We start from the raw sequence: 230,686 nt of genomic DNA on the forward strand, positions 1-230,686 counted from the left end.
TCCTTTTCAGCCGGCAAATGTCATTATGATCGATAGATGAGTCATTGAAAAGAACGTACTTTTAAGTGCCATAGGCACTTTTTAGTTCCTATAGATGAGGAGGAATTACCGTTGCTGAAGAAAAAATATAATATATCTGTAGAGGCGACGCTTGAAGTGATCGGCGGAAAATGGAAGTGTGTGATCCTCTGCCACCTGATGCGCGGAAAAAAGCGGACAAGCGAATTGAAGCGGCTTATGCCGGACATTACCCAAAAGATGCTGACACAGCAATTGCGGGAATTGGAAGCTGACGGCGTCATCAACCGGATCGTGTACAATCAGGTGCCGCCGAAAGTGGAATACGAATTGAGTGAATACGGGCACAGCCTGGAAAGAATTTTAAACGCGCTGTGCGACTGGGGCGCGATGCATATTTCCAAACGGTACGGCGAGGTGTCATCCGTATTAGAGGACAGCATTTTAAATGACAAATTTAAAGATCCGGAACAAATATAAGAAAAAAGCAGGCAGCCAGAGATGCTGATCCTGCTTTTTTTATGGAAAAAAGATCATTTTATATGCAAAAAAACCGATTGAACAACATATTGATCGGTATAAGGGCGGATTTTTATCAAGTTGTACTGGCGGATTTCTTTTAATGTGTTATACTATATGTAATTAAAATTAAATTAGAGTGGCATATTAAAAAGGGGTGACCTGGGCATGAAGGTAAAAGTAGCAATCAACGGGTTTGGAAGAATCGGAAGAATGGTGTTCAGAAAAGCGATGGAAGATGATCAAATTCAAATAACAGCCATTAATGCAAGCTATCCCCCGGAAACGCTTGCTCATTTGATAAAGTATGACACAATTCACGGCAAATACGAGCAAGAAGTCGAGACCGCCGAAGACAGTCTGATCGTCAACGGAAAACATATTATGCTGTTCAATCGGCGGGACCCGAGAGAGCTACCGTGGAAAGAGTGCGGAATAGACATCGTCATAGAGGCAACGGGAAAATTTAATTCAAAAGAAAAAGCGATGAGCCATATTGAAGCAGGGGCGAAAAAAGTTATTTTAACGGCTCCGGGTAAAAATGAAGACGTTACCATTGTCATGGGAGTGAATGAAGAGAAGTTCAATCCGGATGAACATGTGATTATTTCAAATGCATCCTGCACGACAAACTGTCTTGCACCGGTCGTCAAAGTGCTTGATCAGGAATTTGGGATTGAGAGCGGCCTGATGACGACCGTTCACGCTTACACGAATGACCAAAAAAATATCGACAATCCGCATAAAGATCTGCGGAGGGCGAGAGCGTGCGGAGAATCCATCATTCCGACTTCTACAGGCGCGGCTAAAGCGCTGTCGCACGTGCTGCCTCATCTGAAAGGAAAGCTTCACGGTCTGGCTCTGCGGGTTCCTGTTCCCAACGTGTCCTTAGTGGACCTTGTCTGTGACCTGAAAACAGATGTGTCGGCCGAGCAAGTGAATGCCGCTTTCCAACGAGCCGCAAAGACGTCAATGTACGGCATTCTTGATTATTCGGATGAACCGCTTGTTTCTTCGGATTATAATACGAATTCACACTCCGCGATCATTGACGGGCTGACGACAATGGTGATGGAAGACCGAAAAGTAAAGGTGCTCGCCTGGTATGACAATGAATGGGGATATTCCTGCCGGGTCGTTGATCTTATCCGCCACGTCGCCGCGCGAATGAAACACCCGTCAGCTGTGTAGAATAAAGATCATGGACATTTGTTAGAAAAAACCCTTAACGGCATATTTGCAAAAAAACACTCCTTGCAAAATAAACTTAAACACAGTATACTATCTTTCGTGAACTTCTTGCTCGTGACTGCTTCGGAATTACTTAAAGGGTTAGGACCTCTCCGGACTAACTTTCCCCCGTGGTAAATGGCCGGGTCAGTTCTCGGAAATTCACTTTTTTAATTCTTGTTAAGGGGGGTCCATGATTATGGAAACAATGGGGCGTCACGTCATCTCCGAGCTGTGGGGATGCGATTTTGATAAGCTCAATGACATGGATTTTATTGAAAAAACGTTTGTAAATGCTGCTTTGAAATCAGGAGCTGAAGTGCGCGAGGTCGCATTTCACAAATTTGCACCGCAAGGCGTAAGCGGAGTCGTTATTATTTCTGAGTCACATTTAACGATTCACAGTTTTCCTGAACACGGATATGCAAGCATTGATGTTTATACTTGTGGAGACCTGGATCCTAATGTGGCTGCTGATTACATTGCGGACGCATTACATGCAGATACAAGAGAAAACATTGAAATACCGAGAGGAATGGGGCCTGTACAGATTAAACAGGCACAAGCGAAAGTACTGTAATTTTCAAAACGCAAACACAAGGGAGCTAAGCTGAAAAAGCCATTACGCGCTTTGAAGCTGATGCTCCTTTTCTAATGTAAAAAAACAGCATTGCTTTTTCTTTAAGCAATTTTTTTGTAAAATAGAGAAAGATAAGGCCGGTCTATCGGCTCTCCCAACACAATAGGCTCATCCTAGATACGTTGGCGGGCATTTACCGGAAGCTTGCGAACCGCATTACAGCAATGAAACAGATGGGAGCTGATCCAATTGAAATGTCCTTCATGCCAGCATAACGGTTCCCGCGTACTTGATTCACGGCCTGCGGACGAAGGGAAATCAATCCGCAGAAGGCGGGAGTGCGAAGCCTGCCATTACCGCTTCACTACATTTGAGAAGTTTGAAGAGATGCCTCTGATCGTCGTGAAAAAAGAAGGCGTCCGGGAAGAATTCAGCCGTGAAAAAATGCTGCGCGGATTAATTAAAGCCTGTGAAAAAAGGCCCGTTCCTTTAAAAACACTTGAAGACATGTGCTTTGACATTGAAAAAGAGCTGCGAAACCAAGGCGTATCTGAAGTCAAAAGCGAACTTGTCGGAGAAATGGTGATGGACCGGCTGGCGAAAATAGATGAGGTGTCTTATGTCCGCTTTGCCTCCGTCTACCGGCAGTTTAAAGATATAAACGTGTTTATTGATGAATTGAAAGATTTAATAAAGAAAGAGCGCTAAAGAGCTAAGAGATGATGTCTGGCTCTTTTCTCATGAGCAAAATTGGCATTTGATAGATGGCGGAAACGGTGTAAAATGAGAGTAGAAACATATCGGAAGGTTTGAGAATCATGGCTGACTATTGGAATGACGTATTGCCTGTAGATCCTTATACGGTCAAAAGCCGTTCGCTTCTTCAGGATGTCGACAGACAGGTTTTGACACATCTGTACCAGCCGCTGATCGGTTCATTTGCATTTTCCCTGTATATGACCTTATGGGGGGAGCTTGAGCAGAACCGTTTGTGGGGAGCTGAATCCACGCACAGACAGCTGATGGGCATGATGCAGGCAAATTTAAAAAAGATTCATCATGAACAGGGGAAGCTTGAAGGAATCGGGCTGCTGAAAGTGTATATCCGGGAGTCCGAGCAAAAGGAACGGATGTTTATTTATGAGCTGCTGCCCCCGCTCAGACCGAATGATTTTTTTGAAGACGGCATGCTGAATGTCTTTCTTTATAACAGAGTCGGTAAAACGAAATACCAGCAGCTGAGACAATTTTACACGCATCCTTCCGTCGGCGCGGATGCAAGGGAAATTACGCGTCCGTTTAATCACGCCTTTGCCTCTTTTCAGCCGAGCGAATGGAAAATGACGCCGGATATGGAAGAAGCGATGAAGCTCCCCGAGGACTATGAGACGGCGTCTGTCGGACAAGCGCCTTCCTATACGGTGACGGAGGAAGTGTTTGATTTTGAGCTTTTCATGGCGGGACTGTCAGAAACGATGATACCGCGCAAATCAATCACGCAGGACGTGCGGGAGAGCATTAAAAAGCTTTCATATTTATACGGAATAGATCCTATCTCCATGCAGCACGTCGTCATGACCGCAATTAATGAACAGGATACGATAACGGCCGAAGCACTGAGAAAAGCCGCCAGCGACTGGTATCAAATTGAAAGAAGCGGGAAGCTTCCGGAACTGATTGATAAAACACAGCCTGTCCGTCTGCGGGAAAACAAGACGGAAAAGGACGATTCATTGAATGCCGAACTCATTGCACAGCTTGAGACCATATCACCGAGAAAGCTTCTTCAGGACATTGCGGACGGGACCGAGCCGTCCAAAGCAGACCTGCAGATCATCGCCGATATTATGTTCGAACAGAAGCTTGAGCCCGGTGTCACCAATGTGCTGATTTATTATGTCATGCTGAAAACGGATATGAAGCTGTCCAAAAACTATATTCAAAAAATCGCCGCTCACTGGGCCAGAAAGAAAGTAAAGACGGTCCGGGAAGCAATGAAGCTCGCAATAGAAGAGCACAGGCAATATCTTGATTGGGCGGACGGCAAAACAAACGGCGCGGCGCGCGGCAAAAAAACCGTCCGGGAAGAAAAGCGCCCTGATTGGATGAAAGAAGAAGAAACCGGGAAGAAGTCTGAACAGCCGGCTCTTTCCGCGGAGGATCTTGAAGAACAGAAGAAAAAAATGATGGAAGAAATGAAAAAACTGAAAAAATACTCTGCCTACTGAGACAGAGAAGCGGGGTGATTCTGAATGGAACCGATCAGCCGATCCTTAGAAGGCGTGACGAAGAGACCTGACTTTCAAAAACGCCTGGAACGAATGCAGCAGCAAGTCATGGCCGACAAAGACGTCCAGGCTTTTTTGAAGGAACAGAAAGATGTAATTAATCAAAGCATGATTGACAGAGGGTTAAATAAACTGTACGAATACGTTCAGCAAAGCAAGCGGTGCGCCTTCTGTTCAAAAGACAACGAGACGAACAGCCTGCTTGAAGGCTATCATCCGAAGCTTGTGATCAACGGACGTTCTATTGATATTGAATATTACGAATGTCCGGAAAAGAGAAAGCTTGACCGCCAGAAAAGACAAAAGTCCCTGATGAAGAGCATGTATATCCAGCGGGATCTTCTCGGCGCGACGTTTCAGCAGATCGACATTACAGATCCGAGCAGACTCGGCATCTTCCAGCATGTGACGGATTTTCTGAAGAGCTATAATGAAACGGGCAAAGGCAAAGGGCTGTACCTGTACGGAAAATTCGGAATCGGAAAGACATTTATTCTAGCCGCCATTGCTAATGAGCTGGCGGAAAAAGAGTATTCATCAATGATCGTATATGTTCCCGAATTTGTCAGAGAGCTGAAAAACTCTCTCCAGGATCAGTCGCTGGAGGAGAAACTGAATATGGTCAAAACGACGCCCGTCCTGATGCTTGATGACATCGGAGCGGAGTCAATGACAAGCTGGGTCAGGGATGAGGTCATCGGCACCGTGCTTCAGCACAGAATGAGCCAGCAGCTTCCCACGTTTTTCTCGTCTAATTTTTCACCTGACGAGCTGAAGCATCATTTTACGTATTCACAGCGGGGAGAAAAGGAAGAGGTAAAAGCGGCAAGATTGATGGAGCGGATTTTATATTTGGCTTCGCCTGTCCGTCTTGACGGGGAAAACCGCCGCCGTCCATAATGCCGGCGTCCAAAGGGAAGGATTTGAGGGAATGAGGAATAAGAAGGCTGTCACATGGGCTGCGGCTGCGGCGGGAGCGGGCCTTTTGCTTTGGACAAACCGCAAATATCTGAATCTGTCGCCTAAGGAGATCCGTCTTTGGGTGTTATCGTTCGGTGTCTTTGCGCCGCTTGTGTTTATCGGAATTTCCATCGTCAGGCCTTTTGTGCTGTTTCCCGTATCAATCGTTTCCGTCGCCGGAGGATTGGCGTTCGGACCGTTTTTCGGCACCGTGTATACGCTGGCGGGCTCAATGGGCGCTGCGGCCGCGTCTTTTTTTGCGGCCGGGCTGTTTGCCTTTAAAGAAAAAAGCCGTCACGGAAAAATGGAAGCCATTCAAAAGCAGATGAAAACCAATGGCTTCTTTTATATTTTTATTCTTCGCATTCTGCCTGTAAATTTTGATGTGATCAGCTATGCCGCGGGTCTTTCGAAAGTCAGGCCGATGACGTATTTTTTGGCGACTGCAGCAGGCATCATCCCGGGGACGATCGTCCTGAATGTGCTTGGCGCGAGCTTTATGTCCGGAAATGTGCTGAACGTGCTCGGAGTCATCTGTCTTTACATCGTGTTTTTATCGCTTCCCCTCATCTTTAAGAAGAAGGTCCGCCATTTGTTCGGCGGTGAAAGCTAACCTTTACGTCTATTTTAAAAACATCCCCCATATACTTGTAACAGATGCCGTAAGGGGGGACAAATATGCTTGAAGTGATCTTTGAAGATGACCACGATACCGCCGCTTTTTTACATCTCATTCAGCAATCGGACGACCGGAGACATTTTATTGTCCGTGAAGGCATAAAAAAAGTCGGAATCGCAAGGTCTGAATCGGCTTTTTGCGTTCAGCGCTTTATTGAGCCGATTCTGGTCAGATTTTTTTTAGAATGTAAAGAAGACGAGCATATGCTTTCGCTTATTGAAGACGAATACTGCTTCACCGATCAGGATGAACAGCAGCAAATCCTTCAGCTTGCACACAGCATTATGGAAGGAGAGCTTGATGATCATCCGTTTGAGCCGAAGAAAGAGCCGCGCACACAGTTTATTTCAGAAGCGCTCCGGACGATTTCACTTGATGCGGGTGTTTTTTCCGTGCGTTCGTTTCAGACGTTCCGGCTCGGCAGGTATTATGAGCGGCTCAGGGAATACACCGAGGCTGCGATAGATGAATATCGGATGGAACAGGAATATCAAAACTTTATCCAGTCTTTGAGAGATTACGTGACATCCAATCCGCCGCGGATGAAGAAAGTCCATATCGTACATGACCGGGCTTTTACACTGTGGGAGCTGCGCTATGTGTCAGAACGGGAACAGAAAAAATACATAGACAGACGGTTTGTGCGGGAGCACCCGATGTATATAGATTCCCACCTGCTTGCGCCGCTGATCTCCATCGCGCCTGAGACGGTAGAACTGTATACGGACAAACCGGAGCATATGATGTCCAGAACGATCCAAAACGTGTTTCAGGAGCGGGTGCGTCTTTTTCCGTTAGGCGCGTTTGCGGCGGAAAAGACGGAAGGATAGCTGCACAGACGGCCTTGCGGCAGCAGCGGGGCTGTCTGTGCGAAATCAGACGGAAAACCGAGTTGCATTTTTCTCACAGACATTTTATAATACATAACAGATTAATGATTGCTACACGTATTGATAAGGACATGAAGCATTGATACCGGCTTTATAAGAGAGGAGAGCCCAGGCTGAAAGCTTTCCAGCTATGGATCATTGTCTTTACCGCCTTTGAACTTCAGCTGTGAACGCCGGAATAAGCGCCAGTAATAGCTGACGGGAACTCCCGTTACAGAGTTTAGAGCCGCAGGTGCCGATAAAACCGGCCGCGCGGAAAAAAGGGTGGAACCACGATTCCGTTTATTTAACCTCGTCCCTTTCATAGGGGGCGGGGTTTTTGATTTGCATAAAAAAAGGAGTGACGAAGATGTCAGATATGATCAACATCACATTTCCGGACGGAGCGGTAAAGGAATTTCCGAAAGGAACAACAACAGAAGATATCGCGGCATCCATCAGTCCGGGATTAAAGAAAAAGTCTTTAGCCGGAAAACTGAACGGACAGGAAATTGATTTAAGAACGCCGATTCAAGAGGACGGTGCCGTAGAAATTATTACAGAAGGCACAGAAGAAGGCCTGAATATCATGCGTCACAGCACGGCGCATTTATTGGCTCAGGCGATTAAACGCATTTATAAAGATGTGAAATTCGGAGTCGGTCCCGTTATTGAAAACGGGTTCTATTATGACGTTGAAATGGAGCAGGCGCTGACGCCGGATGATCTTCCGAAGATTGAAAAAGAAATGAAACGCATCGTCGGTGAAAATCTGCCGATCATCCGAAAAGAAGTGAGCCGTGAGGAAGCAAAAGCCATGTTTGCGGAAATCGGCGATAATCTGAAGCTTGAACTGCTGGATGCCATCCCAGAAGGAGAAACGGTCTCCATTTATGAGCAGGGTGAATTTTTTGACCTCTGCCGCGGCGTGCACGTGCCGTCTACAGGAAAAATTAAAGAATTTAAGCTGCTCAGCCTTGCAGGCGCATACTGGCGCGGCGACAGCAAAAACCAAATGCTTCAGCGCATTTACGGCACGGCTTTCTTTAAAAAGGATGACCTGAAAGAGCATTTGCGCATGCTTGAAGAAGCGAAAGAACGCGACCACAGAAAACTGGGCAAAGAATTAAAATTGTTCGCCAACTCTCAAAAAGTCGGACAAGGCCTGCCGCTCTGGCTGCCGAAAGGCGCGACCATCCGCCGCGTGATCGAGCGCTACATTGTGGATAAAGAGCTGAGCCTCGGCTATGAACACGTGTATACGCCTGTTCTCGGAAGCAAAGACCTGTACGAAACATCAGGCCACTGGGAACATTATCAGGACGGCATGTTCCCGCCGATGGAAATGGACAATGAAACGCTTGTGCTCCGTCCGATGAACTGTCCTCACCATATGATGATTTACAAACAGGACATTCACAGCTACCGGGAGCTTCCGATCCGCATCGCCGAGCTCGGAACGATGCACCGTTATGAAATGTCAGGAGCGCTTTCAGGTCTTCAGCGCGTACGCGGCATGACGTTAAATGACGCACACATTTTCGTCCGCCCGGATCAGATTAAAGAAGAATTCATCCGCACGGTCCGTTTGATTCAAGACGTATACGAAGACTTCGGCCTGAGTGATTACACATTCCGCCTGTCTTACCGCGATCCTGAAGATACGGAAAAATATTTTGATGATGATGAGATGTGGAATAAAGCGCAATCTATGCTGAAGGCGGCAATGGATGAAATCGGCCATGATTACTATGAAGCGGAAGGCGAAGCGGCATTTTACGGCCCTAAGCTTGACGTGCAGGTGAAAACGGCGATCGGCAAAGAAGAGACATTGTCAACCGTGCAGCTTGACTTCCTTCTTCCGGAACGCTTTGATCTCACTTACGTCGGAGAAGACGGCAAACAGCACCGTCCAGTCGTTATTCACCGCGGCGTCGTGTCAACGATGGAGCGTTTCGTTGCTTTCTTAATCGAAGAGCACAAAGGCGCCCTTCCGACATGGCTTGCGCCTGTACAATTCCAAGTCATTCCTGTATCACCGTCTGTGCATCTTGACTACGCGAAAAAAGTGCAGGAGCGCCTGCAGCGCGAAGGCCTGCGTGTCGAGCTTGACAGCCGGGACGAGAAAATCGGCTATAAAATCCGTGAAGCGCAAATGCAAAAAATCCCGTACATGCTTGTGGTCGGTGACCAAGAAGCTGAAAACGGGGCGGTAAACGTCCGGAAATACGGCGAGCAGAAATCCGAAACCGTTTCATTGGACGATTTTGTGAAAAAGGCTGTAGCCGAAGCGAAAAAATAACCAGACACACAAAACCCCCCATTCTGAATGAATGGGGGGTTTTTTTATTTTTGTTTCTGCTTCTCTATAATCGCAAACAGCTCGTGAAGATCGCTGATCACATAATCAGGCGTAATGTCTGTTTCATTTTTCTTATTCGTCCGGTTTACCCACACCGTCGTGATGCCTGCCCGTTTCGCTCCCAAAATATCAGTGTTGAGATTATCTCCGACCATTATGGCATCTTCTTTTTTCAGCTTCAGGAGGCTGAGGCAATGTTCAAATATGGAGGCATCGGGTTTCCCTTTTCCGAAAGCGCCTGAGATGACGATTTCATTAAAATAAGGCGCAAGCTCAGGAACGCCGGCAAGTTTTTCTTTCTGCAGGCTGGGATCGCCGTTTGTCAGCAGAAGCAGTTCATAAACACCTTTCAGCTTATCAAGCACCGCAAATGTTTCATCATACACATACGGGCGCTGTCTGCGTTCCGCCGCGAAAAACTCCGCCAAATATTCGCCGTAAGCCGCATCGTCTATGCCGACACTTTTTAAGCCGTTCGTCCAGGCGTTTCGTCTGTATTCCGGCGCAATCTGATTCAGCTGTTTAAATCCTTCGCTGACCGGCTCGGAAAAATTCGCCCACAACCCTTCAAACGGATTAATGCCGATCATGACCGTATAAGGATAGGTTTCGTATGACATATACAATTCCCGTGCCGCTTTCCGAACCGCTTCTTCAAAAGTGTGCGGGTCAAGGCCATATTTTTTTTCCGCTTGTAAACATGTTTCCCTGAATGTTGTTCTGACGCTCTTTTCATCCCATAACAGTGTATCGTCCAAATCAAAAAATACGGCTTTCATGATCTTCTCCTCTTTGGTATATTCTTAAACTCTCTGCCGCAAGGCTCCCGTTTATTCTACAATAGATACATAGACTGCGAAAGATTTGTTTTCAGATGATTTGAAAAAAACAGGCAGATTTGTGTCATATTCTGTCTCAAGCGTTAAAACGTGATAAAATAAAATTTGAAAGAACAGGTGAAAAAGCATGCTGCATTTGATCATTATGATGCTGGAAAGAGTCGGAATAATCGTCATATTGGGCTTTGTTCTGGCTCATACCAGATTGTTCAGACAGGCGCTCCAGCAGCCTGAGAGCTATAAAGGCAAAGCGGTGCTGATTTCAATTTTCTCGCTGTTCAGTATCATCAGCAACTATACGGGAATAGAAATTCAGCAGAATACAATCATGAATAATGACTGGGTGTTTCAAATTAATCCGTCCGGTTCAATTGCCAACACGCGGATTATGGGTGTTGAAATCGGCGGACTCTTGGGCGGCCCGTATGTAGGGATCGGTGTCGGCATACTGTCCGGCCTGCATCGTTTATCACTAGGCGGCGCGACCGCAGTCAGCTGTGCCGTCTCATCCGTTTTAGCGGGGGTTTTGTCCGGCTGGATCGGGCGGTATTTCAGAAAACGCTATGCAATGCCGACACCGCGAGTGGCCGCGCTGGTCGGACTCGGGATGGAATCATTGCAAATGCTGCTCATTCTGTTAATGGCCAAGCCGTTTTCTGACGCTTGGACGCTAGTGAGCATCATCGGCATCCCGATGATATTGGTAAACGGATCAGGGACTTTTATTTTTCTTTCGATCATTCAATCGATGATCCGGAAGGAAGAACGGGCAAGAGCTCTTGAAACCCACAGGGTGCTGATGATTGCCGACCAGACGCTTCCGTTTTTCCGTCAGGGGCTGAATGAAAGCTCATGCAAAAGCGTCGCTGCCATCATCCACAGGCAAACAGGAACGGACGCGGTATCGCTTACGGATAATGAAAAGATTTTAGCTCACGTCGGCGCGGGGGCCGATCATCATATTCCGTCTGAAAGCCTGATCACCGGATTGTCAAAACGCGTCATTAAAACGGGGCATATTATGAAAGCGACATCAAAGGAAGAAATTGAATGCACGCACGATCCCTGTCCGCTGCATGCGGCGATCGTATTGCCGCTGACGTCAAACGGCAAAACAATCGGGACGCTGAAAATGTACTTTAAAAGCCCGTCAGGTTTAAGCCGGGTTGAAGAAGAACTCGCAGAGGGGCTCGCCATGCTGTTTTCCACCCAGCTTGAACTCGGCGAGGCGGAACTGCAGAGCAAATTGCTGAAAGATGCAGAAATAAAGGCGCTTCAGGCACAGGTCAATCCGCATTTTCTGTTTAATGCAATCAATACGATTTCTGCTCTTTGCCGTACCGATGTGGAAAAAACCCGAAAGCTTCTGCTGCAGCTCAGTGTCTATTTCCGTTCCAACCTGCAGGGCGCCAGGCAGCTGCTCATCCCGCTTTCTAAAGAACTGAACCATCTGCAGGCATATTTGTCATTGGAGCAGGCCCGTTTTCCCGGGAAATATAAAATCAGCCTTGAAATTGAAAACGGTTTGGAGGACATCGAAATTCCTCCTTTTGTGCTGCAGATCCTCGTCGAAAATGCGCTCCGCCATGCATTTTCAAGAAAGCAGGACAGCTGTGCCGTCAATGTCAGCGTGGTATCCGCCGGCCCGTCGGTTTTAATGCGGGTGGGGGACAATGGGCGGGGAATTGATCCGGAATTGCTGTCCGTTCTCGGAAACCGTCCGCTGCCGTCTAAAGAAGGAACGGGAACCGCGCTTTACAATTTAAATCAGCGGCTGATCGGGCTGTTCGGTCCTGAAGCCGCTCTGCGATTGGAAAGTGAACCCCAAAAAGGTACGGACGTATCATTTGAGCTGCCTTTGAAACTGATGACTAAAGGAGAAGAACATGCTGAAGGTGTTAATCGTTGATGATGAAATGCTGGCAAGGGATGAATTAGCTTATTTGCTGAAACGGACGAATGAAGTAGATGATATAAACGAGGCGGAAAATATTGAATCCGCTTTTGACAGCATGATGGATCAAAAACCGGATCTGCTGTTTTTAGATGTTGATTTGTCAGGAGAAAACGGATTTGACATTGCCAAGCGGCTGAAAAACATGAAAAATCCGCCGGCTGTCGTTTTTGCGACGGCGTATGACCAATATGCATTAAAAGCCTTTGAAGTCGATGCGCTCGACTATTTAACAAAGCCTTTTGATGAAGAAAGAGTCCGCCAGACAATCAGAAAGTTTAAAAGAGTGAAGCAGGACAGGGCAGAAGCCGTCTCAGAACAGCCGTCCGCAGCCGGAGCGCATAAGCTTGCGGTATCCGCCGGCGAATCCATTGTCATTTTAGATACGAAGGATATTATTTTTGCGGGCATGGAGGACGGGCACGTTTCCGTCAAAACGTTTGCCGCGTCTTATTCCGTTCATGAAACCTTGGCTGTCATTGAGAAAAAGCTCCCTGAGACGGGCTTCTTGAGAGTGCACCGCGCGTTCATCGTGAATACGGAGCATATTACGGAAATTCATCCGTGGTTTAATTCGACCTACAATCTGATTTTAAAAGACGGCTCTAAAATTCCCGTCAGCCGTACATACGCAAAGGACTTAAAAAAGCTGCTTCATATTATATGAGGCGGCTTTCTGCATTTCAGCAGCCGTTTTTTGCATTTCAGATTGAATATTCTGCCGTTTGTGGTGAAAGCGCTTAATAAATCGGTTTCTCTTTTATAATGGACCTAACTTAGAGAAAGAGGTGAAGAAAATGAGTGCGAAAAAAGTGTACGGATTTCTGACACAAGCATTTATTTTTGCCGGCATTATGCTCATATCTAATGGGATTGCAGCGATTGTCCCCATTCCTATACCCGCTTCCGTAGTAGGTTTGGTGCTATTATTTGTCCTTTTATGCCTGAAAGTGATAAAACTTGAACAAGTAGAAACGCTGGGAACATCATTAACGTCACTGATCGGATTTTTATTTGTCCCGTCGGGCATCTCCGTGATGAATTCACTTGGCGTCATGCAGCAGTACGGCGTGCAGATCGCACTCGTCATCTTACTCGCCACCATCATTCTGTTAGGGGCGACGGGCCTTTTTTCTCAGCTGATTCTGTCAGTCAGCCAAAAACGTCAGAAGGCAGCTCCGACTGATAAACAAACGGTGCGCCGTTCCAATCAAGAAAATGAACTTGTGCAGCATTAGGAGGGAAATCGGATGAGTCCATATTTCGGTATTGTCGTTTCACTTGCGGCCTTTGGCATCGGTACGTATTTATTTAAAAAAACGAAAGGATTTTTCCTCTTCACCCCGCTGTTTGTCGCGATGGTGCTTGGCATCCTTTTTCTGGAGCTCGGCGGTTTTTCATATGAAGATTATAAAAGCGGCGGAGACATTATTAAGTTCTTCCTGGAGCCCGCGACGATTGCTTTTGCCATTCCTTTATACAAACAGCGTGACAAGCTGAAAAAATACTGGTGGCAGATCATGTCATCTATCATTGTCGGCTCTATCTGCTCAGTCACGATTGTCTATCTGATCGCAAAAGGCATTCATCTTGACGCGGCCGTTATGAAAAGCATGCTTCCGCAGGCGGCGACAACGGCAATTGCCCTTCCGCTGTCAAAAGGGATCGGCGGCATCACCGACATCACTGCTTTCGCCGTCATTTTCAACGCCGTCATTGTCTATGCTCTCGGGGCTTTATTCTTAAAACTGTTTAAAGTGAAACATCCGATCTCTAAAGGACTGGCTCTCGGCACATCCGGACACGCACTCGGTGTTGCGGTCGGTATTGAGATGGGAGAAGTAGAAGCGGCAATGGCAAGTATCGCGGTTGTCGTCGTAGGAGTGGTGACGGTGCTGGTCATCCCGGTATTCGTTCAGCTCATTGGTGGATAAACCCGGATCATTTACCCGGGTTTTTTTATTGTCCGGCCCATCCGCGGACGGCAAAGAACGAAATTTCACATTTTTCCTTGCGCTCCCCCCGGTGCCGTGTTAAAATGAAAAAGTTGATCCGGATAAGTCATTCTTGACTAACGGTCCGGTATTGTGTAGAATAGTTATTGAATTGAATATAAATCACAAGCAGAGGCACCCGCTTCTCACCTGATTGACACATTCATGTAGTTGGCAGGTTGACCGTACATTTTTATTTATGCAGATGTTCGTAGTGTGGGTGTGTTGTCATGCCCGCACTTTTTGTTTGCCTGCAGAATGCAGTCAAAACGCGTTGTGAATCAATTCGAAGAAACTATGGAGGTGGCTCATTATTAGCAAAGATCAATTGGTTAATGAGGGTATCCGTGCACGTGAAGTTCGTCTGATCGGACAAAATGGCGATCAGCTCGGCATCAAGTCCCGTCAGGAAGCACTTGAAATCGCCGGCCGCGCAAATCTTGACCTTGTGTTAGTTGCAGCAAATGCAAAACCGCCTGTCTGCCGCATCATGGACTACGGTAAGTTCAGATTCGAGCAGCAGAAAAAGGACAAAGAAGCACGCAAAAATCAAAAAATCATTAACTTAAAAGAAGTTAGATTAAGTCCGACAATCGATGAGCATGACTTTAACACGAAATTGCGCAATGCGATTAAATTCCTTGAAAAAGGCGATAAAGTGAAAGCTTCTATCCGCTTTAAAGGGCGCGCAATCACTCATAAAGAAATCGGCCAGCGCGTATTGGACCGTTTCTCTGAAGCATGTGCGGAAGTTGCGACAGTCGAAACAAAACCAAAAATGGACGGCCGCAGCATGTTCTTAATGCTCGCGCCGAAAAACGAAAAGCAATAAGGAGGAAATCCCATGCCAAAAATGAAAACTCACCGCGGATCTGCTAAACGTTTTAAAAAGACAGGTTCTGGGAAGTTAAAACGTTCTCATGCATATACAAGTCACTTATTCGCCAACAAATCCCAAAAGCAAAAGCGTAAGCTTCGCAAGGGTGCTATTGTAAGCGCAGGAGACTTCAAACGTATCAAACAACAGCTTGCTAACATCAAGTAATCGGACAAGGAACAATTAGGAGGGAAATATAATGCCAAGAGTAAAAGGCGGAACTGTGTCGCGTCAGCGTCGTAAAAAGGTTCTTAAATTAGCAAAAGGTTATTTCGGTTCAAAACATAGATTATACAAAGTAGCAAACCAGCAGGTCATGAAATCTGGAAACTACGCTTTCCGTGACCGTCGTCAGAAAAAACGTGACTTCCGTAAGCTTTGGATCACTCGTATCAACGCAGCTGCTCGTATGAACGGTCTTTCTTACAGCCGTTTAATGCACGGTCTTAAGCTTTCAGGCATCGAAGTAAACCGCAAAATGCTTGCTGATCTTGCTGTAAATGATCTTACTGCTTTCAATCAGCTTGCTGATGCTGCTAAAGCTCAGTTAGACAAGTAAGTTGAAAAAAGCCGCTCTCTTTCCGGGAGCGGTTTTTTTACGTAAAGGGTGACAATTAATGGCTCTCTTCATTTATGCCGTATTGATAAACGGATACGGCTTTTGGATCATGGGCGCTGATAAAAGAAGAGCGAAAGCGCACAGGTGGAGAATATCAGAGAAACGAATATGGCTCACAGCCGCCATGTTCGGCTCACTCGGCGTATGGCTCGGCATGCGCACCTTCAGGCATAAGACAAAGCACAAAGCTTTTTTATACGGGGTGCCGCTGCTTTTTCTCGTTGAAGCCGCCCTTGTGCTGATCTATTTGAATGATAAATAAAAAGCAGGAGGGCTCAGCGCCCGCCTGCTTTTTTCGCTTTTTTAATGGGCTGGTCCCAATCAATCTTGCAATTCGGGTACCGCTCCAATACCTTTTTCTCAACTTCTTCGAAATCATCTGCAGAAAAGCTGCTTAGCTTTTCCGGAGTCTCAGTCCATACAAATATCGTATGAATAAACAGCGGATGGTCTTTGGAAGGGATATGCTTCTCTCCTTCAAAGAGCACTCCTTTATAAGTAAGCTGGAGATTTTTTCGCGTGTTTTTCTGTTCATCAATAAAATAAAAATTTTCTTTTGATTGTGCCAGTCTGAGCCTTCTCTTCGGGTTTGCGTAGAATTTGACCGCCATGTAAATAAAATAAATAAGAAGTGCAAGCAAGACAATCCTGAATACTGTAATGGCCATCTGTGTGAAGGCACCTCCTCACCTTTGTCATGATCTGATGTAATACGAAAAACAAAACAAAAGGTTTCATTTTTTTAAAAGAAATAGATAAAAACATTTACCCGTTTTTCAGGCGAATTAATCGTATGCTTCTGCATCGGTTCTGTATAATAAGAAGGGTAGTGAAAAAAAGGAGGTTTATTGATGACAAAATTAGATGAAACGCTTACCATGCTGAAAGCGTTAACGGACGCAAAAGGGATACCGGGAAATGAGAGAGAAGTAAGACAAGTGATGAAATCATACATAGAACCATTTGCCGATGAGGTCACAACCGACCGGCTGGGAAGCTTAATCGCCAAAAAAACCGGTGAAGAAAACGGTCCGAAAATCATGATCTCAGGCCATTTAGACGAAGTCGGTTTTATGGTGACGCAAATCACTGATAAAGGCTTTCTCCGCTTCCAAACGGTCGGCGGCTGGTGGTCTCAGGTGATGCTGGCCCAGCGCGTCACCGTCGTGACAAAAAAAGGAGACATCACGGGAATCATCGGTTCGAAGCCGCCGCATATTTTACCGCCTGACGCCAGAAAAAAAGCCGCCGATATCAAAGAGATGTTCATCGATATCGGGGCGTCCAGCCGTGAAGAAGCAATGGAATGGGGCGTTCTTCCGGGTGACCAGGTTGTGCCGTATTTTGAATTTACAGTGATGAACAATGAAAAACATTTATTGGCGAAAGCATGGGACAATCGTATCGGCTGTGCGATTGCCATCGATGTATTAAAAAATCTGAAAAACAGTGATCATCCGAATGAAGTATACGGAGTGGGAACGGTTCAGGAAGAAGTCGGGCTGCGCGGGGCTAAAACAGCGGCGCATACCATCCAGCCTGATATCGCGTTCGGTGTGGATGTCGGAATTGCCGGAGATACACCGGGAATCTCTGAAAAAGAAGCGCAAAGTAAAATCGGCGAAGGGCCGCAAATTATTCTGTATGACGCATCTATGGTCTCTCACAAAGGGCTGCGCGACCTTGTCGTAAACACGGCGGAAGAAGCGGGAATTCCGTATCAATTCGATTCCATTGCCGGAGGGGGCACGGATTCAGGTTCCATTCATTTAACCGCAAACGGAGTGCCGGCGCTGTCCATTACGATCGCAACACGCTACATTCACACTCATGCCGCTATTTTGCATCGGGATGATTATGAGAATACGGTAAAATTGATCACAGAAGTAATTAAAAAATTAGACCGGGAAACGGTTGACCGTATTACATATCAATAAAGATACGGAAGAATCTGCTTTTTTAAAGCAGATTCTTTTTTTTGTCTGTACAAATATAATCACAATGGCTACAATAAGAAAAGACATAGAAAAATCTTACAGAACATTTTTGTAAGCGCTTTTAAAAAGGGAGGGGTTATGAAATGAAAAACAGATTCAAACTCATGATCCGCTTTTCGTGTGCAGCCGTCACAGCCGGGCTGCTGCTGCTGTCTTCGTCCCCGGTATCTGCCGCGTTTTGGGGTGCGTCGAATGAATTGCTGCACGATCCGACAATGGCGAAAGAAGGAAACACGTGGTACGCGTTCGGAACCGGTTTGGAAGGTGAGCGGGGGCTTCGCGTCTTAAAGGCGGGCAGCGGCGGCGTGTGGACCGTTCAGAAATCAATTTTTACTTCCCCGCTGTCTTGGTGGGGCAATTACGTGCCGAATTACGGGCTGAATCAATGGGCCCCCGATGTTCAATTTTATAACGGAAAGTATTGGCTGTACTATGCCGTTTCTTCATTCGGCAAAAATACTTCCGCGATCGGTCTCGCTTCATCAGCAAACCTCAGTTCAGGAAACTGGAAGGACGAAGGGCTCGTCATCCGTTCGACAAGCGCCGATCATTACAATGCAATTGATCCGGAGCTGACAATTGATAAAGACGGAAATCCGTGGCTTGCCTTCGGTTCTTTTTGGAGCGGCATCAAGCTGACAAAGCTCGATAAAAACACAATGAAACCAACCGGATCTCTTTATTCCATCGCCTCAAGACCGAATAACGGCGGAGCTTTGGAAGCGCCTGCCATCACCTATCAGAACGGCTACTATTACTTAATGGTGTCATTTGATAAATGCTGTTCAGGGGTGAATAGTACGTACAAAATTGCTTATGGAAGATCCAAAAGCATCACCGGTCCATATCTTGATAAAAGCGGGAAAAGCATGTCAGAAGGCGGAGGGACGATTCTTGATTCCGGCAATGACCGCTGGAAAGGCCCGGGCGGCCAAGACATTGTGAACGGAAATATTTTAGTGCGCCATGCGTATGATGCCGAAAACAGCGGAATCCCGAAGATGCTCATCAATGATATCGATTGGAGTTCAGGGTGGCCATCCTATTAATTGAGCAGCCGGGCATGTGTGTCCGGCTTTTTACTTGCAATAAAAGATTGACAGTTTGATTCCTCCTTAACTATAATAAAATTGTTCGTACAAATAAAAGGTTAAAAGTTTAATATTTTAATTTATACGTATATTTTTAAATGCAAGCGCTTTATTTTGACAGGAAGGGGAAATGAATGTGCTTCAGAACAAAGAATATGAATTTTGGTTTGTGACGGGAAGCCAGCACTTATACGGAGAGGAAACGCTACAGCTTGTCGATCAACACGCAAAAGGGATATGTGACGGTCTCGGCGGAGTGTCATCAAGATACAAGATCAGGCATAAAGCGGTTGTTACGTCATCTGAAACAATCAGAGAGGTTTTGCGGGAAGCGCAGTATCAAGAAAACTGCGCCGGGATCATCACGTGGATGCATACATTTTCTCCGGCGAAAATGTGGATTGAAGGTCTTTCCGCCTTTCAAAAGCCGATGCTTCATCTGCATACCCAATATCATCGTGACATTCCGTGGGAAACGATTGATATGGATTTTATGAACAGCAACCAATCCGCCCACGGAGACCGGGAATACGGATATATCCAGTCAAGAATGGGGCAGACGAGAAAAGTCATTGCAGGTTATTGGGATGACGAAGAAGTTAAACGTGACATTTCACAATGGATGAATACTGCTGCCGCTTGGAATGAAAGCAGGCATATTAAAGTTGCCCGGTTCGGCGACAACATGCGGAATGTAGCCGTGACTGACGGAGACAAAGTCGGCGCCCACATTCAATTCGGCTGGCAGGTTGACGGATACGGAATCGGCGATCTTACCGAGGTGATGAACAATGTCACCGATGCAGAAATTGAAGCGCTTTATGAAGAATACGACAAATTGTATGTCATCAGCGACGAAACGAAACAGGATGAAGCAAAAGTTTCTTCCATTAAAGAACAGGCGAAAATTGAGCTCGGGTTAACGGCTTTTCTCGAAAGGGGCGGATATACAGCGTTTTCGACCTCCTTTGAAGTGCTGCACGGAATGAAGCAGCTTCCGGGGCTTGCCGTTCAGCGTCTCATGGAAAAAGGGTACGGATTTGCCGGCGAAGGCGATTGGAAAACGGCTGCCTTGGTGCGAATGATGAAAATAATGGCGGACGGAAAACAAACCTCCTTCATGGAAGATTACACGTACCATTTTGAGCCGGGGCGTGCGATGATTCTCGGATCACATATGCTTGAAGTATGCCCGACGATTGCCCATGATCGACCGAAAATCGAAGTCCATCCTCTCTCAATCGGGGGAAAGGAAGACCCCGCCCGATTGGTGTTTAACGGAATCGGCGGTTCAGCCATCATCGCAAGTATCATTGACATCGGAGGGCGGTTCCGTCTCATTCTGAATGAAGCGGAAGGCAGGGAAATTGAACATGACATGCCGAATCTGCCTGTGGCGCGGGTGCTGTGGAAGCCTGAGCCATCGCTGAAAACGGCTGCGGAAGCATGGATTTTGGCGGGAGGCGCCCATCATACCTGTATGTCCTTTGGGCTTACGGCTGAACAGATGCTTGACTGGGCTGAAATGGCAGGCATTGAAAGCATCTTTATTTCCCGAAATACCGAAATACGCGAGCTGAAAAAAGAGCTGAAGTGGAATGACGTATTATACCGGCTGGGAGGGAATTGATATGGCGTATACAATTGGTGTAGATTTCGGCACATTGTCCGGCAGGGCGGTGCTTGTCGATGTCCGGACAGGAGAAGAAATTGCATCCGCGGTCAAAGAATACACTCATGCCGTTATCGACCGTACGCTGCCGAAAACGGGGGAAAAGCTCCCTCGTGACTGGGCGCTTCAAGATCCCGCCGATTATATTGAAGTTTTGGAAACGGCGATTCCGAGCCTGCTTCAGCAATCGGGCGCTGATCCAAAAGATGTGATCGGCATAGGAATTGATTTTACGGCCTGCACCATTTTGCCGGTAGACGGCGCGGGACAGCCGCTTTGTATGCTTCCGGAATTTGAACGGGAGCCTCACAGTTATGTGAAGCTGTGGAAGCATCATGCGGCTCAAAAGCATGCAGACCGTTTGAACGCGATTGCCGAAGACACAAAAGAAGAATTTCTCAAAAGATACGGCGGTAAAATTTCTTCCGAATGGATGATTCCGAAAATCATGCAAATTGCGGAAGAAGCGCCGCATATATACGAGGCGGCAGATCGGATTGTGGAAGCAGCAGACTGGATCGTCTATCAATTGTGCGGTTCATTGAAGCGGAGCAACTGCACGGCCGGCTACAAAGCAATTTGGAATGAGGAGACGGGATATCCGTCTGATCATTTTTTCGAAAGGCTCAACCCGTTAATGAAAACGATTACAAATGATAAATTAAGCGGAACCATTTATTCAGTCGGAGAAAAGGCAGGAGGACTGACCGAAAAAATGGCGGAGCTGACCGGGCTTTTGCCGGGGACGGCCGTTGCCGTCGCCAATGTTGACGCTCACGTGTCAGTGCCAGCGGTCGGCATTACAGAGCCGGGGAAAATGCTGATGATCATGGGAACGTCCACCTGTCATGTGCTGCTCGGCGAGGAAGAACATATCGTCCCCGGTATGTGCGGAGTTGTCAATAACGGCATCTTGCCTGGATATGCGGGATATGAAGCGGGGCAGTCCTGTGTCGGCGACCATTTTGAATGGTTTGTTAAAACATGCGTTCCGAAAGAGTATGAGAAGGAAGCCGAGGAAAAACAGATTGATATTCACGAGCTTTTAAGCGAAAAAGCAGCTGAGCTTGCTCCGGGGGAAAGCGGTCTTCTCGCGCTTGACTGGTGGAACGGAAACCGGTCAACCTTGGTGGACGCCGATTTGACGGGCATGATGCTCGGCATGACGCTGCACACGAAACCGGAAGAAATCTACAGGGCATTGATTGAAGCGACGGCGTTCGGAACGAGGATGATTATCGAAACGTTTCGGGAAAACGGCGTTCCGATCGAAGAGCTTTACGCAGCCGGAGGAATCGCCGAAAAAAATCCGTTTGTCATGCAGATTTATGCAGACGTCACAAATATGGATATTAAATTATCCGGGTCTCCGCAGGCGCCGGCACTGGGCTCCGCGATTTTCGGAGCGCTCGCTGCGGGACGGGAAAACGGGGGTTTTTCCAATATTGCTGAGGCTTGCGCACATATGGGGAAATTAAAAGACGGTTCTTACGTCCCGAATCGGGGGAGAGCTGAGATTTATGACAGCTTATATGCGGAATACAAAGAGCTCGTTCACTACTTCGGCAAAGAAAACAATGTCATGAAACGCCTGAAAGCCATTAAAAACCGTGAGTTCGCGAAAGGGGAGAGCCGCCATGCTTGAAGCGTTAAAAGAAGAAGTGCTCGCCGCCAATCTGAAGCTTGAGGAACATAATCTTGTCACGTTTACATGGGGAAATGTCAGCGGCATTGACAGAGAAAGCGGGAGAATCGTCATTAAACCGAGCGGTGTCGATTACAGTGAGCTGACCGCAGACAAACTGGTCGTCCTGAATGAGGACGGAGAGATTCTGGAAGGCTCGCTGAAGCCGTCCTCTGACACGCCGACCCATCTTTATCTGTATAAAGCTTTTCCCGCTATCGGCGGAATCGTTCATACGCATTCTCGCTGGGCGACGAGCTGGGCGCAGTCAGGAAGAGACATTCCCGCGCTCGGCACGACTCACGCGGATTATTTTGAAAGCGCTATACCCTGTACGAGGGAAATGTATGAAGAAGAAATTGTGAAAGATTACGAATATCATACAGGCAAAGTTATAGCGGAAACCTTTCAAAATGAATCGTATGAACAAAATCCGGGTGTTCTTGTCCACAGCCACGGTCCGTTCTGCTGGGGAACGGACGCGCTGAATGCCCTGCATAACGCTGTAGTGCTCGAAACCGTGGCGGAAATGGCCTACCATTCGCTTATGCTGAACAAACAGCTCAGCCCGATAGACAGAGTGCTGCATGATAAGCATTTTTACAGAAAACACGGGGCGAATGCTTATTATGGCCAAACTTGACGCAGCTGGGTTTCTGATTGATTTAGACGGAACCGTATTCAGGGGGCAGGAGCTGATTGACGGCGCAACAGAAGCCATTCATACCCTTCAGTCCCTGGGCAAAGCCGTTGTCTTTTTAAGCAACCGCGGCAATCTATCAAGAGCCATGTGCCAAAAGAAACTGCTTGGTGCCGGTATCCGCACGGATGAACGGAGCATCGTGCTGTCCTCCAGTGTGACGGCATCATTTTTAAAGAAGCATTATCCTTTGTCAAAGGTGTGGGTGTTAGGAGAGAAAGGGCTGACGGATGAACTCGCTTTAGCGGGTGTCACCATGGCGCCAAAACCGCAGGCGGCAGACTGGCTTGTTATCTCTCTGCATGAAACCGTCACCTATGAGGATCTGAATCTCGCTTTTCAGGCAGCTTCCTCCGGCGCGCGCATCATCGCCACAAACCGGGACCGCTCGTTTCCGAATGAAGGCGGCCATGCTATGGATGTTGCAGGAATGATCGGGGCCATTGAGGCATCTGCCGGAGTAAAAACGGAGCTTGTCGTCGGCAAACCGTCTTGGCTGATGGCTGAGGCAGCATGTGAAGCGCTCGGGCTTTCTCCGGGAGAATGCGCAATAATCGGAGACAGCCTCGAATCAGATATCGCAATGGGAAGGCTGTACGGGATGAAAAGCGTGTTGGTTCTGACGGGATCGGCAAAACTTGGGGAGACCCGTCTCTATGAGCCTGACATCGTGCTCGATTCTATGAAAGACCTGACAGAATTAGCGAAGGGGGGAATCCTTTTATGAAACTTTCTCCGGCGGACATTCAATCCGAGTTTAATAAGGAAGGAGGCAGCCGCTCTCCTATTCAAATAGAAGACATCATCATCGGAGCGGATGCAAAAGAAGAGCTTTTCAGATTTCTTCAAAAAAAATGCTGGAAACATCCGGCGATCGTCTGTGACCGGAACACTGACGAAGCGGCGGGAGGGATGCTTGCGGACGAATTGAAGGCCGGCGGAATCAAAGCGGCAAAGATCATCATTCCGGAGCATGAATCAGGAACCGCGGCGGCTGATGAAAAGACACTGATCTATACGCTGATCAATATCGCGGAAGAGACGGATGTCATCATTGCGGCCGGGTCAGGAACGATTCACGACATTACGCGGTTTGCTGCCTGCCAGCGCGGTTTGCCGTTTATCTCATTCCCCACCGCTCCTTCAGTCGACGGATTTACATCGGCTGGAGCGCCGCTCATATTAAACGGCATCAAAACGACGATTCAGACGAAAGCGCCGATCGCCTTATTTGCGGATACGAATCTATTAAAAGAAGCGCCGCGCGCAATGACAGCCGCGGGCTTCGGCGACATGCTCGGAAAAATAACTTCGCTGGCAGATTGGGAGATCTCCCGGAAGCTTGCAGATGAGCCGTACTCAGAAGCCGGCGCGAAACTTGTGAAAGACGCGCTTTGGCAGTGCATTGATCACCGCGCTGACATTGCCATGGGAACAGAGGCCGGCATTCGCATCCTGATGGAAGCGCTGATCGTTTCGGGTCTTGTCATGCTTGCCCTTGATCACTCCCGTCCCGCCTCAGGAGGAGAGCATCACATCTCGCATTGGATTGAGATGGAACTGCTGAAGACGAAACAGCCTCCGATTCTCCACGGTGCGAAGGTGGGCTGCGCGTGCGCGGTGCTGAGTGATATTTACAAAGATCTGGCCTGTCACGAAAAGCTTGCAGAACTTCCGCCGGACTTTCGCGAGGCGGTTCAATCAGCATATGAAGGGCTTCCTGACGGCAAAACAATTGCCGGGTGGCTCACATCTGCCGGAGGTCCCGCCAGTTTTGATGAAATCGGTGTAAAACAGGACCTTGTCAGCGACGCCCTTAAGCACGCACACACACTGCGAGACCGTTATACCGGCTTAACCATCATAAATGAAAATGCAGCGCTCTTTGCACATCATTCGCCGCACGGCCTGAAGCGGAAGGGGCAATGACATGAAAAAAACGATCGCCGTATGTTTGGCGCTGATGATGATCTTATTGTTTACCGCCGGCTGTTCACAAGAACGGACTGCCGGCAGGGCGGGAGAAACGGAGCTGACATTTTGGACGTTTAACGGACTGCACGAACAGTTTTATCAGGAAATGGCCAAAGACTGGAATCAGAAATATCCGGAGCGCAAAATTAAGCTGAATACCGTTGTTTATCCTTATGGACAAATGCATGATAATCTATCCGTTTCCCTGATCGCGGGCGAAGGGCTTCCTGATATAGCCGACGTGGAATTAAGCCGATTCTCGAACTTTCTGAAGGGGAAGGATATCCCGCTTGCCGATCTGACTCCGCTGATTGAAAAAGACCGCGATAAGTTTGTGGAAGCGCGCCTGGCCTTATACAGCAAAAACGGCAGACTGTACGGCCTTGACACACATGTAGGGACGACCGTGATGTTTTACAACATGGATATTATGAAAAAGGCGGGCGTTGATCCCGCATCGATTAAGACATGGGAGGACTACCGGCGGGCGGGGAAAAAAGTGCGCGAAATCGCGGGAAAACCGATGGGAACGGTTGAAACAAATGACTCCGCCACATTTCTTTCCATGATTTCGCAGCAAGGATCAGGCTACTTCAGCAAAAACGGAAAGTTGATTTTGGACAATAAAACGAATATAGACACATTAAATGACTTAAAGGACATGGTAAATGATAAAACCCTTCTGCCGGCTCCCGGCGGCGGCCATCACAGTGAAGAATACTACGGTTTTATGAATCAGGGCGGGGCAGCGTCAGTGCTGATGCCCATCTGGTACATGGGACGGTTTATCGATTATATGCCTGATTTAAAAGGAAAAATGGCGATTTACCCTATGCCGGCTTGGAAAGAAGGCGGCGACAGATCAGCGGGCTTGGGCGGAACAGCCACCGTCGTACCGAAACAGGCTGAACATCTGAAGCTCGCGAAAGAATTTCTCGGATTTGCGAAAGGTTCAAAGGAAGGAAATATTAAGCTGTGGACGGTGCTCGGCTTTGATCCGCTCCGCTGGGACGTGTGGGATTCAAAAGAATTGAAGGAGAAAAATAAGTACACGGATTTCTTCCGGAACGGTACATCCATTTTTTCCACGCTCCTTGAAGTAAAAGATGAGATCAATCCGATTTATTTGCATGAAGACTTCTCTAAAGCGGCTGATCTCGTCGTCAGACAGGTGCTGTTCGATGCGCTGAAGACGCAGGAAAAAACACCTAAGGAAGCCTTGGACGAGGCGGCGCAGCAATTGGAAAAATAAGAAGCCGCCCATTTTAACAGAGAAAGCGGGGGAGCTTTTATGAGACCTGTAAAGACAGAGACAGCGCAAACCGTTTCCGCAGCCCGGAAGAAGCCGCGCCGGCGCAATGTGCTGTATTCCAAAAAAGCGGCGCCTTATCTTTTTACGGCGCCTTTTATCATTTCGTTTCTCGTTTTCTTTTTGTATCCGATCATCAGCGTGTTTATCATGAGCTTTCAGCGGATACTGCCGGGAGAAGCTGCATTTGTCGGGTTTTCCAATTACACCGCTCTTCTTAATCCAACCTTTTACACCGCCCTGTTTAATACATTGGAATATACCTTTTGGACGCTGATCGTGCTGATTCCGGTGCCGCTTCTTTTGGCGGTGATTCTGAATTCGAAGCTCGTCAGATTCAGAAATGTGTTTAAATCGGCACTGTTCGTACCGGCTTTGACATCGACGATCGTCGCGGGGATTATATTCCGGCTGATGTTCGGAGAAATGAATACGTCGCTGGCAAACGAGCTGATGATGAAGCTTGGCGTATCGCCTCAAAACTGGCTCAATAACAAAGGAACCGGCATGTTTTTAATGGTGCTGCTTGCGTCATGGAGATGGATGGGCATTAACATTCTTTATTTTCTGGCCGGATTGCAAAACGTGCCGAAAGAATTATATGAGGCGGCTGAAATTGACGGGGCGAGTACGTGGAAAAAGTTCCGGCATATTACCCTCCCGTTTTTAAAGCCGGTATCCGTTTATGTGTTAACGATCAGTATGATCGGCGGTTTCAGAATGTTTGAGGAAAGCTATGTGCTTTGGCAGAATAATTCCCCGGGCAATATCGGCCTCACGCTTGTCGGTTATTTATATCAGCAGGGGCTTGCGTACAACGAAATGGGGTACGGGGCCGCCATCGGAATTGTCCTTTTGCTTGTCATCTTACTAGTCAGCCTTGTGTCGCTGAAACTGTCCGGTTCGTTTAAAGGGGAGGGATAAGTGGTGCGTAACAATCACATGTTTTCCGTGTACAGAGTCGCGTTTACCTTGTTTTTTATCATGTTGAGCCTGCTGTATATCTTTCCGATGATCTGCCTATTGCTCGGTTCATTAAAGCCGTCATCCGAGCTGATGCGCATCGGACTGAATCTGCGTCTTGATCCGGATGTGATGAGCCTTGATAACTACACGTATTTGTTCAACGGGGGGAGCATTTATTTCAAATGGTTTTTTAACAGCCTGCTGCTCGGCGTTCTCACCACGGTTCTCACGCTGTTTTTTTCCTCAATGATCGGCTACGGACTCGGTGTGTATGAGTTTAAAGGCCGAAATGTTATTTTCGTTCTTGTGCTGATCATTATGATGGTGCCTCTTGAAGTGATGATGCTTCCGTTATTTAAACTGACGGTGGGGCTTCATTTGATTGATTCTTATACGGGAGTGATTCTGCCGTTTATTGTGTCGCCTGTCGCCGTATTCTTTTTCAGGCAATACGCGCTCGGCCTCCCGAGGGATCTGCTCGATTCAGCGAGAATGGACGGCTGCACGGAATTCGGCATTTTCTTCAGAATTATGGCGCCGCTTATGAAACCGGCATTTGGGGCAATGATCATTCTCCAATCTTTAAACAGCTGGAATAACTTTTTATGGCCGCTGATCGTGCTTCGGTCGAAAGAAATGTTTACGCTTCCAATCGGACTGTCAGGGCTGCTGAGTCCGTACGGCAATAACTATGACATGCTGATCTCCGGTTCCGTTTTTGCGATACTGCCGGTGATTATCATATTCTTGTTTTTCCAAAAATACTTTATTTCCGGCCTGACAGTCGGCGGAGTGAAGGGATAGAGAGAGGGAGGAAACATAATGAAAAAAGCGGGAATTACAGCAGATAAAGAATACATCATCGGTGAAGTGGACAAACGGATGTACGGATCATTTATAGAACATATGGGCCGGGCGGTGTATGAAGGCATTTATGAGCCCGGACACCCGAAAGCCGACAAGGACGGATTCAGAACAGACGTGCAGAAGCTGATCAGAGAATTACAGGTGCCGTTCATCCGCTATCCGGGAGGGAATTTTCTCTCAGGCTACAATTGGGAAGACGGCGTCGGACCGGTGAAGGACCGCCCGCGGAGGCTTGATCTGGCATGGCAGACGACAGAAACGAACGAAGTCGGGACGAACGAATTTTTAACGTGGGCAAAAAAAGTGAACGCCGAAGTGAATATGGCGGTCAATCTAGGGACGAGAGGCATCGATGCCGCCCGGAACCTCGTCGAGTACTGCAACCATCCTGGAGGGTCATACTGGAGCGACTTGCGAAAATCGCACGGCTATGAAAAACCTTACGGCATAAAAACGTGGTGCTTAGGAAATGAGATGGACGGCCCTTGGCAGATCGGGCACAAAACGGCGCATGAATACGGACGGCTCGCCGCTGAAACGGCGAAAGTGATGAAATGGACGGACCCGACAATCGAATTGGTGGCTTGCGGAAGCTCAAACAGCGGCATGCCGACCTTCATCGAGTGGGAGGCGGAGGTGCTTGAGCATACGTACGAGCATGTGGATTACATCTCACTGCATACGTATTACGGCAACCATGAAAATGATCTTGAAAACTATTTAGCGAAGTCGATGGATTTAGACCATTTTATCAAATCTGTCACAGCCGTATGTGATTATATGAAAGCGAAAAAACGGAGCAAAAAAACGATTCACCTTTCTTTAGATGAGTGGAATGTGTGGTATCACTCAAATGAAGCGGATAAAAAAGTGGAGCCGTGGATTACGGCCCGGCCGATTCTGGAAGACATCTACAATTTTGAAGATGCGCTGTTGATCGGTTCATTGCTGATTACGATGCTGCAGCATGCGGACAGACTAAAGATCGCCTGTCTCGCCCAGCTTGTCAACGTGATTGCGCCTATCATGACTGAAAAGGGCGGAGAAGCATGGAGGCAGCCGATCTTTTATCCTTACATGCACGCCTCTGTCTACGGGAGAGGGACTTCAATGAAGCTGCTGATTACCTCCCCGAAATACGACTCAGCGGATTTTACGGATGTGCCGTATGTTGATGCCGCGGCTGTTTACCATGAAGAAGATGAAGCCCTGACCATTTTTGCCGTTAACAAAAGCAAGGAACCGATGGAAACGGAGATCAAACTGAGAGGGTTTGAAGATTACCGCATCATTGAGCATATCGTGCTGGAGCATCAGGATATGAAAGCGACCAATCAAAAAAACAGAAAAGAAGTTATGCCTCACTCAAACGGAACGTCTTCCGCAAACGCTGAAGGGATAACGGCTCATTTTACGCCGCTGTCCTGGAATGTTATCCGTTTATCAGGAAAATAATGTTCCGAAAAGCCGGGCTTTGCCGCCGGCTTTTTTTTACGCAAAAATCACCTCCGGTTATCTGATAATTGTGATAATATTTAGAAAAAGAGAAAAGGGGCTGGGATTAAATGAATGCGATTACAATCGTCATAGCGTCTATATGTATTTTGGCGATCGCCTATCGGCTTTACGGTACCTTTATGATGGTCAAAGTATTAAAAATCAATGATCAGACACCGACTCCGGCCCATGTGCTTGAGGATGGGAAAGATTATGTGCCGACGAATAAATGGGTGTCATTCGGCCACCATTTCGCGGCAATCGCCGCTGCCGGCCCGCTTGTCGGACCGATTCTCGCAGCTCAATTCGGCTATCTGCCCGGGCTTTTATGGCTGTTAATCGGGGCGGTGATCGGAGGAGCCGTACACGATATTGTCGTATTGTTTGCATCCATGCGGAAAAACGGTAAAACGCTTTCTGAAGTCGCCAAAGATGAGCTCGGCCCGGTGGCGGGCTTTTGCACTGGTCTTTCAATGCTGTTTATCATTACGATCACGATGGCGGGGCTGTCCATGGTTGTGCTGCACGCACTTGAGAAAAACCCGTGGGGAACGTTTGCGGTAGGGATTACGATTCCGATCGCGATGGGGGTCGGCGTCTACTATAAAAAAACGGGCAATCTCAAACTCGCATCGACTGTCGGTTTTCTTTTGTTAATGGCCGGTGTTGTGATCGGGCCGCGGCTGCAGACAACGGCTCTCGGCGACATGCTGACGTTGGATGCGAAAACACTCGCGGTGGCGCTTCCCGTCTATGCTTTTTTTGCCGCGGCGCTTCCGGTTTGGCTTTTGCTTGCCCCGCGTGACTATTTAAGCAGTTTTATGAAAATCGGGGTATTTGCCGCTTTGATCGCCGGCGTCTTTTTCGTCAATCCCGCCGTTAAATTCCCGGCCGTAACGGAGTTTATTCACGGCGGCGGACCGGTGATCGCGGGACCTGTCTGGCCGTTTATTTCAATAACGATTGCCTGCGGCGCTATTTCAGGCTTTCATGCGTTTGTCGGTTCCGGCACAACGCCGAAAATGCTGGATAAATGGAGTGATATAAAGCCGGTTGCTTTCGGAGCGATGCTTGTTGAATGTCTCGTCGGGATTATGGCGCTCATAGCAGCCGCCGCACTTGAGCCAGCGGACTATTTTGCCATTAACAGCGCGCCGGAAATTTTCCGCGCCCTTGGGATGAATGTCGTCCATCTGCCTGAATTGAGTAAAGAAATCGGGCTCAGTCTGGAAGGAAGAACGGGCGGCGCTGTTACGCTTGCCGTCGGAATGACGTATATCTTTACGGAGATTCCGTTTTTCAGTCATTTGGCTTCATACTTTTTTCAATTTGTCATTATGTTTGAAGCGGTGTTTATTTTAACGGCGATTGATGCGGGAACCCGTGTCGCCCGCTACTTGATCCAGGAGTTTTTCGGAGAGGTGTATAAGCCGCTGAAAAAAACAGACTGGCTGCCGGGCTCGATTTTCTCAAGCGCGCTCGCCTGCCTGCTGTGGGGCTATCTTCTGTATTCGGGCGACATCAGCTCCATTTGGGCGCTGTTCGGCGTGTCCAATCAGCTTATGGCGTCTGTCGGATTAATCATCGGTGCGACTGTCGTATTGAAGATAGCCGATAAGCGGCGCTATATGCTGACGTGCCTGATTCCTCTCGCTTATTTGTACGTGACCGTCAACTATGCGGGTTATTGGATGGTGCGGTATGTGTATTTGAATCCTGAAGCGGCGGGATACAACGTGCTGAATGGCGTTTTATCCATTATCATGCTCATTCTCGGGCTTGTGATTATCATGGCGGCTGTGAAAAAATGGGCGAATGTATGGCGTGATCCGAGTGCCAGACTGGAAGCTTCAATACCCGGATAAATCCGCGGCCGTCCGAACATTGCAGCATCATAAAAAAGCAGAGAGCCGATCGGTCTCTCTGCTTTCATCTTATGACAAATCCGCCGCTTCCAAAAGGTAATCCGCCAAATGTACCGCGCGGACACGGTCTGTTAATCCTTCGCGCAAAATGCCGAGCTGCATTTGCAAAAGGCATCCGGGATTGGCTGTCACGATGACGGCCGCCTCCGTTTTTCCGGCGGCTTTCATCTTACTGTCTAATATTTTCATAGACATCTCTGACTCTGTTATATTATAAATTCCCGCCGACCCGCAGCAGCTGTCGGCCTTTTCCATTTCTCTGTACTCGGCCCCTTTAATGCTTTTCAAAAGCATGCGCGGTTCTTCTGACGTATGCATCACATTGCGGAGATGGCAGGAGTCCTGATATGTGACGATATGAGGGGATTGCGCCTGAAGGTTCCTTTGATGGAATTTCAGTTCAACCAGTACGGATGAAAAGTCTTTGAGCTTCCGGACGAATTGTTCGGCACGGTCCGCCCATTCAGGTTCATCCTTCAGCAAATGCGGATATTCCTGAAGAAAGGCGCCGCATCCGCCGGCGTTTGTAATGATATAATCTGCGTCAAGCGCTTCAAAAGCGGCGATATTCCGCTTGGCCAGTTCTTTTCCCGTCTCTTTTTCTCCGCTGTGCCCGTGAAGCGCGCCGCAGCACGCCTGACCTTCCGGAACCGCGATCTCACATCCGGCCGCCTGTAAAAGCGCCGTTGTCGCATGATTTGTTGCTAAAAACATCGTATCCATTAAACAGCCCGAGAAAAAAGCGGCCCGTTTTTGAACGGGACCCGAGGCGGGAAGAAAACGCGGCCGTTCTTTCATGTCTTTCCATTTCGGAACGGGCGGGAGCACTTGTTCCATTGTACGCAGATGCTCAGGCAAAACGCGCAGCATACCGGTTTTTCTGACGGCGGTCTGCAGCCCTGATCTTTGGTATATCCCAAGAAGATTCGCCGCTGTCTGCATGCGGTTTTGATGGGGGAAAAGCCCGGTAAATGCCGCTTTCCGCAAGAGGCGCACGCCCGGCTTGTGTTTTTTATTTTGATGAATGATATCCCTTGCTTCTTCAAGCAGCTGTCCGTAATTGACTCCTGCCGGACAAACGGGCTCGCATGCCCGGCATCCGAGACACAGCGAAAGTGAGCGCTCGACATCTTCATCCGGCTCAATCAGTCCGTCTGTGACGGCTTTCATCAGGGCGATTCGGCCGCGCGGCGAATGGGATTCTTGAAATCCTGATTCGATATAGGTCGGACAGGAAGGAAGGCAGAAGCCGCAGCGCATACAGTTCAGCAATTCACCTTCATCCATGCGGTTTTTGAATTCTGTTTGAATTTGTTTCTGCTCTTTAGCCGTTGTCATTTCATCACCACCACGCGTTTCCTTGACGAATTAGCGAATATCTTTCCCGGATTCAGCAGGTTTTGGGGATCGAGCGCTTGTTTGATCGCTTTCATGGCGATGATGCCTTCTGTTTTCAGCTTCATTTCTAAATACGGCGCTTTTACGATGCCGACCCCATGTTCACCCGTTATCGTTCCTCCCAGCTCAATCGCTTTCTCAAAAATGGCGGCAAAGGCTTTTTCGACACGTTCCATCTCCTCTGTATTTCGGATATCGGTGGTGCACGTCGGATGGAGGTTGCCGTCGCCTGCATGGCCGAATGTGCATATGGACAAGCCGTATGTTTCTGCAATCTCGTTAATGGCTCTGACCATATTGGCAATTTGTGATCTCGGCACGGTTGCATCTTCCAGAATCGTCGTCGGTTTCAGTCTGGCGAGAGCTGATAGTGCGGACCGTCTGGCCTCTGTAAGGGCGAATGCTTCCTCCTCGGTTTCAGCCGTTTGGACGGATACGGCGGCTCCGTTTTTACAGATGGCTTCGATTTTTTCCATATCGCGTCTGACCGTGTCGCTGTCACCGTCCTGTTCGATCAGCAGTACGGCTTTTGCGTCTGTCGGAAGCCCGATCTTGGCGTAATCTTCAATGACCTGCAGTGTCGGCTGATCCAGAAATTCGAGTGTCGCCGGAATGATTTTTTCAGCGATGATGGCAGAAACCGATTCTGCAGCCGCTTCAATATGTTCATAGAGTGCGAGCAGCGTTTTTTTCGTTTCCGGCTTCGGAACAAGCTTTAAAGTCGCTTCCGTCACAACACCGAGCGTCCCTTCTGATCCGACGAAAAGCCGGGTCAGATCATAACCGGCGACATCCTTTGTCAGCTTTCCCCCTGTGCGGATGATATCGCCTGAAGCCAAGACGGCTTCAAGGCCGAGGACATAATCCCGGGTGACACCGTACTTCAGGCCGCGCAGTCCGCCGGAATTTTCATTAATATTTCCGCCGATCGTCGATATTTTCATGCTGCTCGGATCAGGCGGATAAAATAACCCTTTCCGTTCAACCGCATGAATCATATCTTGCGTGATCACGCCCGGCTGGACGGTTGCCGTCAAATTTTCCTCATCAATTTCAAGAATTCGGTTCATATGTTTGAATAAAAGAACAAGACCGCCCTCAGACGGACATGTGCCGCCGCATAAGTTTGTGCCTGAACCCCTCGGCACGATCGGAATGTCATGCCTGCTGCAAATCGTTAATATACGGGACACGTCATCCGCACAGTGGGGGGCGATTACCGCATCCGGCATGGCTTGCAGCTGAGGGGCCGCATCGTACGAATACACAAGACGGCCAGCCGCCGAATCATCATAATTCTCCTTCCCGACCGCCCGGATGAACTGTTCCTTTGCCTCTCGTGAAATCATATTCTCCCAACCTCCCGATAGAAAAGCGTTTTCATTTAATTGTAAAGAAAAATGATTTCGTAAACTATGGAGAAACGTATGAAAAATGATGGTGGTATTACGTGTTTTTTGTATGTTGATCTAAAAAGCGAAGCGCCAAATAAAAAGCCGTTATGTCTTCAGGGCGGTCAAGCTTCATATTTGTCAGTGATTCCAGTTTGGAAAGACGGTAGCGCAGCGTATTAATATGAATATGCATGTCATCAGCGGTGCGCTTTAACGATAACTGCCGGTCGAAAAAGGCGCGCAGCGTATCCAGAAGTTCTTCACGGCCGAGCACATGCTCGAGAACCCGCCGTGGAAATTCAGACCGCGTGCCGGGCGCAATATCGGCAAGACACATATCCAGTTTTAAATCTTCTTCAAAGACGGCCTGCTTGTCAATAGCGCCCGCTGAAAGAGCTTTCTCCGCCTGTCCGTATGATTCCGTCAGGCGTTCTCCCGGAACGATCCGTCCGATGCCGGCCGTGACAGGCTGCCCAAAAACAGTGTTGATTCTTTTGATGAGCCTCTCCCTAGAATCCGAGTTTGTCTCATGATTAATGAGAATACGCTCATTTCCCCAGCGGACAAACAGGTCTTCAGGGTATTCACTTTGCCAGAGGCGCCCGAGCTCTTCTGCTTCATATTGCTCATAACGGCCTTGAATGAGTATGATTCGGCGTTGCGAATGAAGGTCTGCTGCAAGGAGCTTTGCTTTTTCTAAAAAACCCGGGGACCATTCTTTTAACTGCAGCCAATCCACCATAAAGGATTCAAGCATTCTCTCACGCCATTGCACTTCTTCCAGGTGGCGCGTTTCTTTTATAAAAAGTTCCGTCATTTTTCTGAGCAATTCCCCGAAAGGCAGGATATCGTCAGGGTTTCCTGTCAGACCGAATACTCCGATCACCTCATGACCCGAAAAAACGGGGAGGTTCAATCCTGCTTTTACGCCCTCAAGCCGTTTTTCATCTTCTTTCGTAATGATGACATTCCGTTTTTCCCGCGCGCAGATCAGAGCTCCTTCATGAAAACATCCGGCGCGCGCCTCGTTGGTGCCCGCGATGATCATTCCTTTTGTATCGGCAATAATCACTTCGCGGCTGTACATATGTTTGACTTCGGCAATCAATTTTTTTGCCAGTTCCGGCTGTAACTGCATTGGCGATCCCCCTCGCCATTATTATACAAAAAAAACCGGGTGTGCCATCACCCGGTTTCATGCTTAGTGTGCAGGTTTTAATCCGCCTTCAAGTGTTTTGAGCATTTCATTTTTTTCTGAGTCTGACGCATGCTGCCAAAGAACTTCGAATAAGACGCCGAGACCCGGAAGCATTTTTTCTTCACCGCTTTGGATGGCGTCTACGATAGTATGCTCCAGCTGATCCTGATTATTGCCGGTCACATTGGCAATAACGGCGTTGCGTAAATTAAGATCCATTACAACCGCTCCTTTTTTCCTGAATGTGATACGCATATTCTTACCGCGCACGCGGTTTATTATGTGCTGTTCTTGAGATATAATAACAACATGCATGAAAAAAGGAGAGCGCAGAAATAAAGTGAAACGAATTGACTCGGCAAAAAACCAAAAAGTGAAGGACTGGAAAAAACTTCACACAAAAAAAGAGAGACATAAAACGAATACATTTCTGATAGAAGGAGAGCATCTGGCAGAAGAAGCGCTCAAGTCAAAGGGAACGGTAAAAGAAATTCTCGTAAAAGATGAGAGCGCCATCCCGGCCGATCTGGACATGAGCATTCCGTGCTATGTGCTGAGCGAAGATGCGTTTTCAGCCGTGACGGAAACGGAAACGCCGCAGCAGATCGCCGCAGTCTGCCATATGCCGGACGAAAAGCCTGACCGGCTGAAGCGGCTGCTTCTGATTGATGCCGTGCAGGATCCGGGGAATTTAGGAACAATGATCAGAACGGCAGATGCGGCGGGGATCGACGCCGTTGTCCTTGGTGAGGGAACGGCAGATCCATACAACGGAAAAACGCTGCGTTCAGCCCAAGGATCTCACTTTCATATTCCCATTTTGAAACGTCCGCTTCACGAGTTTACCGATGAGCTGAAATCGCAAGGCATCGCGATCTACGGCACGGCGCTTGAAAACGGTGCGGCTTATCAAAGCGTGAAGCCTGAAGAATCGTTCGCGTTAATCGTCGGGAACGAGGGGGCGGGAGTGGACGCCGGCCTTCTGCAAAAAACGGATCTCAACCTGTACGTGCCGCTGTACGGACAGGCGGAGTCGCTGAATGTGGCGGTGGCGGCCGCCATCCTCGTCTATCATCTCAGAGGATAGGTTGCGCAAAGCCGCGAATTTCACTATAATAGATAGCAATAATGTAAAAACCGTGACAGAGGACGTCAATTTTTTCACAAGCTGCCTTCCAGGGAGAAAATGCCGCCGACTGAAAGCATTTTTATCGCAGCACAGAAATTGATTTTCACCTCTCGAGTTGTCACCGGGACCGCGCTAAACGCGCGTAAAGGTGAACCGGAACGATCGTTTCCGTTATGTCAATGAAGCTTCGGCAGATGAAGTCTGCCTTAAAAAGGGTGGTACCGCGGCCACAACTCGTCCCTTCTCTCAAGGGGCGGGTTTTTTTGTTTTCTGAAAAAGGCATAGAACGGTTTGGTTTACATAAAAGGAGGATGCATGATGGAAGAGAAGCTTAAACAGCTCGAACTGGAAGCTGCAGAAAAAGTAGAAGCAGCAGGTTCATTAAAAGAAGTTAACGACATTCGGGTGCAATATCTCGGAAAAAAAGGGCCGATTACAGAAGTTCTCCGCGGCATGGGCAAACTGTCCGCTGAAGAACGCCCGAAAATGGGAGCGCTCGCCAATGAAGTGAGAGAGCGCATTGCAGCAGCCATTACGGCGAAAAATGAACAGCTTGAACAAGAAGAGATGAATAAAAAACTCAGCAGCCAGACGATTGACGTCACATTGCCGGGCAGTCAGGTAAACATCGGCGGGCGCCATCCGCTGACGGTCGTTATTGAAGAAATTGAAGATTTATTTATCGGCATGGGGTATACCATCGAAGAAGGTCCTGAAGTGGAAACGGATTATTACAACTTTGAGGCGCTGAATCTGCCGAAGGAGCACCCGGCCCGCGACATGCAGGACAGCTTTTACATTACAGAAGAAATGCTGATGAGAACGCAGACGTCACCGGTGCAGACGCGCACGATGGAAAAGCATAAAGGCAAAGGCCCCGTCAAAATCATTTGTCCCGGAAAAGTGTATCGCCGCGACAACGATGACGCGACACATTCCCACCAGTTCATGCAGATTGAGGGTCTCGTCGTAGATCGCAAAATCAGCATGAGCGATCTGAAAGGAACGCTTGAATTGGTCGCCAAAAAAATGTTCGGCCAAGACCGTGAAATCAGGCTCCGTCCGAGCTTTTTCCCATTCACTGAACCTTCTGTCGAGGTGGATGTGACCTGCTTTAAGTGCGGCGGACAAGGCTGTTCCGTCTGCAAAAAAACGGGCTGGATCGAAATTCTCGGCGCCGGCATGATTCACCCGAACGTGCTGAAAATGGCCGGATTCAATCCTGAGGAATACCAGGGCTTTGCTTTCGGAATGGGTGTGGAACGGATCGCAATGCTGAAATACGGCATTGAAGATATCCGCCATTTCTATACCAATGATGTCAGATTCATTTCGCAGTTTAAACAGGCGTAAGAGGAGGATACACATGTTTGTTTCATATAAATGGTTAGAAGATTACGTTGACTTGCAGGGAATCGACCCGGCCGTGCTTGCAGAAAAAATTACGAGAGCCGGTATTGAAGTTGAGGGTATCGAGTATAAAGGGGAAGGCGTAAAAGGCGTTGTCATCGGACACGTGCTTGAGCGTGAACAGCACCCGAATGCCGACAAACTCAACAAATGCCTTGTCGATATCGGTGCGGAGGAACCCGTTCAGATTATCTGCGGCGCCCCGAATGTTGATAAAGGACAGAAGGTTGCCGTTGCAACAGTCGGCGCCGTGCTTCCCGGCAATTTCAAAATTAAAAAAGCCAAGCTGCGCGGCGAAGCGTCTCACGGCATGATCTGTTCTCTCCAGGAGCTCGGCATTGAAAGCAAGCTCGTGGCGAAAGAATATGCGGAAGGCATTTTCGTGTTTCCGAATGATGCTGAAACGGGAGCTGACGCAATGGCATCCCTTCAGCTTGATGATGCGATTTTAGAATTGGGCTTAACGCCGAACCGCGCCGACGCGATGAACATGCTTGGCGTGGCTTATGAAGTTGCGGCTATTCTCGGCACCGAGGTAAAGCTTCCGGAGACTTCATATGAAAAAGCGGCAGAAAAAGCGGCGGACGCTGTTTCCGTCAAAATTGAAGATACGCAGGCCAATCCGCATTATGCCGCAAAAATCATTAAAAACGTCAAAATCGGCCCGTCTCCGCTGTGGATGCAGACGAAGCTGATGAATGCAGGCATCCGCCCGCACAATAACGTCGTGGACATTACAAACTTCGTCCTGCTTGAGTACGGTCAGCCGCTTCACGCTTTCGATTACGATCGGTTCGGTTCAAAAGAGGTCGTCGTCAGAAAAGCGGCGGAAAACGAAACCATCGTGACGCTGGATGAACAGGAGCGCAAGCTGTCAAGCAGCCATTTGGTCATCACAAACGGAAAAAAAGCACAAGCCGTTGCGGGAGTCATGGGCGGAGCTGAATCTGAAGTCCGTGAAGACACTACCGCGATTTTACTGGAAGCCGCTTATTTCGATGGACAGACCGTCCGCAAAGCGTCGAGAGACCTCGGGCTGAGAAGCGAAGCGAGCGCCAGATATGAAAAAGGCATTGACCCGGCACGCGTTCTGCTGGCGGCTGAACGGGCCTGCAGCCTCATTCAGGCATATGCCGGCGGAGAAGTGCTCTCAGGCACGGTTGAAGAAAACCATCTGAAAATCGAAGCGAACAACATTCATGTATCTGTTGAAAAAGTGAACGCCGTGCTCGGCATGACAATCGCTAAAGAAGAAATCATCAGCATTTACAAGCGCCTCGGTTTTGCAGTCGGTGAAGCAAAAGACGTTCTCGTCGTAACGGTGCCGTCGCGCCGCGGAGATATTAAAATCGAAGAAGACCTGATTGAAGAAGCGGCGAGATTGTACGGGTATGACAATATTCCGTCCACGCTTCCGGAAACGGCCGGCACGACAGGCGGCTTGACCCCGTATCAGGCAAAACGCCGGAAAGTGAGACGTTTCCTTGAAGGAGCGGGTCTTTCACAAGCGACCACATATTCATTGACGAATGATAAAAAAGCGGCTGCTTTTGCGATCGAAAAATCATTCAATACGATGCTTGCTCTGCCGATGAGCGAAGAAAGAAGCATTCTCAGACACAGCCTCGTGCCGAATCTGCTTGAAGCCGTTTCATACAATCTGGCCAGACAGACTGATTCCGTTGCTTTATACGAAACGGGTTCTGTATTTCTGACGAAGGAAGAAAACACAAAACCGGTTGAAAAAGAACGGGTTGCCGGAGCCGTAACCGGATTATGGCGCAAAAACCTATGGCAGGGTGAGAAAAAGCCGGTAGATTTCTTCGTCGTCAAAGGAATCGTTGAAGGCCTGCTGCATCAGTTGAATGTGTCAGACCGGATTGAATTTGTCCAGTCAGAACGCAAAAACATGCATCCCGGCCGGACCGCAAACATTCTATTGAACGGCTCACTTGCCGGATTTATCGGACAGGTGCACCCGGCAATGGAAAAAGAGCTGGATATCAAAGAAACGTATGTGTTCGAGCTTGATCTGCACGCGCTTCTGACCGAGGAAACAGAACCTGTCGTGTACACGGCGATTCCGAAGTACCCGTCCGTCACGCGCGACATTGCGCTTGTTGCAGATAAAACCGTCACAAGCGGACAGCTCGAAGCCGTGATCAAGGAAGCCGGCGGCGCGCTATTGAAAGAAGTCACTGTATTTGATGTGTACGAAGGTGAGCATATGGAAGAGGGCAAAAAATCCGTCGCCTTCTCGCTTCAATATGTCAACCCTGAACAAACATTGACAGAAGAAGAAGTGACAAAAGTCCACGAAAACGTGCTGAAAGCGCTGGAAGAAACGTATCAGGCCGTATTAAGAGGATAAAGAAAAAGCTTGCAGATCACTCTGCAAGCTTTTTTTATTGTGGCCGTTTCCTTTCAACAAGGCGCTTCGCCTTTTGCGTATTGGCAAAATGAAGTTTGGTGAACGTTCTGAGCGCATCTTCTCCTTTATTGATGATCAGCTTGGCGGCAGCTTCATCGACGTGCGGCCCCGCGCCTTTCGGAATCGTCATCCCTGCTTCCCGGGAAAGCTTATCCATTTCAATTAAGAAAGAATACCGCGCGATGATAGAGGCTGCGGCGACGGAAAGATGTATGCCTTCCGCCTTCGTGCTGAAAAACGTTTTTTCTTTTACGATATCCCGCCCGGAAAGATGCTTAAAATAAATGCCGGGCTCTGCAAATTGGTCAATCAGAATCGCTTCCGGTTTGACGCCGTTCATTTTCCTCAGCAGATTGGAAATCGCCTGATTATGAAGGAGCGCCTTCATTTTCCCCTGGCTCATGCCTTTTTCCTGCATCTGATTGTATTTTTCGTTTTTTAACACAAGCAGGCTGTAAGGAATGGTTTTAATTAACAGTTTGGCGATTTCGATAATCTGCGGATCTTTTAAATCTTTCGAATCCTTCACGCCCAGTTCTTTCATTAAAGGAAGCTTTGTTTTGTCGGCGTAGGCGCAGGCAACTGTTATCGGCCCGAAGTAATCGCCTGTTCCGACCTCATCTGAGCCGATTACCGACATGGACGCAATGCCCGCCGGAGGAGCGTAGAGCGGGTCGGCCGCTTTTTTGACGGTTTTCTTTGCTTTCGGCGCCTCAGCCGTTCCCCAGCGGGCCGCTTCTGTGCCGGCGTTTTTTCCTTGAAAGAGAACCTTGCCCGAACGGTAGGCTGTAATGGTACAGCCCGGCGGCTTAGCCTGGAAGACGGCGCCCTGCGGAACGGCCGGAGTAAGGGAGCCGGCATAGGATTGTTTCATTTGTTTTATAGCGGAAGCGGATACTTTTATAACAGAATGGGACACGATATAATCTCCTTTTTTGGCACTTTTCACTGTATATACCAGTGTATCATAACAGCCTGAGGCTCGTCTTTCCATTCAATCGATAATCGTGGTATGATAGGAACTAGGATTCTCGCGGAATGGAGGAGAAACGTTGTCTGACGGCAAAAAAACCAAAACGACAGTAAACATTTACGGCCAGCACTTCACCATTATCGGGGAAGAAAGCAAAGCGCACATGCGTCATGTGGCCGGAATGGTTGATGATAAAATGAGAGAAATCAACGAGAAAAATCCATATCTTGATATAAATAAGCTCGCTGTTTTGACTGCGGTCAATGTCGTGCATGATTATATGAAACTGCAAGAAAAATATGAATTACTGGAGCGGCAGCTTAAAGAAAAGGAATGAACACCATATGATAGATATCATCATCTTAGTTTTGCTCTTGATGGGCACATTGCTTGGATTGAAAAGAGGATTTATCCTCCAATTTATATATTTAACGAGTTTCATCCTCTCGATTGCGTTTGCGGCGCTTTTTTACAAAAATCTGGCCCCGCATTTAAGTTTTATACCCGCGCCTGATTTTTCCGGCGGGCAGTCGGCTCTTTCTTTTATTAAAGGAAACGTAGAGACCGCTTATTACAACGCGATCGCGTTTGTCATTTTGTTTATCATTGCAAAGATTCTGCTTCGGATTATCGGAGCGGCGCTTAATATCATCGCAAGCATTCCGGTCATAAAACAGATCAACAAACTGCTTGGCGGGGTGCTCGGGTTTGTGGAAGTCTATTTATTTGCGTTTATCCTGTTATACGTCGCATCCGTACTGCCGGTAAGCACGCTTCAGGATATGCTCGCACAATCGACGCTTGCAAATATCATCACGCATCATACGCCGTATCTGTCAGGGCTTCTGCAAGAACTGTGGGCCCAGTATGGGGCATAAAAAACTTCTCTTGACCGGAGAAGTTTTTTTCAAGCTCTGCGTCAGTTGTGCCGGAGAAGAAAAATTTGTATGATGAAAAGCAGGAAACGACTGGGGGTTAACAGTATGCATAAAAAAGATATCATCAGGCTGCTTGAAACGATTGCGGTCTATATGGAACTGAAAGGGGACAACCCGTTTAAAATATCAGCCTTCCGAAAAGCGGCAGCGGCGCTTGAGCAGGATGACCGCAGCCTGTCGGAAATCGACGACATGATGTCTTTATCCGGAATCGGAAAAGGCACCTACGGCGTCATTCGTGAATATATGCAGGAAGGTGTGTCCAGCACGCTTCTCCAATTGCAGAAAGAAGTCCCGGAAGGCTTGGTTCCTCTTTTGAAGCTTCCGGGCCTCGGCGGCAAAAAAATCGCCAAGCTGTATCAGGAGCTTGGCGTTCATGATGCGGAATCGCTGAAAGAAGCATGCGAGCAGCAAAAGGTGCAAGGGCTCGCCGGTTTCGGAAAAAAAACGGAGGAGAAAATCCTTCAGGCTCTCGGAGAAGCAGGAAAACAGCCGGAACGTTTTCCAATAGGCTATGCGCTCAGCATTGCTTCAGTCATTGAAGAACATTTGGCCCGGCTGACGGATATTCAGAAATATTCCCGGGCCGGCAGTCTCAGAAGAGCGCGGGAGACTGTAAAAGATCTCGATTACATTATTGCTACAGATCATCCGAAGGCTGTCAGAGATCAGCTTCTGTCCCTGCCGAACGTAAAAGACGTGATAGCGAGCGGGGATACAAAGGTATCAGTTATCCTGACCTTTGAATATGAGACGAGTGTGGATTTCCGGCTTGTGACAGAGGAGCAGTTTGCGACCACACTGCATCATTTTACCGGCTCTAAAGATCACAACATTAAGATGCGCCAGCTGGCGAAAGAGCGCGGCGAACGGATCAGCGAATACGGGGTAGAAACCATAGAAACGGGAGAAGTCAAAACTTTTCCGAGTGAAGAAGCCTTTTACGCCCACTTCGGTCTGCCGTTTATTCCTCCGGAGCTCAGAGAAAGCGGGCAGGAGGTCGACACGTACCTGGAAGAAACAGACCTTGTGGAGCAAAAAGCGATAAAAGGCGATCTCCACATGCACTCAGCCTGGAGTGACGGCGCTTTTTCCATCAGGGAAATGGCAGAAGCGTGTATGGCAAAAGGCTATCAGTACATGGCGATCACCGACCATTCCCAATATTTAAAGGTAGCCAACGGGTTAACGGCCGAACGGCTCAGAAAACAAGCGGAAGAAATTGATGCGTTAAACGCTGAGTTTGAAAACTTTCATATTTTTAAAGGCGTAGAAATGGACATTCTCCCCGACGGTTCGCTTGATTATGATGACAGTGTGCTGTCTGAAATGGATCTTGTCATCGCATCCATTCATTCAAGCTTCAGCCAGCCGGAGCATGTCATTATGAAACGGCTGGAACAGGCGCTGACGAATAAGCACGTGGACATTATCGCCCACCCGACGGGCCGCCTGATCGGCAGACGGGCCGGCTATGAAGTCGACATCGACATGCTGATTGAGCTCGCAGCCAAAACAAATACGGCGCTTGAGCTGAATGCAAACCCCGCGCGCCTCGATTTACGGACTGAGCATCTGATCAAAGCAAACGAAAAAGGCGTGACTTTGGTCATTAATACGGATGCCCATAATATAGAGATGCTCGATGACATGAAAACGGGCGTGACCGCTGCGCGCAAAGGCTGGACTGAAACAAAGCATGTGTTAAACGCCCGGCCGTTACATGAGGTCAAAGCATTTCTGACACGCAATGATTAAGTAAGGAGGACCATAAAACCGTGCAGCAAAAAGTGTTATCATCACTTGAATTTCATAAAGTAAAAGAACAGATTACCGCTCATGCCGCCTCATCGCTCGGCCGGGAAAAGCTTCTGCAGCTGAAGCCTTTGACGGATCTCGCCGACATCCAAAAACAGCTGGATGAAGTCGAAGAAGCATCCGCGGTCATGCGCTTAAGAGGCCATGCTCCGTTCGGCGGGCTGACCGATATAAGATCGGCTTTGCGGCGGGCGGAAATCGGCAGTGTGCTGACTCCGGCGGAATTTACCGAATTGTCCGGGCTGCTGTATGCCGTTAAACAAATGAAGCACTTTATCAGCCAAATGACAGAAGACGGCGTCAGCATTCCGCTGATACAGGCCCATGCAGAAGAACTGATTACATTGGGCGATTTGGAAAGGGAGATTAACTCCTGCATTGATGATCACGGCGAAGTGCTTGATCATGCATCTCCCGCCCTAAGAGGAATCCGGACGCAGCTCAGGACGCTTGAATCAAGAGTGAGAGACCGGCTTGAATCGATGCTGCGTTCATCTTCCGCTTCAAAAATGCTGTCTGACACCATCGTTACGATCCGGAATGACCGCTTTGTCATTCCGGTCAAACAGGAATACAGATCAAGCTACGGCGGAATCGTGCATGATACATCTTCATCCGGTGCGACGCTTTTTATTGAACCTCAGGCGATCGTAGATATGAACAACTCGCTTCAGCAGGCGAAGGTAAAAGAAAAACAGGAAATCGAACGGATTCTCCGGATGCTGACGGAGCATACGGCTGAACACACACATGAAATCGCTAAAAATGTAGAAGTGCTGCAGACATTGGATTTCATTTTCGCCAAAGCGAGATACGCAAAAGCGATGAAGGCGACAAAACCATTCATGAACGGAGACGGCTTTATCCGTCTCAAAAAAGCGCGCCATCCGCTGCTGCCCCAAGATCAAGTCGTCGCCAACGATATTGAACTGGGCGGAGATTATTCAACGATCGTCATCACGGGCCCGAATACGGGCGGTAAAACCGTTACGTTAAAAACACTCGGGCTGCTGACGATAATGGCGCAGGCAGGATTGCACATACCGGCTGATGAGGGATCGGAAGCCGCCGTATTTGACAATGTGTTTGCCGATATCGGAGATGAACAGTCGATCGAACAAAGTCTGAGTACATTTTCATCCCACATGGTCAATATCGTCAGTATTTTAAAAGAAGTGTCTGAAAACAGTCTTGTGCTGTTTGATGAACTCGGTGCCGGAACAGACCCGCAGGAAGGGGCGGCGCTTGCCATGAGCATTCTTGACGAAGTCCACCGGACAAACGCCAGAGTGCTTGCGACAACCCATTATCCGGAACTGAAAGCATACGGATATAACCGGCAAGGCGTCATGAATGCCAGCGTTGAATTTGACATTGAAACGCTTTCGCCTACCTATAGGCTCCTGATCGGAGTACCGGGCCGAAGCAACGCATTTGAAATTTCAAGACGCCTCGGCCTGCCGGAGCATATTATCGGCCAGGCGAAGTCAGAAATGACCGCCGAACACAACGAAGTCGATCTGATGATCGCATCGCTTGAAAAAAGCAAAAAAAGAGCGGATGAAGAGCTTTCTGAAACCGAATCAATCAGAAAAGAAGCAGAAAAACTGCACAAAGAGCTTCAGCAGCAAATCATTGAGCTGAACGCCCAAAAAGATAAAATGATGGAAGAAGCCGAACAAAAAGCGGCGGAAAAACTGGAAGCCGCCGCAAATGAAGCCGAACAGATCATCCGCGAGCTCCGGTCCATCAAGCAAGAACACAGATCCTTTAAGGAACACGAGCTGATTGATGCCAAAAAACGTCTCGGAGACGCGATGCCGGCTTTTGAAAAATCAAAGCAGCCGGAAAGAAAAACAGAGAAAAAACGCGAGCTGAAGCCGGGCGACGAAGTAAAGGTGCTCACATTCGGACAAAAAGGGGCGCTGCTTGAAAAAACCGGCGAGAAAGAATGGAACGTCCAAATCGGCATCCTCAAAATGAAGGTGAAGGAAAAAGATCTCGAGTTTCTCAAATCGGCTCCTGAACCGAAAAAAGAAAAAGCAATCACCGCCGTAAAAGGGAAGGATTATCACGTATCCCTTGAACTTGACCTCAGGGGGGAGCGTTACGAAAACGCCCTCAGCCGCGTCGAAAAATATTTAGATGACGCGGTGCTTGCCGGCTATCCGAGAGTGTCCATCATTCACGGAAAAGGCACGGGTGCCCTCCGCAAAGGGGTGCAGGATCTTCTGAAAAACCACCGCAGCGTGAAAAGCTCGCGGTTCGGGGAAGCGGGAGAAGGAGGATCAGGCGTAACGATTGTCGAACTAAAATAAAAAGGGAGAAAACGTCATGAATGCTTTTTGGGAAAATGAGCTTGTTGAAATCGCGGCTTATTACAGTGTGGCCGTCTTGTGTCTCGTCATTTTTCTGACCGTGTTTGAATTGGTGACATCCTATAAAAACTGGGTGGAAATTCAAAAAGGCAATCTTGCGGTGGCGATGGCGACCGGAGGGAAAATTCTCGGTATCGCGAATGTCTTTCAGCACAGCATCGCCCAGCATAATTCGCTTTTGCAAATGATCGGCTGGGGCGTATACGGATTTATTATGCTTTTAATCAGCTATTTTATCTTTGAATTTCTGACGCCCCGGTTTAAAATTGATAAAGAAATCGAAAAAGATAACAGAGCTGTCGGCTTTATTTCATTTGTCATCTCAGTCGGCCTGTCATTTGTGGTGGCCGCCGGGATTTAAGGGGACGGGGAAAAATGGAGAAGCTTGCGAAAGTGCTGCTGTCGGCAGCGGGAATTTTTCTGTTCATCGGACTTATTTATCTGGTCATGACATCTTAATACGGAAAAAAGGCTGCCGAATTGAGATCGGCAGCCTTTTTTATTGAGAATACCAATTGATGCACATCGTATCAGAGCAAATGACGGCTTCCCAATTCATGGCGCGGATAACAGACAGCATGTTTTGGTCTTCCATGAGAAAGAGTGTTGTGAAAGAATCGTACATACTCATAAAAGCGGCGCGCCGCTTTACATCGGCAATCATCATGTCAGCCTGCAGCAGTCCGCATACATCCGAAGGCGACGTTTGCTTGAGCGAAAATAGGCCTTCCGCTTCGATCGGCTCATAAAAAGTGCAGCGCTCAATGCCTTTTGAACGAAACACGTCCAAGAGTCCCGGTATTAAAAATGGCGAAGTGACATCATCGCTCGGCAAGTACAGATCGGGATGATGAAGCCGTTTTAACAGCTCGGCGGATTCAGGCTGTGCACATTCATCCCGAAGTGCCATGACAGCGGTCATCAGCGCAAGCGCGGTCTCTTTTTCAGAGCGCAGTCCGCAGACGGTCATGGCGGTTTTCCAGGAAACGGGTCTGCCCATCGCAAGGATTTCTTCATCACTCGGATAAATATGCTCAAAAGGCCGCTTGCGCTTTTGCTTTTCCCACCCATCCGGCATTCGGACAAAGGGATGAAGCAAAAAGGCGGCTGAAGTAAACGGCTTCGGCAGCTGGCGCAGGATAGGAACTCCCTCTTCAAAATGCATCGTTTCCAGCAAACTCAACACCTCCTGAACCCGAAAATAACATGAAACGCTTTCCAATTCCAATCAGCCTTCTGCTATAATAATAGCGTATAGGAAAACAGAAGGGAGAGGTTTTATGCAGTCTGAAAAGCCATGGCTTTCTCAATATCCCGAAGAGATTCCGCATGAGCTTGAATTTACCGGTCAAACCCTGCCATCCAATCTGACAAACTCCGCAGCTCAATTCCCGAACCATACCGCCATTTATTTTCTCGGAAAAAAACTCACATTCCAAGACGTTCTCACAGATTCATTAAAGCTAGCCGCTTTTTTACGTAAAACAGGCCTGAAAAAAGGCGACAGAGCCGCCATTATGCTGCCCAATTGTCCGCAGTCGGTCATCGCATTTTACGGCGTATTGTTTGCCGGGGGCATAGTCGTTCAGACCAATCCTCTCTACACGGAACACGAGCTTGAGTATCAGCTGCAAGACAGTTCGCCGCGCGTGATCATCACCCTCGATATGCTGTTTCCGAAGGTGATAAAAATGAAAACGTTGTCAATCGTTGAACGCATTATTACAACCAGTATCAAAGACTTTTTGCCGTTTCCGAAAAATATGCTTTATACACTCACGCAAAAAAAACAGGTGCATATCGATTATGACGGACATGAACAGATTCACAGCTTAGCGGACATTTTAAAAAATGAAAAAGCGGAGAAGGCGGAGGAATTTGATATTGATCCTGAGCATGACATCGCCGTGCTTCAATACACGGGCGGAACAACCGGCTATCCGAAAGGCGTCATGCTCACGCACAAAAACATTCAGGCCAATACAGAAATGGGCGCCGCCTGGATGTACAAAATGAAAAAGGGAGCCGAAAAAGTGCTCGGCATCGTACCTTTTTTTCATGTGTACGGATTAACCGCCGTGCTGAATTTCTCCATCATGCAGGGGTGTGAAATGATTCTGCTTCCTAAATTCAATCCCTTGGATACCTTGAAAACAATCGACAGGCAAAAGCCGACAGTTTTTCCGGGAGCTCCGACGATTTACATTGGGCTTTTGCATCATCCGGAACTGAATCAATATGATTTGTCCTCCATAAAAAGCTGTCCGAGCGGTTCAGCGGCGCTGCCGGTCGAAGTCAAACAGAAATTTGAAAAAGTGACCGGCGGAAAGCTTGTGGAAGGCTACGGATTATCCGAAGCATCACCGGTGACCCATTCAAATTTCATTTGGGGAAAAAATAAGCCCGGCAGCATCGGCTGTCCCTGGCCCAATACCGACGCCGGAATCTATTCAGAAGAAAAAGGCGGGCTTGCGGAGCCGTATGAACACGGCGAGCTGATCGTAAAAGGCCCGCAGGTTATGAAAGGTTATTGGAACAGGCAGGAGGAGACGGCCCGGGTCATCAGAGACGGCTGGCTGTTTACCGGTGACATGGGATATATGGATGAGGAAGGATTTTTCTACATCGCCGACAGGAAAAAAGACATCATCATTGCCGGGGGATACAACATTTACCCTCGTGAGGTGGAAGAGGCGCTGTATGAGCATGAAGCCGTTCAGGAAATCGTCGTAGCGGGCGTGCCTGATTCCTATAGAGGGGAGACGGTGAAAGCATTTATCGTTTTGAAAAAAGGTGCCGAAGCGGATGCCGATGAGCTTGATGCGTTTGCCAGAGAGCGGCTTGCGCCGTACAAAGTCCCGAAGCTGTACGAATTCAGAAAAGAGCTTCCGAAAACGGCCGTCGGAAAGATATTAAGAAGGCGTCTGGTCGAAGAGGAAGATGCTTCCCATGTAAACAAGGTGCCTTAAAAGAAAAACTTGACAAAACCGGGAATCCTTTTTATCATGAAGTTATGAATGAATGGTCATTCATTTATTGAAGGAAGGAACGATGACATTGAACCAAAAACGGCCAAAGTATATGCAGATCATTGATGCAGCAGTAGAAGTCATAGCGGAAAACGGCTATCACCAATCACAGGTGTCCAAAATCGCCAAGCAGGCCGGCGTTGCGGACGGCACCATCTATTTATATTTCAAAAACAAAGAGGATATACTCATTTCTCTTTTTAAAGAAAAGATGGGCCAGTTCATTGAACGCATGGAAGAAGAAGTGAAAGAAAAAACGACGGCAAAAGAAAAACTCGCTCTCGTCATTAAGCAGCACTTCACACTGCTCGGCAATGACCGCCACCTCGCGATTGTGACCCAGCTTGAGCTCAGACAGTCGAATATCAAGCTGCGCCTGAAAATCAATGATATTTTAAAAGGTTATTTAAACATGCTGGACACCATTTTGACCGAAGGAATCGAGTCGGGCGAATGGAAAGACAATCTCGACGTCCGCCTCGCCCGGCAGATGATATTCGGGACGATAGATGAAACAGTGACAACATGGGTGATGAACGATCAGAAATATGATCTTCCGGATTTGTCAGACAAGGTATTGGAACTGTTGGTGTCAGGGATTCATCAAAACTAAAGGGGGTTGACGGATGAACAGTCTTTCAGTGGCGGTTGAACAATCTGTCGCGGTGATCACTATCAATCATCAGCCGGCCAACGCGCTGTCCGGCGCGGTTTTAGCTGAATTATCCGGTCTGTTCGACCGGTGTGAAACAGATGACAGCGTCAGAAGCATCATCATTCGCGGTGAGGGGAAATTTTTTTCGGCGGGCGCCGATATAAAGGAATTTACGTCGCTTGATGATCTTGAGCAATCTTCTGCCATGGCGGATAAAGGCCAGCAGCTGATGGAAAGAATTGAAGGGTTTCCGAAGCCCGTTATCGCGGCGATTCACGGCGCTGCGCTCGGCGGCGGTCTGGAGCTTGCCATGGCCTGCCATATCAGAATCGCCACATTGGATGCAAAGCTCGGCCTGCCCGAGCTGAATCTCGGCATTATTCCGGGCTTTGCCGGGACGCAGCGTCTGCCCCGGTACGTCGGAACGGCGAAAGCGCTTGAGATGATCGGCACTTCAGAACCTGTGACCGGAGAAGAAGCGCTCAGCCTCGGGCTTGTCACAATAGGCGCCGAAAATGAAGAGGAGCTGCTGGAAAAGGCGAAAACGCTAGCGGGCAAGTTTGCGGAAAAAAGCCCGCAGTCGATGGCTTCCCTGCTTGAGCTTCTTTATTCAAACAAAGTCTATTCTTATGACGGCGGCTTAAAGCTCGAAGCAAAGCGCTTTGGGGAAGCATTTGCATCAGAAGACGCAAAAGAAGGCATTCAGGCATTTCTCGAAAAAAGAAAGCCTCAATTCGGTGGGCGAAGATAAAGGGGATAAGAATATGAATCTATTTGTACTGATGAAACGGACGTTTGACACAGAAGAGAAAATCGTCATTGAAGCAGGAAAGATTCAGGAGGACGGAGCCGAGTTTATCATTAATCCGTATGATGAATACGCCATTGAAGAAGCGATTCAGCTGAAAGAAGAGCATGGCGGAACCGTTACCGCCGTAACCGTCGGCGGAGAAGATGCGGAGAAAGAACTCCGCACTGCTCTTGCGATGGGGTGCGACCAGGCGGTGTTAATCAATATTGAGGATGACCTGAGCGATCCCGACCAATACTCCATTTCCACGATCTTATATCACTATTTCAAGGACCGGGAATATGATCTGATTCTCGGCGGAAATGTCGCGATCGACGGCGGTTCCGGCCAAGTGGCGCCAAGACTTGCCGAGCTGCTGAACATTCCTTGCGTCACCACGATTACAAAACTGACAATCAGCGGTGATGAAGCTGTGGCAGAGAAAGACAACGAAGGGGATACCGAGGTCATTAAAACCTCACTTCCTTTAGTCATCACGGCACAGCAAGGCTTAAACGAGCCGCGCTATCCGTCGCTTCCGGGCATTATGAAGGCGAAGAAAAAACCGCTGGAAGAGCTTGAGCTCGATGACCTCGGAATTGATGAGGATGATGCTGCACCGAAGCTCAAAACGATCGAACGTTTTCTGCCGCCGCAAAAAGAAGCGGGCAAACTGATCGAAGGAGAAGCCGCTGAGCAGGCGAAGGAGCTTGTCTCACTGCTGAGAAAAGAAGCCAAAGTCGTATAAACCGATATTAAAGAAACTGGGGGATGTCAGAATGGGAAAAAAAGTGATCGTACTCGGAGAAATTCGTGACGGCGCCTTACGGAACGTCACCTTTGAAGCCATAGCCGCAGGCAAAACCATTTCCGGCGGAGGAGATGTCATCGGCGTGCTGTTGGGAAAAGGCGCGGCTGATGCAGCATCAGAACTCATTCAGTACGGAGCCGACAAGGTATTTACGGCCGATGCACCGGGGCTTTCTCAGTATACGGCGGACGGATACGCCGCGGTTCTCGGAGATCTGATCGAAAATGAAAAGCCCGATGCGGTTATTTTCGGCCATACTTCTATGGGAAAAGATTTGTCACCGAAGCTTGCGGCCCGGTTTGAAACGGGGTTGATTTCAGACAGCACGGATGTAAGCGTTACCGGAGACAACATCGTTTTTACAAGACCGATCTATTCCGGCAAAGCCTTTGAACAGGTGATTTCAACCGATCCTTTCATCTTGGCGACAATCCGTCCGAATAACATTCAGGCATTAGAAAGAGATGCAAGCCGCTCGGGTGATATTGAAGAGCTTGCGGCCCCGCCGGCAGATTTGCGGACGGTCATTGAAGAAGTAGTTAAAAAAACAGCGGACGGCGTGGATTTATCAGAAGCGAAAATCATCGTTGCGGGCGGCCGCGGTGTAAAAAGCAAAGATGGGTTTGAACCGTTAAAAGAACTTGCCGAAGTGCTGGGAGCAGCGGTGGGCGCTTCGCGTGGCGCGTGTGACGCGGACTATTGCGACTATTCTCTTCAAATCGGCCAGACGGGCAAAGTCGTTACACCTGATTTGTATATTGCCTGCGGGATTTCCGGAGCGATTCAGCACTTGGCGGGGATGTCAAACAGTAAAGTGATCGTTGCCATCAACAAAGACCCGGAAGCGGAAATATTCAAAATAGCGGACTACGGAATTGTCGGCGATTTGTTCGAAGTGGTTCCGCTCCTGACCCAGGAATTTAAAAAGGCCAATATTCATTCATAACCAAAACCCTCTGGCTTCATTTGTCAGAGGGTTTTGGTTTGTGATGATTGGTTCGTATAAATTATCTATTATCAAAATAATAGATTGACATGTACGAACCAATATAATAAGCTTTCTGTAAAGCGCTTACATAATTATCCTTTCAGCATATATCCCAGATACATAGATTGGCTGTAGTGCTTTCATTCTTATTAAGAAAGGAATGATCAAGTATGTCTCACAATACGGCAGTCATTCAAACGGATATCACACGGGGAACCATTAACAAAAACATATACGGACATTTCGCGGAACACTTAGGAAGAGGCATATATGAGGGCATCTGGGTCGGAAAAGACTCCGATATCCCGAATACCGGCGGAATCAGGACGGATGTCGCCTCCGCCCTCAAACAGCTCCAGATTCCCGTTCTCAGATGGCCCGGCGGCTGTTTTGCTGATGAATATCATTGGGCAAACGGCGTAGGAGAACGCAAAACCATGCTGAATACCCATTGGGGCGGAACGATTGATTCAAACGAATTCGGCACGCACGAATTTATGATGCTTTGTGAACTGCTCGGCTGCGAACCGTACATCGCCGGAAACGTCGGCAGCGGAACGGTTAAGGGAATGGCTGATTGGATTGAATACATGACGTTTGAAGCGGGCACACCGATGTCCGACTGGAGAAAGGAAAACGGGCGGGAAAAACCGTGGAAGCTCAAATATTTCGGTATAGGAAATGAGAACTGGGGCTGCGGCGGAAACATGCATCCTGAGTATTATGCCGATCTTTACCGGAACTTTCAAACCTATGTCCGCAATTACAGCGGGAATGAAATCTATAAAATTGCCGGCGGTGCGAATGTCGACGATTACCGCTGGACAGAAACATTAATGAAAAAAGCCGCTGATCTCATGGACGGGCTGAGCCTGCATTATTACACAATACCGGGCGACTTTTGGAAGGGAAAAGGATCAGCGACGGAGTTTACGGAAGATGAATGGTTCATCACGATGAAAAAGGCGGCCCATATGAATGAATTGATTACAAGGCACAGCGCCATTATGGATCAATACGATCCGGAAAAAAGAGTCGGTCTGATCATTGATGAATGGGGGACGTGGCTTGACCCTGAGCCTGGCACGAATCCTGGCTTTCTGTATCAGCAAAATACGATCCGCGACGCACTTGTCGCCGCCACGCATTTTCACATTTTTCATCAGCACGCAGACCGTGTGCAGATGGCCAATATCGCGCAAACCGTCAACGTGCTTCAGGCAATGATCCTGACAGAAGGGAAAAATATGCTGCTGACGCCGACATATCATGTATTTGATATGTTTAAGGTTCACCAGGACGCTTCTCTTTTGGCCGCAGAAACAAAAGCGGCCGGATACGAATGGAAAGACGGCAGGCTCCCGCAAGTCAGTATTTCCGCCTCCAAACAGCAAAACGGAGACATCCATATCAGCATGTGCAATATCGATCATCTGCACAAAGCTGACGTGAAGATTGAACTGCGGGGCATGAAAAAGACAGGGAAGCCTTCCGCGACGATTCTGCATGCTGAAAAAATGAATGCCCACAATACATTCAGCAGCCCTGAAAACGTCAAACCGAAGCCGTTTTCCGGGTTTACGCAGAAGGGCGGAAACCTGGAGGCGGAGCTTCCTCCAATGGCGGTTGTATTAATCACGCTGCCGGCGGGTCCATCTTAAGTTTTGAACGCCTGCTGACCGGTTATCATACATTCTATAAATAAGATTATTTTCGGCGTGTTCGGGAGAAAATAATATAAGCATTAAATTAGCATGAACGAATGGGAGATGCTATACTAAAAATCATCATTTGACAATTGGAGGAATAACAAATGGCTATCGTAAAAGCAACTGATCAATCGTTCTCAGCTGAAACAAGTGAAGGTGTCGTATTAGCTGATTTCTGGGCTCCTTGGTGCGGACCTTGTAAAATGATCGCGCCCGTTCTTGAAGAGCTTGATCAAGAAATGGGAGACAAACTGAAAATCGTCAAAATCGACGTGGATGAAAACCAAGAAACTGCCGGTAAATACGGCGTCATGAGCATCCCGACACTTCTTGTGTTAAAAGACGGAGAAGTGGTTGAAACATCTGTCGGCTTCAAACCGAAAGAAGCCCTTGAAGAGCTTGTAAACAAACATCTGTAAGCCGAAAGTTTCCGTTACGGCTGCGGCAGGGCGATTCCTTTAAAAGGGATCGCCTTTTTTGATCTTCCAAAAGCTGAGAATGGAGAAAAACAAATGTTCGTGATACACTGAATGGACACAAGAAATGAATGTAAGGAAGGGTAACGTATGAATAAACAACTGAAAGAAAAGCTGGCCCTCCTTCCCGATCAGCCGGGCTGTTATTTAATGAAAGACCGTCAAAAAACAGTCATCTACGTGGGGAAAGCGAAAGTGCTGAAAAACAGGGTGAGATCCTATTTCACCGGTTCTCACGATGCAAAAACCCAAAGGCTTGTGACGGAGATTGAGGACTTTGAATATATCGTGACTTCCTCCAATCTTGAAGCGCTTATTTTGGAAATGAATCTGATTAAAAAATACGATCCGAAATACAATGTCATGCTGAAAGATGATAAAACCTATCCCTTTATTAAAATCACCCATGAACGCCATCCGCGGCTTATTGTCACCCGCAATGTCAAAAAAGACAAAGGGCGCTATTTCGGCCCGTACCCGAATGTACAGGCGGCGCGGGAAACGAAAAAACTGCTGGACCGCCTTTATCCGCTCAGGAAGTGCTCAAATCTTCCGGACCGCGTCTGTCTCTATTACCATCTCGGACAATGCCTCGCTCCATGTGTAAAGGATATTTCTGAGGAGACAAACCGCGAGCTTGTGGAAGACATCACCCGCTTTTTAAAGGGAGGACATAACGAGGTCAAAAAAGAGCTTGAAGAGAAAATGGCAGAGGCGGCGGAAAAGCTTGAATTTGAACGGGCTAAAGAATTCCGCGATCAGCTTGCTTACATCGAATCGACGATGGAAAAGCAGAAAATGACCATGAATGACCTTCTGGACCGCGATGTGTTCGCTTATGCGTACGATAAAGGCTGGATGTGCGTTCAAGTCTTTTTCATACGCCAAGGAAAGCTGATCGAACGCGATGTCAGCATGTTTCCGATGTACCAGGAAGCGGATGAAGAATTTCTGACCTTCATCGGCCAGTTCTATTCGAAAAACAATCACTTTCTGCCCAAGGAAATTCTGGTGCCTGACAGCGTTGACAGGGACATGATCAGCGAGCTTTTGGAAACCGCCGTGCATCAGCCGAAAAAAGGCCCGAAAAAAGAACTGCTTCTGCTTGCGCACAAAAACGCGAAAATCGCCCTGCGGGAAAAGTTCTCATTAATCGAGCGGGATGAGGAACGGTCAATCGGAGCAGCCGAACGGCTCGGCGAAGCATTGAACATTTACACGCCGCACCGGATTGAAGCGTTTGACAACTCCAATATTCAAGGCACAAACCCTGTATCGGCCATGATTGTCTTTATTGACGGAAAACCGAATAAAAAGGAATACCGCAAATATAAAATCAAAACCGTAACAGGGCCTGACGATTACGGATCAATGAGAGAAGTCGTCAGAAGAAGATATTCGAGGGTGCTCCGCGAAAATCTCCCGCTGCCGGATTTAATCATCATTGACGGCGGAAAAGGGCAGATTAACGCGGCGCGCGACGTGCTTGAGAATGAGCTCGGCCTTGATGTCCCGGTAGCGGGATTGGCGAAAGATGACAAACACCGAACATCCAACCTTCTGATCGGCGACCCGCTTGAACCGGTATTTCTGGAGCGGAACAGCCAGGAATTTTACCTGCTCCAGCGCATTCAGGATGAAGTTCACCGTTTTGCGATCAGCTTTCACAGACAGATCCGGGGAAAAAGCGCCTTTCAATCCGTATTGGATGATATCCCGGGGATCGGCGAAAAACGCAAAAAAATGCTCTTAAAGCATTTCGGTTCTGTCAAAAAGATGAAGGAAGCAAGTCTTGACGATATCAAAAAAGCCGGTGTGCCGGCTGCGGCCGCTCAGCTGCTGTTTGAAAAATTGAAAAAATAGTATTGTGCTTTTCTGAAAAGTCTGCTAGAATGTGAACTAATTTCATAAGATCGTGTTATATGGTGAAGATAGAGGTGCGAACTTCAATAGTATGCCTTTGGAGAATGATGGATTCTGCGAAAAAGGCTGAAAGGGGAGTTCGCCGAAGTGAAACACATCCCATCGGTGTGCTTTGCTGGCTTTGCATTAAATAAATGTAAAGCTGTCAAGAATTCATTTTCTTGGAGGGCTATCTCGTTGTTCATAATCAATCGTAATGATATGAAAAAGCAATGAGAGCTATTCCTCTCATTGCTTTTTTTATTGTGGACACAACGCTCTTTTCTCCTCACCCGCACGAACCAAAATGTAAAGGGTGGTCTAGTATGGGTCTTATCGTACAAAAATTCGGAGGCACTTCCGTCGGCTCTGCCGAAAAAATTCAAAATGCCGCAAATCGCGCCATTGCTGAAAAGAAAAAAGGCCATGACGTCGTAGTCGTCGTTTCGGCAATGGGAAAATCAACCGACGCGCTCGTTAATTTGGCGGCGGAAATGACATCTGAGCCAAGCAGACGCGAGATGGATATGCTTCTGTCTACGGGAGAGCAGGTCACGATTTCGCTTTTGGCCATGGCGCTTCAGGAAAAAGGATATGACGCCGTCTCTTATACGGGCTGGCAGGCGGGTGTCCGCACGGAGGCTGTCCACGGCAATGCGAGAATTACGGATATTGATATCACCGCAATTCAGGCGCAGCTTGCAGAAGGCAGGATTACAGTTGTCGCCGGTTTTCAGGGAGTAACGGAAAACGGCGGCATCACGACGCTCGGACGGGGCGGTTCCGATACGACGGCGGTCGCTCTTGCCGCAGCTTTAAAAGCGGATAAATGCGACATTTACACGGATGTTCCGGGCGTGTTTACGACAGATCCGCGGTACGTCCGGTCAGCGAGAAAACTGGCGGGAATTTCTTACGATGAAATGCTGGAGCTTGCAAATCTCGGAGCGGGTGTTCTGCACCCGCGGGCGGTTGAGTTCGCGAAAAACTACCAAGTGCCTTTGGAAGTGCGGTCAAGCACGGAACATGAAGCTGGAACATTAATTGAGGAGGAATCATCAATGGAGCAGAATTTAATCGTCAGAGGAATTGCATTTGAAGACCAGATTACAAGGGTGTCCGTTACTGGCCTGACAAGCGGGCTGACAACACTTTCAACAATCTTCACTGCGCTGGCGAAACGAAACATCAACGTTGACATCATTATTCAGACACAAGCGGACAATGGGGAAGCAGACATTTCTTTCTCAGTGAAAACGGAAGATTCCGCGCAAACGGTCGCTGTGCTTGAAGAATATAAAAACGCGCTTGACTATGAAAAAATTGAAACTGAAAGAAAGCTGGCGAAAGTATCCATTGTCGGATCAGGCATGGTCTCTAATCCCGGCGTCGCCGCGGACATGTTTGCCGTACTGGCGGAAAAAAATGTACAAGTCAAAATGGTCAGCACATCTGAAATAAAAGTATCAGCGGTTGTCAGTGAAAATGATATGGTGAAAGCCGTCGAAGCGCTTCATGATGCGTTTGAGCTTTCTAAACAGCCGTCTGCCGTATAAACGGGCAGGCAAAAAGGCGGGACTTTTAAGTCACCGCCTTTTTTCAATTATACAGGGTCCTTCATATCCCATTTCACGGTCAGGACGACTTTATCCGCTCTCTTTTTGACCTGTTCATAAGATTCTGCAATTTGATCGTTCATCAATTGAATCTGTTCGGCTATAAAACCGGCTTCAAGCTGAAAACAAGGCTCTTTCTGGTGTTTGAGCCTGCTGGAAACGAGCGGTCCTTCCAGTTCAAATTCCAGCTCTTGCTTTTTTGATCCTGTGTTTGTCAAAGTTCCCCAGCCGGCTTTTTCAAAAAAGGCGGGGATTTCTTCCCATGATTGAAGAGGAAATTTGCGGGCGAGGCGTTTCCCCGCCCAATACATCATGGATGAATGCTCCGGGCCGAGGATATCCGGAAGCACGATTTCCCGGATTAATTCGTAGCCGTATGCGCTGACGCCGAGTTCAGTTAAAGGTTCTAAAGCTGCTTCATAATTATTCTTCATATTATGTATTCCCCTCTCTCCTTCGTTTATTATAGCTTAAACAGGGGGGAGGATTACAGGATGATCCTATAAAACACGTGAAAAAAAGTGAGAAAGGTATTGCAGGAAAATAAAATTTTCACGTCAAATAATCAATTCCGAAAATTATAATTTATGTACACGTTTTCTTGACGCCCTTTTGAGGGAGGAGTAAAATGAAATTGTCAATAAATTTTAATAAAGTGCTTACAATTGAAACGAAGTGGGGGCAGAGATTTTAGCACATTTCGCACTTAAATCAAACAGGGGGTAAAGTAATGTCTGGGAACAGAGAGTTTTATTTTCGAAGATTGCATTCCTTGCTCGGTGTGATTCCGGTCGGCATCTTTTTGATCCAGCATTTAGTCGTCAACCAATTTGCCGCAAGGGGAGCGGATGCGTTTAACAAGGCGGCCGGCTTTATGGACAGTCTGCCGTTCAGGTATGCGTTAGAAATTTTTATTATTTTCTTACCTTTAATTTATCATGCGGTTTACGGTGTGTACATAGCATTTACTGCGAAAAACAACGCTGGCCACTACAGCTATTTCAGAAACTGGATGTTTGTGCTTCAGCGTGTCACCGGTATTCTCACCCTTATTTTCGTCAGCTGGCATGTGTGGCAGACGCGGATTGCCGCACAGATGGGCGCTGAAGTCAACTTCGATATGATGGCGAATATTCTGAGCTCGCCGTTTATGCTCGGATTTTATATTGTAGGCGTTTTATCAGTCATTTTTCACTTTTCAAACGGCTTATGGTCTTTTGCGGTCACATGGGGGATCACGGTCACGCCGCGTTCTCAAAGAATTTCGACTTACGTGACGCTGATTATATTTTTAGCGCTTTCATACGTGGGTCTAAAAGCGATTTTTGCGTTTGTGTAAGAGAACTAGATTACTAGAGGGAGAGGGGCTATCATGAGTCAATCAAGCATTATCGTAGTCGGCGGGGGTCTTGCCGGCCTCATGGCGACAATTAAAGCAGCGGAATCAGGCACGGCCGTTAAATTGTTTTCCATCGTTCCGGTCAAACGCTCTCACTCGGTCTGCGCGCAGGGCGGGATAAACGGAGCTGTCAACACAAAAGGGGAAGGAGACTCTCCGTTTGAGCATTTTGATGACACGGTTTACGGAGGCGACTTTTTAGCAAACCAGCCGCCTGTAAAAGCGATGTGTGAAGCGGCGCCGTCCATTATCCACTTATTGGACCGCATGGGGGTTATGTTTAACAGAACGCCGGAAGGGCTCTTGGACTTCCGCCGTTTCGGGGGTACACAGCATCACAGAACCGCATACGCGGGAGCGACGACAGGTCAGCAGCTTCTTTACGCACTGGACGAGCAGGTGCGCAGATATGAAGTGGCGGGTCTCGTTACAAAATACGAAGGCTGGGAATTCCTCGGCGCCGTTCTTGACGATGAGCGCACGTGCCGCGGTATCGTAGCCCAAAATCTGACCAATATGCAAATCGAGTCATTCCGTTCTGACGCCGTTATTATGGCGACGGGAGGACCCGGAATCGTATTCGGCAAATCAACAAACAGCATGATCAACACGGGATCTGCCGCATCAATCGTTTATCAGCAGGGCGCTTACTACGCTAACGGAGAATTTATTCAAATTCACCCGACTGCCATTCCCGGAGACGATAAACTCCGTCTGATGAGTGAATCGGCGCGCGGCGAGGGCGGAAGAGTCTGGACGTATAAAGACGGAAAACCTTGGTACTTCCTTGAGGAAAAATATCCGGCTTACGGAAACCTTGTGCCGCGGGATATTGCGACACGCGAAATCTTTGACGTGTGCGTGAACCAGAAGCTCGGCATCAATGGAGAAAACATGGTGTATCTCGATCTTTCGCACAAAGATCCGAAAGAGCTTGACGTTAAGCTCGGCGGCATTATCGAAATCTATGAAAAATTCATGGGTGATGACCCGCGCAAGCTTCCGATGAAAATTTTCCCTGCCGTTCACTATTCAATGGGCGGCCTGTGGGTTGATTATGATCAGATGACAAGCATCCGCGGACTGTTCGCGGCGGGTGAATGTGATTATTCAATGCACGGAGGAAACCGTTTAGGGGCAAACTCTTTGCTTTCCGCCATCTACGGAGGAATGGTTGCCGGTCCGAATGCGGTGAAATATGTTTCCGGACTTGAAACATCGGCTGAAGATCTGTCTTCTTCATTATTTGATTCCTATGTGAAAAAAGAAGAAGAAAAATGGGCAGACATCATGAAGATGGACGGCGATGAAAATGCCTACGTGCTTCACCGTGAACTCGGAGAATGGATGACGGCCAACGTAACGGTGGTCCGCCACAATGACAAGCTTTTGAAAACGGATGATAAAATCCAAGAGCTGATGGAACGCTTTAAGAAAATCAATATTAATGATACGACAAAATGGAGCAACCAAGGGGCGATGTTCACCCGCCAGTTCTCCAATATGCTTCAGCTTGCCAGAGTCATCACGCTCGGCGCATACAACCGAAATGAAAGCCGGGGAGCGCACTATAAACCGGATTTCCCTGAAAGAAATGACGATGAGTGGCTCAAAACGACAATGGCTAAACATGCCGGTCCGTTTGAAGCTCCGGAATTTGAATATCAGGATGTCGATGTATCACTGATTGCGCCCCGTAAACGCGACTACTCGAAGAAGAAGGTGGCGAAATAATCATGAGTGAGAAAAAGATACGGTTTATCATTACACGTCAGGATACGCCTGAAAGCGCGCCATACGATGAAGAATTTGAAATCAATTACCGCCCGAATCTGAACGTGATTTCCGCCCTGATGGAAATCCGCAGAAATCCCGTGAATGCAAAAGGGGAGAAAACAACTCCTGTCGCATGGGACATGAACTGTCTTGAGGAAGTGTGCGGCGCCTGCTCCATGGTCATCAACGGCAGACCGCGCCAGTCATGTACGGCGCTGATTGATAAGCTGGAACAGCCGATCCGTCTGAAGCCGATGAAAACATTCCCGGTTGTCCGTGACCTTCAGGTTGACCGCAGCAGAATGTTTGATTCACTGAAAAAAGTGAAAGCATGGGTGCCGATAGACGGGACTTACGACTTGGGACCGGGGCCGAGAATGCCGGAAAAACGCCGCCAGTGGGCATATGAGTTGTCTAAATGCATGACCTGCGGCGTCTGCCTTGAAGCCTGCCCTAATGTCAACAGCAAATCGAAGTTCATGGGGCCTGCCCCGATGTCGCAAGTGCGTCTATTTAATGCCCATCCGACGGGCGCGATGAACAAGTCAGAACGTTTAGAAGCTTTAATGACAGACGGCGGTCTCGGAGATTGCGGGAATTCACAAAACTGTGTTCAATCCTGCCCGAAAGGCATTCCGCTCACGACTTCAATCGCTGCTTTGAACAGAGATACCAACTTACAAGCATTCCGCAATTTCTTCGGAAGCGACAGAGTATAAGATAAAGAAAAAGAGCCTCTTCCGCACGGGAGAGGTTTTTTTATAAGGAGCTGAAGGTGATGAAACAACCGCAATACATTGACATCCCGTTTGAAGAATGGAGACAGTCGTTTTCTTTCTTTACTGAAGTATCAGTTCGCTTTTCAGAAACGGATATGTTCGGCCATATGAATAATGTAACCCCTTTCATCTATTTTGAAGAAGCCCGGATCGCCTACTTTAAGCAGCGCGGCATGGAAGCGCAAAATGCAGAAACGATGACAGTCGTCGCAAGCCAGCAGTGTGACTATATGCGTCAGGTGATGCCGTATGAAAATCTGCGGATTTATGTCAAAGCAAGCTCTGTCGGAAATGCGTCCGTCACCCTTCATTACCTTGGAGAAAACGAGTCAGGCCTGCCGTGCTTTACCGGTTCCGTCGTTATGGTACAAGTATCAAAGACAAGCGGCAAAGCGGTCAGCTGGACGGAGCGGGAGAAAGGCATTCTGCTCGCCTGAACGGATAACTATTTCTTTAAGTGACGTCACCTCCGAAGCGGCTTTTACATATGATATCTTGACTATATAAACCCATTCGTTTCAGATTCGCTCTCACCTTAGCAAGGAGGGTTACAATACTTGAAGGAGAAAGATTTTCAATCAAAGCCGCTGCTGACCAAAAGAGAAAGAGAAGTATTCGAATTGCTCGTTCAAGACAAGACAACAAAAGAAATTGCAAGCGAGCTATTTATCAGTGAAAAAACTGTACGGAATCACATTTCAAATGCCATGCAGAAGTTAGGTGTGAAAGGGCGTTCGCAAGCTGTTGTCGAGCTTCTTAGAATGGGTGAGCTAGAGCTCTGATTCTTGCCGGTTTTCCTTCTTTACGAGAAGGAGCCGGTTATTTGTGTTGGCGCCCGGGGTGATAGGCATGCGATGAAAATCCCGGCTTTTCCTTTTTCTCCGTCAGTCTTGCATTTTCTTAAAAAAAGAAGGAAAATAGACACGGAGCGTGAATAGCCCAGAAAGATCCTTGAGTGAGGGATGGACAAATGACATCAAAATCTGTAGAGCATGTTGCGGATATCGAAAAATCACTCCGCCATATCGCTGCGATCATTAAACAAAAAGGACGAGAAATCCTTAACCAATATGCAATTACACCGCCGCAATTCGTAGGCCTTCAATGGCTTTATGAATTGGGGGATATGACAATAGGCGAATTATCAGGCAAAATGTATTTGGCTTGCAGCACGACGACGGATCTGATAGACCGCATGGAAAAAAATAAGCTTGTCGAACGGGTGAAAGACCCTGCTGACAGACGGGTCGTCAGAATTCATCTTCTCGCTGAAGGAGAGCGCATTATTCAGGAAGTGATTTTAAAAAGGCAGGCATATTTGCGGGATATGTTTGAGACATTTTCCGAAGAAGAAACAGCCGTCTTCGAAAAATCATTATTGAAACTGCAGCATGAAATGAAAAGAAAATGAGGCGATTTTGTTGGAACAGCCGATAGGAGTCATTGATTCCGGGGTTGGCGGGTTAACCGTTGCTAAGGAAATCATGAGACAGCTACCGAAGGAAAATATCATCTATGTGGGAGATACAAAACGCTGCCCGTACGGCCCGCGTCCTGAAGAAGAAGTTCTTCAATACACGTGGGAAATGACCGATTACCTGCTGGAAAACCACCATATCAAAATGCTCGTGATCGCTTGTAACACGGCCACGGCCATTGCCTTGGAGGATATTCAGCGCAAAACGGATATTCCGGTTGTCGGCGTCATTCAGCCGGGTGCGAGAACGGCGATAAAGGTGACGAAAAACCAGCATATCGGCGTCATCGGCACGATAAATACCATTAAAAGCAGAGCGTATGAGCAGGCGCTGCTCGGTTTAAATGCAGACCTTCAAGTCGAGAACACGGCTTGTCCGCTGCTGGTGCCGTTTGTGGAAAGCGGACGGTTTCTGCAGGAATCGGCGGAGGAAGCAGTCGAAGCATCACTTGAGCCTTTAAAAGGTACAGCAATTGATACCCTGATTCTAGGATGCACGCATTATCCGATTTTGAAAGAACCGATTCAGGACTATATGGGAGATCATGTGAAAATCATTTCCTCCGGTGACGAGACAGCGAGAGAAGTGAGTACCATCTTGTCTTATAAAGGTTTGTTAAACCAATCGAATCATGCACCGGAGTATCAGTTTCTTACAACGGGAGAACGGAACGGCTTCGCAAAAATTGCCGAAGACTGGTTCGGCCATGAAATCGGCCATGTCGAGAGCATCTCCCTTCAAGAGCCGATCAGAAAATAAATCAAAAAACCCGCTGTTTACGGCGGGTTTTTTTGCGCATCCCGGTCTATTTCCCGGACAGGGCTCGTATACATCATAGTACAAACAGCCTTAGGAGGGAAAAGTATGCTGAAAAAAGGACCTGCAGTCATTGCTGCAACATGTCTTACTTCGGCTTTTGTATTATCAGGATGCGGTTTGTTTCAATCCGATAAAACAGCCGGGGAAATTGACCCGCCTCAAGATATTTCATATGTAAAGGGTGAAGCGGGGATACAGGCAAAATCAAAGCAATCAGAAAAAAACGGCACGTCTAAAGCCGACCAGCCGGCCAATACAGTCATGAGAGAGCTGTATCTGATTGATAAAAACGGCTATGTCGCAGCACAGACACTGCCTCTTCCGAACAGTGAGGGAACCGCAAAGCAGGCCCTTGAGTATTTGGTTCAGGGGGGGCCTGTCTCAGAAATCCTGCCGAACGGATTCAGAGCGGTGCTTCCTGTTGATACGACGGTAAATGTTGACATTAAAAAAGATGGTACCGCCGTCGCTGATTTTTCGAAGGAATTTAAAAACTATAAAAAAGAAGACGAACAAAAAATCCTGCAATCGATTACATGGACGCTTACCCAATTCAGCTCCATAGATAAAGTCAAAATCAGAATGAACGGGCATGAACTGAAAGAAATGCCTGTAGGCGGCACGCCGATTACGGGCGACTTAAGCAGAAAAGACGGAATTAATATTGAAACCGCCGGAGTGAATGATCTGACAGACACCCATCCGCTGACTGTATACTATCTGGCGGAAACAGAGACGAGCGAATATTACGTGCCTGTCACAAAGCGGATTGACAATTCGGAAACAAATGACATCACCGCTGCCGTTGAACAGCTCGCCGACGGGCCGGGCAAAGCAAGCGGGCTTTTGACGGACTTTAATAACGATGTTAAGCTGCTCAGCAAACCGGAAGTAAAAGACGGCCGGGTTACACTTGACTTTAACAGCTCTATTTACGGAAGCGCCGATGAAAAAACAAAAATGGTATCATCGGGCGTGCTGGACAGCATCGTTCTCACATTAACAGAACAGCCGTCGATAAAAAGTGTTTCTATAAAAGTAAACGGAAAATCAGAACTGGTGAATGAAAAGGGTGAATCCCTTTCAAAACCCGTTTCGAGACCGTCACAAGTGAATACGGGTAGTTTTTAATTTGTGATTTTTGATATACTAGTAAAAAAGAGGTTAGCGTTCCGGGCTGCCTCTTTCTTTATTCACAATCCGGAACAAAAGGTTTATGTACATATAATCGGAGGTAAAATATGAGACACGACGGAAGACAGCACGATGAGCTGCGCCCTATCACATTTGATTTGGATTTTATCACTCACCCGGAGGGCTCTGTTTTAATTACAGCGGGAAATACAAAGGTTATCTGTAATGCATCTGTGGAAGACCGGGTGCCGCCATTTTTGCGCGGCGGAGGAAAAGGCTGGATCACAGCGGAATACAGCATGCTTCCCCGCGCCACGAATCAAAGAACGATAAGAGAATCTTCAAAAGGAAAGGTCTCCGGCAGAACGATGGAAATCCAGCGTCTGATCGGGCGTGCGCTTCGGGCCGTCGTTGATTTGGAAAAGCTCGGCGAACGGACGATCTGGATCGACTGTGACGTCATTCAGGCGGACGGCGGAACAAGAACGGCTTCCATTACCGGCGCCTTCTTGGCAATGGCCATTGCGGCCGGAAAACTCGTAAAAAGCGGCGTTATCAAAACTTCTCCCGTGACAGATTATCTTGCGGCCATTTCTGTCGGGATGGATAAAGAAGAAGGTCTGCTTTTGGATCTGAATTATGAAGAGGATTCAACGGCTGAAGTCGACATGAATATCATCATGACGGGAAGCGGACGTTTTGTAGAGCTTCAAGGGACGGGCGAAGAAGCTACATTCTCCCGTGAAGATTTAAACGGACTGTTAAGCCTTGCCGAAAAAGGAATCCAGACGCTTATTCAAAAGCAAAAAGAAGTGCTGGGAGAAACATTGCCTGAACTGAAATAAAGAAAGAGAGGCCTGATCAGCGTGAAAGAAGCTATTATTGCGACACACAATCCGGGAAAAGTAAAAGAATTTAAGGAAATACTCGAACCGAAAGGCTACAGCGTCTCTTCTTTGGCGGAAATCGGATTTACGGAAGAAATTGAGGAAACCGGACACACCTTTGAAGAAAACGCCATCTTAAAAGCGGAAGCCGTGGCAAAAGCCGTCAACAAAATGGTCATTGCAGACGACTCCGGTTTATCAGTGGACAACCTTGGAGGCAGACCGGGCGTTTATTCAGCCCGTTATGCCGGCGAAGCAAAAGATGATAAGGCGAATATGGACAAGGTGCTGTCAGAATTAAAAGGCATCGAAAAAGAGCAGCGTACGGCCCGTTTCCGCTGCGCCCTTGCCGTCAGCATGCCGGGGCAGGAAACAAAAACGGTTGAAGGTCATGTTGAAGGATATATAGCAGAAGAACCCGAAGGAGATAACGGGTTCGGCTATGATCCCATTTTTATTGTAAAGGATAAAGATAAAACAATGGCTCAGCTGACAAGCGCTGAGAAAAACAAAATCAGCCACAGGGCGGAAGCGCTCAAGAAACTGTCAAAGCTGCTTGACGCGTAAGGGGGAGCGTAATGCAATGAAAGTGCTGATAATAAGTGACAGTCACGGCCTCGAAGACGAATTGGAGACGATCTCGAAGCGGCACGAAGCCGAAGCGGATCTGATGATTCATTGCGGTGATTCAGAGCTTGATGCCGCACACCCGGCGCTTGTGCCGTATCACACGGTGAAAGGCAATTGCGACTTTGGCGGCGGGTTTCAGGAGGAGCTCCTGCTGGACGCCGGTTCAAAGAAAATCCTGGCCGTACACGGACATCTTCACGGCATTAAACAGTCACTTTTAACTGTTTTTTACCGGGCGGAAGAGCTTGGAGCGGATATCGTCTGCTTCGGCCACTCGCATATTGCCGGGAGTGAAGTGCTTCGGGGCAAGCTTTTGATTAACCCTGGCAGCATTCGCCTTCCGAGAGTCCGCAATGTGAAGAGCTATGCCATTCTTACTCTTACAGAAAGTGAAGGCACTGTGACGTTTTACGACGAAACGGGTCAGGAATTGAAGGACTTGCGGAATACAATCAGCTTTTAACATTTGATGGGGAAGATTTCTTTCTTCCCCATCAAAAGTTTCTAAAAAAATATTGACTTATGACATGAACCTGTATATAATAAATCTTGTCGCTGATACATAAAGCAAAACCTGTCCCAGTAGCTCAGCTGGATAGAGCAACGGCCTTCTAAGCCGTCGGTCGGGAGTTCGAATCTCTCCTGGGACGTACAGAAAAAGAGCTGGTGACATCAGAGTGAAAACTGATGACGCTGGCCTTTTTTATCTGATGACCATATTGTCAATTCGCTGACATCATGGTAAAATGATCAGCAGAACGATTTGATTTTCATGTCCCAGTAGCTCAGCCGGATAGAGCAACGGCCTTCTAAGCCGTCGGTCGGGAGTTCGAATCTCTCCTGGGACGTATAATAAAACCGGCTGAAAAAGCCGTCAAATCAGCCTCCTATATTGTTTAGTGAAACGGTTACTATAACAGTCACGTAAGAAATTACACCTGTTATTGGCTTATATCACTTTCGATATAGGAGGTTTTTTGTTGTGACCAAAAGAAAAGGATTATTAGATGTTGATGCGGCAATTATTCGATTTATATAACCTAAAAGGCACAAACCTTGTAGGAGTCTCTTAATTGAGGCTCTTCTTTTTATCGATCAAATCTGATGTCGTAGCCTCGATATTTAAACAATAACTAATAAAACCCGTCTTTTATTCACTTGGTTAAAGAATGAACCTAAACTAAGGAGCAGAGTAGAAAAAAAGCGATACATATTATTCCTAATTTTTGCATGATTATAGTATAATAGACACAAACAACCTTTTAGGAAAACCGGTGATAACAATGAGTGGCAACTTTTCATTTTTTCAAGGGAAATGGGATGTACTTGCTAATTTGGGAGAGACAGCTGAGAGAAATGTATATCATGACCCCCATACAACAGTAATGAAACTGCGATTGTTCGCTGAAACACTAACTAAATTTATTCTTGCCGCTGAAAATATTAAAGAGGCATATGGTACAACACAAGTGGATCGCATTAACACTTTGCGTCGGGAAAGGTTACTTGAGCCTGAATTAATTGATATATTAGAGGCTCTTCGTCGCAAAGGGAATGTAGCGATGCATGAAGCGGATTATGGAAAAGTAGAAGAAGCAAAGGCTTTGTTGCAATTAGCGTTCCGCTTGTCCATTTGGTTCATGGAGGTATATAGTGATTGGGATTTTCAAGCACCAGAGTATGTAGAACCTCAAGAACAAGTAGAACAGAGTACAGAAACACTTCAGCGAGAATATGAGGAGAAAGTCAAAAAGCTTGAAGAAGAATTAGAGGCAATTCGTCGACAGGCGGAAGTGGAACAAGAAGAGGTAAAAATCGAGCGTAAAAAGATATCCAAAAACTTTATGTGTCGACAGCAATTAACTGAAGCTGAAACACGTACGATTATTGATGGAAAACTACGTGCTGTTGGGTGGGAAGTAGACACAACTGTACTCAATCATCAAAAGAACGGAACGCTGCCAGAGAAAAATCGAAACATGGCAATTGCTGAATGGAAGGTCAATGGCGGCAGGGTTGACTATGCGTTGTTTATTGGCTTAAAGCTTGTTGGCTTTATTGAAGCTAAGGCAAAAAAGAAAACGATTCCTGGCGCATTAGAAAGTCAAACAAAAGTGTATGCAAAAAATGTGGCACAAGTCGAAGATGAAGTCATCACACCTACAACAGGTGAATATAAAGTGCCGTTTTTATACGCAACGAACGGCCGACCATACTTGAGACAACTTCAAGAAGAGTCGGGCATCTGGTTTTGGGATTCACGCAAACCGTTAGAACATGCTCGCCCATTAGAAGGCTGGCATTCACCTGATGACTTGCAGCTGCTTCTTAGTCAAGATGATAAGGATGCAAATAAACGGTTAGAAGAAGAGGATATTACGAAGTTTGGTTTGCGTCATTATCAGCAAAGAGCGGTACTTTCCGCTGAAGAGGGATTAAAAGAAGGGCAACGAAGAATGCTTATTGCGATGGCAACGGGAACTGGGAAAACTCGTACAGCTATCGCCCTCATGTATCGCTTAATTAAGTCCAAAAAATGTCGTCGTATTCTTTTCCTTGTAGACCGTAATTCGTTAGGAAAACAGACAGAGGATGCACTTAAGGATACAAAAATTGAAGGCTACTCATTTACTGATATATACGATGTAAAGTCTTTAGAAGACATGTCTCCAGAAGTTGAAACGAAGGTGCAAATTGCGACGGTGCAGGGTATGGTCAGAAGACTTTTCTATAGCGATAACGAAAAGCTTCCAAGTGTTGGGCAGTATGATTTCATCATTGTAGATGAAGCACATCGTGGTTATACAAGTGACAAAGAAATGTCAGAGGAAGAATTGGAATTCCGTGACCAAAATGATTATATTAGCCAATATCGACGTGTAATTGATTATTTTGATGCGGCATGTTTAGGACTTACTGCAACACCAGCTCTTCATACAACAGAGATTTTTGGTATGCCTATTTTTAAGTATTCTTATAGTGAAGCAGTTCTGGATGGCTACTTAGTTGACCATGAACCACCATATCTGTTTAAGACAGAACTTTCACAAGTCGGCATTACTCTTGAAAAAGACGAAGAAGTTGAAGTGTATGATGTTGATAAAGGCGAGATTCAACTAGAAAAAATGGAAGATACCATTCATTTTGAGGTTGAGCAGTTTAATAAACGGGTAATTACTGAACCTTTTAATCGGGCGGTTCTAAACAAACTGGTTGAATACATTGATCCGACAGGAAAAGAGAAAACTCTTATCTTTGCAGCCACTGACCAACACGCAGATTTAGTTGTTCGGTTATTAAAGGAAGCCTTTAAAGAACGTGGCGATGAAATTGAAGATGATGCTATTATGAAAATTACTGGCTATATCTATAAGCCATTAGATGCCATTAAAAGGTTTAAGAACGAGCGGCTGCCAAATGTCGTTGTAACGGTTGATTTACTCACCACAGGCATTGACGTTCCTCCAATAACAAATCTAGTATTCTTACGGCGTATACAGTCTCGTATTCTTTATGACCAAATGCTTGGACGTGCAACCCGTCTTTGTCCCGACATTGGAAAAACACATTTTAACATTTACGATGCAGTGGGCATCTACGATAAATTGCAAAGCTATACAGAGATGAAACCTGTTGTAAAGAAACAAAATTACAGTATCGGTGAACTATATGAATCACTTGCCAATGCTACTGTAGAAGATGAAGCTTCGTTTTATCGTGACCAATTGGCAGCAAAAATTCAGCGTCGCAAGCAAAGGCTGAATGAAGAAGGAAAACAAAAGTTTGAAGAATTGTCGAATGGAAAAAATGTGGATGAGTGGGCGAAAGAAATTCAAACGTATACGCCACAAGAAGCAAAACAGCACAACATGTTATTTGAATATATGGAAGCCTATCGGGTAAAAGGCGAGAAACGATATATCTCCAACAAAGAGGATGAAGTAACAGATGTGGTTCGGGGATACGGTGAAGGAAACAAGAGACCAGAAGATTATTTAGAAGGTTTCGTTCGTTTTATCCAAGAAAATATTAATGAAATTCCCGCTCTTCATCTTATTTGCACACGACCGAAAGATTTAACAAGGCAGGATTTACGAGAACTTATTACCATTCTAGAAACGAAAGGCTTTAAGAAATCTCATCTGCAGACAGCTTGGAAGCAGACAAAAAATGAAGACATTGCAGCAGACATTATTAGCTTTATTCGCCAGGCTGCATTAGGTGAAGCACTAGTTGCCCATGAAGCACGTATTAAACAGGTGATGCAAAAAGTGTATTCACTGCATGATTGGACGCCAAGACAGAAGAAATGGTTAGAGAGAATTGAAAAACAGTTACTTAAAGTGCCTGTATTAGCACCAACTGCAGAAGAGGCATTCTCGGAAGAACCATTTAAAACTTTTGGCGGCTACAAATTGCTGAAGCGGGAGCTCGGTGACTATATTGATGCGGTTGTTACCACTATAAATGAGAACCTTTATATTAGTTAACAATGTGCCTCTTCATAGGGGCACTTTTTAAGTTATAATAGATAAGTTACTTTACCTTTGATTTTCACATTAATGACGTTTGAATGAGAATCCAAAATTAAAATATACACGGAGTTAGCAGGAGGAAAATAAATGAACAACCAAGAAATCGTTCAAAAACTATGGAATTTATGTAATGTGTTACGTGATGATGGGATTACCTATCAGCAATATGTAACAGAGTTAACCTACTTATTATTCCTCAAAATGATGAAGGAGCAAGAAACAGAAGGTGTGATTCCAGAAGGATATCGTTGGGATGATTTGTTAGATAAAGAAGGTTTGGGATTAAAGACATTTTATCAGCGATTGTTACTTGAATTAGGAAGCAGTGAAAATGAGCGGCTGCGTCTAATATACAGTGATGCTTCTACAAGTATTGCTGAGCCGAAAAACTTAGAGAAAATTATTAAATCGATTGATGCGCTTGATTGGTACAATGCAAAAGAAGAAGGACTGGGCAATCTTTATGAAGGATTGTTAGAGAAGAATGCCAGTGAAAAGAAATCGGGAGCGGGGCAATACTTCACACCTCGTGTATTAATTGATGTGATGGTTCAATTAATTGACCCGAAAATTGGTGAGCGGTGTGCTGACCCTGCAGCTGGAACATTCGGTTTCATGATTGCTGCAGACCAATATTTAAAGAATCAAACAGATGACTACTTCGATATAGAACCACAAGAAGCCGAGTTCCAAAAGAAAGAAGCTTTTGTAGGTATGGAACTTGTTAAAGATACGCATCGTCTGGCACTCATGAATGCGTTGCTTCATAATATCGAAGGACGGTTGGAACAAGGCGATACTTTATCGGGTAACGGGAAATGGATGAAGAACTTTGATGTTATTTTAACAAACCCGCCGTTCGGTACAAAAAAAGGCGGGGAACGGGTATCCCGTGACGATTTAACGTTTGAAACATCGAACAAACAGTTGAATTTCTTGCAGTTAATTTATAACGCTTTAAAAGATGATGGAAATGCAAGAGCAGCGGTTGTCTTGCCCGACAACGTGTTGTTCGAAAGCGGTATTGGCGCACAAATTCGTCGTGACTTGATGAACAAATGTAATCTACACACGATTTTACGATTACCAACAGGTATATTCTACGCACAAGGTGTAAAAACAAATGTCTTGTTCTTTACAAGAGGAACAACAGACCAAGATAACACGAAAGATGTCTGGGTATATGATCTTCGGACAAATATGAATTCATTTGGCAAACGTAATCAACTAACAATGGCTCATTTTGAAAACTTCATGAAGGCATATGTAGCTAAAGACCGTTCTAAAATAGAAGATGAGCGTTGGAATGTATTTACACGAGAAGATATCACAAAAAAAGATGATAGTTTAGATATAGGATTAATTGCAGATGAATCATTATCTTCATACGACAACTTGCCAGACCCAATTGCATCAGCAGAAGAAGCGATAGTGAAACTTCAGCAGGCGATGGAATTATTAAGTGAAGTAGTAGAAGAACTTCGAGCAGTGGAAGAAGATGAGGTGGTCGCAAAGTGAGTAAGAAGAAAAAGACCATTGAAGAGTTGTTAGAAGAAGCTTTAGTTCCAAAGGAAGAGCAGACTTATGAAGTTCCTGAGAACTGGGTATATTTCAAATTCACTTCCATATTTGATGTACAAGGTGGCACTCAGCCCCCAAAAAGCCAATTTGTTGATGAAGAGAGAGAAGGATACGTTAGGTTAGTTCAAATTAGGGACTTTTCTTCTGATAAATATAAGACATATATCCCGAATACTCAAAAGCTAAGAAAAATGAAAGAAGAAGATATTCTAATAGCAAGATATGGTGCATCAATTGGAAGGATATTAACAGGACTAAGTGGTGCTTATAATGTCGCTTTGGCAAAAGTCGTTTATCCAAAGGGAAAAGTTGATAAGAAATTTTTATTTTGGCTATTGAAATCTGAACACTTTCAAATTCCTTTAATGGGTATATCTCGTTCTGCACAGTCGGGTTTTAATAAAAATGATTTATCTTATTTTAAAATGCCCTTGCCGCCATTAAATGAACAAAAACGCATTGCTGAGAAAGTGGAGCGTCTTTTAAGTAAAATTGAAGAAGCAAAGCAGTTGATTGAGGAAGCGAAGGAAACGTTTGAACTTCGTCGAGCGGCTATTTTGGATAAGGCGTTTCGTGGGGAATTGACGAGGAAGTGGAGAGGGGAAAATGCCGATATAACTACGGCTAATGAATGGATTGAACAAATAAATCTATTAAAAGAAGGAACAAAAACAAAGTATAAAGACCAATTAGACTCAAGTATTTTAGAAAAGCTATATAAATTGCCAAAAGAATGGAAGTGGGTGCGCTTAAATGACCTAATTGAAGCATCTACATATGGCACATCTGCTAAAACAAATGATGACGTAACTGGAACACCAGTATTAAGAATGGGGAATATTGTTGATGGTTATCTTGAACTAAATAACTTGAAGTATCTCCCGAACAATCATGAAGATGTTTTAAAATATGATTTACAAACTAATGATTTATTATTTAATAGGACAAATAGTTATGAATTAGTTGGTAAAACGTCTGTAATAACAGAAGATGTCTCAGAGAGATTTACATTTGCATCTTATCTAATCAGAGTTCGATTGTTTTATAAAGATTTTTTAGCTAGTTACGTTTCTCATTATATTAATAGCCATGTAGGACGCAAAATACTTCTATCAATGGTTACCCAACAGGTTGGACAAGCTAATATTAACTCACAAAAACTGGCTTCTTTACCGATTCCTTTACCTTCGCAGGAAGAAGTTATGGAAATTACAAACTGGCTTAATAATTATCGAGAACTAGAAAGCAAACAAAAAGAAATGATTCTCGTAGAAGAGAATATTGAAGCACTAAAGCAATCTATCCTCTCTAAAGCATTCCGAGGTGAACTGGGAACAAATGACCCAGGTGAAGAAAGTGCTATTGAATTGCTGAAAGAAGTGCTACAAGAACAAGTAAAATAGTTATAAGAAGGCATCCAAATTAATTGGATGTCTTTTATGGTTGCATACATGCCTAGTTGTGGTATTGGGTATGTTGGTGTCTTGGTTTGATACAGAAACCACTCTCATTCACAAACTGACAATCGGTAAATTTCCGACACGACTCACATTATCAATATGATTTAGCATGGTAAAGTAATAAGAATTGCAGTGAAACCTTATTCAAGTTCTATAATGATATCGATAGCAGAGGGGTAGACTTATAAGTGATATCAAAGAAAAGATACCGCTGCCTTTATTATGTTGTTTTCGATAAGCTATTTGTAAATTTAGAGCGTGCCTTAAGCTTACAGCGGATGGACATTAGTGAGGTGTAAATTTGAAGTTGATAAAATAATTGATTAACATAATGTAAATAAAGTTATTGATCCTAATTTTACATTATGCTATCTTTGATTCATCAGATAAGCACGGAAGAACGATGAACATGAACAATAGCGTATATCAGAGTATCAACAGTTGAACAGAACGAAGCAAGACAAGTTGAAGCAATAAAGAAATGCAAAATAGATAAGGAGTATCAAGAGAAAGTCTCAGCAAAAAATACAGACAGGCCAAAGCTACAAGAGATGTTAGACTTTGCAAGAGAAGGTGATACAATCTATGTTGCAGATTTCTCAAGATTAGCACGATCCACAAAAGACTTGTTAGAGCTAGTCGAACTATTAGAGTCAAAAGGAGTTCAATTAGTATCGATTAAAGAGAATATTGATCCTCAACTGCAACAGGTAGATTGATGTTCAAGATGATTAGTGCTATTAATGATTTTGAACGTGAAAATATGCTTGAGAGACAGCGGGAAGGTATTGCCATAGCCAAAGCCGAAGGGAAATATAAAGGAAGAAAAGAAGTATCAATCCCAGACTTCGGCAAGCATTATCAGTGGTATATGAAACGAGAAGTGTCCAAGACTCAGTTAGCAAAGGAACTAGGATTATCAAGACCAACACTAGATAAACTAATAAAAGAGCATATGCAGTCTGTTGATAAGGGACTCCCATGGGGTCTTTTTTAGTTCGAAGGGTATGGGGGCGTAATTTCCACAGTTTCATGTGGATCATTTGCGGTGAACCCTATGTCGCTTAAGCCACACATCACAAAAAATCGAGACATAATGGAATTCCGTCTTTAGGTATAAGGAAGTTTAAATATGAAATAGCTTCAGTTTTCATTCTTGAAGGGCGGATTACTTTTTTGGACTTACTTTGTGATTGTATTAAGTTTAAGCAGTTGTAATTGTCTGTCGAAACTTAAGGGGGAAAATTCCTGATTGTGGTATAATGAGAATAGTCGGAATATTGAGGTATTGTGGAGGGGAAGAGGATGGCTAGGCTAAGTATTACAAGTTATTTAATTAAAGAGGAATACTATGAATTTAGAGATGTAATCAGAGAAGACATAGAAGTAGAATATTATCAATTAAATGAAGAATTAAACCTAAATGGTATAATCGTTGTAGGATACACTTCAAAAAATTCCCCTCAATGGTTACAGCTATTGCAAAGTGGTTCAAATAGTGACTTGCCTGAGTTACTTAATAGCTCGTCAAGAGCAATATTATTTGTTAGAAGTAATGATCGTATTTTTGCATTCCCTTTTGGATTTGGAAGATACTTATTGAAAGATGAGGCAATTGTTAAGGATTTTGGAATAAAAGTTGTATTGAACAGCGTTGATCCTCAAAAATTGAGAAGTATAGATACAGCGACTATAAGTGAAATGACAATACACTCAAGAACACAAACCAGCAGAACTACAAATGTTAATACATTTGGAATCGATGTTGTTAAAGATTTTCTAAAATCGGTTACTGGCGAGCCGACCAATGAGGACTTTGGAACAATAATTACTGGTAGAGAATCCGTCCAGTTCAGTTATGACTTTGAAGATGACTTCAGGAAATTTGGAGTAATATGTACCATTTTAAAAGAAAAGTATAACAGTGATAGTTATAGAGAGAATTTTAGCTGGGTTGATAATTTACAAATAGTAAATGATAGCGTTCTGAAGAGAGAACTGGATCAGAAGTTGATTGATAATATTAATGTTCGAGAAGAGAACAAATTGCATATAGCACCACCAGAAATTATTGACTGGAACGATATTGGAGGTTTTTCATTTACTGAGCATGGTAATAAAATAAATGACTTGAGTATTGAAGAATATTTCGATTACATCACTAAATTTGACGAATTTGATTTAGAAAAGTTTAAATGTCACTCTGTCTATACTTGGGATAATAGTAATGATAATAGAGTAGCAAAATGGAAGCTATATGACTGTGTAGTATTTGAAACAGTTTATGAAGATGAAATATATGTCCTAACAGTAGGAATTTGGTTCAAGATAAATCATGACTTTGCAACTTCAGTAGAAGAATATGTTAGGAATATACCAACTTCTTCAATTGACTTACCTCCTTGTAAACAAGAGGAAAAAGAAGGGGAATATAATCTAAGAGTTGGACAAGAAGTCACAAATATGATTACCCTCGATACAAAAAATGTTATGTACCAAGGAAGTAAAATTGAAATATGTGATTTAATGAGTAATGAAAAACATCTTATTCATGTGAAACCTTGGAAAAGCTCTTCAACATTAAGTCATTTGTTTTCTCAAGGTAGGGTATCTAGTGAGAGTTTGTTTCAAGACGTTGATTTTAGAAAAGCAAGTAGAGAGAAAATATCAGAAATTAATGAGGGCTATGTTGAATACATTAGTGAGGATCATTATGATCCTTCTGAGATTGAAGTTGTTTATGCAATTATTGACTCTAGTGATAGAGAGCTTCATGAAAGGTTACCATTTTTCTCTAAATTAAATATGATGCAATCTGTAAAGCACTTACGCAATATAAGGTACCATGTAACTCAATTGAAAATCAGAAGAGAAATAGATAATAATGTTGATGCAAACAATGAAGAAGTTGCCGTTGGATAGTAAACTCCCTTTAACAAAAATGGGTGTATACACCCGATTCTCCACGCAATGTGACTTTTCATGAATTATCATTCTACTTTTGTTTTGACTTGTAAACTGAATGTATTTTTGAACCTGCATCTAACCTAGTTCTGATTTAGATTTTTTATTGGGGAAAAGTTCACCTTTATATTAATGAAATATCGATTTTATTTATTATCAAAACCAGCCTTATCTGATTTATGCTTTTGTTGGACAAATAATCAATCTCTATCCCATTCTTTATTACAGTCTGGACATTTCCATTTAATAATCCGATCACCTTCGATACTATTGATACCAATTTTTCGTATGAAATGGGCAGATCCATATACTTTCTGCGATTCTTTAGGAATAGGTTCTCTTTTCAAATCAGCATTGCAATAGGGACAACATTCTTTGTTATCTCTCATGGAATCACTCCTTTAAATAAATACCTTTACCTTTTAATATAGCAGATTTAAGTACAACTGTATTGCCTTTTCAATAGGATTGTTTTTTACTATATGAATGCTTGAATTATAAAGTGTAAGCAAATATAATAGAAATTATGTCAATCGGTCAAAGTTCGGAAAGTGACCGTTATACATGAATGTAAACGAATAGCGATATATAAAGGATAAAGGCCGGATAGAGCAACGGCCTTCTAAGCCGTCGGTCGGGAGTTCGAATCTCTCCTGGGACGTATAATAAAAAACCTCAAGCCCTGACAATGGGTTTGAGGTTTTTTTTGTATTTGTTTTTTATTTTATGAAATAAAAGTCCTGTATTTAATGAAAATTGTAAAGAAATTTTAATATAAATGAAACTTAATGAAATATTTACCGTAAGAAATATATGTATAAAGATACTTAAGGCGCCCTTGAGTGATAAAATATCTGATTTCTATTATTTAATTTTGTTAATATTTGATAGAAAGACAGCGGGAGGAATTAGCTTTTGAAGTACGCATTTGCATATAGAAATGACAAGATAGAAACGATCTTTTGCGGAAAAGACGAGCTGTTTGAGGAACTGAAACAATTTTTAATGACTCAATGCGGTTTAATCATTGTTGAGGTTTCAAAGGCTGATTACGATACGGAGCAGGAAATAAATCAATGGAATGACTGTTATACACTGTAAGTAAGAAAAAACCGGCCGTGGGAGACCGGTTTTTATATCATCTGAATCCGCTCGGAGCGCTGAAGCCTCCGGCATGGCCGCTGAAACCGCCCCCGAGCGCGCCGGGATGGGACCCTGCGCCGAGGCTTCCGCCGACATCACTGAAGGTTTGACCGTAGTACCCGCTTGTATAAGGGTATGGGACGAATTGCTGCCCGGCGAATGACAGCGAGCTTTGCGGGGTCTGCTGTCCGTATCCGGATGATGGAAATCCCTGCTGAAAAGAAGGGCCGCCCTGAAACGGAGCTGTATGCATCGGTGCCGGAGGATAATAAGACTGCGGCGGCAGAACCGGTAAAGGCGGAAATCCGGGTGGCAGGCCTTGCATGCCTGATAACATCTTATTCATGACATCACTCATTTCTTCACGAGATAAGAACAGTGTATGCGTATGTCTGTATAAAGAGCCTGTTCAATCTGAACGGAATATCTGACAAGCAGACCGGAAAGAACATGAAAAATTGTGTAATAAAATGTGACATAATCGTATAAGAACGGAAAAATTTCATGTAATCTTGAGAGATTAACAAAAAAATGATAAAAACTTTTAACATTTACAGATCCCTTTGTACCAGTAATGAAAGCGTATACAAAATAGATTGATTAATCTAAATTGTCTAATAATTATAAAAATGCTGTTGACACTGTCTGCAAACGGGCGTAATATGAGTTCAAACAAAAATAAATAAATGATTCACACTAAAAAGAAAAATCATAAAACACTGAAAAACAAACAAATGAGGGTTCTTTTTTTAAATAAAAGAGCTGCCATAATAAAAAGCGCAGAAGAGGATAAGTAGCTTTGCAGAAGTTTTTTACAGAGAGCCGGTAACGCTGAGAGCCGGCAAAAACAAAGCAAAGTGAACTCACCTCAGAGTGCCGGTCTGAAATGTGAAGAGTAGGACTCGGCCGAGTGAACGCAACGTTTACTCGTTATCAAAACGGATAGTAATTTATCCATGAGACGGTCTTCATATGACCGTAAACAAGGGTGGTACCGCGGAAAGCAAAGCCTTTTCGCCCCTTTTGGCTATCGCATGAAATGCTTGGCTGAATGTGGGTGGGAAGGCTTTTTTATTTGCGTCAGCCGGCGCTGCGTTTTATGAATTTGATTTTAGAAGGGAACATTGAAAAGGAGGAACTGAAAATGGGCACAAATGTACAGGCGGATACTACGTCTGCCGATTGTACAAAGACAATGAACGGGGCTCTGATGCTGATTGAATCATTAAAGAAAGAAAAAGTCGAAATGATCTTCGGATATCCGGGGGGAGCCGTTCTTCCGATTTACGATAAGCTTTATCAATCAGGATTGGTTCACATCCTGCCCCGGCACGAGCAAGGCGCGATTCATGCGGCCGAAGGGTATGCGAGAGTCTCAGGGAAGCCGGGGGTTGTCATCGCTACTTCAGGACCCGGAGCGACAAACTTAGTGACCGGTCTTGCGGACGCGATGATTGATTCACTGCCGCTCGTAGTGTTTACAGGCCAGGTGGCCACTTCGGTCATCGGCAGCGACGCTTTCCAGGAAGCCGACATTTTAGGAATTACGATGCCGATTACGAAACACAGCTATCAGGTCCGCCGTCCGGAAGATCTTCCCCGTGTGATCAAAGAGGCTTTCCATATCGCCACGACGGGAAGACCGGGTCCGGTATTAATTGATATTCCGAAGGATGTCGCAGCATTTGAAGGGGAATTCAGATATGATCATGAGATCAATCTTCCGGGTTATCAGCTGGTAAAAGAGCCTAACTATCTGCAGATCCGAAAGCTCGTAGAAGCTGTCAGCAGTGCGAAAAAGCCGGTTATTTTAGCCGGAGCGGGTGTTTTGCACGGTAAAGCTTCAGAAGATTTAAAAAATTATGCCGAACAGCAGCAAATACCGGTAGCCCACACGCTTCTCGGTCTGGGCGGTTTCCCGGCAGATCATCCTCTCTTTCTGGGGATGGCGGGAATGCACGGCACATACACAGCGAATATGGCGCTTTATCACTGTGACTTGCTGATCAGCATCGGAGCTCGGTTCGATGATCGTGTGACAGGAAATCTGAAGCATTTTGCAAAATCGGCCAAAGTGGCGCACATCGATATTGATCCGGCTGAAATCGGAAAAATTATCGAAACGCAGATCCCGGTGGTCGGCGACAGTAAAATCGTCCTTCAGGAACTATTGAAGCAAAACGGAAAACAGGGACAGTCAGATGAATGGAAACAGCAGCTTTCCGAATGGAAAGAAGAATATCCGCTCTGGTATACAGACGACAGTGAAGAGGGCTTAAAACCCCAAAAGCTGATTGAGTATATTCACCAATTCACAAACGGAGAGGCGATTGTGGCGACGGATGTCGGCCAGCACCAGATGTGGGCGGCTCAGTTCTATCCTTTCCGAAAGGCTGATAAGTGGGTGACCTCGGGAGGGCTCGGCACAATGGGCTTCGGCCTTCCGGCGGCTATCGGAGCGCAGCTGGCTGATCGTAACGCCACGGTCGTTGCCATCCTCGGAGACGGCGGTTTTCAGATGACCCTGCAGGAGTTAGATGTCATCCGGCAGCTGAATCTTCCGGTCAAAGTGATTATTTTGAACAATGGATGCCTGGGCATGGTCAGACAGTGGCAGGAAATCTTCTATGAAGAACGCTACTCTGAATCCAAATTCTCAGCGCAGCCTGACTTTGTCAAATTGTCAGAAGCCTACGGCATTAAAGGCATCCGGATTACATCAGAAGAAGAGGCGGAAAAAGAGCTGCAAAAGGCGCTTTCATCAAAAGAGCCGGCCGTTATTGATGTCCGGGTCGCCAAAAGCGAAAAAGTATTCCCGATGATTGCGCCGGGTAAAGGACTTCATGAAATGGTGGGGGTGAAACCTTGAAACGCATTATCACATTAACGGTGGTCAACCGCTCGGGGGTATTAAACCGGATCACCGGCCTGTTTACAAAAAGACACTATAATATCGAAAGCATTACTGTAGGCCATACGGAAACAAGCGGTGTTTCAAGGATTACATTTGTCGTCCATGTGGAAGGCGAAAACGACGTTGAGCAGCTGACAAAGCAGCTTAACAAACAAATTGACGTCCTGAAAGTGACGGATATTACAAACCAATCAATCGTACAGCGTGAGCTTGCACTGATTAAAGTTGTTTCTGCACCGCCGACCAGAACGGAAATCAATGGAATCATTGAGCCGTTCAGAGCTTCCGTCGTTGATGTCTCAAAGGACAGCATCGTCGTTCAGGTCACGGGCGAGTCTGATAAAATCGAAGCCCTTATAGAGCTTCTCAAACCTTACGGCATTAAAGAAATCGCGAGAACAGGCACAACGGCTTTTGCGAGGGGAACCCAGCAAAAGGCGTCATCCAATAAAACAATTTCTATTGTATAACACAAAAAAGGGAGAGATTAAAATGGTAAAAGTATATTATAACGGTGATATCAAAGAGAACGTATTGGCAGGTAAAAAAGTAGCGATTATCGGTTACGGTTCACAGGGTCACGCACATGCGCTGAACTTAAAAGAAAGCGGAATTGATGTCATTGTCGGCGTCAGACAAGGCAAATCATTTACACAGGCCCAAGAAGACGGACATCAAGTATTTTCTGTAAGAGAAGCGGCTGCCCAGGCTGACATCATTATGGTTCTTCTTCCGGATGAACAGCAGCAAAAAGTATATGAAGCTGAAATCAAAGATGAATTGACGGCGGGCAAATCATTGGTATTCGCACACGGATTTAACGTCCATTTCCATCAGATCGTGCCTCCAGCTGATGTAGATGTCTTCCTTGTCGCCCCTAAAGGACCGGGACACCTTGTCAGAAGAACATATGAGCAAGGCGCAGGCGTACCGGCATTGTTTGCCATCTATCAGGATGTATCAGGCGAAGCGAAAGACACGGCTCTTGCTTACGCAAAAGGAATCGGCGGGGCGCGTGCCGGGGTTCTTGAAACAACATTTAAGGAAGAAACGGAAACGGATCTGTTCGGTGAGCAGGCTGTTCTCTGCGGAGGTTTAACAGCGCTTGTCAAAGCAGGTTTTGAAACGCTGACAGAAGCCGGATACCAGCCTGAACTCGCATACTTCGAGTGTCTGCACGAACTGAAATTGATCGTAGACTTAATGTATGAAGAAGGCTTGGCGGGCATGAGATACTCTATCTCCGATACGGCTCAATGGGGAGATTTTGTATCAGGACCGCGCGTAGTCGATGCGAAGGTAAAAGAATCTATGAAACAAGTATTAACGGATATTCAAAACGGTACATTCGCAAAAGAATGGATCGTGGAAAACCAAGTGAACCGTCCTCGCTTCAATGCGATCAATGCAAGTGAAAACGAGCATCAGATTGAAAAGGTCGGCAGACAGCTTCGTGAAATGATGCCGTTTGTCAAACAAGGTAAAAAGAAGGAAGCGGTGGTCTCCGTTGCGCAAAATTAACGTTTTCGACACGACCCTTCGTGACGGTGAACAATCTCCCGGGGTCAACCTTAATGCGCGGGAGAAACTGGCGATAGCCAAGCAGCTTGAAAGACTCGGGGTGGACATTATTGAAGCGGGATTTCCCGCTTCATCCCGAGGTGATTTTTTAGCCGTGCAGGAAATCGCAAGAACGATTAAAAATTGTTCGGTAACAGGGCTTGCCCGTTCTGTCAAAGGTGACATCGACGCAGCCTGGGAAGCGCTGAAAGACGGGGCCAGCCCGCGGATTCACATCTTTATCGCCACCTCAGACATTCATCTGAAGCATAAGCTGAAAATGACGCGGGAAGAGGTTAAGGAAAAAGCGGTTGAAATGGTGAAGTATGCAAAAGAACGCTTCCCGATCGTTCAATGGTCAGCAGAAGACGCATGCCGCACCGAACTTCCTTTTTTGGCTGAAATCGTAGAAGAAGTGATTGATGCCGGCGCGAGCGTCATCAACCTGCCGGACACTGTAGGCTACCTGACGCCGGCGGAATACGGAAACATCTTTAAATATATGAAGGAACACGTTCCGAATATCAGCCGGGTAAAGCTCTCAGCTCATTGCCACGATGATCTCGGAATGGCGGTTGCCAACTCACTTTCGGCAATTGAGAACGGCGCTGATCAAATTGAATGCGCCATTAACGGCATAGGAGAAAGAGCTGGTAACGCCGCGCTTGAAGAAATCGCCGTTGCGCTTCATGTCAGAAATGACGCATATCAAGCTGATTCATCTCTCACTCTTCATGAATTGAAGCGGACGAGTGATCTTGTCAGCAAACTGACGGGCATGGCCGTTCCCCGCAATAAAGCGATCGTCGGAGATAACGCTTTCGCCCATGAGTCGGGTATTCACCAAGACGGTTTCCTGAAAGAAAAATCAACATATGAAATTATTTCACCGGAACTTGTCGGTGTGACAGCGGATGCGCTCGTGCTCGGAAAGCATTCCGGACGCCACGCGTTCAAAGATCGCCTGAATACGCTTGGATTCCAGTTTGATAGTGATGAAATCAATAAATATTTTACGATGTTTAAAGAACTGACCGAAAAGAAAAAAGAAATCACCGATGATGACTTGATTTCTCTTATTTTAGAAGAAAAAGTGACGGACAAAAAAATCGGCTATGAATTTTTGTCTCTGCAAGTGCATTACGGGACGTCTCAGGTGCCCACTGCAACAGTCTCTTTGAAAAATCAGGAAAACGAACAGCTGATGCAAGAGGCGGCAACAGGGGCAGGCAGCATAGAAGCCGTTTATAACACGCTCGGTCGCTGTATTAATAAAGATATTGAACTGATGGATTACCGCATTCAATCCAACCGAAAAGGTGAAGACGCGCTGGCTCAAGTTTATGTCAGAGTGACCGTGAACGGAAAAGAATCATCAGGGCGGGGAATCGCGCATGATGTTTTGGAAGCTTCTGCAAAAGCATATTTGAATGCTGTGAACCGGCAATTGGTGCTGGATTGCAATATAGACGGATTAAAGAGACAGACTGCGGTCGGCTCGTAATAGAAAGGAGAACGTTTGATTTGAAAAAACGTATTGCTTTGCTTCCCGGTGACGGAATCGGACCGGAAGTGGCGGAATCAGCGGCAGCTGTATTGAAAAGCGTTGCCGAACAATTCGGACATGAATTTGAATTTGAAAACGGGCTGATCGGGGGAGCGGCTATTGACGCCCATCAAAACCCCCTTCCTGAGGAGACGGTGGCTCTTTGCGAGAGGTCTGACGCCATCCTGCTCGGTGCAGTCGGCGGACCGAAATGGGACCAAAATCCTCCGGAGCTCAGACCGGAAAAAGGCCTGCTAGGCATCAGAAAAAAACTCGGCCTGTTTGCCAATCTGCGTCCGGTGACCGTATTTGAAAGCCTGTCTGAGGCATCTCCCCTGAAAAAAGAATATATCAGCGGCGTTGACTTTGTAATCGTCAGGGAACTGACGGGCGGCCTTTACTTCGGAGAGCCGAGCAGACAGTATGTCAATGAAGCGGGAGAAAAAGAAGCGGTCGATACCCTCTTTTATAAGAAAGAAGAAATCGAACGCGTTGTCAGAGAAGCCTTTAAAATGGCTGCCGGCAGAAAAGGAAAAGTGACGTCAGTTGATAAGGCGAATGTGCTTTCCTCAAGCAGGCTGTGGCGTGAAACGGCAGATGAAATCGCAAAAGAATTTCCTGATGTGACGCTTGAACATATGCTTGTCGATAATGCTGCGATGCAGCTCATCTATGCTCCGAACCAGTTTGACGTCATCGTAACTGAAAACATGTTCGGCGATATTTTAAGTGATGAAGCCTCCATGCTGACAGGTTCGCTCGGCATGCTGCCGTCAGCCAGTCTATCAAGTTCAGGTCTTCACTTGTTTGAACCGGTGCATGGATCTGCGCCTGACATTGCCGGTAAAGGGATGGCCAATCCGTTTGCGGCGATTTTATCAGCGGCGATGCTTTTGAGAACATCTTTCGGGCTTGAAAACGAAGCGCAGGCGGTAGAAAAGGCGGTCGCAAAGGTGCTTGCAGACGGCATCCGTACACGTGATATCGCCCGGGACGGCCAATATGCCGGAACGCATGACATTACTGAAAAAGTAAAAGCCGCAATAGCCGGCGCGAATACAAAATCTATAGTATGACGCTTAAAGAAAGCGGTCTTAGTTCATAGGTAGAGGGAGGAAACAAAGATGATGCCTCGAACAATCATCGAAAAGATTTGGGATCGGCATGTTGTAAAAAGCGGTGAAGGAAAACCCGACCTTCTCTATATTGATTTGCACTTAATTCATGAGGTGACGTCTCCTCAGGCGTTTGAAGGATTAAGGCAGAAGGGAAGAAAAGTCAGACGGCCGCAGAATACATTCGCGACGATGGATCACAATATTCCGACCGTCAACCGTTTTGACATTAAAGATGAAGTCGCAAAGCGCCAAGTAACCGCGCTTGAAAGAAATTGCGAGGAGTTCGGCGTCCGTCTTGCGGATCTTCACAGCGCAGACCAGGGGATCGTTCACGTAGTCGGACCTGAGCTTGGTCTGACACTTCCGGGGAAAACAATCGTTTGCGGAGACAGTCATACATCGACTCACGGCGCATTCGGGGCGCTTGCCTTCGGTATCGGCACAAGTGAGGTGGAGCATGTTCTCTCCACACAGACACTCTGGCAGCAGCGGCCGAAAACGCTTGAAATCCGCGTTGACGGAACGCTCCAAAAAGGAGTGACCGCAAAGGATGTCATCTTGTCGGTCATCGGAAAATACGGGGTGAGATTCGGTACCGGATATGTCATTGAATACACCGGGGAAGTATTCAGAAACATGTCTATGGACGAACGCATGACGGTCTGCAATATGTCAATAGAAGCGGGAGCCCGTGCGGGACTGATCGCTCCTGATGAAACGACGATTGAATACTGTAAAAACCGTAAATACGCGCCAAAAGGCGAGGAATTTGAAAAAGCCGCGGCAGAATGGGAAGCGTTAAAAACCGATCCGGGCGCCGTATACGATCATTCCATCGTGTTAGACGGCAGCGAGATTTCTCCAATGGTAACTTGGGGCATCAACCCAGGCATGGTTCTTCCGGTCGATGCCCAAATACCTGCGCCGGAAACCATTGATTCTGAAGACGGTAAAAAAGAAGCCATCCGTGCCTACGAATACATGGGGATTGAACCGAATCAAAAAGTTGAAGATATTAAAGTCGAGCATGTGTTTATCGGCTCCTGTACAAATTCGCGGATGACCGACCTTCGCCAGGCTGCTGATATGATCAAAGGCCGAAAAGTCGCCGACAGCGTCAGAGCCATTGTGGTGCCGGGCTCTCAAAGCGTGAAACAGCAGGCGGAGGAAGAAGGGCTGCACCATGTGTTTCTTGAAGCGGGCTTTGAATGGAGAGAATCAGGCTGCAGCATGTGCCTCAGTATGAACAATGATGTCGTGCCTGAAGGGGAGCGATGCGCTTCCACTTCCAACCGCAACTTCGAAGGCAGACAGGGAAAAGGCGCGAGAACACACCTTGTCAGTCCTGCAATGGCGGCAATGGCAGCCATTCACGGGCATTTCGTCGATGTAAGAAAGTTTTATCAAGAAAAAACAGTTGTGTAAGGAGTGTGCGAAAAGATGGAACCTTTAAAAACGCATACCGGAAAAGCGGCCGTCTTAAACCGGATCAACGTTGACACCGACCAGATTATTCCGAAACAGTTTCTGAAAAGAATTGAAAGAACCGGATACGGCAGATTCGCGTTTTTTGATTGGAGATACCTTGAGAACGGTGAGCCTGATCCTGAATTTGAATTAAACCGCAAAGTCTATGAAGGCGCGTCCATATTAATTGCCGGAGAGAATTTCGGCTGCGGATCATCCCGTGAGCATGCTCCTTGGGCGCTGGATGATTACGGATTCAAAATCATCATTGCTCCGTCATTTGCCGATATTTTTCATCAAAACTGTTTTAAAAACGGAATGCTTCCTATCCGTATGCCGTATGATCAATGGAAAAAACTTGCCGGTCAATATGAAAATCAGTCTCTTCACATGACGGTTGATTTGGAAAACCAGCTCATCCATGACAGTGAAGGAAGAGAAATTTCATTTGAAGTCGATCCGCACTGGAAGGAAATGCTGATTAACGGCTATGATGAAATTTCATTAACGCTCCTGCTGGAGGACGACATTCAGCAGTTTGAATCGAAAAGAAGTTCTTGGCTTCAAGCCTGAAAAAAGCCGCCCGGGATTTATCCGGCGGCTTTTTTTGCCATGTGCGTCATCCTTTCTTGTGTTTCATGACGCGTGTTGATACACTTGAACAAAATAAGCGCCTGAAAGGAAATAGAGTATGACGCATGACAAGAAAAAAGCTGATATCATTCCTTTCCCCCGTCTGAAAGAACGCTTGGTTGATAAAGGGATGGCCGCCATGAAGGATAAACAGTACCAGGAGGCCCTCGAACTGTTTTCAGAGGCGGTAAGCCACGGTGATACCGAGTCCGACGTCCATTTAGGCATGGCGATTTGTTTTCTGGAGCTCGGGGAATTGGAAGAAGCAAAACAAGTTTGCGAGAAAATGCTGAACGAAGGGTACGGCCATTATTTTACCGTGCTGCAGGTGTACATGACCATTTTGATTCAGCTGAAACAATATGAAGAAGTCAAAAGCACAATTGAAGCTGTGCTGGAAGAAAACCAGCTCCCCGCAGAAAGTGCGGAGCAATTCTATCGGCTGCTCGAATTCAGCCGCAAAATGACCGATCCCGATCAGCAGGACGAGGTGTGGGAGGAGGAATATGAAGACGTTCTTGATGCGGAAAAAGTGCTGAACAGCCCCGCTGAACAAATGAACCTGATCCATTCTCTCAAAGACCGCAATATTGCGAAATACACGGGTCTGTTAAAAACGATTCTGCAAGATCCGGGCGCACATCCGCTGATCAAGACGATGATTTTGACGCTGATGGCAGAGCACGATTACAGCAAGCCGGTCCATATCACAAAATTCGGCGATTCAATGACCGCGATACCGAGTGAAACCGTTCAGCCTGATGCGGCGCCGATTTTGCACCGCGTTCTCCGGGTGCTTGATGAAACGCTTGGCAATGAAAACCCTACATTATACGCCGCCGTCGAGGAACTGTGGAGAAGGCACCTGTACGTCCTGCACCCTTTTATGCCGAAGCTTTTGAACGCTGATTTATGGGCTGCGGCGCTTCATAAGGTCGGTTACGAGATGCACGGCATTGACATTGAGCCGGAGGAACTTCATATGATGTACGAGTTTGACAGCCGCGAACTCGAAGAAGCCTGCACGATGATTAAGGATATTGAAGAAATTTCTTATTTGTAAATCACGCCATATAGTTGAAAGCGATAGGCGTTATGTTATAATATAGTGGTTGTATTTATGTATAGCGGTTTAACTGAAATGAGAATTACGGTTGGACAGGCTGCCAGTTCATTACATAATGATTCTGATTCAAAGCGGTTTTTTCTTTGACAAAGCCGCGGATTGCTTTAGAATGGAAGACCGACACAACCTGAATAGATTTTTGGAGGGAAATACATGTCTGTAAAATGGGAAAAACAAGAAGGCAACGAAGGCGTATTAACGGTTGAAGTTGATGCGGAAACGTTCAAAACAGCTCTTGATGATGCATTTAAAAAAGTAGTAAAACAGGTTTCTATTCCTGGATTCCGCAAAGGGAAAGTTCCGCGCGGTTTATTCGAACAGCGTTTCGGCGTTGAAGCTCTTTACCAGGATGCTTTAGATATTTTACTTCCTGTAGAATACCCTAAAGCGGTTGAAGAAGCCGGCATTGAGCCTGTAGACCGTCCTGAAATCGATGTTGAAAAAATCGAAAAAGGCGAAAGCTTAATTTTCACTGCAAAAGTGACTGTAAAACCGGAAGTGAAACTTGGCGACTACAAAGGCTTAGGAATCGAAAAAGATGACACTGCCGTTACTGACGAAGACGTACAAAACGAACTTAAAGCGCTTCAGGAGCGTCAGGCTGAGCTTGTCGTAAAAGAAGAAGGCGCTGTTGAAAACGGCGATACAGTCGTTCTTGACTTCGAAGGTTTCGTTGACGGAGAAGCATTTGAAGGCGGAAAAGCTGAGAACTACTCACTTGAAGTAGGATCAGGTTCATTCATCCCGGGCTTCGAAGAGCAGCTGACTGGTCTTGAAGCAGGAGCTGAAAAGGATGTTGAAGTAACATTCCCTGAAGAGTACCACGCTGAAGATCTTGCAGGCAAACCAGCTGTCTTCAAAGTGAAAATTCATGAAATCAAAGCGAAAGAGCTTCCTGAGCTTAACGACGAATTCGCAAAAGACGTTGACGAAGAAGTTGAAACGCTTGCTGAATTAACTGAGAAAACAAAAAAACGCCTTGAAGAAGCGAAAGAAAACGAAGCTGACGCTAAATTGCGTGAAGAGCTTGTGCTGAAAGCATCTGAAAATGCTGAAGCTGATGTTCCTCAAGCGATGATCGACACTGAGCTTGACCGCATGCTGAAAGAATTCGAACAGCGTCTGCAAATGCAAGGCATGAACCTTGAGCTTTACACTCAATTCTCAGGTCAAGATGAAAACGCGTTAAAAGAGCAAATGAAAGAGGATGCCGCAAAACGCGTAAAATCAAACCTGACTCTTGAAGCGATCGCTCAAGCTGAAAACCTTGAAGTGACTGACGAAGAAGTTGAAGCTGAGCTCACTAAAATGGCTGAAGCATACAACATGCCGGTTGAAAACATCAAGCAGGCAATCGGTTCAACTGACGCGATGAAAGAAGATTTAAAAGTTCGAAAAGCAATTGATTTTCTTGTAGAAAACCGTTAATATGGTTCATAATAATAGACATAATGAAACAGGGCGCGATTATTTCGTGCCTTGTTTTGTACAATTATGATATAACTCTTTTTCTTGGGGCAAGATAGTCATTGCCGGGCTGTTTTTTGTCATACATATAGAATGTGCAAGCGCGAAACACATTGTTACCGTCTTACTGGAAAGTATGGTAAAATGCAATACATACTCGATCGTAGCAAGAACCGTTTTCTTTTGCCCTTCAGGTAAAAGAAAAAGTGAGACAAGATTAAGGGGTGAAAGAATGTTTAAATTCAACGAGGAAAAAGGACAATTAAAATGCTCGTTCTGCGGAAAAACGCAAGATCAGGTTCGTAAGCTGGTTGCAGGACCGGGTGTATATATATGCGACGAATGCATTGAGCTCTGTACAGAAATCGTAGAGGAAGAGCTTGGTACAGAAGAAGAAGTCGAATTTAAAGACGTTCCGAAGCCGCATGAAATCCGTGAGATTCTGAATGAATATGTCATCGGACAGGATCAGGCGAAGAAATCACTTGCGGTTGCGGTATACAACCATTACAAACGCATCAACTCCAACAGTAAAGTGGATGATGTCGAGCTTTCTAAAAGTAATATTTCATTAATCGGGCCGACTGGAAGCGGGAAAACACTTCTCGCCCAGACGCTTGCGCGTATTCTGAACGTTCCGTTTGCGATCGCGGACGCTACATCTCTGACTGAAGCCGGATATGTCGGTGAGGACGTAGAAAACATCCTCCTCAAGCTGATTCAGGCTGCAGACTATGATGTGGAAAAAGCAGAAAAAGGCATTATTTATATCGATGAAATCGATAAAGTAGCGCGAAAATCTGAAAACCCGTCCATTACACGCGACGTATCAGGCGAAGGCGTTCAGCAGGCGCTGCTGAAAATTCTTGAAGGAACGGTTGCAAGCGTGCCGCCTCAAGGAGGACGCAAACATCCTCATCAGGAATTCATTCAGATCGATACGACGAACATTCTGTTCATTTGCGGCGGTGCATTTGACGGCATTGAACAAATCATCAAACGCCGTCTCGGACAAAAAGTCATCGGTTTCGGCTCAGATAATAAAGCGGCAGACCTGGAAAAAGAAGAACTGCTTTCTAAAGTTCTTCCGGAAGACTTGCTCCGTTTCGGTCTGATTCCTGAATTCATCGGCCGTCTTCCTGTTATTGCAAGCCTTGAGCAGCTTGATGAAACGGCACTGGTTGAAATTCTGACTAAACCTAAAAACGCACTCGTCAAACAATACAAGAAAATGTTAGAACTTGATGATGTCGAGCTTGAATTTGAAGGCGAGGCATTATCTGAAATTGCGAAAAAAGCGATCGAGCGTAAAACAGGCGCACGCGGCCTGCGTTCTATCATTGAAGGTATCATGCTTGACGTTATGTTTGATCTGCCGTCCCGTGATGATATTGAAAAATGTGTCATTACCGGAGCGACAGTCGCAGACGGTGAAGCGCCTCGTCTTGTATTAAAAGACGGCACAGTTGTCGGCCAAGATAAAACATCAGCATAACATGACAAAACCTCCTGACTCGAATTGATCAGGAGGTTTTTTTTCTTGTCCTGACCCTTCTGAAAATGTTTATTCCGGGCTTTGCTGGGAGATACTAGCGGACAGAGGAATGAATTGGATACATAAATCGTTTTCAGGAGGGACCAGCATGAGTTGGACAGGGATCGCATTATTTGTACAGCTGTTTTTCGGGATAGTCATCGGATTATATTTTTGGAATCTGCTCAAAAACCAGCGTACACAAAAAGTGACGATAGATAAAGAATCAAAAAAAGAAATGGAACAGCTTCGCAAAATGCGCGCCATCAGTTTGTCAGAACCTTTATCAGAAAAGGTGCGGCCGAAAAGCTTTCAGGATATTGTCGGCCAGGAGGATGGGATTAAAGCGTTAAAAGCTGCGCTTTGCGGTCCGAATCCGCAGCACGTGATCATTTACGGGCCTCCCGGAGTCGGCAAAACGGCTGCGGCGCGTCTGGTATTGGAAGAAGCGAAAAAGCATAAACAGTCACCATTTCAAAATCAGGCCGTTTTTGTTGAGCTTGATGCGACGACTGCGCGATTTGATGAACGGGGTATTGCCGATCCGCTTATCGGTTCGGTGCATGATCCGATTTATCAGGGAGCGGGAGCGATGGGTCAGGCGGGCATTCCGCAGCCGAAGCAGGGGGCTGTGACTCATGCGCACGGCGGTGTACTATTTATTGATGAAATCGGTGAGCTTCATCCGATTCAGATGAATAAAATGCTGAAGGTGCTTGAAGATCGGAAAGTCTTTTTAGACAGTGCGTATTACAGTGAGGAAAATACGCAAATCCCGAATCATATTCATGATATTTTTCAAAACGGGCTTCCCGCGGATTTCCGCTTGATCGGAGCGACGACGAGAATGCCGACTGAAATTCCGCCCGCCATCCGTTCGCGCTGTCTTGAAGTGTTTTTCCGTGAGCTGGAAAAGGATGAGCTTAAGACCGTAGCGAAAAAAGCGGCCGACAAAATTCAGAAAGAGATTTCTGATGAGGCTCTCGGTGTCCTGACCGCATATACGAGAAACGGCCGTGAAGCCGTCAATATGATCCAGATTGCTGCCGGTATGGCGGTAACCGAAGACAGAAACGAAATTACGACAGAAGATATAGAATGGGTTGTTCATTCAAGTCAGCTCACACCTAAAAATGAGCAGAAAATCGCCGATGAACCGCAAGTCGGCATCGTGAACGGACTTGCCGTATACGGGCCGAACAGCGGCGCATTGCTGGAAATCGAAGTGAATGTCACGCCTGCACAGGACAAAGGAAGCCTGAATATTACGGGGATTGCAGAGGAAGAGAGCATCGGCAGCCAATCGAAGTCGATCCGCCGCAAAAGCATGGCGAAGGGATCGGTGGAAAACGTTCTGACGGTTCTCCGCACAATGGGCATCAAACCTTCGGACTATGACATTCATGTCAATTTTCCGGGCGGAGGCCCGATTGACGGACCGTCAGCGGGCATCGCAATGGCCGCGGGGATTTTTTCCGCGATTCACCGCATCCCTATCGACCATACGGTGGCGATGACGGGAGAGATCAGCCTGACGGGCCTTGTCAAACCGATCGGCGGCGTCATTCCGAAAATTAAAGCCGCAAAACAGGCTGGAGCTAAAACCGTCATTATCCCTTACGAAAATCAGCAGTCCATTCTGAAACGAATAGACGGAATCACCATTAAAGCGGTAAAAACGTTCCAGGAAGTACTTGACGTCATATTGGTTGATCCACCTTCAGAACAAAAACCGTTTGATATCCAAATGAATAAAGAATCCGTATAAACCCCATTTTTATAATGGGGTTTTTTTATGGAGGACATCTTTTCCTTTTTCAGAACAGAAAGAAAGGGTATACTACGAAGAGACTGTTTTATATACTGGGCAGGCGGTAAGCCGATTAAAGCCCGATCCCGGAATTGTACAACGATGAAAAAGTTGTATTATAATGGTTCATACTAAAGTCACGGAGGTGTCAGTCATATGGCAGAAGATACAAAACGCAGCATCCCGCTCCTCCCTTTAAGAGGTTTATTGGTATACCCGACGATGGTTTTACATTTAGATGTAGGCCGGGACAAGTCGGTTCAGGCTCTTGAACAGGCAATGATGCATGATCATATGATTTTTTTAGCCACTCAGCAGGATATTTCGATAGACGAACCGGGTGAAGACGACATTTTCACCGTCGGCACTTATACAAAAATCAAACAGATGCTGAAGCTGCCCAACGGTACGATCAGAGTGCTTGTAGAAGGTATTCAGCGGGCGCAGATCCTTGAATACACCGAACTAGAAAATTATACTTCGGTCGATATACAGCTGATGCATGAGGACGATTCGAAAGACGTAGAAGATGAGGCGCTTATGCGGACGCTGCTGGACCATTTTGACCAGTACATAAAAATTTCAAAAAAAATCTCCGCAGAAACGTATGCGGCTGTGACTGATATTGAAGAGCCCGGCAGAATGGCGGACATCGTCGCTTCTCATCTCCCGCTGAAATTAAAGGACAAGCAGGACATTTTAGAGACGGCGGATATTAAAGAACGTCTGAATAAGGTCATCCGTTCGATTAATAATGAAAAAGAAGTGCTGGAGATTGAGAAAAAAATCGGCCAGCGCGTCAAACGTTCGATGGAGCGCACCCAAAAAGAATACTACTTGCGTGAACAGATGAAAGCCATCCAAAAGGAACTTGGCGACAAAGAAGGCAAAACCGGCGAAGTTCAGTCGCTCACGGAAAAGATAGAAGAAGCGGGCATGCCTGAACGTGTCAAAGAAACGGCGCTTAAGGAATTGAGCCGTTACGAAAAAGTGCCGTCAAGCTCAGCGGAAAGCTCTGTTATCCGCAACTATATTGACTGGCTCATCGCCCTGCCGTGGTCGGACGAAACAGAAGATAAACTGGATATTAAAAAAGCCGGGGAAATCTTAGACAAAGAGCATCACGGTTTAGAGAAAGTGAAAGAACGGATTCTGGAGTATCTGGCTGTGAAACAGCTGACGAAAACGCTGAAAGGGCCGATTCTTTGTCTGGCCGGACCGCCGGGAGTCGGAAAAACATCTCTTGCAAAATCAATCAGTACGAGCATGGGACGCCGTTTTGTGAGAATTTCACTGGGCGGAGTGCGCGATGAATCTGAAATCCGCGGCCACCGGCGTACATACGTCGGAGCGATGCCGGGCCGGATTATCCAAGGAATGAAAAAAGCCGGCAAACAAAATCCGGTCTTTCTCCTCGATGAGATTGATAAAATGTCATCTGACTTCAGAGGCGATCCGTCTTCGGCGATGCTTGAGGTGCTGGATCCGGAACAAAACAGCACATTCAGCGACCACTATATTGAAGAGACGTTCGATTTATCGAAAGTGCTTTTTATCGCGACTGCGAATAACCTTGGTTCCATACCGGGCCCTCTCAGAGACAGAATGGAGATTATCAGCCTGTCAGGCTATACTGAGAATGAAAAGCTGGAGATCGTAAAGGACCACCTGCTTCCGAAACAGATTAAAGAGCACGGGCTCACAAAGAGCAGCCTGCAGATTCGGGATCAGGCCATTACCGATATCATCCGCTACTATACGAGGGAAGCCGGCGTGAGAACGCTTGAACGCCAGATTGCCGCTATTTGCCGAAAGGCTGCAAAGGCCATTGTTTCTGAAGAGAGAAAACGCATTACCGTTACAGACAAAAATCTGGCCGACTATCTCGGAAAACGGATGTTCAGATACGGACAGGCGGAAACCGAGGATCAAGTCGGAGTTGTCACGGGTCTCGCGTATACGACGGTCGGCGGAGATACGCTTTCAATCGAGGTGTCACTGTCACCGGGAAAAGGGAAGCTGATTCTGACCGGGAAGCTCGGAGATGTCATGCGGGAATCCGCGCAGGCCGCTTTCAGTTATGTCCGCTCGAAAACGGAGCAGCTCGGAATCGACCCGACATTCCATGAGAAGTATGACATTCATATCCATGTCCCTGAAGGAGCGGTGCCGAAAGACGGCCCTTCTGCGGGAATTACGATGGCTACTGCGCTCGTATCGGCATTAACAGACCGTGCGGTAAAACGCGAAGTCGGTATGACCGGGGAAATCACGCTGCGGGGCCGCGTGCTTCCGATCGGCGGACTGAAAGAAAAGGCGCTCGGCGCGCACAGAGCGGGCCTGACCACGATTATTGCGCCTAAAGATAACGAAAAAGATATAGAGGATATTCCTGAAAGCGTCAGAGAAGGGCTGAAATTTATATTTGTGTCTCATCTCGATGACGTTTTGGAACATGCCTTAGTAGGAGAGAAGAAATGAAAGTCACAAAGTCAGAAATCGTGATCAGTGCGGTCAAACCTGAGCAGTACCCAGATGGGGGGCTTCCGGAAATCGCGCTGGCGGGAAGATCAAATGTAGGAAAATCATCTTTTATCAATTCATTAATCAATCGGAAAAACCTGGCCAGAACGTCATCAAAACCGGGGAAAACACAGACCTTAAACTTTTACATCATCAATGATGAATTGCATTTTGTCGACGTTCCCGGGTACGGGTTTGCGAAAGTTTCTAAAAGCGAGCGGGAAGCATGGGGGAGAATGATTGAAACCTATATGACGACCCGTGAAGAGCTGAAAGCCTGCGTGCAGATTGTCGACCTCAGGCACGCGCCGTCTGCTGAAGACGTGAACATGTATGAATTCCTGAAGTATTACGGCATTCCCGTCATCGTCATTGCGACAAAAGCGGATAAAATTCCAAAAGGAAAATGGGACAAGCACTTAAAGGTTGTCAAGCAGACGCTTGATATGGATCCTGAGGATGAGCTGATTTTATTTTCCTCTGAAACAAAAAAAGGAAAAGATGAGGCATGGGGAGCCATTAAAAAAATGATCAGCCGGTAATGAAAAACCCAAAACGCATTGCGTTTTGGGTTTTATCGTATAGTTTTGTTCCGCTTGATAAACAATAATAAAAGGCTGATTCCGATGAAAACATACGGCCAGTATGTTTTGAAATGTTCGGTCGGAATGTGGACGGACTCCAGCCACGCCGTAATTTGTTTAAAGAAGTATAAAAAGAGGGAAAAACCAATCATGACAGCCGCTTCGTATACATATTCTTTTCTGGCAGCCGCAAATAAGGAGAACCCGAATACAAAGAGCAGCATTTCAAAATCTCCCGGCCACCATGAGAGCTCAGGTTTGGCGAAAAAATGCAAACCTATACCGAACAGAAGCATGCCGATTAGGACGTGAGATCCCGCAGTTTCCTTTTTGCCCTGATACAAGAGTACGCCGCCCAAAAGCATAAGGAGCACCGGCCATTCTCCCTGATTTGCAAACAGGTGAACCTGTCCGCTCTGAAGCCAAGCGAATAAGGAAGCGGCAAGCAGAAGTCCTGGTAATAAAATTGATGTTTTTTTCATCCTGTCACCTACCCGCAGTAAAGGATTTTTAGTATGATGATTACAGAGGAAACGAAGCTTTTTATACTATAGCATAACATGTTTGAAATCTGTTCACATTTTCACGAAGAAACTATGTTATAATTATTATAAATAATAAATTCTATGTTAGAATGATTATAAATAATTTGTGATATACGGGGGTGCATGAAAGGCTATGCATATTCTTGTTGTGGGAGTAGATTATAAATCCGCCCCTATTGAAATACGCGAAAAAATAAGTTTTCAGCCGGATGAGCTTGCAGAAGCGATGCTCCGTTTAAAAGAAGAAAAAAGCGTTCTTGAAAACATTATCGTGTCAACCTGCAACCGCACTGAAATATATGCGGTGGTCGACCAGCTTCATACCGGCCGTTATTATATAAAGACATTTTTATCCGAATGGTTTTCTCTGCCGAAAGAAGAGCTGTCTCCGTTTCTGAAATTTTATGAGAGCGACGCGGCGATTGAGCATTTATTCCGAGTGGCCTGCGGTTTGGATTCCATGGTCATCGGAGAAACGCAAATCCTCGGCCAGGTCCGCTCGAGCTTTAAAACGGCGCAGACAGAAAAGACAATCGGCACCATTTTCAATGAGCTGTTTAAACAGGCGGTGACCGTCGGTAAACGCACGCATGCTGAAACCGATATCGGCGCCAATGCCGTATCCGTCAGTTACGCGGCCGTTGAACTCGCGAAAAAAATCTTCGGCTCTCTGTCAAATAAGCACATTTTGATTCTCGGTGCGGGAAAAATGGGCGAGCTTGCCGCAGAAAACCTGCACGGCCAGGGCATAGGAAAAGTAACGGTTATCAACAGAACGTTTTTAAAGGCAAAAGAACTTGCTGACCGTTTTTCCGGAGAAGCGCGCAGCTTAAACCAGCTTGAACATGCACTTGCTGAAGCTGATATTTTAATCAGCTCGACAGGCGCAAGTGATTTTGTCGTGTCTAAAGATATGATGGAGAGAGCGGGCAGACAGCGGAAGGGCCGCCCGTTATTTATGGTGGATATCGCTGTTCCGAGAGACCTTGACCCTGCGCTGAACGATCTTGAAGGTGTTTTTCTGTACGATATCGACGATCTTGAAGGAATCGTTGAAGCCAACTTACAAGAACGCCGTGAAACCGCTGAAAAAGTCGAGCTGTTCATTGAAGCGGCAATTGTTGAGTTTAAGCAGTGGCTTAATACGCTCGGCGTTGTGCCGGTCATTTCGGCGCTTCGTGAAAAGGCGCTGTCTATCCAGTCCGATACGATGCAGAGCATTGAGCGCAAGCTGCCTCATCTGACGGTAAGAGAGAAAAAGCTTCTCAGCAAACATACGAAGAGCATCATTAACCAAATGCTGCGCGATCCGATTCTGAAAGCGAAAGAGCTTGCGGCTGAAGCGGATTCTGAGGAAAAGCTGAAGCTGTTTATGCAGATTTTCGATATTGAGGATGAAGCAGGCCGTCAGCTGGACAAAAGCCTGGATAACCGCCAGACGGTTCATTCGCTACAAAAGGCAGAAACAAAAACGGGCTTGCGTCCGCTTGTAAGTGAGTGAGTGCTGTATGATTGATACAGCAATGGCAAGGCTTAATGAAGCGACAATTGTGATTTACGCAATAAGTGTCCTTTTTTACTTTATAGATTTTCTTCAACACAACCGGAAGGCTGGGAAAATGGCCTTCTGGTTGCTTTCTATTGTCTGGACTCTGCAAACCGTCTATCTTTCTTATTTTATGTGGCAGACGGGCAGATTTCCGGTCTTAAATATTACAGAGGCCCTTTACTTTTATGCGTGGGTGCTTGTCACGCTCTCACTTGTTGTCACGCAGATCCTGCGGGTTGATTTTATCGTGTTTTTCACGAATGTCATCGGTTTCTCGATGATTGCGATCCATACATTTTCACCGACGGATCAGCATTCGGCCGCCTTTTCCGGCCAGCTGGTCTCAGAGCTTTTGGTCATTCATATTACAATGGCGATTCTCTCATACGGCGCATTTTCCCTTTCTTTTGTCTTTTCGCTTCTTTATCAGTTTCAATATTCTTTATTAAAGAAGAAAAAATGGGGAAAATGGCTGTTGAGAATTGAAGATTTGTCAAAACTTGATTATATGGCTTACGTTTTAAATGTTATCGGGGTCCCGATGCTGCTGTTAAGCCTGATATTAGGCGTGATCTGGGCGTATGTGTCTCTGGAAACGCTGTACTGGTTTGATTCAAAAGTGCTCGGCTCGTTTATTGTGCTGCTTTTATACAGCTACTATTTATATATCAGAATGATTAAGGAACTGCAGGGAAAAGTGGCGGCGTTATGGAATTCAGCATGTTTTCTCGTGCTGATGATTAATTACTTCCTGCTCGGAAGCCTGTCGCAATTCCATTGGTTCAGTTAACGTCACGCGCCCAAACAGATTCGGGAGGAAAGAAAATGAGAACGATTAAGGTAGGTTCCAGACGGAGCAAGCTGGCTATGACCCAGACAAAATGGGTGATTAACAAACTGAAGGAATTGAATCCTTCCTATAACTTTGAAATCCGGGAGATTGTCACAAAAGGCGACCGCATCCTCGATGTCACACTGTCAAAAGTGGGCGGCAAAGGTTTGTTTGTCAAAGAGATTGAACAGGCGCTGCTGCATCAGGAGATTGATATGGCGGTCCACAGCATGAAAGACATGCCCGCTGTTTTGCCTGAGGGTCTTGTCATCGGCTGCATACCGAAACGTGAGGATCCGCGTGATGCGCTGATTTCGAAGGGGCATCAAAAGCTGGAGGACATAAAAGAAGGCGGCATTATCGGCACCAGCAGTTTAAGAAGAAGCGCCCAGATTCTTGCTGAGCGTCCTGATCTTACTATTAAGTGGATCAGAGGAAACATAGATACGAGACTTCAAAAGCTTGAGACGGAGGATTACGATGCGATTATTTTAGCTGCTGCGGGTCTTTCAAGAATGGGCTGGAAAGACGATGTCGTATCTGAATTCCTCGAACCGGACCGCTGTCTGCCTGCGGTCGGCCAAGGCGCTCTTGCCATTGAATGCAGAGAGTCGGATGAGGAGCTTTTGAAGCTGTTTGCGCAATTCACCGATGAGTATACGCAGCGCACGGTGGCAGCTGAACGGGCTTTCTTACACGCGATGGAAGGCGGCTGCCAGGTGCCGATTGCCGGGTATGCGTCCGTCAATGACAGGGATGAAGTTGAGCTGGTCGGTCTGGTTGCGTCTCCGGACGGAAAGACGATTTATAAAGAAACAGCGGCGGGACATGATCCGGAAGAAATCGGGAAACGCTGTGCGGCGATGATGTCTGAAAAAGGAGCCAAAGCCTTAATCGACAGCGTGAAACAGGAGCTCGATCAGGATGGCAAATGACCTTCCTTTACAAGGAAAGACCGTGCTTGTCACCCGGAACAAAAGACAGGCCGCTCCTTTTCGAAAAAAAGTGGAGGCGCTCGGCGGAACGGCTGTTTCCGCTTCGCTGATCGCTTTTCAGGAAGCGCTCCCGGATGAATGTGCGGACAGTCTCCGGGAAGACCTTTCTGAACCAGGATGGCTTGTGTTTACAAGCGTAAACGGCGTCCGGTTCTTTTTTTCCTACCTTGATCGGCACGGTCTTGCGCTTTCCGGACGGAAAAAAATCGCAGCTGTCGGTGAAAAGACTGCACGCGCCTTGAAAGAGCGGGGAGCCGGGACGGATGCGATGCCTGACGAGTATGTGGCCGAATGTCTGGCAGATACATTAAAACGGCACGCATCAGCTGCCGAACCCATTTCAGTGATAAAGGGCAATTTATCACGCGATGTCATAAAAGCGGAGCTTGAGCCGCTTGGCTATCAAATAAGGGAATGGGTGTTATACAATACCATTCAGGATGAAAAAGGCATGGACGAGCTGAGACAGGCTGCATCCCGCTCTCATTTTGATTTTATTACGTTTACCAGTTCATCGGCGGTGCATACGTTTATGCATGCGGTCGGAAACGGAGAAAAAGCGTGGGAAAACAGCGGCGCGAGCTATATCAGCATCGGCCCTTTGACAGAGAAAGCGCTATTGGAATACGGGATCTCATCCCATGTGCCTGACACTTATACGATTGAAGGCATGCTGGACGTCATGTGCAGCATGTCGGGAAAGGATAGATAATGATGAATCAAACATTTAACAGACACCGCCGTTTGCGCGCGAACGCTGCGATGAGAGATTTAGTAAGAGAAACACGTCTTCACCCTTCAGATTTTATTTACCCTCTATTTGTCGTTGAAGGGCTTGAAGGGAAAAAAGAAGTTTCTTCCATGCCGGGGGTTTACCATGTATCTCTTGATTTATTGAAGGATGAGATGGCTGAGCTGATATCACTCGGCATTAAATCGGTCATCGTTTTCGGTGTCCCTGAAGAAAAAGACGCCTGCGGAACCCAGGCTTTTCACGATCACGGCATTGTGCAAAAAGGGATTGCTGAAATTAAAAAGCATTATCCTGAAATGATCGTCATCGCTGATACATGTCTTTGTGAATACACGGACCACGGCCATTGCGGTGTCGTCAAAGACGGAGAAATCCTTAATGACGAGTCGCTTGAACTGCTGGCTCAGACAGCCGTCAGCCAGGCCAAAGCAGGCGCTGACATCATCGCTCCTTCAAATATGATGGACGGTTTCGTCACGGTAATCAGAGAAGCGCTTGACAAAGAAGGGTTCACAAATATTCCGATCATGTCTTATGCAGTGAAATATTCAAGTGAATTTTACGGTCCGTTCCGCGACGCGGCTGACAGCACGCCGCAGTTCGGCGACCGAAAAACTTATCAGATGGATCCGGCCAACCGCCTGGAAGCGCTTCGTGAGGCAGAATCAGACGCCGCAGAAGGCGCTGACTTTTTAATCGTCAAACCGTCTATGTCATACTTAGATATTATGCGTGATGTGAAAAACCGCCATCACCTGCCGCTGGTCGCTTATAATGTGAGCGGGGAGTATTCCATGGTGAAAGCTGCAGCCCAGAACGGCTGGATTAAAGAAAAAGAAATGGTGCTTGAAATTTTAACGAGCATGAAACGTGCAGGCGCTGATCTGATTATGACGTATCATGCAAAAGACGCAGCAAAATGGCTTGCTGAGTAACGATTTCATTTGACGGGAGCTGAGGCAGATGAGAAGCTATGAAAAATCAAAAGCCGCTTTTAAAGAAGCGCAGAAACTGATGCCGGGCGGAGTAAACAGTCCGGTGCGCGCGTTTAAATCAGTTGATATGGATCCGATTTTTATGCAGCGCGGCAAAGGATCGAAAATTTTTGATATTGACGGCAATGAATATATTGACTATGTGCTGAGCTGGGGACCGCTCATTTTGGGCCACACCAATGACCGCGTCGTTGAAAGCCTGAAAAAAGTAGCGGAAAACGGGACAAGTTTCGGGGCATCCACTGAAGTGGAAAACGAACTGGCCAAATTAGTCATTGACCGTGTGCCGTCTGTTGAAATCGTGCGGATGGTCAGCTCCGGCACAGAGGCGACAATGAGCGCCCTTCGTCTGGCAAGAGGATATACCGGCCGCAACAAAATTTTAAAATTTGAAGGCTGTTACCACGGCCACGGTGATTCACTGCTGATCAAAGCGGGATCCGGAGTGGCGACACTCGGTCTTCCGGACAGCCCGGGCGTACCTGAAGGGATTGCGATGAATACGATTACCGTTCCGTACAACGACTTGGAAAGCGTTGCACTCGCATTCCGGGAGTACGGTGAAGATATCGCCGGAGTCATTGTTGAGCCGGTAGCCGGCAATATGGGCGTCGTTCCGCCGCAGGAAGGGTTTTTACAAGGGCTTCGTGACATTACGGAACAATATGGCGCGCTGCTCATTTTTGATGAGGTCATGACCGGTTTTCGCGTGGACTATAACTGTGCGCAAGGATATTTCGGCGTGACGCCTGATTTAACGTGTCTCGGCAAAGTCATCGGCGGCGGTCTTCCTGTCGGTGCGTATGGCGGCAAAGCCGAAATCATGGAAAGAATCGCTCCGAGCGGTCCGATCTACCAAGCGGGAACCTTGTCAGGAAATCCGCTTGCCATGACAGCGGGACTTGAGACGTTACAGCAGCTCACACCTGAATCTTATCAAGAATTTGTGAAAAAAGGCGATATGCTTGAAGAAGGCATTTCAAAAGCCGCTGAAGCACATGGGATTCCGCACACATTTAACCGTGCCGGTTCAATGATCGGATTCTTTTTCACAAACGAGCCTGTCATTAACTATGAAACAGCCAAATCATCTGATTTAAAGCTGTTCGCCAAATATTATAAAGGGATGGCTGACGCAGGCGTATTTCTGCCGCCGTCTCAATTTGAAGGATTGTTTCTCTCCACTGCGCATACAATGGAGGATATCGAAAAAACCATTCAAGCCGCTGAGAAAGTGTTCCAGGCGATCAGCCGCTGATACCGAAAAGCCGATGCAAGCAAGTCTTGTATCGGCTTTTTTCAATGCCTCCTTTATCATATTTATCCATATTGCGGCATACACCTTTAGTGACATCTAATTGTAAGGATTAGATGAAAGGAGGATATGAACTTGCCGCATAATCACCGGTTGCAATTTTCTGTTGAAGAATCAATCTGTTTCCAAAAAGGACAGGAAGTTTCTGAATTACTTTCGATTTCATTAGACCCTGATATCAGGGTGCAGGAAGTAAATGATTATGTCTCAATTAAAGGATCATTAGAACTTACTGGCGAGTACAACATAGATCACAGCAGTCAATTCGAAGAGCTTGGAAGAGAGCTGAGACATGTAGAGGAAGTGAGGGCGAGGGAGGATGGCACGGCCGAGCTCCTTCATTGCTTCCCGGTGGACATCACGATTCCGAAAAATAAAGTGAGCCACCTCAATGACGTTTTCGTTTTTATTGATGCCTTTGATTATCAGCTAACGGATTCAAGGATTTTAACCATTCAGGCTGATTTGGCAATTGAAGGGCTGCTTGAGGAATCCGAGCCAAAAGAGCCGGAGATCCCTCTGTATGTGGCGCCTGAATTTGCCAGAGAAGAAATGATCAATCTTGCTGACCATCGCTCTGAGGAAGACAACGAACCTGAATTAGTGATACGCCAGAGGCCTGAAGAACCTCTGCCTGAAGCTGAAGAACCCCTGGCTGTATCAGAAGAAGCGGCGCAAGAAGCCGGGGAGAATGAGGAAGAGACTCCGCCTATATTCAGGCAGGAGGAAGAGGAAGAAGAAGAGGAGGCTGAGGAAACTGAAGAAACTGCCCCTGTTCTGAGGCTGGAAGAGGTGCCGGAACCTGTCTCATATACTGAGCCTCCCCCTCCCGCTGCCATCCTGGAGGAAGAAGAGCCGGAAGAGCCGGAAGAGCCGGAAGAGCCGGAAGAAGCTGAGGAGCTTGAGGAGCCTGCAATCATGGCGGCTGAGAGGAATGAACCTGTATCTGAGGATGATTCAGCGGAAATGCTTGAAGAAACAGCAGATGATGTTGAACCGGTTTCCCCTGCTTTTACTCTGACCCCGCATGCCGATAAAGCAGAGATTGAGGAACAGCCCGTCCTTCAAAAAGAAGAGCAGCCTGAGGCCGAACCGCTTCTCCGTCAGAGTGATCAAGAGGAGGCGGAAGAAGCCGAAGATGAGCCTGCGGTTTTTGAAGAAGAGCAGGCGCCCCCTTATCGCGAGTTCGTTCCGGAACCGCGGGAAGAGGCATTTTACAGCGCACCTAAGTTTCTTGAGGAAGAAGCTCAGGCTGATGAAGGATTTGAAGTTGAGGTGAGGAAGATGGCGCAGCCGGAGGAGGAAACCGGGGAGCCTCTTGATTTGTCCTTTCAGTTTTCCAAACTGCCTCCTGAGGAACCAGCGGCACCTGAGCCGTCTGAGCCGCTTAAATCAGAAAGAGAGAATCAAGAAGCGGCATCGAAAACGGAGCAGAAGGAAAATGACAACTCTCATTATTTGACGAAATTATTTACAAGAGAAGAAGAAAAGTTTTCTAGAATGAAAATCTGCATCGTGCAGCAGGAAGATACAATCGACCGGGTGTGTGAACGATATGACATCACATCCCAGCAGCTCATCAGAACGAATGCTTTATCGTTTGATGACGAACTGGAAGAAGGTCAGCTTCTGTATATACCTGAATATAATAACAGCCATGCGTAAGCACAAAGAGGCCGTAAAAATGTGGTGAATGGAATGGAAGCAGTCCAATCAGTGCTTCAGGAATACGGGCTGGAGGCCGAGTATATTGAGCCTGTCAGCCCGCATGTATGGAAAGTCTACTCAAACCACGGCATTTTTGCTTTGAAACAGCTCAAGCCGGCCCGCAGCAGTGAATTTACGGACTATATGATTGAGATTGAGGAGAAAGGCTACCGTTCATTTGTGCCGATCTACCGCACGCATGCAGGCGATTTTTTTGCGGGAAGCCGGACGGAGGCGTCTTATTATTTAATGCCCTGGCTTCAGTACGATCAGGAAGAAGAACGGGATCAAAAACATGTTTACCTTTTTAAAGAGGTGGCGAAGCTCCATTCCGCGACCGTGCGGGACATCCAAATCCGGACTGAAGATATCAGCAGCTTTTATGAACTGACGAAAAGAGATTGGGAAAATGATAAGCTCGTCTATGAACAATTTGCCGACCGGGCGGAAAAAGAGTGGTACCTTTCTCCTTTTGAATTGCAGGCTGTTACGTATCTTACAGAAACGGTTTCAGCCGTTAATTTTGCTCTTGAACGTCTGGAAGAATGGTTTGACGCGGCAAAGGATCATGACAAAACGAGAGCGGTGATCAATCACGGCAGCTTATCGAGCCGCCATTTTCTATATAATGATGTGGGAACGGGCTTTTTTACAAATTTCGAGAAAGCCGGGCTCGGACCTCCGCAAAATGATCTGCTCGGCTTTTACTCCAGAATGTTCAGAAGCTATCCGAAAGCGTGTCCGGAGTGCCTTGAATGGTTTTATACGTATCACAAATCATTCCCCCTCCGTGAAGCGGAAATCAGCCTGTTTCTCAGCTATATGGCTTATCCGAGCGGCATGTACAAAGTGCTGAAACGGTATCAAACCGCCCAAAGGGGTTCTGAGAAAGAAGAGTGCACGCAGTTATTAAGAGCGTTTTGGCAGATGAAAAATGTTGAACCTTTTCTCATGAAGGTGTATCAGATTGAGCAGGAGAAAAAAAGAAAGGCGGAAAACGAGTCCTCTTCATAGCGGGACTCGTTTTTTTATATCCATTCCAAATGCAGGGCGCACGCTAAAAACAGCAGGATGGCAAGCAGCAGGACGTCAAAAGTCGTCGGAAAGAAAATCGTCCTGATCCCCTGAAAGATCGTAATCGGTATAATGACTTGCGCTGATACAAGGCGGACCTGTCTGGCCCACGGGGGGAGCGAATAAGAATTGAATTTTTTTCTCACGGCAATTCCTCCTTACATTCGCCTTTCTTTGTATCGTATGTGAGGGAAAGGGCGGGGTGCATGCCCATTTATGTATGACGGCAGCGGTTTTTGGAAAAGATGATTGACGAAACAAAAACACTTTTACTATAATAAAGAACATAATAAATAAGATCATGAGCTGATATAAATACACCTGCTTTGAACGGGAAGAGTACAAGAAAGACGCATGAAGAGAGAGAAGCTATTGTGCTGAAAGGCTTCTTATGCCGTCTCATTGGAAGGTCGCCCGGGAGCATAATTTCTTGAACATACAGTAGAGAAATTCGGGCCGCACCCGTTATCCGTTTAAGTGCATGAACAAATCTGTTCATGAAAAAAGGTGGTACCGCGAAAGAGCTTTTCGTCCTTTATCAGGATGAAGGCTCTTTTTTAGTTGCTCAGCCATTTCTAAACATGCTGGAGGGTTATCATGGATACAAACGAACAAACAATGCCGACAAAATATGATCCGTCTGCGATTGAAAAAGGCCGCTATGATTTTTGGCTGAAAGGAAAATATTTTGAAGCGGGCGGCGATCAAACGAAACAGCCGTATTCTGTCGTCATTCCGCCGCCGAACGTGACGGGCAGGCTGCACCTCGGTCATGCGTGGGATACGACGCTGCAAGATATCGTTACGCGTATGAAACGCATGCAGGGCTATGACGTGCTCTGGCTTCCGGGTATGGATCACGCCGGGATTGCCACTCAGGCAAAAGTCGAAGCGAAACTCCGCGAACAGGGTACAAGCCGTTATGACCTTGGCCGCGAAAAGTTTCTTGAAGAAACGTGGAAGTGGAAGGAAGAGTACGCTGATTTCATCCGCAGCCAATGGGCCAAAATGGGGCTCGGGCTCGATTATTCGCGCGAACGTTTCACTCTTGATGAAGGGCTGAACAAAGCCGTGCGTGAAGTATTCGTCAAATTGTACGAAAAAGGTTTGATTTACAGAGGCGAATATATCATCAACTGGGACCCTGCCACAAAAACGGCTTTGTCCGATATTGAAGTGATTTACAAAGACGTACAGGGCGCGTTTTATCATTTGCGCTATCCGTTAGCAGACGGTTCAGGCTCAATTGAAATCGCGACCACCCGTCCGGAAACGATGCTTGGCGACACGGCTGTCGCGGTTCATCCTGAAGATGAGCGCTACAAGCACTTAATCGGCAAAACGGTGATTCTGCCGATTACAAACCGCGAAATTCCGATCGTCGGCGATGATTACGTTGACATGGAATTCGGATCAGGAGCCGTTAAAATCACGCCTGCCCATGACCCGAATGACTTTGAACTCGGAAACCGCCACAATTTAGAACGGATTCTCGTCATGAACGAAGACGGTACAATGAATGAAAAAGCGCTGCAATATAACGGCATGGACCGGTTTGAATGCCGCAAAAAACTCGTCAAAGACCTTCAGGAGACAGGCGTTCTCTTTAAAATCGAAGACCATATGCATTCAGTCGGACACAGTGAGAGAAGCGGCGCCGTTGTTGAGCCGTACCTGTCCACACAATGGTTTGTCAAAATGCAGCCGCTGGCCGATGCGGCGGTGGACCTTCAGTCGAAAGAAGAGAAAGTTCACTTCGTTCCTGACCGTTTCGAGAAAACGTACCTGCACTGGATGGAAAACATCCGTGATTGGTGTATTTCCCGTCAGCTTTGGTGGGGCCACCGCATTCCGGCTTGGTATCATAAAGAAACAAAAGAAGTGTATGTCGGCCTTGAAGCGCCTGAGGACAGCGAAAATTGGGAACAGGATTCAGACGTGCTTGATACATGGTTCAGCTCCGCGCTGTGGCCGTTTTCTACAATGGGCTGGCCTGATGAAAATGCTGAAGACTTTAAGCGTTATTACTCAACCGATGTGCTTGTGACAGGGTATGACATCATCTTCTTCTGGGTATCCCGGATGATTTTCCAAGGTCTTGAGTTTACCGGCGAGCGCCCGTTCAAAGACGTGCTGATCCACGGCTTAATCCGTGACGAGCAGGGCAGAAAAATGAGTAAATCCCTTGGGAACGGCGTTGATCCGATGGATGTCATCGACAAGTACGGAGCAGATTCACTGCGCTATTTCCTGGCAACCGGAAGCTCACCTGGACAGGATCTCCGTTTCAGCTATGAAAAAGTGGAATCCACATGGAATTTCGCAAATAAAATTTGGAACGCTTCCCGTTTTGCTTTAATGAACATGGACGGCATGACGTATGACGAACTTGATCTGTCCGGTGAAAAATCAGTTGCTGATAAGTGGATTCTTACAAGACTGAATGAAACGATTGAAGACGTTACCCAGCTTGCGGATCGTTATGAATTCGGTGAAGTCGGACGCCATCTGTACAACTTTATCTGGGATGATGTGTGCGACTGGTATATCGAAATGGCGAAGCTTCCGCTGTACGGGGAAGATGAAGCGGCGAAGAAAACAACCCGCTCTGTTCTTGCTTACGTGCTTGACCAGACGATGCGTCTTCTGCACCCGTTTATGCCGTTCTTAACAGAGGAGATCTGGCAGCACCTTCCTCATGAAGGCGAGTCAATCACGATCAGTTCTTGGCCTGTTCCGGTAGCAGAACATACGGACAAAGAGGCAGCGGCGGATATGAAACTGCTTGTTGAATTAATCCGTTCTGTCCGCAATATCCGAAGCGAAGTTAACACACCGATGAGCAAACAGGTTGAACTTTACATTAAAACATCTACGGAAGAAATTGCCGGACGCCTTGAGAAGAACCGTTCTTACGTTGAGCGTTTCACGAATCCGAGCACGCTGAAAATCGGGACGGATATCACCGCGGCAGACAAAGCGATGACAGCGGTCGTCACCGGAGCGGAAGTGATTCTGCCGCTTGAAGGGCTGATTAACATCGATGAGGAAATCGCCCGTCTGCAAAAAGAATTCGACAAGCTGACAAAAGAAGTCGAACGCGTTCAGAAAAAACTCGGCAACGAAGGATTCATCAAAAAAGCTCCTGAGCAAGTCATTGAAGAAGAACGCGCAAAAGAGAAAGACTACACGGCAAAACGCGAAGCTGTCCGGCAGCGGATCGCAGAGCTGAAAGGCTGATAAAACAGCGGGGCGGTTTCCTAAGAAACCGCCTTGTTGTATAAAAGAGGGGATTTCATTGTTTAATACGTACAAAGAAGCGATCAGCTGGATTCACGGCAGACTCAAGTTCGGCGTTAAGCCTGGCCTTCTCCGTATGGAAAGGCTGATGGAAAAATTAGAACATCCGGAAAAGAATATTCGCGCCATTCATGTGGCGGGCACAAACGGCAAAGGCTCCACCGTCTCTTTTATCCGTTCCGTGCTTCAAGAAGCCGGTTATACGGTCGGCACATTCACATCTCCCTACATCATTACGTTCAATGAGCGTATCAGCGTAAACGGCACGCCGATTTCTGATGAGGAATGGAGAGCGCTCGTTAATGAAATCAAACCGATAGTCGATGAGATTGATAAAACCGATGCCGGAACGGTGACAGAATTTGAAATCATTACAGCGTGTTCATTTTTATATTTTGCGAAGCGGGATGATATCGATTTTGTCATTTTTGAAGCGGGGCTCGGCGGCACATTCGATTCAACCAATATTGTGAAACCGCTTTTGTCGGTCATTACAAGCATCGGACATGACCATATGGCGATTTTAGGCAATACCATCGAGGAGATCGCCGGGCAGAAAGCCGGTATTATTAAAAAAGCCATTCCGGTCATTACAGGTGTCAATCAGCCGGAAGCACTCGGCGTTATTGAAGCGGAGGCCGAAGAAAAGCAGGCTCCGTGCCAGTCGCTATATAAAACATGCAGACTGTTTAATGGTGCGGCGCTTCCGTCCGGCGAAAGCTTCTCGCTGGAAACGGAAACGAAATGTTATGAGGACGTTCAAACGTCGCTGATCGGCATTCATCAAAGGCAGAATGCGGCCTTGGCGATATTGGCTGCTGAATGGCTGAATCGCCTGAAAATCACAGCCATTTCTGAAGAAGCATTGCGAAACGGTCTGAAAAAAGCTTCATGGCCGGGCCGGTTTGAACGGCTTCAAAGCCGCCCTTTAGTGTTTGCGGACGGCGCCCATAATGAAGAAGGCGTTAATACGCTGACAGAAACGATCAGGCAGCGATTTGCCGATAAAAACGTCCATGTCGTATTCAGCGCTTTAAAAGACAAACCGTATCAGGAAATGATTAAAAAGCTTGAAACCGAAGCGGATTCCATTCATTTTGCGTCATTTGACTTTCCGCGTGCCGCAAGCGCCGAAGACCTTTACAATGCAAGCAGTCTTGCGGATAAGAGCTTTGATGAGAATCCGGACAGTGTGAAAGAGTGGATAGAACAAAAAGACGGAGCGGATGATGTCATCATCATTACCGGTTCCTTATACTTTATTTCCGAAATGAGAAAGCGGCTGATCTGACAGCCCCTGGAACACCCGGCAAGCCATTTTACGGTTTTGCCGGGTGTTTTTATGAGGAAAACACATTTTCAGCCATTTCAGGCATGGTATTTTTCTATGCTACAATCTGAGCCAGATTGATAGAAAAGGTGTGGTCTGAGTGCTTTTCATTCTGTTTGTTCTCGGTCTGATTTTCGGTTCTTTTTTTTATACAGTCGCATGCCGTATTCCGCTTCGAATCTCGGTTATTTCGCCGCGCTCATCCTGTTCGTTCTGCGGCTTGCCGCTCTCTTGGGGGGAGCTTGTGCCCGTTGTTTCCTATATCTTGCAAAGAGGGAGATGCAGACACTGCCGTGAGAAGCTGTCAGTGATGTATCCGGCGGCGGAATGCTGGACGGCATGTTTATTCACGGCTGCCGGTATCCATTTCGGTTTCTCAAAAGAGCTGCTAATCGCGCTGTTATTTTTGTCTCTGCTGATGATTGTGACTGTGACGGATCTGCAATATATGCTGATTCCTGACAAAGTTCTGCTGTTTTTTCTTCCGCTTTTTATCGTCGGCCGTATTTTTTCTCCGCTGGATTCATGGTATGCGGGGGTTGCCGGAGCTGTTTGCGGATTTGCTCTGCTTGTTTTTATCATGTTTGTCAGTAAAGGAGGCATCGGCGCAGGTGATGTGAAGCTGTTTGGAGTGATCGGACTTGCGCTCGGCGTGAAGCTTGTCCTTATTGCATTCTTTCTTTCCGTTATAATCGGAGCCGTATACGGTATGTGCGCCGCAGCGGGAGGCAGGCTTGGTAAAAAGCAGCCTTTCCCGTTTGCGCCGGCCATCGCAGCCGGGAGCGCTGTAAGTTACTTTTACGGTGAAGAGCTGTTCGCGTTTTACATCACACTCGCTTCAGGCGGGGCTTGAAAAATTTGGCGAACGTTTTTTGGACAAGACGACAAAAGTCTTGTTCTTTTTTTTTACGCCTATGCTAAAGTGTGAACCATGATCAGTTCAAGGTACGGCCAAGACGAATGCAAGGGGGAAGAGACGTTGAAAAAAAGGAAAAGCAAAAAGAACAGCAAAGCCAAAAACGATGCCCTTAAAGTAACGATTAACGGAAAAGAAGAAACGATGTATGGACAAGAAGATGTGAATGAAGGCGGGGAGAAAACCGTCACATTTTCAAATTGGGAAGAAACAAAGAAGGCGGAGCAGGAGATTGCAGCATCTCATGAAGATCCGAAAGAAGAAGACTTCAATTGGGATGATGAGAAGAATCATGAGGTATTTGAAGACGATCCGAAAGTCGTCCCGCCATACCAGAAGAAAAACACGGGTCCTCATTTTCCGAAAAAGAAGCAGCCGTCTTCTCCAGTAAAAAAAGCGGTCACGACAATTGCTGTTGCGGCTGTTTTAGGCACCGGCCTCGGCCTTGTCGCCTTAAATATGTCGGGAAGTAAAGAAGCCTCCGCCCCCGCATCCGCTGACAAAGGTTCACAAGGACAGACGGTGAAAGCGGGAGACGTTTCAAAAGACAAATCAGAAACAAATGGCACAGGAAACGCGGAACAGTCAGACGGAAACTATAAAACATTTGCGGTGCAGGCCGGAAAATTTTCATCAGAAAAAGGAGCGCAAACGCTTGTTGACCAGCTGACTGAAAAAGGATACTCGGCTGTCTCTCTGGCAAAAGAAGACGGGTACACATACGTGATCGCCGGTCTTGCAGCGGAAAAAAGCTTATCACAGCAATTGGGCCAGACGCTGATAGACCATGATTTTGAGGCTTGGGGCGGAAAAGAGCTCAGCTTTGCGGTCGATTCAGGGTTGGAAGGCTCTTTTAAACAAGCATCTGAGCTCTCGGCCAAAGCGATTACGGGCAAAGACATTTCAAAAGCGGATGTGGCTGAAGCAGCGAAAGCCGCAGACGGCGCAGACGCCGCTGACAAAAAGCAGAAAGAGGCCGTGCTTCAAGCGCTGAAAGAACTGGAAACGTCCGGTTCCGAATCCGGCTGGAAAGCCCAAAAAAAGCTTCTAAGCGTTGTGAAATAATAATCTCTCAATTCCCGTCATCCGGCGGGATTTTTTATTTTGTCATCAAAAAGTTATTTTTCTGAAATTGTGGTTGCCCGTTTGATTTGGTAGGATAGACAAGTATCTTTTTTTCTTAAGCAAACCCTGAAAGGATGACAAGCATGACAAAACGCTTAATACTCGCATCACAATCTCCGCGAAGAAAAGAACTCCTTAATCTTCTTCAGATTCCTTACAGCATTATTGCGAGCCGCACAGATGAAAAATTAAATCGAAACCTTTCGCCGGAAGAAAACGTCCAATGTTTGGCCGAGCAAAAAGCCGGTGTTGTATTGGCCGAAAATCCCGATGCAGCCGTTATCGGCGCTGACACGATGGTGTGCATAGACGGCGAGTGCCTCGGCAAACCGCGTGACAGAGAAGAAGCGGCACGCATGCTGCGGAGGCTTTCCGGCCGAAGCCATCAAGTCATTACGGCGGTCAGCATTCAGACGCATGACCGGAAAGAAACGTTCTGTGACACGACGGAAGTCACGTTTTGGCCGCTCAGTGAAGACGAAATACAGCTCTACATTGAAACTAAAGAACCGATGGATAAAGCAGGTGCATACGGCATCCAAGGAAAAGGCGCGCTTTTAGTGAAAAAAATAGACGGTGATTTCTATTCTGTCGTCGGGCTTCCTGTCGCTAAAACAATGAGAGCCCTGAAAGAATTTAATATAAAAGCTTGATGTTCAAACCGGGAAGGGGAACAAGGAGGGGTTGATCATCCGTGATCTGCCGTTAAAATTAAGAGATTTCCCCAAAAATGAAAAACCGAGAGAGCGGCTTCTGCACTTCGGAGCCGAACATCTGTCTAACAATGAACTGCTTGCCATCCTGCTGCGGACGGGAACGAAACACGAGTCCGTCATGAACCTATCTCACCGGCTGCTGCGGACGTTTGACGGGCTGCGCCTGTTAAAAGGCGCCTCTGCCCAGGAGCTTTCCAGCATTCCCGGAATCGGCACGGTGAAGGCCGTTCAGATTCTTGCCGCAATTGAGCTGGGCAGCCGTATTCATAAGACTGCCGCCGGGGAGCACCGGGTCATCCGTTCTCCCGAAGACGGGGCGAAGTATGTGATGGAGGACATGCGCTTTTTATCCCAGGAGCATTTTGTCTGTTTATATTTAAATACTAAAAATCAAGTCATTCATAAACGCACCGTTTTTATCGGAAGTCTGAATTCATCTATTGTCCACCCGCGGGAGGTGTTTAAAGAAGCTTTCAAACGATCCGCCGCGTCCTTCATTTGCGTTCACAATCATCCTTCAGGAGATCCTACACCGAGCAGGGAAGATATAGAAGTAACCAGGCGGCTTTTTGAGTGCGGAAATCTAATCGGCATCGAGCTGCTCGATCATTTGGTCATTGGTGACAAAAAATTTGTGAGTTTAAAGGAAAAAGGATATTTGTAACACTTTTTTTTTCGTTGATTTAAGATATAATAGATTTTATGAGTTTTTCCCTTTAGGGTATTTTTGCTTTAAGAAAGGAAGATACATACATATGTTCGGAATTGGTACAAGAGACCTTGGTATAGATTTGGGAACTGCGAATACGCTTGTGTTTGTTAAAGGTAAAGGAATTGTAGTGAGAGAGCCGTCAGTTGTTGCTCTGCAAACGGATACGAAATCGATCGTGGCGGTCGGTAACGATGCAAAAAACATGATCGGAAGAACTCCGGGCAACGTGGTTGCGCTCCGTCCGATGAAAGACGGCGTTATCGCTGATTATGAAACAACTGCGACAATGATGAAATACTACATTAATCAGGCTGTGAAAAATAAAGGGTTATTTGCGAGAAAGCCGTACGTTATGGTGTGTGTGCCGTCAGGTATTACTGCCGTTGAAGAACGGGCGGTCATTGACGCGACAAGACAAGCGGGCGCACGCGACGCTTATCCGATTGAAGAACCGTTTGCGGCAGCAATCGGCGCGAATCTTCCTGTATGGGAGCCTACGGGCAGCATGGTCGTTGATATCGGCGGCGGAACAACTGAAGTGGCGATCATTTCTTTAGGAGGCATTGTCACGTCTCAGTCAATCCGCGTAGCCGGTGACGAAATGGACGACTCAATCATCAGCTATATCAGAAAAACATATAATCTGATGATCGGTGACCGTACAGCGGAAGCCATTAAAATGGAAATCGGTTCAGCAGAAACCGGTGAAGAAAATGCGTCAATGGAAATCCGCGGCCGCGACCTTCTGACAGGTCTGCCGAAAACGATCGAAATCACGGGAACGGAAATTGCAAATGCCCTGCGTGATACAGTTCTTTCAATCGTTGACGCGGTGAAGAGCACGCTTGAAAAAACACCGCCTGAGCTGGCCGCTGACATTATGGACAGAGGTATTGTGTTAACCGGGGGAGGCGCCCTGCTCCGCAATCTCGATAAAGTCATCAGCGACGAAACGAAAATGCCTGTACTCATCGCTGAAGATCCGCTGGATTGTGTTGCGATCGGCACTGGAAAAGCACTGGAGCACATCCATCTTTTCAAAGGAAAAACAAGATAATCAGGAGTTAAATAGAAGAGGTGTATCACGATGCCGAACAAACGGTTAATGCTATTACTTCTGTGTATTATCATATTGGTGGCTATGATTGGATTCTCGCTGAAGAACGGCCGTAATACCACCTGGCCTGAAAAGCTGATCGGTGATACGACGGGAGTATTTCAAAATATTTTTCACACGCCTGCCGAATATTTTGCAGGGTTCTTCGGGGACATAAAAGACCTGAAAAACACGTACAAAGAAAACGAACGCTTAAGACAAAAGCTGGACGGACAGACACAATATGAAGCGAAGCTCCAAGAACTCAAAGATGAAAACAAGAAGCTGCGTGATGAACTCGGGCATGTCAAATCGATTTCCGACTATGATCCGATTTTAGCGACCGTTATCGCCAGAAATCCTGATCAATGGTACAAGCAGATCATGATCAATAAGGGAACGAAGCAGAAAGTGGCCAAGGACATGGCGGTCACAAACGAAAAGGGTGCGCTTGTCGGGAAGATCAAAAGCAGCGGACTTAACAGTTTCACATCCGCCGTTCAGCTGCTGAGCGATGTTGACCGCAATAACAGAGTGGCCACCAAAATCTCCGGTAAAAAGGGAAGCAAAGGCTACGGTTTAATTGAGGGGTATGATAAAAAGAAACAGACCCTGAAAATGACTATCCTTGAACCGGATGAAAAACGCGAAGTGAAAAAAGGCGACCTTGTGGAGACCTCCGGAACGGGCGGCGTATTTCCTCAAGGGCTGACGGTCGGCGAAGTAACCGATGTCGAATCAGATGCTTACGGCCTGACGAAAATCGCTTACGTGAAACCGGCTGCCGATCTGTATGATCTTGACCATGTCATCGTTGTCAACCGAAGCGTAGCAACAGGGGAGGAAGGATCGTGAAACGTTTCCTTCTCCCTTTGATTATGATTTTGGTCTTTTGTGCGGAAAGCATCTATACAGATCTGGTGCATTTTCCTTTCGTTTCCGACGAGCAGCAGGTCGTTCCGCATTTTCTTTTGCTTGCGCTGATTTTTATGTCCGCTTATGTCAACCAAAAGCATGCGGTGATCTACGGTCTCATTTTCGGACTTCTTTATGACATCAATTATACGGGTGTTTTAGGCGTTTATATGTTTGGTTTTGCCGGTTTATGCTACCTGGCGGCCAAAGCGTTTAAAGTGCTGCAGACAAATGCCCTGATGGTCATTCTGGTCGCTGTGCTGAGCGTATGTTTGCTTGAATTTTACGTTTACGGCATTCAGACGTTAATCCGCAGCGGCGCAATGACGTTTAACGATTTTGTCATTCAGCGGTTTTTGCCGACCGCTGTGCTGAATATTGCGGGAGCCATTATATTAGTCCTGCCCTTTATGCTGTTTTATATAAGTCTGAAGAAAGAATTAAGAGATGAGTAAAAAGGATTTTATCTTTTTTTGACGAAAAGAGTATGTTGTTGAGGTGAACATTGATGAAGACCAAAAAGCAGCAATATGTAACAATAAAAGGAACAAAAAACGGCTTAACATTGCATCTGGATGATGCGTGTTCTTTTGATCAGCTTCTCGATGGTCTTCAAAATATGCTGTCGATTGAACAATATACTGATGGCAAAGGCCAAAAAATCAGTGTTCATATCAAACTCGGGCATCGGTATCTGTATCAGGAACAGGCAGAGCAGCTGACTGATCTGATCGCGTCAAAGAAAGATTTAGTCGTGCATTCAATTGACAGTGAAGTCATCGCCAAAGAAGAAGCGCAGCGGATGAAAGAGGAGCAGGAAATTGTTTCTGTTTCTAAAATCGTCCGTTCAGGTCAGGTGCTTCACGTAACGGGAGATTTGCTTTTAATCGGAGATGTGAATCCCGGCGGTACGATCAAAGCCGGAGGAAATATATTTGTTCTCGGTTCATTAAAAGGGATTGCCCATGCGGGTTATAACGGAAATAACCGGGCTGTGATCGCCGCATCCGAAATGATGCCGACACAATTGAGGATCAATCATGTGTTAAATCGCTCCCCAGACCACATTCAAAAAGGGAACGACATGGAATGTGCTTATTTAGATACTGACGGAAATATGGTCATTGAACGCCTTCAACAATTGGCTCATTTAAGACCTGATCTAACAAGGCTTGAGGGAGGAATGTGAAATTGGGTGAGGCTATCGTAATAACTTCGGGAAAAGGCGGAGTAGGTAAAACAACAACATCTGCAAACCTCGGTACCGCCTTAGCCATTTTAGGGAAGCGCGTCTGTCTGGTAGACACAGATATTGGACTGCGCAACCTTGATGTCGTAATGGGTCTTGAAAACAGAATTATTTACGACTTAGTAGATGTAATTGAAGGCAGATGCAAGACGCATCAGGCGCTTGTCAAGGACAAACGTTTTGATGATCTGCTTCATTTAATGCCGGCTGCCCAGACAAGCGACAAAACGGCTGTTGTCCCTGAGCAGATCAAATCGCTTGTGCAGGAGCTCAAGCAGGAATTTGATTATGTCATTATCGATTGTCCGGCCGGAATTGAACAAGGCTATAAAAATGCCGTTTCCGGAGCTGATAAGGCGATTGTGGTGACGACGCCGGAAATATCAGCGGTTCGGGATGCTGACCGCATTATCGGACTTTTAGAGCAGGAAGATATTGAACCGCCGCGCCTCATCGTCAACCGCATCAGAAATCACCTCATGAAAAACGGTGACACGATGGATGTGGATGAGGTTGTTCATCATCTGTCTATTGATCTCCTCGGAATCGTTGCCGACGATGATGAAGTGATCAGAGCTTCAAATATCGGCGAACCGATTGCCATGAATTCTAAAAACCGCGCCAGCATTGCTTACCGCAATATCGCCCGGCGTATTTTGGGAGAATCCGTTCCTTTGCAGGTGCTTGAAGAGCAGCAAAAAGGGATGATGGCGAAAATCAAGTCGTTTTTCGGCGTGCGTTCATAAATATACTGGAATACAAAGATCTGATAAAGCCCAGCTTATCAGGTCTTTTTTGTTGTTCAACAGGGCGCATATTTGCAATGGACAAGGCATAGGATGTACAAACCCAACGATTGCAAAGGATGATGGCGATGAGTCACAGAGCTGATGAAATTAGAAAAAGACTGGCCAAAAGGAGAAAACCGCGCCCTGAATCAAAACGGACTTTCGTTCAAAACGCCCGACCGCAGAAGCCTCCCGCATGGCAGACGGTCAAGGAGCAGGAAAAGCACAGGCTCCTTCCGGACTATGAATATCAACCGGAACATCCGCCCGAATTTAACGGACGGCATCCGTTGATCAACGCTCATTCTATTATTTTGAAATGCCTGCTGGCCGCCTGTCTCGTACTGATTTCCGCTATCGCCTATAAAACTGACAAACTGCCGCTGAGTCAGATTAAACCGGCGATTGCACAAACCTTTCAAAAAGAATTTCAGTTTGCTGCCGTGAATCATTGGTTTGTATCCTCATTCGGAAACCCGCTCGCTTTTCTCACCCCGGGAATGAAAAAGAAGGACGGTCAGGTAGCGGTCAGCCAGGATATGTCCGTTCCCGCCGCGGGGAAAATCCAGCAAAACTTTCAGAATAACGGAGAAGGCGTCGTTGTTGAAACGGCCAGTGAAGCCATTGACAGTGTAAAAGAAGGCTACATTACGGAAGTGAGCAAAGATGAAAAAACAGGGCTGACGGTGAAGGTGCAGCATGCCGACGATACAAGCAGCATTTACGGCCGGCTCAAAGATGTTGACGTATCATTGTATGACTTTGTCGATAAAGGAAAAAAGATCGGTTCGATCAAGCTTAACGATAAAAGTAAAGGACAGTATTATTTCGCGATTCAGGATGGCGATAAATTCATAGATCCGATTCAGGTGATCACATTTGATGAATAAATGGCTCAGCCTTCTCTTCAAAATTCATGTCCATCCTTTTCTTTGGATTATCATGGGGCTTGGTCTTCTGACGGGGCACATTAAAGCGCTGCTGTGTCTTTTGCTGGTCGTATCCGTTCATGAGCTGGGGCATGCTGCTCTGGCTGTGTTTTTTTCGTGGCGCATTAAACGCGTCTTTCTGCTCCCTTTCGGCGGGACGGTTGAGGTGGAGGAGCACGGAAACCGGCCGCTTAAAGAGGAATTCGCGGTCATTCTGGCGGGCCCGTTCCAGCATGTGTGGCTTCAGGCGGCAGCCTGGCTCCTTTTTATGTCCGGCTTTACAAGTCAGCAGACATTTGAGATGTTTACCTTTTATAATCTCTCCATTCTTTTCATCAATCTTTTGCCGATCTGGCCGCTTGACGGCGGAAAGTTTGTGTTTTTATACTTCTCTAAACAAATGGCTTTTCAAAAAGCGCATCTCCTCAGCCTGCAGACATCAGCCGTTTTTGCACTTTTGCTCTGCTGCTGGATTGTGCTGGCCGTCCCCCTCCAGGTCAGCGCATGGGTGCTGTTCGTCTTTCTCGCCGCTTCTTTATGGGATGAATACCGCAAGCGGCATTATATTCAGCTGAGGTTTCTTTTAGAGAGATATTACGGTAAAAACCGCGATGTCGCCATGCTGCATCCTTTGACTGTCGCAGCCGATGCCAAAGTAAAGCATGTCATGGCCGAATTCAAACGGGGCTGCAAGCATCCCATTATCATTGAAAAAGCCGGCGAGAAGCTCAGCCAGCTTGATGAAAATGAAGTGCTTCATGCATATTTTGCTGATAAACGGACAGATTCCTCCATGGAAGACCTGCTGCTGCCTTACTAGAAATAGATTGACATATCTCTTTGGTTCTGATATATTTTTTAATGTTATGGATGTAGCACCAATGCTACAACCGCTCGGGACAGGTGATAAGAGCTTTAAAGCCCCCTGTTGCTGGCGAGTCTTAGTCTAATAGGAGGTGCAGAGAATGTACGCAATCATTAAAACAGGCGGAAAACAAATCAAAGTTGAAGAAGGTCAAACTGTTTACATCGAAAAACTTGCTGCTGAAGCAGGTGAAACAGTGACGTTTGAAGACGTATTGTTTGTTGGCGGAGACAGCGTGAAAGTCGGCAACCCAACAGTTGCAGGCGCGACAGTTACAGCTAAAGTTGAAAAACAAGGCCGTGCGAAAAAAATCACTGTTTTCCGTTACAAGGCAAAGAAAAATGTTCATAAAAAACAAGGTCATCGTCAGCCTTATACTAAATTGACAATCGAAAAAATCAACGCGTAAGCATGATTGAGGCAACAATTCGAAGATCCCGAAATGACGGGGGCATTTTGTCCTTTGAAATGACGGGACATGCCGATTTTGCTGAACATGGACGAGATCTCGTTTGCGCCGGGGTTACGGCTGTCGTTTTCGGGGCGGTCAATGCGGTTATCGCACTGGCTCCTCTCGAACCGATTCTTGATATAGGCGAGGACGGGGGTTATTTCTACTTTGAATTCCCTGAAGCCGCTGATCAGGAAGCTTTGCAAAAAGCGCAGCTGCTGATTGAAGGCATGATTGTTTCTCTTGAAACGATCGAGCGGGATTACAGTGAACACTTACGGTTGACTGCAAATCAAATATAGGAGGTGAGTTACATGCTTAGATTAGATCTTCAGTTTTTCGCTTCTAAAAAAGGTGTAGGTTCTACAAAGAACGGACGTGACTCTGAATCTAAACGTTTAGGCGCTAAACGTGCAGACGGTCAATTCGTAACAGGCGGATCTATCCTTTACCGTCAACGCGGAACGAAAATCTACCCAGGTGAAAACGTGGGCCGCGGAGGAGATGACACTCTTTTTGCTAAAATCGACGGAACTGTTAAATTCGAACGTTTCGGCCGTGACCGCAAAAAAGTGAGCGTATATCCTGTAGCTCAATAATGACACAAAAAACTCCGGTCGTTGACTGGAGTTTTTTTTGCAGTAAGCGGAGTAACATCAAGAATGAAAAGCAGAGGATGCGTGAGTGAACCCCGCCTTGAATGAGGACATCAGCTTCTCATACCCACTGGATATGTTCCCCAAGCAGTGATACCAAAAATGTTTCTGCCTGGCATCCGCAGTGCATGCGATCCGAAAAAGGAACATGATGAACCAGGAAAAACAAGTGTTTTTCTAACAAAGCCTTCTCTGTTATAATTCATAGTACACACTTATCAAGACTCCTAAAAAGAAATTAAACGATTGGGAGTGCGAAAATGAAGGATGTATCGAAGAAACAAGAAGAACCTGTAAGCGATGCGGCTCTGATTAATGAGCTGATCCAATTAATGGGCCATTTCCGTCATGATTGGATGAATAAGCTGCAGCTGATAAAAGGAAACTTAAGTTTGCAGAAGTATGACAGGGTCGTTGAAATAATCGACGAAATGGTCATAGATGCAAAGCACGAGTCAAAGCTCTCAAACCTGAAAACCCCGCACTTGGCGTTTGACTTTCTTACATTTAATTGGAAGTCCCGTTATATGAGGCTCGAATACGAAGTGCTCGGAGAAATTAAAGATTTATCGGCATATGATCAAAAGCTGTCGAACCTGATGAGAAAACTGTTTCATCTGTTCGGTCTGGCGGTAAGCAATGAAAGTGAAAATCATCTGACCGTATCGCTGCAGACGGATCACCCTGACAGACAGCTTATTGTATATCTCGATTTTCATGGAACGATTGCAAATGCAGATGTGTTTGATGAATTTCGCAAATCGCGGTATGAGGACTTTGATGTCATGCAATTTGAGCTGACCGGCCATGAATGTGTGGCCGAAATTGGAATGAACTAGCGGTTTTTTACGGTTTAGAACGGAGGATATTATGTTTGTAGATCAGGTGAAAGTATATGTAAAAGGCGGCGACGGCGGTAACGGAATGGTTGCGTTCCGCCGTGAAAAATATGTGCCGAAAGGCGGGCCTGCCGGCGGTGACGGCGGTAATGGAGGCGACGTCGTCTTTGAGGTTGATGAAGGATTGCGCACGCTTATGGACTTCCGGTACCAGCGCCATTTCAAAGCGATACGCGGCGAGCACGGCATGTCTAAAAACCAGCACGGCAGAAACGCGGACGATATGGTTGTTAAAGTTCCGCCCGGCACAGTCGTTACGGATGACGATACAAAACAGGTCATTGCCGATCTGACTGAACATGGACAGCGCGCCGTCATCGCAAAAGGCGGACGCGGCGGACGCGGGAATACCCGCTTTGCGACACCGGCCAACCCGGCACCGCAGCTGTCAGAGCACGGAGAGCCCGGAAAAGAGCGCTATATCGTGCTTGAACTGAAGGTGCTTGCAGACGTAGGTCTCGTCGGCTTCCCGAGCGTCGGGAAATCTACGCTTCTGTCTGTCGTTTCATCGGCAAAGCCGAAAATCGCCGATTATCATTTTACAACGCTTGTTCCGAATCTGGGCATGGTGGAAACGGATGACGGAAGAAGCTTTGTCATGGCGGATCTGCCCGGCCTGATTGAAGGAGCGCACGAAGGCGTCGGCTTAGGCCACCAATTTCTCCGCCATATCGAACGGACGCGCGTCATCGTTCATGTCATTGACATGTCAGCGATGGAAGGCCGTGATCCGTATGAGGATTATGTGACCATTAATCAGGAGCTCAGTGAATATAATCTGAGGCTGACGGAGCGTCCGCAAATTATCGTTGCGAATAAAATGGACATGCCCGAAGCGGCTGAAAATCTTAAAGCGTTTAAAGAAAAGCTTCAGGATGACCATCCTGTCTTCCCAATCAGCGCGGTGACGAGAGAAGGGCTCCGCGATCTTCTGTTTGAAGTCGCCAACCAGCTGGAAACAACGCCTGAATTCCCGCTGTATGATGAAGAAGAACTGGCGGAAAACCGCGTGATGTACACGATGGAAGATGAAGAAATTCCATTTAACATTACCCGTGATCCGGACGGTGCGTTTGTGCTTTCAGGTGACAGTCTGGAACGCCTCTTTAAAATGACTGACTTCTCCCGTGACGAATCCGTCAAGCGTTTTGCAAGACAGATGCGCGGAATGGGCGTTGATGAAGCGCTCAGAGAACGCGGGGCTAAAGATGGCGATATCATCCGGCTTCTGGAATTTGAATTTGAATTTATTGATTAAAAAGACGGAGAGCTTGCGATGCAGGCTCTCTGATGTAAGAGGGAGGGGTGCAGGTGAAAGAAGAGACATTTTATTTAGTGCGTGAAGACGTTCTGCCTGATGCGATGCGGAAAACCCTTGAAGTCAAAAAACTGCTGGACAGAAAAAAGGCTGAATCGGTTGCAGATGCCGTGCAGAAAGTTGATTTGAGCAGAAGCGCTTTTTACAAATACCGAGATGCGGTTTTCCCTTTTTACACGATGGTTAAAGAACAAATAATCACACTTTTCTTTCATTTGGAGGATCGGTCAGGCGCGTTGTCCCAGCTTTTGCAGGCGGTGGCTGACTCAGGAAGCAACGTGCTTTCCATTCACCAGTCGATTCCGCTTCAGGGCAGGGCGAATGTCACGCTCTCAATCAGCACATCCGCAATGGAAGAAAACATTCATACGTTAATGAATAAACTGAGAAAATTTGATTTTATAGAAAAAGTTGAGATCTTAGGGTCAGGCGCGTAAGGAGAGAAGAGAAACATGAGAGTCGGTTATTTAGGGCCAGAAGCCACATTTACACATCTAGCAGTCAGTTCCTGCTTTCAAAACAGCGTGACACAAGCACCTTATCATACAATACCGGCGTGCATGGATGCGGCGGTTGCGGGAGAAGTGGATCTTGCATTTGTTCCTTTGGAAAACGCGCTGGAGGGCTCGGTTAACTTAACGATTGACTATTTGATTCATGAGCAGCCTCTTGCGATTGTGGGGGAAATGACGCTGCCGATTTACCAGCACCTGCTCGTTCACCCTTCGAGAGAAAATGAGTGGAAAAAGCTTGAGAAAATTTTTTCTCATTCACATGCGATTGCGCAATGCCACAAATTTCTTCATCGGCATTTTTCGTCCGTCCCTTATGAGTATGCGAAGTCAACAGGTGCGGCTGCTAAGTATGTGAGTGAGCATCCGGAACTTCCGATCGGCGTGATTGCGAATGAAATGGCGGCTGCTACATACGGATTGAGCATCGTGAAGCGGGATATTCAGGATTATCAGGATAACCACACGAGATTCGTCATTCTTTCGCCTGAAAAAGACGTCTCATTTGAAGTGAATGCAAAACTGTCATCAAGATCGAAAACGACGATGATGGTGACGCTTCCCCAAGATGACCAATCAGGCGCACTGCACAGGGTGCTGTCCGCTTTTTCATGGAGAAACCTGAATTTATCAAAGATCGAATCGCGCCCGACAAAAACGGGTCTCGGCAACTATTTCTTTATCATTGATATTGAACAGGCGATGGATCAGGTGCTCATTCCCGGAGCCGTTCAAGAGATGGAAGCCCTCGGCTGCCGGGTCAAGCTTCTGGGAACATATCAATCCTATTCGATATAAAAAAAGCCCTTCTGGGGGCTTTTTTTTTAATCTTTTATTAATATACCCGCGTCGTCCAAGGCTTGGCAGGCTTGATCAATCCGCTCTTTCGTCGGCGCGCTTAACGTATGGAGATGCACGCCTCCTGTCAGTTGTGAAAGGTAAGCGGCATTTGTCGAGTTAATGTGATCCATGAATTGTTTGACTTCTTTCCGTGTGCTGACTCTTATGGCAGCGGTTAAATCGCCGTATACGGGGTGTTCAATGATGACGTCCTTTATGGTGACACCTTCATCGACGATGAGTTCAAGCTCTTCTTCCGTCCGCTCCGGGCCGTGCAGGCAGGCGACAATCCGTTCGGCGTTTTTTTCGCCGCCGGCATTCATGCTGATGTATAAATAGCCTTGGCTCGTTGCGATAATCGGTTCGCTTTTTGCTTTCAAGAGGGATATATCCTGCACGATCACCTGTCTTGAGACATTTGCTTTTTTGGCCAATTCGCTCCCTGTTAATGGTGAGCCGGCTTCTTTCAGCCATTGAAGCAGCATGTCGCGTCTTTTCGCCCCCGTAAGCTTTGTTCCTTCTGTCAAATTGCTGATTCTCCTTTCTTTTGCTCCCATAGCGCCGTAAATGTATGTATCAGCATATCGAGCTGTTCACATGTTGTTTCATTTCCGAATGAGATCCGGAAAAACTGCCGCGCTTCCCGTTCGGTTTTTCGCAGCGCCTTCATAGCTGAAGAAGGGCCGTGACTGCCGGCGGAACATGCGCTCCCGGTTGAGATGCAAATATCGTTACGATTACATTCTAACATAACATATTGTCCTTCAAAGGAGTGAAAAAAACACCCGACAATGTGGGGCAGACATTCACCGCCGGTTTCTTCCTCCGAAAATGAAATAGGGAGGCCCTGAAGCCGAATTTGTTCATATAAATATTTCCTCAGTCTGTCTGCATGCTCACGGTGTTCCGCCATGTGTTTCACTGCATACTCCGCAGCAGCGGTAAAAGCGCCGATGGCCGGTACATTCACGGTACCGGGCCTGAACCCGTTTTCATGCACGGTATGCGGATAAACCGGCTTCCAGCTGACGCCGGGCCGAATGTAAACAGCCCCGGTGCCTTTCGGGCCGTATACTTTATGACCGGAGACGGAAAGGGCATCGATACCCGTCTGATCTGCATTAATCGGCAGTTTGCCGAAACTTTGAACACAATCGCAATGAAGCAAAATGTTTCGATGGTGAAGAAAAGCGGCCAGGCGATCCAATGGCTGGATGAGACCGGTTTCTGAATTGGCGTGCTGTATAGAAACAAGCCCCGTGTCAGGACGGATATGAGCCGCCAATATGTCCTCGGTTATAAGGCCGTTTCTGTCGGGGTAAATGACAGTGACTTCAATTCCCTGATCCGTTAAAAACGCCGCGGCATTATGGATCGAATGGTGTTCCATTGCAGTCGTAATAAAATGTTTTTTGTGAGGGGGAAGACCATGCAGCAATGATTGGACGGCCAGAATGTTCGCTTCCGTGCCGCCGCTTGTAAAATAAATGCCGTCTGCCGCCCCGCCGATCAATTTTCCTGCAGACTGTCTGCAATATTCCAGCACATCCGCCGCTTTCCCTCCGGCATCATGAAGGCTGCTTGCATTTCCGAATACTTCTGTACTGAGATGCTGAAAGACTTCCGCGGCTTTTTGGCTTAAAGGCGCTCCCGCCGCATAATCAAGATAAATCATACAGGCCGTCTCCTATCCGTTTATGTTAAAAAAAGCTTGAGTTTATTTTATCCTTGTGTAAATATAGGTGTCAAGACAGGTGTAAACATAACAGGAGGGTGATTATGTCTGGAAAAACAATTATCATCATTGGTTCGGGGACGGCGGCCCTTGCCTGTGCTTCTGCATTTCCTCCGTCATACCAAGTGACCGTCATAACGAAAAGAAACGTAACAAACAGCAATTCGCATTATGCTCAAGGCGGGATTGCTGTTTCATATGCAGAAGATGACTCCATTGACTCCCATGTGAACGATACACTGTATGCGGGCTGCGGCCATAATGACGTGACAGCCGTGCGGGATTTGCTGCAAAGCGGACAAAGCATGATAAACCAGCTGATAGAAAGTCAATTTCCATTTGATACGAAATCAGACGGAACATTTTGTCTCGGCAGGGAAGGCGCTCATTCTAAAAGAAGAATTCTGCATGCCGGGGGAGATGCGACCGGGCGGATTTTGGTTGAGTATCTGCTTCGGCAGCTGAGGGACGGCATACGGATCATTGAACACGAAACGGCTGTTGAGCTGCTGATTGAAGACGGACGATGCGCGGGCGTTTCCGTAAAGGATGCTTCAGGCTCCGTTTCTTGCAGAAGAGCGGATTGCGTAGTGCTTGCCTCAGGCGGGTGCGGCAGTCTGTATCAGTATCATACAAATGATTCCGCCATAACGGGAGACGGCATCGCTCTTGCCTTACGTGCGGGAGCAGAGATCACGGATATGGAGTTCACCCAGTTTCACCCGACCCTTCTTGTGAAAAACGGGACTGTGTACGGGCTGATTTCTGAAGCTGTGAGAGGGGACGGCGGATATTTAACGGACCGTTCAGGGCGCAGAATCATGACGGGCAGACACGAGCTTGAAGATTTGGCGCCGAGGGATGTCGTTTCACGGGCGATTTTCGAAGAAATAATGAAAGAAAATCCAGTTTACATGAATTGCAGCCGGATAGCCGATTTTAACAAACGTTTTCCGACCATAACAGAAATTTGTAAAACAGCCGGCGTAGAAATTGAAAGCGGAATTCCTGTAGCCCCGGGGATGCATTTTTTAATGGGCGGAGTAAAAACCGATACATGGGGGAAAACGTCTGTGCCTGATCTCTACGCCATAGGCGAGACCGCCTGCACAGGATTGCACGGGGCAAACCGGCTTGCGAGCAACTCGCTGCTGGAAGCTTTGGCAAGCGGACAAAGGTGTGCGGAACATATCATTCAAACGCCGTTAAACGGAAGATATAAAAAAGCTTCGAGAAAATCTGACGTCATCTTACAAGTGCCGGACACAACGCTTCACATGCTCCAAGCCAAAATGACAGCCGGAGCGGGCATCGTCAGAGATAAAGAAGACATGCAGGCGCTGGCATCCTGGCTTAACAAAGTACCTGTTCATCATATGAATGTGAAGGATATCACAACGGAACAAGCCGAGCTGTCCTGCTTATGGCAGACCGCACAACTCGCCGTATCTTCTGCTCTTATCCGGGAGGAAAGCAGAGGCGCCCATTTTCGCGCTGATTTTCCCGGGACAGAGAAAGAGTGGCATGGAAAACAAATCATTCATTCAGCATCAGGAACAGTTATCAGAAAAAACGAAGGGATTGGGGAACTATGGACATTCTGCAGCTGAAGCAAATGCTGACACATTTTTTTCAGGAAGATATCGGAACGGGTGACGCAACGTCACAAGCGATTTTTTCGGATCAGCAATGTAAGGCGGAGATTATCGCAAAAACAGACGGTGTGTTTGCCGGAGAAGCCGTTATCCGAGAAGGCTGGAAGCTTTTAAACAACGATATCCGCGTCCGCTCTCTGAAAAAAGACGGAGAACGGATGAAAAAAGGAGACGTGCTTGCTGAAATGGAAGGCCCGGCGGCGGCTCTTCTTACGGGGGAGCGTGTCATCCTGAATCTTATACAAAGAATGTCAGGCATTGCGACAATGACGGATGAGGCCAAAAGGCGTCTTGATGATCCGTCCATTAAGCTTTGCGATACGAGAAAAACGACACCGGGGCTCAGGATGCTGGAAAAATACGCCGTCCGGATCGGCGGCGGCTGTAATCACCGCTTCGGCCTATACGACGGCATCATGATTAAAGATAATCACATTGCCGCCTGCGGATCGATAAAGGCGGCCATGGAGCGGGCAAGAAAAGCGGCGGGGCAGATGCTTGCGGCAGAAGTCGAAATCGAATCCGAAGAGCAGCTGCTGGAGGCAATAGACGCGGGCGCAGACGTTATTATGTTTGACAACTGTCCGCCTGAGACCGTCCGGCGTTTTGCAGCCATGACACCGGCCCATATCAAAACGGAAGCATCCGGAGGCATAACGCTCGACACATTGCCTGCTTATAGAGGAACAGGCGTACAATATATTTCACTCGGATTTCTGACTCATTCAGTAAAAAGCGCCGATATCAGTATGGATGTTGCGGCGGCGGAACAGGGGGATTTTTCATAATGTCTATCTTTGACGTATTAACTGCATCAGCTGAAATGATGCCGAGCCATTATAAAAACTTGAGCACCGGAGAAATGGAGGAGCGGGTCGCCGCGATTAAACAGTCCTTCGGAAAACGTCTGTTCATTCCGGGACATCACTATCAAAAAGATGAAGTGATACAATTTGCCGATACTGCCGGTGACTCCCTGCAGCTTGCCCAAGTAGCCGAAAAAAATAAAGATGCGGAATATATTGTGTTTTGCGGCGTGCATTTTATGGCGGAAACGGCTGATATGCTGACTGATGATAACCAAACCGTCATTTTGCCCGACATGCGCGCCGGCTGTTCGATGGCTGATATGGCTGATATACAGCAGACGGATAAAGCATGGCAAGAGCTTCAGGAGCTGTACGGTAACACCATCATTCCGTTAACATATGTTAACTCGACGGCGGAAATTAAAGCATTCGTCGGGCGGCACGGCGGAGCGACCGTCACTTCTTCGAATGCCCGGAGCGTGCTGGAATGGGCTTTTAAACAAAAGGAAAGAATTTTATTTTTGCCGGATCAGCATTTAGGCAGAAATACAGCATATGACCTCGGCATTCCGCTGACAGAAATGGCTGTATGGGACCCGGCTCAGAACCGATTGCTTACTGACCACCCGGAAAACATTAAGGTCATCCTTTGGAAAGGACATTGCTCCGTACACGAAAAATTCACAGCGGAAAATATTTCTCAGCTGCGGCAGCGGGATTCTGACATCCGCATTATCGTTCACCCGGAATGTTCGCGGGAAGTGGTCTCGCTAAGTGATGACAGCGGATCTACCAAATACATTATTGATACGATTGAACAGGCTGAGCCGGGAAGCAAGTGGGCTGTCGGCACGGAAATGAATCTTGTGCAGCGCCTCATTCAATCGCACCCGGATAAACAGATTGAATCACTGAATCCGGATATGTGTCCGTGTCTGACAATGAACAGAATCGACCTTCCGCATTTATTGTGGTCGCTTGAGCAGCTTGAAAAAGGCGAACCGAAGGGTGTCATTAAGGTTCCGGAAGCGGTTCGGACAGAAGCGCTTCGTGCGTTGAACAGAATGCTGAGCCATACGTAAAAATAAAAAACTCCCCTCCTTTCCAAATTTTTTATCATCATGCCCAGCTCGCCTGCATATAGTGTGAAGAAACGTATTGTAATGACAAATGTACCGTTCACGTTTTGTGCATAGGAGGGGAAAACGTTGAAAATTCATATCGTTCAAAAAGGCGATTCGCTCTGGAAAATAGCTGAAAAATACGGAGTTGATTTTGAAGAATTAAAGAAATTGAATAATCAGCTGAGCAATCCAGACTTAATTATGCCTGGAATGAAGATAAAGGTGCCTTCAGAAGCCGTTCCGGTCAGAAAAGAACCAAAGGCAAACTTCGGAACGTCTGCGCATAAGCATGAGCATCCATATGCCAAAGAAAAACCGAAATCAGTTGTGGATATCGAAGACACCATACCGGAAGAACCAAAGCCGTCAATTCCGTATGTGCCGCCGATCCCTGAAAAGCATGAAAATGTGCTGCCGGAAGCTGATATGAATCAGTATTATCCGACCAATCAGCTGTTTCAGCCGTGGTCGCCTCCTAAGCCGGAGGAACCGGTGACACATTTTGTCGAGCCGAAAGAAAAAGAGCATGACAATAACATTCCACAACAGGAGGAAATGATCAACATGGAAAACGCGAATTACCCGAATATGCCAAAGGCGCCTCAAGCCGGAAAGATGGAAGAAGAAAACGCAGCTTATCATCTGCCGAACATGCCAAACATCCCGAATGTCCCATTTCCGAATATGCCGGCCGTTGAACCGCCTTTTATGCATTACCCGATTCCGTGCATGCCTTGTCCTTGTCCGGTTCCGGTGACACCGATGCTGCCGGGTTCGGGATTATGCCATCCGTGCTTCCCGGTAGGCGGAGGTTTCGGCGGTTTTGGAGGAGGTTTTGGAGGCTTTCCGGTAATGCCGATGCCGTTACCGTACGGATTCCATCATCCGGGATTTGGGCCGCAAGCGGGTTACGGTGAATATGAAAACCAGGCCCATGAAAATGCAGAGCATTTTGATGGTTTTGCATCTGGTTTCGGCGGTGCTCCATACGGACATATGCCGTATTACGGCGGCTATTCATCACATTATGCAAACGAGCCTCATCACGATGGAAAATTTAAGGACGATGATTGCGGCTGCAATGATTCGCATCATCACCATCATCACCACCACGGTTCACATCATCATGGTTCACATCACCATCACGCCAATATGCCTGTGCAGCCATATCCGAATATGGGCGCAAGTGCCGGATATTTTATGCCTTACGGCGGAGCAAATCCCAATGCCGCGCCGAATCAGCCGAGTCCAAATCAAGTATTCGGACGGCCGGAGGAAGATGAAGACTAATGTATCGGGACGATGTATGTCGTTCCTTTTTTTATGTCCGAAGAAGAATGGACATAACTGACAAGCTTAAACCCGCCGTCGGCCGCACATCCTAAACATGAGCGGAAACGCTCACACAGCGATGAATCCACGGGGGGTTTTTCCATTGGGCAAAAAACTGATGACAATCGCAGGCGTTTTAGCCGTGACTGCAAGTTTAACGGCATGCGGAGCAAATAATGCCATGAATGACGGACGCTACAATCAGACAACACGTCCGGTCGGGTATTATTCAAATGACAATGATAACGGCAGACGCCAGTACGGAATGGACCATCAAGGACCTGTTTCCGAAATGATGGAAAACCGAAACGGGCGCCGGGATACGACAAACGTGTCTTACCGAAACACGCCGAATAACGGGGTTCCGTTAACAACGGACGGCACATATAACGGCCGCAACGCCAATACGCCGCCGGCCGCTATGTCTTATAATGGGTATGACAATGCCGAAAACATCAGAATGGCGGCAAAAATTGCAAACCGCGTGAAAAAAGTAAAAGGCGTACAGGATAGTCAGGTCGTCGTGACTGACACGAGAGTCGTCATTGCTGTCAGAACAAATCATCCTTTTACGAAAAATGATGATCAACATGTCAAACATGCAGCCAAAAAATTCGCGGACGGCCGCGCAATTCAAGTATTTACTGATAACGCCACTTTTACAAAGCTTCAAGACATGAACAAAAACAGCCGTTAGACGGGACTGCCGGATGATTTCATCCGGCAGTATTTTTTTCATCATTTCTTTACATATTCTTAAAACGCTCTTTATATTGCGCTGTTAACATAAAAGTAAAATAAAACGTAACGGAGGGGCTGGGATGAAAAAAACGGAGTGCGACAAAAGCCGCGGGACAAAAACTGTGTATTTGACCGTAAGAGGATACCGACTCAAACTGACGCCCGGACAGATGAAACTGATATCAGCCGGCCGGGCATAATAAAGCGGGGCAGCCTTTATTAGAGGGCTGCTTTTTTTCGGCGAAGCAGTCAAAAGAAAGAAAACGGTTAAGCACCGGCATCTTTGGTCAAACTAGCATCAAGAGTTTGATTGAATAAAGAGGTGTTATTGGTGAAACGAATTTGCGGTGGGCGTCTTTTATTTATGTTTATCTTATCAGCTGCAGTCCTGATTTGCGGAGGAAACGGTGCATACGGGGCAGAGGTCGAGCATTACGGGCCGCTTCGGGTGCACGTCCAGCTGGAAAAGGTCTATCTTGACGGTGATGTCGGCATCGAACATACGGATGAAACCGTTTTGGCGATGGAAGACTTTTGGGCCGCATACGCCGGCTGGACGCTCGTTGAGCAGAAAAAAGGCTTCGTTCTTTTCCGTAAGCATGTTGATGATATTTCTCCGCTCAGTAAGGTAAACGGTTATATCGGTGTCACGGACGGAGGGGTGATTTCCACTTTTCACGGCCGTCCCGGATCGCTGTCGGAGCCGATCCAGTCTTTCTTCCAAATTGATTTAGAGCGGTTGGAAAGCCGGTTGCAAAAGCATTTGGAACACGGTATACCGTACAGGACAAAAGCGGAGTTTGAGAGCGTGATCGATCATATTAAGACTTACAGCGGCTGACTTTGACGCAAGACATGTGACACATGTCTTTTTTTTCTGAACGGAAGGTGTCAAAGCGAACATACGTTAACTTTTCTATAAGACTTTGGCTGTTTTTGTGTTACAATGATAAGCAGTCAAAGAGGTGAATAGGTGTGATTGAATTCGTGAAGGGGACGATTGATTACGTATCTCCCCAATACATCGTGATTGAAAACGGCGGAATCGGCTATCAGGTCTTCACTCCGAATCCGTTTATTTATAAGGTAAGCAATCAAGAGACCATTTTTACGTATCATCATATAAAAGAAGACGCCTTTTCTCTGTACGGCTTTTCAACCAGGGAAGAAAAAGCGCTTTTCACAAAGCTGCTGAACGTCACCGGCATCGGGCCGAAAGGGGCGCTCGCCATTCTCGGTTCCGGTGATCCGGGAGCCGTCATCGAAGCGATTGAACAGGAAGATGAAGCCTTTTTGGTGAAATTTCCGGGTGTGGGCAAAAAGACGGCGCGGCAGATTATTCTTGATTTAAAAGGCAAACTGGCCGATGTCGTGCCTGAAATGATTGACAACCTGTTCAATCATGAAGCGCGCATTGAAAAACAAGAGGCTGAAACGGCGCTTGACGAGGCGCTTGAAGCGCTCAGGGTTCTCGGCTACGCTGAAAAAGAAATTAAAAAAGTGCTTCCTCACCTAAAAGAGGAAACGGCGCTTTCAACAGATCAATATGTGAAAAAAGCATTGCAAAAATTATTAAAGTAAGGTGATGTTCATGGATGAACGGCTCGTTTCAAGTGAAGCAGACAGCCATGAATCAATAATCGAGCAAAGCCTCAGGCCGCAGAATCTCGCTCAGTACATCGGCCAAAAGAAGGTGAAAGAAAATCTGCGCGTGTTTATCGATGCGGCGAAAATGAGGCAGGAAACGCTTGACCACGTTCTTTTATACGGGCCTCCGGGTCTCGGAAAAACAACGCTTGCGTCGATCGTGGCCAATGAGATGGGTGTGGAGATGCGGACGACGTCAGGGCCGGCGATTGAAAGGCCGGGAGACCTGGCAGCCATTCTGACGGCGCTCGAACCCGGAGATGTGCTGTTTATAGACGAAATTCACAGGCTGAACCGTTCAATTGAAGAAGTGCTGTACCCGGCGATGGAGGATTTCTGCCTTGATATCGTCATTGGTAAAGGCCCGTCCGCCCGCTCTGTCCGTCTTGACCTTCCGCCTTTTACGCTGGTAGGAGCGACGACCAGGGTGGGATTATTGACCGCACCGCTCAGAGACCGGTTCGGGGTGCTGTCGCGCCTTGAATACTATACGCAGGAAGAGCTGACAGATATCGTGTCACGAACGGCTGAAGTATTTGAAGTGGATATCGAAGAAGCGCCGGCTCTGGAAATTGCCAGACGGTCAAGGGGAACGCCGCGGGTTGCAAACCGGCTTCTCAGAAGGGTGAGAGATTTTGCCCAGGTGCTCGGCGACAGCCGCATCACGGAAGAAATCGCTCACGACGCGCTCGAACGTCTTCAAGTCGATGCACTCGGCCTTGATCATATTGACCACAAGCTGCTGATGGGCATGATTGAAAAATTCAGCGGCGGTCCGGTCGGCCTTGATACGATTTCCGCGACAATCGGCGAAGAACCGCATACAATAGAGGATGTGTACGAACCGTATCTGCTGCAGATCGGATTTCTTCAGAGGACGCCGAGGGGACGGGTCGTGACCCCGGCTGTGTATGAGCATTTTCGATTGGAGGCACCCGCCTGTGACTGATTTTCCGAAGGTTCTCATGGTTCTCGGTGCTGTTTTGCTTATTGCCGGCGCAGTCTGGCACTTTGTCGGACGGCTGCCCGGAGATATTTTCGTTAAAAAGGGAAATGTCACATTTTTCTTTCCCGTTGTTACTTGTATTGTAATCAGTGTGATACTATCCATCCTGCTCAATTTTTTCGGCAGAATGAAATAACAATAGACAGAATAAAGGTGAAATGATGAAAGTCGATTTATTTGATTTTGAACTGCCTGAACGCCTCATTGCCCAAGTGCCGCTGAAAGAGCGTGACGCATCGCGGCTGATGGTGCTTGACAAACAGACGGGCGGTCTGACGGACAGTTCATTTAAAGAGATTGTCAGCTTTTTTAAAGAAGGGGATTGTCTCGTCTTGAACAATACCCGCGTGCTCCCTGCCAGATTATTCGGCACAAAAGAAGATACGGGAGCGAAAGTGGAGCTCCTGTTGTTAAAACAGGAAGAAAATGATACATGGGAAACGCTTGTAAAGCCGGCGAAACGCGTAAAAAAAGGAACGGTCCTGACATTTGGGGACGGCCGGCTGACAGCGGTCTGCACGGAGGAACTTGATCACGGCGGCCGGAAAATAGAATTCCGGTATGACGGGATTTTTTACGAAGTGCTTGAATCGCTCGGTGAAATGCCGCTTCCTCCTTACATTAAAGAACAGCTTGATGATAAAGAACGGTATCAGACCGTCTTTTCAAAAGAAATCGGGTCCGCCGCAGCTCCGACTGCCGGACTTCATTTTACGGAAGAGATTCTGGACGAGCTGAAGCAAAAGGGTGTGCGGATTGAATTTATCACCCTGCACGTTGGACTCGGCACATTCCGCCCAGTCAGTGCGGATGATGTGGAAGAGCATAACATGCACGCGGAATTTTATGAAATGACGGAAGAAACCGCCGCCTCTTTAAACGAGATCAGAAAGTCGGGAGGGCGCATCGTGTCGGTCGGGACGACATCAACGCGCACCCTTGAAACCATTGCCGGCGAGCATGACGGCGTATTTACCGCTTCAAGCGGCTGGACGTCGATCTTCATTTATCCGGGATATGAATTTAAAGCGATTGACGGCATGATCACCAATTTTCACCTGCCGAAATCTTCGCTTATCATGCTTGTTTCTGCGCTTGCCGGCAGAGAGCATGTTCTTTCCGCTTACCGTCATGCGGTAGAAGAGGAATATCGTTTCTTCAGCTTTGGCGACGCCATGCTGATTATCTAATTTGAATGACAGGAGGCCTCATACAAAGTGGCTGAACAACCGATACGTTATGAATTTATAAAGGAATGCAAACAAACGGGAGCGCGTCTGGGCAGAGTTCATACGCCCCACGGCTCCTTTGAGACGCCTGTATTTATGCCGGTCGGCACGCTTGCTACGGTAAAGACGATGTCTCCGGACGAGCTGAAATCTATGGATGCGGGTATTATTTTAAGCAATACGTACCATTTATGGCTCCGCCCCGGACATGACATTGTAAAAGAAGCGGGCGGGCTTCATCAGTTTATGAACTGGGACCGCGCGATTTTAACGGATTCCGGCGGTTTTCAGGTCTTTTCATTGAGCAAGTTTCGTAATATAGAAGAAGAAGGCGTACATTTCCGCAATCACTTAAACGGAGACAAGCTGTTTTTATCTCCGGAAAAAGCGATGGAAATTCAAAACGCCCTCGGTTCTGATATCATGATGGCGTTTGATGAATGTCCTCCGTATCCGGCAGAGTATGATTACATGAAACGCTCTGTGGAACGGACCAGCCGCTGGGCGGAACGCTGTCTGGAGGCGCACGGGCGCTCTGATGAGCAGGGACTGTTCGGAATCGTACAGGGCGGAGAGTATGAAGATTTGCGGACACAAAGTGCCAAAGACTTGGTTTCACTTGATTTCCCGGGTTATGCTATAGGCGGATTATCTGTCGGCGAGCCGAAGCACGTCATGAACAGAGTGCTTGAGTTTACAACTCCGCTTTTACCGAAGGACAAGCCGAGATATTTAATGGGTGTGGGTTCACCGGATGCCTTAATTGACGGTGCCATCCGCGGCGTGGATATGTTTGACTGCGTACTGCCGACCCGGATTGCCCGAAACGGCACGGTGTTTACGAATGAAGGGCGCCTGAACATGAAAAACGCCAAATATGAGCGCGATTTCCGACCGATTGACGAAGAATGCAGCTGTCATACATGCAAAAATTACTCCCGTGCTTACATCAGACATTTGATCCGCTGCAATGAAACGTTTGGAATTCGATTAACAACTTACCATAACCTTCATTTTCTGTTACACTTAATGGAGCAGGTCAGACAAGCTATCCGAGAGGATCGTCTTGGTGATTTCCGAGAAGAGTTCTTTGAGCGTTACGGCTATAATAAGCCAAATGCGAAAAGCTTCTAAATAAAAACCATTTTTGAAAGGAGGGAAACAGATGGGTACTTTAGGCACAATCGTTCCTATTATTTTGATGTTTGCAGTGCTTTATTTCCTGCTCATCCGTCCGCAGCAAAAGCAGCAGAAGGCCGTACGCCAGATGCAGGAAGAGCTGAAAAAAGGAGATTCAGTGGTGACAATCGGAGGATTGCACGGCACTGTTGAGTCAATTGATGAAAGCAAGGTCGTCATTAAAACAGGTGATAACACCCGTTTAACATTTGACCGCCGCGCAATCAGAGAAGCTTCTGCTGAATAACAGCGAAGCTCATACATACTAAAAAAGAGCGGAGAATCCGCTCTTTTTTTATTACGCTGATCTGCTGCCCTTCAAATTCACTCCGAAAATCCCGCCCAGCATACTGACTCCCAAAAAGCCGAGATGAAACAAAAGCTGACCGGATGCAAATGATTTTCCGAACCCTAAATATTGAAACAGCAAGATGATTAATGAGAAACAAACGGCGGTTAACGCTCCGATCATCCAGCCTTTTTCTTTTGCTTTGCCGCCGGAAATAAAACCGCCGGCAAATAAAGAAAGAAAAGAAAGCGCGGTGACCAGCCAGCTGAAAGATGACTCTTCCATTGAGGTAACCGTCAGCAGCAGTGAAATCGCCAGACTCGTAAGAAGCATCACTGCAAAGATAGCCACTAAGCCGTACAAGACGCCTTTACCCACTTGTTTTGTTTCTTCCATTTTGATCTCCTCTCCGCTCTGGGCCTGACATATGACAAGCCGGAGCCCGTCTTTTTCTAAATGTATTCTCTGAATGTTCGGATTAGACGTAAAAGCATCATGTTCAGTTCATTTCTTACATAAAACAGAGCGGATCGTAAATGCTATGAACGTTGGAGGTGCGATATGGGAGATATTTTCATTATTACGTTTCGTACGATAGTGCTTTATTTTATCATTCTTGTGATTTTCAGACTGATGGGAAAACGGGAAATCGGAGAACTGAGCATTTTAGACCTTGTCGTTTCCATTATGATTGCCGAGATTGCCGTATTGGCAATTGAAAATGTAGAAGATAAGCTTTTGCATACCATTGTGCCGATCGTCATTTTAATGATTATTCAAGTAAGCCTTGCTTTTATTTCGCTCAAAAGCCAAAAAATACGGCAGCTGCTTGACGGCAAACCCACTATTATCATTAAACAGGGAAAAATCGACGAACGTGCGATGAGGTCGCAGCGCTACAATTTTGATGATCTTCTTATGCAGCTGAGGGAAAATAACATCGAGAGAATCTCTGACGTGTCATACGCCATATTAGAGTCGTCGGGAAAGCTGTCAATCGTCAAAAAGAAAAACAATAAGGATAAGCAGATGGAAACATCGCTTATCGTTGACGGGGTCATTCAGAACGAGCATCTGGACAGAATCGGGAAAGATAAACACTGGCTCGAAAAAAACTTAGCGAAAAGAGGATATCAGGATCTTTCGGAAATATCATTCTGCACGTTTACGGACGGGGCTTTTTTTATTGATCTTAAAGATGAAAAAGGAGAGCCTTAATCGGTTTCACCGCGTCACAAACCGTCCGATGACCGGAATCCGGATCAGCTCCTCCCTTTTAATCAGCCTGAATAACAGCAGAAGCACAATGTATAGTATGACGGTCATGGCAATCCAGCCTGTAAGATTAACAGCCTCTGACCCTGAAAAATGAACGGCGCGCTTTATGAGTCGGCTCACATAACCGCAGATGAATATGACCGCAAAACAGAGCGCGTATTCTTTTATTTTAATGCTGATCGGAAGCACTTTGCTTACAGTGGCTGCATGGAGAAGGGTGACGAGCACCATTCCCGTCACAATCGCCAATGCCGCGCCCATAATGCCCAGAGAAGGCCTGGTCGCCAGCACAAAAATAAGGCCTGTTTTAACAGCGGCGCCGATAAAACTGTTCATCATGGCGGCTCCGGCTAAATTGAGCGCCTGCAGCACCGCTTGAAGGGGCCCCTGAAAATAATAGAGCAGAAAAAACGGCGCCATGACTTTAATAAAAACCGCCGCATTAGTCGATCCGTACATGACGGACATCAGCTCATCAGCGAAAGAGAATAAAATAACCACCGAAATGCCCCCGCTTAAAAGACACAGCCTCATCGCCTGTTCCAGACGGTATTCGACAACCTGCAGCTTTTTTTGCTCCATTCCTTCACTAATCGCAGGAACAAGGGCCGTTGACAGAGAATAGGTTATAAAGCTGGGCAGCGTCAAAACCGTCATGGCAAATCCGGTCAGCTCCCCGTACTGGCTGGTGGCAGCAGCGGTGGCGACTCCTGCAATTGCAAGGCTCTGCGCGACGACAATAGGCTCAAAAAACCAAGACAAGTTTCCGATGAATCGGCTTCCGGTTGTCGGGAGCGATACGCTCATCAGCTGACGAAAGGTCTCTTTTCCATTTGCAATCGATTTGAAAAATTGTTTTCTGATTCTGATTGTTTTTTTAGCTTTGAAACAAATGAATAAATAAATAAGAGAGGCGAGCTCTCCGATGACAGATGAAATCATGGCTCCGGCTGCGGCATATTCAATCCCGTACGGCAGAAACACTGTCGTGCAGACCGCGACAAGTGAAATCCGCACAATCTGCTCAAGCACTTGGGAAAATGCCAGCGGGTTCATATTCTGCCTGCCCTGAAAATAACCGCGCAGCACGCTGGAGATTGCGATAATCGGCACGACGGGCGTAATCGCCAGAAGCGGGTAAACCGTGCGTTGATCAGTCAGCATCGTTTCCGCCATAATCGGCGCAAAGCATAAAAACAGCGGCGTGAAGATGAGACTTAATATCCCGGTGATGGTAAGCGACATCACTAAAATGTGTTTCATTTTCTGCCGGTCCCCCCGGGCGCTTGCTTCAGCGACGAGCTTGCTGATGGCAACAGGGAGGCCGAATTGGGTCAAAGTGGTGGCCAAGAAAAATGTCGGGGCAGCCATCATGTACAATCCGACACCTTCTTCACCGATAAACCGGGCGATGACCACCCGATTGACAAAGCCGAGCATTCTTGTAATCATCCCCGCTGCGATGAGAATAAGAGTGCCCCTTAAAAAAGTCTGTTTTGCCATTTTATAACCCCTGCCTTCTCAAACTACCTGGAATCATATACAATAAAGATATGCGCCGATGTCGTCCGAGCATGACAAGTCTTCGAGAAAAAGGGAAAAAGGAGCGAGCGCCCATGGAGAAGCATCCCGCCGAAATGTATAAGGATCATTTGCGGCCTTTTTTGTACAGTAAACTTGAAGAGTTCAAAATTCTTGGATACGATGATGTTGAACACGAGAGTTTATGGTCATACCTAATACATAAAAAGTGGAAACAGAAAAAGGAAATGCCGCTGTATGAATTGGCCGGCGATATTTTATCAGTTAAAATTGGCGATTTTATGAACTATGCAACCGTTGAAGCTTTTAAGTCGTCTAATTGGCTGGAAAGCGATGAAGGTCAGGAAGCTTTGGATGAACTGCTGAGATAATGATTTGACGGCATAGGTTTAAGGAGGAAATACATAATGAAAAAAGGACGCTTGATTGCGTTTTTCCTGATTGTATTATTAATCGGCACAGGGCTGGGGTATTTTACAAAACCGGCTGCCAATAATATTACGTTAGGATTGGATTTACGCGGCGGGTTTGAAGTACTGTACGACGTGCAGCCCGTCAAAAAAGGCGATAAAATTACAAAAGACGTGCTCGTCAGCACGGTGCAGGCGCTGAACCGCCGGGCTAACGTTCTCGGCGTAAGCGAGCCGAACATTCAGATTGAAGGGAACAACCGCATCCGCGTACAGCTGGCGGGCGTCACGAATCAGAACAGGGCGCGCGAAATTCTCTCAACGGAAGCGCAGCTCTCATTCAGGGACACAAATGATAAAGAGCTTTTAAACGGCTCTGATCTCGTGGAAAACGGCGCGAAGCAGACTTTTGATCCGACAACGAACGAACCGATTGTCAGCGTGAAACTGAAGGATGCGGACAAGTTCGGAGAAGTGACGAAAAAGGTCAAGAAAATGGCGCCTAATAATCAGCTCGTCATCTGGCTCGATTATCAAAAAGGCGATTCATTTAAAAAAGAAGTCGGCAAAAAACATCCGAAATTTGTATCCGCTCCGAATGTGAGCAAGGAATTAAATACAAAGGATGTCACGATTGAAGGCCAGTTCACCGTTCAAAAAGCAAAGGACTTGGCCAATATTTTAAACGCGGGCGCACTGCCTGTGAAACTGACCGAAAAATACTCTACCTCAGTAGGGGCACAATTCGGACAGCAGGCTTTACATGATACGGTCGAGGCCGGCATCATCGGGATTGCAATTGTTTTCTTATTTATGCTGCTTTATTACAGACTGCCGGGACTCATAGCGGTCATTACGCTTTCTGTATACGTGTATATTACGCTGCAAGTGTTTGACTGGATGCAGGCTGTGCTGACTTTGCCGGGTATTGCGGCGCTCATTTTGGGTGTCGGGATGGCGGTTGACGCCAACATTATCACCTATGAACGGATAAAAGAAGAGCTGAAACTCGGCAAATCCGTCCGCTCGGCTTTCCGTTCAGGAAACAGACGGTCATTTGCGACGATCTTCGATGCGAATATCACAACGATCATCGCAGCGGTCGTGCTCTTTATTTTCGGGACAAGCTCTGTAAAAGGGTTTGCGACGATGCTGATCTTGTCAATACTGACAAGCTTTATCACAGCTGTCTTCCTTTCAAGATTCCTGCTCGGACTTCTTGTGGAAAGCAGATGGCTTGACCGGAAAAAAGGCTGGTTCGGCGTCAAGAAAAAACACATTATGGATATTCAGAAGACCGACGAAAATACTGAACCGCATACGGCATTCCAGAAATGGGATTTCACGAGCAAACGAAAATACTTCTTTATTTTCTCAAGCGCTGTAACCGTTGCGGGAATTATCATCTTGCTGATCTTTAAGCTCAACCTGGGAATCGATTTTGCAAGCGGTGCGCGGATTGACGTGCAGAGCAATCATGCTTTGACGGCGCAGCAGGTTGAAAAAGATTTTGACTCTCTCGGCATGGATCCGGAAAACATCGTGCTCTCGGGTAAAGAGAACCATGTTGCCGCAGCCCGGTTTGTCGGAGAGCCATCTAAAGAAAAGATCGCTGAAATCAAAACGTACTTTAAGGATAAATACGGAGCTGAACCGAATGTCAGCACGGTATCGCCGACAGTCGGAAAAGAACTGGCCCGTAATGCCTTATATGCTGTCGCCATTGCATCAATCGGCATCATTATTTACGTGTCAATCCGTTTCGAGTACAGAATGGCTATCGCCGCGATTGTATCCCTGCTGTATGACGCTTTCTTTATCGTCGCGTTTTTCAGCATTACAAGGCTTGAGGTCGACGTCACCTTTATCGCCGCTATTCTCACCATAATCGGTTACTCGATAAATGATACGATCGTTACATTTGACCGGATACGCGAGCAGATGAAAAAACGCAAGCCGAAGTCATTTGCCGATCTGGAACACATTGTGAATCTGAGTTTGCAGCAAACCTTTACACGCTCGATCAATACGGTCTTAACCGTTGTGATTGTAGTCGTCGTGCTGCTTATTTTAGGCTCATCGTCAATTACGAACTTCTCAGTCGCCTTATTGGTCGGTTTATTGACGGGTGTTTATTCTTCTCTTTACATCGCTTCACAGCTGTGGCTTGTATGGAAAGGAAAAGAATTTAAAGGGAAAAAATCAATCGAAGAGTAAAATGGGAACAGGCTGTCTTGCAGAAGGCAGCCTGTTTTTTAGGCTGCGTTGAACTTAAAACCTGCATTTGCTATAATGACATACGCTTACATAATCAATCATCATTGTAAAAACATGTAGGAGGGTTCTTATGAATGTTCGTGAGTCGGAACTTCCGGGCATCGGCCAGAAAGTCGAAATCATTACGAAAAATCATGATAAAATCAGTATTATTCTTCATGATGACGGCAGAAGAGAGCTCTATTACTTCGATGAGAAAGACTATGACGAGTGCTTGGCATCCGTTGAATTTAACGATGAAGAGGCGAGGCAGATTTCCGCTATTTTAGGCGGGATGACGTATAAGCCGAAAGCGCTGGAATCTGTGGAAGTTGCACTTGATGATCTCGTTATTGAGTGGTTTAAAGCCGAATCCCGCGCACCGGCTGTCAGCCGCACAATCGGAGATTTGGATATCAAGAAGCATTACAACGTCCAGATTATTGCGATCGTTAAGAAAAACCGGCAAAAACAGCTGAGCCCCGGCATTGATACTGTGATTGAAGAAGGGGACACCCTCGTCTTATCCGGTGAAAGAAGCGGATTGAAAAGGCTGGTCCGTGAGCAGTTAACGGCCCGGATTTCCTGAGACCGGGGTTTAATCTCTGGAAAATGAGGGAAAAGATAAGAATTAATAATTGGGGGCTGACGTATGAATAAACAATGGACTATTATATTCGCTTTACTATTTACTCTGATTGTCGCCATTTTTGCTGTTATTAACGTGCGGGCGGTTGAAGTTGATTATCTGTTCGGCACCGCTGAATGGCCGCTGATTTTAGTCATTTTGGGCTCTGTGTTAATGGGAGCGCTGATCGTATTTTCAGCCGGTATATTTCAAGTGATGAAGCTGAAGCGGGAAATTAAAATGCTGCGGAAAGAAAACAGATCCGCCGCTGAATTGCCGGCTGATCCGGACGGCAGAAAACCGGCCGCGCCGCCGGAAGAAATATTGGAAGAGAAAAAAGGATCAGAATAACATTTGAAACCCCTCAGTCCGCTCTAGTATAATAGGGTGGTTGAGGGGTGAATTTATGTTAGCGTCAAAAATGCGCTGGGAAATCCAGCAGCCGGATCAGGAAAAGGTCAAATCACTCACAGAACAATTGGACATAACACCTCTTGTGGCATCGCTGCTTGTAAAAAGAGGTTTTGATACTGCCGAAAGCGCAAGGCATTTTTTACATACAAAGGATGCAGACTTTTATGACCCGTATGAATTAAAAGGAATGCGGGAAGCAGTTGATCGGATAAAGCTGGCGGTTTCTCAAGGGGAACCGATTATGATTTACGGAGATTACGATGCAGACGGCGTTACAAGCACGTCGGTGATGCTGACGGCACTCAGACAGCTGTCGGCGGACGTTGACTTTTATATTCCCGACCGTTTCACAGAAGGCTACGGCCCGAATGAACAAGCTTTCCGCTCCATAAAAGAGCGGGGATTTTCGCTGATCATTACAGTGGATACGGGAATCGCCGCCGTCCATGAAGCTGAAGTCGCAAAAGAGCTGGGCTTAGACGTCATTATTACCGACCACCATGAGCCGGGACCCGAGCTTCCCGACGTATTCGCGATCATCCACCCGAAGCAGCCGGGCTGCAGCTACCCGTTTAAAGAATTGGCCGGCGTCGGTGTGGCGTTTAAGCTTGCCCACGCGCTTACGGGTTCTTTGCCGGAAGCTATGCTGGACTTAGCGGCCATCGGTACGGTTGCGGATCTGGTGCCGCTGCATGATGAAAACAGATTAATTGCGTCACTTGGGATCGAAAAGCTTCGGACGACAAATCGGCCGGGTCTCAAAGCTCTGATTAAGCTTTCCGGCGGGGATATCGGACAAGCTGATGAGGAAACGGTCGGGTTTCAGGTTGCACCGAGGCTGAATGCCGTCGGAAGAATAGAACAGGCTGATCCCGCCGTGCATCTGCTGATGACCGAAGACCAGTTTGAAGCGGAGGAATTGGCTTCGGATATTGACAGGCTGAATAAGGAACGCCAGAAAATGGTGAAAACCATGACCGAAGAGGCTGTTGAAATGGTTCAGCAGCAAGACGGAAACCCGTCTGCCATTGTAGTGGCAAAAGCCGGCTGGAACCCGGGGGTTGTCGGTATTGTCGCATCGAAGCTCGCTGAACGTTTTTATCGCCCCGCTGTCGTGCTGGGGATAGATGAGGAGCAGGGAATCGCTAAAGGATCGGCACGAAGCATCAGGGGTTTCAACCTTTTTACGAGCCTTTCACAGTGCAGAGACATTCTCCCTCATTTCGGCGGGCATCCGATGGCCGCAGGAATGACTTTAAAGGCTGAAGATGTGCCGGATTTAAGAGACAGGCTGAATCAATTGGCTGAAGAAACCCTTACGGAAGAGGATTTTATCCCGATTCAGGAGATTGATCTTGTCTGCGGCGTCGAAGACATAACCGTTGAAAGCATTACAGAATTGAATATGCTCTCGCCGTTCGGCATGCTTAACCCTAAACCGCATGTCATGGTGGAAAACGCCGTGCTTGATGAAGTGCGCCTGATCGGAGCGAATAAAAATCACGTGAAAATGACGGTGAAAAATGATGCCGCCGTTCTCGACTGCGTCGGCTTTAACCAAGGAGAGCTGGAAGCCGGAATTGTTCCCGGATCAGCGATTTCCATTGTCGGCGAAATGTCTATTAATGAATGGAACAACAGAAAGAAACCCCAGCTGATGATTAAAGACGCTGCGGTGCTGGAATGGCAGCTTTTTGATATCAGAGGCAAGCGGACGTGGGAAGATACGGTTGCTGCGCTGCCGAAGGAAAAACGGGTGCTCATCAGTTTTAACGAAAAAACTGTCCGAAAACTCCGTGGCGAAGAGCTGCCGGACGAGCTGGCTCAGATCACGTCGGAATCCGAGGCGGAGGCTCTTCCGCTTGACGGAAAGTATGCCGTCTTTCTGGATGTGCCGCCGTCAGAGGAGCGGCTCAAGCGTTTGCTTGACGGGAAGAAGCCGGAACGGATTTATTTTGTTTTTATCAATCATGAAGAACATTTTCTGTCCTCATTTCCATCGCGGAGTGATTTCAAGTGGTTTTACGCATTTCTCTTGAAAAGGGGCAATTTTGACTTAAGTAAGCATGGTTCGGAGCTTGCGAGACACAAAGGATGGTCAATTGACACAATCAATTTCATGACAAAGGTGTTTTTTGATCTCGGTTTTGTTAAAATAGAAGATGGTGTGCTGTCTGTCGTGAGCGGCGCGAAAAAACGCGACCTCGCAGATTCGCAAACCTACCAGGTAAAACAGCAGCTGATGGAATTAGACCAGAAGCTCAATTATTCCGCGGCCCATGAGCTGAAGGAATGGCTGAATAAGCTGATGAACCAAGGTTCAGAGGCTTATGAAAGTACGAGGAGGACATAGAACAGATGGATCTTAAAAAATACGTAACAATTGTGCCCGATTACCCGAAAGAAGGCGTACAATTTAAAGATATTACGACATTGATGGACAAAGGCGACGTATACCGTTACGCCACTGACCAAATTGTTGAATATGCAAAAGAAAAAGAAATTGACTTAGTTGTCGGACCTGAAGCCCGCGGCTTTATTATCGGCTGTCCGGTTGCATACGCTCTCGGAGTCGGTTTTGCGCCGGTTCGGAAAGAAGGAAAACTTCCGCGTGAAGTCATTAAAGTCGATTACGGTTTGGAGTACGGAAAAGACGTACTGACGATTCATAAAGATGCGATCCTGCCGGGACAGCGCGTGCTGATTACTGATGACTTGCTTGCAACAGGCGGCACGATCGAAGCAACGATTAAGCTTGTCGAAGAACTGGGCGGCGTCGTAGCCGGTATTGCATTCTTAATCGAGCTTTCTTACCTTGACGGCAGAGACAAGCTTGACGATTACGATATTTTAACATTAATGAAATATTAACCGCATATGGAAAAAAGCACTCGTGTCAGGGTGCTTTTTTCCTATTATTTCATCATCCTGACAGATTCTTTAGGTGTTTTGAACTTCTGCCCTTTACATCTCTCGTTTTTTTCTTGATAATAAACTAATACAGTTTACATTTAAAAAAGGTGATTCCATGGCGAACGAACAAGTATTGACTGCCGAGCAAGTAATAGATAAAGCGCGCACGTATCTGCCGGAGGAGCAGATTGCGTTTGTTGAGAAAGCTTACCTGTATGCGCAAGACGCGCATCGCGAACAGTACCGCAAATCAGGTGAGCCGTACATCATTCATCCGATTCAGGTTGCGGGAATCCTCGTCGATCTGGAAATGGACCCTTCCACGATTGCGGGCGGTTTTCTGCATGATGTGGTGGAAGACACGGATGTCACCCTCGATGACCTGAAGGAAGCATTTTCTGAAGAAGTGGCGATGCTTGTCGACGGTGTAACGAAGCTCGGTAAAATTAAATATAAATCTCAAGAAGAGCAGCAGGCGGAAAACCACCGAAAAATGTTTGTCGCTATGGCTCAGGATATCAGAGTCATATTGATCAAGCTGGCGGATCGCCTTCATAATATGCGGACGTTAAAGCATCTTCCGCAGGAAAAACAGCGGAGAATTTCAAATGAGACGCTGGAAATTTTCGCTCCGCTGGCACATCGGCTCGGGATTTCGAAAATTAAATGGGAGCTTGAAGACACCGCTCTCCGTTATTTGAATCCTCAGCAATACTACAGAATCGTCAACCTCATGAAGAAAAAGCGCGCGGAACGCGAACTTTATGTCGATGAGGTTGTCAATGAAGTGAAAAAACGCGTCGAAGAAGTGAATATCAAAGCGGACTTTTCAGGCCGTCCGAAGCACATCTACAGCATTTACCGCAAGATGGCGCTGCAAAATAAACAGTTCAATGAAATATATGATCTGCTCGCCGTCCGTATTCTTGTCGGAAGCATTAAAGACTGCTACGCCGTACTCGGCATTATTCATACGTGCTGGAAGCCGATGCCGGGCAGATTCAAGGATTATATTGCGATGCCTAAGCCGAATATGTATCAGTCCCTGCATACAACCGTAATCGGGCCTAAAGGCGATCCGCTGGAAGTGCAGATCAGAACATTTGAGATGCATGAGATCGCTGAATACGGGGTGGCCGCGCACTGGGCATATAAAGAAGGCAAGGCTGCAAACGAAGAAGCGACATTTGAGAAAAAACTGTCCTGGTTCCGCGAAATTCTGGAATTCCAAAACGAGTCTACCGACGCGGAAGAATTTATGGAATCGCTGAAAATCGATCTGTTTTCTGACATGGTATACGTATTTACGCCAAAAGGTGATGTCATTGAACTGCCGTCAGGCTCTGTGCCGATTGATTTTTCCTACAGGATTCACTCGGAAATCGGCAATAAGACAATCGGAGCGAAAGTGAACGGGAAAATGGTGACGCTTGACCATAAGCTCCGGACGGGCGACATCGTTGAAATCCTGACGTCCAAGCATTCGTACGGACCGAGCCAAGACTGGGTCAAACTCGCTCAGACGTCGCAGGCCAAACACAAAATCCGCCAGTTCTTTAAGAAACAGCGCCGTGAAGAAAACGTCGAAAAAGGCCGTGAACTTGTCGAGAAAGAAATTAAAAATCTTGATTTTGAAGTGAAGGATGTTTTAACGCTCGAAAACCTTCAAAAGGTTGCCGACAAGTTTAATTTCTCAAATGAAGAGGATATGTACGCGGCTGTCGGGTATAACGGCATTACCGCTTTGCAGGTGGCCAACAGGCTCACTGAAAAAGAACGGAAGCAGCGTGATCAGGAAGAGCAGGAAAAAATCGTTCAGGAAGTCGCTTCCGAGCCGAAACAGTACCCGCAAGGAAGGAAACGGGAAGCGGGTGTGCGCGTGAAAGGCATCGACAACCTTCTCGTCCGTTTGTCGAAATGCTGTAATCCCGTGCCCGGAGACCATATTGTCGGTTTTATTACAAAAGGCCGCGGTGTATCCGTTCACCGCGATGACTGTCCGAATGTAAAAACGAATGAAGCGCAGGAACGTCTGATCCCTGTTGAATGGGAGCATGAATCACAGGTTCAAAGACGCAAGGAATATAACGTTGAGATTGAGATTTTGGGGTATGACCGTCTCGGGCTGTTAAATGAAGTGCTCCAGGCCGTAAATGAAACGAAAACCAACATCTCGTCTGTATCCGGCAAATCCGACCGCAATAAAGTCGCTACGATTCATATGGCGATTTTTATTCAGAACATCAATCATCTGCATAAAGTGGTCGAGCGGATTAAGCAGATCAGAGACATCTATTCAGTCCGACGGGTTATGAACTAAAAGGAGCTTGCTATGAAATTAGTTGTTCAGCGTGTAACAGAAGCGAGTGTGACGGTTGACGGCGCTGTCGCCGGCCGGATCGGACCCGGTATTATGGCGCTTGTCGGTGTCACTCATGAAGATACAGAGGAAGATGCCGCTTACTTGGCGGATAAAATCGTGAATCTCCGGATTTTTGAGGACGAAAGCGGTAAGATGAATTTATCGCTTTTAGATACGGGCGGAGAGATTTTATCAGTTTCCCAGTTTACGCTTTACGGCGAAACGAAGAAAGGGAGACGTCCGAATTTTATGAATGCGGCCAAACCGGATCAGGCTCTGCTCCTTTATGAAAAGTGGAACGAACTTCTTCGGGAAAAGGGAGTCAAAGTTGAAACGGGAATATTCGGGGCCATGATGGATGTTCAGCTGACGAATTCCGGGCCCGTTACATTGATTATGGATTCTAAACAATAAAAAAGCTGCCGTTCGGCAGCTTTTTTTATGATTGAAAATAATGTTCCAATCCGCTTTCAATTCCGTCTGTCACTTTTTCCTGGTAAGAGCCGCTATGTATGATTGTTTCTTCTTGCGGTTGACTGAGATAGCCGAGCTCATACAGCATGGCAGGCCGTTTGTTTTCCCTCAGGACGTAATAATCTCCAAACAGAACGCCGCGATCAGGAATAGGTGAACGCTTCACTACTTCAGAATGGACGTCTGAGGCAAGCTGGCGGTCCTTAGACGGACTGTAATAATAAGCCGTGCTTCCTCTCGTTGACGTATCGGCATAGCTGTCATAGTGGATGCTGATAAAGGCATCCGCATTCCGGTAATGGGACGTTGAAACCCTGGCCTGCAGGCTGATAAATGTATCATCCTGCCTTGTGATATACACGTTTGCCCCGGCCGCTCTCAATTTTCCGGCTAACAGCTTAGCTGTTTTAATCGTTACGTTTTTTTCAAACTTTCCGGAGTAGCCGATCGTTCCGCTGTCTTTTCCTCCGTGTCCGGGATCAACGACGATCGTTTTGTTTTTGAGCGATCCGCTGCCGCCTGACGTGTTGGGAGAAGGTGCTTCTCCTGTTTCTTCACCGCTTTTTGACGTTTGCACGACCCAGTTTGCCACATATGCCGTTTGCCCGTTTTCCAGCCGGACTTCATACCACTTGCCGCTTGAACCGACAATCGGATAGGCTGCGCCTTTATCCGCTCTTTTTACGATAGAAGCGGAAGTCGAGGCTGAGCTTCTTAGGTTGGTGCCGCCGTAAACGATATACGCTTTTTTCGAGGAGCCTGAGCCCTCAGAGCCGTCTCCCGATTCGGACGGGGTGTCCGATGAGTCGGAATCCTTTATGATGTAGTGGCTTGCTGCCCAGCCTTTTTGCCCGTTTGCTTCAATTTTCAGCCAGCCGTGGTCTTCGCTTAAGATGGAAACCTTTGTTCCGCGTGATAATTTAGTGATAATCGCTGAATCATGTGACGCTGCACTTCTGACATTCAATGAAGAAACGCCTACCGTCCCGTTCTTTGAACCGTTTTGGGACGAAGTTGCTTTCGAATCCGATCCGCCGCTGTCCGCGGTGACGTATTCGGAAGAAACCCACCCGCTTGTGCCTTGATAAGAAATATTCACCCAGCCGCTGTTCTTGTCCAGCACAGAAGCATGTGCGCCTTGCGGAAGTTTGCCGATGACTTCATATGATGTCCCCGGGCCTTTTCTGATGCGGAGATCAGGGTCGTTGGAAGTGACCGTTCCGCTTGTGGCGGATGAATGGTCTGCTCCTCCGGCTGTTTTTGATATCAGCCAGGAAACGACCCATCCGGTCTTACCGGGACTCAGCTGAAGCTGTACCCAGTCTCCCTCTTCTTTTGTGATCGGGTATCTTTCCCCTTTTTTCACTTCAGCCTTTATTCCATAGCTCAGGCCGGGACCGCCTCTGACATTGATCTTGTCTGTCGCGATAACCGCTTCTCCCTCAGCGGCGATTGCGGTATGAAATGACGGAAGAAGTGCCGTGATGATGACGCCGCATAAAATAAGAGCAAGAGTTTTCTTATTCATGGCTGTCCTCCTTTCTGAACTAACTAAAATACATTCTTGTATAATATCGTATTTTCCTTGTTGAATGTTAAATAAAAATAAAATGGTTTGTTTATACTAGTTGTAAATACAGCGAAAAGGTGTGCAAATCATGAAATATCAACCAAAAATGGGACGCGCCCTGCACGATGCGGAAGGAAATCTGCACTTCAGTGATCAGAGCGATAAAGAGAAGGCGGGTTTTCTTGAAGAGACGGCGACGGAGTTCGGTCTTTTATCGAAAGATGCAGTCGCAAGGAAAAACAGACGGAATAAAACTTGACAGGGGAGTGCAATCCCATTATTATAATAGAAATTGATGTACATAAGTCAAAATAACGATTTTGAACCGATAATGGAGAAGAGTAGGTCAGAATGCATGGAGAAGAGAGGAACCGTCCCGGGCTGAAAGCGGATCCGCACTGCATCTTTCTCGAAACAACACTCCGGAGGTTCCCTGCTGAACGCTTTAGCGAGTCATTAGGCAGCGGACGTGAACCTGCGTTAACGGTCAGAGCGGGGATGCTTCAGCATTCCAACTAGGGTGGCACCACGGGTATAACTCTCGTCCCTACTATACATGTATAGTAGGAGCGGGGGTTTTTTTATTTGAAGAAAGACATTAAGGAGGCCTGTTACATGGCATATCACATTCCAAGAGGCACACAGGACATACTGCCGGGTGAATCAGACAGATGGCAGTTCGTCGAACAAATTATGAGAGAGACGTGCCGCACTTATCAATATAAAGAAATCCGCACGCCGATTTTCGAGCATACGGAATTGTTCGCAAGAGGCGTCGGTGAATCTACAGATATCGTGCAGAAAGAAATGTACACGTTTGAAGACCGTAAAGGGAGAAGCCTGACGCTTCGGCCGGAAGGAACAGCTGCCGCAGTCCGCGCGTTCAATGAAAATAAATTATTTGCGAACCCGGTGCAGCCGACGAAGCTGTATTATGTCGGACCGATGTTCCGTTATGAACGTCCGCAGACGGGGCGCTTCCGCCAATTCTATCAATTCGGAATTGAAGCGATCGGCTCCAAAGATCCGGCTGTGGATGCAGAAGTCATTGCGCTTGCGATGAGTATTTACCGTAAAGCCGGTTTGAAAAATGTCAAGCTTGTGCTGAACAGCCTCGGTGACCAGGAGAGCCGCAAAGCCTACCGTGAAGCACTCGTCAAACATTTTGAACCGCGCATCGGAGAATTTTGCTCAGACTGCCAGTCACGCCTGCACACAAACCCGCTCCGAATTCTTGATTGCAAGAAAGACAGAGAACATGAACTGATGAAATCGGCACCATCCATTCTTGATTACTTAAATGAAGAATCAGCCGCTTATTTTGAGAAGGTCAAACAATACTTAAACGATCTCGGCATCCCGTTTGAAATTGATCCGAACCTTGTCAGAGGGCTTGATTACTACAATCATACCGCGTTTGAAATCATGAGCAACGCCGAAGGTTTCGGAGCGATTACAACACTTGCCGGAGGGGGGCGCTATGACGGGCTTGTTGAACAGATCGGCGGACCTGAAGCGCCGGGTATCGGATTTGCGATGAGCATCGAACGTCTGCTGGCAGCCATTGACGCTGAGAAAGCAGAGCTTCCCGTCAATCAGGGGATTGACTGCTATATCGTGACGCTCGGAGAAAAAGCGAAGGATTATTCCGTTTCCCTCGTGTACAAACTGAGAGAAGCGGGCATCTCAAGTGAAATCGATTATGAAAACAAAAAAATGAAGGGCCAATTCAAAACAGCTGACCGTCTCGGCGCACGCTTTATCGCGATTTTAGGGGAAGATGAACTTGCCCAAAATAAAATCAATGTAAAAGATGCGGAAACAGGCGAGCAGCGTGAAGTGTTGTTAGACGAGCTGATACAAGTGTTAAAGGCAGATCAAAAGCAGTGAAGGAGAGGAACGCTATGTTTGGAAGAACATATTATTGTGGCGAGATAACTGAAAAAGCGATTGGCGAAACCGTCAAACTGAAAGGGTGGGTGCAGAAACGGCGCGATCTCGGCGGCTTGATTTTCATTGATTTGCGCGACCGTTCGGGTATTGTGCAAGTCGTGTTCAATCCTGACGTCTCGAAAGAAGCTCTTGCCGCGGCAGAAGCAATCAGAAACGAATATGTGCTTGATATCGAAGGCACGGTTTCTGCCCGTGAAGAAGGCACGGTGAACCCTAACCTGAAAACCGGTAAAATTGAAATTAAAGCCGAAGCAGTGACGGTGCTCAGCACGGCGAAAACGCCGCCGTTTCCGATCAGTGACCAGGCGGCTGACGTTTCTGAAGACGTCCGGTTAAAACACCGCTATTTGGATTTGCGCCGCCCGGCGATGTTTCAAACATTGCAAATGCGCCATCAAGTCACAAAATCCATCCGCCATTTCTTGGATGAAAACGGATTTCTTGATATTGAAACCCCGATTTTAACGAAAAGCTCTCCGGAAGGCGCCCGTGATTACTTGGTGCCGAGCCGGGTGCATGAAGGGGAATTTTACGCTCTTCCGCAATCGCCGCAGATTTTTAAACAGCTTCTGATGGTATCTGGCTTTGAACGGTATTATCAAGTGGCCCGCTGTTTCCGCGATGAAGACCTGCGTGCCGACCGCCAGCCGGAATTTACGCAGATTGATATCGAAATGTCCTTTATGAGTCAAGAAGACATCATGGCTCTGGCGGAAAAGATGATGGCGAAGGTCGTGCTCGAAACAAAAGGCGTCGAAGTATCGCTGCCGCTTCCGCGAATGACATATGAAGAAGCGATGAACAGCTACGGTTCCGACAAGCCTGACACACGCTTCGGCATGCTGCTGACGGACGTATCAGACATTGTGAAAGATACTGAATTTAAGGTGTTCTCATCAGCTGTAGCCAACGGCGGTGTTGTAAAAGCGATCAATGTTAAAGGCGCTGCCGGCGACTACTCCAGAAAAGATATTGATGCGCTCGGCGTTTTCGCCGGAAATTACGGCGCGAAAGGTCTCGCTTGGGTCAAAGTTGAAGCTGACGGCGTAAAAGGCCCGATTGCGAAATTCTTTGATGATGAGAAGCAGGCAAAACTGGCTGAAGCGCTGGATGCTTCTGAAGGCGATCTGCTCCTGTTCGGCGCTGATAAGTTTGAGGTTGTGGCTCAATCCCTCGGTGCGCTGCGCTTAAAGCTCGGTAAAGAACGCGGGCTGATTGACGAAAGCCTCTTCAACTTCCTGTGGGTTGTGGACTGGCCGTTATTGGAGCATGACGAGGAAGAAGGCCGTTTCTATGCGGCTCACCATCCGTTTACTATGCCTGTCCGTGAAGACCTTGATCTGATTGAAACAGCGCCTGAAGATATGAAGGCGCAGGCTTACGACCTTGTCTTAAACGGTTATGAACTCGGCGGAGGCTCCATCCGGATTTTTGAAAAGGACGTTCAGGAAAAAATGTTCGGGCTTCTCGGCTTTACACAAGAAGAAGCGGAAGAGGAGTTCGGATACCTTCTTGAAGCCTTTGAATACGGCGCTCCTCCGCACGGCGGCATCGCGCTCGGTCTGGACCGTATCGTTATGCTTCTTGCAGGCCGTACAAACTTAAGAGATACGATCGCTTTCCCGAAAACGGCAAGCGCAAGCTGCCTTCTTACGGAAGCGCCCGGCGAAGTGAGCGACGCCCAGCTTGAAGAACTTCACCTTTCTGTCAAAAGAAAAGTGAAACAGTAAAGATCAGCAGTTTGTTTCTTGAAAATCAAAATCTGCTGTGATATGATTTTGACAAGTTAAATAAAGTCCTGATGTGTTAGTTGTACACCTAGTTTTGACCGAACATTTTTTTGCTTTGGGAGCCCGTATTTTTAAATGGCGTACATGCCTCTTTTCATTCGGTAAAGAGGACTTACAAGATTTGAAAAAGGGCACCCACCTGCTGAGAGCGGGTTCAAAACGAAGGAAAGCTGCAACGGCACAATTGGGACTTTATTTTTTGTGCGCTGAAACCAGCGGCTTTTTGACAAGCCGAGTTTATAAAACCAGAATGTGGAGTGAGGTTCTTGTTACATCAGTTTTCCAGAAATGAGCTAGCGATTGGAAAAGAAGGGCTGGACACGTTAAAAAACAGCACGGTGGCCGTTCTCGGCGTCGGCGGAGTCGGTTCATTCGCAGCCGAAGCACTGGCGAGGTCCGGAGTGGGACGGATCGTCCTTGTCGATAAAGATGATGTTGACATTACAAACGTAAACCGCCAGCTGCATGCGCTCTTGTCGACGGTGGGACAGCCGAAAACGGACTTGATGAAAGCGCGGATCGCGGATATTAATCCGGATTGCGATGTCGTCGCCTTAAAAATGTTTTATACAGAAGAGACATATGAGCAGTTCTTTGAGTATCCGCTCGATTACGTCATTGACGCGTCGGATACGATTCATTATAAAATTCATCTGATGAAAGAATGTCTGAAACGGGATGTTCCGCTGATTTCGAGCATGGGAGCGGCGAATAAAACAGACCCGACACGCTTTCAGATTGCTGATATTTCAAAAACCCATACTGATCCGATTGCCAAAGTCGTCCGCACAAGGCTTCGTAAAGAGGGCATTAAAAAAGGCGTACAGGTCATTTTTTCTGATGAAAGCCCGATCGTCATCCGTGAAGACGTCAGAAAAGAAGTCGGGAATGATGAAGCGAAAATCCGCAAAGCGCAAATGCCGCCGTCTTCCAACGCCTGGGTTCCGTCAGTGGCCGGCCTGATTATGGGCGGACATGTCGTGATGGAGCTCTTAAAGGACATCAAGATTAAACGGGTTAAAGATAAATAAAAAGAAAAACAGCCTTCATTAAGAAAGGCTGTTTTTTTATTTGAATCCGCCGCCTGTGCGGACGGTCTGGCCAGTATCAAACAAAAAAGACAAGAACACATGGAGTGTCCTTGCCCGGTTATTTTTTCTTCATCAGTTTTTCATACACTTGCTTTATGGCGGCTTCAAATTTCCCCGTTTGTTTCGGTTTATAGTATTGCTTGTTTTTTAACGGATCGGGCAAATATTGCTGTTCGACCCATCCGTTCTCGAAATCGTGAGGATATTGATAGCCGATCCCGCGTCCTAGCTCTTGGGCCCCTTTATAGTGGGCGTCTTTTAAATGTTTCGGCACATCGCCGATTTTACCCGCTCTGATATCTTTAAGCGCCTCATCAACGGCTGAGATGGCGGAGTTTGATTTTGGCGAGAGGCATAATTCGATGACCGCATTGGCCAGCGGAATTCTCGCTTCCGGAAAGCCGATCCGTTCTGCGGTCTGAATCGCGCTCAGCACCCGGGGGCCTGCCTGGGGGCTTGCGAGGCCGATATCCTCATAGGCGATCACGAGAAGCCTTCTTGATATGCTTTCAAGGTCGCCGGCTTCGATCAGACGGGCCAAATAATGAAGGGCTGCGTTTGCGTCAGAGCCCCGGATTGATTTTTGGAACGCGGATAAGACGTCATAGTGCGCATCTCCGTCTTTATCATGGGTATAGCTTTTTTTCTGCAGACATTCCTCCGCTGTTTCCCGTGTAATCCGGATCGTGCCGTCGCTTGATTCCTTTGTGGAGAGCACGGCAAGCTCCAGCGCGTTCAAAGCGGAGCGGACGTCTCCTCCGCACCCTTGCGCGAAATGATCCATCGCATCGCCGTCCACCGAAACGCTGTAGGAACCGAGTCCGCGGTGTTCATCTGTAAGCGCTCTTTTCAATGCCTGCTTGATCAGATCGGGTGTTAACGGTTCGAGCTCGAATATCTGGGTCCGGCTTCTGATCGCCGGGTTAATGGCATGATAAGGATTGGCGGTCGTTGCGCCGATTAAAATAATCATGCCGTTTTCTAAATAGGGCAGCAGAAAATCCTGTTTCCCCTTATCAAGCCTGTGCACTTCATCAAGGATTAAAATGACCTGGCCTGACATTTTCGCTTCCTGTACGACAATCTCCATGTCTTTTTTATTATGAATGACGGCATTCAATTTCCTGAAGGCGATGCTTGTCGATCCTGCGATCGCCGTGGCGATGGACGTTTTTCCGATGCCCGGCGGACCGTACAGGATCATGGAGGATAAGTGCTTTGCACGCACCATTCTGCCGATGATTTTATCTTCTTTGACCAGATGTTCCTGGCCGATAATGTCTTCGATATTGGCAGGCCGCATCCGATACGCCAGTGGTTTCATGAACATCTCTCCTTACATATACAGGGTAACGGAAAACGGACGATTAGAAAAGCGAATTGCGGCAGGCCCCGTGTTTCAATGAAAATTAGGATAAGTTATGTTATAATAACAGTTGGTCTATAAGATACTAAACAGATTATTCATATCCATTTACTTGTATAAATTAACAATTAGAATTGACTGGGGTGTTCATATTGAAAATATCGACAAAGGGAAGATACGGGCTCACCATTATGATCGAATTGGCGAAAAAGCACGGAGACGGTCCGACGTCGCTCAAAAGCATCGCCCAAACAAACAGCCTTTCTGAGCATTACTTGGAACAGCTTGTATCACCGCTTAGAAACGCCGGACTCGTAAAAAGCATCAGAGGCGCTTACGGGGGTTATGTGCTCGGCGGGCAGCCTGAAGAGATCACGGCCGGAGATATTATCAGAGTGCTGGAAGGACCGATCAGCCCGGTGGAAGTTCTTGAGGATGAAGAGCCTGCCAAGCGGGAGCTGTGGATCCGCATCCGCGACGCCGTAAAAGACGTGCTGGACAGCACGACGTTAGAAGACCTTGCGAGCTACACGGACGGCGAGCAGGAAGCCTATATGTTCTATATTTAAACCAGAGGTGTAAAAAACAATGGAACGGATTTATTTAGATCACGCCGCGACTTCCCCGATGGATGAGCGTGTGCTTGAAAAAATGAAGCCGCATTTCTTCGGCAGCTTCGGAAACCCGTCAAGCATCCATTCATTTGGAAGAGAGTCCCGGAAATGGGTCGACGAAGCGAGAGCGGACATCGCCCGTGAAATCAGTGCGAAAGAACAGGAAATCATTTTCACAAGCGGCGGCACGGAGGCTGATAATTTAGCGATTTTCGGAACGGCTGCCGCCCGGAAGAATGAAGGAAAGCATATCATTACGACCGCTGTTGAGCATCATGCTGTACTGCACGCTTGCGAAAAGCTGGAAGAAGACGGTTTTGAGGTGACATACCTCATCCCCGGCCCTTCAGGACGGATCAGTGCAAATCAGGTGAAAGAAGCGCTCCGTGATGATACAATCCTTGTTACCGTCATGTATGGCAATAACGAAGTCGGAACCATTCAGCCGATTGACGAAATCGGAGAGCTGTTAAGCGGGCATCAGGCCTATTTTCACACAGATGCCGTCCAGGCATTCGGTTATATGCCGATTGACGTGAAAAAAAGCAGAATTGACATGCTGTCTGTTTCCGGTCACAAGCTTAACGGGCCAAAAGGGACAGGCTTTTTATATGTAAATCAAGAGGTGAAGCTGTCACCGATTCTTCTCGGGGGAGAGCAGGAACGAAAGCGCCGCGCGGGGACGGAAAATGTACCGGGCATCGCCGGCTTAAAAGAAGCGGTCGTTCTTTCAAACCGTGAGCGGGAAGAGAAAACAGCGAAGTTTAAGGAGTTTAAAAACATCATCATGAGCACGCTGGAAAAAGCCGGCGTGACAGCGGAGGTGAACGGAGATGCCGAGAACTGCCTGCCTCATATTTTAAATCTTTACTTTCCCGGTGTGCCGGTGGAAGCGCTGCTGGTCAATCTTGACATGGAAGGCGTTGCCGTCTCCAGCGGATCCGCGTGTACGGCGGGATCCGTTCTTCCGTCCCATGTGCTTACGGCCATGTTCGGAAGTGAAAGCGGCAGACTGACCTCGTCAATCCGTCTCAGCTTCGGCCTCGGCAATACGGCGGAACAAATCGAAACAGCCGCCGAAAAGCTTGCCGACGTCGTTAAACGGCTTGCTTAAAACGGCGGACTTACGTTTTTAATGGAGTGAATGCAAATGGAAAAACGGCCGGAGAATACAAGAGTCGTAGTCGGCATGTCCGGCGGAGTGGACTCTTCTGTGGCGGCCCTTCTGCTGAAGGAGCAGGGCTACGATGTAATCGGAATCTTTATGAAAAACTGGGATGATACGGACGAAAACGGTTTTTGCACGGCGACGGAAGATTATGAAGACGTCATCCGGGTCTGCAACCAAATCGGAATTCCGTATTATGCCGTCAATTTTGAAAAGCAATATTGGGAAAAGGTATTTCAGTATTTCCTTGATGAATATAAAGCCGGAAGAACCCCTAATCCGGATGTCATGTGCAATAAAGAAATTAAGTTTAAGGCTTTCTTGGATCATGCTTTATCACTCGGCGCGGATTACCTTGCGACGGGCCATTACGCCCGTGTGGACAGAAGCACAGGTACAGTGCGCATGCTTCGCGGTCTGGATGAAAACAAGGACCAGACTTATTTTCTGAATCAGCTCAATCAGGAACAGCTCAGCAAAGTCATGTTCCCGATCGGTGATCTGCAAAAAAGCCGCGTGCGGGAAATCGCCAAAGAAGCGGAACTTGCGACAGCTGCGAAAAAAGACAGCACGGGCATCTGCTTTATCGGCGAACGCAACTTCAAAACGTTTCTCAGCCAATATCTCCCTGCTCAGCCGGGCGATATGATGACAATGGACGGAGAAGTAAAAGGGCGTCATGACGGACTGATGTATTATACGATCGGACAGCGCCACGGTTTAGGAATCGGCGGAAGCGGCGAGCCATGGTTCGCTGTCGGTAAAGATCTCGAGAAAAACATTCTGTATGTCGATCAGGGATTCCACAATCCGCTTCTGTATTCCGATAAGATCACGGCGACAAATGTCAGCTGGACGCGTCCCGGTCTGATGGACGGCGGCGAAATGACATGCACGGCGAAATTCCGCTACCGTCAGGAAGATCACAAAGTAACGGTGAAAATGACGGGTGCCGATGAAGCGGAAATCATTTTTGACGGGCAGGTCCGCGCCGTAACGCCGGGACAAGCCGTTGTTTTTTATGACGGAGAAGAGTGCCTCGGCGGCGGAACGATAGATGACGTTTATAAAGACGGAACAAAATTGTGGTACGTATAACACATGTAAAAAACCTCAACTCGCATGTTGGGGTTTTTTAGCGAAAGGAAGTTAAAAATGGATTATAATAAAATCGGAATTGATGCCATGCAGGAGGGCGATTTTGAAAAAGCGGCAGAAGCTTTCACGAAAGCGATTGAGGAAAACGGCCAAGATCCGGTGCCGTACATCAACTTCGCAAATCTGCTTTCTTCAGTGAACGAACTTGAACGCGCGCTTGCATTTTACAACAGAGCGCTTGAATTGGACAATTCAGCGGCGGCCGCTTATTACGGAGCAGGAAACGTATACGTGATGAAGGAATCGTTTTCCGAGGCGAAGGATATGTTTGAAAAAGCGCTTCGCTCCGGAATGGAAAACGGAGACTTGTTTTATATGCTCGGCACCGTTCTCGTCAAATTAGAGCAGCCGAAGCTTGCGCTGCCGTATTTGCAGCGGGCCGTTGAATTAAACGAAAATGACACGGAAGCGCGCTTCCAGTTCGGAATGTGTCTCGCAAACGAAGAAATGCTGGATGAAGCATTGGCGCAGTTTGAGACGGTGATTGAACAGGACCCAAGCCATGCGGACGCATTTTATAATGCCGGAGTCGCTTACGCTTACAAAGAAAATCGTGAAAAGGCGCTTGAGATGCTTGAAGGCGCAATCGGCATACAGCCTGATCATATGCTCGCGCTTCATGCGAAACAGCTTATCACTCAGTCATAACAAAAGGAGGGAAGGCTCGTGGATCAGCTGAACATCGAGGAACAGCCGTATGTAAAAGGCGTCATTCATACGGTCATTTACCACAATGACACCAACCTGTATACAGTGCTGAAAGTCAAGGTTGCAGAAACGTCTGAGGCGATCGAAGACAAGGTCGTATCCGTAACGGGCTACTTCCCTCTGCTGCAAGAAGATGAGACTTACACATTTTACGGAAAAACCGCCACACACCCCAAGTTCGGCCTGCAATTTCAGGCTGAACACTTTAAAAAAGAAATTCCGACCACAAAAGAAGGGATCATTCATTATTTATCAAGTGATCTGTTTGAAGGAATCGGAAAAAAAACCGCGGAAGAAATCGTCAAAAAGCTTGGAGACGGCGCGCTCAATAAAATTCTGGCTGATGCATCGGTGCTTTATGATGTGCCGAAAATGTCAAAAAAGAAAGCGGACAAACTGGCGGGAGAGCTGCAGCGGCATCAGGGGCTTGAACAGATTATGATTTCTCTGAACCAATACGGTTTCGGACCTCAGCTTTCCATGAAGATTTATCAGGCTTACGAAACGGAAACCCTGGAGAAAATTCAGGAAAATCCTTATCAGCTTGTAAAGGACGTGGAAGGTATCGGTTTTGTTAAAGCCGACGAGCTGGGCGGGAAAATGGGGCTGTCAGGAAACCACCCGGAGCGGGTCAAAGCGGCTATCTTATATACGATTGAATCAACGTGTCTTTCAGAAGGTCATACGTACATAGAGACAAAGCAGCTGATTATCAATACGCAAACGCTTCTGAATCAGTCAGCTGAAGGCGGCCGCGTCACGGAAATGGATGCGGCTGACGGCATCATCGCCCTCGGGGAGAGTAAGGACATCGTCATAGAAGGAGAACGCTGCTATTTTCCGTCCTTGTTTTACGCGGAACAAAACGTCGCAAAACGCGTGCTCGACATTGCGGCCCAGACGGAGTATGCCGATCAGTTTCCTGAATCGGAATTTCTTCTTGCGCTCGGTGAACTGGAAGAACGGATGAATGTCCAATACGCTCCGAGCCAAAAGGATGCGATTCAAAAAGCGCTGTCCTCACCGATGCTTTTACTGACCGGGGGACCGGGCACGGGAAAAACGACCGTTATCAAAGGCATCGTCGAATTGTACAGTGAACTGCACGGAGTATCGCTTGACCCCGGTGATTATAAAAAAGATGAAGCATTTCCGGTGCTGCTTGCCGCGCCGACCGGAAGAGCCGCAAAGCGAATGAGCGAATCTACGGGTCTGCCGGCTGTTACGATTCACAGGCTGCTCGGCTGGAATGGCGCTGAAGGCTTTACCTACAATGAAGATCAGCCGATTGAAGGGAAACTGATTATTATAGACGAAGCGAGTATGCTCGATATTTGGCTCGCCAGCCATTTTTTTAAGGCGCTCCCTAAGCACATTCAGCTTATCGTCGTCGGTGATGAAGACCAGCTTCCTTCCGTAGGGCCCGGGCAGGTGCTGAGAGACCTTTTGGCTTCTGAGGTGCTGCCGACCGTGCGTCTGACAGATATTTATCGTCAGGCCGAAGGGTCATCCATCGTTGAACTTGCCCATGATATGAAAAAGGGACTGCTTCCCAAGGGGCTGACCGCGCCGACAAAGGACCGCTCGTTTATCCGCTGTAATTCTTCACAAATTAAAGAAGTCGTGGATCAAGTCGTCTCAAATGCGCTAAAAAAGGGGTATACTTCTAAAGACATTCAAGTACTCGCGCCGATGTACAGGGGAAAAGCGGGAATTAACGAACTGAACGTGCTTCTTCAAGACATCATGAATCCGCCGAAAGAAAAAAGGCGGGAGCTGAAATTCGGAGATGTCGTCTACAGGACGGGCGATAAAATATTACAGCTTGTCAACCAGCCGGAAAACAATGTGTTTAACGGAGATATCGGCGAAATCGTGTCCATTTTTTATGCCAAAGAAAATACGGAAAAAGAAGACATGGTCGTCGTCTCGTTTGACGGGAACGAAATCACCTTTACAAAAAAGGATTTCAGCCAGTTTACCCACGCTTACTGCTGTTCCATTCATAAGTCGCAGGGCAGCGAATTTCCGATTGTCGTCCTGCCTGTCGTCAAAGGCTATTATCGAATGCTCAGGAGAAATCTCCTTTATACCGCCATTACAAGAGCCAAAAAATTTCTGATTCTTTGCGGAGAAGAAGAAGCGCTTGAATGGGGCGTCAAAAACAATGATGCCACCGTCAGACAGACGTCACTTAAAAACAGGCTCACAGAGCAGACTGAAGAGATGGATGCAGAACTGGCCGCCCTGCAAAAAGAGCTGCCGTTCAGTGTTTACGATGCAAATATCGGAATGGAAGGCATCACGCCTTTTGACTTTATGGAAGAAAAAGCGTAAATAAAACCCGGCGTATGTTCATGCGCCGGGTTTTCGCCTGTGGAAGTCATTTCAAAGTATGGCGCCCGGCTTCTTGGCAAAACCTATACGTGTTCAACAAAAGGTGGTTGATCACACTTTGAGAACATGCCATGCAGCTGAAGGACGAACCGTATATGACGAACACACCCGGCGCAGCCTGGGGATGATATCGGATGTGTGTTTCTCTCTTGACGGCCGGTTTCTCGGTTTCGTGCTTGAGCAGAAACGCCTGTTTCACAACCGCCATCTTTTTTTAGCAGCCAGTGATATAAAAGAGATGGAACAAGAAGCCGTAGCTGCCGCCGAAGCTCACTTGCAGCCTTTGCCGAAGAGCTGTTTCACCTTTGAACAGATTAAGATGCAGCCGGTGAAATCGCCTGATGGTGAAATGTTCGGTTTGCTGGAAGATGTATACTTTTGTTTGGACAAGGGCATAATCGTAGCATATGAACTCTCGGACGGCTTCTTTTCAGATCTGGCAGGCAGACGCCAAGTGCGGCGCGCTGCCGATACGCTTATTGAAGCGGGGAAAGACGGCATCGTCCTGAACGGATAAGAGGTGTAGTCTGTGCTTGTATGTCCGAACTGCAAAAGTAAAGATATCGGCAAAATCGGCGTAAACCAATACTATTGCTGGGGCTGCTTCATAGAGCTGACGGTGGCCAAAGGCAAAATTGCGACACATCAAGTAGAGGAAGACGGCACGTTAAGCAGTCTTGATGATTTGTTTTCTGAAGACGAACGCAGTATCAATTTTTAATGTTGAAAGGAGATACGCGCGATGGGCAGAACAATGACTTCTCTATTGGCTTTAGGAGCTGGAGCCGTTATGTATCGTATGGCTTCTCAGTCCGATATGCTGAATAAAAAAGGTATGAAACGGATGAGAAGACGAGTTATGAAAATGTTCTAAGCAGTAAAAAGGATACTTCTTCGAAGTATCCTTTTTACGTTTGTCTCGCTTCCAGCCGCCTGGCTAGAAGAGATAAGCTGTAATTGACCGCAAAATACATCAGGGCCGCCAGCAGAAAAACCGGGAAAAAATAACCCCCGTCAGCGCTTTGTCCGTTTAAAATCTGCGCATTATGAATCAGCTCGGGCAGAGCGATGACCACCGCAAGTGATGTATCCTTTAATAAAGAAATAAATTGGCTCACAATCGGAGGAGCCATTCGCCTGAGCGCCTGCGGCATGATGACGAGAAAAAGAGTCTGCGTGTAGGTCAGTCCTGAAGAACGCGCCGCTTCAATCTGGCCTTTCTCAACGGATTGCAAACCGCTTCTGATGATTTCTGACAGCATGGCTGATTCAAAAATCGTCAGCGCTGTGATGGCGGCTGCGGTCATTTCCAGTTTGATGCCGATTTCCGGAAGGGCAAAAAACGTAAAGAAAATGATTAACAACAGCGGCAGGTTGCGGATGGTTTCGACAATGGCGGCTATAATGCCAGAGACGGCAGGGATTTTCGCATAGCGCAAAGTGCCGGCGGCAAGCCCGAAAATAAAACTCAGGACAATGGAAATAAACGCAACATAAAGCGTGATCAAAAAGCCGTTCCATAAAAACAGCAGGTGGTCAGGTGTATAGGCGCCGCTAAAATCCATGTTTTTCACTCTCCTTCTTTAATCACTTTTTCCGAGGCGTCTTTCCAAATAATGAACCCCGATGCTGAGCGGTATCGTTAAAATCAAATAAAAAAGCGCCGCAAAGATATAAACATCAAACACGACGAGAGTGCTTGAAGAAACGAGATCGGCCTGATACATCAAATCCAGTCCCGCCACCACTCCGAGAATTGATGAGTTTTTGACAAGGTTGAGAAATTGGTTTCCGAGCGGGGGAATCACGATTTTAACAGCCTGAGGGAGAATCACGTATCTCATCGCCTGACTGTAGGTGAAGCCTGACGATCTGGCCGCTTCCATCTGTCCCTTGGAGACAGTCTGAATTCCGGCTCTTATGGCTTCTGCGATAAAGGCGGACGTATAAATCGTAAGCGCGATCGTTCCCGCCTGAAAGCCGTCCAGTCTCAATCCGGCGTTCGGAAGTCCGAAATAAAAAACGAATGTGATGAGGAGAAGCGGAATGTTCCGGATAAATTCCACATACGCAGTGCTGATCCATTGGAGGGGTTTGAACGTCGTGATTCTCATGACTGCGATCAGAACACCAAGAGCGAAGCTGCCGGCCAGCGCGATGAAGCTCGCAAGCAATGTGTGCAGGAAACCGTCCAGGTACATATCGAAGTTTTCCGTTAAGATTGTAAAGTTCATGTTTTGTCACTCCTTATAAAACGGGGATGAGCATGTCTGCTCATCCCGCGGTCGATTCTATTTTGCCGGTTCTTCTTTAATCCATTTTTTATAGATTTTTCCGTACCTGCCGTCGGCTTTCATTTTTTTCAAAGAGGCGTTGATTTCTTTGACGAGTCCGGATTGGCCTTTTTTAACGGCGATTCCGTAAGGTTCATCGGTGAATGTGCCGCCTGTCAGCTGATATTGTTTATTTTCATCCGCCATGCCGTATAAAATCGCATTATCCGTTGTGAGCGCATCTCCCTGTCCCGCTTTAAGCGCAGTGAACGCTTCGGCGTAATTTTCAAATTCCAGCACTGAGGCGTCAGGCGTTTTTTCCCTGATGTTCTGTGAGGAAGTGGAGCCTTTTACCGCCAATACTTTTGAGCTTTTTCCAAGGTCTTCGGTGCTTTTGATGCGGCTTCCTTTTTTGACGAGGAGGGACTGCCCGGCTTCAAAATAAACGTCTGAGAAATCAACTTCTTTTTTCCGCTCATCCGTTATCGTCATCGTGGCCGTGATGGCGTCGATATCGCCGTTTTGCAGCATCGGAATTCTCGTTTTTGACGTCACTTCTTTAAACTCCGCTTTTTTCTCATCTCCCAGAATATCTTTTGCAATCTGTTTGGCGATATCAATATCAAACCCTTCGATATCCCCGGAGCTTGGGTTTTTCAGTCCGAATAATCTCGTATCCGTTTTAACGCCGAAGATGATTTTGTCTCTGTCTTTAATAGAAGCTAACGTGTCTTTTCCCGTGCCCTTTGAATCCCCGGACGTTTCTTTCCCTCCGCAGGCGGCCAGCATCAAGACGGCCAGCAGTGAGATCAATCCGAAAGATAACCATTTTGTTACGCGTGACATAAGCGTTCCCCCGTTTCTTTTCAGTGATTTAAAATACGGCTTAAGAATAAACGCGCCCTCTCTTCACGCGGGCTTTCGTAAAACTCAGCCGGTGCAGCTTCCTCTAAGATGGAACCGCCGTCGATAAACACGATGCGGTCAGCCACTTCTTTGGCGAATCCCATTTCATGTGTGACGACTACCATGGTCATGCCTTCCTTTGCGAGTGTTTTCATGACATCCAGCACTTCTCCGATCATTTCCGGATCAAGCGCGGATGTCGGTTCATCAAACAGCATCACCTCGGGCTTCATCGCAAGTCCTCTGGCGATGGCGACGCGCTGCTGCTGGCCGCCTGAAAGCTGTGAAGGGTAAGCGTCCGCTTTGTCGGGTATGCCGACTTTTTTCAGGTAATATAAGGCCGTTTCTTTTGCTTCTTCTTTTGATTGCCTGAGCACTTTGATCGGCGCGAGCATAATGTTTTGCAGAACGGTTTTATGCGGATACAGATGAAAATGCTGAAACACCATGCCGATATTGCGGCGGACTTTATTCATATCCGTTTTTTTGTCATGGATGGAGGCGCCGTTTACCGTTAAAACGCCTCCATCAACCGTTTCCAGCTGATTAATGCAGCGGAGAAGCGTGCTTTTTCCGGATCCTGATGGTCCGATGACAACGACGACTTCCCCTTTTTTAATGTGCAGATTAATGTTCTTCAGCACGTGGAACTGTCCGTAGTGCTTATTGACATCCTGAAATGAGATCATGGTCATCCTCCTTAGAAAAACATGCGTCATATTAACTAACAGTTATGGAAATTTCTTTAACGTTACGATGATTATACAAATTTCCGGAAAATATATTCAAACTTTTTAGTAATTTCAGATAATTAATTCCGTCATGAGGTCTGCGACATAAGGCGGACTTTAGGAAACGGGAATAATTCCGGCTTTCTGTCAAAAGATAAAGCAAGAGGTGAAACATCATGCTTCAAAAACCGCTGCAGCTCTTAATGTGGACGGCTGTATGTCTGCTCGTTTTGTTAACAGTGTATGTCTTTTGTATGCTCGATATGTTATGGTCACCCGTATGGCTTGTTATAAAATCTCTCTTTATTCCTATATTCATTGCAGTATTTATTGCTTATCTTTTGCTTCCGATTACTGAATGGCTTCATAAGAAAGGGATGCCTAGAACTTTAAGCCTGCTTCTGATTTATTGCCTGTTTTTCGGCGGAATCGGCTGGGGGGCTTATAAAGGGGTTCCTGTTTTAATTGAACAGCTGCAGGATCTGTCTGAGAGCATTCCCGGTCTTGCTGAAAACTACAACATCATGCTGAGGCATCTGCATAATCATACGGATCATTGGCCTGACGGCATGCACCATCGGATGGATAAAATGATTCAGCAGACAGAAACGTTTCTTGCCGGCACGATTGAGAGCACGATCAGAAGCATCCGTTTCGTGCTTGATTATATCCTGATCGCGGCGACGATTCCTTTTCTCGTTTTCTATATGGTGAAGGATATAGACGTCATGAAAAAGACGGTCTGGTATTTGACGCCGAAGTCTTGGAGGAAAAGGGGGAGTGAATTTCTGCGGGATGTGGACGACTCTCTCGGCGACTATATCCGCGGGCAGGTTCTCGTTTGTTTTTTGCTCGGATTAATAGCCGGCGTTTCTTTCTGGCTGTTCGGCCTTCCTTATCCGCTGATCTTAGGTCTTGCCATCGGGATTACGAATGTCATACCGTATTTCGGTCCGTTTATCGGCGCTGTTCCGGCGCTGCTCCTTTCGCTGGCGATTTCTGCTAAAGCTGTGATCATCGTAATCGTCACGATTTTTATTCTTCAATTTATAGAAGGAAACATTTTGAGCCCGCTCATTGTCGGGCGCAGTCTCAGAATGCATCCCGTCGTGATTATGCTTGCACTTCTTGCCGGAGGAGAGCTTGCGGGCATTCCCGGCATGATTCTCGCTGTTCCTGCAGCAGCCGTTTTAAAAGTGACGGCCATTCACTTTTTGCGGATCAGGACGGAACATTGACATTCGGGTTCTGCTTGTCTATAATTTCGAGTAGAATACATACGAATCTCGAGTGACGGATATGAGTACGCCGAAGCCCTGTTTAAGAGAGAAGCTCCGATACGCTGAAAGGAGCTTCAGCAGAAGATCGGCCGAAGCTAATCCTGAGTGCAGTTAAAGGCTGCCGCAGTCCTGCGTTACGGGATGAAAGGTGACGGGCCTTTTTCGGCCTGTAATCAGGGTGGTACCGCGAGACAGCTCTCGTCCCTGTGTGAACGCATGGTTTGCATAGGGAGAGGGCTTTTTTGCTGTCGCGAAAGAGAATTTCGGGTAGTGATAAGGAGGAATATAGATGAAACACTTAACTTCTGCTGAAGTGCGTCAAATGTTTTTAGATTTTTTTAAAGAAAAAGGCCATGCCGTTGAACCGAGCGCCTCATTGGTTCCGCATGAAGATCCGTCTTTATTGTGGATCAACAGCGGCGTTGCGACGCTGAAAAAATACTTTGACGGCCGCGTTGTGCCGGAGAATCCGAGAATTGTGAACGCGCAAAAATCAATCCGCACAAATGATATTGAAAATGTGGGAAAAACGGCGCGCCACCATACGTTCTTTGAGATGCTCGGAAACTTTTCCATCGGCGATTATTTTAAAGAAGAAGCCATCACGTGGGCATGGGAGTTTTTAACGAGCGAAAAGTGGATCGGCTTTGATCCGAAGCTGCTGTCTGTAACGGTTCACCCTGAGGATGAAGAAGCTTATACGCTATGGGCGGAAAAAATCGGCGTTCCGGAAGAAAGAATCATCCGCCTGGAAGGAAACTTCTGGGATATCGGCGAAGGCCCGAGCGGACCGAATACGGAAATTTTCTATGACCGCGGCGAGAAGTACGGCAATGACCCGTCAGATTCTGAATTATATCCGGGCGGCGAAAATGATCGTTATCTTGAAGTGTGGAACCTGGTATTTTCAGAGTTCAACCACAATCCGGACGGCACGTACACACCGCTTCCGAAGAAAAACATTGATACGGGCATGGGGCTTGAACGGATGGTCTCCGTTATTCAAGACGTTCCGACAAACTTTGACACTGATTTGTTTATGCCGATTATTGAAGCGGCAGAGCGCATTTCCGGAGATGCTTACGGAAAGGATGCAGTGAAGGACACAGCCTTTAAAGTAATTGCCGATCATATCAGAACGGTCGCATTTGCGGTAAGCGACGGAGCTCTGCCGTCAAACGAAGGGCGCGGGTATGTTCTGAGACGCCTCCTTCGCCGGGCTGTGCGATACGCGAAAACAATCGGTATCAGCCGTCCGTTTATGTATGAGCTGGTACCGACTGTTGCTGGAATTATGGACGCTTTCTATCCGGAGGTGAAAGAAAAGCAAGAGTTTATCGCCAAAGTCATCAAAACGGAGGAAGAGCGCTTCCATGAAACATTGAACGAAGGTCTTGCCATTTTATCTGACGTAATAAAGAAAGAAAAGGAAAAAGGCAGCGGCATCATCTCCGGAAAAGACGTATTCAAACTGTACGATACGTACGGATTCCCTGTTGAATTGACGGAGGAATACGCGGAAGATGAGCAAATGAAGGTTGATCATAAAGGCTTTGAAGCCGAAATGGAAAAACAGCGTGAACGGGCGAGAAATGCGCGCCAAGATGTAGGAAGCATGCAGGTGCAGGGCGGCGCATTGCGCGACATTACTGCAGAAAGCACGTTTGTCGGCTACAGTTCCGTAAAAGCTGAAGCGAAGGTGATCGAGCTTCTTCATGACGGGCAATTAATCAGCGAGGCGCATGAAGGGGATACCGTTCAGATTCTTCTTGATGAAACGCCTTTCTATGCTGAAAGCGGCGGACAGATCGGTGACAGAGGAGTGCTGAGAAGCGCGCAGACTGTCGTAACCATTAAAGACGTGAAAAAAGCTCCGAACGGCCAGCATGTCCACGAAGGCACAGTGGATAGCGGCACGATTCAAAAAGGCGCAAGCGTCACGGCTGAAGTTGAAGATCAAATGAGAAGCGGCGTGGTGAAAAACCATACGGCAACCCACCTTCTGCATCAGGCGCTGAAAGATGTTCTCGGCACACATGTCAACCAAGCCGGCTCACTCGTTACCGAAAACCGTCTGCGTTTTGACTTCTCTCATTTCGGTCAAGTGACGAAAGAAGAACTTGAACGCATTGAAGGAATCGTCAACGAAAAAATCTGGGAGAGCATTCCGGTAGCGATTGATCTGAAACCGATCAATGAAGCAAAAGAAATGGGCGCAATGGCCCTGTTCGGCGAGAAATACGGCGATATCGTCCGCGTCGTACAAGTCGGAGATTACAGCATTGAGCTTTGCGGCGGATGCCATGTTACGAATACGGCTGAAATCGGCCTGTTTAAAATCGTATCCGAATCAGGGATCGGCGCAGGTACGCGAAGAATTGAAGCCGTGACAGGAAAAGGCGCTTATCAGGAAATGAACAGCCAGCTCAGCCTCCTGCAGCACGCTGCGGACGAGCTGAAATCAAATGTAAAAGACGTGCCGAAGCGAATCCAGTCTCTTCAAGCGGAGCTGAAAGAAGCGCAAAGAGAAAATGAATCATTGCTCAGCAAACTCGGCAATGTGGAAGCCGGAGCCATTCTGTCTAAAGTAAAAGACATCGGCGGCGTAAAAGTGCTGGCTGAAAAAGTAAACGCGAAAGACATGAACCACCTTCGCACAATGGTGGATGACCTGAAGGCGAAGCTCGGTTCTGCGGTCATCATTCTCGGCGCCGTGCAAAATGACAAAGTCAACCTGTCAGCGGGCGTAACAAAAGACCTGATCGAAAAAGGCCTTCACGCCGGCAAAATGGTCAAACAAGCGGCAGAAGTCTGCGGAGGCGGAGGCGGAGGCCGTCCGGACATGGCGCAGGCCGGCGGAAAGCAGCCTGAGAAATTGGAAGAGGCGCTCGCATCTGCGGAAGATTGGATAAAATCCGTTTTATAATCCTTTCAACTAGTGTAGAATGAAGATAAGATGAGGACCTCAGGCTGAACTTTGCCTGCGAATTTGGGAAAGAGGTGCAAAACGGTGAGCTCGTTTGATAAAACGATGAAATTTAATTTCTCCGATGATTCTGCTGAAACAAACGTCGAAGAAGTGCTGATTACAGTATATGATGCGCTTCAGGAAAAGGGGTACAATCCTATCAACCAGATTGTCGGATACTTGCTGTCTGGAGACCCTGCATACATTCCTAGGCATCGCGACGCCCGAAACTTAATTCGCAAATTGGAACGTGACGAATTAATTGAGGAATTGGTAAAATCCTATCTAGAACAGCATAAAGAGGCGTAAATACACTCATGAGAATATTGGGACTTGATCTGGGAACGAAAACACTCGGCGTCGCTTTAAGCGATGAGATGGGCTGGACCGCTCAGGGCATTGAGACGATAAAAATAAACGAAGCTGAAGGAGATTACGGTCTGGACCGTTTATCCGAGCTGATGAAAGACTATAATGTAGAGAAGGTCGTGCTCGGTTTTCCGAAAAACATGAACGGGACGATCGGTCCGAGAGGCGAAGCCAGCCAAACATTTGCGAAACTGCTTGAAACAGCGTACAATGTCCCTGTTGTGCTGTGGGACGAGCGTCTGACGACGATGGCGGCTGAAAAAATGCTGATCGCGGCTGACGTCAGCAGGCAAAAACGAAAAAAAGTCATTGATAAAATGGCGGCTGTCATGATCCTTCAAGGATATCTGGACAGTTTAAACTAAGAGGTGAAAGAAATGGAACACGGCGAAAAACACATTACAATTGTCGATGATCAAGGTAACGAACAGCTTTGCGAAGTTCTGTTTACATTTGAAAACGACACATTCAACAAATCTTACGTTCTTTATTATCCGATTGATGCTCAAGACGATGATGAAATCGAAATTCACGCTTCAAGCTTCGAGCCGAACGAAAACGGCGAAGACGGCGAACTGATGCCGATTGAAACTGATGAAGAGTGGGAAATGATCGAAGAAACGCTGAATACGTTTTTAGCGGAAGAAGACGAAGAATAAAATGAACAGAAAAAGCCGGAGCGCATATGCCGCTTCGGCTTTTTTTGTAATAAATTGCCGAATGCCCGCGAATCATGTAGTATAAGAGCTGTTGGGAGGAAAATACTTGTATGAATATCAATCAGACTAAACATTCATTTCTGCGCAAAAACAAAAAAACGACGATAATACTGTCCTCCGTGATCGCTCTGATCATCATCATTTGCGGTGCTTTTTTCTATGGAAAATCTCTGCTGTCCCCGGTTGACAAAGGCAGCAAAACGACAGTTAATATTAATATTCCGAGCGGTTCTTCGGTTTCGGCAATCGCCGGAATTCTTGAGGATCAGCATGTCATCAAAAGCAAAAAAGCATTTCAGCTGTATGTGAAGTATAAAGGTGCTTCCGGATTTCAGGCGGGATTTTACCATCTGAATAAAGGAATGGACGCGGATGCGATTATCAAAAAACTGACCGCGGGATCTGCGGGGTATGCCTTTCAGATCACCGTTCCCGAAGGAAAACAGCTGACACAGATTGCCGACGCGATCGCAAAAGAAACATCATATTCAAAAGAAGAGATCATGGCAAAACTGGACGACAAAACATTTATCGACAAACTGAAAAAACAGTTTCCTGATACAATAACGGATGCTCTTTCAAACAAGAAGCTTAAGCATCCGCTCGAAGGCTATTTATATCCGGCCACATATCCGTTTAATGATCCGGATGCATCGCTTGATAAGATTTTGACGGCAATGGTTCAGGAAACAAACACCCGAATCGAAACATATAAATCTGAACTGGGAAAAAAGAAACTTTCCGTCCATAACGCCCTGACGATGGCATCGCTTATCGAAGAGGAAGCCACTGCCAAAGCCGACCGTCACAAAATCGCAAGCGTCTTTTACAACAGACTTGCAGAAAAAATGCCGCTGCAGACTGACCCGACGGTATTATATGCGGCCGGCAGGCATAAGAGCCGGGTCTTCTACAAAGACCTGAAAATTGATTCTCCGTTTAACACGTATAAACATAAGGGGCTGCCGCCGGGACCGATTGCAAACGCCGGGGATTCATCGTGGGAAGCGGCTCTTAACCCTGACAAAACGGATTATCTCTATTTCCTGGCAAAATCTAACGGTGAGGTCGTATTCACGAAAACATTAAAAGATCATAATAAAGCGAAGGAAAAGTATATTTCCAAAAAAGACAGTGAATAAAGGAGGGCAAAAGCTCTCCTTTTATTCCATTCTGAAAGGTTTTATGATAAAATATATCGGGTTGTTTACTTATGGATAAAGAAGTGTCTTAAGAGAGTGTCCCCGCGGATTCGTCAGGGGCACTCCTTTTTAGAACGGAGGCTGTTTGCCGTGAATGATCGGTATGAACAAATAAACGAGTATATAAACGCGATGCTGAAGCCTCGGCCTGATAAAGTGAAAAAGCTTGAAGCCTATGCAAAAGAGCACCATGTTCCGATTATGGAAGAAGCGGGCATTGAAGTGCTGCTTCAAATGCTGTCGATTCAACAGGCGAAAAACATCTTGGAAATCGGCACGGCAATCGGATATTCGGCTATACGGATGGCGCTTGAACTTCCGGATGCGGATATTTACACGATTGAACGGGACGACAAACGCTATGAAGAAGCTGTGAACAATATAAAAGACTTTGAAATGGAAAATCGGATTCACGTACTGTACGGGGATGCGATTGAACTTTCTGAGTCTGTCCGTGTCACGGCTCCTTATGATGCCATTTTTATCGATGCGGCAAAAGGCCAGTACACGAACTTTTTTGAGCTCTATGAACCGATGCTTGCGCCGGATGGGGTCATTTTCACAGACAATGTTCTGTTTAAAGGGCTGGTGGCGCAAGATCACTCGGAAATTGAGCCGAAAAGAAGACGGAAGCTTGTTGAAAAAATTGATCAATATAACCAATGGCTGATGAACCGGCCTGACTATCAAACGGTCATACTGCCGGTCGGAGACGGCATCGCCATCAGTAAAAAGAAGAGGTGAATGATCATGAAAAAACCTGAACTTTTGGTGACTCCGACTTCCGTACAGGATATTCTTCCGCTCATTCAAGCGGGGGCAACGGCGCTGTTAGTCGGAGAACAAAGATACGGCCTGAGACTGGCCGGGGAATTTTCAAGAGAAGATATTAAAGAAGCCGTAAAAACAGCTCATCAGGAAGGCGCGAAAGTGTACGCTGCCGTCAATGCTATTTTTCACAATGAAAAAGTGGACGAGCTGAACGGCTATCTTGCCTTTTTGCAGGAAGCCGGCGTGGATGCGGCTGTTTTCGGTGATCCGGCCGTTTTAATGGCGGCGCGTGAAGCGGCTCCCGGGCTCAAACTGCACTGGAGCACGGAAACAACGGGAACCAACTACTATTCCTGCAATTACTGGGGACGCAAAGGCGCACGGCGCGCAGTGCTGGCAAAGGAATTAAATATGGACAGCGTCATTGACATAAAAGAAAACGCCGAAGTGGAAATTGAAATTCAAATCCACGGCATGACGTGCATGTTCCAATCTAAGCGTTCACTAGTGGGCCATTACTTCGAATACCAGGGAAAAGTCATGGACATCGAACAGAAGAAAAAAGAAGCGGGCATGTTTCTGCATGACAAAGAACGGGGCAATAAATACCCGATTTTTGAAGACGAAAACGGCACGCACATCATGAGTCCGAACGATGTGTGCATGATTGATGAATTAGAGGATCTGATAGACGCCGGCATTGATTCTTTCAAAATCGACGGAGTTTTGAAGTCTCCTGAATACTTAACCGAAGTGACCCGCATGTACAGAGAGGCAATCGATTTGTGCATCGAAAGCCGCGAGACATACGAAGAGAAAAAAGAGAGCTGGATAGAGCGGATTGAAAGCATTCAGCCTGTGAACAGAAGCATCGACACAGGATTCTTCTTTAAAGAAACGGTCTATTAAAAAGGAGGGTGCAACGGATGACAGCCGTAAATCAAACCATTTCCAAAGTCGTAAACGGAAAACGCGTCATTACGAAAAAACCTGAACTTCTTGCTCCGGCAGGAAACCTTGAAAAATTAAAAATTGCCGTTCATTACGGGGCGGACGCGGTTTTTATCGGAGGACAGGAATACGGGCTCCGCTCTAATGCGGATAACTTTTCTATAGAAGAAATTGCAGAGGGCGTAGAATTTGCCAAAAAATACGGGGCGAAAATATATGTGACAACAAACATTTTCGCCCATAATGAAAATATGGACGGTCTGGAAGAATACTTAAAAGCGTTGGGAGACGCAAAAGTTGCCGGAATTATCGTCGCTGATCCGCTGATTATTGAAACATGCCGGAGAGTCGCCCCGGACGTAGAGATTCATCTCAGCACACAGCAGTCCCTTTCCAACTGGAAAGCGGTGCAGTTCTGGAAAGAAGAAGGTCTTGACCGTGTGGTGCTTGCCCGTGAAACGAGCGGACTGGAAATTAAAGAAATGAAGGAAAAGGTGGATATTGAAATTGAAACCTTTATCCATGGCGCCATGTGTATCGCTTATTCAGGCCGATGCGTGCTGAGCAATCACATGACGGCCCGTGATTCCAACCGCGGAGGCTGCTGTCAGTCGTGCCGCTGGGATTATGACCTGTATCAGACAGACGGTGCAAACGCGGTCGCGCTCTATGACGAAGAAGACGCTCCGTTTGCAATGAGCCCGAAAGATTTAAAATTGATTGAATCTATACCGCAAATGATCGAGATGGGCATCGACAGTCTGAAAATTGAAGGCCGGATGAAATCGATTCATTACGTTGCGACGGTTGTCAGCGTGTATCGCAAAGTCATCGACGCATACTGCGCTGATCCTGAAAACTTCGTCATTCAAAAAGAATGGCTTGATGAGCTGGACAAATGTGCAAACCGGGATACTGCGCCTGCTTTCTTTGAAGGCACGCCCGGTTTTGAGGAGCAGATGTTCGGCGAACACGGAAAGAAAACAACATTTGATTTTGCCGGTCTCGTGCTCGCATATAACGAGGAAACTCAAATGGTGACGCTCCAGCAGCGCAATTTCTTTAAACAAGGTGACGAAGTTGAATTTTTCGGTCCTGAAATTGACAATTTCACATTCACCATCGGCACTATTTGGGACGAAGACGGAAACGAGCTTGATGCTGCCCGCCATCCCCTGCAAATCGTTACATTTAAAGTAGACAAAAAGATTTATCCGAGCAACATGATGAGAAAGGGGAAGTAATCCCAATGGGTAAGAGTCCTGTAGTTATAGGCATCGCCGGAGGTTCCGGATCAGGAAAAACAAGCGTCACCCGTTCCATTTACGAACAGTTTAAAGGACACTCGATTTTAATGATCCAGCAAGACCTTTATTATAAAGACCAAAGCCATCTTCCGTTTGAAGAAAGGCTCAACACAAACTATGATCATCCGCTCGCATTTGATAATGACTATTTAATCGAGCATATTCAAGAGCTTTTGAATTACCGGCCGATAGAAAAGCCGATTTATGATTATAAACTCCATACGCGTTCTGAGGAAACCATTCCGGTTGAGCCGAAGGATGTCATTATTTTGGAAGGCATTCTCGTTCTTGAAGATAAAAGGCTTCGCGACCTCATGGACATAAAACTTTATGTCGACACGGACGCGGATCTCCGTATCATCAGACGGATTATGAGAGATATTAACGAAAGAGGCCGTTCTATTGATTCTGTCATCGAGCAGTATGTATCCGTCGTCAGACCGATGCACAATCAGTTTGTTGAACCGACGAAACGCTACGCGGACATCATTATTCCGGAAGGGGGCCAAAACCACGTCGCGATCGATCTGATGGTCACGAAGATTCAAACGATCCTTGAACAAAATGCAATTTTGTAATACCATAGCATAGACATAAATAACTCAGACCATATTATGTATAGGCTGGAAGGGAATGAGACAGTTCCCTTCTTTCCCTGTTTATAAACCGAAACATTTGCAGAAAACACACATTCAGTTTAAGATAAACAGTACCTATATGGGAGAGAAGAACGAGGACTGCCCTGTGTTCTCATTCTTGATTTTTTCGTTTATGCTCTCATACATAATCACACGTTATTGTTGAGGGACAACCACCAAGGAGTGAAGGAACATGGCACAAGAAAAAGTTTTTCCGATGACTCAAGAAGGAAAACAAAAACTTGAACAAGAATTAGAGCAATTGAAAACGGTTAAACGTAAAGAAGTAGTAGAACGCATCAAAATCGCAAGAAGCTTCGGAGATCTGTCAGAGAACTCTGAGTATGATTCTGCAAAAGAAGAACAGGCATTTGTGGAAGGGCGCATCACGACGCTTGAAAATATGATCCGCAATGCGAAAATCATCGAGGACGACGGCGGTTCAAATGTTGTCGGTTTGGGAAAAACCGTATCATTCATCGAATTGCCTGACGGTGAAGAAGAATCTTACACGATCGTCGGAAGCGCTGAAGCTGATCCGTTTGAAGGGAAAATCTCAAACGACTCGCCGATTGCCAAAAGCCTGCTCGGCAGAAAAGTGGACGAAGAAGTGACTGTTCAGACGCCGGGCGGAGAAATGCTCGTGAAAATTGTGAAAATTTCATAAGATCCGTTTAACAATGAAACACCTCGTCCAAAATATGGATGAGGTGTTTTTTATGATCGTATCAAAAAGGCTGAAAACGGCCGTGATTTGTTTTCTGCTCGTGTTTTTCTTTTTGCTTGCCAGGCTGGCTGAAATTCAGCTGTTTTTTACAGAATCTTTTTCAAAATCTAATATTAATCTGATTCAGGAAAGCGTCAAGCAGCGGACTGAAGAAGTCCTTATTTCAGACGGACGCGGTTCTTTTCTTGATCGGAACGGCAAAGAGCTGACCGGAAAAAAGCAGCCTGCCGTCGTTCTGTTTCCCTTTCTCGTGACGCAGGATTGGCCGATTGACCGGGTATCCGCCATTCTCGGGATGAAACAGGATGAGCTCAGGCAGCTTCTCACGGAAGCGAAAAAACCGGTGATCCTAAACAGCAGAAAAATAAAACATCTGACGAAACAATCCGTGTCAAATATCAATTCTTTGAAATATCCCGGCATTTACGGCGTATATATGAAAGACAGCAAAGAAACAAACATAGCCGCTCATCTGTTGGGCGCGACAAATCAGGACCCGGAGCTTTTGAAAAAGAAATATCCCGGCCGTAAGGAACTGCCGATCACGGCAAAAATCGGGACAAGCGGGATGGAACGGACGTTTGATGAGTTTTTGCTGGCGGATCAGGACACAAAACTTTTGTATCATGTCGACGGAAGGGGAAACCCTTTATTCGGAATGGACGTCAAATATACGGCAGAAGCAAACGCGTTGTATCCGCTGCAAGTCAAAACCTCCATCGACCGCAATATTCAAAAAGCAATGGAAGATGTATTGAAAGACCGCGGGTTAAAAAAGGGGGGAGCCGTCCTTTTAGACATTGAAAAAAGCAGTGTGCTCGGAATGGTTTCAAAGCCTGACGCCGACATGTCAAAGCAGCAGACACTGCAAAATTACATGCTGACGCCGATTTATCCGGGATCCGTGTTTAAAACGGTGGTCGCCGCAGCCGCAATTGAACAAAATGAAGTGAAGCCGGGCACATCCTTTAACTGCAGTCTCAATCTGTACGGAGAGCCGGGTGACGACAAAGGCACGCTCAATTTTGGAGAAAGCTTTGCCCAAAGCTGCAATTATACGTTTACAAGCCTTGCGGAAAAATTGGTCAAAAAAGATGACTCCGCTATTGAAAACATGGCGGAAAAACTCGGTCTCACACAGCGGGCGGGCTGGGAAGGCAAGCTGTACCGGGAAGACGGATTCAGGCAGCTGTATAATGAAAAAAGCGGCGTCATTTGGGGAGATGCCAAAGATAAAACCGTCAAAAGAGCAGTAGCCCAGACGGCGATCGGACAGAAAAACGTGAAAGTCACCCCGCTTGAAGTCGCCAATATGATGGCGACGATCGCGCGCGGCGGCGAAAAAAAACAAGTCAAAATCGCGGACAAAATCGAATACAAAAACGGAACGACGATGGCGTCATTCAAAGATCAGCCGTTAAAGGGGAAAACGATCGATAAATATACGGCCCAGCAGCTTCAAAAAATTCTCAGAGAAGTCGTCACTTCACCGAAAGGAACCGGCAGAAGATTTCAAGATCTGCCGTATGCGGTGGCGGGAAAATCCGGAACGGCCCAGACGGGAATGTTTACAAAAGATAAACAGACGCTTTACAACAAATGGTTTGCGGGATACTTTCCCGCGGACAAGCCGAAATACGCTCTCGTTGTGCTGCACATGGACACGCCGGGAGATAAGGCTCTGACAAATACAGTGTTTTATGATATTGTTAAAAAGGTACATGAAAATGAAACAAATCAGACATAGAACAACCGCTCAGCCCATGTTAAAATATATGCTGAGCAAGAGGGATAAAGGAGTGCAGAATGATTGAGCAATAAACAATCTCGTTTTGAAAACCGTGATAAGCGCAGAAAAGCAAATCTGGTGCTTAACATTTTAATTGCTATCGTATCTATTCTTATTGTCGTCGTTGCAGTCAGCCTCTTCATCAACAGTCCGTCCAGCGACGTGAGCCAGAAGCAGGAAACCCCTGCATCAGGCAAGACGAAGCAGACATCAGATGAGGACATAAAAGACAGCAAAAAAGATACGGCCTCAGACGATGACAAAAAAGATAAACAGGATAAGGACAAATCCGATTCATCTTCAGACTCTGACAGCAAAAAAGACGATGATTCATCAAAAAGTGATGACAGCAAAAAAGCCTCTGATTCAAGCGGCCCTTTTAAAGGAGCAAAAATAACAGAGGGCGGCTCATCCAGCGATGTCGATAAAACAATTGTTAACTCAAAATGGAAACCAGTCGGCACAAAGCAGACGGGAGAACATGCGGCGACGTATGACTCAAGCTCCGAAGACTGGTCCGAAATGCTTGACGCCATCTCTTACGCAACCGGCGTGTCAAAAGATCACATGACAGTGCTGTGGCTCGGAAACAATGGAAGCCCGCAAGATGCGAAGGGTAAAGTTTTAGACAAAACGAACGGCAAAAAGTATCAGGTCACCATCACTTGGGAAGACAAAAAAGGCTGGAAGCCGACAAAAGTAGAAACCTTAAAATAACCGCAAAAAAGCAGCTGACTCTTCAGCTGCTTTTTTCTGTCATACGTCAGCTGAAAAATGCACCGACGCGCTGTAAAGGATTCTGCCGTCAACGGCGGTCACCTGATGGGATACAGAACGGACGCGAAGCATAATCGCCTGGTTGTTTTCAATCTGTACGTTTATTTTCTTTTCCAGCTCCTGCAAAGATGCCGCTTCAAAAAATTCTACTTTATCTTTAATTAAATCCAATTGAAAATTCATCAGTATAGATCCTCCTGATTTTTCTTCTGAGTCAATGAAAGTATAAGCCTTTCTGCTGTAATTGCGCAATAATCCCAAAGTATTTTAGTACCCTTTCGCTCTTTTTTGTGATAGGATAGGAACTGTTCCGTGATTAATCCATACTATACTCATAGGAATTATAAATTATGGAGAGTGAAAAATATGGGCCGTGAATTTATTCCTTTATTTGAAGATTGGGCAGCGACTTATGACGCCACGGTGCACGGAGCTGACGAACAATATGCTGATGTTTTTAAAGGGTATGACAATATTCTTGACAGCATCGTCGCACTTTCGGGTTCTAACGTTTTAGAGTTCGGACCGGGCACAGGGAATTTAACGGCGAAATTAGCCGCCGCGAACAAAAAAGTGTTTGGTGTAGAACCGTCTCCGTCAATGAGAAAACTGGCAGCTGACAAGCTTTCTGACAGAGCTGTGTTCAGTGACGGGGATTTTCTGGAGTTTCCCGCTCCGCCTTTCCAAATAGATACCATCGTCAGCTCGTACGCATTTCATCATTTAACCGATGAAGAAAAGCAAGCGGCTGTAAAGCAATATGGCACAATCCTTCAGAAGCATGATAAAATAGTGTTTGCCGATACCGTCTTTAAAGATCATGAAGCATACGGGGAAGCCGTCAGAAAAGCAAACCGAAACGGCTATCACCAATTAGCGGACGATTTAAAGACGGAACATTATCCGACACTCGGGACAATGAAAAACATCTTTTCAGCTGAGGGATTTGCCGCAAGATTTACGCAGCAAAACGACTTTGTCTGGATAATGGAGGCGATTAAACGGTAAATCGAAGGGATTGTGTATAAATGAAACTGGCAGTCATCGGAGCAATGGAAGAAGAAGTTACGATTTTAAGAAGCAAACTGAAAGACGCAAAACAAGAAATGATCGCTCACTGTGAGTTTACGACGGGCAGCTATGAAGGCGTCGAAGTTATCTTGCTGAAATCAGGCATCGGAAAAGTCAACGCGGCGATCAGCACGACGCTTCTGCTTGACCGTTTCAAACCTGATTATGTGATTAACACAGGCTCAGCGGGCGGGTTTCATCATACATTGAATGTAGGAGACGTCGTCATCTCAACAGATGTCCGCCATCATGACGTGGATGTGACGGCGTTTGACTATGAATACGGACAGGTGCCGGGTCTTCCGGCAGCATACAAGGCTGATGAAAAGCTGATCAGCATTACCGAGGAAGCGGTTTCTGAACTGAACGGCATTCAAGTCGCAAAAGGCACAATCGCTACTGGAGATTCTTTTATGAATGATCCGAAGCGGGTTGAAGACGTACGCGCCAAGTTTGCGGATTTGTACGCGGTTGAGATGGAAGCTGCAGCTGTCGCGCAGGTGTGCCACCAGTTCCAGACGCCTTTTGTTGTCATCAGAGCTCTATCTGATATTGCCGGAAAAGAATCTGACGTTTCATTTGATAAATTTTTAGAACAGGCAGCCGTTCATTCAACTGAGCTTGTCCTGAATGTCATCAAACGAATTCACTAAGCGGGGGATTCTCGTTCTCCTCCGCTTTCAGGGGGAGGACACCATATTGAACGTGATAACAGATATTACAGAACTGATCGGACATACACCGCTGCTCCGTCTCAAGCATTTTGATATACCGGAGGGAACAGCGGTTTATGCTAAGCTTGAGATGATGAATCCGGGCGGCAGCATTAAAGACAGGCTGGGCGAGATGCTCATTGAAGATGCGCTTCGCACGGGCAAGGTGAAACCGGGCGGCGTTATCATTGAAGCGACAGCCGGGAACACCGGAATCGGACTCGCTCTGTGCGCCAGAAAGCACCGGCTTCGCGCCGTTTTTTGCGTCCCGGAGCATTTCAGCAGAGAAAAGCAGCAGATTATGAAAGCGCTCGGAGCGGACATTGTGCATACGCCGAGAGAAGAAGGCATGCAGGGAGCCATCCGAAAAGCGCTTGAGCTGGAGAGAGAGATTAATAATTCTTATGCCGTTCTGCAATTTAAAAACCGAGTAAATCCATTGACTTACTATAAAACACTCGGTCCCGAAATTTGGAACGCACTCAGCGGCAATATCCACACCTTTGTCGCCGGAGCGGGTTCCGGCGGGACCTTTGCCGGAACGGCAGCTTATTTAAAAGAAAAAAATCCTGCCGTCAAAACGGTAATCGTTGAACCGGAAGGCTCCATCCTGAACGGCGGAGAACCGCACGCCCATAAAACGGAAGGCATCGGTATGGAGTTTATCCCGGATTATATGGAAGAGAGCCATTTTGACGCCATTTACACGGTGGAAGACGATAAGGCGTTTTCGTTTGTCAGAGAAGCGGCCGAGAAAGAAGGCCTTTTAATCGGAAGCTCATCAGGGGCGGCTCTATATGCGGCGCTGGAAGAAGCGAAAAAAGCGCCCGCCGGCTCAAATATCGTCACCATTTTCCCAGATGGCAGCGATCGTTATATAAGCAAAAACATTTTCCAAGGAGGTCAGTAAGATGAAGAAAAAAACGCTGATGGTGCACGGAGGAATTACGGGAGATGAAAAGACCGGAGCGGTTTCCGTACCGATTTATCAAGTAAGCACGTACCAGCAGCCGAAAGCGGGCGAGCACACGGGCTATGAATATTCAAGAACGGCCAATCCGACGCGGACGGCTCTTGAAAGTTTAATTACGGAGCTTGAAGGCGGCGCGGCGGGATATGCATTCGGTTCTGGTATGGCTGCGATTACAGCCGTCATGATGCTGTTTGACAGCGGCGACCATGTTATTTTGACGGATGATGTATACGGCGGCACTTACCGGGTGATGACAGGCGTGCTGAACCGCTTCGGCATTGAAGCGGACTTTGTCGATACGAGCAGCAAAGAAAAAGTCCAAAAAGCCATCCGTCCGAATACGAAAGCCATTTATATCGAAACGCCGACAAACCCGCTTTTGAAAGTGACTGACCTCAAACTGATGTCTGACATCGCAAAAGAAGCGGGCGTATTGCTTATCGTCGATAATACGTTTTACACGCCGTATTTCCAGCAGCCGCTCAGCTTCGGCGCTGACATCGTGCTGCACAGCGCGACAAAATATCTCGGCGGCCACAGCGATGTCGTCGGCGGCTTAGTCGTGACGGCTGATAAAGAGCTCGGTGAAAAGCTTCATTACGTGCAAAACTCAACAGGCGGCGTTTTAGGACCGCAGGATTCATGGCTTTTAATGAGAGGCATTAAAACACTGGGACTCAGAATGGATGCCATCAATCACAGCGCCGGAAAAATCGCCGAGCTGCTTGAAGCGCATGATGCCGTTCAGACGCTCTACTATCCGGGATCAGCGAAACACCCGGGCCATGAGCTGACAAAAGCGCAAAGCTCCGGTTTCGGCGGAATGATTTCCTTTGATATCGGCAGCAGCGAACGCGTCGACGCATTTTTAGAAAAATTGAACCTGTTTACGATCGCGGAAAGCTTAGGAGCGGTTGAAAGCTTAATCTCCGTGCCGTCCAGAATGACGCATGCTTCAATCCCGCGCGACCGCCGGCTTGCACTTGGCATAACAGACGGGCTCGTCCGGATCTCAGTCGGTATTGAGGATACTGAGGATTTAACGGCGGATGTGAAACAGGCGCTTGATTCACTTTTATAAAAATTGGATAGATTTACATTATCTGTCGGCTGCCAGCTTATATTATAATGTTGTTAGACTATAAAACTGGCAGGTGGCCTTATATGGAGAAGAAAAGACTGAAATCATTAATAGAAGATTTTAAGCATTACGCATTTATTCTGCTTGCAGTCAGCACCTTCATTTATATCGGCGCGGTTCTTCCCGGACAAGGGCTGACGGCGGGCCAGAAAATGCTGATGTTTGTAACGGATTGTGTATTTTTAGCGGGCGCTTATTTCTGCGTGGACCGTTCACTTATTTATAAAAAAAGGCTGGAAGAAGCCGAGGAATAAAAAAAGCCATTGTCAAAAGACAATGGCTTTTTCGTTGCTTACTCAGACGGCGTTTCCCGTAATTCTTTTCCCATTCCTTTTAAAAACTGCAGACCGAAGCCGAGCGCGCGGTTAATATCGGGATCACCGGCGGCTTTCATCAGTTCAAACATACTGACTTTCCGGTCTTCTTTTAAAAAGCTTTGCGCCTGATCCGTTCCGGCCATGACGCTTTCTAAAAGTCTGCCCATAAATTCAGGATCAGCTTTTGACAGCGCGCCTCCCGCTGCCATCATCGTATTCAGGAGATTTGTGACAGGTTCCCGGGAAATCTGTCCGAGTGCGATTTTGGCAATTTCCTCTTTCGCCTGGAGCATATAGCCGGCGGCATCAAAAATGCCCAAGCCATTCAGCTCCGCCATAATAGACATCGTTTTCGCGACGGCTTCTTCATTTTCTGCGAGAAGCGTCTTCAGCTCTTCCAGCTTTTCTGCTTTCAGCTGTTCCTCCGTTTTTGTTTCTTTTTGAATTTCAGTAATTGGGCTTGCCATAATGCTTCCTCCTTTCCTTAATCAGTTAAGTGCACATAGCCCGGACGGTTCCATTTTCGCTGAGCTTCCACACCATTTTGCGGATGACGTTTTTTGTTCCGCGGATTCGTTTTCGGAAGCGGCGGAGTATCACAGGAACCGAGCACTTCCATGCGGACTTTTGTCTGCTTATAGGCAGGCGTATGTGTCCGTGAATCATACGCTGGCCCGGTCAGGAAATTAATCGCCGAATCTTTATCTGTAGAGTTCATCGGCAGATAAAGCTCATTTGCGCGGACGCGGTCTGTTACAAGCGCGTTCAATTTAACCGCTCCAAAAGGAGAGACGAGGCGGATCATTGTTCCGTCGCAAATTCCGCGTTCAGCCGCGAGCTCCGGCGATACTTCAACAAATACGTCCGGCACTTTAGACTGAATGCCTTTCGATTTGTTTGTCATATTTCCTTCGTGGAAATGTTCAAGCATCCGCCCGTTATTAATGTGCAAGTCATATTCTTCAGGGAATACGGCAGGCTCCACCCAATCGCTCAGGGCAAAACGGGCTTTTTTGTCAGGGAAGTTAAAGCCGTCTTCATAAAGAAGCGGAGTGCTTTCTCCCGTAAAGCTTCCCCATAAGAAGCTGTTCCAGCCGGTAAGAACGTCGTAGCTTGCTTTTCCGAACAGCGGAGAAAGGCTCGCCATTTCTGAGAAAATATCGCTTGGATGCGTGTAATTCCAATCAGCGCCTAAACGGTTGGCGACTTCCTGAATAATCCACCAGTCCGGTTTTGCATCACCAAGCGTCGGAAGCGCCTGATACAATCTTTGCACACGCCGCTCTGTGTTTGTAAATGTTCCGTCTTTTTCAAGAGAAGGAACCGCAGGCAGGATGACATCCGCGTATTGCGCCGTTCTTGAAAGGAAAATATCCTGCACAACAAAGAAATCAAGGCTGGATAAAATGTCATGAACATGGTTGGCGTTTGAATCGACGAGCGCCATGTCTTCGCCGACAAGATACATCGCCTTCATCTTTCCTTCTTCAATCGCATGGAGCATTTCAATATTATCAAGACCCGGCTTGCCGTCAATCTCGACACCGTAAGCTTTTTCGAATTTAGCACGGGCCGCATCATCGGTAATATGCTGATATCCCGGAAGCCAGCCCGGGAGAGTTCCCATATCGCAAGCGCCTTGAACGTTATTATGTCCCCGCAGCGGATAAGCTCCGGCACCCGGGCGGCGGTAGTTCCCTGTGGCTAGCAGCAGATTGGAAATCGCCGCTGATGTATCAGAGCCGCCTGTATTTTGAGTAACGCCCATGCCCCAAAGAACGCAAGTGCCGTCTGCATCACGAATCATTTCGGCAATGCGGATGATCGTATCCTGAGATAGTCCGGTAATGCGCTCCGCATAGTCTAATGTATACTTTTTCAGCGTTTCTTTATAATCTTCAAAGTAGTTGACATTCTCATCAATAAACGCTTGATCGTGCCAGCCTTGGTCAATCATATATTTCGTCACTGCCATGAGCCAGACTTGGTCAGTTCCTTGTTTCGGGCTGATAAAGAGGTCGGACCGTTCAGCCATTTCATTTCTACGCAGATCGGCAACAATTAATTTTTGTCCGTGCAGCTTATGCGCGCGTTTCACGCGTGTGGCCAGAACGGGATGTCCTTCCGCCGGATTAGCGCCGACGATGAGCACGAGGCCCGCTTTTGCGATATCTTTAATTGTGCCGGCGTCTCCGCCCATACCGACGGTGCGGAATAAGCCGTCCGTTGCCGGTGACTGGCAGTAGCGTGAGCAGTTATCCACGTTGTTGGTTTCAAATACTTGGCGCGCTAATTTTTGGATGACGTAGTTGTCTTCATTCGTAATTTTAGAAGAAGAAATAAAACCGACAGAACCGCTGCCGTGCTCAGCCTTGATCGAACCGAGTCTTGAAGCGACAAGGTCAAGGGCTTCTTCCCATGACGATTCAACAAATGCGCCGTTTTTCCGGATGAGCGGTTTTGTAATCCGTTCTTCCGAATTCACAAAGTCCCAGCCGAATTTACCTTTGACACAAGTGGAAATCGCATTAACCGGAGCATCGGAAACAGGCTGAATTTTCAGGATGTCACGTCCTTTTGTCCATACTTCAAAAGAGCATCCGACACCGCAGAACGTGCAGACTGTTTTTGTTTTTTTCGTCCGTTTATCGCGCATAGCCGCTTCCACTTCTGACACGGCGAAGATGCTTGTATAGTCGGGTTCCACATTTTTGACTAAATCAATCATCGGCTCCATGACATCTTCTTTGATGCCGGTCATAAATCCGGCCTGGCCAAGCATTGATTTTTCCATCAGTGCGTTACAAGGGCAGACAGTGACACACTGGCCGCAGCTGACACAAGAAGATTCATTAATGGCGACGCCTTCGTCCCAAATGACCCGCGGGCGGTCGCGCTCCCAATCAATGGAAAGGGTCTCATTCACCTGAAGGTTTTGGCATACTTCCACACATTGGCCGCAGGCGATACATTGATTCGGATCATAGCGGTAAAACGGGTGAGACATATCCACCGCGCACTTTGAATCGTCTTTCGGCGTATACGGATATTTCTGGTGCTCAATTCCCATCATTTCCGCTGTATTATGCAGCGTGCAGTTTCCGTTATTGTTATCGCAGACTGTACAGTAAAGCAGATGATTCTCGAGCAGGCGGTCCATGGCCTCTGTCTGAGCCTCTTTTACCCTTCCTGACGTAAGCGAGATTGACATTCCGTTTTCTGCTGCGGTGGAACAAGAGCGCTGCAATTTTCCGTTTACTTCAACAATACAGGTGTCGCATGTTTGAATCGGATCCACTTCCGGTACATGGCATATTTGCGGAATCTCAATTCCGTTTTGATTTAAAATATCTAAAATTTTAGTCCCCTCTGGTGCTTCATACTCCGTGCCGTCAACTGTGACACGGATAGACTGAACGTCTGTCACTTCCAATTCCCCTCCATCTTTTAAACTCGAAAAAAAGCCATGCACATAGATACCGGCCTCCTGTCCGGAGATCGGTATAAATACGCATGGCGGAATAGTTCACTAGCAAGTCTTACTAACAGACCAATCCTATCTGTATAAAACGATAGACTCATAACACGTTTCCTATTACGAATCCATCTTCACTGCTTTTATTATAAGGTGATATTTATTATAATACAATACGAAAGGAAAACTTTAACCAAGTGAAATGTACAAAGGGGAACCGGGAATGTCTTTCATAGGCTGAAATCGGAGGGGACAATATGTCTAAAAAAATTCATGAATTTAACGATATTATCCGGAAATTACGCAAAGAATTATTTGGAAAAGGGCCGGAACGAATTCACACCGTTTTTGTGGATAACATGGCGGTATCTACGCTTTACGGCAATTTAAGCGCAAGTGAGCAGTTTATCGCACGCACCCCTGAAGGAAGAGAAATGGTTCACGCGGCGCGGACCAGCTTAATTCAGGAGCTGTATTCAAAACAAACGCCTGAAGGAATGGAAGAGCTCATCGGGGCAAAGCTCGTGCATCTGTTTTCAGACATCAAGATCGAAGAGAATATTGCGGTGTCTGTATTTGTATTTGACCGAACAATTGAAGCGCGCCGTGAAGAAATCAAAAGCTGAAAAAATTCAATTGACACGAAATTGTCACATTTGATATGATATGAACTGCCAGCAGTGGCTTAAGGACGATTTTTTATGGAATGTGTGCATGAGCTGTACATGTTCTATAGCTAACATTTTCATTCTGCTTGATATTGTTGTATGGGTATGCATACAAGTTAGGCAGCATTCAAACCCGTTTCAGACGGGCTGTTTGAATGCTGCCTTTTTTATTAAGTTCCTTTTGAAAACTGCCGGATGAATTGATAATGGAGGGGTTTAATGATGGCTTTTCGTAAACCGGACGAAATAGCGGAGCTTGCGGTCGAATCAGGGGTAAAAAAGGTGCAATCACCGCTTTCAGCGCTGATCGTATTAGGATTTTTAGGAGGAGCGTTTATCGCACTCGGTTATTTGCTTGATATCCGTGTCATCGGAGATCTTCCGAAAGAATGGGGCAGCCTGTCAAGCTTAATCGGCGCGGCCGTGTTTCCCGTCGGACTGGTGCTTGTCGTTCTTGCCGGCGCGGAGCTGATTACGGGAAATATGATGTCAGTATCCATGGCGCTGTTTTCCAGAAGAATATCCGCCGGTTCTTTAGTGAAAAATTGGATGATCGTGACGTTAATGAATCTTGTCGGCGCGCTGTTTGTCGCTTACTTTTTCGGACATGTTGTCGGATTAACTGAAACGGGGCCGTATTTGGAAAAAACGATTGCGGTCGCACAAGGCAAATTAGATATGCCGTTTGGAAAAGTCATTGTGTCGGCGATCGGCTGCAACTGGCTTGTCTGTTTAGCCGTCTGGCTTTCTTTCGGGGCAGAGGACGGAGCCGGTAAAATCGCGGGTATATGGTTTCCGATTATGGCGTTTGTCGCAATCGGTTTTCAGCACGTTGTCGCCAATATGTTTATCATCCCGGCTGCGATTTTTGCAGGCTCTTTTTCATGGGGAGATCTGATTCTTAATCTCATTCCGGCTTTTATCGGGAATGTGATCGGCGGCGCAGTGTTTGTCGGCCTTATTTATTTTATTGCATATTCAAAAAAGGATCAGAATAAACAAGGGATGAAAAGAGTTTCCTGAGGTAAGAAAGATGCCGGAAAACATGGACAATTGAAGCGGAATTCCAACACATTTTCCGTCCAAATCTTGAAAATAATGTTTACAAATTGGAAGACGGTGGATATACTTACAAAGTAAGAAAAAAAGCAAAGGGAGGTTGAGTCACATGACAACGTTAAACGGCAAGCAAAACCGAAAATTGAACCGATTCAGCCTGTGGAAGAGTTCGTGTCCTTCCTTAACCTCTGCCTGTTAAGCACGTTAATTTCGGAGTATCAGGACATTCGCAGCTCCCCGCAGGGAAAGAAGCACCTGCTTCTTTTGTCTGCGGATTTAGTCTGCCCGCAGCACATATGAAGTTTGCTGCGGGTTATTTTCGCCTGTGCGGATATTGAAAGGGGGTGAGCGATAATGACCATTAATCTCTTCTTTTTGACACTGACCATTTCAAAGCGTTTTAAAAGTGCTGAAGAATATGAACGAGAACAGCAGGTTGAAGAGTTTTACAATGAAGCGAAAGAACGCCAGATGAAACATTTTTATATGAACTGAGTGAACAAAAAGAGCCAAAATGGAGAAAAAGGAGGAGATCATCATGTTCAGAATTGAACTGCTGAATCATTACACAATGGAGAAGGACCAGGTTTAGCTGGAATTTTGCTGTCACCGCGCAGACGGCCTGCATACCATGGTAAAGAAAGATAAATCGGTAAGCGGGTGATAGCATGCAGGACGGACAGAACAGAATTCCATCTATCGGACACGGGTATGCGTCAATGCCCCATTCATTTAAACACGGCTACGGCAACCCGTATCGCCGTCAGAGAATGGCGGCGCTTTCCCGGCAGACAAGATATATAACACCGTATTATTGGTACTAGAGCAGACGGAAAACCTACGTTTTCCGTCTTTTTTTATGAAAACGATATAAATTTCAATTAAATCGAAACATTTATGAAGAGAAGTGCGTCTAATTAGCACCTCGTACTAATAGGAGGTAATATTATTTCTGAATAATAAATCACAGAAATAGAAAAGCGGGTGTTATACAATGTTGCAACATACATCTTCAGCATTAAAACGAATGCGCGCGAAATACTTTGCTACATCAGAACCGGCACAACCAGTCATTCGGCAAATTATGATGGATATACAGGAATACGACCGCATTCTGGAAATCGGAACCGGAAACGGCTCAATGTTTAAACAAATCATCGGACAGCTTGAAAAGGGCAGTCTTAAAAGTATAGAAACATCAAAACGTAAAATACGGAAAACACAGCGCGCAAACCGTTCGGCCATAAAGGCCGGACTCGGAAACATTCAGCATGGGCGGCCTGAAAGCATTCCGTTCGACGACCGCAGCTTTCATAAAGTCTTCTCGTTACATACTGCTGAAACGGTCAGTGATTACCGGACAGCATGTAAAGAAGTGTACCGCGTGCTTCAAATTGACGGGTCCTTTTATATGGTTTTGAAGCCTTCACGAATGAGCGAAAATGATGTAATTCAGGTGCTGCGTGATCAGCATTTCAGAGACATTTCAGTTGTCAGCAGAGATTCATTCCATTTTATTACTGCCATTAAATAGAATATTTCTTGGGAAATAAAAGAGCTGCTTAAGTCATGGCAGCTCTTTTTTATAATTTGGGCATATTTCCTTATTTTTGGCTATTTCACACATGTTTTATATTAAAAAAAGTTTTTTTCTTATACAATAATGATCAGATGACCGTACATTATTTTTGAACAAACGGAATGAATATTCATTCCGCACATTTTAAAAGGGGGATTAGATGACAGCTTCAAACAAAGTTGAACTCATTATGAAAGCGTCGCTTACTTTGTTTACAGAGAGAGGATTTGACGCAACGACGATTCCGATGATTGCTGCTCAGGCGGATGTCGGAACCGGCACAATTTACCGTTACTTTGACAGTAAAGAAACGCTTGTTAATGTGCTGTATCAGGAAAGTGCGCAGCGTTTTATGAAAAAAGTCAAAACTGATTTTTCGAAAATATCTGTAAGAGAAGGGTTCCATCACCTTTTTTACTGCCTGATTGATTTTACGAAGGAAAGCGAGTATGCATTGTTTTTTCTTGAAACGAATAAGGACGCCTACTTTCTGAATGAAACGAGCCGTAAGCTTCTTGATGAAATCACACAGATGCTTGACGTCTTTTTTCAGCGCGGCAAGTCTGAAGGCGTGCTCCGGAATCTGCCGTCCGATGTGCTGATGGCGATTTTGCTAGGGGCATATCTCAAACTCTATCAGCTTGTCCGGACGGGAAGCGTTGAGATCACAAAACCGTTTCTGAAAGAATTGGAGCAATGCTCTTGGGACGCCATCCGAACTCATTAATTATTCGCAGAAGGAAGGAAGATCAATATGAAACAGCTAAACGCTATACCGCAGCCGAAAACATACGGACCACTGAAAAATCTCCCTCACCTGGAAAAAGAAAAACTTTCACAATCGCTTTGGAAAATTGCAGAAGAATACGGCCCGATCTTTCGTTTTGAATTTCCGAGCTCTGTCGGGGTTTTCGTATCAGGCCGTGAACTTGCGGCAGAAGTCTGTGATGAAAAGCGATTTGACAAAAACCTCAGCAAAGCCTTGCTCAAAGTCCGTGAATTTGGCGGTGACGGATTATTTACGAGCTGGACAAACGAAAAGAATTGGCAGAAAGCGCATCGGATTTTACTGCCGAGTTTCAGCCAGAAAGCAATGAAAGGCTATCACTCAATGATGCTTGATATTGCCATGCAGCTCGTGCAGAAGTGGAGCAGATTAAATCCGAACGAAGAAATTGACGTCGCTGAAGATATGACGCGCCTGACGCTGGATACAATCGGTCTGTGCGGATTTCATTACCGCTTTAACAGCTTTTACCGCGATACACAGCATCCTTTTATCACGAGCATGCTTCGTGCGCTGCAGGAGGCAATGCGCCAATCACAAAGACACAGCCTGCAGGACAAGCTGATGATCAAAACGAGACATCAGTTCCAGCAGGATATTGAAGTGATGAATGAACTCGTAGACCGGATTATTGCTGAGCGGAGGGAAAATCCGGATGAGAATCTGTCTGACCTTTTATCATTGATGCTTGAAGCGAAAGATCCTGTAACGGGTGAAAGGCTGGATGATGAAAATATCCGCTATCAAATCATTACTTTTTTGATCGCCGGGCATGAAACCACAAGCGGACTGCTTTCATTCGCGATTTACTGCCTGCTGAAAAATAAAGATAAATTGGAAAAAGCCGTTGAGGAAGCCGAACGGGTGCTGACGGGAGAGACACCTGAATATAAGCAGATTCAGCAGCTGACATATATCCGCATGGTGTTAAACGAAACATTGCGGCTTTATCCGACTGCCCCGGCATTTTCCCTGTACGCGAAGGAAGATACGGTTCTCGGCGGAAAATATCCGATTGAGAAAGGACAGCCGGTGACGATTCTGACTCCGCAGCTGCACCGGGATAAAAGTGCGTGGGGAGAAGATGCCGAGTTATTCCGCCCGGAAAGGTTCAGTGATCCCGCGGCAATTCCGGCCGATGCGTATAAGCCGTTCGGAAACGGACAGCGCGCATGCATCGGGATGCAGTTTGCCCTTCAGGAAGCGACAATGGTGCTCGGGCTTGTCCTTAAACACTTTGAACTGATTGATCACACGGATTATGAGCTTACGATTAAAGAAGCTTTAACCATTAAGCCTGGTGATTTTAAAATCCGTGTGAAAAACAAGGACGTGTCCAATCAGCAGCCCGCACAGAACCATAAAGCTGAAAACAGCGGTCACAAAGAAGAAACGGAAGAAATACCGTCCCACGGAACTCCGCTTCTCATTCTTTACGGATCAAATTTAGGAACTGCGGAAGGGATCGCGGAAGAGCTGGCTGACATCGGCAGAAGCAAAGGTTTTTCAACTGAAACCGGCCCGCTCGATGATTATGCCGGGAAATTGCCTGTAAAAGGCGCTGTCGTTATTGTTACGGCTTCTTACAACGGAGCGCCGCCTGATAATGCGGCGGGTTTTGTGAAATGGATGGAAACCCTTGAAGACCAGGAATTAAAGGGTGTTTCTTACGCCGTTTTCGGCTGTGGAGACCGCAACTGGGCCGCCACTTACCAGAGGATCCCACGCCTTATAGACAAAGTGCTTGAAGAAAAAGGGGCAGCACGGCTGACCTCTCTCGGAGAGGGCGACAATGCCGATGATTTTGAGTACAGTCAGGAAGCTTGGGAAGACTCATTCTGGCAGGACATCATCAAGGCTTTTCATATAGAAGCCGCTCCAAAACAGCAGAATAAATCACAGTTATCAATAGAATACGTAAGTGAAGCAGCTGAAACGCCGATTGCCAAAACGTATAAAGCATTTGAGGCGGAAGTGATTACAAACAAAGAGCTTCATACCGAAAGCAGCAAGCGCTCAGTCCGGCATATTGAGCTGCGTCTTCCGGAATCAGAAACTTATCAGGAAGGAGACCATCTTGGGGTGCTTCCGCAAAACAGCGGGAAACTGATCAGCCGTGTTATTCGCCGGTTCGGTCTTGATCCGAATCAGCCCTTTAAGATCAAGGGGCGGCAGTTGCCTCATCTCCCAATGGACCGGGCAGTTAATGCGCCGGAGATTTTGGCGTCATATGTAGAACTGCAGGAACCGGCAACGAGAGCCCAGCTTCGCGAACTCGCGGCTCATGCCGTATGCCCGCCGCACCAAAAAGAATTGGAGCATCTTTATTCTGATGACGCGGCATATAAAGAAAACGTGCTGAAAAAACGAATGACCATGCTGGATCTGCTGGAAGAATATCCGGCTTGTGAACTGCCGTTTGCACGCTTTTTAGAACTTCTGCCGTCATTGAAGGCGCGCTATTATTCAATCTCAAGCTCACCGAAGGCAAAAAGCGGAGAGCTCAGTATCACAGTCGGCGTTGTGACTGCTCCGGCGTGGAGCGGCCGGGGAGAATACCGGGGCGTGGCTTCGAACTATTTAGCCGGATTACAGAATGGCGATCATGCCGCATGTTTCATCCGCTCACCGCAGTCCGGTTTTTCACTGCCTGAAAATACGAAAACACCTCTCATTATGGTCGGGGCGGGCACCGGAATTGCGCCGTTCAGGGGGTTTATCCAGGCGCGGGCTGCCGAAAAAATGTCCGGTCACAGCCTGGGCGAAGCTCATTTATACTTCGGCTGCAGGCATCCTGAAGAAGACGATCTGTACAAAGATGAATTCGACCAGGCGGAGAAAAACGGCCTTGTTACCGTGCATCGGGCGTATTCCAGGTTAGATCAGGATTGTAAAGTATATGTACAGGATGTCCTGCTTCGCGAGGCTGCACAGATTATTGCGCTTCTTGGCCAAGGCGGCCATCTCTATATATGCGGTGACGGAAGCAAAATGGCTCCGGCTGTGGAAAACGTACTGCTTCAGGCGTATGAAAAGGTGCATAACACTGATTCAAAAGTTTCCTTGAATTGGCTTGAACAGCTGCAAGCGGAAGGAAGATATGCGAAAGATGTTTGGGCAGGTGTGTAACAGAAGCGTGAGGCAAATGAAGATTGTTATTTAATTGAAGAAAGCCGGCACGATATTTGAAATCTACTGAATCAAAAGGAATAGTTATAGGGAGTATCGTGCCGGCCTTATTTTTATTATCGGACAAAAGACACAAACCTTTAATATTTTTATTGATTTATATGCAGGCGGTTATGTTTTCTTTTTTTGAATTCCGCCATAAATAAAACCGGATAAGACAATACCAGCAAAACCGAAATAAAAGAAATGATGCCGATCCAATGAAAATGCGTCCAAAAGAAACCGCCGCAAGATCCAGCCGCACTTGAACCGATATAATATGCAAGCAGATATAATGAAGAAGCTTGCGCGCGATGATCACCGGCTGCCCGGCCGACCCAGGCGCTTGCAATTGAATGTGCGCCGAAGAAGCCGAAGGTAAACACGGCAATGCCCGCAATTTTAAGGACAAGCTGGGGCAAAAGTGTCACCGCTGCACCGGCCAGCATAATCAAAATCGCAATCTTAATCATTTTTGAGCTTCCGAAAAGGTCCGCTTTTTTCCCCATATAGACAGAGCTGAACGTTCCCGCGAGATAGACGATAAAAATAAAGCCGATCACAGTCTGCGACAAATGATAAGGAGCAGCCATTAAATGAAAACCGATATAGTTATATAAGGTGACAAAACTCCCCATTAATATAAATCCCAGAGATATTAACAAAAGCAGCCGCTTGCGGTGTATGACCGCTCCATATTCTTTAAATGCCGCTTTTACGCCCGCATGCCGCTGAGATGAGTGGCGCGGAGCCGGAAGAAAACGCCAAAACAAATAGCTTAATATTATAGAAAGAATGCCGATGATGGCAAGCGCCGGCCGCCAGCCGAATAAATCGGTCAGAAGCCCAGTTAACAGCCTCCCGCTCATTCCCCCGATGCTTGTGCCGCTGATATACAGGCCCATCATTTTCCCGAGGCCCTTCGGATCAAACTCCTCGCCGACATATGTCATAGCGACAGCCGGAACGCCTGCCAGAAAAATACCGAGCAGACCTCTCATCGCCAAAAGCGCCGCAAAAGCCGGACTGAACGCTGTTAATAGGCCTAAAACAGAAGTGGCTGTTAACGACAGCACCATCAATTTTTTTCTGCCGAATCCGTCAGATAACGAAGCGGCGGCCAATAATGAAAATGCCAAAACGGCTGTTGAGATGGATAAAGTTAAGCTGGCAGCCGCAGCGGAAATATGAAACTCTTCCGAAAACAAAGGCAAAAGCGGCTGTGTCGTGTAAAGCGTGGCAAATGTCACAAAGCCGCTGATAAACAGAGCCAAGCTGGCCTTTCTGTACGCCTTTGTATGAGGCTGAATAAACGTCATGAATGTCCCTCTTTTCTCACTGTTGCTTTTATATGTATCGTACGCTTTTCATTTCAATGTGTCTAATTTATAATAACTATGGAATTAATGCGTATAGGTTATGAAGGAAGGAGAGAAGCAAAAAATGAACCTTCATCATCAAATTGACAGCTTCATTGCAGCGGCTAAAATAGATCATATAAAACAGAAAGAAATACAGGTAACGGAGGAGCGTCATGGCGAAAAAAACAGTTAAAACAAATGCCGTCCGTATCATTGAACAGCAAAATATTTCCTATGAGCTATTAAGTTACAAAACAGATGGGGGACAGCCTGCAGACGGCCTTTCCGTTTCGGAGAAAATCGGATATCCCGCCGAAAATGTCTATAAAACGTTAGTAACATCGGCAGGGACAGAGCGTTATTACGTTTTTGTTGTTCCCGTTGCAAAGGAACTGAATCTGAAAAAGGCTGCAAAGTCAGCAGGTGAGAAGAAAATAGAAATGATTGCCATGAAGGACCTTTTGAGAATCACTGGCTATATGCGCGGAGGCTGTTCTCCGATCGGCATGAAAAAATGGTTTCCGACTTTTATTGATAAATCCGCTGAAACACTGGAGTTTATGATTGTCAGTGCGGGGAAAATCGGATTGCAGGTGAAATTAGCGCCTCAAGATTTAGCCGCAGCAAGCCGGGCATCCTTTACAGACATTGTATAAATGTCCGATGAATCGAACGAAATACACGTTTCAAGGGAGAATGATCATGAGAAAAAGATACGAAAACTTGAATGGCGTGAAGAATGAACATGGATTCAGGGACATGTGGAAATGGATGAAGGAACGACGAGAGAAAAGTAAAGACTTAAGCGAGAACATTCCGAAAGCGGCCGGCAGGGATGTTCATGATGTTGCCGTCAATCGGACAAAAACGGCTATTACATGGATCGGCCATTCTTCATTTCTGATCCAAATACAAGGGCTTAACATGATCACCGACCCTGTATGGGCGCGGCGGATGGGCTTTCAAAAACGGCTGACAGATCCCGGATACGAATTGAGCGAACTGCCTGAGATTGATGCCGTGCTCATTTCACACGGGCATTATGACCATCTTGATTTTCCGAGTATAAAACAACTGAGAGGAAACCCGGATTTTTACGTGCCTGCGGGACTGAAAAAGCTGTTCATCAAAAAAGGCTGCAAAAAGGTGTTTGAAATGAATTGGTGGGATCGTTTCGAGATGCGGGGAGTGAACATATCATTTGTGCCTGCCCAGCACTGGACACGGAGAACGCTTTGGGATACCGATACCTCTCACTGGGGAGGCTGGGTCATAGAAAGCGAAAACGGTGAATCCATCTATTTTGCAGGAGATACAGGCTATTTTGAAGGCTTCAAAGAAATCGGAGAAAGGTTTCATATTAAGGCGGCTCTGATGCCGATAGGCGCGTACGAACCGGAATGGTTTATGAAAGTGTCACATATCAATCCGGAAGATGCCGTGAAAGCGTTTTTGGAGCTGAAGGCTGACAGCTTCATTCCCATGCATTACGGAGCATTCCGGCTTGCTGATGATACAGGCCCGGAAGCATTAAGCAGACTGCACAGCGAATGGGACCGTCTTGCATTACCTCCGGAAAAACTGAAAGCATTAGCGCTCGGAGAAACATTTTGGCTGTAACGAATAGAGAAGAAGCCAATTCCGGGACGAAAAACCGCTGTTCGGCTGTTTAAAGTTTCTGGTTCAGCCTAAGCTGTTTAACATATCGATTTTCCTGCCCCCCAGTTCTCTTGCTGGGGGGTATTTTGCATGAATGTTTATTTTCTCAGCTTGTATACTTCGCGTGCCATGGATTCAAGTATGTACATGGCGGGGATTTGGGTGGTGATATTCGCATTTTCAACCCATTCTTCCGTCACGTAATATGAAAGATTTACATCGGACATTTTGGCGATGGTCGAGTGTTTATGGTTTGTAATACTGATGACCCGGCTGCCTTCTTGTTTCAGCTGATTCAGATGAGTGACCGTAGAGCGGCCTTCACCTGAAACCGACAGAGCGATTGTTATGCTGTTTTGGCGGAAATGGGAATGGACCGGAAAGTAAGGATCTTTAATGTACATGGAGAGTTTCCCTAAGCATGAAAAATATCTGGCTCCGTATTCGGCAAGAATTCCCGAACTTCCCACTCCGATAAAAATGACGCTTTCTGCATCCGCCGCAAGGGCTGCGGCTTTCTTCAGCTTTTCTTCCATGCCCCCGCTCATTGTTCTCTCAAAAAATTCGGCAACGGAATGATGGGGGCTCTTTACATTTGTTTTTTTATTTGCCTCCGCATACATTTTCAGCTTGACCTTAAATTCCGAAAACCCTTCACAGTTTATTTTTTTGCAGAAACGTAAAATAGAAGCCGTAGATACATGGGTTTCATCTGCCAGCTCACGGATCCGCATATAGACGACTTTCTCGTTGTTTTGAGAGATGTAGTTGTATAAAGAAGTTTCAAGCTCGTTAAATGAAGCAATCATCTCGTGTGTGAACATGCAGGGGGATTCTCCTTTTCATGAGAATGGTGAATGTACATCTAATCGTAACATATCATTTTAAAAGAAACATAGCGTTATATTTACGTGACAAATCACTTATTGTGTCATTCAGAACAAGACTTCACCCAATGATTTACGGGACGAATAAACTGCGGCTATAATTCGTTCATACGCTATTCGAATCATTTCTTCAAGGGTCTGAAAAAAGGAGGACAATATGGGTGTTAAGCTGATAGCCGTTGATATGGACGGGACGTTTCTGAATGATGAAATGGCATATAACAAAGAGCGTTTTATGAACCAGTATCGTGAATTAAAAGCGCGGGGAATTAAATTTGCCGTAGCAAGCGGCAACCAATATGCCCAGCTGAAATCTTTCTTTCCGGAAATCGAAAGTGAAATCGCTTTCGTTGCTGAGAATGGCGCTTTTGTCGTGAATGCCGGAGAAGAATTATTCGCGGGTAAAATGTCTGAAGATACAATACAAGCGGTATTCGATGCTTTAAAGCGGTATGATGTGAAAAACGTCATTGTCTGCGGAAAAAAAAGCGCGTATATTCATGAAAATGCCGGTGAAGATGAATATCTGCATGCCGGTAAGTATTATCATGTGTTAAAAAGGGTGCCGCATTTTGAAAACATCGATGATGACATTTTTAAATTTTCCATCAGCTTTCCCGCCGAACATTGTTCCGCACTACTGAGCCATTTGAAAAACGCCATCGGAACTTTCGTCACGCCTGTATCAAGCGGGCACGGTGACATAGATCTGATCATGCCGGGGCTTCATAAAGCAAGCGGGATGAAGCTTCTCCAGAAACAATGGGGGATAAATGAGGAAGAATGCGCGGCCTTCGGAGACAGCGGGAATGATTTGGAGATGGTGTCCGCCGTGAAATACGGAGTCGCCATGGACAATGCGCATGAAAGCATTAAGCAGGCAGCCGTGCATATCACGCAATCAAACAATGAAGAAGGGGTCTTAAACGCGATTGATGCCATTCTCAAAGATGAAAAACCGTTTGTCTGAAATAGACGTTTTAACTGCGGAGGTGCTGAACGATGATTAAATTAGTGATTACGGATTTAGACGGCACATTTTTAAATAATCAAGGCGATTTTGACCGAACATTATTTGAAGAGACTAAACGAGTAATGGCGGAACAGCATGTCGCTTTCGCCCTCTGTACCGGAAAGCAGTGTGAAAGGGTGGAGGCTTTATTCGGAGAAGATGCGAAAGATTTTTGGATTTTAGGAGACAGTGCCACGCGTATGAAAAAGAACGGCAAATTCGTATATGAATCTTTGATCAGGAATGCAGCGGGACTGTCAATTATAAAGGTTTTGGAAAAAATCAGCTGCGGGCACAGCATTATTGCGTGCACCAAAAAAGGCGCGATGGTGAAAGAGAACCTGTCTGAAAGTGAAATGAAATTCGTGAATGCCTCTTATGCTCATGTAACGAAAATAGCTGATTTCACTGAGATAAAAGACGACTTTATCAAGATTACGATTCATGACCCCGACCCAACTGCCAGGAAACGAAAGAAAAGCTGCATGAATTTTTTCATCAATTATATATCGTAGCATCAGAAGACACCTGGATGGACATTTCAAATATCGGAATACACAAAGGAACAACCGTAAAGGAACTGCAGCGATTGTTAGGGGTTTCGCCTGATGAAACAATGGCGTTCGGAGACGGACGCAATGACAAAGAATTGATGGAAGCGGCATCCTACAGCTTTGCGGTCAAAAACGCCATTGACGAAATAAAAGATGCGGCGCATTTTGTCATTAAATCAAATGAGGAAAGCGGCGTCATGCATACGATTATGAGAATATTAGCGCTGCAGGAACAGAACATGAAGACATCACATGGGTAAATCGCGTGTGCTGAAGTCGGTGCGGCAGGACTTACTAGGGGACGAAAAAAAGCAGACTATCCGAAGGCTGCTTTTTTTCTGCAATAATAAATATCTATATATGATTGAGTATATTGGTGTAATATGTAATAAATGGAATAGAACGTAATGGTGAGATGGAGAAAATTACTTCATATCACTTGATATTAGACAAAGCGCTGAACAAAACAGGAAATTCCCCGTTTTGAAATCATGAGGAGGTGTTTGTATGAGTCCGCTGTTGAGTCCTGCGTATATCATTCTCATCATTCTTCCGGCAGCTTCTTTTCTGTTGGGGATTTTAGGATATTTCATCTTCAAAAAAGTATGGATGATGGTTGTTATTGTTTTCATTTTGTCCTTGATATTTATGTTTATTGTAATAGGTGCCGAGCCGACATTTTTGATTTGGGTGGCTATGATGACGGGGAGCTGTTTTATCTCCGGTTCAATCACTAAGACGATATCGACTTTTGCAAAGCGAAACTATTAGCCTGTTTGAACAGCTATACTTCTTTTTATCGATTGAAGAAAAAGAAGTATAGAGTGATCTGTCGGATTCTTGTTTTGGATGTTATTGTCAGATCGGGCATTCTATTAAGAATGTCATTAGACAGGTCTGTTTAAAGTTTTAACTTAACGGAGCATGATTATTGAACGCGAGGCGCATGGAAAAAAGGAGGATTTTTATGTTTCAAACCTTAGACCATTTTTTGAAATCTTGGGAGTTCGAAGCCGATGCGACACAGAAACTATTAAATACTCTGACTGATAAATCACTAAAACAAGAAATCACTTCACAGAACTGGACTTTAGGCCGTATTGCTTGGCATACTGTTGCTGCTATTCGCATCATTACATTAAACACAGATTTAACGTTTCGCGCCCCGGCTGAAGATTATCCTGTTCCCGCTTCGGCCCAGTTGATAGCTGACGGCTATCATCAAGCAAGCAATGCGTTCGTGCAGGCGTTAAAAACGCAATGGACTGACGATACACTTGAAGAACGTATCAGCTTTATGGGTCAGCAGTTACCAAATGGTTCACTTTTACTGTTTTTAATTCAACATCAAAGTCATCATCGGGGACAAATGACCGTTCTTATGAGACAGGCAGGTTTACCTGTTCCAGGTATTTATGGCCCGGCAAAAGAAGAATGGACAAAGTTTGGGTTGGAAGCTCCGGAATAGGATGTTGGTGTAAGAGCTCGAATGAATAGATAATACCAATCGATGTTGGTATCTTTTTTGTTTTAAACCGGGATCCATGAAATGCCACGAATCACAGTTAAAAAGATGTAAAGCAAGGTGAATAAATGCAGAAAGGTGATTATTATGATAACTAAAATGACTCGATTCAATATGAAAGACTTCAATAAACCAAACGAACCTTTCGTTGTTTCAGGGAAAATCATCCCTTCATTTGAAAAATGTTTGGACATATACAGAGGAGATATTTGCTGAACCTTATGTCAAAAAATATGACGATGAAGAAATTGATGTCAGTTATATTGAAGAAGAGGATAAAGTTGTCTTTTTAATTACACAGAGAACCACTGTGTCGGCCGGAGTAAGCTTCGTTCTAATTGGAATGGATACGCACTGATTAAAGACATTGACGTTGCAAATAGAAAAAATGGTGTCGGGACGGCTTTATTAGATAAAGCGATTGAGTGGACAAAGGAGAATCATTTATGCGGTCTCATGCTTGAAACACAAGATATTAACGTTTCAGCTTGTCATTTTTATGCCAAAAATAACTTTGTCATAGGAGCGGCCGATACAATGCGTTATTCGAATTTTTCAACAGCATATAGCGGGTGTGTGTCGCAATGTATTCATAATATCGGATTGAGGATTTTTCTTTTTTTGCGAGCCTTATTGTTGTATACCTTAATCTGTATATAATAAGATATATCAATCTATGCAGGGGGAGTTAAGTATGAAGTGCAAAAAAATGAACAGGGTACAATTAAAAGAGGGAAGCGTATCAATGGCCCTATAAACTGCGTCTGCCCTCATTAATGGAGGGGAAATTGTGAATACGCCTTATTCACAATCAACTTTACGGCACAACCAAGTGTTCATTTGGCTTTGTGTTCTGTCATTTTTCAGCGTATTAAATGAAATGGTTTTGAACGTCTCGTTACCTGATATCGCCAACGATTTTCATAAACTGCCAGCGAGTGCAAACTGGGTGAACACGGCCTTTATGCTAACCTTTTCCATCGGAACTGCTCTGTATGGGAAGTTATCAGATCAGCTGGGCATCAAAAAGCTGCTCCTGTTTGGGATTATGGTCAATGGCTTCGGATCAATCATTGGATTTGTTGGTCACTCTTTTTTTCCCATACTCATTTTAGGTCGGTTTATTCAAGGAGCTGGTGCTGCCGCATTCCCGGCACTTGTAATGGTTGCAGTCGTACGCTATATTCCGAAAGAAAACAGGGGTAAAGCATTTGGTCTGATCGGGTCGCTGGTGGCAATGGGGGAAGGTGTCGGACCAGCTATTGGCGGAATGATCGCTCATTATATTCACTGGTCATATTTGCTGCTTATTCCAACAGCAACAGTTATTACCGTTCCATTCCTGATAAAACTGCTTGAAAAGGAAGAAAGAATCAGCGGGCGCTTTGATATGGCGGGGATTATATTAATGTCTGCAGGCATCGTATTTTTTCTGCTGTTTACAACGTCATATAGAATGTCTTTTCTGACCATCAGTATTCTAGCTTTCCTGATATTTGTGAAACATATTAGGAAAACTCAAGATCCCTTTGTTGACCCTGCACTGGGGAAAAATGTCTTGTTTATGATGGGCGTCCTTTGCGGAGGCCTGATATTCGGCACTGCTGCAGGATTTGTGTCTATGATTCCTTATATGATGAAAGATGTTCACCATTTAAGTACTGCGGCAATTGGAAGCGGGATTATGTTCCCCGGGACGATGAGCGTCATCATCTTCGGTTACATTGGAGGATTGCTTGTTGATCGGAAAGGTTCTTTATATGTGCTCACCATTGGGATTGTATTGATGTCTTCCAGCTTTTTAATTGCTGCCTTTTTTATAGATGCGACACCTTGGCTCATGACCGTTATAATCGTTTTTGTTTTTGGGGGGCTCTCCTTCACAAAAACGGTTATATCTACAATTGTGTCTGGCAGTTTAAAACAAAAGGAAGCCGGGTCCGGAATGAGTTTGCTTAATTTTACGAGCTTTTTATCAGAGGGAACGGGCATTGCGATTGCAGGCAGTTTATTATCGATCCGCTTGCTGGATCAAAGGCTGCTGCCTGTTAACGCTGATCATTCCGCTTATTTGTACAGTAATATGCTGATCCTATTTGCAGGAATCATCGTTATGAGCTGGCTGGTAACCCTGAATGTCTATAAACGTTCGCGGAGAAATGACTAAAAAGGGAAAGGATCAAACTTGATAAAAGTTTTGATCCTTTTTTTGAGGAGCTTCCTTATTCCGAAACCTTTTGTCGATCAATGAAAGGAGAGTTAAGGTGAATTACATTTATAAGAAAAAGGAAAAGAAAAATGGAAATTGTATCATTTCAATCAGAGATAAATGGGAGAATGCACTTATTGAGTTTGAACAAAAAAATAATCAAATTGAGATCGTGGTCAATGAGCGTAACGAGAAAACAACTAAGTTTTCGCTGCCAATTGAGACTTTTGAGAAAGTGTATGAGGATATTAAAATAGGCCGGAGAGAAAGTTAATCATTCTTTTTGAAAATGACCATGAAGTTCGTAAGCAGTATGGTTTTAACACGCATCTGGATTCCCCTAGAAAAGCAAAGGTTTTGGGGATTTATGTTAAAATAATAGTCAGAACCTTGTGCAGCGGACAGGGAGTTTCGTTGCTTCATAAGGAGGGGGAACTATGAAAAATAAGATTCACATACTGGGAGCCTCTGGAGTCGGCACTTCAACATTGGGTGCTGCATTATCAAAGCATTTGCCTCATACGCATCTTGATACTGATGATTACTATTGGACAGATAAATTCACTAAAAAAAGAGAAATTCCTGAAAGAAGAAAGCTGCTTGAAAAAGACTTAACAATAAATGAGAAATGGATTCTTTCTGGCGCAGTGTGCCGCTGGGGCGATGATCTAAAAAGTGAATTTGACCTTGTCATCTTCTTATGGATTCCGCAAGATATCCGGCTTGAAAGATTAAGGCATAGGGAATTTCAACGTTATGGAAACGAAGTGTTAGCCGGCGGCAGTAAATATGAAGAATCAAAAACATTTTTAGAGTGGGCTTCTTTATATGATAATGCTGGTATGGAAGTTAGAAGTAAAGCTTTACACGAACATTGGATGGCAGATTTATCTTGTCCAGTGTTAAAAATTGAAGGAGATTACTCAGTCAATGAAAGAGTTGATCGTGTCTTGGATTATTTGAATTCTAATTAAACGAACAGAAGCATAGAAAACTCACTTCGGGAAACCGTGAAGGCAGGAATCAAAACGGGAGATCTTGGCGGTCAATCATCAACGTCAGACTTTGCAGAAGCAATTGCAGAAAGGATCGGACGTTAAAGCGGGAAATAAGAGGCGCGATGCAGAGCATCAAAACGCAATAGGACACCTCAATTTAGATTTTCTGTAAGAACGGCTCTGCTCATTAAAAAACTCAATTCGTAGATTTAGCGGCATCAATATTGCCGCAGATCGGGTTAGTGAGGAAGGGATGAGCCCCCTTCCTGTAAGATATATTACTTTTTTGAAATGGGTATCCAAATTTCACTTTTAAAAGATGGTGATGTTACATCTTTATGCTCATTCCACAGTATTTCTGGACCTTCAATTTGTTCATAATTTGACGATGGAAACCATTCGGAATAAATCCGCCCCCATACTTCCTGCAGTGCATTCGGAAATGATCCGACTGCTTCGAATACAGCCCACGTTGAAGCAGGGACTTCAAGCTGTGATAGATGATTTGGGCAATGTTTCGTTGTGGCTGCGCCAATATAGTGATCAAGCTCTCCGTTTTCCTCTGTCCGGCCTTCAGAAAAGTTCGTGGATGCACTAATGAGTCCTGCAGGCGCTACATTAGAAAGCTCTTTTAGTTGATTGATTGCTGCTTCATCTAAACTTTCCCACATCGATGCAATGTCAGGATTCACTCCTTTGAACAAAATAGGGACTCTTTTTTTTATGCCGACGATGCGAAATGCCTCTTTTTCTTCAATGCGATAGTTCATTTCATTTCCTCCTTTGATTGATAACTGGAAGGTCATTCGCGGATAAGCTTTAAGTGAATGGCCATTATGTTTAGCTTCTGTTGGTCTTATGCCATGCAAATGTTTAAATGCTCTTGCGAAAGAATCTGGTGAGTGATAACCGTATTTTATTGCAAGATCAATCACCTTAACGCTGCTGTCTTTAAGTTCAAAAGCTGCAAGAGTAAGACGTCTGCGACGAATATATTCCGATAATGAAATACCTGCAAGGAAGGAAAACATCCTTTTAAAATGATATTCAGAGCAGAAAGCAAGCCTTGCTGCTTCTTTGAAATCAATATCGTTCGTGAGGTTTTCTTCAATATACGTTAATGCGCTATTCATCCTTTTAAGCGAATCCATTTATTTGACCTCCTTTAACAAAAGAATAACAGGAGCGAAATGTATCTACCCGACATTCCGTGCACAGTTTTGCAGGATAACTTATATGTAATAATTAAGTTATTCACCTGTATTTGTACAGCTAAAGAAAACACCTCATAACTGATTGGGTTTCATAAGATGAAAGAAAGTTATCATTGTTCTATATTAAAAAGAAAATAAGAGGATGTCAGATCCGGCTTTTCGCAAGTATTCTTCCTTAAGGGAGATCACTTTTGCTTATTCGACTAAAGCAGCAGTTTAGCGGAAGAAGGAGAAAAATCAGTTGACTTACTTGAATACTAAATAGGTGTAAAAAGTGGTTATTCATACGAAGGATTGAAAAAGAAGAACACGCAGCAGATTCACTTGCTCTTGTTGGGGGGCAAGTGTTGACAACCCTATTACTGGTTTAATTAAAGAAGGAGTATAAAACCTGTGTCAATGATGTTACGAGATATCTGCGACACAGGTTTTATATGTAGGTAACTCATCTTCTTATATATTTAACATTGCATTTTTTTATTATGAAATAGTTCATTCTATTTCTGCTTTCAATTTTTCGAACCATTCTAAATTAACCAAGTGATGTGAACGGGAATTTTCGTTCATACGACGAAAGTAATTGATTGTGCCGGGAATTTCTTGAGTGACAGACAGGTATTCATCAAGGAGCTCGATTCGAGTTTTAGTCTGATCGATTTGTGATTGGATCAGATCCAGTAATTTATTTTTGTCGAATTCATCGGCAAAGAGTAACGCCCCATAAAATTGCAGGTTCACATATTCCGATTTGGTGCCGTATTTGATCATTAATTTCTCGAATTCTGCCCTTCCCGATTCTGTGACGTTAAAGTGACGGATTTCACGCCCGCTGGTTGAGGGTTTCTGATGAATCTGTTCGATAAAACACTTTTCTTCAAGTTGCTGCAGATTGTAATAAAATGAACCTTTTGTGAAGTTAACAATGTATTTGTAATGACGTTTTTCCATTAAGGCCAGAAGTTCATAGCCATGAGCGCCGGGGTTTTGGATGAGCAGGCCAAGGATAAGTAAGGGAATTATGGTTTCATCACCTTCGCCATCCGCGCCTCAAATTCCGCGTACGTGATTTTGCCCGATGCCAAATCCATACTATGAAGGTAAATCTGTTCTGTTTTAGAATAGCCGCCCTTCACTTTCAGTGATTGCTCCTCTCCCGAAATAGGTTTCAGGATATGGCACTTTTTCGAAAAAGCCTCGAAATAGCGGTAACCGAATTTGCGTTGTGAAGCTGCGTCTAAATGAATGCCATCAGGATTCGCAGTCAAGCCTGCTGCAGTAACAAAATAACAATTCGGTTGTTCATTAGCGAAACGCAGCAATTGTTCATTAACCTGTCGAAATTCAGTCGCATGCTGTCCAAAACCGATCTTCCCAAGAAAGTCACCAAGCCCTCCAATCATCAACGGTACCTCATCAAGTTTCAACTCGTTTCTTAGCGTCTCGATGATAAGGGTTAATTTCTCGTAATAAGTTTCATGCAGCGAACGATAACTGTCACTCTCACCCTGGTGCCAAAGGATTCCGCAAATTTGACTGGATCGGAGGGCGAAGCGGGCTTCGGACAAAGCATGCTGAAAAAGGATGCCTTCCGGATGCCAGTCATTCAATGAACTGCCACCTTCCGCACAAGGGATCAAGCCAATTTCTTCATCGGGATGGGCTTTCGACCATGCATCTGCAAAAGATGCCGCCAGACCAACGCCGGAAACCGGACGGTCGTAATTAATCGGCTCTGTCATCATCTGCCACTGTCCATTGCGCAGCATTTTTATTTTTTCATTATAGATAGGATCTACTTCATTCAAAAATCCACGGCCTGCCATATTCGACTGCCCCAACATCAAAAAAGACTTTATCATCTAATTTTTCACTTCTTTACATCAATATTTGGTCTAATTAGACTATAGTCAATTCAGTTTGTCTTGTAAAGTTTTAACAAGGTTTTATTAGTATGTATGAAAAGCGTTCCTGTGAAACAGCAAGGAGCGATCATGAAAGGTTGAGGAAGTGTTAGAAAAGAGGGCTACACAGTTTACTGCTTGGGTACATACAAGCTTGCTTTGCGAACAGGCCGATATAAGTCCATCAATTGCATACCGATTCATGAAGGCGAATTGCAGAAGTGCCATCCGCTGACTGAGGAGATTGATTTTGAAAAACGAGAATCAGATGCGGTAATTGGTTATGCAGCTTATTTTGAGTTGATAAATGGCTTCGAAAAACAGTGTATTGGACAAAGGCACAAGCAGAAAAGCACAAAAAGAAATTCAGTAAGTCTGATGTTGGATGGAAAAATGACGGGGATGCGATGGCACTTAAGCCTGTATGAAAAGCAGTTTTGAGCAAGTGGGGGATTCTTTCTAAAAAGCAGTTATTAATGAAACAGACAGTTCAGAAATTATCGATTCCGAGCCTTCAAACAAAGAAAATACAGAAAACCAAGCGTGCGAGAAGCCGATCCTTTTGATGGCAAGCCTGTAGAAACAGTGATCCAAGGGCAAACGATTGGCAGGTTGATCAAATCCAGTCAGTCTTAAATTATCGATATTTGAATCACAAGCCTTTGCTGATTTCTTCGGAGTTAATACTCGATGAGATTTTGGACATTGACGAGGCTCTTGGTTCACGAATTTACCAGATGTATCGTGATTACATAGTGATTATTAAAGGCGATCGAATGCAATTAAATCATAGGTTAGGTGCTTGGGAATGAAGGAAAAAACGAATGTAAAAGCAGCTGATGGACTTTATATATTTGGACCTCTAAGTCTTACAGAATTACGCTAACTAATCCGTTTACTTGAGGAAAAAATAAATAGAGCGGTTGCTGAGTGCTTAAAGCAGTCGTGTCTCTGCTGACAATTTTAGTCTCCGCACCGAGAATAGAAAAAGAAATTCAGCTATGGGAACAGCTTGACGGGAGGTAAAGAACAGTTGAATTGCATTAAGTTCATTGTTTATGGTGAGCCAATCGCACAGGGGCTGCCAGTGGATCAATACGAAATGGGAAGGTGCATATGCGTGATCCAACGAAATCAAAGTATTTCAAACAGTATGTGGCATTGGTTGCGTCTCAGCATCGTCCAGAAACAATTATTACTGGTCCTGTCTTTATGGATGTCAAAGTGTATAGACCTATGCCGAAATCAGTTTCAAACTCAAAAAAGAAGAAAGAACAAGCTGAAAAGGGACTTCTGCAGCCGACAACTAAGCTTGATATTGATAACTATGTAAAGGGTGTAAAAGATCCCTGAATCATCTTATTTACAAAGAGGATAGTCAGGTTGGGGATCTGAAAGTAAGCAAGTTTTATAGCGCAGAGCCGAGAGTGGAGATCAAGATAAAAGAGGTTTCTGCCTAAAAATAAAAAACACCGAAGCGCTTAGCCTCAGTGTTCTTGATATGAACTGGTCCTTCTATCATAACACACAGGGAGCGCTTTGAGTGTACAATCCAAGAGAAATAAACATCAAAAAAGGCTTCACTATTCAGCAGAAGATTGACCAAGGGAAGGTTAAAATTATTGTTTTAGATGGGAATCAAGGTACTGCCCATGTCTTAGATGCTCCGGAGCATGGTAAACAGTGATTCAAACTGTAAAGGGTAGCTTTGCGCGGGTTGATCATGAGATAGGGTTTAAAATGAATGATAGTTTATTAAAAAGGCACTTTAAAAGTGGTTTTGTAGTAAAATAAACAAAAACGCTGGAGGATAGTAATGTTTTTAAAGGGATCAGGTGTTGCTTTCTATTTAAGGGTTTTGTCACCTTTAAATGAGTTTATTGAATATTTGGATGACGTTGAAGACAGATTTGAAAAATCAAAAATGCGGTATGAAAATGAAGCAAAAGAATTGAGCCCAGAAATTGAAGAAGATTATTGGGATTATTATATTGATGAATATCATGACTTCAATAGCACATATCCTTCAATTTTGAGAAGTAGTGTATTCACGAGTATATATAGCTTTTTAGAGTACCACCTTATAAGCAGATGTTTAGATAAAGCAATTTTAGACAAAGTTAAGTATGATAGAGGGATTTTTAAAGCCAAAAGTTATTTTAAATTAAGATATAAAAGTAATGAGAAATTTAAAGAGTCAGAAATATTCTCGAACAATGTTTGGAATAAAATTGTTGATTATTCTAAGATTAGAAATTGTTATATTCACAATTCAGGAATAATAACAATGATACCAGATGAAACAAAGCAAAAAGAATTAATTCAAATTATTAGAAAAACCAATTATATTGAAATTGATGACCGTGACAGAATACATATACTAAATAGGGAATTTTGCAAAGAATTTCACGAAGTTGTTTACAAATTTATTTGCGATTTGAATGATTTATTATTAAATTTAAAAGATTAAGTCCAAGACGGAGAGCCTCGGACACTGAACTTACAGTATTATTTACGCTGTTTGTTTAGTGTCGTTTTTATTTGGAAAAGGAGGACCTATTCATGAATCGAAAAGGCATTGAAAATCTAATCAATAGCTATCACTGGATGGTGAAAGAGGTTCATCGATTGCAAAGGGTACTTTATGGTTCAACAATTCCTATGAAAAATTGGGGTGTTGCTCAATATGGATTAGAAGCAGCTATGCCAAAAGGAAGTCCTGGGAAGAGTCAGGCTGAGTTGCGACAAATGGATATGAGAGAAGAGCCTCTTTTCAAACGTCTTAAATACTATGAGGAACGAGTATATGCAGTTGAGTTAGGCGCCGGAAAAACCAAAGGAGAGCAACACAAAGTTATTTATGATTGCATGAGGGAGGGGATGAGTTACCGTGCTATTGGCCTTCACCTTGGCATTTCAAGGGAAACTGTACGCAAAATGAAAGATGAGTTCATCATCCATTTATGCCCAGGTTGCCACTTTGAGCGTTTGTTGAATCTGAAAAAATCTGTAGTGTCAAATGGGAGGCAGGTCGGTGCGGATCGTTTAATCATTCGCGTTAGAAATAACCTTTCTCCTAACGGAGAAAGGCATGAGCGATTGCAATCAAAATAGCGACTGCAAACTCTCGGGAAATTTTGATGTGGATTTCCATAACCACACCCCTCTAGGCGAGTAAGGATTTCGACTTGGTCGGATTAACCGTGAGAGCCGCGCCCACCTAGCCCAATTAATGTTAATCAACAACATTTGTTAGAATAGTTAGCATACGGATCGGTAAACCGTCAATGTACAATAGAAGCTCTTATTGATATTCTTATCGACAAAAAGGTATTTACAGAAGAAGAATTCGTTAAATACCAAATGCACCATTTAGAACATTCAGCTGATGAGCATTCTGCGGAGCTTTTAGGTATCAGTAAGGAAGATTACATCAAGAGCAGAAAATAAAGCATCCTGTAGGGTGCTTTTTTGTCGACAAATTTTGCAAATGGTTCCATTATCATTGTTTTTCGTCGATAATAAGATGGGAGATGAGTAAAATGGAACAAATATTTGAATCTTTTCTTGAAAGTGTACCTTATACATATTTCACTCATTTGAAGGCTTTTAAAGATTATCTGAGACATTTAAAGGTCACTGATGATACAATTATAGATTTTCTCCAAGGTGTTAGAACAGAAAGGATAATTGATTCTTTAAAATTCAATATTGAAAATCGATCACAGAGCAAGAAAAAAATTTTTAAAAAAGAAACTGCTTATATGTATAGTGTTGTTATAAAAAAATTTTTTATGTATCTCCAATCTGAACATTGTATCAAGAACCTCGACTTTGAAAGAGAGTTAAATTTATCAGCTAGCAATCATTCATCATATAGATATAAAATGAATGAATTTATCTCAAACAACTCTATATTAAAAGACAGTAGCGGTTTTAATACATTACTTGAAGAAGAGGTTAATGATCTTATTAAGCAATGTGATGAAACATTAAATTCAGATGATATATATATAAATGCCTTTGAAGAGAAAAGATATTTTAATAAATTTAGATCAGCAATAATCATTAAATTGATAATATTAACTGGGGTACGCTATGAAATAATTTGCAACTTGAAAAAAAATAATCTAGACCTTAAATATAACAATTTAAAGATAAATGATTATTCTGTGCCTTTACCTAATAATTTCAGAGATCAATTTGAAAAATATTTAAAATTAGTAAATGAACTTACTTTTAAAAAAGATAACGATTTTTTACTTATTGAATTTGAGGGAGAGCAATTAAAAAAGATTACAGCTGATACGGCTAACTTCTTAAAGAATAGTATAGATAGAAGTGATTTAAATGGTCTAATAAAATACTCCGTGGTAAATATGTTGAAACATGAAATGAATGAACACGTAATAAGGAAGTTAACCGGAATTGGAACTAAATTTTATGAGCAGTGCCTCGAAGAAGTTGTTGATCTAAATAAGGACAATAGACACTTAAACTCTATTTTCATGTCAATGGCTTCTTTTAGTACTTTATAAACTAGATACCTCAAAGGGTATCTTTTTTTGTACTTTTTAATACTCAGAATATGCAATTTAGTCAACGTAATGAATTGAGTTGTTTTAGAAATTACTTTCCAAAACAACTCAATTCAAAGCAGGCGGCGGTGGATGTAGATGGCAGAAAAGTACATTCAAACGCATAAAGACTACCTTAAAGTTATGAAATACAAGGACCTTGCCGAGAAGTACGGAGTGTCAGTGAACACCATTAAATCGTGGAAACAACTGACACACTTGAAAACAACATCGAACAAGAAGTCGCATCCAGATGCGACCTCTATTAATAGAAAGTAACCTTAAGAAAAAATTTAAGGACTTGCAGCCCTATGGCCGTATAAACAAATTTAATCCCTTCATAATATGTCATCAAACTTAGCATATTCAATATGGATTCTAATTTAGGAGTTTAAGAGCCATTGATGTGCTCATAAATATCTCTCACACTTTCCGAGCATCTGGCGAGTAAAATACGTCACTATGCATATGCTGTATTTTTTCCCAGTTGGCGGGATTGGTTGTATCAAAAGAGCGGTGCTCCATGATGGCCTGATATAGGGCGGTTTTTTGTTCCAAATGGGCAATGTGCTGTTTGGCTTCTTCGAGCTGGGCGAGCGCATCTTCTTTATGCTCCATCATGAGTGTGTACCGTTGTGGAATGGTCGAATCTCCTTCAAGACAGAGATTCACGTACGTTTTAATAACTTCAATCGGCATCCCGGATTGCCTGAGGCATTTGACGCCAAACAGCCAGTTGATTGATTCTTCGTCGAACAAACGAATATTGTTTTTATTTCGTTGTACGCTCGGCACCAGGCCTTTATCCGTGTAAAAGCGCACCGCATGCTCGGTGAGTCCGGTTATCATCGCTGCTTCTTTGACTGTATGCATGTGTAATCCTCCTTTGAAATTTTTTTAAAAAAGTGCTTGCCTTCGTGTTACATGAAGGTAATAAGCTTATTATAACGCAAACCAGCCGCAGCGGAATTCATTCTGCAGTGCCCGATTTTCGGGATGCGTGCCGTTTGTCGTTCTACCTTTGAACAATAGGAGGAATTACAATGCAAACCGTAACATTAAACAATGGAGTGAAAATGCCAATTATCGGCTTCGGTGTGTACCAAGTCCCCGATGCTCAAGAATGTGAAAACGCAGTATATGAAGCGCTGATGGCCGGTTACCGCCTGATTGACACCGCTTCCGGTTACCTAAACGAGGAAGCAGTCGGACGTGCAATCAAGCGGAGCGGCGTACCGCGTGAGGAGCTATTCATTACGACCAAGCTCTGGATTCAGGATGCCGGCTATGAAAGCGCCAAGACAGCCTTTGCCAAATCATTGAGTAAGCTGCAGCTGGATTATCTTGATTTATACCTTATTCACCAACCATACGGCGATTACTACGGCGCTTGGCGTGCGATGGAGGACTTGTACCGTGAAGGCAAAATCAGGGCAATCGGAGTCAGCAACTTCTACCCCGACCGTCTTATGGATCTCATCATGCATAATGAAATCGTGCCAGCCGTCAATCAAGTCGAAACACATCCATTCTATCAGCAAAAAGAAAGTGCTGCTTTTATGAAAGAGCAGGGAGTACAACACGAGTCGTGGGCACCGTTCGCTGAAGGACGCAATAACATGTTCAGCAACGAAGTGTTGACTTCCATTGCGGAAAAACACAATAAATCCGTCGCCCAGGTCGTGCTGCGTTGGCTTGTTCAGCGTGAAGTCGTTACGATTCCAAAATCGGTCCGCAAAGAACGGATTGTCGAAAACTTTGACATTTTCGATTTTGAGTTGAGCTTAGAGGATATCGAAAAAATTTCCACCCTTGATAAAGGAGAAAGTCTTTTCGGATCGCACCAAGATCCGAAAATTGTAAAAGCGATAGGCGCCATGAAATTCGATCTGTAACTTTTGATTGAACCGTAAATTGCGTACAGAGGGTGAATGGAAATTTCAATTATTGACATTAGAAAGCTGATATACTAAGTGTGTTGTGAAAATTTCGGCAATAAAGCGTGATCCAGCTTCAAATGTTGGTTTCAAAATTGCAGGAGATTAAGTTAGGGCTAGAGGAAGGGAAGAACCCTTCCTTTTTTCCTTGGACGGACTGAAAACAGTGCCCTTTTTCTGGCCAAATTGAATATAAAATGATATGCAGACAAAATACCGCAAAGCGCATGACTAATAAAAAAACGCACAAGTAGATAAAATGAACCTATTTGTTCAATACAATCAGCTGCTTTGAAAGTATATAAAAAAGGACACCAAACCAACAGCACTAGTGCTATAAGTTCAGTGTCCGCAGACTTCTATTTTTAATTTCTCTAAAGCCTTAAGGCCTTATTTTTATTAACCTCTTCCAGCTTGGAAAGAAGGATATTTCGTCATACCGCCATCTGCAAAGAGTGTAATACCCGTTACATAACTTGCTTCAGAAGATGCTAAGAATGCTGCTACTGCTGCTACTTCTTCTGGTTTACCGATGTAACCCATTGGAATCATGCTTTCAACATCTGCACGTTGTTCTGGATCTGCGAATTTTTCAGCGTTGATTGGTGTGTTCATCGCACCTGGTCCAATGTTATTTACGCGGATACCTTTTGGCGCATATTCAAGAGCCAATGTTTCCGTCATTAGTTTCATTCCGCCTTTACTTGCTGCATAGTGAACAAATAATGGCCAAGGAATCATTTCATGTACGCTGGACATGTTAATTACGTTTCCTTTAATGTCGTTTTCAACGAAATATTTGATTGCTTCACGGCTTCCTAAGAATGCACCTGTTAAGTTTGTATCAATAACTTTGTTCCAGTTATCTAGAGATAGCTCATGAGAAGGAACTGGGTTTTCAACACCAGCGTTGTTAATCATTACGTCTAGTGTACCGAATTCTTTAATAGCTGTTTGAACAAGATTTACAACGTCTTCTTCTTTTGTTACGTCACCTTGAACGATGATTGCTTGTCCGCCTGCTTCTTCTACTTCTTTTTTCGCATCTAAAGCTTCTTCTTCATGGTTGTAATAGTTAATAACAACTTTTGCTTCTTCTTGACCGAAGCGAACAGCCATTGCACGTCCCAGGCCTGTAGATCCGCCTGTAATTACGACTACTTTATCTTTTAAATCTTTATACATGATAAGTTCCTCCTGGTTCTAACGATTATTTTTTAATAGATATTCTTACTGTTTAGTTTCAACATGTATTTTAACTTTTTGCTATTCCCAGCAGCACTCCGCCTAAAATAATGAGCACAATGCCAATTGAAATCGAAATAAGCTGACGCTTTGTTTTCTTTTCGCCTAGTAAGAAGATACCTCCAAGCGTTGACACGACGATTCCCATTTGTGATAGTGAAAAACTTGTCGCTACCCCTACCTTAGGTTGGGAAATAAATAAGAACATATTACCCGCAGCCCATATAAGACCGGGAATAATGTTGCGAATTGTGTATTTATTAAAAGGCTTATGTTTATAAGTGAGGATGAGTCCGCCGATAAACATACCGATAGCTTGAGGGAATAAAGCCACCCAGCCATCAACGTTAAACAAACGTGCAACGACCACATATACTAAATACCCAATCGTAGATATGATGAGTGTGATAATGCCCTTCTTAAATTGCCCAGATTGCTCTTTACTTTTTTTGCTTTCAAGAGAGGTTAACACAATCCCAATCACGATAAAAATGAGGGCTAGTATTCCCAATAGAACTGTAGTGACTGTTGACCACTCATGAAAAACAATCACCCCAAACAAAGCTGTTGATACGAGCTGCATACCTGTTGAAATAGGCATCGTTTTAGAAACACCAATATATTCAATGGTTTTTAACTGATTACTTTGCCCAACAGCCCAAAACAACCCAGAAACGATTCCTACAATAAAGATAACGGGCGTCAAAACTGGATGAATAACAAGATAGGTAACAGCTGAAAAGATCAGTGCTCCAATCGTTGTTCCAAGTGTTTGACTATAAGGTCCTCCGCCTAACTTGACATTGAAGAGGACGATACTTCCCCAAAATACTGCAGGAAGAATGGCTAAGAAAATATCCATTTGATCCAAACCTTCTTTCCCAAACCCTTGATGTATTAAAAGTGGCTAGTTTTGTTTCGTCACTTTACGTTACTAATAGTAACTTAGGTAACTAAAATAGTCAACGATTTTATTTTACGTTTCTTTTTTCTGATTAGTTCTTCAATTAGACCATTCTTGATGTTTCGGGTCTGAAATAATAAAAATGGTTCATTTATATGAAATCTGATTTCAAAAGAAAAAATCAGTCGCAACGAAAAAAACTAACCTAAGTTACTATTGGTTACTTAGGTTAGTTTATCGCATAGGTGATGTGTGGTTTGTTAACTAACATATAAAAAAGAAAGGTGGATCTCAAATGGCAGAAACATTAATATCTGCTGGGAAAGTGTTTATTGAGGGAACGGTCGTATAAATCAAGCAGGTTGGAGGTGTGCGAGAGCTATTTACGTTTAAAGAAAAAGAGGAATAAGTATATGAAGATGTATAAAACAAAAAAGCTTGTAGAAACTTGAAGGGCCTTGATAAGGTTCAAGGCCTTATGATGTGTTGGATTAAAATTGTTTAGCCATCTCTTTGGCTTGCTGCATTGCTTTATCTTTAATTTGAGAAGCTTGTTCCGGAAACTTCATTTGCCCTTCAATAATAATGCTTTCAAACGATTTTATACCAAAGAAATCCATAACCGCTTCTAAGTATCGGTTTCCCATCTCTCTTTCCATTTCAGGACCATGTGAGTAGATGTCTCCCCGCGATTGGATATGGAGAGCTTTTTTTCCTTTTAGTAATCCTTTTGAACCTTCTTTAGTATACTTGAAGGTTTTACCTGACACTGCGATTGCATCAATATAGGTCTTCATGATGGCTGGAACGGAAAAATTCCACATAGGTGTTACAAAAATATATTTATCAGCTAACAAAAATTGTCCGCCTAATTCAGCTAAACGGGCGACTTTTAACCGTTCATCCGCTGATAAATCTTGAAGTGAAGCTTGAGAGCGAAGTTTTTTCCAACCATTAAATACATCTGCGTCTAGATAAGGAATATCAGCTTTATATAAATCTAAATGGACAACATCATCTTCAGGATGTGTTTGTTTGTAACTATCAATGAATTCTTTTCCTACGGTCATGCTGAGTGATTCATCTTCAGGCAGAGGATGTGCTGTGATATAGAGAACATTAGACATGGAGATCTTCCTTCCTTATTAGATAATTAAAAACAGCGCTGTGTTTATTGGCATAGATACTAAAAGAACTGTCAATCCTTGACCCAGCTTTCCGCCCATTGACTAATCGGTCCTAATATTTTTCCTAATTCTGTTCCTTTTTGAGTTAAAGAGTACTCAGAACGTATCGGACGATCGGGGATTACATTTCGGACAACAATTCCCTGTTCTTCTAATTCTTTAATCCGTTCCGTTAAAATCCTTCTGCTTAAGGACGGCATGCTCTCGCTTAACTCACTAAAGCGCTTAGGACCGCTCATTAGCACATAAATAATTAACCCTGTCCACTTTTTCCCAATTATCTCGAAGCTTTTTTCTACTTTAGGTTTTAAATCTTTCGACTCGCCCATATTATATGTCCTCCTTCAATAAATATGGATGAAAAATAACTTATGCATTTATTGTAACAAAAATAATGGAAATGTATTTGGGTACTTTGAATTAAAAAGGTTGATATCTCTTTTTTTAGTTACTTTTTGTCACTTTAGTTCCTTTTAGTATCAGGTGAATGAGCAGAATTTCTAAAATAATCAAATCATGATTGTGAAATGAAATATATTTTATTGATAACAATGTGCGGATATTAAAGGGAAATAATTCAATAACTTAAGTATAAATGAGTAATTGTGACGGTTAAATAAATTAACGATAAGAGGGAAATGAAATGCCTCTTATGTTGTATTGATCATGCCGCGTTCGTTATACATGATTGAACATATAAATGATGAGATATCAAGCTACATGTGGAGGTGAATAAACAGGGGGATATTCAGCTTTTTGATCCAGGTTGATAGAGTATATGTAAGGAACTGTCACATCTCTTTTTCAAAAAGTCTTCGTAAAACAGAAAAAGCCGGAATGTCAGATCCGGCTTTTCGCTTATTTTCCCTTAGATTTCTTACGCTTCTCTTTTTCCGCCCGGTAAAACTCATGAAACATCTTCATCAGCGCGCGTTTTTCAATCCGCGACACATAGCTTCTTGAAATGCCGAGCTCTTTCGCGATTTCGCGCTGCGTTTTTTCTTTTTTTAAATCAAGGCCGAAGCGGCCGACGATCACTTCTTTTTCGCGGTCGTCTAAAATGTCGATATATTTTTTGACCTTTTCAAGCTCCATGTTGAGCTGAATGGTGTCGATCACATCTTCGCTTTCCGACTTGAGGACATCGATCAGGCTTATTTCATTCCCTTCTTTATCCTGGCCGATCGGATCATGAAGGGAAACGTCTTTTTTCGTTTTTTTCAAGGCGCGCAGATGCATTAAAATCTCGTTCTCAATACATCGTGCGGCATATGTCGCAAGCTTCGTGCCTTTTCCGGCTGAATAGCTTTCGATGCCTTTAATCAGCCCGATTGTACCGATGGAGATCAGATCTTCTGCGTCTTCCCCCGTGTTTTCGAATTTTTTTACAATATGGGCGACTAAACGGAGATTATGTTCGATCAGCATATTGCGGGCGTGTTCATCTCCTTCGGCCATAAGGTCTAAGTATTTTTTCTCCTCATGATTTGAGAGCGGTTGTGGAAAGGCATTATTTTTCACGTATGATACTAAAAACACGAGTTCTTTCACAATAAACCCGAGCGCTGCAAAAACACCTGTCACCATCCTCACCTCCACAAAGTTATGTAGGCAAAAGCCTATATGTAACTGTATGTGGCAGTCAGGCTGTTTGTGTCTGTACAGGGAAATTAATCAAAGGCAAGTTTTATTTCTTACAGCCTCTTGATTTTTTCTGATTGAGCCTGTATATTGTTAAAAAAAGTAAGGTCGAAAAGAATATAACGTGAAAAGCGCTGAAGAGAAGAGTAGACAGATATCATTCATGACAGAGAGCTCCGGGAGCTGGGAAGGAGTATGAATGGATGTGTTGAAACAAACCTCTTAGCTTCGCATCGGAATCATGTAAAACGAGGATGATGCGGCGGATACTCCTGTTACCGAGTAAGCTTTGTACCGGCAAGGCCGGCGCCAAACCGAATTGAGGTGGCATAGCGGGCTGTTTCCCGTCCTCAAGACTTCATTGTCTTGAGGGCGTTTTTTATTTTCTGAGGGAGGGATAAGATGAAAAACTGGAAGTCTTGGCGGCAGCCGGTGCTTTTGTTAACCGGAATCGGGGTGGCGAATATTGGTGAATGGATTTATTTTTTGTCTCTTAATCTTATTGTCTTAAAAGAAACGGGGTCTGCTTTTGCAGTTTCCATTCTTTATTTAATCAGGCCTGCGGCTGTTTTGATGACAAATGGGTGGGCGGGCAGCATCATCGACAGGTGTAACAAACGGAGTATGATGATGTCGCTTGATTTCATCCGGGCTGGATTCATTGCCGTTCTGCCGCTGATGTTTACTGCATGGTCTCTATATTCCGTTTATTGTATCGTGTTTTTGATTCATATGGCTAATGCGATGTTTCGTCCGTGTTCCATGGCGTATGTGACGATGCTTATCCCGGCTGAAAGGAGAAAACGATTCAATTCACTAAGGGCTTTGCCGGAATCAGGGGCTTTTCTCCTCGGGCCGGCTGCGACCGGGCTGCTTTTTATCGTCGGCACGCCGATTTTTGCGATTTGGGTGAATGCGTCTGCTTTAATGCTGTCCGGTTTCATCACGATGATGCTGCCGAATCTTGAAAATGAGCCTCACGTACATTCTCCCAGACAGAAGCTTTCTTTGGCAGTGTGCAAAGAAGATTGGAAGCTCGTATATCGCTTCAGCCGAACGGCGCGAAACGTCATGATCATTTATTTTTTATTCAGTCTGGTCATGACCGTGATGTTGTCTGCACTTGATTCGCTTGAAGTCGCTTTTTCAAAAGAGGTTCTTCAGCTGACTGATGCTGATTACGGTTTTCTCGTCAGTGTGTCAGGGGCAGGGGTTATAGCGGGGGCGCTTGTCAATGTGTTCTTTAATAAAAAAATGCCGGCTTCTTTATTGATGGGAATGGGCTCTTTTTTCACAGCGGCGGGATATATGATTTATGCGTTTTCTTACGTTTTTTGGACGGCTGCTTGCGGGTTTTTCGTTCTGGCTTTTTTCTTGGCATTTGCCAATACGGGATTTCAGACGTTTTATCAAAAAAATGTTCCAGTGGACATTATGGGGAGGGTGGGCAGTTTTTATTCATTAGTTGAAGCCGTCTTCATTATATTGATAACGGCAGTTTTCGGAGCCGCGGCAGTCAGTTCTTCCGTCCGCCATATCGTCATCACAGGCGCAGCCGTTATGCTGATGTTGGCAGCCGTTTTATGCTCATTCTTACTTGCGGCCGCAAAAAGGAGGACACTTGATGGATTTCAAGCGAATCAATTTAAACAAACATAAAGAGACGGCCGTTTCATTTCGCAAAGATTCGTTTCTCGTCAGCTTTGGCACGGCGGATCATTTTAATAAGGATGAGTATCTCAGATGGCTGTCATCTCAAATTAAGAGCTTTCCCGACGGTTTTGTGCTGCTTTTTCATAACGGGCAGCCGATCGGACAGCTTGAAGCCTCCATTAAACTTTATCGCGATCAAAAAATCGGTTATGTGCACCTTTACTATATTACTGAGCGGCAGAGGGGAATGGGGTACGGGACGAAGCTCCATCAATACGCGAATCAGTTTTTCAGAACGAACGGTGTTTCGGAATATCATCTTAGAGTTTCTCCGGACAATAAAGCGGCCCTGTCATTTTACAAAAAGCAAAACCTGAAAGTGCTCGGTTCAGAATTAAACGGAAAGGTTCTAAGAATGAGAGGAGCCGTACCGCCGGTATAGAGGGCGGTACGCGCTTCATTTTTTCGTCGTTTTTAAAAGGCCGGGAAACTTTTTATAAATGACCGCCATTAACACGAGCATATACATTCCGTAAATTCCGAAAGACAGCAGTTTGTTGCTTGTAAATGAAGCGCCTGCGACTGTCACGATCACAATGTTCGGAATTTTGCCGAGCGCCGATGCGGAAAAAAAGATCGGCCATCGTATGTTGCTCAGCCCGCATACGGTATTCATGGCAAGCGACGGTATAATCGGAATCAGCCGCCCGAAAAGCACCGCCGTAAACGCGTGCTGATGGAATGAATCTTCATACTGGGCCGCGGCCGGGTAAGACCGCAGCTTTTTTCTGGCCCAGTCTCTGAATCCGTACCGGACGAGAAAAAACAAGGCCATTGTCCCGAGCATCGCGCCTGACAATGTAATCCACACCCCGTTTACAATCCCGAAGACCGCTCCGTTTAAGGCCGCGATAATGGCGAATGGAACAATCGGAAAAAATACGTCAGCTGCGACCAGCAGGATACTCATAAGCACGGCGTACATTCCGCCCGCCCGAATCATGCCGAGCCAGACGTCTTTTTGCATAAAACCGATCACCACAACAGCAATGATAACGGCAAGACTGAATCCTTTTTTTATCATCTGTACGTTCACCTCTTTTCAAATAGTATACAGTACAAATCTATCTCCTTCTATTAAAAAAGGGTGTCCGATAAGCGTGCTTTTGCATTGTTTAATAGGAGAGGGATAAAATGGTATCCATAAAAAAAGACCCGATACCGAAATCAAACGGCAACCGGCCGAGATATGCAATGGACCCGGATTATATTACCGTCCATCATACATCCAACACGGACGAGGGCGCAGACGCGAAGATGCGCGCAAAAAGCTCATGAAAGATCATAATATACCTCTTGATCGCGCCGTTCCCCATAAAAAATGGTCAGGAAAGAATTACCCCGGCAGGCTGCTGAACAGCTGGGAAGCCCTTTAAAAAAGGCATAAACGGCTCTGACGGCTCTGCAAATAAATCATTAAACTGACGACCCCTTATACAAAGGGCGAAAAGGTGACTCAAGTGAAAAGAGTCCTTGCCGCCGCTTATTTTTACCCTGATAAAAATGCGAAAAATCATGGAGTTGACGGAATATACGGACCCAAAACCGCCAATGCCGTAAAGCGGTTCCAAATCACGAACGGCTTACAGGCTGACGGGATTTACGGTCCGAAAACGAAAGACAAGCCGGAAGCAGTGCTGTCATAATTCGGAATTACCTGTTTCTTACAGAAAAAGCGGGTGATGTACATTAGTTGCGCGCAGAATGATTTTTAAAAAAGGGGACACGTTAACAGTAGTGTTTACTGGAGGTGTAAACGTTGAAATGCTTTCATCTGATCATTATGATATGCGTCCTCACGAGTCTCACTGCCGTGTCCGCCGATGCGAAATCATTAAAAAGAAGTGACATGGAGAAGACGGGAAACGTGTACTGGGACATAAGGTCTGAAAAAAAGAAACTGTCTTTAACCTTCGATGACGGCCCCCACCCTGTCTATACAGAGGCTGTGTTAGATGTGCTGAAACAGTACAATGTTAAAGCGACTTTTTTTTGTATCGGAAGCCGTATAGACAATTACCCGATAACGGCAAAGCGCATTATTGAAGAAGGACATGAAATCGGCAACCATACGATGAACCATGTATATTTTCACCGTCTGAAACGCAAAGACATTTTAAAAGAGCTTCACAGCTCAGCCCGCCATATCACATCGCTTCAGCCGGAAGGGGACAAGTTATTCCGTCCGCCGGGAGGATCGCTGAACCGTACGGCTTTCAAAAGCATCTTAAAAGAGGGCTATCACATCATCATGTGGTCTTGGAACCAAGATCCGAGGGACTGGAGAAGGCCCGGAAAAGGAAAAATCGTCAGACACGTTGTTTCACATGCCAGAGGTGGAGATATTATTCTTCTGCATGACGGCGGAGGTAACCGGCGCCAGACGGTTGAGGCTTTGAAAGAAATCATTCCCCAGCTGAAAAAGCAGGGCTACACGTTTGTTAAGGTTTCGGATTTGATCGGAGAGGATGCCGGCCCTTTTCATATCCAGTAAAGAGAGCGCCGCGTTGAAAGCCGCAAAAGAGACGTGTACCATATAGGATGTAAGGTTTGGGGGGAGAAAAAAATGAAGTTTGCTGTTCTTTTTATTACGATAGCCTGTCTGTTATCAGGATGCGCCGCGGGCAAAGAGAAAAGCGCTGTTGCTTTCGGTGACAGCAATACGCGCGGTTCCAATTGGGATTATCGTGATTATCCAAAGGCGCAGCAGTGGGTAAATATGTTAAAAACAACGGAACGCGGCCGTCTTACGGTTATAAATGCAGGGATAGGCGGTCAGACGACTGAGGATGCGCGCCTGCGATTTCAAAGCGACGTGCTTGACCGCAAGCCCCAATATTTATTTATCATGTTCGGAACAAATGATGCGGGCATTTTGACGGGACAACAGCCGCGAGTATCAAAGAAACGGTTTAAAGAAAACCTGACTTATTTTGTAAACGAAAGCCGAAAGCACCGTATAAAGCCGATTTTAATGACGTGCATCCCAGTTATAGAAGGAAACGGAACGCATCATCTCTATTACTATTCAAGATATAAAGCTTCAGCCTTTAAAGAAAAAGGAGGAGCGAGAAAATGGCATAATTCCTATAACGGCATTACAAGGCAGGTTGCAAAAGAGTTAAAAGTGCCTCTGGTGGATAATTGGAAACACTTTATACGCGCGGACGGCGGCAAAGATACAGACCGGGCGCTCATCCAATCCGGACTGATAGATCCTTCCGGAAATCACATGACGCCAAAAGGGGCCAGAATCTTAATTGAAGGCATAAAAAATGGGCGGATTTTGGAACGCTGACGCCGTCAGCTGCCTAAGCCGTTTTGCTCGTGCATCATAGGCTGTAGAAAAACATCTTTTTGGAGGCGATTTGCTATGAACCGCGGTTTCCCTCCGCCATATCCTGTATGCCCGCCTCCGCGGGTGAATGCGGGGTACTGGTACGCATTTTTTGTTGTGCTGCTCGTCGTTTTTCTCGTTCTGGGCGGCCTGTATTGGTTCAAAATTTAACAGCCGTCTTCTTAAACACCTCTGTAAGGGGTGTTTTTTGTTGAAAGTGGTAGTAAAGCGTATAACCGAAGTGATATAATATCAGTCATCTGAGTAAAAAAAGGAAATTCGCCCGGAAAATTTTTCTGTTTAAGAAGAAACGGAAATAATGTGTCCGAGCGATCTTCTTTTGATTTCGTTTTCAATTAACTCGATAAATTCACGGCTCAAATTCATTTCATTGGCTTTGAAATAAGATTCTATTAGTAATTCATCAGAAAGCTTTCTCATGCCGGGGACCCAATTAATGGGAGTGGCACCTCCTTAACAGTTGTAATCAATCATCAGACGCGAGCATATGATGGAAGGTTGCGTTTCATTCATGGTGAGGTTATCTTTAATCTACCATGAAATACAAATAAGAACAATCGTTCTGTTATCCACACTCATAAGTGGATAACTTGTTAGTATCTTGTTTATAATCTGGATAAATCCGGATGTAATAAGAGTGGATAATGTGTGTAATTTTATCCACAACTGGTGAAGAAACCCAATTCTTGTCGAAATTTTTTTGCTGAGTCCGACTTTGTTTTTAAATCCGACAGGTTTCGACATATAGATGATAGAAAGAAAAAAGGGAAGGGTGCGGGTTTTGTTAAAAAAGTTTTTTTTACCTGACGAATTTGTGAAAAATATATTTCATATCACACCGGAAAAGCTCAAGGAGCGCAATGTGAAAGGGATTATTACAGACCTTGACAATACGCTTGTAGAGTGGGACAGACCGAGTGCGACACCTCGATTAATCGAGTGGTTTGAAGAAATGAAGGAGCACGGCATTAAAGTCACGATCGTCTCCAATAATAATGAACGAAGAGTGAAATTATTCTCGGAGCCGCTTGGCATACCGTTTATTTATAAGGCAAGAAAACCGATGGGACGCGCCTTTAAAAGAGCCGTCAGCAGCATGGATCTGAAAAAAGAAGACTGTGTGGTCATCGGCGATCAGCTGCTTACTGATGTTCTCGGCGGAAACAGACACGGGTATCATACGATCCTTGTCGTGCCGGTCGCTTCCTCTGACGGGGTCATGACGCGCTTTAACCGCCGGATTGAACGGAGAATATTGAGTTCTTTGAAACGTAAAGGCCATATTCAGTGGGAGGATTAGAAATGGAAAAGGTTGTTTGCATCGGCTGCGGAGTAGCGATCCAGACCGAGGATAAACAAGGTCTCGGGTATGCGCCGAAGGCATCGCTCACAAAAGAGAATGTCATCTGCCAGCGCTGCTTCAGACTGAAAAACTACAATGAAATTCAAGATGTTTCATTAACGGACGATGACTTTTTAAATATCTTGCACACAATCGGCGATACTGACTCTCTTATTGTCAAAGTCGTTGATATTTTTGATTTTAACGGAAGCTGGATAAACGGACTGAACCGCTTTGTCGGCGGAAATCCGATCATCCTTGTCGGCAATAAGGCTGATATCCTTCCGAAATCCGTAAAACGGGAACGGCTCGTTCAATGGATGAAACGCGAAGCGAAAGAATACGGCTTAAAACCTCTTGATGTCTTTTTAATCAGCGCTTCACGCGGACAAGGGATGAAAGAAGTCATTGACGCCATTGAATATTATCGTGAAGACCGTGATGTGTATGTGGTGGGCTGTACGAATGTCGGCAAATCAACGTTTATCAACCGGATTATTAAAGAGGTCTCAGGGGAAGAGAATATCATTACCACCTCTCAATTTCCGGGCACGACGCTTGATGCAATTGAAATCCCGCTTGATGACGGGTCCGCGCTTTATGATACCCCGGGAATCATTAACCATCACCAGATGGCGCATTACGTGGACAAGCGTGACTTAAAGGTGCTGACACCGAAAAAAGAACTGAAGCCGCGCACTTTCCAGCTGAATGAGAAACAAACGCTTTACTTCGGCGGGCTTGCCCGGTTTGATTATGTTTCAGGCGATAAATCGGCGTTTGTCTGCTATATGCCGAATGAATTGATGATTCACAGAACAAAGCTTGAAAATGCTGACGCCTTATACGAAAAGCATGCGGGTGAACTGCTCACCCCGCCCGGGAAAGATCATTTGGATGAATTTCCGGAGCTTACGGCTCACACGTTTACGATTAAAGAAGGAAAGACGGATATCGTTTTTTCCGGTCTCGGATGGGTCACGGTGCAGCATGCAGATAAAAAAATAACGGCTTACGCTCCGAAAGGCGTACACGTATTTGTCCGCCGTTCATTAATATAGAGAGAAGGGGAGAGGGAGCATGAAACAATTGTACGGAGTAATCGGAAATCCGATCGGGCATTCAATGTCACCCGATATTCATAACGCGGCTTTGAAAGATAAGAACATCAACGGGCAGTATTTTGCGTTTCAGGTGGAACCTCACAACCTCAAGGACGCCGTTAACGGAATTAAAGCACTGGGCATCTGCGGAATTAATGTTACAGTCCCGCATAAAGTCGCGATCATGGAGCATCTGGATGAAATACATGAAAGCGCAAAAGTACTCGGGGCCGTAAATACCGTCAAAAGAGAGGGAGACAGGCTCATCGGGTATAATACTGACGGAGATGGATTTTATAAATCCTTAGTCAAAGTTTTGGACAAACCGATATCAGAGCTCTCCATTCTAATGATAGGAGCGGGAGGGGCGGCAAGAGCAATTTTTACGACGATCGTCCGCAAAGAGCCGAAACAGTTTGACGTTTGCAACCGCACGCCGGAAAAAGCAGAAAGTCTGATTGCGGCGGCTCCCTCTTTTCAGCAGAAACGCGCTCTTACATTAGAAGAAGCGGAAAATCAGCTTGAGCAATATGACGTCATTATTCATACAACATCTGTCGGCATGTATCCGAACACGGATGCCGTGCCGCTCTCATTGGAACGGGCCAAAACGGGCGCCATCGTTTGTGATATCGTATACAACCCGATTCAAACGGCGTTATTAAAAGAAGCTGAAAAAAGAGGTTTGACAACCCTTGACGGCGTCGGCATGTTTGTAGAACAGGCCGCACTGTCCTTCAAGCTGTGGACGGAACAGGAGCCTGACAGCGGCCTGATGAGAGCAATTGTTGAAGGAAAACTAGGAGGAACACAATGTTAACAGGAAAACAAAAACGGTTTTTGCGTTCAAAAGCGCATCATTTAACGCCTATTTTTCAAGTGGGAAAGGGCGGAGTCAACGAAAACATGGTGAAACAGATTGCCGAGGCTTTAGAGGCAAGAGAGCTGATTAAAGTCAGCGTGCTTCAAAACTGCGAAGACGATAAAAACGATGTCGCAGAAGCCCTTGTGAAAGGCAGCCGTTCTCAATTGGTACAGACGATCGGAAATACGATCGTATTGTATAAGGAATCAAAGGAAAATAAACAAATCGAGCTTCCGTAAGGTGGTTGACATGAAGAAAATCGGAATATTCGGGGGCACATTTGACCCTCCGCATAACGGTCATCTTCTGATGGCTAATGAAGTCCTTCATCAGGCGGAGCTCGATGAGATTTGGTTTATGCCGAATAAAATTCCCCCGCATAAGCAGAATGAAGACTTTACCGACAGCCGGCACCGGGTTGAGATGCTGAAGCTTGCCATCAGCTCAAATCCCGGTTTTAAGCTTGAGCTTGCGGAAATGGAGCGGAAAGGTCCTTCTTATACCTATGATACCGTCCGTTTACTGAAGGAGCGG

General features: G+C 46.0%; 224 protein-coding genes, 2 tRNA genes, 1 other RNA gene, 10 pseudogenes, 1 riboswitch and 6 other annotated features (1 of these 244 running past the window's edge). Of the genes and pseudogenes, 198 read left to right on the forward strand and 39 right to left on the reverse strand.

Annotation, left to right across the window (positions count from 1 at the left end):
- The first annotated feature begins 111 nt into the window (after positions 1-111).
- The 9 genes from ACXN9U_RS01440 (at position 112) to thrS (ending at position 9,445) form a co-directional block, all read left to right on the forward strand.
- The gene (locus tag ACXN9U_RS01440) at positions 112-498 is read left to right on the forward strand and encodes a winged helix-turn-helix transcriptional regulator (RefSeq protein WP_049627153.1); all 387 of its coding nucleotides are present in this window, start codon (positions 112-114) and stop codon (positions 496-498) included.
- A gap of 207 nt (positions 499-705) precedes the next feature.
- Positions 706-1,728, forward strand: a complete 1,023-nt coding sequence (locus tag ACXN9U_RS01445) for a glyceraldehyde-3-phosphate dehydrogenase (RefSeq protein ID WP_489202112.1) — start codon at positions 706-708, stop codon at positions 1,726-1,728.
- 238 nt (positions 1,729-1,966) lie between these two features.
- On the forward strand, positions 1,967-2,347 hold the full coding sequence (gene speD, locus ACXN9U_RS01450; protein WP_003152471.1) for an adenosylmethionine decarboxylase: 381 nt from the start codon (positions 1,967-1,969) through the stop codon (positions 2,345-2,347).
- A gap of 249 nt (positions 2,348-2,596) precedes the next feature.
- Positions 2,597-3,055, forward strand: coding sequence for a transcriptional regulator NrdR (nrdR, locus tag ACXN9U_RS01455; protein WP_003152473.1), 459 nt, complete (start codon positions 2,597-2,599; stop codon positions 3,053-3,055).
- Between the two features lie 110 nt (positions 3,056-3,165).
- Positions 3,166-4,575, forward strand: coding sequence for a replicative helicase loading/DNA remodeling protein DnaB (gene dnaB / locus ACXN9U_RS01460; protein WP_464862262.1), 1,410 nt, complete (start codon positions 3,166-3,168; stop codon positions 4,573-4,575).
- Positions 4,576-4,599: 24 nt separating this feature from the next.
- Positions 4,600-5,535, forward strand: coding sequence for a primosomal protein DnaI (gene dnaI / locus ACXN9U_RS01465; RefSeq protein ID WP_270353822.1), 936 nt, complete (start codon positions 4,600-4,602; stop codon positions 5,533-5,535).
- A 31-nt stretch (positions 5,536-5,566) separates the two neighbouring features.
- Positions 5,567-6,208, forward strand: a complete 642-nt coding sequence (locus ACXN9U_RS01470; RefSeq protein WP_489202113.1) for a TVP38/TMEM64 family protein — start codon at positions 5,567-5,569, stop codon at positions 6,206-6,208.
- 65 nt (positions 6,209-6,273) lie between these two features.
- The gene (gene ytxC / locus ACXN9U_RS01475; RefSeq protein ID WP_016938621.1) at positions 6,274-7,104 is read left to right on the forward strand and encodes a putative sporulation protein YtxC; all 831 of its coding nucleotides are present in this window, start codon (positions 6,274-6,276) and stop codon (positions 7,102-7,104) included.
- 409 nt (positions 7,105-7,513) lie between these two features.
- Positions 7,514-9,445 (forward strand): threonine--tRNA ligase, encoded by a 1,932-nt coding sequence (thrS, locus tag ACXN9U_RS01480; protein ID WP_029575353.1) that lies wholly within the window; start codon positions 7,514-7,516, stop codon positions 9,443-9,445.
- A 44-nt stretch (positions 9,446-9,489) separates the two neighbouring features.
- Here the strand turns inward: thrS and ACXN9U_RS01485 are convergent, their stop codons facing one another.
- Positions 9,490-10,284: an HAD family hydrolase gene (locus tag ACXN9U_RS01485; RefSeq protein ID WP_060964584.1), complete on the reverse strand. Its 795-nt coding sequence runs from the start codon at positions 10,282-10,284 to the stop codon at positions 9,490-9,492.
- A gap of 187 nt (positions 10,285-10,471) precedes the next feature.
- Here ACXN9U_RS01485 and ACXN9U_RS01490 point away from each other — a divergent pair, with 187 nt between their 5' ends.
- The 8 genes from ACXN9U_RS01490 to ACXN9U_RS01525 all read left to right on the forward strand — a co-directional run bounded on the left by ACXN9U_RS01490 (position 10,472) and on the right by ACXN9U_RS01525 (position 16,050).
- Positions 10,472-12,253 carry a sensor histidine kinase gene (locus ACXN9U_RS01490; protein ID WP_099744761.1) on the forward strand — a complete coding sequence of 594 codons (1,782 nt, stop codon included), beginning with the start codon at positions 10,472-10,474 and terminating at the stop codon, positions 12,251-12,253.
- Entirely contained in the window at positions 12,231-12,965 is a 735-nt protein-coding gene (locus tag ACXN9U_RS01495) for a LytR/AlgR family response regulator transcription factor (RefSeq protein WP_060964586.1), read from the forward strand. The genes ACXN9U_RS01490 and ACXN9U_RS01495 overlap by 23 nt, the downstream gene beginning before the upstream one ends.
- Before the next feature lie 130 nt (positions 12,966-13,095).
- The gene (gene lrgA, locus ACXN9U_RS01500) at positions 13,096-13,536 is read left to right on the forward strand and encodes an antiholin-like murein hydrolase modulator LrgA (RefSeq protein ID WP_060964587.1); all 441 of its coding nucleotides are present in this window, start codon (positions 13,096-13,098) and stop codon (positions 13,534-13,536) included.
- Positions 13,537-13,548: 12 nt separating this feature from the next.
- A complete protein-coding gene (lrgB, locus tag ACXN9U_RS01505; RefSeq protein ID WP_060964588.1) occupies positions 13,549-14,232 on the forward strand; it encodes an antiholin-like protein LrgB in 684 nt (227 codons plus the stop codon).
- A gap of 181 nt (positions 14,233-14,413) precedes the next feature.
- Positions 14,414-14,544, forward strand: a sequence feature (ribosomal protein L20 leader region).
- A gap of 58 nt (positions 14,545-14,602) precedes the next feature.
- Positions 14,603-15,124, forward strand: coding sequence for a translation initiation factor IF-3 (gene infC, locus ACXN9U_RS01510; RefSeq protein WP_071543361.1), 522 nt, complete (start codon positions 14,603-14,605; stop codon positions 15,122-15,124).
- Between the two features lie 12 nt (positions 15,125-15,136).
- Positions 15,137-15,337, forward strand: coding sequence for a 50S ribosomal protein L35 (rpmI, locus tag ACXN9U_RS01515; protein WP_003152493.1), 201 nt, complete (start codon positions 15,137-15,139; stop codon positions 15,335-15,337).
- A gap of 31 nt (positions 15,338-15,368) precedes the next feature.
- Positions 15,369-15,728, forward strand: a complete 360-nt coding sequence (gene rplT / locus ACXN9U_RS01520) for a 50S ribosomal protein L20 (protein WP_007613019.1) — start codon at positions 15,369-15,371, stop codon at positions 15,726-15,728.
- Positions 15,729-15,786: 58 nt separating this feature from the next.
- Positions 15,787-16,050 carry a DUF1294 domain-containing protein gene (locus ACXN9U_RS01525; protein ID WP_489202114.1) on the forward strand — a complete coding sequence of 88 codons (264 nt, stop codon included), beginning with the start codon at positions 15,787-15,789 and terminating at the stop codon, positions 16,048-16,050.
- Between the two features lie 13 nt (positions 16,051-16,063).
- Here ACXN9U_RS01525 and ACXN9U_RS01530 read toward each other — a convergent pair whose 3' ends face one another.
- Positions 16,064-16,456, reverse strand: a complete 393-nt coding sequence (locus ACXN9U_RS01530) for a hypothetical protein (RefSeq protein ID WP_016938630.1) — start codon at positions 16,454-16,456, stop codon at positions 16,064-16,066.
- A 183-nt stretch (positions 16,457-16,639) separates the two neighbouring features.
- On the opposite strand from ACXN9U_RS01530, the gene ACXN9U_RS01535 reads away from it, so the two are divergent.
- The 12 genes from ACXN9U_RS01535 (at position 16,640) to cstA (ending at position 31,410) form a co-directional block, all read left to right on the forward strand.
- Positions 16,640-17,725 carry a M42 family metallopeptidase gene (locus ACXN9U_RS01535; RefSeq protein ID WP_016938631.1) on the forward strand — a complete coding sequence of 362 codons (1,086 nt, stop codon included), beginning with the start codon at positions 16,640-16,642 and terminating at the stop codon, positions 17,723-17,725.
- A gap of 143 nt (positions 17,726-17,868) precedes the next feature.
- Positions 17,869-18,834 carry an arabinan endo-1,5-alpha-L-arabinosidase AbnA gene (abnA, locus tag ACXN9U_RS01540; RefSeq protein ID WP_060964590.1) on the forward strand — a complete coding sequence of 322 codons (966 nt, stop codon included), beginning with the start codon at positions 17,869-17,871 and terminating at the stop codon, positions 18,832-18,834.
- 178 nt (positions 18,835-19,012) lie between these two features.
- Positions 19,013-20,506, forward strand: a complete 1,494-nt coding sequence (gene araA, locus ACXN9U_RS01545; protein WP_060965125.1) for an L-arabinose isomerase — start codon at positions 19,013-19,015, stop codon at positions 20,504-20,506.
- Position 20,507: 1 nt separating this feature from the next.
- Positions 20,508-22,193 (forward strand): ribulokinase, encoded by a 1,686-nt coding sequence (gene araB / locus ACXN9U_RS01550; RefSeq protein ID WP_060964591.1) that lies wholly within the window; start codon positions 20,508-20,510, stop codon positions 22,191-22,193.
- On the forward strand, positions 22,186-22,875 hold the full coding sequence (gene araD / locus ACXN9U_RS01555) for an L-ribulose-5-phosphate 4-epimerase (RefSeq protein WP_060964592.1): 690 nt from the start codon (positions 22,186-22,188) through the stop codon (positions 22,873-22,875). Before araB ends, araD begins: the two co-directional genes overlap by 8 nt.
- Positions 22,853-23,659, forward strand: coding sequence for a sugar-phosphatase AraL (gene araL, locus ACXN9U_RS01560; RefSeq protein WP_420913152.1), 807 nt, complete (start codon positions 22,853-22,855; stop codon positions 23,657-23,659). The genes araD and araL overlap by 23 nt, the downstream gene beginning before the upstream one ends.
- A complete protein-coding gene (locus ACXN9U_RS01565; RefSeq protein WP_060964594.1) occupies positions 23,656-24,861 on the forward strand; it encodes a sn-glycerol-1-phosphate dehydrogenase in 1,206 nt (401 codons plus the stop codon). The genes araL and ACXN9U_RS01565 overlap by 4 nt, the downstream gene beginning before the upstream one ends.
- A 1-nt stretch (position 24,862) precedes the next feature.
- Entirely contained in the window at positions 24,863-26,158 is a 1,296-nt protein-coding gene (gene araN / locus ACXN9U_RS01570; RefSeq protein WP_060964595.1) for an arabinooligosaccharides ABC transporter substrate-binding protein AraN, read from the forward strand.
- Positions 26,159-26,197: 39 nt separating this feature from the next.
- On the forward strand, positions 26,198-27,139 hold the full coding sequence (gene araP / locus ACXN9U_RS01575; protein ID WP_060964596.1) for an arabinooligosaccharides ABC transporter permease AraP: 942 nt from the start codon (positions 26,198-26,200) through the stop codon (positions 27,137-27,139).
- Between the two features lie 18 nt (positions 27,140-27,157).
- Positions 27,158-27,985: an arabinooligosaccharides ABC transporter permease AraQ gene (gene araQ, locus ACXN9U_RS01580; protein WP_060965126.1), complete on the forward strand. Its 828-nt coding sequence runs from the start codon at positions 27,158-27,160 to the stop codon at positions 27,983-27,985.
- Between the two features lie 18 nt (positions 27,986-28,003).
- Positions 28,004-29,503 carry an arabinosylfuranosidase ArfA gene (gene arfA, locus ACXN9U_RS01585; RefSeq protein ID WP_060964597.1) on the forward strand — a complete coding sequence of 500 codons (1,500 nt, stop codon included), beginning with the start codon at positions 28,004-28,006 and terminating at the stop codon, positions 29,501-29,503.
- 110 nt (positions 29,504-29,613) lie between these two features.
- Positions 29,614-31,410 carry a carbon starvation protein CstA gene (gene cstA, locus ACXN9U_RS01590; protein ID WP_101605405.1) on the forward strand — a complete coding sequence of 599 codons (1,797 nt, stop codon included), beginning with the start codon at positions 29,614-29,616 and terminating at the stop codon, positions 31,408-31,410.
- Positions 31,411-31,479: 69 nt separating this feature from the next.
- Here cstA and ACXN9U_RS01595 read toward each other — a convergent pair whose 3' ends face one another.
- The 4 genes from ACXN9U_RS01595 to sspI form a co-directional block, all read right to left on the reverse strand.
- Positions 31,480-32,808: a (Fe-S)-binding protein gene (locus ACXN9U_RS01595; RefSeq protein ID WP_060964599.1), complete on the reverse strand. Its 1,329-nt coding sequence runs from the start codon at positions 32,806-32,808 to the stop codon at positions 31,480-31,482.
- Positions 32,805-34,217, reverse strand: a complete 1,413-nt coding sequence (gene glcD, locus ACXN9U_RS01600) for a glycolate oxidase subunit GlcD (protein ID WP_060964600.1) — start codon at positions 34,215-34,217, stop codon at positions 32,805-32,807. Before glcD ends, ACXN9U_RS01595 begins: the two co-directional genes overlap by 4 nt.
- A 97-nt stretch (positions 34,218-34,314) precedes the next feature.
- Positions 34,315-35,400, reverse strand: coding sequence for a CdaR family transcriptional regulator (locus ACXN9U_RS01605; RefSeq protein WP_060964601.1), 1,086 nt, complete (start codon positions 35,398-35,400; stop codon positions 34,315-34,317).
- 63 nt (positions 35,401-35,463) lie between these two features.
- Complete coding sequence (sspI, locus tag ACXN9U_RS01610) at positions 35,464-35,679, reverse strand: small acid-soluble spore protein SspI (RefSeq protein ID WP_045925240.1); 216 nt, start codon at positions 35,677-35,679, stop codon at positions 35,464-35,466.
- 121 nt (positions 35,680-35,800) lie between these two features.
- On the opposite strand from sspI, the gene ACXN9U_RS01615 reads away from it, so the two are divergent.
- From ACXN9U_RS01615 to pheT, 3 genes are all read left to right on the forward strand, one after another.
- Positions 35,801-36,547 (forward strand): TrmH family RNA methyltransferase, encoded by a 747-nt coding sequence (locus ACXN9U_RS01615; RefSeq protein ID WP_060965127.1) that lies wholly within the window; start codon positions 35,801-35,803, stop codon positions 36,545-36,547.
- Between the two features lie 360 nt (positions 36,548-36,907).
- Positions 36,908-37,942, forward strand: coding sequence for a phenylalanine--tRNA ligase subunit alpha (pheS, locus tag ACXN9U_RS01620; RefSeq protein ID WP_016938647.1), 1,035 nt, complete (start codon positions 36,908-36,910; stop codon positions 37,940-37,942).
- 13 nt (positions 37,943-37,955) lie between these two features.
- Positions 37,956-40,370 (forward strand): phenylalanine--tRNA ligase subunit beta, encoded by a 2,415-nt coding sequence (pheT, locus tag ACXN9U_RS01625; protein WP_060964602.1) that lies wholly within the window; start codon positions 37,956-37,958, stop codon positions 40,368-40,370.
- A gap of 34 nt (positions 40,371-40,404) precedes the next feature.
- Here the strand turns inward: pheT and rnhC are convergent, their stop codons facing one another.
- The gene (gene rnhC / locus ACXN9U_RS01630; protein WP_489202115.1) at positions 40,405-41,349 is read right to left on the reverse strand and encodes a ribonuclease HIII; all 945 of its coding nucleotides are present in this window, start codon (positions 41,347-41,349) and stop codon (positions 40,405-40,407) included.
- Between the two features lie 133 nt (positions 41,350-41,482).
- Between rnhC and zapA the strand changes: the two genes are divergently transcribed.
- The 5 genes from zapA (at position 41,483) to ACXN9U_RS01655 (ending at position 46,898) form a co-directional block, all read left to right on the forward strand.
- A complete protein-coding gene (zapA, locus tag ACXN9U_RS01635; protein WP_016938650.1) occupies positions 41,483-41,740 on the forward strand; it encodes a cell division protein ZapA in 258 nt (85 codons plus the stop codon).
- Positions 41,741-41,747: 7 nt separating this feature from the next.
- Positions 41,748-42,281 (forward strand): CvpA family protein, encoded by a 534-nt coding sequence (locus tag ACXN9U_RS01640; protein ID WP_060964604.1) that lies wholly within the window; start codon positions 41,748-41,750, stop codon positions 42,279-42,281.
- 105 nt (positions 42,282-42,386) lie between these two features.
- Positions 42,387-44,099 carry a DNA polymerase/3'-5' exonuclease PolX gene (gene polX, locus ACXN9U_RS01645; RefSeq protein WP_060964605.1) on the forward strand — a complete coding sequence of 571 codons (1,713 nt, stop codon included), beginning with the start codon at positions 42,387-42,389 and terminating at the stop codon, positions 44,097-44,099.
- Between the two features lie 20 nt (positions 44,100-44,119).
- Entirely contained in the window at positions 44,120-46,477 is a 2,358-nt protein-coding gene (locus ACXN9U_RS01650; RefSeq protein WP_060964606.1) for an endonuclease MutS2, read from the forward strand.
- 16 nt (positions 46,478-46,493) lie between these two features.
- Positions 46,494-46,898 carry a DUF350 domain-containing protein gene (locus tag ACXN9U_RS01655; protein ID WP_003152541.1) on the forward strand — a complete coding sequence of 135 codons (405 nt, stop codon included), beginning with the start codon at positions 46,494-46,496 and terminating at the stop codon, positions 46,896-46,898.
- Between the two features lie 138 nt (positions 46,899-47,036).
- Here ACXN9U_RS01655 and ACXN9U_RS01660 read toward each other — a convergent pair whose 3' ends face one another.
- Complete coding sequence (locus ACXN9U_RS01660) at positions 47,037-47,714, reverse strand: DUF2711 family protein (protein WP_060964607.1); 678 nt, start codon at positions 47,712-47,714, stop codon at positions 47,037-47,039.
- A gap of 103 nt (positions 47,715-47,817) precedes the next feature.
- Between ACXN9U_RS01660 and ACXN9U_RS01665 the strand changes: the two genes are divergently transcribed.
- From ACXN9U_RS01665 to ACXN9U_RS01705, 9 genes are all read left to right on the forward strand, one after another.
- Entirely contained in the window at positions 47,818-49,506 is a 1,689-nt protein-coding gene (locus tag ACXN9U_RS01665; protein WP_060964608.1) for an AMP-binding protein, read from the forward strand.
- A gap of 88 nt (positions 49,507-49,594) precedes the next feature.
- A complete protein-coding gene (gene fadR, locus ACXN9U_RS01670) occupies positions 49,595-50,179 on the forward strand; it encodes a fatty acid metabolism transcriptional regulator FadR (protein ID WP_014470798.1) in 585 nt (194 codons plus the stop codon).
- A 13-nt stretch (positions 50,180-50,192) separates the two neighbouring features.
- Positions 50,193-50,972, forward strand: coding sequence for an enoyl-CoA hydratase (locus ACXN9U_RS01675; RefSeq protein ID WP_016938656.1), 780 nt, complete (start codon positions 50,193-50,195; stop codon positions 50,970-50,972).
- A 13-nt stretch (positions 50,973-50,985) separates the two neighbouring features.
- On the forward strand, positions 50,986-51,759 hold the full coding sequence (locus ACXN9U_RS01680) for an electron transfer flavoprotein subunit beta/FixA family protein (protein WP_060964609.1): 774 nt from the start codon (positions 50,986-50,988) through the stop codon (positions 51,757-51,759).
- Between the two features lie 31 nt (positions 51,760-51,790).
- A complete protein-coding gene (locus tag ACXN9U_RS01685; protein ID WP_060964610.1) occupies positions 51,791-52,768 on the forward strand; it encodes an electron transfer flavoprotein subunit alpha/FixB family protein in 978 nt (325 codons plus the stop codon).
- A 212-nt stretch (positions 52,769-52,980) separates the two neighbouring features.
- A complete protein-coding gene (locus ACXN9U_RS01690) occupies positions 52,981-54,471 on the forward strand; it encodes an alpha-N-arabinofuranosidase (RefSeq protein WP_060964611.1) in 1,491 nt (496 codons plus the stop codon).
- Between the two features lie 152 nt (positions 54,472-54,623).
- Complete coding sequence (gene trxA, locus ACXN9U_RS01695; RefSeq protein WP_003152560.1) at positions 54,624-54,938, forward strand: thioredoxin; 315 nt, start codon at positions 54,624-54,626, stop codon at positions 54,936-54,938.
- Positions 54,939-55,085: 147 nt separating this feature from the next.
- The gene (gene uvrC, locus ACXN9U_RS01700) at positions 55,086-56,858 is read left to right on the forward strand and encodes an excinuclease ABC subunit UvrC (RefSeq protein WP_016938660.1); all 1,773 of its coding nucleotides are present in this window, start codon (positions 55,086-55,088) and stop codon (positions 56,856-56,858) included.
- Positions 56,859-56,919: 61 nt separating this feature from the next.
- Positions 56,920-57,098: riboswitch (Lysine riboswitch) on the forward strand.
- 125 nt (positions 57,099-57,223) lie between these two features.
- Positions 57,224-58,453 (forward strand): aspartate kinase, encoded by a 1,230-nt coding sequence (locus ACXN9U_RS01705; RefSeq protein ID WP_060964612.1) that lies wholly within the window; start codon positions 57,224-57,226, stop codon positions 58,451-58,453.
- A 47-nt stretch (positions 58,454-58,500) separates the two neighbouring features.
- On the opposite strand, the gene ACXN9U_RS01710 is transcribed toward ACXN9U_RS01705, so the two are convergent.
- Entirely contained in the window at positions 58,501-58,947 is a 447-nt protein-coding gene (locus ACXN9U_RS01710; RefSeq protein ID WP_016938662.1) for a YslB family protein, read from the reverse strand.
- Positions 58,948-59,243: 296 nt separating this feature from the next.
- Between ACXN9U_RS01710 and sdhC the strand changes: the two genes are divergently transcribed.
- From sdhC to ACXN9U_RS01800, 18 genes and pseudogenes are all read left to right on the forward strand, one after another.
- The gene (sdhC, locus tag ACXN9U_RS01715) at positions 59,244-59,852 is read left to right on the forward strand and encodes a succinate dehydrogenase cytochrome B558 (RefSeq protein WP_003152571.1); all 609 of its coding nucleotides are present in this window, start codon (positions 59,244-59,246) and stop codon (positions 59,850-59,852) included.
- A gap of 33 nt (positions 59,853-59,885) precedes the next feature.
- Positions 59,886-61,646 carry a succinate dehydrogenase flavoprotein subunit gene (gene sdhA / locus ACXN9U_RS01720; RefSeq protein WP_003152573.1) on the forward strand — a complete coding sequence of 587 codons (1,761 nt, stop codon included), beginning with the start codon at positions 59,886-59,888 and terminating at the stop codon, positions 61,644-61,646.
- A gap of 2 nt (positions 61,647-61,648) precedes the next feature.
- Positions 61,649-62,407, forward strand: a complete 759-nt coding sequence (gene sdhB / locus ACXN9U_RS01725) for a succinate dehydrogenase iron-sulfur subunit (RefSeq protein ID WP_045925255.1) — start codon at positions 61,649-61,651, stop codon at positions 62,405-62,407.
- Between the two features lie 59 nt (positions 62,408-62,466).
- A complete protein-coding gene (locus ACXN9U_RS01730; protein ID WP_016938665.1) occupies positions 62,467-62,904 on the forward strand; it encodes an acyl-CoA thioesterase in 438 nt (145 codons plus the stop codon).
- Between the two features lie 120 nt (positions 62,905-63,024).
- The gene (gerE, locus tag ACXN9U_RS01735) at positions 63,025-63,249 is read left to right on the forward strand and encodes a spore germination transcription factor GerE (RefSeq protein ID WP_003152579.1); all 225 of its coding nucleotides are present in this window, start codon (positions 63,025-63,027) and stop codon (positions 63,247-63,249) included.
- Positions 63,250-63,437: 188 nt separating this feature from the next.
- Positions 63,438-63,878: a MarR family winged helix-turn-helix transcriptional regulator gene (locus tag ACXN9U_RS01740; RefSeq protein WP_016938743.1), complete on the forward strand. Its 441-nt coding sequence runs from the start codon at positions 63,438-63,440 to the stop codon at positions 63,876-63,878.
- A gap of 7 nt (positions 63,879-63,885) precedes the next feature.
- On the forward strand, positions 63,886-64,704 hold the full coding sequence (gene racE / locus ACXN9U_RS01745; RefSeq protein ID WP_101605407.1) for a glutamate racemase: 819 nt from the start codon (positions 63,886-63,888) through the stop codon (positions 64,702-64,704).
- A 105-nt stretch (positions 64,705-64,809) separates the two neighbouring features.
- The gene (locus tag ACXN9U_RS01750) at positions 64,810-65,895 is read left to right on the forward strand and encodes a GerMN domain-containing protein (protein ID WP_045925258.1); all 1,086 of its coding nucleotides are present in this window, start codon (positions 64,810-64,812) and stop codon (positions 65,893-65,895) included.
- Positions 65,896-66,005: 110 nt separating this feature from the next.
- On the forward strand, positions 66,006-66,743 hold the full coding sequence (rph, locus tag ACXN9U_RS01755) for a ribonuclease PH (protein WP_016938746.1): 738 nt from the start codon (positions 66,006-66,008) through the stop codon (positions 66,741-66,743).
- A gap of 12 nt (positions 66,744-66,755) precedes the next feature.
- A complete protein-coding gene (locus ACXN9U_RS01760) occupies positions 66,756-67,352 on the forward strand; it encodes an XTP/dITP diphosphatase (RefSeq protein ID WP_088030569.1) in 597 nt (198 codons plus the stop codon).
- 16 nt (positions 67,353-67,368) lie between these two features.
- The gene (locus ACXN9U_RS01765; RefSeq protein ID WP_060964615.1) at positions 67,369-67,878 is read left to right on the forward strand and encodes a YfcE family phosphodiesterase; all 510 of its coding nucleotides are present in this window, start codon (positions 67,369-67,371) and stop codon (positions 67,876-67,878) included.
- Between the two features lie 113 nt (positions 67,879-67,991).
- Positions 67,992-68,065, forward strand: a tRNA-Arg gene (locus ACXN9U_RS01770).
- A 124-nt stretch (positions 68,066-68,189) separates the two neighbouring features.
- Positions 68,190-68,263 (forward strand) — tRNA-Arg (locus ACXN9U_RS01775).
- A gap of 435 nt (positions 68,264-68,698) precedes the next feature.
- The gene (hsdR, locus tag ACXN9U_RS01780) at positions 68,699-71,905 is read left to right on the forward strand and encodes a type I restriction-modification system endonuclease (protein WP_489202116.1); all 3,207 of its coding nucleotides are present in this window, start codon (positions 68,699-68,701) and stop codon (positions 71,903-71,905) included.
- Between the two features lie 132 nt (positions 71,906-72,037).
- Positions 72,038-73,468: a class I SAM-dependent DNA methyltransferase gene (locus tag ACXN9U_RS01785; protein WP_060964618.1), complete on the forward strand. Its 1,431-nt coding sequence runs from the start codon at positions 72,038-72,040 to the stop codon at positions 73,466-73,468.
- Complete coding sequence (locus tag ACXN9U_RS01790; RefSeq protein WP_060964619.1) at positions 73,465-74,934, forward strand: restriction endonuclease subunit S; 1,470 nt, start codon at positions 73,465-73,467, stop codon at positions 74,932-74,934. The genes ACXN9U_RS01785 and ACXN9U_RS01790 overlap by 4 nt, the downstream gene beginning before the upstream one ends.
- Positions 74,935-75,464: 530 nt before the next feature.
- Positions 75,465-75,988 (forward strand): annotated as a pseudogene (locus tag ACXN9U_RS01795) (recombinase family protein).
- Between the two features lie 308 nt (positions 75,989-76,296).
- On the forward strand, positions 76,297-77,913 hold the full coding sequence (locus tag ACXN9U_RS01800) for a DUF6119 family protein (protein ID WP_060964620.1): 1,617 nt from the start codon (positions 76,297-76,299) through the stop codon (positions 77,911-77,913).
- 242 nt (positions 77,914-78,155) lie between these two features.
- On the opposite strand, the gene ACXN9U_RS01805 is transcribed toward ACXN9U_RS01800, so the two are convergent.
- Positions 78,156-78,344: a hypothetical protein gene (locus tag ACXN9U_RS01805; protein ID WP_060964621.1), complete on the reverse strand. Its 189-nt coding sequence runs from the start codon at positions 78,342-78,344 to the stop codon at positions 78,156-78,158.
- Between the two features lie 526 nt (positions 78,345-78,870).
- Here ACXN9U_RS01805 and ACXN9U_RS01810 point away from each other — a divergent pair.
- Positions 78,871-79,056, forward strand: a complete 186-nt coding sequence (locus tag ACXN9U_RS01810) for a hypothetical protein (protein ID WP_060964622.1) — start codon at positions 78,871-78,873, stop codon at positions 79,054-79,056.
- Between the two features lie 37 nt (positions 79,057-79,093).
- On the opposite strand, the gene ACXN9U_RS01815 is transcribed toward ACXN9U_RS01810, so the two are convergent.
- A complete protein-coding gene (locus tag ACXN9U_RS01815) occupies positions 79,094-79,444 on the reverse strand; it encodes a hypothetical protein (RefSeq protein ID WP_060964623.1) in 351 nt (116 codons plus the stop codon).
- Between the two features lie 425 nt (positions 79,445-79,869).
- Positions 79,870-80,123: a binding site (T-box leader), on the forward strand.
- A 119-nt stretch (positions 80,124-80,242) separates the two neighbouring features.
- Here ACXN9U_RS01815 and ilvB point away from each other — a divergent pair.
- From ilvB to yihA, 13 genes are all read left to right on the forward strand, one after another.
- Positions 80,243-81,967: an acetolactate synthase large subunit gene (ilvB, locus tag ACXN9U_RS01820; protein WP_060965128.1), complete on the forward strand. Its 1,725-nt coding sequence runs from the start codon at positions 80,243-80,245 to the stop codon at positions 81,965-81,967.
- The gene (ilvN, locus tag ACXN9U_RS01825) at positions 81,964-82,482 is read left to right on the forward strand and encodes an acetolactate synthase small subunit (RefSeq protein ID WP_016938753.1); all 519 of its coding nucleotides are present in this window, start codon (positions 81,964-81,966) and stop codon (positions 82,480-82,482) included. Before ilvB ends, ilvN begins: the two co-directional genes overlap by 4 nt.
- A gap of 22 nt (positions 82,483-82,504) precedes the next feature.
- The gene (gene ilvC, locus ACXN9U_RS01830; RefSeq protein ID WP_007408142.1) at positions 82,505-83,533 is read left to right on the forward strand and encodes a ketol-acid reductoisomerase; all 1,029 of its coding nucleotides are present in this window, start codon (positions 82,505-82,507) and stop codon (positions 83,531-83,533) included.
- Positions 83,520-85,076 carry a 2-isopropylmalate synthase gene (locus tag ACXN9U_RS01835; protein WP_060964624.1) on the forward strand — a complete coding sequence of 519 codons (1,557 nt, stop codon included), beginning with the start codon at positions 83,520-83,522 and terminating at the stop codon, positions 85,074-85,076. The genes ilvC and ACXN9U_RS01835 overlap by 14 nt, the downstream gene beginning before the upstream one ends.
- A 20-nt stretch (positions 85,077-85,096) precedes the next feature.
- On the forward strand, positions 85,097-86,194 hold the full coding sequence (leuB, locus tag ACXN9U_RS01840) for a 3-isopropylmalate dehydrogenase (RefSeq protein ID WP_060964625.1): 1,098 nt from the start codon (positions 85,097-85,099) through the stop codon (positions 86,192-86,194).
- A 48-nt stretch (positions 86,195-86,242) separates the two neighbouring features.
- A complete protein-coding gene (leuC, locus tag ACXN9U_RS01845; RefSeq protein WP_060964626.1) occupies positions 86,243-87,661 on the forward strand; it encodes a 3-isopropylmalate dehydratase large subunit in 1,419 nt (472 codons plus the stop codon).
- 15 nt (positions 87,662-87,676) lie between these two features.
- Positions 87,677-88,276: a 3-isopropylmalate dehydratase small subunit gene (leuD, locus tag ACXN9U_RS01850; protein WP_060964627.1), complete on the forward strand. Its 600-nt coding sequence runs from the start codon at positions 87,677-87,679 to the stop codon at positions 88,274-88,276.
- 118 nt (positions 88,277-88,394) lie between these two features.
- Complete coding sequence (gene ddcA / locus ACXN9U_RS01855) at positions 88,395-89,399, forward strand: DNA damage checkpoint antagonist DdcA (protein WP_060964628.1); 1,005 nt, start codon at positions 88,395-88,397, stop codon at positions 89,397-89,399.
- Positions 89,400-89,615: 216 nt separating this feature from the next.
- Positions 89,616-90,890 carry a trigger factor gene (gene tig / locus ACXN9U_RS01860; protein ID WP_047475527.1) on the forward strand — a complete coding sequence of 425 codons (1,275 nt, stop codon included), beginning with the start codon at positions 89,616-89,618 and terminating at the stop codon, positions 90,888-90,890.
- Positions 90,891-91,161: 271 nt separating this feature from the next.
- Positions 91,162-92,424 (forward strand): ATP-dependent protease ATP-binding subunit ClpX, encoded by a 1,263-nt coding sequence (gene clpX, locus ACXN9U_RS01865; RefSeq protein ID WP_060964629.1) that lies wholly within the window; start codon positions 91,162-91,164, stop codon positions 92,422-92,424.
- A 148-nt stretch (positions 92,425-92,572) separates the two neighbouring features.
- Positions 92,573-94,231 carry an ATP-dependent protease LonB gene (lonB, locus tag ACXN9U_RS01870; protein WP_060964630.1) on the forward strand — a complete coding sequence of 553 codons (1,659 nt, stop codon included), beginning with the start codon at positions 92,573-92,575 and terminating at the stop codon, positions 94,229-94,231.
- A 198-nt stretch (positions 94,232-94,429) separates the two neighbouring features.
- Positions 94,430-96,754 (forward strand): endopeptidase La, encoded by a 2,325-nt coding sequence (gene lon, locus ACXN9U_RS01875; RefSeq protein WP_489202117.1) that lies wholly within the window; start codon positions 94,430-94,432, stop codon positions 96,752-96,754.
- The gene (gene yihA, locus ACXN9U_RS01880) at positions 96,751-97,338 is read left to right on the forward strand and encodes a ribosome biogenesis GTP-binding protein YihA/YsxC (RefSeq protein WP_003152626.1); all 588 of its coding nucleotides are present in this window, start codon (positions 96,751-96,753) and stop codon (positions 97,336-97,338) included. The genes lon and yihA overlap by 4 nt, the downstream gene beginning before the upstream one ends.
- Before the next feature lie 32 nt (positions 97,339-97,370).
- Here the strand turns inward: yihA and ACXN9U_RS01885 are convergent, their stop codons facing one another.
- Positions 97,371-97,862 carry a hypothetical protein gene (locus ACXN9U_RS01885; RefSeq protein ID WP_060964632.1) on the reverse strand — a complete coding sequence of 164 codons (492 nt, stop codon included), beginning with the start codon at positions 97,860-97,862 and terminating at the stop codon, positions 97,371-97,373.
- Between the two features lie 196 nt (positions 97,863-98,058).
- Between ACXN9U_RS01885 and hemA the strand changes: the two genes are divergently transcribed.
- The 8 genes from hemA to ysxE all read left to right on the forward strand — a co-directional run bounded on the left by hemA (position 98,059) and on the right by ysxE (position 107,086).
- A complete protein-coding gene (gene hemA, locus ACXN9U_RS01890; RefSeq protein ID WP_060964633.1) occupies positions 98,059-99,426 on the forward strand; it encodes a glutamyl-tRNA reductase in 1,368 nt (455 codons plus the stop codon).
- A gap of 7 nt (positions 99,427-99,433) precedes the next feature.
- On the forward strand, positions 99,434-100,264 hold the full coding sequence (locus ACXN9U_RS01895; RefSeq protein ID WP_060964634.1) for a cytochrome c biogenesis protein: 831 nt from the start codon (positions 99,434-99,436) through the stop codon (positions 100,262-100,264).
- A 35-nt stretch (positions 100,265-100,299) separates the two neighbouring features.
- The gene (gene hemC / locus ACXN9U_RS01900; protein ID WP_366971324.1) at positions 100,300-101,241 is read left to right on the forward strand and encodes a hydroxymethylbilane synthase; all 942 of its coding nucleotides are present in this window, start codon (positions 100,300-100,302) and stop codon (positions 101,239-101,241) included.
- A complete protein-coding gene (locus ACXN9U_RS01905; protein WP_438420331.1) occupies positions 101,231-102,013 on the forward strand; it encodes a uroporphyrinogen-III synthase in 783 nt (260 codons plus the stop codon). Before hemC ends, ACXN9U_RS01905 begins: the two co-directional genes overlap by 11 nt.
- A 2-nt stretch (positions 102,014-102,015) precedes the next feature.
- The gene (hemB, locus tag ACXN9U_RS01910) at positions 102,016-102,990 is read left to right on the forward strand and encodes a porphobilinogen synthase (protein ID WP_029575360.1); all 975 of its coding nucleotides are present in this window, start codon (positions 102,016-102,018) and stop codon (positions 102,988-102,990) included.
- A gap of 28 nt (positions 102,991-103,018) precedes the next feature.
- Positions 103,019-104,308: a glutamate-1-semialdehyde 2,1-aminomutase gene (hemL, locus tag ACXN9U_RS01915; protein WP_016938771.1), complete on the forward strand. Its 1,290-nt coding sequence runs from the start codon at positions 103,019-103,021 to the stop codon at positions 104,306-104,308.
- Between the two features lie 132 nt (positions 104,309-104,440).
- Positions 104,441-106,030, forward strand: a complete 1,590-nt coding sequence (locus tag ACXN9U_RS01920; protein WP_060964639.1) for a LysM peptidoglycan-binding domain-containing protein — start codon at positions 104,441-104,443, stop codon at positions 106,028-106,030.
- A 33-nt stretch (positions 106,031-106,063) separates the two neighbouring features.
- Positions 106,064-107,086 carry a spore coat protein YsxE gene (gene ysxE, locus ACXN9U_RS01925; RefSeq protein ID WP_489202479.1) on the forward strand — a complete coding sequence of 341 codons (1,023 nt, stop codon included), beginning with the start codon at positions 106,064-106,066 and terminating at the stop codon, positions 107,084-107,086.
- A gap of 14 nt (positions 107,087-107,100) precedes the next feature.
- Here ysxE and ACXN9U_RS01930 read toward each other — a convergent pair whose 3' ends face one another.
- Positions 107,101-107,292, reverse strand: coding sequence for a hypothetical protein (locus ACXN9U_RS01930; RefSeq protein WP_045926471.1), 192 nt, complete (start codon positions 107,290-107,292; stop codon positions 107,101-107,103).
- Between the two features lie 171 nt (positions 107,293-107,463).
- Positions 107,464-107,685 (forward strand) — a binding site (T-box leader).
- 58 nt (positions 107,686-107,743) lie between these two features.
- Between ACXN9U_RS01930 and ACXN9U_RS01935 the strand changes: the two genes are divergently transcribed.
- From ACXN9U_RS01935 to pheA, 20 genes are all read left to right on the forward strand, one after another.
- Positions 107,744-110,386 (forward strand): valine--tRNA ligase, encoded by a 2,643-nt coding sequence (locus ACXN9U_RS01935; RefSeq protein WP_489202118.1) that lies wholly within the window; start codon positions 107,744-107,746, stop codon positions 110,384-110,386.
- A gap of 58 nt (positions 110,387-110,444) precedes the next feature.
- Entirely contained in the window at positions 110,445-111,737 is a 1,293-nt protein-coding gene (locus ACXN9U_RS01940; protein ID WP_489202119.1) for a bifunctional folylpolyglutamate synthase/dihydrofolate synthase, read from the forward strand.
- A 139-nt stretch (positions 111,738-111,876) separates the two neighbouring features.
- Positions 111,877-112,629 carry a prepilin peptidase gene (locus tag ACXN9U_RS01945; RefSeq protein WP_489202120.1) on the forward strand — a complete coding sequence of 251 codons (753 nt, stop codon included), beginning with the start codon at positions 111,877-111,879 and terminating at the stop codon, positions 112,627-112,629.
- A 126-nt stretch (positions 112,630-112,755) separates the two neighbouring features.
- The gene (locus ACXN9U_RS01950; RefSeq protein ID WP_224988709.1) at positions 112,756-113,757 is read left to right on the forward strand and encodes an SPOR domain-containing protein; all 1,002 of its coding nucleotides are present in this window, start codon (positions 112,756-112,758) and stop codon (positions 113,755-113,757) included.
- Positions 113,758-113,900: 143 nt separating this feature from the next.
- On the forward strand, positions 113,901-114,470 hold the full coding sequence (locus ACXN9U_RS01955; protein WP_060964644.1) for a Maf family protein: 570 nt from the start codon (positions 113,901-113,903) through the stop codon (positions 114,468-114,470).
- A gap of 31 nt (positions 114,471-114,501) precedes the next feature.
- On the forward strand, positions 114,502-115,197 hold the full coding sequence (gene radC / locus ACXN9U_RS01960) for a RadC family protein (RefSeq protein WP_489202121.1): 696 nt from the start codon (positions 114,502-114,504) through the stop codon (positions 115,195-115,197).
- Positions 115,198-115,288: 91 nt separating this feature from the next.
- On the forward strand, positions 115,289-116,302 hold the full coding sequence (gene mreB, locus ACXN9U_RS01965; protein WP_003152647.1) for a cell shape-determining protein MreB: 1,014 nt from the start codon (positions 115,289-115,291) through the stop codon (positions 116,300-116,302).
- 30 nt (positions 116,303-116,332) lie between these two features.
- On the forward strand, positions 116,333-117,196 hold the full coding sequence (gene mreC, locus ACXN9U_RS01970) for a rod shape-determining protein MreC (RefSeq protein WP_007408166.1): 864 nt from the start codon (positions 116,333-116,335) through the stop codon (positions 117,194-117,196).
- Entirely contained in the window at positions 117,193-117,711 is a 519-nt protein-coding gene (mreD, locus tag ACXN9U_RS01975; protein ID WP_489202122.1) for a rod shape-determining protein MreD, read from the forward strand. The genes mreC and mreD overlap by 4 nt, the downstream gene beginning before the upstream one ends.
- A gap of 53 nt (positions 117,712-117,764) precedes the next feature.
- The gene (gene minC / locus ACXN9U_RS01980) at positions 117,765-118,445 is read left to right on the forward strand and encodes a septum site-determining protein MinC (RefSeq protein ID WP_060964646.1); all 681 of its coding nucleotides are present in this window, start codon (positions 117,765-117,767) and stop codon (positions 118,443-118,445) included.
- Positions 118,446-118,447: 2 nt separating this feature from the next.
- Positions 118,448-119,251 (forward strand): septum site-determining protein MinD, encoded by an 804-nt coding sequence (gene minD, locus ACXN9U_RS01985; RefSeq protein WP_016938784.1) that lies wholly within the window; start codon positions 118,448-118,450, stop codon positions 119,249-119,251.
- Between the two features lie 128 nt (positions 119,252-119,379).
- The gene (locus ACXN9U_RS01990; RefSeq protein WP_489202123.1) at positions 119,380-120,183 is read left to right on the forward strand and encodes a peptidoglycan DD-metalloendopeptidase family protein; all 804 of its coding nucleotides are present in this window, start codon (positions 119,380-119,382) and stop codon (positions 120,181-120,183) included.
- A complete protein-coding gene (locus tag ACXN9U_RS01995; protein WP_060964648.1) occupies positions 120,176-121,042 on the forward strand; it encodes a M50 family metallopeptidase in 867 nt (288 codons plus the stop codon). The genes ACXN9U_RS01990 and ACXN9U_RS01995 overlap by 8 nt, the downstream gene beginning before the upstream one ends.
- A gap of 58 nt (positions 121,043-121,100) precedes the next feature.
- Positions 121,101-121,174, forward strand: a sequence feature (ribosomal protein L21 leader region).
- A 13-nt stretch (positions 121,175-121,187) separates the two neighbouring features.
- Positions 121,188-121,496 carry a 50S ribosomal protein L21 gene (gene rplU, locus ACXN9U_RS02000; RefSeq protein ID WP_016938787.1) on the forward strand — a complete coding sequence of 103 codons (309 nt, stop codon included), beginning with the start codon at positions 121,188-121,190 and terminating at the stop codon, positions 121,494-121,496.
- A gap of 2 nt (positions 121,497-121,498) precedes the next feature.
- A complete protein-coding gene (locus ACXN9U_RS02005; protein WP_012118103.1) occupies positions 121,499-121,840 on the forward strand; it encodes a ribosomal-processing cysteine protease Prp in 342 nt (113 codons plus the stop codon).
- A 12-nt stretch (positions 121,841-121,852) separates the two neighbouring features.
- On the forward strand, positions 121,853-122,137 hold the full coding sequence (gene rpmA, locus ACXN9U_RS02010) for a 50S ribosomal protein L27 (protein WP_003152662.1): 285 nt from the start codon (positions 121,853-121,855) through the stop codon (positions 122,135-122,137).
- 317 nt (positions 122,138-122,454) lie between these two features.
- Positions 122,455-123,033 (forward strand): sporulation initiation phosphotransferase B, encoded by a 579-nt coding sequence (locus ACXN9U_RS02015; protein ID WP_003152664.1) that lies wholly within the window; start codon positions 122,455-122,457, stop codon positions 123,031-123,033.
- Positions 123,034-123,064: 31 nt separating this feature from the next.
- The gene (gene obgE, locus ACXN9U_RS02020) at positions 123,065-124,351 is read left to right on the forward strand and encodes a GTPase ObgE (protein WP_007408172.1); all 1,287 of its coding nucleotides are present in this window, start codon (positions 123,065-123,067) and stop codon (positions 124,349-124,351) included.
- 53 nt (positions 124,352-124,404) lie between these two features.
- Positions 124,405-124,848 (forward strand): transcriptional regulator ThrR, encoded by a 444-nt coding sequence (gene thrR, locus ACXN9U_RS02025; protein ID WP_016938790.1) that lies wholly within the window; start codon positions 124,405-124,407, stop codon positions 124,846-124,848.
- Positions 124,849-124,863: 15 nt separating this feature from the next.
- A complete protein-coding gene (gene pheA / locus ACXN9U_RS02030) occupies positions 124,864-125,721 on the forward strand; it encodes a prephenate dehydratase (RefSeq protein WP_016938791.1) in 858 nt (285 codons plus the stop codon).
- A 26-nt stretch (positions 125,722-125,747) separates the two neighbouring features.
- Here pheA and ACXN9U_RS02035 read toward each other — a convergent pair whose 3' ends face one another.
- A complete protein-coding gene (locus ACXN9U_RS02035; RefSeq protein ID WP_060964649.1) occupies positions 125,748-126,290 on the reverse strand; it encodes a transcription repressor NadR in 543 nt (180 codons plus the stop codon).
- Positions 126,287-127,438: an IscS subfamily cysteine desulfurase gene (locus ACXN9U_RS02040; RefSeq protein ID WP_060964650.1), complete on the reverse strand. Its 1,152-nt coding sequence runs from the start codon at positions 127,436-127,438 to the stop codon at positions 126,287-126,289. The genes ACXN9U_RS02035 and ACXN9U_RS02040 overlap by 4 nt, the downstream gene beginning before the upstream one ends.
- 104 nt (positions 127,439-127,542) lie before the next feature.
- On the opposite strand from ACXN9U_RS02040, the gene nadB reads away from it, so the two are divergent.
- From nadB to yajC, 13 genes are all read left to right on the forward strand, one after another.
- Positions 127,543-129,108 (forward strand): L-aspartate oxidase, encoded by a 1,566-nt coding sequence (gene nadB / locus ACXN9U_RS02045; protein WP_060964651.1) that lies wholly within the window; start codon positions 127,543-127,545, stop codon positions 129,106-129,108.
- Positions 129,090-129,941, forward strand: a complete 852-nt coding sequence (nadC, locus tag ACXN9U_RS02050) for a carboxylating nicotinate-nucleotide diphosphorylase (RefSeq protein ID WP_060964652.1) — start codon at positions 129,090-129,092, stop codon at positions 129,939-129,941. Before nadB ends, nadC begins: the two co-directional genes overlap by 19 nt.
- Positions 129,941-131,044: a quinolinate synthase NadA gene (nadA, locus tag ACXN9U_RS02055; protein ID WP_060964653.1), complete on the forward strand. Its 1,104-nt coding sequence runs from the start codon at positions 129,941-129,943 to the stop codon at positions 131,042-131,044. The genes nadC and nadA overlap by 1 nt, the downstream gene beginning before the upstream one ends.
- Positions 131,045-131,170: 126 nt before the next feature.
- Complete coding sequence (gene safA, locus ACXN9U_RS02060; RefSeq protein WP_060964654.1) at positions 131,171-132,376, forward strand: SafA/ExsA family spore coat assembly protein; 1,206 nt, start codon at positions 131,171-131,173, stop codon at positions 132,374-132,376.
- 145 nt (positions 132,377-132,521) lie between these two features.
- Positions 132,522-133,115 (forward strand): YhcN/YlaJ family sporulation lipoprotein, encoded by a 594-nt coding sequence (locus ACXN9U_RS02065; RefSeq protein ID WP_438420315.1) that lies wholly within the window; start codon positions 132,522-132,524, stop codon positions 133,113-133,115.
- A gap of 124 nt (positions 133,116-133,239) precedes the next feature.
- On the forward strand, positions 133,240-133,359 hold the full coding sequence (locus tag ACXN9U_RS02070; protein ID WP_420913147.1) for a hypothetical protein: 120 nt from the start codon (positions 133,240-133,242) through the stop codon (positions 133,357-133,359).
- A gap of 164 nt (positions 133,360-133,523) precedes the next feature.
- Positions 133,524-134,000, forward strand: coding sequence for a sporulation cell-cell signaling protein BofC (gene bofC, locus ACXN9U_RS02075; RefSeq protein ID WP_060965130.1), 477 nt, complete (start codon positions 133,524-133,526; stop codon positions 133,998-134,000).
- A 134-nt stretch (positions 134,001-134,134) separates the two neighbouring features.
- Positions 134,135-134,740, forward strand: coding sequence for a Holliday junction branch migration protein RuvA (ruvA, locus tag ACXN9U_RS02080; protein WP_003152683.1), 606 nt, complete (start codon positions 134,135-134,137; stop codon positions 134,738-134,740).
- Positions 134,741-134,750: 10 nt separating this feature from the next.
- Positions 134,751-135,755: a Holliday junction branch migration DNA helicase RuvB gene (gene ruvB / locus ACXN9U_RS02085; RefSeq protein ID WP_045926484.1), complete on the forward strand. Its 1,005-nt coding sequence runs from the start codon at positions 134,751-134,753 to the stop codon at positions 135,753-135,755.
- Positions 135,748-135,948 carry a DUF2905 domain-containing protein gene (locus ACXN9U_RS02090; protein ID WP_003152687.1) on the forward strand — a complete coding sequence of 67 codons (201 nt, stop codon included), beginning with the start codon at positions 135,748-135,750 and terminating at the stop codon, positions 135,946-135,948. Before ruvB ends, ACXN9U_RS02090 begins: the two co-directional genes overlap by 8 nt.
- A gap of 25 nt (positions 135,949-135,973) precedes the next feature.
- The gene (gene queA, locus ACXN9U_RS02095) at positions 135,974-137,002 is read left to right on the forward strand and encodes a tRNA preQ1(34) S-adenosylmethionine ribosyltransferase-isomerase QueA (RefSeq protein WP_047475550.1); all 1,029 of its coding nucleotides are present in this window, start codon (positions 135,974-135,976) and stop codon (positions 137,000-137,002) included.
- A gap of 27 nt (positions 137,003-137,029) precedes the next feature.
- A complete protein-coding gene (gene tgt, locus ACXN9U_RS02100) occupies positions 137,030-138,175 on the forward strand; it encodes a tRNA guanosine(34) transglycosylase Tgt (RefSeq protein ID WP_016938804.1) in 1,146 nt (381 codons plus the stop codon).
- Between the two features lie 31 nt (positions 138,176-138,206).
- Positions 138,207-138,467, forward strand: a complete 261-nt coding sequence (gene yajC / locus ACXN9U_RS02105) for a preprotein translocase subunit YajC (protein WP_012118091.1) — start codon at positions 138,207-138,209, stop codon at positions 138,465-138,467.
- Between the two features lie 51 nt (positions 138,468-138,518).
- On the opposite strand, the gene ACXN9U_RS02110 is transcribed toward yajC, so the two are convergent.
- On the reverse strand, positions 138,519-138,905 hold the full coding sequence (locus ACXN9U_RS02110; protein WP_489202124.1) for a TIGR04086 family membrane protein: 387 nt from the start codon (positions 138,903-138,905) through the stop codon (positions 138,519-138,521).
- Between the two features lie 165 nt (positions 138,906-139,070).
- Here ACXN9U_RS02110 and ACXN9U_RS02115 point away from each other — a divergent pair, with 165 nt between their 5' ends.
- Positions 139,071-139,727 carry a DUF421 domain-containing protein gene (locus ACXN9U_RS02115; RefSeq protein WP_060964656.1) on the forward strand — a complete coding sequence of 219 codons (657 nt, stop codon included), beginning with the start codon at positions 139,071-139,073 and terminating at the stop codon, positions 139,725-139,727.
- Positions 139,728-139,733: 6 nt separating this feature from the next.
- Here ACXN9U_RS02115 and spoVB read toward each other — a convergent pair whose 3' ends face one another.
- On the reverse strand, positions 139,734-141,290 hold the full coding sequence (spoVB, locus tag ACXN9U_RS02120; RefSeq protein WP_101605410.1) for a stage V sporulation protein B: 1,557 nt from the start codon (positions 141,288-141,290) through the stop codon (positions 139,734-139,736).
- Positions 141,291-141,403: 113 nt separating this feature from the next.
- On the opposite strand from spoVB, the gene ACXN9U_RS02125 reads away from it, so the two are divergent.
- From ACXN9U_RS02125 to dtd, 8 genes are all read left to right on the forward strand, one after another.
- Complete coding sequence (locus ACXN9U_RS02125; protein WP_016938808.1) at positions 141,404-141,700, forward strand: post-transcriptional regulator; 297 nt, start codon at positions 141,404-141,406, stop codon at positions 141,698-141,700.
- A 36-nt stretch (positions 141,701-141,736) separates the two neighbouring features.
- The gene (secDF, locus tag ACXN9U_RS02130; protein WP_489202125.1) at positions 141,737-143,956 is read left to right on the forward strand and encodes a protein translocase subunit SecDF; all 2,220 of its coding nucleotides are present in this window, start codon (positions 141,737-141,739) and stop codon (positions 143,954-143,956) included.
- 130 nt (positions 143,957-144,086) lie between these two features.
- Positions 144,087-144,584 carry a cation:proton antiporter regulatory subunit gene (locus tag ACXN9U_RS02135; protein WP_060964658.1) on the forward strand — a complete coding sequence of 166 codons (498 nt, stop codon included), beginning with the start codon at positions 144,087-144,089 and terminating at the stop codon, positions 144,582-144,584.
- Between the two features lie 63 nt (positions 144,585-144,647).
- Entirely contained in the window at positions 144,648-144,974 is a 327-nt protein-coding gene (locus ACXN9U_RS02140) for a LapA family protein (RefSeq protein WP_016938811.1), read from the forward strand.
- Positions 144,975-145,029: 55 nt separating this feature from the next.
- Positions 145,030-147,390, forward strand: a complete 2,361-nt coding sequence (gene recJ, locus ACXN9U_RS02145; protein ID WP_489202126.1) for a single-stranded-DNA-specific exonuclease RecJ — start codon at positions 145,030-145,032, stop codon at positions 147,388-147,390.
- 5 nt (positions 147,391-147,395) lie between these two features.
- Complete coding sequence (locus ACXN9U_RS02150; protein ID WP_003152714.1) at positions 147,396-147,908, forward strand: adenine phosphoribosyltransferase; 513 nt, start codon at positions 147,396-147,398, stop codon at positions 147,906-147,908.
- Positions 147,909-148,065: 157 nt separating this feature from the next.
- Positions 148,066-150,270 carry a GTP diphosphokinase gene (gene relA, locus ACXN9U_RS02155; protein WP_438420309.1) on the forward strand — a complete coding sequence of 735 codons (2,205 nt, stop codon included), beginning with the start codon at positions 148,066-148,068 and terminating at the stop codon, positions 150,268-150,270.
- A 12-nt stretch (positions 150,271-150,282) separates the two neighbouring features.
- Positions 150,283-150,726, forward strand: a complete 444-nt coding sequence (gene dtd, locus ACXN9U_RS02160; RefSeq protein WP_016938814.1) for a D-aminoacyl-tRNA deacylase — start codon at positions 150,283-150,285, stop codon at positions 150,724-150,726.
- A gap of 25 nt (positions 150,727-150,751) precedes the next feature.
- Here dtd and ACXN9U_RS02165 read toward each other — a convergent pair whose 3' ends face one another.
- Positions 150,752-152,314 carry an N-acetylmuramoyl-L-alanine amidase family protein gene (locus tag ACXN9U_RS02165; RefSeq protein ID WP_489202127.1) on the reverse strand — a complete coding sequence of 521 codons (1,563 nt, stop codon included), beginning with the start codon at positions 152,312-152,314 and terminating at the stop codon, positions 150,752-150,754.
- A gap of 130 nt (positions 152,315-152,444) precedes the next feature.
- Here ACXN9U_RS02165 and ACXN9U_RS02170 point away from each other — a divergent pair, with 130 nt between their 5' ends.
- The 5 genes from ACXN9U_RS02170 (at position 152,445) to ACXN9U_RS02190 (ending at position 157,130) form a co-directional block, all read left to right on the forward strand.
- Positions 152,445-152,615 (forward strand): YrzK family protein, encoded by a 171-nt coding sequence (locus ACXN9U_RS02170; protein WP_016938816.1) that lies wholly within the window; start codon positions 152,445-152,447, stop codon positions 152,613-152,615.
- A gap of 60 nt (positions 152,616-152,675) precedes the next feature.
- Positions 152,676-152,908 (forward strand) — a binding site (T-box leader).
- 63 nt (positions 152,909-152,971) lie between these two features.
- On the forward strand, positions 152,972-154,246 hold the full coding sequence (hisS, locus tag ACXN9U_RS02175; RefSeq protein ID WP_489202128.1) for a histidine--tRNA ligase: 1,275 nt from the start codon (positions 152,972-152,974) through the stop codon (positions 154,244-154,246).
- Between the two features lie 14 nt (positions 154,247-154,260).
- On the forward strand, positions 154,261-156,039 hold the full coding sequence (gene aspS / locus ACXN9U_RS02180; protein ID WP_489202129.1) for an aspartate--tRNA ligase: 1,779 nt from the start codon (positions 154,261-154,263) through the stop codon (positions 156,037-156,039).
- Positions 156,040-156,101: 62 nt separating this feature from the next.
- A non-coding RNA gene (ssrS, locus tag ACXN9U_RS02185) (6S RNA) lies at positions 156,102-156,294 on the forward strand.
- A 71-nt stretch (positions 156,295-156,365) separates the two neighbouring features.
- Entirely contained in the window at positions 156,366-157,130 is a 765-nt protein-coding gene (locus ACXN9U_RS02190; RefSeq protein ID WP_016938820.1) for a tRNA threonylcarbamoyladenosine dehydratase, read from the forward strand.
- A gap of 118 nt (positions 157,131-157,248) precedes the next feature.
- Here the strand turns inward: ACXN9U_RS02190 and ACXN9U_RS02195 are convergent, their stop codons facing one another.
- Positions 157,249-158,514 (reverse strand): replication-associated recombination protein A, encoded by a 1,266-nt coding sequence (locus ACXN9U_RS02195; RefSeq protein WP_489202130.1) that lies wholly within the window; start codon positions 158,512-158,514, stop codon positions 157,249-157,251.
- Between the two features lie 194 nt (positions 158,515-158,708).
- Here ACXN9U_RS02195 and cymR point away from each other — a divergent pair, with 194 nt between their 5' ends.
- From cymR to ACXN9U_RS02235, 8 genes are all read left to right on the forward strand, one after another.
- A complete protein-coding gene (gene cymR / locus ACXN9U_RS02200; RefSeq protein WP_003152730.1) occupies positions 158,709-159,125 on the forward strand; it encodes a cysteine metabolism transcriptional regulator CymR in 417 nt (138 codons plus the stop codon).
- 19 nt (positions 159,126-159,144) lie between these two features.
- A complete protein-coding gene (locus ACXN9U_RS02205; RefSeq protein ID WP_060964665.1) occupies positions 159,145-160,284 on the forward strand; it encodes a cysteine desulfurase family protein in 1,140 nt (379 codons plus the stop codon).
- A 36-nt stretch (positions 160,285-160,320) separates the two neighbouring features.
- Complete coding sequence (gene mnmA / locus ACXN9U_RS02210) at positions 160,321-161,436, forward strand: tRNA 2-thiouridine(34) synthase MnmA (protein ID WP_060964666.1); 1,116 nt, start codon at positions 160,321-160,323, stop codon at positions 161,434-161,436.
- Between the two features lie 87 nt (positions 161,437-161,523).
- Positions 161,524-162,144, forward strand: a complete 621-nt coding sequence (locus ACXN9U_RS02215; protein WP_095532179.1) for a tetratricopeptide repeat protein — start codon at positions 161,524-161,526, stop codon at positions 162,142-162,144.
- Positions 162,145-162,162: 18 nt separating this feature from the next.
- Entirely contained in the window at positions 162,163-164,541 is a 2,379-nt protein-coding gene (gene recD2 / locus ACXN9U_RS02220; protein WP_060964667.1) for an SF1B family DNA helicase RecD2, read from the forward strand.
- A 118-nt stretch (positions 164,542-164,659) separates the two neighbouring features.
- Entirely contained in the window at positions 164,660-165,118 is a 459-nt protein-coding gene (locus ACXN9U_RS02225; protein WP_060964668.1) for a PRC-barrel domain-containing protein, read from the forward strand.
- Positions 165,119-165,130: 12 nt separating this feature from the next.
- Positions 165,131-165,322: a hypothetical protein gene (locus ACXN9U_RS02230; RefSeq protein WP_003152738.1), complete on the forward strand. Its 192-nt coding sequence runs from the start codon at positions 165,131-165,133 to the stop codon at positions 165,320-165,322.
- A 21-nt stretch (positions 165,323-165,343) separates the two neighbouring features.
- Positions 165,344-165,475, forward strand: a complete 132-nt coding sequence (locus tag ACXN9U_RS02235) for a YrzQ family protein (RefSeq protein WP_003152741.1) — start codon at positions 165,344-165,346, stop codon at positions 165,473-165,475.
- A gap of 34 nt (positions 165,476-165,509) precedes the next feature.
- Here the strand turns inward: ACXN9U_RS02235 and ACXN9U_RS02240 are convergent, their stop codons facing one another.
- The 4 genes from ACXN9U_RS02240 to ACXN9U_RS02255 are packed head-to-tail and all read right to left on the reverse strand — an operon-like array spanning position 165,510 to position 168,469.
- Positions 165,510-166,166: an amino acid ABC transporter permease gene (locus ACXN9U_RS02240; RefSeq protein WP_060964669.1), complete on the reverse strand. Its 657-nt coding sequence runs from the start codon at positions 166,164-166,166 to the stop codon at positions 165,510-165,512.
- Between the two features lie 18 nt (positions 166,167-166,184).
- On the reverse strand, positions 166,185-166,835 hold the full coding sequence (locus tag ACXN9U_RS02245; protein ID WP_060964670.1) for an amino acid ABC transporter permease: 651 nt from the start codon (positions 166,833-166,835) through the stop codon (positions 166,185-166,187).
- 57 nt (positions 166,836-166,892) lie between these two features.
- Positions 166,893-167,720, reverse strand: a complete 828-nt coding sequence (locus ACXN9U_RS02250; RefSeq protein WP_060964671.1) for a transporter substrate-binding domain-containing protein — start codon at positions 167,718-167,720, stop codon at positions 166,893-166,895.
- A 20-nt stretch (positions 167,721-167,740) separates the two neighbouring features.
- Positions 167,741-168,469, reverse strand: a complete 729-nt coding sequence (locus ACXN9U_RS02255; protein WP_060964672.1) for an amino acid ABC transporter ATP-binding protein — start codon at positions 168,467-168,469, stop codon at positions 167,741-167,743.
- Positions 168,470-168,687: 218 nt separating this feature from the next.
- Between ACXN9U_RS02255 and ACXN9U_RS02260 the strand changes: the two genes are divergently transcribed.
- The 13 genes from ACXN9U_RS02260 (at position 168,688) to ACXN9U_RS02320 (ending at position 181,949) form a co-directional block, all read left to right on the forward strand.
- Positions 168,688-169,749, forward strand: a complete 1,062-nt coding sequence (locus tag ACXN9U_RS02260; RefSeq protein WP_060964673.1) for an AI-2E family transporter — start codon at positions 168,688-168,690, stop codon at positions 169,747-169,749.
- Positions 169,750-170,080: 331 nt separating this feature from the next.
- Positions 170,081-172,717 (forward strand): alanine--tRNA ligase, encoded by a 2,637-nt coding sequence (gene alaS / locus ACXN9U_RS02265; RefSeq protein WP_489202131.1) that lies wholly within the window; start codon positions 170,081-170,083, stop codon positions 172,715-172,717.
- An 84-nt stretch (positions 172,718-172,801) separates the two neighbouring features.
- On the forward strand, positions 172,802-173,068 hold the full coding sequence (locus ACXN9U_RS02270) for an IreB family regulatory phosphoprotein (RefSeq protein WP_003152749.1): 267 nt from the start codon (positions 172,802-172,804) through the stop codon (positions 173,066-173,068).
- Positions 173,069-173,076: 8 nt separating this feature from the next.
- On the forward strand, positions 173,077-173,493 hold the full coding sequence (gene ruvX / locus ACXN9U_RS02275) for a Holliday junction resolvase RuvX (RefSeq protein WP_016938833.1): 417 nt from the start codon (positions 173,077-173,079) through the stop codon (positions 173,491-173,493).
- Between the two features lie 12 nt (positions 173,494-173,505).
- On the forward strand, positions 173,506-173,787 hold the full coding sequence (locus tag ACXN9U_RS02280; RefSeq protein WP_003152751.1) for a DUF1292 domain-containing protein: 282 nt from the start codon (positions 173,506-173,508) through the stop codon (positions 173,785-173,787).
- 110 nt (positions 173,788-173,897) lie between these two features.
- The gene (gene mltG, locus ACXN9U_RS02285; protein ID WP_060964675.1) at positions 173,898-174,989 is read left to right on the forward strand and encodes an endolytic transglycosylase MltG; all 1,092 of its coding nucleotides are present in this window, start codon (positions 173,898-173,900) and stop codon (positions 174,987-174,989) included.
- 150 nt (positions 174,990-175,139) lie between these two features.
- Complete coding sequence (locus tag ACXN9U_RS02290) at positions 175,140-175,793, forward strand: O-methyltransferase (RefSeq protein WP_060964676.1); 654 nt, start codon at positions 175,140-175,142, stop codon at positions 175,791-175,793.
- 6 nt (positions 175,794-175,799) lie between these two features.
- On the forward strand, positions 175,800-176,729 hold the full coding sequence (locus tag ACXN9U_RS02295; protein WP_060965131.1) for a peptidase U32 family protein: 930 nt from the start codon (positions 175,800-175,802) through the stop codon (positions 176,727-176,729).
- A 17-nt stretch (positions 176,730-176,746) separates the two neighbouring features.
- On the forward strand, positions 176,747-178,015 hold the full coding sequence (locus ACXN9U_RS02300) for a peptidase U32 family protein (RefSeq protein ID WP_016938837.1): 1,269 nt from the start codon (positions 176,747-176,749) through the stop codon (positions 178,013-178,015).
- 5 nt (positions 178,016-178,020) lie between these two features.
- The gene (gene udk, locus ACXN9U_RS02305; RefSeq protein WP_016938838.1) at positions 178,021-178,656 is read left to right on the forward strand and encodes a uridine kinase; all 636 of its coding nucleotides are present in this window, start codon (positions 178,021-178,023) and stop codon (positions 178,654-178,656) included.
- 253 nt (positions 178,657-178,909) lie between these two features.
- Positions 178,910-179,383 carry a transcription elongation factor GreA gene (greA, locus tag ACXN9U_RS02310; RefSeq protein ID WP_014470754.1) on the forward strand — a complete coding sequence of 158 codons (474 nt, stop codon included), beginning with the start codon at positions 178,910-178,912 and terminating at the stop codon, positions 179,381-179,383.
- A 52-nt stretch (positions 179,384-179,435) separates the two neighbouring features.
- Positions 179,436-181,190, forward strand: a complete 1,755-nt coding sequence (locus ACXN9U_RS02315) for a peptidoglycan D,D-transpeptidase FtsI family protein (protein WP_489202132.1) — start codon at positions 179,436-179,438, stop codon at positions 181,188-181,190.
- Between the two features lie 63 nt (positions 181,191-181,253).
- Positions 181,254-181,949: a YrrS family protein gene (locus ACXN9U_RS02320; RefSeq protein ID WP_060964678.1), complete on the forward strand. Its 696-nt coding sequence runs from the start codon at positions 181,254-181,256 to the stop codon at positions 181,947-181,949.
- Positions 181,950-181,988: 39 nt separating this feature from the next.
- Here the strand turns inward: ACXN9U_RS02320 and ACXN9U_RS02325 are convergent, their stop codons facing one another.
- The gene (locus ACXN9U_RS02325) at positions 181,989-182,192 is read right to left on the reverse strand and encodes a YrzA family protein (RefSeq protein ID WP_003152771.1); all 204 of its coding nucleotides are present in this window, start codon (positions 182,190-182,192) and stop codon (positions 181,989-181,991) included.
- A 183-nt stretch (positions 182,193-182,375) separates the two neighbouring features.
- Here ACXN9U_RS02325 and ACXN9U_RS02330 point away from each other — a divergent pair, with 183 nt between their 5' ends.
- From ACXN9U_RS02330 to ACXN9U_RS02350, 5 genes are all read left to right on the forward strand, one after another.
- On the forward strand, positions 182,376-183,017 hold the full coding sequence (locus ACXN9U_RS02330; protein WP_016938841.1) for a class I SAM-dependent methyltransferase: 642 nt from the start codon (positions 182,376-182,378) through the stop codon (positions 183,015-183,017).
- A gap of 20 nt (positions 183,018-183,037) precedes the next feature.
- Entirely contained in the window at positions 183,038-183,733 is a 696-nt protein-coding gene (gene mtnN / locus ACXN9U_RS02335; RefSeq protein ID WP_060964679.1) for a 5'-methylthioadenosine/S-adenosylhomocysteine nucleosidase, read from the forward strand.
- Positions 183,734-183,779: 46 nt separating this feature from the next.
- Positions 183,780-184,703 carry an O-acetylserine dependent cystathionine beta-synthase gene (locus ACXN9U_RS02340; protein ID WP_060964680.1) on the forward strand — a complete coding sequence of 308 codons (924 nt, stop codon included), beginning with the start codon at positions 183,780-183,782 and terminating at the stop codon, positions 184,701-184,703.
- A gap of 1 nt (position 184,704) precedes the next feature.
- Entirely contained in the window at positions 184,705-185,847 is a 1,143-nt protein-coding gene (locus tag ACXN9U_RS02345) for a bifunctional cystathionine gamma-lyase/homocysteine desulfhydrase (protein ID WP_060964681.1), read from the forward strand.
- Positions 185,848-185,930: 83 nt separating this feature from the next.
- Positions 185,931-186,161, forward strand: coding sequence for a YrhC family protein (locus ACXN9U_RS02350; RefSeq protein WP_007408222.1), 231 nt, complete (start codon positions 185,931-185,933; stop codon positions 186,159-186,161).
- A 38-nt stretch (positions 186,162-186,199) separates the two neighbouring features.
- Here ACXN9U_RS02350 and ACXN9U_RS02355 read toward each other — a convergent pair whose 3' ends face one another.
- Together ACXN9U_RS02355 and fdhF are read right to left on the reverse strand one after the other, a co-directional pair.
- Positions 186,200-186,691 carry a helical membrane plugin domain-containing protein gene (locus tag ACXN9U_RS02355; protein ID WP_016938845.1) on the reverse strand — a complete coding sequence of 164 codons (492 nt, stop codon included), beginning with the start codon at positions 186,689-186,691 and terminating at the stop codon, positions 186,200-186,202.
- A gap of 17 nt (positions 186,692-186,708) precedes the next feature.
- Positions 186,709-189,651, reverse strand: a complete 2,943-nt coding sequence (gene fdhF, locus ACXN9U_RS02360) for a formate dehydrogenase subunit alpha (RefSeq protein WP_101605602.1) — start codon at positions 189,649-189,651, stop codon at positions 186,709-186,711.
- 305 nt (positions 189,652-189,956) lie between these two features.
- On the opposite strand from fdhF, the gene ACXN9U_RS02365 reads away from it, so the two are divergent.
- The 7 genes from ACXN9U_RS02365 to ACXN9U_RS02395 all read left to right on the forward strand — a co-directional run bounded on the left by ACXN9U_RS02365 (position 189,957) and on the right by ACXN9U_RS02395 (position 196,921).
- Positions 189,957-190,325 (forward strand): Na-translocating system protein MpsC family protein, encoded by a 369-nt coding sequence (locus ACXN9U_RS02365; protein WP_489202133.1) that lies wholly within the window; start codon positions 189,957-189,959, stop codon positions 190,323-190,325.
- A 264-nt stretch (positions 190,326-190,589) separates the two neighbouring features.
- Positions 190,590-191,390, forward strand: coding sequence for a formate/nitrite transporter family protein (locus tag ACXN9U_RS02370; protein WP_045926805.1), 801 nt, complete (start codon positions 190,590-190,592; stop codon positions 191,388-191,390).
- Positions 191,391-191,780: 390 nt separating this feature from the next.
- Positions 191,781-191,921 carry a YrzI family small protein gene (locus tag ACXN9U_RS02375; protein ID WP_016938849.1) on the forward strand — a complete coding sequence of 47 codons (141 nt, stop codon included), beginning with the start codon at positions 191,781-191,783 and terminating at the stop codon, positions 191,919-191,921.
- Between the two features lie 173 nt (positions 191,922-192,094).
- Positions 192,095-192,250 (forward strand): hypothetical protein, encoded by a 156-nt coding sequence (locus tag ACXN9U_RS02380; protein ID WP_201025252.1) that lies wholly within the window; start codon positions 192,095-192,097, stop codon positions 192,248-192,250.
- Between the two features lie 170 nt (positions 192,251-192,420).
- Positions 192,421-192,960 (forward strand): class I SAM-dependent methyltransferase, encoded by a 540-nt coding sequence (locus ACXN9U_RS02385; protein WP_045926782.1) that lies wholly within the window; start codon positions 192,421-192,423, stop codon positions 192,958-192,960.
- Positions 192,961-193,165: 205 nt separating this feature from the next.
- Positions 193,166-193,732, forward strand: a complete 567-nt coding sequence (locus ACXN9U_RS02390; protein WP_016938851.1) for a TetR/AcrR family transcriptional regulator — start codon at positions 193,166-193,168, stop codon at positions 193,730-193,732.
- Positions 193,733-193,759: 27 nt separating this feature from the next.
- Positions 193,760-196,921 carry a bifunctional cytochrome P450/NADPH--P450 reductase gene (locus ACXN9U_RS02395; protein WP_060964682.1) on the forward strand — a complete coding sequence of 1,054 codons (3,162 nt, stop codon included), beginning with the start codon at positions 193,760-193,762 and terminating at the stop codon, positions 196,919-196,921.
- 149 nt (positions 196,922-197,070) lie between these two features.
- Here the strand turns inward: ACXN9U_RS02395 and ACXN9U_RS02400 are convergent, their stop codons facing one another.
- The gene (locus ACXN9U_RS02400) at positions 197,071-198,279 is read right to left on the reverse strand and encodes an MFS transporter (protein WP_060964683.1); all 1,209 of its coding nucleotides are present in this window, start codon (positions 198,277-198,279) and stop codon (positions 197,071-197,073) included.
- Between the two features lie 215 nt (positions 198,280-198,494).
- Between ACXN9U_RS02400 and ybaK the strand changes: the two genes are divergently transcribed.
- The gene (gene ybaK / locus ACXN9U_RS02405; RefSeq protein WP_060964684.1) at positions 198,495-198,977 is read left to right on the forward strand and encodes a Cys-tRNA(Pro) deacylase; all 483 of its coding nucleotides are present in this window, start codon (positions 198,495-198,497) and stop codon (positions 198,975-198,977) included.
- Positions 198,978-199,023: 46 nt separating this feature from the next.
- The gene (locus ACXN9U_RS02410) at positions 199,024-199,941 is read left to right on the forward strand and encodes an MBL fold metallo-hydrolase (RefSeq protein ID WP_060964685.1); all 918 of its coding nucleotides are present in this window, start codon (positions 199,024-199,026) and stop codon (positions 199,939-199,941) included.
- 137 nt (positions 199,942-200,078) lie between these two features.
- Here ACXN9U_RS02410 and ACXN9U_RS02415 read toward each other — a convergent pair whose 3' ends face one another.
- Positions 200,079-200,804, reverse strand: a complete 726-nt coding sequence (locus tag ACXN9U_RS02415; RefSeq protein ID WP_060964686.1) for a MurR/RpiR family transcriptional regulator — start codon at positions 200,802-200,804, stop codon at positions 200,079-200,081.
- 220 nt (positions 200,805-201,024) lie between these two features.
- Between ACXN9U_RS02415 and ACXN9U_RS02420 the strand changes: the two genes are divergently transcribed.
- The 9 genes and pseudogenes from ACXN9U_RS02420 (at position 201,025) to ACXN9U_RS02460 (ending at position 207,141) form a co-directional block, all read left to right on the forward strand.
- Complete coding sequence (locus ACXN9U_RS02420; RefSeq protein WP_060964687.1) at positions 201,025-201,837, forward strand: Cof-type HAD-IIB family hydrolase; 813 nt, start codon at positions 201,025-201,027, stop codon at positions 201,835-201,837.
- A 32-nt stretch (positions 201,838-201,869) separates the two neighbouring features.
- Positions 201,870-202,693: pseudogene (locus ACXN9U_RS02425) on the forward strand (HAD-IIB family hydrolase).
- A gap of 259 nt (positions 202,694-202,952) precedes the next feature.
- A complete protein-coding gene (locus ACXN9U_RS02430; protein ID WP_060965133.1) occupies positions 202,953-203,204 on the forward strand; it encodes a DUF2651 family protein in 252 nt (83 codons plus the stop codon).
- Positions 203,205-203,400: 196 nt separating this feature from the next.
- Complete coding sequence (locus tag ACXN9U_RS02435) at positions 203,401-203,901, forward strand: DinB family protein (RefSeq protein ID WP_060964688.1); 501 nt, start codon at positions 203,401-203,403, stop codon at positions 203,899-203,901.
- 144 nt (positions 203,902-204,045) lie between these two features.
- A pseudogene (locus ACXN9U_RS02440) lies at positions 204,046-204,522 on the forward strand (GNAT family N-acetyltransferase); the annotation flags it as partial.
- 130 nt (positions 204,523-204,652) lie between these two features.
- A complete protein-coding gene (locus ACXN9U_RS02445; protein WP_134816631.1) occupies positions 204,653-204,715 on the forward strand; it encodes a tetracycline resistance efflux system leader peptide in 63 nt (20 codons plus the stop codon).
- Positions 204,716-204,748: 33 nt separating this feature from the next.
- On the forward strand, positions 204,749-206,125 hold the full coding sequence (gene tet, locus ACXN9U_RS02450) for a Tet(L)/Tet(K)/Tet(45) family tetracycline efflux MFS transporter (RefSeq protein ID WP_489202134.1): 1,377 nt from the start codon (positions 204,749-204,751) through the stop codon (positions 206,123-206,125).
- Between the two features lie 97 nt (positions 206,126-206,222).
- Positions 206,223-206,441 (forward strand): hypothetical protein, encoded by a 219-nt coding sequence (locus ACXN9U_RS02455; protein ID WP_060964690.1) that lies wholly within the window; start codon positions 206,223-206,225, stop codon positions 206,439-206,441.
- Between the two features lie 163 nt (positions 206,442-206,604).
- A complete protein-coding gene (locus ACXN9U_RS02460; RefSeq protein ID WP_060964691.1) occupies positions 206,605-207,141 on the forward strand; it encodes an ATP-binding protein in 537 nt (178 codons plus the stop codon).
- A 302-nt stretch (positions 207,142-207,443) separates the two neighbouring features.
- Here the strand turns inward: ACXN9U_RS02460 and ACXN9U_RS02465 are convergent, their stop codons facing one another.
- The 3 genes from ACXN9U_RS02465 to ACXN9U_RS02475 form a co-directional block, all read right to left on the reverse strand.
- Entirely contained in the window at positions 207,444-208,316 is an 873-nt protein-coding gene (locus ACXN9U_RS02465; RefSeq protein ID WP_060964692.1) for an AraC family transcriptional regulator, read from the reverse strand.
- Positions 208,317-208,871: 555 nt separating this feature from the next.
- Entirely contained in the window at positions 208,872-209,399 is a 528-nt protein-coding gene (locus ACXN9U_RS02470) for a PadR family transcriptional regulator (RefSeq protein WP_060964693.1), read from the reverse strand.
- Positions 209,396-210,238: a sialate O-acetylesterase gene (locus ACXN9U_RS02475; protein WP_060964694.1), complete on the reverse strand. Its 843-nt coding sequence runs from the start codon at positions 210,236-210,238 to the stop codon at positions 209,396-209,398. Before ACXN9U_RS02475 ends, ACXN9U_RS02470 begins: the two co-directional genes overlap by 4 nt.
- A gap of 183 nt (positions 210,239-210,421) precedes the next feature.
- Here ACXN9U_RS02475 and ACXN9U_RS02480 point away from each other — a divergent pair.
- The 8 genes and pseudogenes from ACXN9U_RS02480 to ACXN9U_RS02515 all read left to right on the forward strand — a co-directional run.
- Positions 210,422-210,916: pseudogene (locus tag ACXN9U_RS02480) on the forward strand (recombinase RecT); the annotation flags it as partial.
- Positions 210,862-211,092, forward strand: a pseudogene (locus tag ACXN9U_RS02485) (ATP-binding protein); the annotation flags it as partial. The pseudogenes ACXN9U_RS02480 and ACXN9U_RS02485, both read left to right, overlap by 55 nt.
- A gap of 304 nt (positions 211,093-211,396) precedes the next feature.
- Positions 211,397-211,740: pseudogene (locus ACXN9U_RS02490) on the forward strand (RusA family crossover junction endodeoxyribonuclease).
- 83 nt (positions 211,741-211,823) lie between these two features.
- Positions 211,824-212,074 (forward strand): annotated as a pseudogene (locus ACXN9U_RS02495) (XtrA/YqaO family protein).
- Positions 212,075-212,096: 22 nt separating this feature from the next.
- Complete coding sequence (locus ACXN9U_RS02500) at positions 212,097-212,750, forward strand: hypothetical protein (RefSeq protein WP_060964695.1); 654 nt, start codon at positions 212,097-212,099, stop codon at positions 212,748-212,750.
- A 92-nt stretch (positions 212,751-212,842) separates the two neighbouring features.
- Positions 212,843-213,295: pseudogene (locus ACXN9U_RS02505) on the forward strand (hypothetical protein); the annotation flags it as partial.
- Between the two features lie 527 nt (positions 213,296-213,822).
- Entirely contained in the window at positions 213,823-214,818 is a 996-nt protein-coding gene (locus tag ACXN9U_RS02510; RefSeq protein WP_060964696.1) for a tyrosine-type recombinase/integrase, read from the forward strand.
- Positions 214,819-214,956: 138 nt separating this feature from the next.
- Positions 214,957-215,067: pseudogene (locus ACXN9U_RS02515) on the forward strand (phage terminase small subunit); the annotation flags it as partial.
- A 213-nt stretch (positions 215,068-215,280) separates the two neighbouring features.
- Here the strand turns inward: ACXN9U_RS02515 and ACXN9U_RS02520 are convergent.
- Positions 215,281-215,730, reverse strand: coding sequence for a MerR family transcriptional regulator (locus ACXN9U_RS02520; RefSeq protein WP_060964698.1), 450 nt, complete (start codon positions 215,728-215,730; stop codon positions 215,281-215,283).
- A 170-nt stretch (positions 215,731-215,900) separates the two neighbouring features.
- Between ACXN9U_RS02520 and ACXN9U_RS02525 the strand changes: the two genes are divergently transcribed.
- Positions 215,901-216,752 (forward strand): aldo/keto reductase, encoded by an 852-nt coding sequence (locus ACXN9U_RS02525; RefSeq protein ID WP_060964699.1) that lies wholly within the window; start codon positions 215,901-215,903, stop codon positions 216,750-216,752.
- A gap of 441 nt (positions 216,753-217,193) precedes the next feature.
- Here ACXN9U_RS02525 and gdh read toward each other — a convergent pair whose 3' ends face one another.
- From gdh to sigK, 5 genes are all read right to left on the reverse strand, one after another.
- The gene (gene gdh / locus ACXN9U_RS02530) at positions 217,194-217,979 is read right to left on the reverse strand and encodes a glucose 1-dehydrogenase (RefSeq protein WP_060964700.1); all 786 of its coding nucleotides are present in this window, start codon (positions 217,977-217,979) and stop codon (positions 217,194-217,196) included.
- A gap of 70 nt (positions 217,980-218,049) precedes the next feature.
- Positions 218,050-218,901, reverse strand: coding sequence for a RhaT/GlcU family sugar-proton symporter (locus tag ACXN9U_RS02535; RefSeq protein ID WP_489202480.1), 852 nt, complete (start codon positions 218,899-218,901; stop codon positions 218,050-218,052).
- 533 nt (positions 218,902-219,434) lie between these two features.
- Complete coding sequence (locus ACXN9U_RS02540) at positions 219,435-220,070, reverse strand: FMN-dependent NADH-azoreductase (RefSeq protein WP_060964702.1); 636 nt, start codon at positions 220,068-220,070, stop codon at positions 219,435-219,437.
- A gap of 71 nt (positions 220,071-220,141) precedes the next feature.
- A complete protein-coding gene (locus tag ACXN9U_RS02545) occupies positions 220,142-220,459 on the reverse strand; it encodes a winged helix-turn-helix transcriptional regulator (RefSeq protein WP_060964703.1) in 318 nt (105 codons plus the stop codon).
- Between the two features lie 529 nt (positions 220,460-220,988).
- Positions 220,989-221,717 (reverse strand): RNA polymerase sporulation sigma factor SigK, encoded by a 729-nt coding sequence (gene sigK / locus ACXN9U_RS02550; RefSeq protein ID WP_438420269.1) that lies wholly within the window; start codon positions 221,715-221,717, stop codon positions 220,989-220,991.
- 179 nt (positions 221,718-221,896) lie between these two features.
- Positions 221,897-222,126, forward strand: a binding site (T-box leader).
- Positions 222,127-222,173: 47 nt separating this feature from the next.
- Between sigK and ACXN9U_RS02555 the strand changes: the two genes are divergently transcribed.
- Together ACXN9U_RS02555 and ACXN9U_RS02560 are read left to right on the forward strand one after the other, a co-directional pair.
- The gene (locus tag ACXN9U_RS02555; RefSeq protein ID WP_489202135.1) at positions 222,174-223,430 is read left to right on the forward strand and encodes an MFS transporter; all 1,257 of its coding nucleotides are present in this window, start codon (positions 222,174-222,176) and stop codon (positions 223,428-223,430) included.
- Positions 223,396-223,866 (forward strand): GNAT family N-acetyltransferase, encoded by a 471-nt coding sequence (locus ACXN9U_RS02560; protein ID WP_489202136.1) that lies wholly within the window; start codon positions 223,396-223,398, stop codon positions 223,864-223,866. Before ACXN9U_RS02555 ends, ACXN9U_RS02560 begins: the two co-directional genes overlap by 35 nt.
- A gap of 15 nt (positions 223,867-223,881) precedes the next feature.
- Here the strand turns inward: ACXN9U_RS02560 and ACXN9U_RS02565 are convergent, their stop codons facing one another.
- On the reverse strand, positions 223,882-224,508 hold the full coding sequence (locus tag ACXN9U_RS02565) for a TVP38/TMEM64 family protein (RefSeq protein ID WP_049627059.1): 627 nt from the start codon (positions 224,506-224,508) through the stop codon (positions 223,882-223,884).
- A gap of 110 nt (positions 224,509-224,618) precedes the next feature.
- Here ACXN9U_RS02565 and ACXN9U_RS02570 point away from each other — a divergent pair, with 110 nt between their 5' ends.
- The 5 genes and pseudogenes from ACXN9U_RS02570 (at position 224,619) to ACXN9U_RS02590 (ending at position 226,992) form a co-directional block, all read left to right on the forward strand.
- A complete protein-coding gene (locus tag ACXN9U_RS02570) occupies positions 224,619-224,762 on the forward strand; it encodes a hypothetical protein (RefSeq protein ID WP_489202137.1) in 144 nt (47 codons plus the stop codon).
- Between the two features lie 134 nt (positions 224,763-224,896).
- Positions 224,897-225,130, forward strand: a pseudogene (locus tag ACXN9U_RS02575) (peptidoglycan-binding domain-containing protein); the annotation flags it as partial.
- A 113-nt stretch (positions 225,131-225,243) separates the two neighbouring features.
- Positions 225,244-225,978, forward strand: a complete 735-nt coding sequence (locus ACXN9U_RS02580) for a polysaccharide deacetylase family protein (protein WP_438420266.1) — start codon at positions 225,244-225,246, stop codon at positions 225,976-225,978.
- A 72-nt stretch (positions 225,979-226,050) separates the two neighbouring features.
- Positions 226,051-226,782: an SGNH/GDSL hydrolase family protein gene (locus tag ACXN9U_RS02585; RefSeq protein ID WP_049627056.1), complete on the forward strand. Its 732-nt coding sequence runs from the start codon at positions 226,051-226,053 to the stop codon at positions 226,780-226,782.
- Positions 226,783-226,857: 75 nt separating this feature from the next.
- A complete protein-coding gene (locus ACXN9U_RS02590) occupies positions 226,858-226,992 on the forward strand; it encodes a hypothetical protein (RefSeq protein ID WP_016938886.1) in 135 nt (44 codons plus the stop codon).
- A 129-nt stretch (positions 226,993-227,121) separates the two neighbouring features.
- On the opposite strand, the gene ACXN9U_RS02595 is transcribed toward ACXN9U_RS02590, so the two are convergent.
- Complete coding sequence (locus ACXN9U_RS02595; protein WP_003152850.1) at positions 227,122-227,262, reverse strand: sporulation histidine kinase inhibitor Sda; 141 nt, start codon at positions 227,260-227,262, stop codon at positions 227,122-227,124.
- Between the two features lie 361 nt (positions 227,263-227,623).
- On the opposite strand from ACXN9U_RS02595, the gene ACXN9U_RS02600 reads away from it, so the two are divergent.
- The 5 genes in view from ACXN9U_RS02600 to ACXN9U_RS02620 are tightly spaced (at most 19 nt apart) and all read left to right on the forward strand, a layout consistent with a single transcriptional unit that may run on beyond the window.
- Positions 227,624-228,142: a YqeG family HAD IIIA-type phosphatase gene (locus tag ACXN9U_RS02600; RefSeq protein WP_014470710.1), complete on the forward strand. Its 519-nt coding sequence runs from the start codon at positions 227,624-227,626 to the stop codon at positions 228,140-228,142.
- A 2-nt stretch (positions 228,143-228,144) separates the two neighbouring features.
- On the forward strand, positions 228,145-229,245 hold the full coding sequence (gene yqeH / locus ACXN9U_RS02605; RefSeq protein ID WP_060964709.1) for a ribosome biogenesis GTPase YqeH: 1,101 nt from the start codon (positions 228,145-228,147) through the stop codon (positions 229,243-229,245).
- A 19-nt stretch (positions 229,246-229,264) separates the two neighbouring features.
- Complete coding sequence (aroE, locus tag ACXN9U_RS02610; protein ID WP_060964710.1) at positions 229,265-230,107, forward strand: shikimate dehydrogenase; 843 nt, start codon at positions 229,265-229,267, stop codon at positions 230,105-230,107.
- Positions 230,101-230,391, forward strand: a complete 291-nt coding sequence (gene yhbY / locus ACXN9U_RS02615; RefSeq protein WP_003152858.1) for a ribosome assembly RNA-binding protein YhbY — start codon at positions 230,101-230,103, stop codon at positions 230,389-230,391. Before aroE ends, yhbY begins: the two co-directional genes overlap by 7 nt.
- Before the next feature lie 10 nt (positions 230,392-230,401).
- A protein-coding gene (locus ACXN9U_RS02620; RefSeq protein WP_016938889.1) for a nicotinate-nucleotide adenylyltransferase crosses the window boundary here: on the forward strand, positions 230,402-230,686 show its 5' end (the start). The gene runs 285 nt beyond the window's last position; 285 of the gene's 570 nt are visible here — the first part of the coding sequence; the start codon lies at positions 230,402-230,404; its stop codon lies off the right edge, out of view.

The sequence above is a fragment of the Bacillus sp. BACIII genome (assembly GCF_057836745.1).

Bases quoted from the DNA above. Each gene is read 5' to 3' on its own strand.
- ACXN9U_RS01445 (WP_489202112.1), top strand. From the start codon at position 706: ATGAAGGTAAAAGTAGCAATCAACGGGTTTGGAAGAATCGGAAGAATG.
- speD (WP_003152471.1), top strand. From the start codon at position 1,967: ATGGAAACAATGGGGCGTCACGTCATCTCCGAGCTGTGGGGATGCGAT.
- dnaB (WP_464862262.1), top strand. From the start codon at position 3,166: ATGGCTGACTATTGGAATGACGTATTGCCTGTAGATCCTTATACGGTC.
- dnaI (WP_270353822.1), top strand. From the start codon at position 4,600: ATGGAACCGATCAGCCGATCCTTAGAAGGCGTGACGAAGAGACCTGAC.
- ACXN9U_RS01470 (WP_489202113.1), top strand. From the start codon at position 5,567: ATGAGGAATAAGAAGGCTGTCACATGGGCTGCGGCTGCGGCGGGAGCG.
- ytxC (WP_016938621.1), top strand. From the start codon at position 6,274: ATGCTTGAAGTGATCTTTGAAGATGACCACGATACCGCCGCTTTTTTA.
- thrS (WP_029575353.1), top strand. From the start codon at position 7,514: ATGTCAGATATGATCAACATCACATTTCCGGACGGAGCGGTAAAGGAA.
- ACXN9U_RS01485 (WP_060964584.1), bottom strand. From the start codon at position 10,284: ATGAAAGCCGTATTTTTTGATTTGGACGATACACTGTTATGGGATGAA.
- ACXN9U_RS01490 (WP_099744761.1), top strand. From the start codon at position 10,472: ATGCTGCATTTGATCATTATGATGCTGGAAAGAGTCGGAATAATCGTC.
- ACXN9U_RS01495 (WP_060964586.1), top strand. From the start codon at position 12,231: ATGCTGAAGGTGTTAATCGTTGATGATGAAATGCTGGCAAGGGATGAA.
- lrgA (WP_060964587.1), top strand. From the start codon at position 13,096: ATGAGTGCGAAAAAAGTGTACGGATTTCTGACACAAGCATTTATTTTT.
- lrgB (WP_060964588.1), top strand. From the start codon at position 13,549: ATGAGTCCATATTTCGGTATTGTCGTTTCACTTGCGGCCTTTGGCATC.
- rpmI (WP_003152493.1), top strand. From the start codon at position 15,137: ATGCCAAAAATGAAAACTCACCGCGGATCTGCTAAACGTTTTAAAAAG.
- rplT (WP_007613019.1), top strand. From the start codon at position 15,369: ATGCCAAGAGTAAAAGGCGGAACTGTGTCGCGTCAGCGTCGTAAAAAG.
- ACXN9U_RS01525 (WP_489202114.1), top strand. From the start codon at position 15,787: ATGGCTCTCTTCATTTATGCCGTATTGATAAACGGATACGGCTTTTGG.
- ACXN9U_RS01530 (WP_016938630.1), bottom strand. From the start codon at position 16,456: ATGGCCATTACAGTATTCAGGATTGTCTTGCTTGCACTTCTTATTTAT.
- ACXN9U_RS01535 (WP_016938631.1), top strand. From the start codon at position 16,640: ATGACAAAATTAGATGAAACGCTTACCATGCTGAAAGCGTTAACGGAC.
- abnA (WP_060964590.1), top strand. From the start codon at position 17,869: ATGAAAAACAGATTCAAACTCATGATCCGCTTTTCGTGTGCAGCCGTC.
- araB (WP_060964591.1), top strand. From the start codon at position 20,508: ATGGCGTATACAATTGGTGTAGATTTCGGCACATTGTCCGGCAGGGCG.
- araD (WP_060964592.1), top strand. From the start codon at position 22,186: ATGCTTGAAGCGTTAAAAGAAGAAGTGCTCGCCGCCAATCTGAAGCTT.
- araL (WP_420913152.1), top strand. From the start codon at position 22,853: ATGCTTATTATGGCCAAACTTGACGCAGCTGGGTTTCTGATTGATTTA.
- ACXN9U_RS01565 (WP_060964594.1), top strand. From the start codon at position 23,656: ATGAAACTTTCTCCGGCGGACATTCAATCCGAGTTTAATAAGGAAGGA.
- araN (WP_060964595.1), top strand. From the start codon at position 24,863: ATGAAAAAAACGATCGCCGTATGTTTGGCGCTGATGATGATCTTATTG.
- araP (WP_060964596.1), top strand. From the start codon at position 26,198: ATGAGACCTGTAAAGACAGAGACAGCGCAAACCGTTTCCGCAGCCCGG.
- araQ (WP_060965126.1), top strand. From the start codon at position 27,158: ATGTTTTCCGTGTACAGAGTCGCGTTTACCTTGTTTTTTATCATGTTG.
- arfA (WP_060964597.1), top strand. From the start codon at position 28,004: ATGAAAAAAGCGGGAATTACAGCAGATAAAGAATACATCATCGGTGAA.
- cstA (WP_101605405.1), top strand. From the start codon at position 29,614: ATGAATGCGATTACAATCGTCATAGCGTCTATATGTATTTTGGCGATC.
- ACXN9U_RS01595 (WP_060964599.1), bottom strand. From the start codon at position 32,808: ATGACAACGGCTAAAGAGCAGAAACAAATTCAAACAGAATTCAAAAAC.
- glcD (WP_060964600.1), bottom strand. From the start codon at position 34,217: ATGATTTCACGAGAGGCAAAGGAACAGTTCATCCGGGCGGTCGGGAAG.
- ACXN9U_RS01605 (WP_060964601.1), bottom strand. From the start codon at position 35,400: ATGCAGTTACAGCCGGAACTGGCAAAAAAATTGATTGCCGAAGTCAAA.
- sspI (WP_045925240.1), bottom strand. From the start codon at position 35,679: ATGGATCTTAATTTACGCAACGCCGTTATTGCCAATGTGACCGGCAAT.
- pheS (WP_016938647.1), top strand. From the start codon at position 36,908: ATGGAAGAGAAGCTTAAACAGCTCGAACTGGAAGCTGCAGAAAAAGTA.
- pheT (WP_060964602.1), top strand. From the start codon at position 37,956: ATGTTTGTTTCATATAAATGGTTAGAAGATTACGTTGACTTGCAGGGA.
- ACXN9U_RS01640 (WP_060964604.1), top strand. From the start codon at position 41,748: ATGATAGATATCATCATCTTAGTTTTGCTCTTGATGGGCACATTGCTT.
- polX (WP_060964605.1), top strand. From the start codon at position 42,387: ATGCATAAAAAAGATATCATCAGGCTGCTTGAAACGATTGCGGTCTAT.
- ACXN9U_RS01655 (WP_003152541.1), top strand. From the start codon at position 46,494: ATGAATGCTTTTTGGGAAAATGAGCTTGTTGAAATCGCGGCTTATTAC.
- ACXN9U_RS01665 (WP_060964608.1), top strand. From the start codon at position 47,818: ATGCAGTCTGAAAAGCCATGGCTTTCTCAATATCCCGAAGAGATTCCG.
- ACXN9U_RS01675 (WP_016938656.1), top strand. From the start codon at position 50,193: ATGAACAGTCTTTCAGTGGCGGTTGAACAATCTGTCGCGGTGATCACT.
- ACXN9U_RS01680 (WP_060964609.1), top strand. From the start codon at position 50,986: ATGAATCTATTTGTACTGATGAAACGGACGTTTGACACAGAAGAGAAA.
- ACXN9U_RS01685 (WP_060964610.1), top strand. From the start codon at position 51,791: ATGGGAAAAAAAGTGATCGTACTCGGAGAAATTCGTGACGGCGCCTTA.
- ACXN9U_RS01690 (WP_060964611.1), top strand. From the start codon at position 52,981: ATGTCTCACAATACGGCAGTCATTCAAACGGATATCACACGGGGAACC.
- trxA (WP_003152560.1), top strand. From the start codon at position 54,624: ATGGCTATCGTAAAAGCAACTGATCAATCGTTCTCAGCTGAAACAAGT.
- uvrC (WP_016938660.1), top strand. From the start codon at position 55,086: ATGAATAAACAACTGAAAGAAAAGCTGGCCCTCCTTCCCGATCAGCCG.
- ACXN9U_RS01705 (WP_060964612.1), top strand. From the start codon at position 57,224: ATGGGTCTTATCGTACAAAAATTCGGAGGCACTTCCGTCGGCTCTGCC.
- ACXN9U_RS01710 (WP_016938662.1), bottom strand. From the start codon at position 58,947: ATGAAGAATAATTATGAAGCAGCTTTAGAACCTTTAACTGAACTCGGC.
- sdhC (WP_003152571.1), top strand. From the start codon at position 59,244: ATGTCTGGGAACAGAGAGTTTTATTTTCGAAGATTGCATTCCTTGCTC.
- sdhA (WP_003152573.1), top strand. From the start codon at position 59,886: ATGAGTCAATCAAGCATTATCGTAGTCGGCGGGGGTCTTGCCGGCCTC.
- sdhB (WP_045925255.1), top strand. From the start codon at position 61,649: ATGAGTGAGAAAAAGATACGGTTTATCATTACACGTCAGGATACGCCT.
- ACXN9U_RS01730 (WP_016938665.1), top strand. From the start codon at position 62,467: ATGAAACAACCGCAATACATTGACATCCCGTTTGAAGAATGGAGACAG.
- ACXN9U_RS01740 (WP_016938743.1), top strand. From the start codon at position 63,438: ATGACATCAAAATCTGTAGAGCATGTTGCGGATATCGAAAAATCACTC.
- ACXN9U_RS01750 (WP_045925258.1), top strand. From the start codon at position 64,810: ATGCTGAAAAAAGGACCTGCAGTCATTGCTGCAACATGTCTTACTTCG.
- rph (WP_016938746.1), top strand. From the start codon at position 66,006: ATGAGACACGACGGAAGACAGCACGATGAGCTGCGCCCTATCACATTT.
- ACXN9U_RS01765 (WP_060964615.1), top strand. From the start codon at position 67,369: ATGAAAGTGCTGATAATAAGTGACAGTCACGGCCTCGAAGACGAATTG.
- hsdR (WP_489202116.1), top strand. From the start codon at position 68,699: ATGAGTGGCAACTTTTCATTTTTTCAAGGGAAATGGGATGTACTTGCT.
- ACXN9U_RS01785 (WP_060964618.1), top strand. From the start codon at position 72,038: ATGAACAACCAAGAAATCGTTCAAAAACTATGGAATTTATGTAATGTG.
- ACXN9U_RS01800 (WP_060964620.1), top strand. From the start codon at position 76,297: ATGGCTAGGCTAAGTATTACAAGTTATTTAATTAAAGAGGAATACTAT.
- ACXN9U_RS01805 (WP_060964621.1), bottom strand. From the start codon at position 78,344: ATGAGAGATAACAAAGAATGTTGTCCCTATTGCAATGCTGATTTGAAA.
- ACXN9U_RS01815 (WP_060964623.1), bottom strand. From the start codon at position 79,444: ATGAATAAGATGTTATCAGGCATGCAAGGCCTGCCACCCGGATTTCCG.
- ilvB (WP_060965128.1), top strand. From the start codon at position 80,243: ATGGGCACAAATGTACAGGCGGATACTACGTCTGCCGATTGTACAAAG.
- ilvC (WP_007408142.1), top strand. From the start codon at position 82,505: ATGGTAAAAGTATATTATAACGGTGATATCAAAGAGAACGTATTGGCA.
- leuC (WP_060964626.1), top strand. From the start codon at position 86,243: ATGATGCCTCGAACAATCATCGAAAAGATTTGGGATCGGCATGTTGTA.
- leuD (WP_060964627.1), top strand. From the start codon at position 87,677: ATGGAACCTTTAAAAACGCATACCGGAAAAGCGGCCGTCTTAAACCGG.
- ddcA (WP_060964628.1), top strand. From the start codon at position 88,395: ATGACGCATGACAAGAAAAAAGCTGATATCATTCCTTTCCCCCGTCTG.
- tig (WP_047475527.1), top strand. From the start codon at position 89,616: ATGTCTGTAAAATGGGAAAAACAAGAAGGCAACGAAGGCGTATTAACG.
- clpX (WP_060964629.1), top strand. From the start codon at position 91,162: ATGTTTAAATTCAACGAGGAAAAAGGACAATTAAAATGCTCGTTCTGC.
- lonB (WP_060964630.1), top strand. From the start codon at position 92,573: ATGAGTTGGACAGGGATCGCATTATTTGTACAGCTGTTTTTCGGGATA.
- lon (WP_489202117.1), top strand. From the start codon at position 94,430: ATGGCAGAAGATACAAAACGCAGCATCCCGCTCCTCCCTTTAAGAGGT.
- yihA (WP_003152626.1), top strand. From the start codon at position 96,751: ATGAAAGTCACAAAGTCAGAAATCGTGATCAGTGCGGTCAAACCTGAG.
- ACXN9U_RS01885 (WP_060964632.1), bottom strand. From the start codon at position 97,862: ATGAAAAAAACATCAATTTTATTACCAGGACTTCTGCTTGCCGCTTCC.
- hemA (WP_060964633.1), top strand. From the start codon at position 98,059: ATGCATATTCTTGTTGTGGGAGTAGATTATAAATCCGCCCCTATTGAA.
- ACXN9U_RS01895 (WP_060964634.1), top strand. From the start codon at position 99,434: ATGATTGATACAGCAATGGCAAGGCTTAATGAAGCGACAATTGTGATT.
- hemC (WP_366971324.1), top strand. From the start codon at position 100,300: ATGAGAACGATTAAGGTAGGTTCCAGACGGAGCAAGCTGGCTATGACC.
- ACXN9U_RS01905 (WP_438420331.1), top strand. From the start codon at position 101,231: ATGGCAAATGACCTTCCTTTACAAGGAAAGACCGTGCTTGTCACCCGG.
- hemB (WP_029575360.1), top strand. From the start codon at position 102,016: ATGAATCAAACATTTAACAGACACCGCCGTTTGCGCGCGAACGCTGCG.
- hemL (WP_016938771.1), top strand. From the start codon at position 103,019: ATGAGAAGCTATGAAAAATCAAAAGCCGCTTTTAAAGAAGCGCAGAAA.
- ysxE (WP_489202479.1), top strand. From the start codon at position 106,064: ATGGAAGCAGTCCAATCAGTGCTTCAGGAATACGGGCTGGAGGCCGAG.
- ACXN9U_RS01935 (WP_489202118.1), top strand. From the start codon at position 107,744: ATGGATACAAACGAACAAACAATGCCGACAAAATATGATCCGTCTGCG.
- ACXN9U_RS01955 (WP_060964644.1), top strand. From the start codon at position 113,901: ATGACAAAACGCTTAATACTCGCATCACAATCTCCGCGAAGAAAAGAA.
- mreB (WP_003152647.1), top strand. From the start codon at position 115,289: ATGTTCGGAATTGGTACAAGAGACCTTGGTATAGATTTGGGAACTGCG.
- mreC (WP_007408166.1), top strand. From the start codon at position 116,333: ATGCCGAACAAACGGTTAATGCTATTACTTCTGTGTATTATCATATTG.
- minC (WP_060964646.1), top strand. From the start codon at position 117,765: ATGAAGACCAAAAAGCAGCAATATGTAACAATAAAAGGAACAAAAAAC.
- ACXN9U_RS01990 (WP_489202123.1), top strand. From the start codon at position 119,380: ATGAGTCACAGAGCTGATGAAATTAGAAAAAGACTGGCCAAAAGGAGA.
- ACXN9U_RS01995 (WP_060964648.1), top strand. From the start codon at position 120,176: ATGAATAAATGGCTCAGCCTTCTCTTCAAAATTCATGTCCATCCTTTT.
- rplU (WP_016938787.1), top strand. From the start codon at position 121,188: ATGTACGCAATCATTAAAACAGGCGGAAAACAAATCAAAGTTGAAGAA.
- ACXN9U_RS02005 (WP_012118103.1), top strand. From the start codon at position 121,499: ATGATTGAGGCAACAATTCGAAGATCCCGAAATGACGGGGGCATTTTG.
- rpmA (WP_003152662.1), top strand. From the start codon at position 121,853: ATGCTTAGATTAGATCTTCAGTTTTTCGCTTCTAAAAAAGGTGTAGGT.
- ACXN9U_RS02015 (WP_003152664.1), top strand. From the start codon at position 122,455: ATGAAGGATGTATCGAAGAAACAAGAAGAACCTGTAAGCGATGCGGCT.
- obgE (WP_007408172.1), top strand. From the start codon at position 123,065: ATGTTTGTAGATCAGGTGAAAGTATATGTAAAAGGCGGCGACGGCGGT.
- pheA (WP_016938791.1), top strand. From the start codon at position 124,864: ATGAGAGTCGGTTATTTAGGGCCAGAAGCCACATTTACACATCTAGCA.
- ACXN9U_RS02040 (WP_060964650.1), bottom strand. From the start codon at position 127,438: ATGATTTATCTTGATTATGCGGCGGGAGCGCCTTTAAGCCAAAAAGCC.
- nadB (WP_060964651.1), top strand. From the start codon at position 127,543: ATGTCTGGAAAAACAATTATCATCATTGGTTCGGGGACGGCGGCCCTT.
- nadC (WP_060964652.1), top strand. From the start codon at position 129,090: ATGGACATTCTGCAGCTGAAGCAAATGCTGACACATTTTTTTCAGGAA.
- nadA (WP_060964653.1), top strand. From the start codon at position 129,941: ATGTCTATCTTTGACGTATTAACTGCATCAGCTGAAATGATGCCGAGC.
- ACXN9U_RS02070 (WP_420913147.1), top strand. From the start codon at position 133,240: ATGAAAAAAACGGAGTGCGACAAAAGCCGCGGGACAAAAACTGTGTAT.
- bofC (WP_060965130.1), top strand. From the start codon at position 133,524: ATGTTTATCTTATCAGCTGCAGTCCTGATTTGCGGAGGAAACGGTGCA.
- ruvB (WP_045926484.1), top strand. From the start codon at position 134,751: ATGGATGAACGGCTCGTTTCAAGTGAAGCAGACAGCCATGAATCAATA.
- queA (WP_047475550.1), top strand. From the start codon at position 135,974: ATGAAAGTCGATTTATTTGATTTTGAACTGCCTGAACGCCTCATTGCC.
- yajC (WP_012118091.1), top strand. From the start codon at position 138,207: ATGGGTACTTTAGGCACAATCGTTCCTATTATTTTGATGTTTGCAGTG.
- ACXN9U_RS02110 (WP_489202124.1), bottom strand. From the start codon at position 138,905: ATGGAAGAAACAAAACAAGTGGGTAAAGGCGTCTTGTACGGCTTAGTG.
- ACXN9U_RS02115 (WP_060964656.1), top strand. From the start codon at position 139,071: ATGGGAGATATTTTCATTATTACGTTTCGTACGATAGTGCTTTATTTT.
- spoVB (WP_101605410.1), bottom strand. From the start codon at position 141,290: ATGGCAAAACAGACTTTTTTAAGGGGCACTCTTATTCTCATCGCAGCG.
- ACXN9U_RS02125 (WP_016938808.1), top strand. From the start codon at position 141,404: ATGGAGAAGCATCCCGCCGAAATGTATAAGGATCATTTGCGGCCTTTT.
- secDF (WP_489202125.1), top strand. From the start codon at position 141,737: ATGAAAAAAGGACGCTTGATTGCGTTTTTCCTGATTGTATTATTAATC.
- ACXN9U_RS02135 (WP_060964658.1), top strand. From the start codon at position 144,087: ATGAATGTTCGTGAGTCGGAACTTCCGGGCATCGGCCAGAAAGTCGAA.
- ACXN9U_RS02140 (WP_016938811.1), top strand. From the start codon at position 144,648: ATGAATAAACAATGGACTATTATATTCGCTTTACTATTTACTCTGATT.
- recJ (WP_489202126.1), top strand. From the start codon at position 145,030: ATGTTAGCGTCAAAAATGCGCTGGGAAATCCAGCAGCCGGATCAGGAA.
- ACXN9U_RS02150 (WP_003152714.1), top strand. From the start codon at position 147,396: ATGGATCTTAAAAAATACGTAACAATTGTGCCCGATTACCCGAAAGAA.
- relA (WP_438420309.1), top strand. From the start codon at position 148,066: ATGGCGAACGAACAAGTATTGACTGCCGAGCAAGTAATAGATAAAGCG.
- dtd (WP_016938814.1), top strand. From the start codon at position 150,283: ATGAAATTAGTTGTTCAGCGTGTAACAGAAGCGAGTGTGACGGTTGAC.
- ACXN9U_RS02165 (WP_489202127.1), bottom strand. From the start codon at position 152,314: ATGAATAAGAAAACTCTTGCTCTTATTTTATGCGGCGTCATCATCACG.
- ACXN9U_RS02170 (WP_016938816.1), top strand. From the start codon at position 152,445: ATGAAATATCAACCAAAAATGGGACGCGCCCTGCACGATGCGGAAGGA.
- hisS (WP_489202128.1), top strand. From the start codon at position 152,972: ATGGCATATCACATTCCAAGAGGCACACAGGACATACTGCCGGGTGAA.
- aspS (WP_489202129.1), top strand. From the start codon at position 154,261: ATGTTTGGAAGAACATATTATTGTGGCGAGATAACTGAAAAAGCGATT.
- ACXN9U_RS02195 (WP_489202130.1), bottom strand. From the start codon at position 158,514: ATGAAACCACTGGCGTATCGGATGCGGCCTGCCAATATCGAAGACATT.
- ACXN9U_RS02205 (WP_060964665.1), top strand. From the start codon at position 159,145: ATGGAACGGATTTATTTAGATCACGCCGCGACTTCCCCGATGGATGAG.
- mnmA (WP_060964666.1), top strand. From the start codon at position 160,321: ATGGAAAAACGGCCGGAGAATACAAGAGTCGTAGTCGGCATGTCCGGC.
- ACXN9U_RS02215 (WP_095532179.1), top strand. From the start codon at position 161,524: ATGCAGGAGGGCGATTTTGAAAAAGCGGCAGAAGCTTTCACGAAAGCG.
- ACXN9U_RS02235 (WP_003152741.1), top strand. From the start codon at position 165,344: ATGGGCAGAACAATGACTTCTCTATTGGCTTTAGGAGCTGGAGCCGTT.
- ACXN9U_RS02240 (WP_060964669.1), bottom strand. From the start codon at position 166,166: ATGGATTTTAGCGGCGCCTATACACCTGACCACCTGCTGTTTTTATGG.
- ACXN9U_RS02245 (WP_060964670.1), bottom strand. From the start codon at position 166,835: ATGAACTTTACAATCTTAACGGAAAACTTCGATATGTACCTGGACGGT.
- ACXN9U_RS02250 (WP_060964671.1), bottom strand. From the start codon at position 167,720: ATGTCACGCGTAACAAAATGGTTATCTTTCGGATTGATCTCACTGCTG.
- ACXN9U_RS02255 (WP_060964672.1), bottom strand. From the start codon at position 168,469: ATGATCTCATTTCAGGATGTCAATAAGCACTACGGACAGTTCCACGTG.
- ACXN9U_RS02260 (WP_060964673.1), top strand. From the start codon at position 168,688: ATGCTTCAAAAACCGCTGCAGCTCTTAATGTGGACGGCTGTATGTCTG.
- alaS (WP_489202131.1), top strand. From the start codon at position 170,081: ATGAAACACTTAACTTCTGCTGAAGTGCGTCAAATGTTTTTAGATTTT.
- ruvX (WP_016938833.1), top strand. From the start codon at position 173,077: ATGAGAATATTGGGACTTGATCTGGGAACGAAAACACTCGGCGTCGCT.
- ACXN9U_RS02280 (WP_003152751.1), top strand. From the start codon at position 173,506: ATGGAACACGGCGAAAAACACATTACAATTGTCGATGATCAAGGTAAC.
- mltG (WP_060964675.1), top strand. From the start codon at position 173,898: ATGAATATCAATCAGACTAAACATTCATTTCTGCGCAAAAACAAAAAA.
- ACXN9U_RS02295 (WP_060965131.1), top strand. From the start codon at position 175,800: ATGAAAAAACCTGAACTTTTGGTGACTCCGACTTCCGTACAGGATATT.
- ACXN9U_RS02300 (WP_016938837.1), top strand. From the start codon at position 176,747: ATGACAGCCGTAAATCAAACCATTTCCAAAGTCGTAAACGGAAAACGC.
- udk (WP_016938838.1), top strand. From the start codon at position 178,021: ATGGGTAAGAGTCCTGTAGTTATAGGCATCGCCGGAGGTTCCGGATCA.
- greA (WP_014470754.1), top strand. From the start codon at position 178,910: ATGGCACAAGAAAAAGTTTTTCCGATGACTCAAGAAGGAAAACAAAAA.
- ACXN9U_RS02315 (WP_489202132.1), top strand. From the start codon at position 179,436: ATGATCGTATCAAAAAGGCTGAAAACGGCCGTGATTTGTTTTCTGCTC.
- ACXN9U_RS02325 (WP_003152771.1), bottom strand. From the start codon at position 182,192: ATGAATTTTCAATTGGATTTAATTAAAGATAAAGTAGAATTTTTTGAA.
- ACXN9U_RS02330 (WP_016938841.1), top strand. From the start codon at position 182,376: ATGGGCCGTGAATTTATTCCTTTATTTGAAGATTGGGCAGCGACTTAT.
- mtnN (WP_060964679.1), top strand. From the start codon at position 183,038: ATGAAACTGGCAGTCATCGGAGCAATGGAAGAAGAAGTTACGATTTTA.
- ACXN9U_RS02345 (WP_060964681.1), top strand. From the start codon at position 184,705: ATGAAGAAAAAAACGCTGATGGTGCACGGAGGAATTACGGGAGATGAA.
- ACXN9U_RS02350 (WP_007408222.1), top strand. From the start codon at position 185,931: ATGGAGAAGAAAAGACTGAAATCATTAATAGAAGATTTTAAGCATTAC.
- ACXN9U_RS02355 (WP_016938845.1), bottom strand. From the start codon at position 186,691: ATGGCAAGCCCAATTACTGAAATTCAAAAAGAAACAAAAACGGAGGAA.
- ACXN9U_RS02365 (WP_489202133.1), top strand. From the start codon at position 189,957: ATGTCTAAAAAAATTCATGAATTTAACGATATTATCCGGAAATTACGC.
- ACXN9U_RS02370 (WP_045926805.1), top strand. From the start codon at position 190,590: ATGGCTTTTCGTAAACCGGACGAAATAGCGGAGCTTGCGGTCGAATCA.
- ACXN9U_RS02375 (WP_016938849.1), top strand. From the start codon at position 191,781: ATGACCATTAATCTCTTCTTTTTGACACTGACCATTTCAAAGCGTTTT.
- ACXN9U_RS02380 (WP_201025252.1), top strand. From the start codon at position 192,095: ATGCAGGACGGACAGAACAGAATTCCATCTATCGGACACGGGTATGCG.
- ACXN9U_RS02385 (WP_045926782.1), top strand. From the start codon at position 192,421: ATGTTGCAACATACATCTTCAGCATTAAAACGAATGCGCGCGAAATAC.
- ACXN9U_RS02390 (WP_016938851.1), top strand. From the start codon at position 193,166: ATGACAGCTTCAAACAAAGTTGAACTCATTATGAAAGCGTCGCTTACT.
- ACXN9U_RS02395 (WP_060964682.1), top strand. From the start codon at position 193,760: ATGAAACAGCTAAACGCTATACCGCAGCCGAAAACATACGGACCACTG.
- ACXN9U_RS02400 (WP_060964683.1), bottom strand. From the start codon at position 198,279: ATGACGTTTATTCAGCCTCATACAAAGGCGTACAGAAAGGCCAGCTTG.
- ybaK (WP_060964684.1), top strand. From the start codon at position 198,495: ATGGCGAAAAAAACAGTTAAAACAAATGCCGTCCGTATCATTGAACAG.
- ACXN9U_RS02410 (WP_060964685.1), top strand. From the start codon at position 199,024: ATGAGAAAAAGATACGAAAACTTGAATGGCGTGAAGAATGAACATGGA.
- ACXN9U_RS02415 (WP_060964686.1), bottom strand. From the start codon at position 200,804: ATGTTCACACACGAGATGATTGCTTCATTTAACGAGCTTGAAACTTCT.
- ACXN9U_RS02420 (WP_060964687.1), top strand. From the start codon at position 201,025: ATGGGTGTTAAGCTGATAGCCGTTGATATGGACGGGACGTTTCTGAAT.
- ACXN9U_RS02435 (WP_060964688.1), top strand. From the start codon at position 203,401: ATGTTTCAAACCTTAGACCATTTTTTGAAATCTTGGGAGTTCGAAGCC.
- ACXN9U_RS02460 (WP_060964691.1), top strand. From the start codon at position 206,605: ATGAAAAATAAGATTCACATACTGGGAGCCTCTGGAGTCGGCACTTCA.
- ACXN9U_RS02465 (WP_060964692.1), bottom strand. From the start codon at position 208,316: ATGGATTCGCTTAAAAGGATGAATAGCGCATTAACGTATATTGAAGAA.
- ACXN9U_RS02475 (WP_060964694.1), bottom strand. From the start codon at position 210,238: ATGATAAAGTCTTTTTTGATGTTGGGGCAGTCGAATATGGCAGGCCGT.
- ACXN9U_RS02500 (WP_060964695.1), top strand. From the start codon at position 212,097: ATGTTTTTAAAGGGATCAGGTGTTGCTTTCTATTTAAGGGTTTTGTCA.
- ACXN9U_RS02510 (WP_060964696.1), top strand. From the start codon at position 213,823: ATGGAACAAATATTTGAATCTTTTCTTGAAAGTGTACCTTATACATAT.
- ACXN9U_RS02520 (WP_060964698.1), bottom strand. From the start codon at position 215,730: ATGCATACAGTCAAAGAAGCAGCGATGATAACCGGACTCACCGAGCAT.
- ACXN9U_RS02525 (WP_060964699.1), top strand. From the start codon at position 215,901: ATGCAAACCGTAACATTAAACAATGGAGTGAAAATGCCAATTATCGGC.
- gdh (WP_060964700.1), bottom strand. From the start codon at position 217,979: ATGTATAAAGATTTAAAAGATAAAGTAGTCGTAATTACAGGCGGATCT.
- ACXN9U_RS02535 (WP_489202480.1), bottom strand. From the start codon at position 218,901: ATGGATATTTTCTTAGCCATTCTTCCTGCAGTATTTTGGGGAAGTATC.
- ACXN9U_RS02540 (WP_060964702.1), bottom strand. From the start codon at position 220,070: ATGTCTAATGTTCTCTATATCACAGCACATCCTCTGCCTGAAGATGAA.
- ACXN9U_RS02545 (WP_060964703.1), bottom strand. From the start codon at position 220,459: ATGGGCGAGTCGAAAGATTTAAAACCTAAAGTAGAAAAAAGCTTCGAG.
- sigK (WP_438420269.1), bottom strand. From the start codon at position 221,717: ATGGTGACAGGTGTTTTTGCAGCGCTCGGGTTTATTGTGAAAGAACTC.
- ACXN9U_RS02555 (WP_489202135.1), top strand. From the start codon at position 222,174: ATGAAAAACTGGAAGTCTTGGCGGCAGCCGGTGCTTTTGTTAACCGGA.
- ACXN9U_RS02560 (WP_489202136.1), top strand. From the start codon at position 223,396: ATGGATTTCAAGCGAATCAATTTAAACAAACATAAAGAGACGGCCGTT.
- ACXN9U_RS02565 (WP_049627059.1), bottom strand. From the start codon at position 224,508: ATGATAAAAAAAGGATTCAGTCTTGCCGTTATCATTGCTGTTGTGGTG.
- ACXN9U_RS02570 (WP_489202137.1), top strand. From the start codon at position 224,619: ATGGTATCCATAAAAAAAGACCCGATACCGAAATCAAACGGCAACCGG.
- ACXN9U_RS02585 (WP_049627056.1), top strand. From the start codon at position 226,051: ATGAAGTTTGCTGTTCTTTTTATTACGATAGCCTGTCTGTTATCAGGA.
- ACXN9U_RS02590 (WP_016938886.1), top strand. From the start codon at position 226,858: ATGAACCGCGGTTTCCCTCCGCCATATCCTGTATGCCCGCCTCCGCGG.
- ACXN9U_RS02595 (WP_003152850.1), bottom strand. From the start codon at position 227,262: ATGAGAAAGCTTTCTGATGAATTACTAATAGAATCTTATTTCAAAGCC.
- yqeH (WP_060964709.1), top strand. From the start codon at position 228,145: ATGGAAAAGGTTGTTTGCATCGGCTGCGGAGTAGCGATCCAGACCGAG.
- aroE (WP_060964710.1), top strand. From the start codon at position 229,265: ATGAAACAATTGTACGGAGTAATCGGAAATCCGATCGGGCATTCAATG.
- yhbY (WP_003152858.1), top strand. From the start codon at position 230,101: ATGTTAACAGGAAAACAAAAACGGTTTTTGCGTTCAAAAGCGCATCAT.